Source organism: Rhizobium sp. WW_1 (genome assembly GCF_003610155.1).
Classification (GTDB): Bacteria; Pseudomonadota; Alphaproteobacteria; order Rhizobiales; family Rhizobiaceae; genus Rhizobium; species Rhizobium tropici_A.
In genome coordinates this window covers 227,127-456,631 of sequence record NZ_RAIN01000006.1, presented here as the reverse complement: position 1 = coordinate 456,631, position 229,505 = coordinate 227,127, and the positions used below count along the sequence as shown (strand labels likewise).

Below are 229,505 nucleotides of genomic sequence, written 5' to 3'. Positions count from 1 at the left end.
CCATCGCGCATCGCATCCGCGCGGCCGACCTCATGCGCATCTTCGATGCCGGCAAAGGCAGCAGCTGCGTCATCGGCAAGCTGACGCAGGACGAAAGCATCGACGCCGCTATTCATATTCCCTCGATGTTGTCGAAGCATTTCGCCGTCGTCGGCTCGACAGGCGTCGGCAAGTCGACCGCCGTCTCGCTGCTGCTGCACAAGGCGATCAGCGCTGATCCGAAATTGCGCGTGCTGATCCTCGATCCACACAACGAGTTCGCGGCTGCCTTTCCGAAGCACGCCGTCGTCATCGACACCGATACGCTCGATCTGCCTTTCTGGTTGATGCGACTGGACGAATTCAGCGAAGTCGTCTTTCGCGGCCGCCCCGCGGTGCCGGAAGAGCTCGATGCGTTGCGCGATCTCATTCCCGAAGCGAGACGCGCCTTCCGCGGCACCGATTCAACCTTCATGCGCCGTCAAACGGAAAAATCCTCCGTTACGGCTGATACGCCGGTCCCGTACCGCATGGCCGATCTGCTTGCCCTGATCGACGAGCGCATCGGCCGCCTCGAAGGCCGACAGGAGAAGCCGCATCTGCGTTCGCTGAAGATGCGCATCACCTCGGCGATCAACGATCCCCGTTATCACTTCATGTTCTCCAACAATACGATCACCGACACGATCATGGAGACCATCGCCAAGATCTTCCGCATTCCGGGCGATGGCAAGCCGATCTGCACCTTCCAGCTCGCCGGCATTCCCTCGGAAGTCATCAATTCCGTCGCCTCTGTGCTTTGCCGAATGGCCTTCGAACTGGCGCTCTGGAGCGACGGTGCGATCCATATGCTCGTCGTCTGCGAGGAAGCGCACCGTTATATTCCCGCCGACCCGACTCTCGGCTTCTTCCCGACGCGGCAGGCCATCGCCCGTATCGCCAAGGAAGGCCGCAAATACGGCGTATCCCTCGGCATCATCACGCAGCGGCCCGGCGAACTCGATCAGACCATCCTCTCGCAGTGCTCGACGCTCTTTGCCATGCGTCTCGCCAATGATCGCGACCAGGAAATCATCCGTTCGGCCATCCCGAACTCCTCGATCTCGACAACGAGCTTCCTGTCATCGATCGGTAACGGCGAAGCCATCGCCTTCGGCGAGGCCATCGCTGTCCCGATGCGCATGCGCTTTTCTCAGGTTGAACGGCATTTGCTGCCGAAAGCCAGCGGTAGCGCGGCAAAAGTCAGCGACGACTCGCCGGACACGGTCGATCTGCGCACGATCATCGGCCGCATGCGGTCGATTTCGGCTCCTGATATCAGCGCTCTGCAGTCGAATTATAATACCGTGCCCATGACCGACATCGGCGATGACCTCGACGAAGTGCCGATCCAGCCCCAAGCGGGATCGGATACGCCATCGATAGAGCCCTATCGTCCCGACATGCTGCCGCGCACCGCCACGCCGCAACCTACAGCGGTTCCGCCAACATCGATCGACGGCAGGCTTGCGGAATTGCGCCGCGAATTCCGTAGCGACGATGGAGGCGCACGCCCGATGCCGACGCGAGAACCAGCTCCCACCCTGCGGCGGGAATCCGGCCTGTCCTTGCGAGACAGCATTCTGAAAAAGCCCCTGAGCAGTCTCTACGACAAGGAGTGATGCCCGAACCTACGGGCTCAAACGCTCCCAGCTCTCATCCATCTGATTGCGGAACCAGGTCATCTGCCGCTTGGCATATTGCCGCGTCGCCGCCGAACCGGTTTCGATAACCTCGGCGCGCGTCATCTCCCCCGTCAGCATCGCGGCGATCTGCGCGACACCGATCGCTTTCATCACAGGCATTTCCGAGGGCAGATCCAGCGCCAGCAGAGCCCGCACTTCATCTTCGGCGCCCATTGCCAGCATCGTCTCGAAACGGCTGTTGATACGTTCGTGCAGCACGGTGCGCTCGGGCAGAACCACGATCTTTCGCGCACGATCGGGATCGATGACAACAGGCCCGGTCTTCCCCTGAAAGGAGGCTATGGATTGGCCTGTCGCTTCGATCACCTCCAGGGCTCGAACGATACGCTGTCCATCCTGAGACTTCAGCGTTTCGGCAACGGCATTGTCACGCTCCATAAGCTCGCCATGTAGCGCTTCCGCTCCCTCCGCCAGCAATCGACCGCGAAGCCGATCGCGGATATCTGGCGGAATCTCCGGCATGTCGGAAAGGCCGCCGGTCAACGCCTTGAAATAGAGGCCCGTACCGCCAACGAAGACAGGCATTCTGCCCTCGCCGCGCAGACTTTCGACCAGGGTGCTGGCCTCGCGCAGCCAGATACCGGTGGAATAGACCTGGCCTGCCGGCACATGACCGTAAAGATGATGCGGAACGCCGCCCATATCGGCCTCGTCGGGCCGTGCGGTCAGCACGCGCAGGGTGTCATAGACCTGCATACTGTCGGCATTGATGACGACGCCATCATGCAAACGGGCCAATTCTACTGCCAGCGCGGACTTGCCGCTGGCGGTCGGCCCGGTTATCAGGATCGCGTCGATATTGCTCATAGGGTTTCTGCTCATGGCCTTCGTTGCCACGCTTATTGCCAATCCGTCAAACCCCGTTCTTGTTCCGGCCATCGCAGAAAAGGCGGCAGATACCGTCAAGGCGTCCGGGCTCTACTGGCTGGCCGACGGCGTTGCCTGCGATATCGCGCTGCGCGACGATACGGATCTGCGGGCCGCGGAAGCCGATATTCTGGCGGCAATCGGCAGCGCGCCGATCGATCTCATCGTCCAGGAAACGGAAACCCGCCGCAAAAAGCTGCTGATTGCCGATATGGACTCCACCATGATCGGCCAGGAATGCATCGACGAACTCGCCGCCGAAGTCGGCCTCAAGGAGAAGGTCGCCGACATCACCGCCCGCGCCATGAACGGCGAGATTGCCTTCGAGCCGGCCCTGCGCGAGCGCGTGGCTCTCTTGAAGGGGTTGCCGCTCTCCGTTGTCGACGATGTCATCGCCAAGCACATTACGCTGACGCCGGGCGGCCCCGAACTGATCGCGACCATGAAGGCTAAAGGCTATTATACCGCCCTCGTCTCCGGCGGTTTCACCGTATTCACCAGCCGCATCGGTGCGACCCTCGGCTTCGACGAGAACCGGGCCAACATCCTGCTGGAAGAGAACAACATACTGACCGGCCTCGTCGAGGAGCCGATCCTCGGTATGCAGGCCAAGGTGGATGCGCTCATCGATATCGCCGAAACGCTCGGTATTTCCACCGATGACGCCATGGCCGTCGGCGACGGCGCCAACGATCTCGGCATGCTGAAGCTCGCCGGCGCCGGCGTCGCGCTCCACGCCAAGCCGACTGTCTCCGCGCAGGCGAAGATGCGCATCGACCACGGCGATCTCACGGCCCTGCTCTACATCCAGGGCTATCGCAAGACGGACTTCGTCAAACCGTAGGCGGCGCAAAGCGCCGATACCGGAGGCCACAGATGATCATCACCGAAACCGACCGCCTCATCATCCGCAACTGGCGCGAAACGGATCGCGACCTGGCTTACGAGATCAATTCCGACGAAGCCGTCATGGAGTTCTTTCCATTTCGCCGCAATCGCGCCGAAGCGGACGCTTTCTTCGATCGTGTGCAGTCGATGATCACGGAGACCGGCATCGGCCTCTATGTGCTGGAACTGAAGGAAAGCGGCGAGGCGATCGGCTATTGCGGGCTGGTACGAACGGATCATCTGGAACCCTTCGTCGCGATCGGAACTGTCGAGATCGGTTGGCGGCTGGTGGCGCGGCACTGGGGCAAGGGGCTGGTCAGCGAGGCCGCGCGCACGCTTCTCGCTTACGGCTTCGGCAAACTCGGCCTGGACCAGATCGTTTCCTTCGCCGTGTACAACAATGTCAGATCGACCGCGGTGATGGAGCGGATCGGCATGCACCGCGTCGAGGGTGGCGATTTCGATCACCCCAACGTTCCCGACACCCACCCCGACCTGCAGCGCCATGTTCTCTATCGCCTCACCGCAGCCGAGTGGCGCGCCCGGCAATGACGACGATCGAAACATCCCGGCTGATCCTGCGGCCATGTCGGGAAGAGGATCGCGAGCTATTCTACGAGCTGAGTTCCGATCCCGCCGTTCTTGAGTTCTTTCCCTTCAGCCGCAGCCGCAAAGATGCCGACGCCATCTTCTCCATGATCGGGAAAATCACGCCCGAACCCGGCTTCGATTTTCTGGTCGCGGTTTTGAAGCATAGCGGCGAGGCGATCGGCTTCTCGGGGCTGTCCAGAGTGCAGCTCGAACCTCACTTGCCTCGCGATGCCGTGGAGATCGGCTGGCGGCTCTCGGCACGCCATTGGGGAAACGGCTACGCAACGGAAGCCGGCGCAGCCCTGATACGTCAGGCGTTCACAGTCTTGAGCCTGAAGGAGATCCTTTCGATCGCCGTGCATGACAACAGGCGCGTGCTCTCAGTCATGCGCAAGATCGGAATGCAGCCCCATCCGTTCAGTGATTTCGATCATCCGCAAATTCCCGAGACGCATCCGCATCTGAAGCGACATGTGGTCTATCGGCTGCGCGCCGCCGAATGGCGGGCGCAGCAGGCAAGACACATCGAGAGCTGAGCGCTACTCCAGCGCGACGGCGATGAAGCGCAAGTCACCATTCGGAGATGCGATCATCATCTGTGCATTGCGCCGTCCCTCACGCTTCAGCGAAGCGACCTTGTCCGACGCGGCGCTGGGAGTCTGGACGAATTCCTGCGCGACCTCAACGACGACGTCGCCGGGCTTCAACCCCTTTTCAGCGGCGGCCGAACCGGGCGTCACCTCAGTAATGACGACGCCATCGACGCTGTCGGCAATACCGAAGCTCTTGCGGGTTTCCGCCGTCAACGTCGAGAGCTTCATGCCGAGAATATTCGAGGTCGCCGGCGCCGGCGACTGAGCCTGCGGCGATTGCTGCGGGTCGCCGCCCTGATCCTGACCATCCATGCCGTCGTCGTCACCGTCGTCTCCCTGATCGGGATTGATGACGCCATCGCTGTTGCCATTGTCGCCGGGTGCAAGCTGTGGTTTCTTACCCTTGTCAGCACTTGCCGCCGCCGCCTGATCGCTGTCTTCCAACCGGCCGAGCGTCACCTTCACGGTCTGCTGCTTGCCGTCGCGATAGATGACGACATCCACCGCCTTGCCGACAGGACTTTCGGCGACAACGCGCGGCAGATCGCGCATCTCGTCGACATCCTTGCCGTCGAATTTCAGGATGACGTCGCCCGCCTTGATCGAGCCGTTGTCGACCGGACCGCCCTTGATGACACCAGCCACCAGTGCGCCCTTGGCCTCCGAAAGGCCAAGGCTGTTGGCGACATCGTCCGTGACAGGCTGAATGCGCACGCCGAGCCAGCCGCGACGCGTCTCGCCGAAGTCACGGAGCTGATTGACGACACCTTCCGCCAGTTCCGACGGCACGGCAAAGCCGATACCGATCGAACCGCCACTCGGAGAGATGATGGCCGTATTGATGCCGATCACCTCGCCCTTCATGTTGAAGAGTGGCCCGCCGGAATTACCCTTGTTGATCGCCGCATCCGTCTGGATGAAATTGTCATAGGGGCCGGCATTGATATTGCGGCCCCGCGCCGAGACGATACCGATGGTCACAGAGCCGCCGAGACCGAAGGGATTGCCGATCGCCATCACCCAGTCGCCGATCCGCATCTTCGAGGAATCGCCGAATTTGACCGCCGTCAGCGGACGCTTCGGCTCGACCTTGAGGACGGAAAGATCGGTCTTCGTATCCGTTCCGATCAGCTTGGCCTTCAGCTTGGTGCCATTCGGAAAGATCACCTCGATATCGTCGGCGCCTTCGATGACGTGATTGTTGGTGACGATGTAGCCGGTGGGGTCGATGACGAAGCCGGAGCCGAGCGAGCTCACCTTGCGATTGCTGTCGTCGTCTTTCTTGTTGTTGAAGAAATCGTTGAATTCGTCCTGATAGGGCGAGTTGTCCGGCACCTTCGGCGTGGCGGGGCCGTTGCCCTCGTCCTTGACCTTCTGCGATGTGGAAATGTTGACGACCGCGTCGAGCAATCCGGACGCGAGATCGGCAACGGATGCCGGCCCGGCATTCATGGCCGGGTTCGTCGTGATCGTGGGGGATGCTGCCGGCGGCGTCTGAGTGTTTGTCGTTGCCGGCGCTTGGGCGCCCGCGGCCGCGCCGCTGTTTTGCGTCTGCGCATAGGCCTGTTCGGTAACGCCCACAACGGGGCCGGCAATCAGCGCGATGCTCGCAAGCAAGGCAAACGAACGGCTGAAAAGCAGGCGATTGGTCGAAGCCATCAGGCATCCTCATCGAAAAAGGGAAAACTTGTATAAGCATCAACATAAGGCGGAATGATGAAGCGTGAAATCACCTTTTTGCGAAATCCCCGGAGCTCCGCGCTGCCGATGCTTGCAGGTCGAAAGTGATGCAATCCGCCATAAAGAAAAGGGCTGCCCGGAGGCAGCCCTTCCCTGTGACTAAGATCGACGCCTCAGTTCGCAGGTGGCGTCGGATTGGCGAGCGCCGGAGCGCCCGAAGCAGCCGCCTTACCCGCAGGACTGTCGAAATACTTGAAGAAGTCCGACTTGTTCGGCGGCAGCACGAGCGTCTTCCCGCCCGTTGCCAACGCCCTGTTATAGGCGGCCATCGAGCGATAGAACTCGTAGAAGTTCGGGTCGCGGGAAGAGGCATCGGCGAAGATGCCGTTTCGCTCGGCTTCGCCTTCACCGCGCAGTACTTCCGAATCCTTCTGCGCGTCAGCAACGATTTCGACGACCTGACGGTCTGCGACCGCCCGGCGGCGCTGGCCCTCTTCGTTACCGCGAGCGCGGATCAATTCGGCTTCCGCCAGACGCTCGGCCTTCATGCGGTCGTAGGTCTGCTGCGAGACTTCCTGCGTCAGATCGGTGCGGCGGATGCGGACGTCCTCGATGTTGAGACCGAGTGTTTCGGCATCGCGATGCAGATCGTCACGCACTTCGGTCATCATCGAAGCGCGTTCATTGGAAAGCGCGGCTTCGAAGTTGCGCAGACCGTAAACACGACGAAGAGCAGCATCGAGGCGGGTTCTCAGGCGCGATTCCGCGGCGTCGCGATCTCCCGATACCGTCTCGCGGAACCTGCGCGCATCCGTGATCTTGTAGACGACAAAGGCGTCGACCTCATAGAACTTGCCGCCGGAAACCTGGACGCGGATATTGTCCAGATCGAAGCGAAGTTCCTGCCGCTGAATGTACTGAACGCGGTCGGCATCCATGAAGGCGAAGGGCAGCTTGAAGTAGAGGCCCGGCTCAGTCTTGACTGCGCGGATCTGGCCGAAGCGCAGGACGATCGCCTGCTCCTTGGCATTGACCACGAACACCGACGAGTAGATGAGCAGCAGCAGCACCGCAAGCGCGATGAGAATGGCTGGCAAACGGCTGGACGTCATTATTTGGCCTCCGGCTGAGTTGCAGCACCGGGTCTGCCCGGCTGTGTCGTGGATTGCTTGCCGATTTCGTTCAGCGGCAGGTAAGGCACGACGCCCTGCTGGTCGTCGATGATGATGCTGTTGGAATTGCCGATGACGGACTCCATGGTTTCGAGGAAGAGACGCTTGCGGGTCACTTCCGGTGCCTTGACGTATTCGTCGTAGATCGAGATGAAGCGCTGTGCCTCACCCTGCGCTTCCTTGACGACGCGGTCCTTGTAGGCAGCCGCTTCTTCGCGGATCTGTGCGGCGCGACCACGGGCCTGACCGAGCTGCTGGTTGGCGTATTGATTGGCCTCTTCCACCTGCTGGTCTTCGTTCTGCTCGGCGCGCTGCACTTCGTCGAACGCATCGGCCACTTCGCGCGGCGGCGAAACATCCTCGATCGGCACGGCATTGATGGAAATGCCGGTGGCATAGCGATCAATCGTGTCCTGGATGATGTTTCTCACCTCGGTCGCGATTTCCTGACGCTTGTCGCGATAGATGTCCTGAGCCGGACGGCGACCGACGACCTCGCGCATCGCGCTTTCGGCAACCTGCTGCAAAGTCTCGTCGGGGGTCTCGAGATTGAACAGATAGGATTGCGGATTGGTCACGGTATAGAGGATCGAGAACTGCACGTTGACGATGTTCTGGTCGCCCGTCAGCATCAGGCCGGCCGTCGAACCGGCCGTCGAGCGGCCGCCGATATTGCGCTGCTGCTCGGTGACTTTGACGAATTCGACGCGATCCATCGGCCAGAGATGGAAGTGCAGGCCGGGCATCGAGACTTCCTCGCGCGGCTTGCCGAAGCGCAGTTCCACGCCTCGTTCGTCTGGCTGCACGGTGTAGATGCACTGGATCAGCCAGAAAACGGCGATCACCGCGACGATGATGAGGACGACGCCTGCATTGAATCCGCCGGGTACGAAGCCCTTCAATCGGTCCTGGCCGCGGCGAATGATATCCTCAAGATCCGGAGGCCCTCCGTTGCCGCCACCGCGCGGCCGGTTCGGTCCTTGGCCCCAAGGTCCCTGATTATTTCCACCGCCGCCGCCGCCGCCCCATGGGCCACCGCCGCCGCCATTCTGATTGCTCCAAGGCATCAAAACCTCTTTGTTTGTTGACTCCCGATATCGCACCAAACCCACGGAATACGTGGGTGGCGGCGATTGTTTCCCGTTATAGGTATCGAAGCACCTGCTTTCAACGCGACTTCAGGAAGTTCGTCGGATTCATTGGAAAATATTTGATTTTTGCGGGTGGCTTTTATGCTTTTCGCCTGAAATAGGTGACGAACCGCGTCGGATATGTATCCTTTTCTCCTGCCGGCACGGCAAGCTCGCCGTCAGCCTGCCAGATCCCGGGATCGATCGCCGGAAAGGCGGTATCACCTTCCACATCGGCCTCCACGTGGGTTATCAGCAAGCGGTCGGACAGACCAATCGCCTGTCGATAGATTTCGCCGCCGCCGAGGATGCAGATTTCCTCGGCATGGCTTTCCTCGGCGAGCCGCGTCGCAGCATCTATAGCCTCGTCGAGCGAATGCGCCACCGTTACGCCCTCCGCAGAGAACCCGGCGTCACGGGTGATGACGACATTGGACCGGCCAGGCAACGGCTTGCCGATCGATTGGAACGTCTTGCGTCCCATGATCACAGGCTTGCCAAGCGTCATCGCCTTGAAACGCTTCAGATCGGATGACAACCGCCAGGGCATGTCGCCTTCGCGCCCGATGATGCCGTTGCGCGATACGGCAACGACGATGGTCTTGATCGGCTGTGTCATGCGTCTCCCTCGGTCCAGGTCGCCAACGTCAATGCGAGTCGGCCTGATGATTTTATATCATGATCGCAGCAACGGGAGATGGGATGGGACGCGCCGCAATGGATCTTGGGATCAGGCGCCGCTATTGAGCTTGTCGAGCTCGGCGGCCAGCACACCCCCCTCTTGCCGATCCCTGGCCATCTTTCGATAGAGCCCGGCCATGCCCTTGAAAATCAAGGCAGCGGGATCGTCCTCGCCGAGAAACTCCGAAATCTCCTCCATCTCCGCAACCCAGCGATAGGCCTTCGGATACATGTCGGGAATGCCATGCACGAATTTCGCATCGAGATTCGGCAGGCTTTCCTGAAGCTCGCGCTTCAGCGCCCCATCCGCGCCTGAACGGATCGCGGCAAGCAGCATGGCGGTGCCGAGACCGGTTACGCCTTTATTGATGCCGGCATAACACATCTTCAATGCCGAGGCCGCGCCGATCGGCCCATCCATGCGTCGGACCTGAAGGCCAAGGTCGCCAAGCACACCGCTGTCGTTCGCGGCGTCTCCGCTTATATAAAGCTGAGGCCCCTTCTGGCCGGGTTTCGGCGGACCGCCGATAATGGAGCCGTCAAGAACCGTGCCGCAGTCGCCGCCGAAGATCGCCGCGACCTCTTCCATGGTCTTCGGCGAAATTGCGTTGCAATCCATAAACGTCGTTTTGCCGCCACTCCGACGTAGCTCTGCTGCGACTTGCTTGGCCACGGCCACTGCCTCGGCCGGCGGAACGATAGAAAGAACAAGACGCGACGCCGCAACCACGTCCATTCCGACGGGCTCCATGCCGGCGGCCTTCGCCCGCTCGATTGTGGAAGCCGAACGCCCCTCCAGATAGGTAACCACCCTCGCCCCGTTTTCGACCAAACGCCTCGCGATGGCGCCCCCCATCGCACCGGCTCCGATGACTGCGATCTCCACGGCCAATCTCCTTCTCAGCACAGGAAGACGGCACCATATCGCCTATCGGGCAGCCGGACGAGCGCAATGCCACGCGGTAACGTTAAGTTTAGCGCCGCTCGTCAAGCGTTGCGAAGCACGAGGACGGCATAGATGCAGGGCTCCTTGCTTTCATTCTTGAAGACGCAATCTGTCGGCGGCCCAAGTTCGAGGCAGTCGCCTGCCGACATCGAGTGCCTGGCATCTCCTTCAAGAAAGGTCAGCCGCCCCTCCAGCACCCAGATAAGCTGCCGCATGAAGGCGTAGGCCGATGCAGGCATCGGGACTTCCGTCCCCGCGGGCAATTCGATGCGGACGAGATCGAGCGGCAGATCCGACTTCGGAGAGACATGCCGCCGCTCGTAGCCCGTCTGCGGATCGACCCAGATCGGTTGCTCTTGCCTCCGGAGAAAACGACCCTGCTGCATCTCCGCACGCGCCATCAAGGTCGACATGCTCAGGCTGAAGGCGCCGGAAAGCTTGCCGAGCAGTGTTGCCGTCGGGCTGCTTTCGCCGCGCTCGATCTTGTGGATCATCGCGCGTGAAACGGTCGAGCGCTCTGCGAGCTCCGTCAGCGACCAGCCTCGGCTCTCCCGCTCGATGCGGATGCGTGCGCCGATGCGCCTGTCGATATCATCAAGTTGAGACATGCGTTTACTATAGTGGACTTCAGCGGGTTTGACAATCGATGCCGCGCATCTCCGAAAGATCGTCCTACACAAGCCTCAACAGTGCGAAAGAGAGGCGCAGCCTTATTCAGAAACATAAGCTACCTATTGAAAATTCTGCATATTTCGCTGCAGCCACCGAGATGCAAGCCACTGGCGGCATTTTTTTCTTCTCGAATTTTCGTAATAATATAGTGGACAGACGTGGAAATCGGTGTATGACAGAATACAGCAGCAAAACACATATCCATCCAATTTAGTGGATAGCCCTACGGAGCCAGCCAATGCAAATTCGCGATGCGAGAGACGAGGATCTCGCGGGGATAACCGCGATCTACAATGACGCGGTCGCCAACACTGCCGCGATCTGGAACGAAACGCAGGTCGACATCGCCAATCGCCGGCAATGGCTGCAGGACCGGCATAAGCTCGGCTATCCCGTCCTGGTGGCGACCAACGATCATGGCGACGTCATCGGCTATGCCTCGTTCGGCGACTGGCGGGCCTTCGACGGCTATCGTCACACGGTCGAGCACTCGGTCTATGTCCGCAACGATCAATATCGCGGCGGCATAGGCAAGGCGCTGATGATAGAGCTCATCGAGCGCGCCAGGGCGATCGGCAAACACGCGATGGTCGCGGGCATCGAAGCTGGCAATGAAGCCTCGATCCGCCTGCATGAGAAGCTCGGCTTCGAGCAGGTCGGCCTCCTCCCGCAAGTCGGCACCAAATTCGGGCGGTGGCTCGATCTGGCCTTCCTGCAACTGCTTCTCGATCAGCGCACCGATCCCGACAGCAAGCCCACCCCCTAAGGCACGAACATCATGCCGATGACGGTAGCAACACTCATTCTCGCCGGCATATCGTTGGTTCTGCAGAACGTGCTGATGGTGCGGATCACTCAATCGGTGTCGACCGTCATCGTCACGCTCGTCATCAACTCGTCTGTCGGGTTGACCGCGCTGCTTTTGATCCTGATTTCCCGCAACGGCCTCGCCGGCCTTGCCGAAGTCGCCGGCGCCATCAGGCCGTGGGCGGTGCTGCCGGGCCTGCTCGGCTCGTTCTTCGTCTTTGCAGGCATAATGGGATATCAGCGTCTCGGCGCGGCTCCCACCATCGCAGTCCTCGTCGCCAGCCAATTGCTGGCCGGCTTGGCGTTCGATGCCGCCATCTCCGGAAAGACGATGGCAGGCTTCAGCCTATCTCAGCTTGTCGGAGCACTGCTGCTCGTCAGCGGAGCCGTGCTTGTCGCCGGCCGAAACGCCTAAACAGCGACTTCGGCCGCGATCGCGGCATGCGGCTCATAACCCAGAATCTCGAAATCCTCGATGCGATAGTCATCGATGCTGTCGGGCCGGCGCAGCAGGCGCAAGGTCGGGAACGGCTTCGGATCGCGGCTGAGCTGCTCTCGGATCGCATCCAGATGGTTGAGATAGAGATGGACGTCGCCGCCCGACCAGACCACCTCTCCCAGATCCATATCGACCTGCTGCGCAACCATGGCTAGCAAGGCCGCCTGCTGGCAGATGTTGAAGGGATTACCAAGGAAAAGATCGCAGGAGCGCTGGAAGACCATCAGGCTGAGCCGCGGTCGCTTACCGCCCTCGGCCGAGATGTTCGATACATGGAACTGATAGACCATATGGCAGGGATGCAGCGCCATGTCGGCAAGCTCGCCAACATTCCAGGCGTGAAAAATCATCCGGCGGCTGCTCGGATTGGTCTTGAGGTCCTTGATGACAGCAGCGAGCTGGTCATGCACCCGACCCTCGGCATCGCGCCATTGCCGCCACTGCTTGCCGTAGACCGGTCCAAGATCGCCCCATTTGAGAGCGAAGGCCTCATCCTCGAGAACCCGCTTCTCGAAGGCAAGCTGATCGATATCCTCACCCGTCGCCTTGCGATATTTCGCGAGCGGCCAATCGGTCCAGATCCGCACATTTTCCTTCAGCAGGTTGCGGATGTTGGTGTCGCCGGTCAGAAACCAGAGCATTTCCTTGACGGCAAGCTTCCAGTAGACGCGCTTCGTCGTGAAGATCGGGATCTGCCCCTTGGAAAGGTCAAAGCGCATCATCGCGCCGAGGCCGCTCAAGGTGCCGACGCCTGTACGATCGATGCGGCGATCACCGTGCTCAAGCAGGTGCGCCATCAGGTCGAGATATTGATACTCCGGGTGACGAGCCATCTTCCGCTCCGACATCGCTTGAATTTCACGGACAATACGGATGCCGCAGACGGTCAGCCGCCGCCGGATACCCGGCCGATTCCTTTTGCGCGACTCTAATGGCAAGCAGGCGCGAAACCAACCGCGCCGAAAGTTATTCAGGCAAATCTGTCAGGTCATGCATGGCAAACCGACGTTTCGGCGAAGCATTTGTGACAATTGCCCTTCCCTTCGCTCGCGGAAAACACTATATCACCCATGCCGGTCTTCGGGCCGGCTATGGCGATAAATGAGCGGTGTAATAAACCTATTGGACCCGGGGGCGGTACCCGGCGCCTCCACCAAAAACCGGCCGGCCAAGCTGGCGACAGACCGGCTTTTGATGGGGGCGAAACAGGATCGACAAGGGTGTAAAGATCGACTTTTCGCTCGGCATTGTACCACCGTTATCGGGCTAAAATTGTAGTTGCAAACGACAACTATGCGGAAGCTCGTCTCGCTGCTTAATCGCGGTGTGACACTTCAAATAAAGTCCTAAGGGGTCGCACTCTTAGGCGGGGTTCGAAGGCACCTGGCAACAGAAGCCTTCACCTTCTCCTCCAGTGCTATATTATGGACGACCAGCAGTGACTCGCCATGGGGCTTTTCTGGCAGCGTTCAGCGTGGCATAAGCCTTATAAAAACATGGCCAACGAAAGACAGGAAAGCATGGGGCAGGATCATATCCGCTACGACATTTTGGCTCAGGACGCCCTGCGTGGAGTGATCCGCAAGGTGTTGACCGAGGTCGGCGCCACGGGCCGCCTGCCTGGTGATCATCATTTTTTCATCACCTTTCTGACCGGCGCTCCCGGCGTGCGCATCTCGCAGCACCTGAAGGCGAAGTATCCGGAGCAGATGACCATCGTCATACAGCATCAGTTCTGGGATCTGAAGATCACCGAGAGCCTGTTCGAGATCGGCCTCTCCTTCTCCGACGTTCCGGAAAAGCTGGTAGTCCCCTTCAACGCCATCCGCGGTTTCTATGACCCCTCCGTCAATTTCGAGCTGGAATTCGACGTACCGCTGGCGGATGACGAAGAAGAGACCGCCGTGAGCGAAATCACCGCCTATCCGGTGCCAGCCGAAGGCGAGGAAGCACCTGCCGCTGCCGCCAAGGAAGGCGAGGAAAAGAAGCCGGGATCTGTCGTCTCCCTCGACGCATTCCGCAAAAAACAATAGGAATATCGGGGGAAGCATCCGCTTCCCCTTTTTCATATCGGCAACGGGAAGAGATCGATGAGCGCCGAAATCGTCAATCTGCGCCAGTTTCGCAAGAAACAGGCCCGGTCGGACAAGGAAAAACAGGCGGAGCAGAATCGCATCACCTTCGGGCGAACCAAGGCCGAGAAGAACCTGACGACGACGCTCAACGAAAAGTCGGCAAAGGCGCACGAAGCCGGCCGAATTGAAACCACGAAGACCGAAGACTAGTTTCGGCCTTCAAGACAAAAAACTTCAGAAATCAGTTGCTTACTTCCGCATTTTGAATCACTTTCAGAAATATCCCACCATTTCCGATTTTTGATCGATCCGCCGATGATCCGTAAACATTCCGCGACGCTGCATGGCCATCGCACGAGCTTTTCCCTTGAGGATGCCTTCTGGACAGAACTGAAGGCTATCGCCAATGCGCGTGGCACCTCGCTCGCAGCCCTGATCTCCGAGATCGACGACGGGCGCGAGGCCGGCAGCAATCTCTCCTCTGCGCTCCGCCTCTATGTCCTCAAATGGCTGAAGGATCGCAACTGAGCAATTGCGTGTGAGTTCACCACGATCTGATGAGCTGCTTTTACCCGATCCCGGTCGGGTCGCGGCCGCCTGGCCTAAAGCAATTTCGGGAAAAGCGCACAGCGGGTTTCCCGGAATTGCTAGATAACAAAGAGATAGAGCGGTTCAGAGATTCCGTGAAAGCTGAACCGCTTTATTGGGCGACTCCCGGCAGTTCATTGAAGTTCAAAGGCGACGTCGTTTGCGGGGCCGGGTTGTTGGGCGGCGGCGGACGTTGCGCCTCCACCTTGGCGCGTGCGTCCGCCGCCGCCTTGGCTTTGGCCGCCTCCTCTGCTGCCTGCTTGGCGCGTGCGTCTTCTTCTGCCTGCTTTTGTTCGGCCGCCTGCCGAGCTAGATCGCGCAGGCGTTGCTCTTCCGCACGCCGTTGCTGCTCGATGGCGGCATCGCGCTGACGCTGCGCCTCGCGCACGCCCGCCACATATTTATAGAGCGCCACCTCGCGCCGCAGCCGTTGCTTTTCAAGCACATTGGCCTGCAGGCGCTCGACACGCCGCCGCTCGCGCTCGAATGCGCGAACCGACAGGAAACTGGTGACGTCCGTGACGTCCATCGTCCGGCCAGGCGCTGCCAGCGATCCGGCAAAATCAAGGCGTAACGCCGGCTCGGCCCCGCTCTGCGCTTCGGTGCCGGCGTTGAAATCGATGCCAAGAGATCCGCGCATACGCTCGTCCGGCAGGCTGATTTCGGCATTGCCGGAAAGCTTCGCCAGATCGTTGCCAGCGGTAATATTGGTAGCCCGCGCCACGCCCGTAGAAATGTTGAAGGGGATACTCGTTGCCGGCAGGACCGCTTCGCCGTTGTTGAGCAGCGTTTGCATGATCGGCAACACCTTGGCGACGGTGATATCCCCCTGGATCTGATCTGTCGCAGAAAGCAGCGGCGGCAGGATCGACAGATTGAGGCCGCGCACATGCGTCTCGCCGAGCTTGATTTCACCCGAGCCGCTGGCATTGGCGGCAAGGTCGGCAATGCTCTTGCCGCTTGCTTCGGCATTCATCGCAAGGCCGAAGCGACCGGTGGCAAGCGGCGCTCCATCCCGCTGCCATGCGACAGCCGCAAGATCGCCATTGACGAGATTGAGCTTCGTCTGCATCAGGCCGGTGCCATCGGAATTGGCGAGCATCAGGCTGCCGTTCAGCGTGCCGCCGTTCCAGCCACCCGCCAGATCGTTCAGCCGCAGTTCCTCGCCCTTATAGGCGGCATTGGCGGTGAAGTTCGAAATAGGGCCGAATATGCCCGGCCACACCTGCTTCGCGGAAAGCTTGACGCCGATATCCATCCCGCTGAACGCAGGCAGGCCGAGCTTGTCCCTGTTGAGAGCACCTGTTTTCGGATCTCTCATCGGCCCGTAAATGCCTTCCGCCAGCCAATCGAAATCCATCTTGTCGACAGCCAATTCGCCCGACGCCTTGAGGCCCGGCGCCTTGCGGTCAATGGTCAGCGTGCCGGACATATTGTTGTCGGCAAACAGCCCCTTCATGCCCGAAAATACGATTCTGTCCGGGTCCAACGCGGCATTCGCCTGGAGTTTGACCGGCAAGCCAGTGCCCATCTGCGGAATACCGATGCCGTTCATGACGAAATAAGGATCGATGTCGGCGCTTTCGAGCGATAGCGCTATGGTGCCGTTGAGGAAGGTCGCGGGCCGCACATCGACCTTGCCGTTCGCGGTAAACGACGTCTTGTCGGTCGCAAAGGTCAGCGCGGCGTCGGCCGGATCGGTGCCATTTGCCGATACCTTCAGCGTCAGGCGGCCATTGGCGTCGGCTTCAACAGGCAGGGGGTCAAGGCCGGCCTGACCAAAGAGGATCGACGTCACCGAGTTTTCCAGCGTTCCTTCCAGCGTCGTGGTGCCCTTGCCCGTGAACGCCGAGAGATCGGACATGCGGTAATCGAAATTGACACGGCTGCCGTTGGAAACGCCGGCGAGCGTGACCGTCAGCGCATTGTCCTGATCGCCGCCGAGCGTCACGGCACCGCGAAGAGCCGTGTTTCCGTACCAGGCGGCATTGCGCACCAGCCGATCCATGACGGGGTGGTGCGGCAGATGCTGGCGCAGCATTTCGAAGAACGGGCCGGGATCGGCGGCCTTGAAGGTAATTTCGCCCGATCCCTTGTAATCGGAAGGCGAGCCGTCGGCGCGGCCGGTCGCGGTGATTTCGGCGCCGGCGACATTCCGCACGGACAGCTTGTCGAGCGTCAGAGCCCCGTCGGCAACCGAGAAGGACGTGTCGACATTATCGGCCGGCACACCGAAAGCCATGAATTTTCCGGCCTGCAGATGCGCGCTAATCCGGTGATCGAAAAGAGATTCGCCGGTGTCCTGGCCCGTAAAGAGCCCAGTCAGCGCTCTGAGGGCATCGAGATCGAGCGTATCGCCGTTGAGGTCGACGGCAAGTTTCGGCGGCGCCTTATCCGTGCCGCTCTGGCGATCGAGCCTACCCTTGAGGATCGCCGGACCGATTGCGATCTCCAGATTGTCGAAGCGCTGTTCCTCATGCCGCAGACTGACATCGGCAGAGAAGCCGGCCTGACGCAACTGGCGGATCGCGGGATCGACGGAGCCGACCAGCCAGGATGCCAGTCCGGAGGGCTGGTTGGATGCGACGACAAGATTGCCGATGAAGTTCGGCTCGCCCTGCAGCATCAGATTGCCGCGCGCCTCGGCCTGCGTGCGCCCCGGCAGCGTGCCGACCGCATGATCGATCTTCCATCCCGTTCCCGCCGGCTCGAGATCGAGCTGCACGTCGCGGATCGTCGTATCTCCCGCAACAATCGCCGGCAGCCGGAAGGTGGCCTTGCCCGGGACCTGCGGCACGGGGATTTCGGCAGCGATTGCAATCAGGCTGTTCAGCCGCTGACGCGCTGAGATCGCCGGATTCCGGTTTGTCTTGCCGTTGGTGCCCTTGTTGTTGCCGAGGCGGTTGACGTCGATCTGCTGTCCATCGGCGGTCAGCAGGAATTCCGGCTTGGAGCCGGTATCGAGCGTCGCCTCGCCGGTCACGACATAGGGGTCATCATCGGCGCCGACTTCAAGGCGGTATTCGGGAATGCGAATGCGATCATTCGTCAGTTCGAAACGGCCCTTGATGCGTGGCTGCGCCTTCTGATCGGCGGCATCGCGCGCCTGTTTGTCGTTGACCCCGGCGGTGAAGGAACCCATGTAGTCGGGCTTGCTGTTGACGAGCTTCAACTCGCCGTCGAGGTCGACATTCAGGGGATGCCGATCCGGCATCAGCCGCGTGCGGACGCGCAAGACGCCGTTGTCATCGGGCTGGCTGCTGGAAATCGTGAAGTTGCCATGCTCGTTGTCGAGCGCCGCATCGCCCTCGATGCGCCATGGGCCGGCGAGCGATCTTGCCGACATCTGGGCGTTCAAGCCAGTCACATGCCGGGTCCTGCCCGTCTGCTCGTCGATGAAGAGGATATCGCCGTCTTCGACGTGAACGCTTTCGAGCACCACGGACTTGGCGGGAATTTCCGGCTGGCTGCCGCGCATCCAGTCGAGCGTTCCGTCTTTCAGCAGCCGCAGACGAACCTTCGGCTGAGACACCCGCATGTCGAAGATCAGCGCTTCGCCGGAAAGGAAAGGCGCAAGTTCCGCATCCATGGAGAATTCGGCAATCTGCACCAGCGGCGTGCCGTCGGCTTCCTGACCGACGCGGACATCGTGCAGCGTCACCGAAGGGAACGGCAGGAGGCGGGCATCGACGGTGCCGTGAACCGTCACCTTTTTGCCGATGATGCGGCTCGCCTGATCCTCGAAATTCTTGCGAAAATCGGTCCAGTCTATGAAGAGCGGAGCGAGCAGCGCCACGAACAGCACCACCACGAGCAACCCACCCAGAAAAACCAGGACCCTACCTAACAACGCGTATCGTCTCCAATCTTCATTCCCAACCTATGCCAAGCCGCCGCTTGTCAGAGCGCATACACGACATAACCTAGAATATGCACAGTTCTACCCGATCCCTGCCTGTCACAGCAGCCCTTTTTAAGAGGTATGCCACCCAACTAGCGCATCCATGTGGCTTCTCAGCACAAAAACCGGAAAGGAGCGGCTGCAGCCTAGCGCCATTCGCGCACGTAGCAAGCCAAGATCATGAAAATATTCCATCTTTCAGTGCCCGCGGAATATTTTCCCGGGATTGAAGATGGCGTCCGGATCAAGCGACTCCTTGATCTGACGCATCAGATAGACGGCATCGCCGAGTTCCTGCTCCAGAAACGCCATCTTGCCCTGCCCGATCCCGTGTTCGCCCGTGCAAGTACCGTCCATGGCGAGCGCGCGCTCATTGAGGCGTGCAACGAAATCCTCGACGACGGCGATGCCTTCCGGGGTCTTGTCATCGAACAGGACGAGCACGTGAAAATTGCCGTCGCCGGCGTGGCCGACGATCGGCGCCAAAAGGCCATGCGCCGCGATATCGGCCTGGGTCTCCGCGACACATTCCGCCAGACGCGAGATCGGCACGCAGACATCCGTCGAGAGGCTCGACAGTTCCGGAGCCAGCGCACGGCAAGCCCAATAGGCATCGTGGCGGGCCTTCCAGAGCTTGTTGCGCTCTTCCGCATTGCTGGTCCATAGGAACTCGCCGCCACCGCATTCGGCCGCGATCTCGGCAAACTGCGCCGACTGCAGGGCGACAGTCTCCTCCGTCCCATGAAATTCGAGGAAAAGCGTCGGCTTCTCGTCATAGGTCAGGCCGGAATAGCGATTGCAGGCCCGCATCTGCACGGCATCCAACAGCTCGATGCGCGCAACGGGAACGCCCATCTGGATCGTCATAATGACGGCATCGCAGGCCGATTTGATATCCGGAAAGGCGCAAGCGCCGCCAGCGATCTTCTGCGGAATGCCCTGCAGGCGCAGCGTGATCGAGGTCAGCACGCCGAGCGTACCCTCCGCGCCGACGAAGAGCCGCGTCAGATCGTAGCCGGCAGACGATTTCCTGGCGCGCCGTGCGGTGCGGATTTCCTCGCCATTGGCGGTGACAACAGTCACGGACAGCACATTGTCCTTCATCGTGCCGTAGCGCACCGCGTTCGTGCCTGAGGCGCGCGTCGATGCCATGCCGCCGATAGAAGCGTTGGCGCCCGGATCGATCGGAAAGAACAGACCGGTGTCACGAAGATAGGTGTTGAGCTGCTCGCGCGTCACGCCCGGCTCGACCGTGCAATCCAAGTCCTCGGCGTTAACTTCGAGCACGCGGTTCATGCGGCTGAAATCGATGGAAATGCCGCCTTGCGGCGCGTTCACCTGCCCCTCGAGCGAAGACCCGGTACCGAAGGGAATGACGGGAACCCGGTGTTCGGCGCAAGCCTTGACTACAGTTTGAACATCCGCACTCGTTTCGACAAAGACCACACCGTCGGGAAGCTGCGGCGGAATATAGGTCGTCGTATGGGCGTGCTGGGCACGAAAGCTTTCACCGGTCTGGAAGCGCTCGCCGAAAGCCTGCTTCAGAATACCGAGAACGGCCGAAATCCCCGCCTCGTTGCGTGTTCCCGCCTTCGCATCAGCCAGAACCATGGCCCGAATCTCCCATCGCGATCATCGAAGGGCGTTAACCCTTTTGTCGGTTCTATGGGACATCGGCGCGGCGCTGTCCAGTCAAGAAAAGGCCGAAACCGACCCCACCCGGGGCAACGGCAGACACGATACGTTCGGCAAGCCGTACCGTCTGCCTTCAAGCCTCAGCGGCCCGCTTCCGAGCCGCGCAGCATGTTGCTCCAAGCGCCCGGCGGAATACCGAAGGCTTTCTTGAAATGCCGGGTCAAATGGCTCTGGTCGGCAAATCCGGTGGCGGCCGCCACGTCGGCAATCGACTCGCCACCGCCGATCATCGCCTTTGCCTGCTGCAGCCGCCGCATCAGCAGGAAGCGATGCGGACTGGTGGCAAAGGCGGCGCGAAAATGCCGGGCAAGCGCAAAGCGGTCGAGCCCGGTAATGCGCTCCAGTTCCTGTGAGCGCACGCCGCGCATGACATGCGCTTCGAGGTAATCACGGGCAGCCTTCGCCTGCCCCCAGGCGATGCTACCCAACGGCCGCAGCGGCAAACGGGCGTGCTCCACAAGCCCATCGGCCAGACGGGAAACGAAATCATCGACGAAAAGCTCGTCCAGCTCGCGATCGAGTTCGCCGAGCGCTGCCAGCAACAGACCGGCAAGCCGGCCATCGTCCACCACCGGATCGTCGACGAAAGGCAGACCGATACGCGCAGCCTCCAGGCACTGAAACAGCACCGAAGGTTCCAGATAGAGCATCCGGTAGACAAGCCCATCCTCCGTCGCAGCTCCGCCGTCGTGCAGCTCATCGGGATGAAGAATGATCACCCGTCCCGGCAGGCTATAGCGCTGCTCGCCGCGATAACGAAACGTCTGTACGCCCCGCATGGTGACGCCGAGCGCATAGGTATCGTGCCGATGCAGCTCGAAGGCATCTCCCCGAAACTGTGCCTGGATGCGCTCGATGCCCGGATAGGCCGGCGCGGACAGGATGCGGTTGGTCTCCGGCGTCACGCACAAACGTTCAAGACCCTCGAAGATCTGTCCGGCTACATCGTCGCGTAACGTCTCATTTCCAGACTGCATGAAAGTGACCATCGATGTTCGATACCAAAATCGCGATCGTTCTGCGAAGCGACCTTCAATCCTGGCAGAAACTGAATGTAACTGCGTTCCTGTCCACAGGCATAGCCGGGCAACATCCCGATATCATCGGCGAACCCTATCGCGATCGGACAGGTAACGTCTACAATGCTCTATCGATCCAGCCGATTATCGTGCTCTCGGCCGATAATGAAAACATCGCCGCCATCCACCGTCGCTCGCTGGAGCGCGGTGTCACCTCTTCCGTCTTCATCGAGGAAATGTTTTCGACCGGCCACGATGTAGCCAATCGCGCCGTCTTCTCCGAATTCGCGCCCGAAGACGCCAAAGTCGTCGGCATCGCGTTACGCGCGGACAAGAAAATCGTCGACAAGATCACCAAGGGCGCGAAAATGCATACGTGATCGGTCGAGGAGGGAAAGCGGCCGGATCATGCGACCCGGCCGTCTCTGCTGAAAGGGCTTAGCCGTCCTGCTTGATCGGCGCGATCTGGATCTCGACGCGACGATTCTGGGCGCGGCCGGCTTCGTTCGCATTGGTCGCGACCGGCTGCGACGGGCCGAAGCCGATGGCGGACATGCGGCGCTGGTCGATGCCCTGGCTGCCGAGGTAAGAAGCAACCGAGCCGGCGCGGCGTTCGGACAGATCCTGGTTATGCTGCAGGCTACCCGTCGAGTCCGTGTAGCCGTTGACGTCGATCAGGGTGCGGTTGAACTTGCGCAGCACGATCGCCACAGAATTGAGCGTCGCGAAGAATTCAGGCTTGATCGCATCGCGATCGATGTCGAAGGTGATCGCCGACGGCATGTTCAGGATGATGCGGTCGCCGACGCGGGTGACCGACACGCCGGTACCCTGCAGCTGCGCACGCAGCTCGGATTCCTGCTGGTCCATATAATTGCCGATGCCAGCACCCGCAAGCGCACCGACGCCGGCGCCGATCAGCGCGGCATTGCGGCGCGAGGCCGGCGAATGGCCGATCAGAAGACCGGCAACGGCGCCGACACCGGCACCGATCGCTGCACCGCCCGCGGTATTGGATACCTTTTGCTCACCCGTATAGGGGTCAGTCGTGGTGCATGCGTTCAAAAAGGCTGCCGCTAGGGCAAGCATGGCAATTTTCTTGATCATAGAATCGTCGCTCTCCGGTTCGATGGCCGCAGCAGATATGAAGCATTACGGCAATATCATGAAGAGAAATCTTCTCCGGAGCTTTGTCCCCTGTGCATAGACTGTCGGCGAAGCTTTTTGGCAAAGCCGGCTTATCCAGATGCGTAAAGGCCGACATTTTCCGCGCCCAACGCCCCCGACCGCGCCCACCGTCAATCAGTGATTCTGGAAGAGTTGCAGAACCGTGTTGTAGCTCGCATTGGCGATCGCGAGGGATTGCAGCCCGAGCTGCTGCTGGGCCTGCAGCGCCAGAACCTTGCTCGACTGCTGTTCCATATCGGTATCCACAAGTTTACCGACGCCGCTGGTCAGCGAATCGCTGAGATTCTTGGCAAATTCGGTCTGAAGGCTGATGCGCGATTCGAGAGAGCCGAAGGCGGACCCGATCGTCTTGAGCTGGTTCAGCATTCCCGTCACCGTGTTGACCATGTCGACGATGGCGCCCCGGCTTGTGTTGGCATCGAGCGCGATTTCCACCTGGCCGCTCATATTGCCGTTCTGGCTGCCGATAAGCACATAATTCTTGGCAGCCCCCGCCTCCGTCGCGAAGGCCGTCGAGGTCAACACGCCATATCCGCCGGCGCCGCTCGACTGGTCATCGATCAGGTAGCGCGCATCGACCGAGGTGATCGGGCCGCTCGTCGAACTCACGCCCGCATAGCTCAACATGCCGATCGAGACAGTCCCGTTGCTGCCCCGGATCAGCGAGCCCGGAACTTCGTGCGGATCGGTCGGGTCGGCGCCGTCACGCAACACGATCCAGTTAACGCCATTGAATGTCGCCGACTCCCCTACGCTACGCAACTGCTGCTTGAGTTCCGTGATCTCGTCGTTGAGCTTCGTCTTGTCGACGCTGGTTTCGTAGGCGCTGACGAGTTTTGTTCTGATCTCGGTCACGACGTCGATCGCGCTGCTGACGCCCGTGGAGGCAGTACTGACGGTCGAGGCGGCAAGACCGAGCGCATCTTGAACCGACGAAATCGCGCCGATGTCGGTACGAGTCAGCGTCGAGATTTTCCAGTAGGTAGCATTGTCCTTGGCCGTCTGTATCCGTAGGCCCGACGACATCTGCCGCTCTGCGTTGGTCAATTTGGTCTGGGTGTCCCTCAGCACTTCCAGCGCTGTATTCACAGAGGGACTGACCCTGATGAAGGTCGAAAAAATACTCACGGCACATGAACTCCGAACGCAACGATACGCAACAAATACAAGGAAACATTGGAACCTTGCCGCGCTCACTCATGCGCGCGGGCCGAGCGTGTCGGCGAACGGGGACCGAGGCAAAACGACGCCTGCGCTCCGGCGGTTACATGCCGCCATGATTAGCAAACATGCTTAAAAAAGCGCTAAAGGATACGCTTGATTCACCATAAATCAGCGCAATAACGGCAACGGGTGCAACTCACCCGTGCCCATCCTATTCGGCGGCCCTGAGATTGACGAGCTTGGCGCGCAGCGCCGCATCGGACATCTCGTCATGCAGGCGCTGTTCCTCATGCGTCTGCGGCTTCGCAAAGCGGGCAATCAACAGATAGGCGACCGGTGTTATGTAAAGCGTGACCAGGGTGGCAAAACCCAGACCGCCGACGATGACCCAGCCGAGCGCGATGCGCGCCTCCGCCCCTGCCCCTTCGGCAAAGACCAGCGGTACGCCGCCAAGAATGGTGGCGATCATCGTCATCATCACAGGGCGCAGCCGCAGCGCGCATGCCTTTTCGATCGCTTCACGAACGCCCTCGCCCTTGTCACGAAGCTGGTTGGCGAACTCCACGATCAGAATGCCGTTCTTGGCCATGACGCCGACAAGCAGCACCAGGCCGATCTGGCTGTAGATATTGAGGCTTGAACCGGTGATGACGAGCGCAAAGACAGCGCAGGCAAGGCCCAGCGGCACCGTGGACATGATGATCAAAGACGACAGCACGCTTTCGAACTGCGCAGCCAGCACCAGGAAGATGATGACGATGGCAAAGCCGAACGTGAGCGCCATGCCGCTGGAATTTTCTTCCAGCGTCGCCGCTTCCGCCAGCGGCATCAATCTCGCGCCGGGCGGCAGGAGCGGTGTTGCGATCCGCGTGACTTCCTCGACGGCCTGTCCGAGCGACATCCCGTTCTTGAGGCCGGCGGTGATCGCAACCGAAGCCAGCTGTTGCTCGCGGGTCAATTGCGGCGCGACGGCATTCTCCTTCAATGATGCGATGACCGACATCGGCACGATCTTGCCGTCGCCGGTCTTCAAGAAGACGTTTTCGAGATCCGTGGGATCGTCGATCGGCCGCATCGTGGACGTCAGCAGCACCGGATAGGATTCGCCGGCGACGAATACGTCGACCACGGAACGCCCTTCGAGCAGCGACTGCAGCGCGATCGAAAGCCCGGATATGTCGATCCCGAGATCGGAGGCTCGCTCCCGATCGAAGGTGACCGAAACCTGCGCTTGCGTCGGCTCGTTGTTGAGCCGCGGCGTGTCGAACTTCCCCGTCTTGTCAAGCTCCTGCACCAGCTTCAACGCCGCCTCGGTCAGCGCCTGGTGATTGCTGCCGATGAGAGCCATCTGCACGCCACTGCCGGCACCACGGATTTTCAGGCTGTTGGCCTGAATGACATTGCCGCGCAGGGCCGGCACGCCGGCCATGGCGCGGTTGATGTCGGAAACGATCTCCTGCTGCGTGCGATGGCGCTCGCTCCAGGGCGCCAGCGTCAGCACCATGAAGCCGCTGTTCTTCTGGCTGTTCAGGCCCGATATCGCGTAGATATTTCTTATATCGCCGCTATCCATCAGCGGCTGCAGCCGCTCCTCGACGCGCTGCAGCTGATCCTTCGTGTAGTCGAGGCCGGCGCCCTGCGGCGTGGTAAGGCGCAGCATGACCATGGCACGGTCCTCGCTTGGCGTCAGCTCGCTCTTGACGTTCATGAAGGCCAGAACTGCGGCGGCCGCAAACACCGCGCAGAAGACGATGACGACAAACGGCGCGTTAAGACAGGCCCGGAGCGTCCGGCGATAGACGCCGGCAAAACGCTCGCCGAAACGGCCAAGCATCCCATGCTCCTCGCGCATCTCTTTGGTCAGCATCCGTGAAGCAAGCATGGGGCAGAGCGTCAGCGCCACGATCGACGACAGGCCTACCGAGAAGGCAAGCACGAAACCGAATTCACGGAACAGGCCACCTACCTGCCCCGGCAGGAAGGAGAGCGGAACGAACACAGCGGCAAGCGTTGCGGTGGTGGCGATGACGGCGAAGAAGACCTCGCGGGTGCCGAGCACGGCAGCGGCGCGCGGTCCGATCTTCTCCGCCCTGCGCCGTACGATATTCTCCAGTACGACGATCGCGTCGTCGACCACGAGGCCTGTTGCAAGCACGATCGCCAGCAGCGTCAGGATATTGACCGAGAAGCCAACCATATAGAGAGCGGCCAGCGTACCGATCAGCGCCACTGGCATGGTGACGACCGGGATCAGGGTTGCCCGCCAGTCGCGCAGGAAAAGATAGATGACCGCGGTGACGATCAACGCCGACAGGACGAGCGCCAGCACCACCTCATGGATCGCGCCCTCAATGAACAGGGCGTCATCGCTGGTAACGACGATGCGCGTGCCCTCCGGCAGCGATTTCGACAACTGGGCAACGACGGCCTTCACGCCTTCGGAAATGTTCAGCGTGTTCGACTGCGCCTGGCGGATGACGCCGAGGCCGACACCCTGCACGCCGTTCGAACGGAGCGCGGTCGTACCGTCGCGAGGCCCGAGCGTCACGGTCGCGACATCGGAGAGCCGCACGCGGTCTTTGATGATCAACCGGGAGAAATCCTCCGGCGTCTGCAACGCCGCCGTCGCGCGCACGACGATATCCTGGCGCGCGCTCTTCAACGATCCGGCCGGCACATCGAGCGCGGCGGTCGCAAGCGCCGTCGTCAGATCGCCGATCGTCAGGCCACGTCCGGCAAGGGCGGCCTGATCGACATCGATGCGGAAGACCTTCTCCTGATCGCCATAGAGCTCGACATCGGCAACGCCCTCGACAGCCGCAAGCCGGTCCTTGATTTCCTTGTCGACGAGCTGCGTCAGGTCGTCCATCGTCATCGTACTCGACGTGACGGCAAGGCGCATGATCGGCTGCGAATCCGAATCCGCCTTGACGATTTGCGGCGCATCCGCCTGATCCGGCAACTGTTCGGTGATCCGGCCGATGGCATCGCGGACATCGTTGGCGGCGACCGAAAGATCGGTCGCGTCGGAAAATTCCAGCGTCACCCTGCTCTGCCCGAAGGACGAGTTGGAGGAGACCGACTTCAGGCCGCTGACGCGGGCGACCGCCCCTTCGATGATCTTCGTCAACTCCTGATCGACCGTCTGCGGCGATGCGCCATCGAACACGGTTCTGACCGTGACAACAGGACGGTCGACATCAGGCAGTTCGCGGACCTCGACACCGAAATAGGCGGCAAGGCCGGCAACGACCATCAGCGTATTGAAGACCAGCGCCAGGATCGGCCGGCGCACGAACAGCGCGGTAAAGGATTGCTTGGCCGCGGCCGAACCGGCATCCGTCATGTCATCGCCACCGGCCATCATCGGATGATGACCTCCTTGGCCTCGGCAACATCGCGGGCAAAGCGAACCTGGCCCCCTTCGGTCACGCGCTGCAATCCTTCGATGACGATGAGATCGCCATTGCGGAGATCGCCCCTGACAAGAACGGCATCCGGATTGCGCTGCACGATGCTGACCCGCACCTTCGAGGACTTGCCGTCGACGACACGCCAGACATGCGCGCCAGCCCCATCCCATTGCACCGCGAGTGGATCGACTGAGGGGTAGGACTCGCCGGCAAACCTCATGCCGACATTGAAGGACATGCCGGCACGCAATTCATCGGAGGCGTTGTCGATGCGGGCGCGCACGCGCAACGTCCGGCTCGCGCCATCGACACGGTTGTCCACTGCTTCGACAGCCCCGGAAAACGCACGCCCCGGCAGCGCCACGGATGTGGCTTCCACCAGCTGGTCAACCTTGACCGTGTTGGCAAAGCGTTCCGGCACCCAGTAATCGACAAGGATTTCCGAGCGGTCGTCCAGCATGACGATACTGGTCGCCGTCGTCACATTGTCGCCGACGACCACGGGCACGATGCCGACGATACCGTCAATCGGCGCAACGATATCGCGTCGCTTCAGCGCCAGCTCCGCCGATTGCAGCGCCAGCTTTGCACCCTGTTCGACGATCTCGGCATCGAACACATCCATGCGCGAGACGGTGGATTTGATATTGCGGTAGAGCTGGGATTTCTCGACGGCGCTCTTCAGCGCGACCTCAGCCTGTCCACGCGCGATGATCTGCTCGTCGTCGTCGAGACGCGCCAGCACCTGGCCTTGCTTCACCCTGTCGCCGGACTTGATGAGAATTTCCCGGATCGTCCCGGCTGCCTGCGGCATGACGACGACCGAACGGATCGCGTCACCGGTACCGATCGCGCTCAAGCGATCGTTGACGATGCCGCTGACCACCGGCTCCGTCACGACAAGCGGTATGTTTTGGCCACGTCGTCCAGCGGAGCCAGCCGCCGTCTCTGCCTTTCCGTCCGCGGCACCATCGCGCGGTGCGATCCAAGCCACGACAGTCTCGGGGACACCTACCTTCTGCAGCAGGCCCGCCGCACTCGGCACGAAGGCCACGACAGCGGCAATGCCGGCTGCCAACAGGAAAAAAGACAAGGAAAGCTGCTTCCAGGCGGTCATGCACGTCTCCGGCTCGTTGTCAGAGGCGATGAAATCGCGTCGTTGGTTTTCTGTACGGCCCTTACACACCCAGCGCACTTACCAGGGCCAAATTCGGATCAGGCGGCTCTATAAAGCAAGATTGTGCCCGATTTGCTGCAATATCGTGTTTTTGAGCATATGCGACAAGTTTTGCCACAGATTATGACAAAGTTGTAATCTCGGCGTGGACAACGGTACGTTTCATCGACGCGTCGCGCACATCCACTCCACCATGAAAAGCGACCCTTCGACGCGCATTATGCACTGTGAATGTGCACTTTTTGTTCTAGTTTCGGCCCGTTTCTTTTGCCTTTCGGGGTAGAATCATTACATTGGGCGGCATGACCATTGGACATGACGATATTCCCTTCTTTGACGAGGAGCCGGAGCACATCGCGCCGCGCCGTCCCGAGCCGGCTGCAGGCAGGAGTGGCGGCGGCATAGCGGCCCGCGCGATGGCAGCGCGCGATAGCGGCCGCCGGCCGGACTATCTCTCCGGTCTCAATGCCGAGCAGGCCGAAGCCGTGGAAACGCTCGACGGTCCTGTTCTGGTGCTTGCGGGCGCCGGCACCGGCAAGACGCGCGTGCTGACCACCCGCATCGCCCATATCCTCTCCACCAACCGCGCCTTCCCCAGCCAAATACTCGCCGTGACGTTCACCAACAAGGCAGCACGCGAGATGAAGGAGCGCATCGCGCTGCTCGTCGGCGGTGCGGTCGAAGGCATGCCCTGGCTCGGCACCTTCCACTCGATCGGTGTCAAGCTGTTGCGCCGTCATGCCGAGCTGGTCGGCCTCACCTCCAGCTTCACCATTCTCGATACCGACGACGTCATCCGCCTAATCAAGCAGCTGATCCAGGCGGAGGGCCTCGACGACAAGCGCTGGCCGGCCAAGCAATTCGCCGGCATGATCGACACCTGGAAGAACAAGGGCCTCAGCCCCGCCGATATTCCGGAAGGCGACGCCCGCGCCTTCGCCAATGGCAAGGGACGCGAACTCTATACCGCCTATCAGAACCGACTGAAGACGCTGAACGCCTGTGACTTCGGCGATCTCCTGTTGCATCCGATCAATATGTTCCGGCAGAACCCGGATATTCTGAAGGATTACCATCAGCGCTTCCGCTATATTCTGGTCGACGAGTATCAGGACACCAACACGGCGCAGTACATGTGGCTGCGCCTGTTGGCGCAGCGGCAGAAGGGCGAACCGCAGAACGTCTGCTGCGTCGGCGACGACGACCAGTCGATCTATGGTTGGCGCGGCGCAGAGGTGGACAATATCCTGCGCTTCGAGAAAGATTTTCCCGGCGCCAAGGTCATCAAGCTCGAGCGCAACTACCGCTCCACCGAGCATATTCTCGGTGCTGCAGCACACTTGATCGCCCATAATGAGGGCCGGCTCGGCAAGACGCTGTTCACCGACCGCTCCGATCCCGACGATATCAAGGTGCAGGTACACGCCTCCTGGGATTCCGAGGAAGAAGCGCGCGCGATCGGCGAAGAGATCGAGCAGCTGCAGCGCAACAAGCACAATCTCAATGATATTTCGATCCTCGTGCGCGCCTCCTTCCAGATGCGCGAATTCGAAGACCGCTTCGTCACCCTCGGCCTGAACTACCGCGTCGTCGGCGGCCCTCGCTTCTACGAGCGCCTCGAAATCCGCGATGCCATGGCCTATTTCCGCCTCGTCTGCCAGCCGGCCGACGATCTCGCCTTCGAGCGCATCATCAACACGCCGAAGCGCGGCCTCGGCGACACCACCGTGCGCACCCTGCATGACTATGCCCGCGCCCGCGACATCCCGATGCTGACGGCGGCGGCCGATATCATCGAGACGGACGAAATGAAGCCGAAGGCGCGCAAGGCGCTGTTCGACGTCGTGCAGTCTTTCCGCCGTTGGCAGGGACTGCTCGAAAACACGCCGCATACCGAGCTTGCCGAGCAGATCCTTGAAGAGTCCGGCTATACGGACATGTGGAAGAACGACAAATCGGCGGAAGCGCCGGGACGCCTGGAAAACCTCAAGGAACTCATCCGTTCGATGGATAGTTTCGAATCCATGCGCGGCTTCCTCGAGCACGTGTCGCTGGTCATGGACGCCGAGCAGAACGAGAATCTCGACGCCGTCTCCATCATGACGCTGCACTCCGCCAAGGGCCTGGAATTCGACACGGTGTTCCTGCCCGGTTGGGAGGAAGGCTTGTTTCCGCATCAGCGCTCGCTGGACGAAAGCGGCCGCGCCGGTCTGGAGGAAGAGCGCCGCCTCGCCTATGTCGGCATCACCCGCGCCAAGCGCCGCTGCCACATCTGGTTCGTCTCCAATCGCCGCATCCACGGCCTCTGGCAATCGACAATCCCCTCCCGCTTCCTCGACGAGCTGCCGGAAACGCATGTTCAGGTCGCCGAAGTCGAACAGTCCTATGGCGGATACGGCCGCGGCGGCTACGGCCAGTCACGCTTCGACAAGGCCGAACCCTTCGCCAATTCCTATTCCACCCCCGGCTGGAAACGTGCTCAGGCCAACCGCAACGATGCGACGCGCGACAATTGGGGCAGCCGCTCCGGCCATGCCGTCGAACGCATCGGCTACGGCGAAAGCGGCCCGAAGGTACGCACCATCGATGGCGAGCTGGTGGCCAAATCCACCTCCGCCGAACCCTCAAAATTCATGGTCGGCGACCGCGTCTTCCACATCAAGTTCGGCAACGGGAATGTGTCCGAGATCGAAGGCAACAAGCTGACGATTGAGTTTGATCGCGCCGGACAGAAAAGAGTGCTGGACGGGTTTGTGGAGCGGGTTTGATCGGCAAGGTCGGCCATCTGGTTTTGGGACCGAGGGTCGCATACTGATACGGGCTGCGGGGTACTAGGAACGCCATAGGGCTCATCGCCTCTCATACACTCCGTCATCCTCGGGCTTGACCCGAGGACCCATGCACAAGCTTTCCGTCAAATTCATGCTTTCCATTTGAGGCGCGAACGAGAGTGCGGCGTCCTTGGTGGCGACAAAGTCGTCTGACACGGCAATCTCAACTAGGCAAATAGCGAGGCCTGTGCTTGGATCCTCGGGTCAAGCCCGAGGATGACGGCGTGTGAGGTATGCTGCGGTGGCATACCTGAGCACCAGCTACGCTCTCGGCTTCACGATCAACTGACTTCCAACTCTTGACGACCACCATCCCAACTAGCACAATACACGCATGGGTGGATGTACTTACATCATCACCAACCATAAACGAGGAACGCTCTACATCGGCGTCACGGCCGATATCGAGCGCCGCATCTACGCGCATCGCGAGGGCCTGACACCCGGCTTCGCGTGGAAATACGGCTGCACGCGGCTCGTCTGGTATGAGGACCACGCCGACATCGTTTCAGCCATACAGCGGGAGAAATCCTTGAAACGCTGGTATCGCCAATGGAAAATCGAGCTGATCGAAAAAGCCAATCCCGATTGGCGGGACTTATACTACGAACTCTGGTGAAGCCTGGCGCTCCTCAACCGCTTGCGCATCCCGGTCCTTGAGCCACAGCCCGAACTCCTTGACCACGGCCACTACCTTCTCCAGTCGGGTCCCATCCTCGGTCAGCGAATATTCAACCTTCACGGGAACCGTCGGATAGACCGTGCGCAGGATAAGGCCCGCCTCCTCCAGCGCGCGCAGGTCCAGCGTCAGCATTCTCTGGGAGATACCCGGCATCAGCCGTCGCAATTCGTTGAAGCGCTGGGGACCATCGACCAGATAGGACACGATCAGCAACCGCCAGCGGCCTCCCAGCAAATGCATCGCCTCCTCGACAGAGCATCCAGTCACGGTCTTTTTCATCAGCCATACCTCATGCCTGACGCGGTATAATTTTTGTACCTAGATGTCAAACTTTTCTGTTCTTACGATTCCATACCAATGGGACTACATGGTTCGGTGACCGTCTTTCCAAGGGAAGGCTGGCATTGGAAAACACCATGGAGACCCCTCGTGAAACTGTATTATCTGCCCGCGAGCTGTTCGCTTTCGCCCCATATCGTCATCAACGAACTCGGTCTTGACGTGGAACTGATCAAGGTCGATCACACCAGCCATAAGACCGAGACGGGACTGGATTTCTACGACATCAATCCGCACGGCTATGTCCCCCTTCTCGAGCTTGACGACGGCAATCTTCTCAGGGAGGGGCCGGCGATCGTCCAGTATCTGGCCGACCTGAAGCCCGAGGCCGGACTGGCGCCGGCCGCCGGCACGATGGCGCGCTACAAGCTGCAGGAGATGCTCGGCTTCCTGTCGACCGAAATCCACAAGGGCTTCATCCCGCTTCTCTATGCGCGGCTGGCGGGAAATTATGTCGAGACGGCAAGGCCGAAGCTCGAAAAGCGGTATCAATGGATCGACGCGCATCTCGCCGACCGTCCGTTTCTGATGGGCGAGAGCTTTTCGGTGGCCGATGCCTATCTGTTTGCACTGACGGGATGGGGCCAGGCGGCATGGCTCAAATCCTACTACAAGGCAGGCATCCACTTCGATGAGCTCGATCATCTCAGGGTCTGGTACATCCGCATGAGACAGCGCGCGGCGGTGCGTAAATCCATCGTGGAGGAAGGATTGGCATTCGATTGAGCGCGGCAGCCGATAACAAGAAGAAGGCCACCGCGAGATATTCCCAGTCTCGCGGTGGCGTCCTTCAGCAAACGCTACTTCTGGCGATAGAGGATCATGCCGCCGTGGTGGAGTACGTCATCGATGAAATCTCCATCGGCGGTGAAGCCGGTATCGTCCCAGTAGTCGATATGGTTGCCGCGAACTTCATAGCGTCCCTGATAGGCGCTTTCGCGCCGGCCGCGCGCTTCGTCATAGCGGCCGTTCGGCAGCAGATTGTGGCGCACATAGCCATCGGCTGTAACCCACATGCCGGCATAGGGATGGTTCTGCTGGATGGTCGCGGATGCATTGAGTTTGCTGTTCATGGTGGCGTAGACCTCTGATGTGGCGATGAATATGGCGCAGGCGGCGAGAGCCAGAGCGAAACTCTGGATTGGCACGACCATCTCCACCACCGCTTAGGTGTTGGCCGTCGGGCGTACGACGATCTCGTTGACGTCGACGTCCCCGGGCTGCTCGATGGCGAAGCGCACGGCGCGGGCGATGGCATCCGGCTTCAAGGCGATGGCGCGATAGGTCTTCATGGCTTCCACGGCGACCGGATCGGTGATCGTATGAGCAAGCTCGCTTTCGACAACGCCGGGATGGATGCAGGTCACGCGCAGCGTCTTGTGCTCCTGGCGCAATCCGTCCGAGATTGCCCGCACTGCATATTTGGTGGCGCAGTAGACCGCAGCGGTCGGTGAGACCGCGAGCGCTCCTATCGAGGCGATGTTGATGATCTGGCCGGAATTGCGCGTGATCATCTCGGGCAGAACCGCGGCAATGCCGTAAAGCACGCCCTTGATGTTCACATCGACCATCCGGTCCCATTCCTCGACCTTCAGCGACGCCATCAGCGACAGCGGCATCACGCCGGCATTGTTGACGATAACGTCGACGCGGCCCCACTTTTCGCGGGCGGCATTCACGAAGGCATCGAAGCTCTGACGATCCGTCACGTCGAGGGGATGAGCAAGCACCGCACCGCCCGCCGCGTTCAATTCGGCGGCCAGCGCCTCCAGGCGCTCTACGCGCCTTGCCCCCAGCGCCACTTTCGCGCCAGCGGCGGCAAGTTCGCGGGCAATGCCCTCCCCAATCCCGCTTGAAGCACCCGTGATCAGAATGACTTTATCCATCGGCATGACCTCTTCCTTTCGTGGTCCATGTTGTGAGGCCTTGACTGTACGGATCGGCTATTGTTTCGATAAGCCATCACTTCCTTGCCAGATTGGAAAGAAAAAATAACCAATGGAGCCAGATCTAAATGCGCTCGCAGTCTTTGCGCTCGTTGCGGAAGAGCGAAGCTTCCGGGCTGCGGCGACACGGCTCGGAGTGACGCGCTCCGCCGTCAGCCAGACGATCCGTCGCCTGGAAGAAAACCTCGGGATCGCGCTTGTGTTGCGCACAACACGCAGCGTCAGCCTCACCGAAGCCGGCGAGCGGCTTTATGAAAGGGTCGCACCGGCAGTCGAGGAAATGCGCACGGCGTTGGAAAAGACCGAAGCGCTGACGGAGCTTCCGCGCGGCCGCCTGCGGCTTGCGGTCTCCTCAATCGCCGAACGTTTTCTGGCCGGACCGCTCCTCGCTGCCTTCGTTCACCAATATTCCGAGGTGGAGCTGGATATTACCGTCACGGACGATGAATTCGACATCGTCGCCGAAGGCTATGATGCGGGCGTCCGGCTGGGTGAGGTCATCGCGCAGGATATGATTGCCGTGCCGATCGCCGGCGCCGAGCGGCAGCTGGCCGTCTGCGCCCCGTCCTACCGCGAACGTTTCGGGGCACCATCGCACCCGGCGGAGCTTGCGAACCACGCCTGCATCGGCTGGCGCCCCTCCCCGAAATCCGCGCCGTATCGCTGGGAGTTCGCTGACGCGGGCAGGGAATTCAGCGTCGCCGTGCCTTCGACCATCACCACCAACGACATGGGCCTGATGATCAAGCTTGCCGTGGCCGGCGCCGGCATCTCCTTCGGCATGGAGGAGAGCTTTCGCCCCTTTATCGGCCGTGGAGAACTGCTGCCGGTTCTGGAAGAATACAGCCCCTATTTTGCGGGCTTCTATCTCTATTATCCAAGCCGGCGAAACACTGCTCCGAAGCTTCGAGCGCTGATCGAGCATGTCAGGCGCTTCCCCGCCGGCGACGAAGGGCGGGGAAGCAGCGATCAAACCGGATAATCCGCTTCACCGCCCCGAGGTTGTCTCGGATTTTCAGGACGCATCGCCAACCTCAATTGCGCCCGCCATTCGCCCGGATGATCTGGCCGTTGATCCAGCCGCTTTGAGCACTCGCGAGAAACGACACGATCTCAGCGATCTCTTCCGGCAGCCCGAGACGGCCGAGTGGAATGTCGTTGATCAGCCGCTGGATCAGTTCCTCAGAGCGCCCCTTAAAAAGCAACGCCGTTGCTATAGGCCCGGGTGCCACCGCATTGACCGTCACGCTGCGCGGGCCGAGCTCCTTGGCGAGCGTATGCGTCATGGCTTCCACCGCCGCCTTCGTCGCCGCATAGACGCCGTTGCCTGGAGAATAATGGCCGATGATGCTGGTGGACAGGTTAATGATGCGGCCGCCGTCGCGCACCCGCCTTGCACCCTCGCGCATTCCATTGAAGGTGCCCGTAAGATTGACGGCGATCTGCTGTTGAAAATCCTCATCGCTTACCCGAGCCAAGGGCGAGAATTTGCTGATCCCTGCATTGTTGACGAGCACATCGACCTTTCCGAATTCGGCTTCGGCACGATCGAACAATGCCGCCACGGCGAGAGCGTCGGCGACGTCCGCACGGACGGCAATCGCGCGGCCGCCCGCTAACTCGATGCCGCCAACGACATCCTCAGCCTCTCCGGCACTCGATGCGTAATTGACGATGATCTGAAAGCCATCGGTGGCCAGTTGTTTCGCAATGGCAGCCCCGATACCCTTCGATGCGCCGGTGACGATTGCGGTTTTGATTTCGCTGGACATGTATTCTCTCCTTTGCCTTTCCGTCCCCAACGGCAAACATCGCGCACGCGGGCGCTCTCGAACACGCCGGGGAACTCAATCCCCGGATGTCGCTGGAACGCTTGTGTCGTTGGGCTCTGACCTGTAATATGAGCGATAATTCGCTTTTTACTACTCGCATTCCAGGAACATGTCCGAGAGCCCTCTGAAGAGCCGTCCCGCGCCGAGAAAAGCGCCAAAACAAGCCCGTTCGCTCGCAACCGTCGGAGCGATCGTGGAGGCTGCAGCTCGTATTTTGGAGGAACGCGGCCATGAAGCCTTTTCCACCAATGCCGTCGCGGAGAAGGCCGGCGTCAGCGTCGGCTCGCTCTATCAATATTTTCCGCGCAAGGACGCCTTGATCGGAGCGTTGATTTTTCGAGAAACGAGCCGCCTCGTCGAAGAGGCGGAACGAGCGGCCGAACAAGCGACCGCCAGCGAAGCTCTATCGGCGCTCATCCTGCCCTGCGTCGAACAGCAGCTTCGTCGCCCTGCCCTCGCCCGCCTGCTCGATTTCGAAGAAGCGCGCCTGCCGCTCGATACCGCCACTGAACAGGTGAAGATGCGTTTCTTCGAGCTCACGCGCGTAACGCTCCAGCGACCGGACCTGCCGCCGCAGGCCGATATCGATGTCGCAAGCCGCGATGTGGTTGCCATCATCAAGGGAATGGTCGATGCCGCCGGAGAACATGGCGATGAGGATAAAGCCCAGCTGGCGCAGCGCGTAAAGCGCGCTGTGCTCGGCTATCTCGGCACTCAAGGCTGAGATTCACAACAGGCGCATTATCCAAAGTCAGAGAGAGTGTCCCGCTATTCCATGTTTGCAAGTGATTGCATTGCAGCATTGCAAAATCCGCATCACTAGCAAGCTACCAATATGAGCCTAATCGATTATATCGATTTAAGCGGCTTCGGGATTCCGCGCCTCCTGCGGGCATCTCGGCAAGCCGCTGCCATCCTTTCTTTCGGCCCGTTCGGGGCTTTCGCCCGGGTCGAATCTCGAAGCCTGGCAGCAACAAGAACCGAGGATAAAAAAGTGGCTGGCTCAGCAACAAGCTCTGCGCCCACCAGCGCCCGTGCATCCGCACACCATGGCCAGGGCAATTACCAATTCGCGCTTATCGCACTCACCTCACTCTTTTTCATGTGGGGCTTCATCACCTGCCTGAACGACATTCTCGTTCCGCACCTGAAGAGCGTCTTTCAGCTCAACTACACGCAAGCGATGCTTATTCAGCTCTGCTTCTTCGGCGCATACTTTATCGTATCGCTGCCAGCCGGAGCGCTGGTGAAGCGCATCACCTACAAGTGGGGCATCGTCGTCGGCCTGGCGATCGCGGCAATCGGCTGTGCCTTATTCATCCCGGCCGCCAGCTACCGCGTCTATGGCCTTTTCCTAGGCGCTCTTTTCGTGCTCGCCACCGGTATCACGATCCTGCAGGTCGCGGCCAATCCCTATGTCACTGTATTGGGACCACCCGATACCGCCGCCAGCCGCCTGAACCTGACGCAGGCCTTCAATTCGCTCGGCACGACGATTGCGCCTTACTTCGGAGCGATGCTGATCCTGTCCGCAGCGACCGTTGCCGCCGCCAACGCCACTCCCGAACAGATCGACGCCATGCGCCTTGCCGAAGCCGGTGCGGTCAAGTTCCCCTATCTGCTTCTCGCTGCGGCCTTTCTGGTGCTCGCCGCCGTCTTCGCAGCCCTCAAGCTTCCTGAAGTCGAAGACGAGGAAACCGTCGAACCGATGCGCGGCGGCGGTTCCGCCTGGCAATATCGCCACCTCGTGCTCGGTGCCGTCGGCATTTTCGTTTATGTCGGCGCCGAAGTCAGCGTTGGCAGCTTCCTCGTCAACTTCCTGAGCCAGCCCGATATCGCCCATCTCTCCGAGGCCGACGCGGCCCACTACGTCTCCTATTTCTGGGGTGGCGCCATGATCGGGCGCTTCGTCGGCTCGGCAATCATGCGCCACATCGATGATGGCAAGGCGCTCGCCTTCAATGCCGCTATTGCGATCATTCTTCTGCTGGTGACCGTGCTCACGACCGGTCATGTCGCCATGTGGTCGGTGCTGGCGATCGGCCTGTTCAACTCCATCATGTTCCCGACGATCTTCAGCCTGGCGCTGCACGGCCTCGGCAAATATACGAGCCAGGGCTCGGGCATTCTGTGCCTTGCCATCGTCGGTGGCGCGATTCTGCCGGTCATTCAGGGCGGCCTTGCCGATACGATCGGCATCCATCTCGCCTTCCTGATGCCGATCATCTGCTACCTCTACATCGCCTTCTACGGGCTCAAGGGCCACAAGCCTGCTTGAGGCCTGACATAAGCTTTGCGCCTCGCCGATCGACTGGCGGGGCGCAAAGGGCTTGATCCGAACCGCGCTGCTTGGCATCGTGCAGCGCAACAAGACGGAAGGAAGGCCCCATGAAAGCATTGCTGCTCATCGACATTCAGAACGGCTTCTGCCCCGGCGGAAATCTGCCCGTGCCGGAGGGAGATCAGGTGGTATCCGTCGCCAACCAGCTCATCGACAGCGGCAAATACGATCTGATCGTCGCGTCGCAGGACTGGCATCCGGCCGGCCACGGCAGTTTCGCTTCCTCCCATGCCGGCAAGAAACCGTTCGAAATGGGTACGCTTTCTGGCAAGCCGCAAATGATGTGGCCCGACCATTGCGTCCAGAACAGCAAAGACGCCGAATTTCACCCGGGCCTCCATGTGGACGCAATCGACTTCATCCAGCAAAAGGGCCAGAACCCAGCAGTCGACAGCTATTCCGCCTTTCGTGACAACGATCAAGCAGCCCTTACCGGACTGGCTGCCTATCTGCGCAACAGGGATGTTACCGAAATCGATCTCTGCGGACTGGCCACGGACTATTGCGTAAAATTCTCGGCGCTTGATGCCGTCGAAATGCTGCCCGATGTCACAGTCCGCTTCATCGAGGATGCCAGTCGCGGCATCGATCCGGTCGGCGTTCTGGCGGCGATCGACGATATGCGCACCCATGGTGTCGCCATCATCGACAGCAAGGAAGCGCTTGCCTAAAATCGCGCGGGCCAAGGTAAACCTTCCCTAAACAAAATGGTGCAAGCTATGTCCCGTCAATAAGTTATCGGGATCTCTGGCGTGCAGTCGATTGTCATCAACGGGCGTTTCCTTGGCCAGCCCTTATCAGGTGTGCAGCGCTTCGCGCGCGAACTCACTCTGGCGCTCGACCGCAAGATCTCCTCCGGTGCCCTGCCCGCCTCATTGAAAGGTGCCCGCTGGCGTCTCGCCGTTCCGCGCAACACACCGATCGACCTCAGGCTTTCCGCTATCGAAATCGATAGTTTCGGCTCCGGCCCGGGCCATGTCTGGGAGCAGACGTCGCTGCTGTCTCATTCGCGCGGCAGCCGGCTCATCGGCTTCGGCGGCAGCGGCCCGCTTCTGCACCGCCGCCAGGCCGTCGTCATCCATGACGTGACGATCTTCCGCCATCCGCAATCCTTCAGGCGCAGCTACCGCCTGCTGCACGGGGCGCTCGGCACGGTGCTGACCCGCACAGCAAAAATCGGCACCGTCTCCGAATTTTCGCGGCGCGAGCTTGCTTCCGTGTTCCGGGTGCCTACAGCCGGTATCGACGTCGTCTACAACGCGGTCGATCACTACGCAGCCATCGAACCAGATGAAGCCGTCATCGAGCGGCTCGGCCTGAAGACGAATGGCTTCTTCCTGCTCGTCGGCACTATGAAGCCGAACAAGAACCTCGACTTCGCCATTCGCGCCTTCGAGACGCTGAAGGATGACGATCAGAAGCTCGTGGTCGTCGGCGGGTCCGCGCCGACCGTCTTCAAATCGGATGACCAGCAGTCGAACGACAAGCTGCTTTTCCCCGGCCGCCTCAGCGATGCCGAGATCGCTGCCTTGGAGCGTCACGCCACGGCCTTCGTCTTCCCGAGCCTCTATGAAGGTTTCGGCATCCCGCCGCTGGAGGCGATGACGCAGGGCTGTCCGGTGCTTGCAGCCGATATTCCGGCCGTGCGCGAGGCGTCGGGCGACGCCGCGCTCTATTTCGATCCGTTCCGGCAGGATGAGCTCGTTTCCGCGATGCGAAGGATCGCGACCGATGATGCGCTGCGCCAAGACCTGCGCCGACGGGGCCACGAGAACGTCACGCGCTTCTCCTGGGACGGCAGTGCCGACCGCGTGCTGTCCATTCTCGAAGATCTTTGAGAGATTTCAGGACCGGGCCTGCGGCCGGAACATGGTGATGAAATAGCTATAGAGGCCGAGCAGGCAGAAAAGCGCGCCGCCGACCACGCCCACCGCCACCGATATCCACAACGAATAGCCGAAACCGGCCGTCGCCAGCACCGGAACGGTCAATCCAATGGCGGATAGGATGACAGGCGGCCAGACGAAGTCGAATGAGAGGGACAGCATGACCCTGACGCCGATCGCCATGGTGCAAATCGCGCCGATCATGCCTCCTGCCATGAGGGCGGCATCGCTGAAAGAGCCGAGATAGCCACCCATCAGTGTCCCCGCGTTCAGCAATACACAATCGAGCGCCGCGAGCAGGAAGATCGTCATGAGTCGATGCTGCAGATGCGCAGGCGTCGGCATCATGTTGGCCGTCAGCGCCCGGCAGGTTGCAAGGCCGATGACGAAGGGAGCCACGGAAAGAAATTCATTGCGCAAGCCGGCTGCGATCACCAATTGCCCGACCGGTTGCAGCAGCGCGAAAATACCGGCGGCGGTCATCAGCGTCAGGCCGGTCAGCAGTGAATAATATTGCCCGAGCTGCTTCGCAAAGGCCGGCGTCACCCCGCCGCGATCATAGGTCGCGACGACATCGGGATACTGAATGGCCTGCAGGGCCGAGACGATCAGCACGAAAGGTCGCTGCAGCAGATCGAGCGCCAGGAGAGCACCGGCTGCACCTCCCGCCCCCAGCATGGCTGTGAGTATGGATTTCAATCCCAGCGGTGTCAGCATGCCGATTACGGAGGCGCTGGCGGCCACGCTGCCATAGACGAAATGCTTGCGCACCAGCGTCGGCTGGAAAGGCGCTGCCTCGTGCAGACTGTTGCGGGTCAGAAATGCGGCAAGCAGGCCATAGGCGAGATAGCCGGCCATCAAGCCGATAACGGTGCATGTGAAATTCGGGGTGACGGCAGCGCCCACAAGCGTGCCGATTGCGAGAATCGTGGCACGCGAGCCCTGTAGTCGCGAGAAGACGCGAAACTCCTGCCGGAAGCGGAGCATGGTCAGATGCAGGTCGCTACCGCCCTGGAAAATCGCGACCAGACCGCCAAGCACGGCAATCTCCGCGGAGACCGAAAAGAAGATGGAGGCGGAGGCAGCGATCAGGCAGATCGCCGAGCACGCCGCAAATTCGACGGTCAACGCCTTGCGTTCCAGCGCCTCGCTTCCAGGCCCCTGCCCCGGATAGAACCGGCTGCAGGCAAAACGGACCCATTCGAAACAGAAGATCGCCGCGAACTGGCTGATGGAGATGAACAGCGAATAGGCCGCATAATCCGCCGGAGCCAGCAGATGCGCAACAGCGATCAGCAGCCCGAAGGCCACCGCCGCCTGATAGAAATATGCAGCCAATGCCACGATCTTCGCCATGCCGGCAGCTAACAGCAAAAGATTGAGGAAAGCGCTAACTCCACTGGGACAATTACGGCAGTGGATGTGGACAATCCGGTGTCCGGCCTATCCGCGAGCCGGACGTCCCTTCATTCCTCGAAAATCTGCTCGATCGGCAGGGCAAAAACCCTCGCAATGATGAAGGCAAGCGGCAGGCTGGGATCATATCGCTCATTCTCGATCGCATTGACCGTCTGCCGGGAGACGTTGAGCATCGCAGCGAGATCGCCCTGCGACCAGCCGCGCGCGACGCGCAGCACCTTGAGCCGGTTCTTCATCGATAGCGCCGATGGCTAATGACGCCGCCGGCAATCCACAATACCGACATCAATGGCCAGACGGCGAACATCGACAGTTTCGGATAGCCGACATTTTCAAGGAAACCATAGCTGAAGGTAATCAGCGCCGTGCCGGCAAAAGCGAGTGAAAATGCCTCCAACTGAATCTTGCGCTGCAATTCATCGATGCGGCGGAGCTGACGCAACACCGATACGGCAACGAAAAGCGCCGGCAGCATCGGCGCCAGCGATATCACCGTCTTCCAGACGGGATTTTCGATGGCGCCGTGACTGATGAGCCGGATCGAGATCATCAATACGACGCCGTAGGCGACCATACCGGCGCCCAGTTCCACCAGATAACGATATCGTGCCACTTCGACCTCCTGTAAAGTATGCTTTACATATATCTATCGCACGATGGATGTCAAGTATACTTTACACGTGCGATTCATGGCTGGAAATCGCGCAGCCTCAACAGGTCCGGTAGACGCGCAAAGGCTGCATTGCGCAGCAGCGCCGAATTCCGCGCATGCAGCAAAGCCGAGCGCCCTTGAATTGCTTTTTTGCACTGCACACGTTAGAAGTCGCCGCCAATTCGAGGGATGGAAGCAAGTCGCGCGGAATAGTGGCGTTGCTTGCGGAGGAGTGCGACCATGGAGATCGTCAACACGATAGCCGCCCTGCGCGAACGGCTCGGCGAGCATCGCAAGGCCGGAAGACGAATCGGCCTGGTTCCCACAATGGGCTATCTGCATGCCGGTCATATGGAGCTGGTTTCCCGCGCCAAGGCTGAGAACGATGTCGTCGTCACTTCGATCTTCGTCAATCCGCTGCAGTTCGGCGCCAATGAAGACCTGACCAAGTATCCCCGCGACCTCGAGCGCGACAGCGCCATGCTACGCGATGCCGGCGTCGATTATCTCTTCGCGCCCAGCGTCACCGATATGTATCCGCGCCCGATGGAAACCGTTGTCGATGTGCCGAAGCTCGGCGCGGAACTGGAGGGCGCGGTTCGCCCGGGCCATTTCGCCGGTGTCGCCACCGTCGTCACCAAGCTCTTCAACATCGTCCAGCCCGACAGCGCCTATTTCGGCGAAAAGGACTACCAGCAGGTGGCGATCATCCGCCGTATGGTCGAGGATCTGGCGCAGCCCGTTCGCGTCGTGCCGGTGCCGACCATTCGTGACGCGGATGGCTTGGCGCTTTCCTCACGCAACGTCTATCTGTCGACGAAGGAGCGCGCAGCGGCGGTTATCGTCCCGAAGACGCTGGCGGAAGCCGAGAGACTTTACGATCTCGGCGCAAATGATCCTGCAACCCTCGAAGCGGCGCTGCATGCCTTTATGGAAGGGGAACCGCTGGCAACCGCTGAGGTCGCCGCCGTTCTTCATCCCGACACACTCGAGCCGTTGAAGACATTGCAGGGGCAACCGATCCTCATTGCATTGTTCGTCCGCATCGGCACCACCCGGCTTCTCGACAACCGGGTCATCGGGCGCAGACCGCCCGCAAGCGAAAGGACCGCCTGAGATGAGCACCGTCGGACATACCAAGCGCACGACACCCGCCGCCATCGAGACGATGAAAGGCACGCGCCCGATCGTCAGCCTGACGGCCTATACGACGCCGATTGCGCGCCTGCTCGATCCGCATTGCGACCTGCTTCTGGTCGGTGATTCCCTCGGCATGGTGCTCTACGGCATGGAGACGACCGGCGGCGTCACGATGGAGATGATGATCGCCCATGGCCAGGCCGTCATGCGCGGCGCGAAGCATGCCTGCGTCATCGTCGATCTCCCCTTCGGCTCCTATCAGGAATCGAAGGAACAGGCCTTCCGCAACGCCGTCCGCATCCTGAAGGAAACAGGCTGCGACGGCGTGAAACTGGAAGGCGGCGAAGAAATGGCGGAAACCGTTTCCTTCCTCACCTCCCGCGGTATTCCGGTCTTCGGCCATGTCGGACTGATGCCGCAGTTGGTGAACACGACCGGCGGCTACCGGTCGCTTGGTCGCTCAGAGAAGGAAGCCGACAAGATCCGGCGCGACGCCAGGGCGATTTCCGACGCCGGCGCCTTCGCCATGGTGATCGAAGGCACGATCGAGCCGCTCGCCCGCGAGATCACCGCCGCCGTCGCCATTCCTACCATCGGGATCGGCGCATCTGCTGCCTGCGACGGGCAAATCCTTGTTTCCGATGACATGCTCGGCCTGTTCAACGATTTCAAGCCGCGCTTCGTCAAGCATTTCGCGCAATTGGCACCCATCGTCTCGAAGGCGGCCGAAGCCTATGCCGAAGAGGTAAGGGCTCGCAGCTTCCCGGCTCTGGAACACACGTTTCAGCCGAAGAAATGAGGCTCCATCAGTCCTTGGTGGGCTCCTTCTCCAAGAGATAGATCGCCTCTCCGAAATCCTCCATTTTGCTCACCAATGCGGCATGAGCATCGCGCAGGCCCTGATTGTAGTAGTAGGGTCCGATCTCGGCGGTGAAGAAATCGAGCAGGAATTCAGCGGGCAAAGTGCCGAGCGTCTGGTCGAGCTCTTCGGAGAAATAGCGCTGGAGGCGAGCGACCATGGCCGCCTTCTCCTCCTTGGCAAAGGTAATCTTCTTCATCTTCTCCACCTCCCATTTCGCAAGCGTCTCCCATACCTGGATCAAGGAAATCAATTGACCCATCAAGGAAATTCAATTGCTGGTTCCACGGGCACGGCTTACACCTCCCGCCATTGAACAGCGCGGCAGCAAATGCGCAAGGGGTGCAACCATCGTTGTTTTCCACGCATGATCCGCGCCTCGACAAGGTATCCGGGACAAAGCCGGATTTTCCACGAAGGACAGAGCGGACCATGAGTCGCGCGGAATTTCTCGAGGGCCTGAAGGGCGGCATTCCCGTCGGCCTGGCTGCAGCGCCTTTCGGTGCCCTCTTCGGCGCGCTGGCGCGCGATCAGGGCATGTCGCTCGGCGAACTCACCCTGATGAGCGGCACCGTCTATGCCGGCGCCAGCCAGATGGTCGGGCTCGATCTCTTCGGCCACAACGTCCAGGCTTGGCTCATCGTACTGTCGATTCTGGCGGTGAACTTCCGGCACGTACTCTATTCGGCTGCGATCGCGCGCTACATCAGGCATTTTTCGGTGGTGGAGAAGTTCTTTACCTTCTTCCTGCTGGTCGATCCGCAATTTGCCGAAACGATCAAGCGCCATGAGAGCGGCAGGTCCGTCACCTTCGCCTGGTATATGGGCTTTGCCGCAATGGTCTATATTCCCTGGGTGGTGATCAGCCTGATCGGCGGCCTGCTCGGCAGCCTGATCGGCGATCCGAAAGCCATCGGCCTCGATATCCTCCTGCCGATCTATTTCCTCGGCATCGTCATGGGCTTTCGCACGCGCGATAATTTCCTACCTGTCGTGGCGGCCAGCGCCGTGGCATCGGCCATCGCGTATCGTTATGTCGGTTCGCCCTGGCATGTCAGCATCGGCGCGCTCGCCGGCGTCGCTCTTGCAGCGATATTGCCGCCGGTGAAAGCGAACCGCAAACCTGATATCGCGCACGAAAACCACGAGGTCTGACCATGTTCGATTTCGATCCGCATATGGTCATGCTGATTGCAGCCGCCGCCGTGGTAACTTTTCTGACGCGCATCGGCGGCTACATTCTCATCGTCAAGATGACCCGCATTCCGCCGCGCGTCGAAGCAGCGCTGAACGCCGTGCCCGCCGCAGTCCTCACAACCCTCGTCGCACCCGCCTTCTTCATCGGCGGCTGGGATACCAGGGTGGCCATGCTTGCTGCCCTCTTGGTCGGCCTGCGCTATCCCTCGACCTATATGCTGGTCGCCGGGTGGATCGTCGTCATGGCATGGCGCCGTTCCATAGGCGCTTGAGGCATTAAAAGACCTCATCCCGTCTTCGAAACGGGATGAGGTCCGCATATCTCAATGGCTGAGCGCGAGCGTGGCATTTTCCAGCCATGCCCGGATGTCGCGGTCATGGATCAGCGGCATCAGAGCCTCGCGCGTCCGCACATGATATTCGTTGAGCCAATGCAACTCCTCATGCGTCAGCAATTCCACGAGGACCAGGCTGCGATCAATCGGGCAGAAGGTCAAAGTCTCGAAGCCCAGCATCGGCATATCGCCGCCCTCGATCTCCTCCGGGTCGCGAATATAGATGAGGTTCTCGATGCGGATGCCGAAATGACCCGGACGATAATAGCCGGGCTCGTTGGAAAGGATCATGCCGGGAAGCAGCTCCTGCACCGCAAGCCGGGCGATACGCTGCGGCCCTTCATGGACGGAGAGATAGGAGCCGACGCCGTGCCCCGTACCATGGGCGAAATCGACGCCCGCCTTCCAGAGCGCGATGCGCGCCAACGGATCGAGATCACAGCCGCGCGTCCCCTTCGGGAAACGTGCCGTGCTGATGGCAATCATTCCCTTCAGGACGAGCGTGAACAGGCGCTTGTGTTCTTCGGAGACGGCGCCGATGCCGACGGTGCGGGTGATATCCGTCGTGCCGTTGATATATTGCGCGCCTGAATCGATCAGAAACAGCTCGCCCGCCTGGATCAGCCGGTCGCTCTCCGTGGTCACGCGATAGTGCATGATGGCCGCGTGCTCGCCGGCACCGGAGATCGTGTCGAAGGAGATGTCCTTCAGCGGATTCTGCATGCTTTCGCCGACGCGGGCGCGGCATGCCTCCAGCCGCTTCGCCGCAGCGATTTCCGTTACCGTTCCCGGCTTGCTCGTCTCCAGCCAATAGAGGAATTCGACCATGGCGGCGCCATCCTGCAGATGGGCGGCGGCAGAGCCATTGATTTCGGCGGCATTCTTGCAGGCGCGCGCCAGCTTGGCGGGATCATTCCCCTCGATGACCTCCCCACCCTGCTGGCGGATAATGTCGGTCAAGGCATAGGAGGCAAGATCCGGATCGACCAGGATGCGCCCACCATTTGCGGCAGCTGCTCCCAGCCGCTTGACGAGTTCGGATGGCGGCAGCTGCTTGCAGATCTGCGCGAGATAGGCTTCCGCCTCAACCTTGGTCTTGCGCTTGTCGAGGAAGAGCTCGGCGGCACCTTCCGCATGGATGATGGCGCGGGCCAGCGGGTGCGGCGTGTGCGGCACATCGCTGCCGCGGATATTGAAGATCCAGGCAACCGAAGACGGATCGGTAATCAGCACCGCCTTTAGATTCTTCTCCTTGAGGCCGTTCGCAATCGCCGCAAGCTTGTCCTTGGCCAGAATGCCCGCCTGAGCGATGTCCTGAATGATAACATTGCCCAGCGGTTCAGACGGCCGGTCCGTCCATAGCTTGTCGAGCGGATTGTGCGGAAGAAAGACGAGCTTGCCATCGATCTCGGCCAGAGCCTTTTCCAGCCGGCGCACTTCGGCGCCCGTATGCAGCCAGGGATCGATGCCGAGCCGGAAGCCCTCTTTCGCATGGCGCGGCAGCCAGACATGCGGCGGCTCGTTCACAAGGTCACCGCCGGTGAAGACGCCACGATCCACCTGCTCGGCAAGCTGCGTCACATAACGGCCATCGACGAACACCACGGCCTGGGAGTGTGTCACAAGCGCAACACCCGCTGATCCAGTGAAGCCGGTCAGCCACGCGAGACGCTCCGAGCATTTGGGCACATACTCGCCCTGGTACTCGTCGGCACGCGGCACGAGGAAGCCGTCAATGCCGAGATCGCCGAAGGCCGCCCGCAAGCCAGCCACGCGTTCACGGCCGAATTGCGGGGTGGAAGTGACATCGAAAGACTGAAACATGAGCTGATCCAAGACTGGTGGAGAATCCGTGAAACCGAATGGTGCCAGTATGTTAGAGCATGACGGCACGAAGTGCGACGTGATTTTCGATCATCGCCATGTAATGCGTGGTGACTGCGATATCAGCTCCTCCGGGAGCGCCCCTTCCCGTCTTCAGCCGTTAACGAATCCGCCCATTTCATGAGCATCGCCGCCCAAATATGACATCTTCACGGCACGCAATATGCACTTCACGCATAGCTCCCATGAAGCCTCCCCCCTGCCAAACCGAAGATCGAATCGTTATATCCAGCGCATCAAACGGGGTTCACGAAGAACCAGCTCAAACTAAGGACTAAAGACAATGCCTATCTCTCGCTCCGCATATGTTAGCCCGGCGCTGGCTGGCGAGCGTCGCACCGTACGCCACTCCGTCGGTTCGCTTCGTCAGCTCGAAGTCGAAACCGCAAAGGCAATCGGCGCCAGCCGCGGCGATCGCCGCTAACAAGTTTACGATCTACGCGTTCTAACTCCATCGCAGTCCGATTCTCCTCCTCCCTCACGGATCGCGATCAGAACGCTTAGAGCCCGCTTGAGCACTCCTCCACACACGCTCGCGGGCAAGATCGGCGAAAGCCGATCTCAAGGCGGTGCTTCGGCACCGCCTTTTTTGTTTTCAGCCACAGCGCAAAGTTCCCTCGCCCACAGGACAGAGGGTTAGGAGCAAAGGACGGCATGCTACGCAAGTGCCGCTGGTTCGGAGAAGCCCTCCTGCCGCAATCTTACTCTGCTCGATTGCGCCAAGCGACATTCTCCCCGCACTACCTGGTGAAGGACTTCAAGGACGGTCGAGATGGATGGTGACCCAGCCATTGCGCCAGATGGTGCGCACATGCCGCAGCTTCGCGCCATTATAGGCGGCCAGAACTTTCCAGCGCTGCTCGGCCAGAATACCCGAAAGAATGACCGAACCGCCCGGCGCCAGGTGTGCAACCAGCTGCGGCGCCATCTTGATCAGCGGGCGCGCCAGAATATTGGCGATGATCAGGTCGAATGGCCCGTGACGGGAGAAGGCCGTCGAATGAAAGCCCGGCGCCGTCTCCAAAGCGACGCCTGAAGCGATGCCGTTGCTGCGGACGTTATCGCGGGCAACACGGACCGCGATCGGATCGATATCGGTCGCCAGAACCGGAATATTTCGCAACTTGCGCACCGCAATCGCCAGTACACCGCTACCGGTGCCGAGATCGAGCGCATTGCGCACCCGTCGGCTGGCAACAACCTTCTCGATCGTCTCGAGGCAACCGGCCGTCGTCCCGTGATGACCGGTGCCGAAGGCCTGCCCGGCTTCGATCTCGATGGCGATATCGCTCGGGCCGACCTTGTCGCGGTCGTGCGAGCCGTGAACGAGGAAGCGGCCGGCGCGCACCGGCTTCAGCCCTTCAAGCGACTTGGCGATCCAGTCGATGTCAGGCAGCACTTCCTTTTGAACGGCAAGTTCGGCGAATGTGGGCTTTAAAAGCCTCTCGAAACGATCGCGGACCTCATCTTCGTCAGCCGCATACAGATAGATCGAAGCTTCCCAGATATCGTTCTTCTCGTCGATCTCAGTCGTCGCGATCGGAAGCTCCTCGTCCTCGAACACAGGCGTCATCAGATCAAGGATCTGCCCGGCCTTCTTCTCGGTCGTCGTCACATAGAGGCGGATTTCACTCAACTCGTCGCTCTTTCTCGTTCTTATTCGGCCCAGTCGATCCAGGGCGGTCTTGCCGTGTCATAGCCGGCGATATTCTGCAGCAATGCCCGGCGAGCCGGCCCGAAGCGGAGGAATAGCGGCGCAAACAGATTGCGCGCGGCAGTCGCCAGCGGATTTTGCATGGTCACCAGTCGCGTCAGGCCGTAGGTCTCTTTCAATACCTGCTTCACGGCGGGAATTCTCAAGGCCGAATACTCCTGTTCGCGGCCTTCCGCAATGAGCCAGGCCAGCCAGCAGGCATCTTCGATGCCGAGGTTCATACCCCGCGCGCCGGCCGGCGAATGGATATGCGCGGCATCGCCGGCGAGGAAGACATTCCCCTTGGCCATCGGCTCGACATGACGAAAGTTGATGCGAAACTGCGAGGTCCAAGTCTTTTCCGCAACCGCCGCCGGATGCACGATGCGGTTCTCGAAATCCTCAAGCGTCGAGATATAGCGGATGATGTCGGCCGCCACCGGCAGGCGCGCGACCATACCCGGGTCGAATAGCGATACCTCGCCGTAACGGGTGTCGACGGGATCTGCATAGCGGAAATCGGCAAGATAGAAGTAAGCCTCCAGCGCCTCGCCCGGGAAACCGGCGCCGAGCGCCTTGCGAATGACCGAATGGGCTCCATCGGCGCCGATCAGTATGTCCGGCCGCACCCTTTCCGATGTGCCGTCGGCGCGGTGCAGCGTGACTTCCGGTCTCTGAAAATCAGATATGGCATCAACGACAACCGTAGTCTGCCATTCCGGCACGATGTTATAGGCCGAAAGCGCGGCGATCAGCAGTCGCTCGGTACTGCCCTGAGCCAAGGCACGAAGCGCGCTGAAGCGGCCGCGCACTTGCCGAGTATCCAGCTGGATGAGGGTTTTCTCCGTCGATCGGACACGAAATTGCTCGATCGGCTGCGCGGCCGCGACAATGCGCTCGGCAACGCCGGAAGGAGACAACAGCGTCAGCGTGCGGGCGTTGACACCAAGAGCGCGGCTCTCCTCCATGGGCGTTGGGCCGGCGCCGTCATCCACGATGCGCGGTGCAAAACCGTGGCGGGCAAGCTCGAGAGCGGCGACAAGACCGACCGGCCCCGCCCCTGCGATCAGAATGGATCTGGACTTTCCCTCTCCGCCAATCCCCTCGCCCATGCGGGCCTATCCCTTCTTGACCAGATTCTCCAGCTTCTTCACCGCCACATCCGGGTCCTCTTCATAAGCGATTGTTCCGGCAAACCGGCCGGCAGAATCCAGCAGGAAAACGGAAGCGGTGTGATCCATCGTGTAGTCGCCATTGGGCTGCTTGTCATCCACGGGCACCTTCTTCGCATAGACGCGGAACCCCTTGACCATATCCATCACCTTGGCGGGGTCGCCGGAAATGCCCGTAATACGCTTCGAGACGTTGGAGACATATTGGTCCATGATACCCGGCGTATCGCGCTCGGGATCGACGGTCACGAAATAGGCATTGAGCTTGGTGCCATCGGGATCGACTTTTTGCAACCATGCGTTCAGCTCGAACAGCGTCGTCGGGCAGACATCGGGGCAATGCGTATAGCCGAAGAAAACGGCCGACGGCTTACCGCGAAATGCCTGATCGCTGATCGGCTGGCCGCTCTGCGAAACGAGGGTAAAGGGCACGCCATAGGGTCCGGATGCCGCCACTTCAGGCGACTTGCCGCCTCCAAAACTGAACCAGCCCAATATTCCGGCCACGATCAACACGACCACCCAAATTGCAATCCGCACGCTTCTCATGGATGCCATTCCTCACCAATATGGATGATCGCGCCCACAAAGCGGTACGCGATCGACCTCCTAGCCGATGTAACCGCTGGAAGTGGAGGACGCAATTCAAGAAGATGTTCAGAAGTAGCCGAAATCGTCGCAGCATGGGGTTCGGGAGGCTTCGAGCCGAAATCGCCCCGCTTTTCGGCGCCTCTCCGCTTCCCCGGGGCAAAATCTGCAATCATGTTAAACCAATCCTAACCAGTCCGCGCCAACATCTGCAGCAAAGGTCGAATTCCATTTCGCCCGCCGCCCGAAAGCGCGGCAAACCTCTATATCCCAGAAGGGCATGACGCCCGCCGGAATGCCAGGCACGTCTTTCGCCGAAGCTCCGGACGCTGCCGCTGCCCAAGCCGCTCCAGCCGATCTCTCTTTTCAATCGCGAGCGTCGCTTGCGGCGATGCCAAACGGGAAGTTCTCGAACATGACGAACGCCATCAAGCAATCGGGCGCCTATCTGGAAATCGTCTCCTTTCACCTCGGCGATCAGGAATTCTGCATCGACATCATGGCCATCCGCGAAATCCGCGGCTGGGCGCCCGTGACGCCGATGCCGCACACACCGCCTTACGTTCTCGGCCTCATCAACCTGCGCGGCGCGGTGATCCCGGTCATCGACATGGCCTGCCGCCTCGGCATGAAGATGACGGAACCTTCCGAGCGCTCGGCAATCATCGTCACCGATATCGCCGGCAAGCTGGTCGGGCTGCTGGTCGAGCAGGTGTCGGATATGATGTCGATCAAAAGCGAAGATCTGCAGCCGGCCCCGGAAATCATCCCCGAAGCCCAGCGCGCCTTCTGCCGCGGCATCGTGGCGCTGGAAAAGACCATGGTCTGTTTCCTCAATCTCGATACGGTCATCGCGGACCAGCTGGCACAAGCGGCCTGATTTCAATCAGTTAGCCCATAAAAGAAGATCGCCCTGGAGCCGAACTCCAGGGCGATCGCTTTTATGGAACCGGTTTTGGCAGGGGTGTAGCCAGAAACACGGTCTTGCAGGCCGTGAACAGGGGCAAGAGTCGCCTCCCTGTTCGTTTTCGAAATTGCATCAAAAAGGTGCAAACCGAAAGCAACCAGAAGGAATTCGACAACCCAAGAGTATGACTTTTTTTGGTATTATCTTTCTGCGAGTTACGGGAGAGGTATCAAGATACCATCATTTCGGCTTACCGTTCTTCCAGTTGACCTGTTGGCCGAACAACGGGATCGTCGAAATAGCCATCTTGGCGGAACCATCCGTCAGTTGCCGCGAGTGGATGAGATAGACGAGCGTGTCGTTCTTCTTGTCGTAGATGCGGGTGACGACCAGCTTCTTCCAGATCAGCGACAAGCCGGCGCGAAACACTTCCTCGCCACTCTGGGACAGATTGATATCGCCGATCTCGATCGGCCCGGTCTGGCGGCAGGCAATGGAATTGTTGGAAGGATCTTCGAACCAGTTGCCCTTGCGCAGCCGGTCGATGACGCTGCGATCGAAATACGTGACATGGCAGGTGACGCCAGAGACCTCCGGATCTGGCACGGCATCGACCAGAATATCATTGCCCGTCCAGTCCACACCGACCTTGCCGACAACTTCGGCGGACGCGGAAACGGGCGCCACGGCCAGAAAAGAAGCAGCAATGGCGCCAAGGAACTTCGCTGAACGCATCGATCATCCTCCAATAACAGCCGCCGGGAGCAAGAGCGGCACGGCTAAAGTAAGATGGCCTATGAACGATGCAAGATGGAGGAGCTCATCTGCGAGCCGAGACATTCACGACTGATGACGACAGTATGGATACCGTCGCCACGGCCATGCCGTCTCGGCAAACGCACCGAGGACCGGAGCTCATTTCTGGCTGATTGCCACCGTTCCGGTTTCCAGCAACGATTTGAGGTTGGACAATATTTTCGGCCAGCCACCAGAAACTGCCTCGATGAGCTTGGAGTTTTCCACCTCGATCGCGTGAGTAACGGTCAGCTTTACGACGCCATCCGCCGGCTCCAGCTCCATCACGCAGCATGACCAGCCTTCGGCCTTCAGCTCCGGGCGCCATTCATTGCGCCATTTGATGGCAAGCCGCCGCGGCGGGTCGAACTCGGCAATCTCCCCCGTATCGGCGACCCGGCCATCCGGAAAGAGCATCTTCCAGGGAGAACCGACTTTCCAGTCGGTCTCGTGGACCATGTCGAACCAATATTGCTTGATGAACTCGGGCGTGATGAGCGCCGCCCAGAGCTTTTCCGGCGTCGTGCGGATGAAGGTGACGTAGACGAATTTGCTGCCAGCCATGTCTTTTCTCCCTGTTTGGCCTTGGTTATCCGGCTCAATCGCCGCCTTCGTCTTCCAGCGCCTTCTTCAAGGCCGAAAGCGCACTCAGATGCCGGCGTTCGAATTTGTTGATCCAGCGTTCGGCAATGCCGTTGATCGGGACCGCATTGATGAAATGCAGTTTCTCGCGCCCATGCTTCTCCGAGGAGACCAGATTGGCCTCCTCCAGAATGGCGAGATGCTTGGCGACCGCCTGCCGGCTCATATCCAGATCCTCGCAAAGTGCGCTCAGGGTCTGCCCGTTCCGCTCGTAAAGCCTGTCGAGCAACTGCCGCCGGCTGGCATCCGCCAAAGCCTTGAAGACTAGGTCATCATTCACAGATACGAAACCATTTGGTTGCCTTTTCCATTTTATAGGCAACCAAATGGTTTCATGTCAAGCAGTATGTGACACAAGACAATCTCGCGCCCTTGAGGACGGGCGCCCGATCAAAGGATTTATGCAACGAGCGATTGACAAGCTTCGTATCACAGCGGATCATCCACCCATGATCGCAAACCGCACCATCGTGATGCACCTTCACACCATCTCTCCCCTTGCAGGGCGAGTGGAAGCTGTGTTGCGCTGAGCTGACCGCGATCCATCTCAACCCTGCCGAGGCGAGCAGGGTTGAAACCTCCTTGCTCTCCTCCCATCACATCAAAGGAGAGCCCATGAATTCCGAAGAGCAAGAACCAGACGAGCGACGACGCAAACGTGTCGGCCCGATCGAGATTCGAGCAACGCGTCCCTCGGATGCCGAAGGGATTGCCGCGATCGCCAACCTGCCCGGCTTCCGCGCCGGCACGCTGCGGCTGCCCTTTCAGAGCATAGAGGAAACGCAGCGCTGGCTGGATAAGCATGACCCCAGCGCTACCAGGCTCGTTGCCGTACTTGACGGGCAGATCGTCGGCAATGCCGGCATGCAGCGCCTTGCCGGTCGGCGGATTCACAGCGGCAACATCGGCATGGGCGTGCACGACGATTTCACCGGCTGTGGCATCGGCTCCGCCCTTATGGCCGCTCTTGTCGATACCGCCGACAACTGGCTAGCGATCAAGCGGCTGGAGCTGACCGTCTATGCCGACAATGCGCCGGCGATCGGGCTCTACGAGAAATTCGGGTTCGAAACCGAAGGATGTTTGCGCGCCTTCGGTTTTCGCAATGGCGAATATGTGGATGCGCTGACGATGGCGCGGCTGAGATTCTGAGCCATAAAGAAGCAAGAGGCGGCGGATTGCAGTTCCGCCGCCTGCCATCAACCAATCAAATCCAGCCACTCGTCCTCGGTCATGACCTGGACATTGAACTCGCGTGCCTTGTCGAGCTTCGAGCCTGCGCCCGGCCCCGCCACGACGATGTCGGTCTTCTTCGACACGGAGCCGGAAACCTTGGCGCCGAGGCTCTCGGCCTTCGCCTTGGCCTCGTCACGAGTGAACTTTTCCAGCGAGCCGGTGAAGACGACCGTCTTGCCGGCGACGGGGCTGCCCGAGGTCACCGGCTGCTCGGCCTCCTGAGGCTGCACCTCCTTGAGGAGCTGCGCGATCACGTCTGTATTGCGTGGCTCCTTATAGAATTCGACGATGGCCCGCGCCACCACCTCGCCGATGCCTTCGATATTGTTGAGGTCATTCCAGGCATCTCCGGCAAGCGGTGCCGCCTCCTTCATGCCGGCTTCAAAGGCGGCGTAGGTACCGTAGGAGCGTGCAAGCAGCTTGGCTGTCGTCTCGCCCACATGGCGGATGCCGAGCGCGAAGATGAAGCGATGCAGTGCAATCTGCCGCCGCTCGTTGATAGCGGCATAGAGCTTGCCAACGCTGACCTTGCCGAAGCCATCGATGTTCTCCAGCTTCGCAAGGGAGCCCTGCTGGCGCTTTTCCAAGGTGAAGATATCAGGCGCGGTCCTGATCTGCAGCGCCGGGTCATCGCTCTCAAAGAAGAAATCGATCTGCTTCGAGCCCAGCCCCTCGATGTCATAGGCATTGCGCGAGACAAAATGCTTGAGATGTTCGGTCGCCTGCGCCCGGCAGATGAAGCCGCCCGTGCAGCGCGTGACGGCATCGACCTTGCCGGTCTTCTCGTTGATATCGCGCACCGCATGGCTGCCACAGACCGGGCACACCTTCGGAAACTCGTAAGGCGCGCTCGACGGCTCGCGCTTCTCCATGACGATATCGACGATCTGCGGGATGACGTCGCCTGCCCGCTGCACGATCACCATGTCGCCGACACGGATATCGCGGCCGTCGCGGATCGGCTCGCCCTTGTTGCCGATGCCCTTGATGTAGTCGGCATTGTGCAGCGTCGCATTGGTCACGACGACGCCGCCGACCGTGATCGGCTCGAGCCGCGCGACCGGCGTCAGCGCCCCCGTGCGGCCGACCTGGATATCGATGCCAACCAGATGCGTGAAGGCCTGCTCCGCCGGGAATTTATGCGCCGTCGCCCAGCGCGGCGAGCGCGAGCGGAAGCCAAGACGAGCTTGTAATTCCAGGCTGTCGACCTTGTAGACGACACCATCGATATCATAATCGAGATCCGGCCGCTGCAGCCCGATTTCCTCGTAATGGCCGAGAATATCGGCCACCGAATTCAGTCGTGCCATCAGCGGATTGACCGGAAAGCCCCAGGATTTGAAGACCTGCACCATGCCGTATTGCGTATCAGCCGGCATGTCCGACATTTCGCCCCAGGCATAAGCGAAAAATTTCAGTTTGCGGCTTGCCGTCACTTTCGCGTCGAGCTGTCGCAGCGAGCCCGCTGCGGTGTTGCGCGGATTGACATAGGTCTGCTTGCCCTCGGCTTCCATCTGCGCGTTGAGCGCCAGGAAGTCGCTCTTGGCCATATAGACCTCGCCGCGCACCTCGACGACGTCAGGGGCGCCTGCCGGCAGGGTTTGGGGGATTTCCTTGATGGTTCTGATATTGGCGGTGACATTTTCGCCGGTCGTGCCGTCGCCGCGCGTTGCGGCGCTCACCAAGCGGCCATTCTCGTAGCGGATCGACATGGAAAGGCCGTCGATCTTCGGCTCGGCGGTAAAGGCGATCGAGTTATCCGGAAGGCGGCCGAGGAAGCGATAGACGCTGGCGACGAAATCCTCGACGTCTTCCTGCGAGAAGGTATTGTCGAGCGACAGCATCGGTCTTGCGTGAACGACAGGCGCGAAGGTTTCGGACGGTGCCGCGCCAACTCGCCGCGATGGGCTGTCGGCGCGAATCAAAGCCGGGAACCGGGCCTCGATGGCATCGTTGCGCCGCTTCAGCGCATCGTAGTCCGCATCCGAAATCTCCGGCGCGTCCTTGCCGTGATAAAGCGCGTCGTTGCGCGCGATCTCAGCGGCCAGATAGGCAAGCGCTGCGGCCGCTTCCTCTTCGCTCAGATCTTCGACGGGCTTCTGTTCGGTGCTCATGAATCTACACTCCCCGATTTCGGAGATGTTTTAGAGCACTTCCGCGAAAAGTGCGAAGCGGTTTTCCATTGGGAGCATTCAAAAAACAAAAGCAAAATCCGGAATTCGATTGCAGACGAACATGGCGGCGGCGCTCACGACAACTTTATGCCACGAGCGATCATCCTTGGTGTTAGAACCTGGCAAGAAGACCGGAAACGCAGCATCCGGACGGTCGCGATGGAAATCCCCATCCAGTTCGCAAGCCGCCGCAATTTCGCGTCTATTGCAAGGGATTTAAGATAGGCTATCAAGAGAGCCAGGTCTCCGGAAATGATTGGGTCGTCAGAAGAAACTCGAAATCACGCATGAAGCATCGTCTTGCCGTTCTCTCTATTTCACTCGTTATTGCAGTCGTGATCATGAGTTCATTCGCCAGCCGCTCCGCTCTGGGGCTGGTCGTTGGCGCATGCGAGCTCAACTCCAATCTGACGGGATCGCCGTATCCATGCCTGAAAATAGTCCAGGCGCAGGACCCTTTGTCGTCCTATGCCGTCCTTCGTGAGCCGGCCGACAAGGAGCGCACCATTCTTGCGCCGCTGGCCAACGTGCCAGGGATCGAAGACCCGCGCCTTCTGGCTGCCGGAGCGCCAAACTATTTTGATGCGGCGTGGAGAGAGCTATCCGCGATCGGCCTGCACCGATGGAAGGCCGCGCCCGAGGATTTCGCGCTGGCCATAAACGCCGCAAGCTGGCGCACGCAGGACCGGCTCCATATCCATATGGGATGCGAGACACCTCGCTTTCACGCCCTATTGAAGGCCCATGCCGCAGAAATCCAAAGCGGCCGGTTCACAAACCTGAAGACCAAAGCCGGTTGGTGGGCAACGCTCGACGCCGCAAACGACCTCTCGGATCTAAATCCGCTGAAGCTCGTAGCGGATGGCGTCGACGGCGCTCGTTCAAATATGGAAAACGTGGTGGTTGGCGTCTTCGGCTCAAAGTTGCCGGACGGACGGCATGGCTTCTACATTCTGGCGCGAATAAACGAAGCCCACAAATCCCGCGGCTCCGCAGAGGATATGATTGATCCCAAGTGCGAGCTCTGAACCCTTTCCGCTTTTCTTTGAATCGCGAAGGCGCTCCATCCTTTTGCTTTTACTCAACCTTAGATTGATAACCTCAAGATCGCGCCCAGCAAGGCATCGTCTCAAGTCTTCGGTTCGAACCGCAATATCCCGGCAACCCTGGGCCCGGAGCCGGAATCCGAAGGGTGGTTAACACCATCCATAACCTGAATCTCGGGAAAACCGAAAGGGCTAATGCCCTCGATGCAGGCGACGTTGACCCCAAACAGGCTCGGATTCGAGCGGCGTTGATGATGGGTATAGATGCCGCAGGTCTTGCAGAAATAGTGCTTCGCCGTCCGGGTATTGAATTGATAAAGCGTCAGATTGCCTTCGCCTTCGACAAATTCGATATCCGAGAGTTGCGCCGAGACCACAACGGCGCCCCGCATCCGGCAATAGGAGCACGAACAGCGGCGGATCGTATTGAACTCGTCCGCCAGCCGGACCCGGAACCTGACTGAACCGCAGTGACACGCCGCGTTATACTGTTGTCTTTCGTCGCTCATTGCCGACCTGCCTCATCCTTCTCCACAAAATAACCGGGCCAAATGCCAATCGCAAAGCTGCAGGAAGCTGATCAGGACCAGCGCTCGCAAAAGGCGTCGATATCGCTCGACTGAAAATCGGCGAGCCGCTCCATGATGGTCTCGAATGGCCAATCCCACCAGGCGATTGACACAAGCTTCCCGGCGACGGCGCGGGTGAACCGCTCGCGAATGAACTTGGCAGGCACACCACCGACAACAGTATAGGGTTCGACGTCCTTGGTGACGACTGCGCCGGCTGCGAGCACGGCACCATCGCCGATCTTCACGCCCGGCAAGACAATGACCCCGTGGCCGATCCAAACGTCATTGCCAACGATCGCACGATCCGCCTTCCGCTCGTCGAAGAAGGCGTGGTCGCGCACGGCTTCGGCCGAATAATATTCCGGGCAATAGGTGAAGCGGTGCATGGACGGGCGATCCATCGGGTGATTGGGGGCACCGATCCTGACCTCCGCTGCAATGGCGCAAAACTTCCCGATCACGGCATCGCCGACGATGCAGCGCTGCCCCAGATAGGAGAAATCCCCGAGTTGGACGCCATGTAAGGACGTGTCCGCCAGGATCTCGCAGCATCTGCCGATGCTTGAATCTCTGATATTCGCCGTCGCGTGGATAACGGTTTCCGCGATTTTCGGCCGATTTGGTTGCGTAGTCGAGTGCATGGACAGTCTCCGGATTCCGGCCTGCCTAACCGGGGACGATGAAGGGTATATGACGAGGGACCATCAAAAAGCTGGGAGAGAAGCCGGTGATGAAATCCTGCGGTCCACATCCCCACCGTCCGCTTTCCGACGGTTAAAGGAGGCGATCAGCCGTTGCCGGCGAGCAACCGTTTGGCGGCAGCCCTCGCCTCTTCGGTCACCGAAGCGCCGGCAAGCATGCGAGCGATTTCCTCGGTGCGATCCTTCGGCTCCATCGTCGCAACACGCGTGGAAATTTTTTCCGAGCCGTCCGCCACAGGCCCCTTGGAGATCAGGAGATGGGTGGCGGCGCGCGCGGCGACTTGTGGTGCGTGCGTGACGGATAGCACCTGCACCCGATCGGACAGGCGCTTCAGCCGCTGGCCAATCGCATCCGCCACGGCACCGCCGACACCTGTGTCGATTTCGTCGAAGACGAGGGTCGGCGCCGAGCCGCGATCGGCAAGCGCCACCTTCAACGCCAGCAGGAAACGTGACAGCTCGCCGCCAGAAGCGACCTTGGTGATCGGTCCTGGACGCGTGCCCGGATTGGTCTGCACATGGAATTCGACCACGTCGATGCCATCGGCGGTCCCGGCTTCAGGATCGCTGGTGATCTCCACCATGAAACGCGCCCGCTCGAGCTTCAGGGCCGGCAGCTCGGCCATTACGGCGCCAGCAAGGGCCTCGCCGGCATGACGGCGCTTTTCCGACAGGCTGCGCGCGGCAGCATCGTAATCCGCCTTGGCGGCGGCAAGCTCTCCACCAAGCCGCGCCAGCCGCTCTTCACCGGCATCGACATCGGCAAGATCCGAGATCATACGCTGCGCCAGTGCCGGCAGCTCCGTGACCGGCACGGAATATTTGCGCGAAGCGGCCCGCAGCCCAAACAGCCGCTCCTCGACCCGTTCCAGCTCCCTTGGGTCATATTCCGTCTTACGCAGCGCCGTCTCGACTTCCATCTGCGCATTGGAAAGCTGGTCAAGAGCCGCATCGAGCAGCGCGACGGTATCTTCCAAAAGGCCTGGTGCTTCGTGGCTCTTGCGCTCGAGACGACGCACCAGCGAGGCGATATGCGGCACGGGCGATGCGTTGCCGTTCAAGAATTCCGAAGCTTCGGCAATGTCGCCGGCAATGCGCTCGGCCTTCATCATCCGCGAGCGCTTTTCAGCCAGCTCATCCTCTTCGCCATCTTGCGGCGAGAGCTTTTCCAGCTCCTCGACGGACGCACGCAGATAGTCCGCCTCGCGGGCGGCTCGCTCTACCTGCTCTCTGTGCTTCTTCAGGGTACGATCGGTATCGCGCCAGATCTTGTGAAGCCTGCCGACCTCCTGCGCCTCATCCGCAAGGCCGGCAAATGCATCGAGAAGAATGCGATGCGCGTCCGTATCGACAAGTGCACGATCGTCATGCTGGCCATGAATCTCGACAAGAAGCTGCCCGATCTGACGCATGAGCTGAACGCTGAGCGCCTGATCGTTGACGAAGGCCTTGGTCCGGCCATCGGCCGACTGGACGCGTCGGAAAATCAGGTCGCCGTCGTCATCGATGTCATTTTCGCGCAGGAGCTTGCGAGCCGGATGCTGCGTGCCGACATCGAAAACCGCAGTCACCTGACCGCGGTCCTCGCCATGACGCACAAGCCCGCCATCGCCGCGCCCGCCAAGGGCCAGCGACAGACTGTCAAGCAGGATGGATTTGCCCGCACCCGTTTCGCCGGTCAACACCGAAAGCCCGGACTCGAAGGCAAGATCCAGCCGCTCGATCAGAACGATATCGCGGATCGAAAGCTGGATCAGCATCTGCGCTCAATCTCACGTCCCAAGAAGAAGTTTCTTGCCCGCCCTGGAAATCCACGAACCGGAGTTTTCGCTCGGCTCTACGCCACCCTTCTGCAGCAGCTGATAGGAATCCTTATACCAGCGGCTGTCCGGATAGTTGTGACCAAGAACGGCGGCTGCCGTCTGCGCCTCGGGCACGATACCCATTGCATAGTAGGCTTCGACGAGTCGCGCCAGGGCTTCTTCGATCTGGTTCGTCGTCGGATACTGTTCCACGACCACGCGGAAGCGGGAGATCGCAGCAAGGTAGTCCTTGCGTTCCAGATAGTAGCGGCCGATCTGCATTTCCTTGCCGGCGAGCTGGTCGCGGGCGAAGCGGATCTTTTCCTGCGCGTCGCTGACATACTGCGACTTCGGATAGGTGTTGACGAGCTTAGTCATCGCCTCGATCGTCTGCTGTGCCGCGCGCTGGTCCTGCGTCACGTCCACGATCTGCTTGGCAAAGGACGAACCGACCAGGTACTGCACATAGTCGGCATCTTCCGAGGCCGGATATTGCTTGAGATAGGCATTGCCGGTCTGCACTGCTTCGTCATAGCGACCTGTGCGATACTTCACGAAGGTGCTCATGACGAGTGCCTTGCGCGCCCATTCCGAGAAGGGCTGCTGCTGGTTGATCGCATCGAACTTCTTGCCGGCTTCCGTCAGGTTGCCTGCCTTGATATTGGCGAGGCCCTGATTGTAGAGCATCTCCGGCGGATCCGTATCGACACCGAGCTTGGTGATGTCGATGTCCTTTTTCGTATTACACCCTGTCACCACCGCACCGGTACCGGCCAGAAGGAGCGATACGAGCAAAGCCCGTGCTGTGATATTCATGCGTTCAGACCTTGCAAAACCCATCGGATGACTGTCCCATAGCCGTCGTTGCGGAGACGGCGTTCTCTCGCTGGCGTTTCTAGCCGCAAAAACACCATCAGAGCAACGCATTGATGATGCATTAACGCATTTTTGTGGCAAAGGCCGCATATCCGCAGCCTTTAATCACTGTTTTGACAGGGATTTCTCAAATCGGTCCGCCTCGTCCCGGTTCCGGCCGGCGCCCAAAGACAAACCCCGTGAGTCGTCCGTCAAAAAAAGAGCCGCCCTTCATCAGAGCGGCCGCTTTTTTTCATTCCAGTCCCGAAAGGATCACGCCGACCAGGGAGCGAATTCGGGGGCGTTAACCGCGATGAATTCGCGACCGTGACCGCGCTGACGCGGAGCCGAGGTTTCGACGACCTCATAGGCAGAGGGATCACTCAGCAATGCCTTCAGGGCATTTGCATTCATGCGATGGCCGCCGCGATAGGAACGGTAGCAGCCGATGAACTGCGCGCCGGCCAGAGCCAGATCGCCGACGGCATCGAGCGTCTTGTGACGCACGAATTCGTCCTTGGCATAACGCAGACCCTCGACGTTGATAACAGTATTGTCGTCAGAGATGACGACGGAATTTTCCAACGACGAACCCAGCGCATGACCGGAAGCCCAGAGCGGCTCGACGTCGCGCATGAAGCCGAAGGTGCGGGCGCGCGACAGTTCCGTCTTGAAGGTCGCGGCGGTCAGATCGCCTTCCCACTTCTGGCGGCCGATCAGCGGGCATTCGAAATCGATCTCGACCTCGAAGCGCGTGCCGTCATAGGGGCGGAACTCGCACCATGAGCCACCGGCTTCGATGCGCACCGGCTTGATAACGCGGATGTAGCGACGCTTGACGCCGAGCGAGACGATGCCCGCCTGTTCGATCGCTTCAATGAAAGGATACGAGCTGCCGTCCATGATCGGCATTTCGGCGCCGGAAACCTCGACGATAACGTTATCGAGACCGATCGCATAGATCGCGGCCATCACATGCTCGACCGTCGCGACCGAGCGCGCCGGAGAAAAGCCGAGAACGGTGCAAAGATCCGTATTGCCAACCTGCGAGGAAACAGCGCGCAGTTCGGTCACATCGCCATTGTCGTGCAGGCGCTGGAAAACAACGCCGGTGCCGGCTTCGGCGGGATAAAAGGTGATCGACACGTTAGCACCGGAATGAACGCCAATACCGGAAAGTGTCACTGGGTTTGCAATGGTGGTCTGAAAACCAAGCAATCCGATTGCCATGTAATTCTGCCTTCGTCTGTCTGATCCAGGCCGGGCGGTCATCTTCGGACGCTTACCCTTATTGCCGGTTCAGTCTGTTAACTATGCCTCGCACCTCACATACATTCGTCATCGAATGTGATTCAGCGGGCTTGCTTGGTAACTACATACGCGCCGAGGCACCGCATTCCAAATCACTGTTTCTTTCGTTTTGTTACGAAAGCAGCCAATTGAATTCATTGGATAATTTCAGATACAGGAACTGGTCTGAAATAAGGAAATCCGGGGTCTTGCGGCCCCGGATTTCATCGTGATGGTTAGCAACCTATTAAAATACTGTCCAGTACGGGTCAGTTCGACTGGCGGCGCAGGAAGGCCGGAATCTCGAGCTGATCGTCCTCATGGCTTGCCATGCGGGCCTGCGGAGCCTGACGGCCGTGATCGTCGAGATTGCCGCGACGCGGAGCGTAGAGGCTGGCTTCCGGCGACGGAGCGCGACGCTGCTGCGGAGCAGCATTGTTCGTCGGAGCCATCATCTCGTCGAAAGCCGGATCTTCTTCGCGGCGGCCGAGCGAATTGGTGATTCGCTTCAGCAGACCCATCGGGCCGCGCTCTTCGGTAGCCTGGGTGGCTGCCGGCTGGGCGCGGTGTTCCATCTCGGCCTTAACGACCGGCGGGAAATCCTCGACCTTCGGCATGCGGACCTGCTCAGGAGCCTGACGGATGATCGGCTGCTGATGCATGACCGGTGCCGGCTGCTGCGGCTGAACCGGGGCCTGACGGACCGGCTGAGCTTCGGGAGCGGCTGCGAAGATGCGGCTCTGCGGACGGAAGTTGTCTTCCGGCGCTGCTGCCTGCGACATCACCGGCTGTTGCTGGACATGTGCCTGACGGCTCATCTGGAATTCCAGCTCGCGCTCGAGATCGGCCTCTGCCGTACGGATGGTCTGGGCGACCGGGTCCACGGTGCGGGGAGCCGGAGCAGCAGCCTGTGCGGTATGGGCCTGCGCGACATGGACAGGCTGAGCTGCGGCCGCTACCGGAGCGGCGGCCGCGGAGGGACGCATAGCCGGCTTCGCGGCCGGGCGGAATTCCATGCCACGGTCGGCTGCTTCGTTCATCGCGCGGTCGATGCCGGTTGCGACGACGGAAACGCGGATGATGCCTTCGAGCGATTCGTCGAAGGTGGCGCCGAGGATGATGTTGGCGTCGGGATCGACTTCTTCGCGGATGCGGGTTGCGGCTTCGTCGACTTCGAACAGGGTCAGGTCACGGCCGCCGGTGATCGAGATCAGCAGGCCCTGCGCGCCCTTCATCGAGGTTTCGTCGAGCAGCGGGTTGGCAATGGCGGCTTCTGCAGCCTGCATTGCACGGCCCTGGCCGGAAGCCTCGCCCGTGCCCATCATGGCGCGGCCCATTTCGCGCATGACCGAACGGACGTCGGCGAAGTCGAGGTTGATGAGACCTTCCTTCACCATCAGGTCGGTGATGCAGGCAACACCCGAATAGAGAACCTGGTCGGCCATCGAGAACGCGTCGGCGAAAGTCGTCTTGTCGTTGGCGATGCGGAAGAGGTTCTGGTTCGGAATGACGATCAGCGTGTCGACCGACTTCTGCAGTTCCTGAATGCCCATTTCGGCGAGGCGCATGCGGCGGCCGCCTTCGAAGTGGAACGGCTTGGTGACAACGCCGACGGTCAGGATGCCCTTGTTGCGAGCGGCCTGTGCGACGACCGGTGCAGCACCCGTACCCGTGCCGCCGCCCATGCCGGCGGTAACGAAGCACATGTGCGTGCCATTGAGATGATCGATGATTTCATCGATGCACTCTTCGGCAGCTGCACGGCCGACTTCCGGCTGCGAGCCGGCGCCGAGACCTTCCGTGACGTTGACGCCGAGCTGGATGATCCGCTCCGCCTTCGTCATGGTGAGAGCCTGTGCATCGGTGTTGGCGACGACGAAATCGACGCCCTGCAAGCCTGCCGTGATCATGTTGTTGACGGCATTGCCGCCGCCGCCGCCAACGCCGAACACGGTGATTCGCGGCTTAAGCTCGGTGATATCTGGCTTATGCAGCTTGATAGTCATTGTACCCGTTCCTTCTCTTTATGGCCGCATCGCCACGCCGGCCAATTCACTGATTTCACTTGCCTGACGCTTACCCCGGAAGAATTTACCGGGATCAGGCATTCAAAAACTCTCTTTCAACCATTGGCCGACACGGCCGATCCGGCTGTTATTACCCCCGAGCGACGAGAGCAGACCGCTGCTCGGCGCATGCGTTTCCATGTCTGCGACCTGCGGATAGATCATCAGACCGACCGCCGTCGAAAAAGCCGGCCCCTTGGCTGCCGTTGGCAGACCGGACACGCCCATCGGCCGGCCGATGCGGACATTGCGGGCAAGAACCCGGCGCGCCACGTCGGGCAGACCGGTCAGCTGGCTGGCGCCGCCCGTCAGGACGACGCGCTTGCCGACGATCGGGCTGAAGCCCGAACGCTGGATGCGATCGCGAATGAGCTCGAGGGTTTCCTCGATGCGAGCCTTGACGATGCGCGACACAAGCGCCTTCGGCACCTGCGTCGGCTGGTCACGCTCGTCTTCGCCGATCGGCGGGATGGAAATCAGTTCGCGCTCCTCCGAAGAGTTCGCGAGCGCCGAGGCATGAACGACCTTAAGTCGTTCGGCATCCTCGATGCGGGTCGATAGGCCTCGTGCAAGGTCGGTGGTGACATGATGGCCGCCAAGGCTGACGGCATCGGTATGTACCAGCTTACCCTCGGCAAAGACCGAAATCGTCGTCGTGCCGCCGCCCATGTCGATCGCGGCGCAGCCGAGCTCGACTTCGTCGTCGACGAGAGCGGCAAGACCGCTGGCATAAGGCGTCGCCACCATGCCCTCGACCGAAAGATGCGCGCGGTTGATGCAGAGCTCGAGATTGCGAAGCGCCGCACGCTCGGCGGTCACCACATGCATGTCGACACCAAGCGCATCGCCGAACATTGCCAGCGGATCGCGGATGCCGCGCTCGCCGTCCAGCGAGTAGCCAGTCGCCAGCGAATGCAGCACGGCCCGCTCCTGGCGCACCGACTGCTGGCACGCGGCTGCAAGAACCTTTTTGAGATCGTTGGCTTCCACTTCCTGGCCGCCGAGATCGATGGTCGCGGTGTAGATATCGCTGCCAAGGCGACCAGCCGAGACATTGACGATCAGGCTGTCGACCGTCAGGCCGGCCATCCGCTCGGCGGCATCGACTGCGAGCCGGATAACGCCTTCCAGCGCATCCAGATCGGCAATCACGCCGGTCTTGATGCCACGGGAGCGCTGATGGCCGATACCGATGATCTCGATATTGTGCGTGCGGTTCGGAAGAACCTGGCTTTCCTCGCGCGGCGTCAGCCGGCCGATCATGCAGACGACCTTGGTCGAGCCGATGTCGAGGACAGACACGATATGCGACCGCTTCGAAGAGAGCGGCTTCAACCGAGGCAGGCCGAAATGGGACGAACCGAATAAGCTCATGTATCCTGACCTGCTTTCTTCAAAGCCTTGTTTCTTGCATCGACTGCGGCCTGGCGACGAGTTGTGGCATCCGGAGTTAATTCGATCGCGGTACGATCATCGAGACGAAGATCGACGGCGGCGATATCGCGCTGCAGAAGGCTTTCATCCTTATCCAGCTTGGTAAGCCGGGCGAGCGCGCCATCGATATTGTCTTCCGGCAATTTGATGATCACACCATTGTCGAGATAGAGATCCCAACGGCGGCCGGCGACCCGCACGAAAGCCTTCACATGGCTGCGGACATCCGGCCACTTTGCAAACAGGTCATCGATAGAAGCGGCAGCGGTTTCCGCATCACGACCGACGAAGAGCGGCAGCTTCGCAAATTTGTTATCGCGCAGCGGCGCAATCACGCTGCCGTCTTTCTGGATCAGCGAAAGCTCCGAGCCATGCTGCCAGATGGCATAGGCCTTACGCTCCTTCAGCTTCACTTCGACGGTCCGCGGATAGACCTTGCGAACCTCGACATTCTGGACCCAGGGCAGGTTCGCGATCTTCTGGCGGGCCGCATCGGCATTGAGCGCGACGAGAGAAGTCGTACCATCGAGGCCGAGCAGCTGCAGGATTTCGATTTCGGAAGTCTCGTCGTTGCCGGAGACCTTTACATCCTCGATCGCAAAGCCTGCGGCGGAGGTCGTCGCTTCCGCAACCGCCTGGGTGTGACCGCCGACAGACATGCCGTAAAGGCCCGTCGCAGCAAGGAGAACGAAGGCCGAAACCGTACCCGTGTGGTTGGGAATGTTGATACGACCCGAGCCAAGGCTGACCAGGAAGCGCACGGCGCGGCGCAGCGGACGCGGCAGGACGAATGCGTCTTCGACGTCATCGATGGCGAGCGGGACGCGATGACGGGACCGCCTCATATTTTTGACCGTCAGCGCAAACAAGACGCGTCCTCCACCATCCACCGGAGAAATTCACCAAAAGAGTAGCCGGCATGAGCGGCCATTTCAGGCACCAGGGAGGTAGGAGTCATGCCGGGCTGGGTATTGATCTCCAACCAGACAAGTTCGCCCTCTTCGGAAAAGCGATCGTCAAAACGGAAGTCAGATCGACTAACGCCGCGGCAGCCGATAGCTTCATGCGCCCTTAACGATAATGTTTGTATGTTTTGGTAAAGATTCGGTGAAATTTCCGCCGGCAGGACATGTTTTGATCCACCCTTGGCGTACTTGGCATCGTAATCATAGAAGCTGTGGCCGAGCGGCACGATCTCGGTAACGCCGAGAACCTTGCCGTCCATCACGCCGCAGGTCAGCTCCCGACCATGGATATAGCGCTCGACCAACACCTCGTCGCCATAGCGCCATTCTGAAGACGTAACGATCTGCGGCGGATGCGCCTGATCTTCCTTGACGATCACGACGCCGAAGCTCGAGCCCTCGCGCACCGGCTTAACGACGTAAGGCGGCTTCATCGGATGTTCGCCGACAATATTGAAGCGATCCATGACGATCGAGCCGGCAACAGGAACGCCGGCCGCCGCCGCAACCGTTTTCGCACGGGACTTATCCATGGCGAGAGCCGAGGCAAGCACGCCGGAGTGCGTATAGGGAATCTGCAGATATTCGAGAATGCCCTGGATGGTGCCATCCTCGCCGAAAGGGCCATGAAGCGCATTGAAGACGACGTCAGGCTTCAGCTCCGCCAGACGGCTGGCGACATCGTGATCGACGTCGACGCGGGTAACTCGAAAGCCTTCGGCTTCCAAGGCATCGGCGCATGCCTTTCCCGAGGAAAGGCTGACGGGCCTCTCCGAGGAAAATCCGCCCAAAAGGACAGCCACATGCTTGCCACCCATCAATACCCCCGACTTCACGGTCTCTAACTCTGCTTTTGCCGGGCCACGCCTAACCGCGATTCTCGCCCCGCTTTCAATAGGTCGATTAGAACGACATTAAGGTTAATGAAGCGTTTACTTTCGTTAACTTTCCGCCGTCCCGGCGATGGCCGAATGGTTCGAATCAAACCGACTTAAAGAATTCTGCCATTGGAATCATGGAGTTGCTACTTTTGAAATCGCTACATTTAGATTTTTTTAAACAATGAGCCCCGCATCGATGGTTCGATGCGGGGCTCAAGACTTTAAAATGACGGCGATATCACTCGCTGTCGTCGACCAGTTTCCAGACCAATCCGCCCAGCGCTCCGCCGACGATGGGCGCGACCCAGAACAGCCAAAGCTGCTGCAGAGCCCAACCGCCGACGAACAGCGCCTGCCCTGTCGAGCGGGCCGGATTGACCGACGTGTTGGTGATCGGGATCGAGATCAGATGAATCAGCGTCAATGCCAGGCCGATGGCGATCGGTGCAAAGCCGGCCGGCACCTTGCTGCTCGTCGCGCCGAGAATCACAACGAGGAAGAACAGAGTGAGCACGATCTCCGCCACCAGTGCCGACACCATGGAATAGCCGCCGGGAGAATGCTCTCCGTAGCCGTTCGCGGCAAAGCCGCCGAGCTGGAAGTCAGCCTTGCCGCTTGCAATCAGATAGAGCACCGCCGCCGCGACGATCGCACCGATTACCTGCGCGATAATATAGGGAATGAGCTGCCCGCCGGGAAAGCGGCCAGCCACGGTCAGGCCGACGGAAACAGCCGGATTGAAGTGCCCTCCCGATATGCCGCCAACGGCAAACGCCATGGTCAGCACGGTCAGACCGAACGCAAAGGCAACACCTAGAAAACCGATACCAAGGCTCGGAAATGCCGCCGCGAAGATCGCGCTGCCGCAGCCGCCGAATACGAGCCAAAACGTCCCAAGAAACTCAGCAATGAGTTTTTTCTGCATGAAACCCTTCTCCTCAGCCCGCAATCCAGACGAGAATCGGCTCCTGGTGAAAATGATTCCGGCAAGAACACGCCGGATTACGCCCACCTAACAGCAAACGCCCGCCTAATTGCCCACGAATCAACAATTACGGCAAAATAATAGCACGCTATCGTTGATTTCTTGCGCAGTTGGCGTTTGCGCTGAACAAAAATTACGCTAATGACAATTTTTATCCGCTAAGCGCCCCTTAGCATCACATGAACTGGTGGGATCATGACTGACGCGATATCTCCTCTGTCGCCGACCCCCTCGTCATCGAACAATGCTGTTGCGAATTCCCCTGCACGTGTTCTGATTGCGAGCCTTATCGGCACAACGATCGAATTCTTCGATTTCTATGTTTATGCAACGGCGGCGGTCATCGTCTTCCCGAAGTTGTTCTTCCCGGCAAGCGACCCGACGTCGGCAACTCTGCAATCCTTCGCAACCTTCTCCATCGCCTTCTTCGCGCGCCCGATCGGCGCGATGATCTTCGGCCACTTCGGCGATAGAATCGGCCGCAAGGCGACGCTTGTTGCGGCTCTGATGACCATGGGTCTTTCGACCGTGGTGATCGGCTTGCTGCCGACCTACGCATCGATCGGCGTCCTTGCGCCGATATTGCTGGCGCTCTGCCGCCTCGGTCAGGGTCTCGGTCTCGGCGGCGAATGGGGTGGCGCGGTCCTGCTTGCAACCGAGAACGCACCGGAAGGCAAGCGCAGTTGGTACGCGATGTTCCCGCAGCTCGGCGCTCCCATCGGCTTCATCCTGTCTGCCGGCCTTTTCCTGATCCTGCGCGAAACCATGACCGATGCGGACTTCCTGAGCTACGGCTGGCGTGTCCCCTTCCTGATCAGCATCGTGCTCGTTGCCGTCGGTCTCTATGTTCGCCTGAAGATCACCGAAACGCCGGAATTCCAGCGTGCGATCGAAAAGGAAGAACGCGTTTCCGTTCCGATCGCGGTCATTTTCCGTTCGCATTTCCGTAGCCTGATCCTCGGCACCATCATAGCGGTCGCAACCTTCGTGTTGTTCTACCTGATGACGGCCTTCACGCTGAGCTGGGGCACCCGGCCTCCGGGCACAGGCCCATTGCCGGCCGGTCTCGGCTATTCGCAAGGCCAGTTCCTCGTCGTCCAGCTCGTCGGCGTCGTCTTCTTCGGTCTGATGATCCCGATTTCCGGCCTGCTGTCGGATCGGTATTCGCGCCGTCTGGTTCTGATCCTGACGACGATCGGCATCCTCATCTTCGGCCTGTTCTACTCGTCGCTGCTGACGGCTGGCCTAGCGGGCGCCTTTGCCTGCTCGATCATCGGTCTCGCCCTGATGGGCTTCACCTATGGTCCGATCGGCGCTGCTCTGGCAGCACCCTTCCCGACCACCGTGCGCTACACCGGCGCGTCCATGACCTTCAATCTCGGGGGCATCGTCGGCGCGTCGCTGGCGCCCTACATCGCCACATGGCTCGCAACCAACTACGGCCTCGTCTATGTCGGTTATTATCTGGCGGCCGCCGCAGTGCTCTCGCTGATCGGCATCCTGCTCTCGGGCAATGACGAAGTCTGAACAAACAAACATAGGCAATTGAAAAGGCCGGGTGAAAACCCGGCCCTTTTATTGAATCACTTTATGAAGTTCGAGCCGATTGCGGCCCCGAATTACTCGGTCGTGACCCCTTGGAACGGGCGGACTTCCCGGCCGGGCATGAAGTGGCCGAGGCGCTTGATTTCCCATTCCAGCTTGACGCCGGATTTTTCGAAAACCTCACGGCGCACCTGTTCGCCGAGATATTCCAGATCGTAGCCGGTCGCCTGCTCCATGTTGATCATGAAGTTGCAATGCAGCGACGACATCTGCGCGCCGCCGATGACCAGACCGCGGCAACCCGCTTCATCGATCAGCTTCCAGGCGGAAAGACCCTCCGGGTTCTTGAAGGTCGAACCACCCGTCTTTTCCCGGATCGGCTGCACGGTTTCGCGATGCGCCCGCACGGCATCCATCTCGGCCCGGATCTTGGTGCGATCTTCCGGGTAGCCCTCAAAAAGGACATGCGTGAAAATCAGATCCTCGGACGCATCCGAATGACGGTAGCTGTAGCCCATCTCGGCATTGGTCAGGACATGCTTGTCGCCCTTGCGGTCGATAGCATGCACTTCGACAACGCGCTCGCGGGTCTCGGCGCCATTGGCGCCCGCATTCATCCGCGCAGCGCCGCCGATGCTGCCCGGAATGCCGTAATAGAAATGGAAACCGCCGATGCTGTTGTCCATCGCCATGGCGGCGACATGCTTGTCCGGGCAGATGGCGCCGGCCAGGATGCGGTTTTCGCCGGCAAGCTCGACCGAGCCAAAGCCCTTGGCCGAAAGCCTGAGAACGACACCGGGAATGCCGCCGTCGCGCACCAATATGTTCGATCCCACGCCGACAACGGTCAGCGGCACGTCCTCCGGCAGAATCTTCAGAAACGCGATGAGATCATCCGTATCGTGTGGCTGGAACATCAGCTCCGCCAACCCGCCGGCGCGGAACCATGTGACACGATCCATCGGGGCATCCGGCGTCAGCCGGCCCCTGATATCCTTTACACCGTCGCCGAGCGACGCCAGAAGCTTTTCCCCATTTACCTGTTTCATGCGGACTTACCCGAGAGGCCTTCCAATTCCTTTGGCAATGATGCTGCCCAATATGTGATGCTGCCAGCCCCCAACAAAACCACAAAATCACCCGGTCGCGCAATCTCTGCAACCATGGCGGCAAGACTTTCCTGTGACGGCAGGTAGCGCGCATCGCGATGACCACCGGCCTTGATGCGTGAGACAAGCGACTGAGAATCCGCGCCTTCGATGGGATCTTCACCAGCGGCGTAAACAGGCGCTAGGAAAATACTGTCGGCATCGTTGAAGCACGCGGCGAATTCTTCGAAAAGGCTCGACAGGCGTGTGTAGCGATGCGGCTGATGGACCGCGATAACGCGGCCGTTGCAGGCTTCGCGCGCGGCCTTCAACACCGCCTTGATCTCGACGGGGTGATGACCGTAATCGTCGAAAACCTTGACCCCGTTCCATTCGCCGGTCAGCGTGAAGCGGCGCTTGACCCCGCCGAAGGACGCCAATCCCTTTGCGATCGCCTCGCTGGAAATCCCGAGCCGGTTGGCGACAGCAACGGCGGCAGTCGCATTGGAAATGTTGTGGCGGCCCGGCATCGGCATGACGAGATCCTTGATATGGATCACCTTGCCCGTGCGGCGCCTGCGAATTTCCACATCGAACAACGAGCGAGTGCCGTCGATCCGCACGTTCGAGAAACGCACATCGGCTTGCGGGTTCTCGCCATAGGTGATGACCTTGCGGTCTTCGATGCGACCGACAAGCGACTGCACTTCCGGATGGTCGATGCACATGACGCCGAAGCCATAGAACGGCACATTCTCGACGAACTGCCGGAAGGCCGCGCGGACGGCATCGAAATTGCCGTAGTGATCCAGGTGTTCCGGATCGATGTTGGTGACGACGGCGACATCGGCCGGCAGCTTCAGGAAGGTGCCGTCCGATTCGTCGGCCTCGACCACCATCCACTCACCAGCACCCATGCGCGCATTCGTGCCGTAGGCATTGATGATGCCGCCATTGATGACGGTGGGGTCGAGCCCGCCCGCTTCCAGGAGCGTCGCGACGAGCGAGGTCGTCGTGGTCTTGCCATGCGTGCCGCCGATGGCGATGGCGCTACGGAACCGCATCAGTTCGGCGAGCATTTCAGCACGACGCACCACCGGCAACAGCTTTTCGCGCGCCGCGACCAGTTCCGGATTGCTCTTCTTGATGGCGGTGGAAACGACGACGACTTCGGCATCGCCGAGGTTTTCAGCCTTGTGTCCGATATGGACCGGAATGCCCTTGTCGCGCAGCCGCTGCACATTGGCACTTTCCGATTGGTCGGAACCCTGCACGCGATGACCGAGGTTGTGCAAAACCTCGGCGATGCCGCTCATCCCGATACCGCCTATACCGATAAAATGCACTAGGCCGATTGCCTTCGGCAGCTTCATACGCCTGCCCCCTTGAATTGCTGAATTGAACGTCCTGCGGCAATAGCTTCAACCATGTCGGCAAGCAAATTTGCCGCATCCGGCTTGCCCGCCTGTTTGGCGGCCGCAGCCATCTTTGCGAGTTTTTCCGGCATGGTCATCGAACCGCGCAGGATTGTAGAGAGCTTCTCCGGCGTCAGCTCGGATTGTGCAATCACCTTGACGCCACCCGTCGCCGCCAGCGCCGCGGCATTGGCCGCCTGATCATGATCGAGCGCATGCGGATAGGGAACCAGGATCGCCGGGCGACCGATGACGGCAAGCTCGGAGACCGTGGAAGCACCGGAACGGCAGAGAACCAGATGCGCCGCACCGATCCGCTCCGCCATGTCGTTGAAGAACGGCGCGACATCGGCGCCCATGTCAAGTTTTCTCGTGCAGCTGTTGACCGTCTCCATATCCTCGGGTCGCACCTGCTGCGTGATCCGCAGGCGCTTGCGCAACGGCTCTTCGAGCAGACTGATTGCCGTCGGCACGGCTTTGGAGAAATACTGCGCGCCCTGGCTGCCGCCGAAGACGACCAGATTGAACGGATCATCCGGCCCGGACGGCACGTAAGGGCGCTTCGCGGCTTCGATAACGGCCGGACGCACGGGATTGCCCGTCGTCACCGTCTTCTCGCCAAACGCGCCGTCTTCCGTGAGGAAGCCGCCGGCAATCGCGCGTACGCGCGGCGCCAGCATCTTGTTGGCACGGCCCATGACCGCATTCTGCTCATGCAGCATCGACGGCACGCCCATGCGTGTGGCCGCCAGAAGCGGTGGAACGGTCGGATAGCCGCCAAAACCGACGACGCAGACAGGCTTGATGCGCTTGATCAGTTTGCGAGCGGCGCGCACGCCGGACCACAGCGTCCAAAGAGCGCCAGCAACTTTCAACGGGTTCTTCGAACCGATCGTTGCCGAGGGCACGACATGAATTTCGTCGGCCGGAAACTTGCCGGCATAGCGTTCGGCACGGCTGTCGGTGACGAGGTGCACGGAATAGCCGCGCTCCTTCAGCTTATAGGCCAGTGCTTCGGCCGGAAATACGTGGCCGCCGGTGCCGCCGGCGGCAAGAAGGACAATGCCTTTACTCATAATTTTCGCTCCCGCGAATACCCCACTACTCGGGGCATCTCCCTAATATAGGAAGTCGCCCCGACCGCGTCATCGGCGCGGGCCAAGCCCCCCTCATAGACCGGCGCTTCGTGAAAAGCGACCGGAGAATGAAGACCACGCAGGAGATAGGAAGAGCAATCGGCCGGCGGTTTCAAGACGATCACTCCGCCGGCAATCCATGCGTCACGCGGAACATGGTACGGTCCTGCGCACGCTTTTCCGGCCTGTGACGCGTCAGCGCCAGGATGAAGCCCGCCGTCACGCAGATTGCCGTCATCGACGAGCCGCCATAGGAAATCAGCGGCAGCGTCATACCCTTGGCGGGCAGCAGCTGCAGGTTCACGCCGATGTTGATGATCGACTGGATGCCGATCTGCAGCACCAGGCCTGCGACGGCAAAACGGTTGAAATCGTTCTTTTCCTTGTAGGCATGCGACAGGCCGCGCAGCACGAGGAAGGCGAAGATCAATACGAGCACCATGCAGAAGATGGCGCCGAACTCCTCGGCCGCGACCGAGAAAATGAAGTCGGTATGGGCGTCCGGAATGATGCGTTTGACGGTGCCTTCGCCCGGGCCGACGCCGAACCAGGTGCCGTGAACGATTGCTTCCTTGGCGGTGTCCACCTGGAACGTATCGCCCTCGCCCGTCAGGAACTTGTTCACACGCTGCGCCACGTGATCGAAGGCGTAATAGGCGGTGACAAAGCCGCCCGCACCGAGACCGCCGAGCACGATGATCCAAAGCCAGGGCATGCCAGCCATGAAGAACATGCCGCCCCAGACGGCCGTCGTCAGAATGGTCTGGCCAAGGTCAGGCTGTGCGACGAGCAATGCGACGACGATGCCGAAGAGGATGATGGCGAAGAGATTGCCGGGGATTTCGGGCTGGCGCGCATGTTCGGAAAACAACCATGCGCAGACGACGACGAAAGCGGGCTTCATGAATTCCGAAGGCTGGATCGATAGAGACGCGATATTGACCCAACGCCGCGAGCCCTTGACTTCGACGCCGAAGAAAAGCGCAAACAGCATCATCGCCAGCGCCACGATCAGCAGGATCACGGCTGTTCTTCGCACCTGCCTCGGCGTCATGAAGGAAATGCCGATCATCGCGGCGATCGCCGGGATGAGGAACAGTGCGTGGCGCTTGACGAAGTGGAACGGCTCGAGCCCGATGCGCTCCGCCACCGCAGGCGACGCAGCGAAGGACAACATGAAGCCGATGCCGATCAAGAGGATGAAAAGGGCGAGAAATACGCGGTCGATGGTCCAGAACCACTCGGCCAAGGCCCCACGTTCAACGCGGCTTACCATATCATTTGCCTCCAGCTGCTGAACCGATCAGCATGGTGACGCCATCGATCGCAGCGACATGGCTGACGAAGGCGTCGCCCCTGACCTCGAAATTCTTGTACTGATCGAAGCTTGCGCAAGCCGGTGACAGCATCACCGCAGCGGACTCGTGTTCGTCCCTGTCCGCATCCGCGGCAGCATGTGCGACGGCGCGCTCCAGCGTGCCGGAAATCTCGTAGGGCACCTGATCGCCGAGCGTCGCGGCAAAGGCGGGCGCTGCCTCGCCGATCAGATAGGCCTTGGAAATACGCGGGAAGAGCGGCGCGAGACTCGTGATCCCGCCCTCTTTCGGCAGGCCGCCTGCGATCCAGTAGATATTCTCATAGCTCGAAAGCGCCGGCGCTGCTGCATCTGCATTCGTCGCCTTGGAGTCGTTGACGAAGACGACCCGGCCGCGCTTCCCCACAGGCTGCATGCGATGCTTGAGGCCCGGGAAGGATTTCAGCCCTGCCCTGATCTCCTCGGCGGAAACGCCGACTGCAAGGCAGGCTGCAATCGCAGCCGCCGCGTTCTGTGCGTTATGGCCGCCACGTAAGGTCTGGATGCCGTCGAGATCGGCGATCTCGGCTGCCGCTGCGTTCGATGCCTGAATGATACGGCTGCCCTCTGCATAAAGGCCGTTCGCCAACGGATGCCGGCGCGAAATCCGCATCACCTTGATACCTGCCCGCTCGATCCGATCGGCGATCAAGGAGGAGTAGCTGTCATCGACGCCGACGACGGCGACATCGCTTCCCGCAACAAGCCGCTCCTTGATGTCGGCATAGTGCTGCATCGTACCATGGCGATCGAGATGATCGGGCGTGAGGTTCAGCAGGATACCGGCCGAAGGATTGAGCGTCGGTGCCAGATCGATTTGATAAGAAGAGCATTCGACGACATAAAAACGGCCGGCTTTCGGTGGGTCGAGCGTCAGCACGGCCGTACCGATATTGCCGCCAAGCTGCGTGTCGCGACCGCTCGATTGCAGGATATGGGCGATCAATGCCGTCGTCGTCGATTTGCCATTTGTTCCGGTAATGGCGATGAACGGGCAATCCGGCGCAAACGCCCGCCGTTCTCTGACAAAAAGCTCGACATCGCCGATGATCTCCACGCCGGCGGCGTGAGCGAGATCGACGGTCCAGTGCGGCTTCGGATGCGTCAGCGGCACGCCGGGCGATAGAACGAACACCGAAAGGCCGTTCCAATCGATCGTCCTGAGATCAGCAACCGCGATCCCCTCGGCCGCCGCCTTGGCCACGCTGTCCGGATTGTCGTCCCAAGCCGTGACATCGGCACCACCGGCAACCAGCGCGCGCGCCGTGGCAAAGCCTGAGCCGCCGAGGCCGAAGAGAGCGACCTTCTTTCCGTTCAGCGTGGTGATGGGGATCATCGTTGCCTCACCGCAGCTTCAGGGTGGAGAGGCCGACCATCGCCAGGATAACGGCGACGATCCAGAAACGCACAACGACCTGACTTTCCGTCCAGCCTTTCTTCTCGAAGTGATGGTGGATCGGCGCCATCAGGAAGACGCGCCGTTTGGTCATCTTGAAGAAGCCGACCTGGATGATGACGGAAAGCGCCTCGAGCACGAAGAGGCCGCCGATAATCGCCATGACGATTTCGTGCTTGGTGGCGACGGCGACCGAACCGATCATCCCGCCAAGAGCCAGCGAGCCGGTATCGCCCATGAAGATTGCAGCCGGCGGCGCGTTGAACCAGAGGAAACCAAGACCGGCGCCAATGACCGCACCGAGAACGACGGCGAGTTCACCCGTACCCGGCACAAAATTGATAGCGAGATAGTCGGCAAACACGAAGTTGCCGGCGAGGTAAGAGATGATCCCGAAGGAGGCGGCCGCGATCATGACGGGCACGATGGCAAGACCGTCGAGACCATCAGTCAGGTTGACGGCATTGCCGGCGGCAACGATGACGAAAGCGCCGAACAGCACGAAGAACATGCCGAGGTTGAGCAGCAGGCTCTTGAAGAAGGGGAAGGCGACCGACGAACCGAAGGTCGAGCCCGCGGGACCGGAGGACAGGGCCGTCGTCATCATGAAATAGACGGCAATCGCAGCGATGACGAACTCGATACCAAGGCGCGCGCGACCGGAGAAGCCTTTATCACTCTGCTTGGTGACCTTGAGATAGTCATCGTAGAAGCCGATGGCGCCGAAGCCGAGCGTCACGAGCAGCGTGGCAACGACATAGACATTGGCAAGATCAGCCCAAAGCAGCGACGAGACGACGATGCCGGCCAGGATCATCAGGCCGCCCATGGTCGGCGTGCCGGCCTTCTTGAAATGCGTCTGCGGACCATCGGCACGGATCGGCTGCCCCTTGCCCTGACGCACGCGCAGGGAGGAGATGATTCGCGGCCCGAAGAGAAAGACGATCAACGCTGAGGTGAACAGGGCGCCGCCGGTACGGAACGTGATGTATCTGAACAGATTGAGAAATCTGAAGTGAGTACTGAAAAAATGAATATGGTCCGACAGTTCGGCAAGCCAGATCAGCATAAGAGCCCTTTCTAAAGCCCCTGATGGGTGTGAGGGCCCGTGTCGGAAAATGCGGGAAACTTGTCAAGCAAGCCCGCAACGATCTTTCCAAACCCCATTCCCAGCGACGATTTCACCATCAAGACGTCGCCTGCGGCGACAGAATTGAGCGCGAATTCCGAGAGTTCCTCCGTCGTCTCGCGATATTCGACATGAACACTTTCCGGCAGCTCATCCCTCAAAGCCGCCATCTCCGGACCAGCCAGCCAGACATGCTCGATGCCGGACGCCAAGAGCGGTCCGGCAAGGTTGGCATGCAACCGCTGGGCATAATCCCCCATTTCCAACATATCGCCGAGCACGGCGATGCGCCTGCCCGTCCGTCCGCCCGGCCCCGCCTGCGGCGATGTCGTCGCCAGCAGCGCGATCGCCGCACGCATCGATGCGGGATTTGCGTTGTAGCTTTCGTCGATCAGCGTGAAATAGCCGTGGCCGATCGCGCGCTTGTGGCGTTGTCCCCTGCCCTTTTCCGGCTTCAGGTCCGCCAAGGCATCGACGGCCTGATCGAGATCGGCCTCCATCAGCATGACCGCGCCGAGCACGGCAAGCGCATTCTCCGCGATATGGCGACCGGGCGCACCGAGCGCCACTTCCATGGTCTCGCCGCCAATCGTCAGCCAAAGGGTCGAATTTTCTTCCGAGGCATTGAATTCGGCAAGGCGGACATCCGCTTTTGCATGCTGGCCGAAGCTATGGACATGCTCGATGCCGGCCGCCGCGGCAGCTTTCTCCAGCATCTCGAACTGATCGTTGTCGTGATTGAGGATGGCATGACCGCCCGGCACGACGCCGTCGAAAATCTCCGCCTTTGCCGCCGCAATTTCGCTGATGCTATTGAAATTGCCGAGATGAGCCGGCGCGATCGTCGTGATGATCGCCACGTGCGGCTGCACCATCTTGACGAGTGGCCTGATTTCTTCGGGATGATTCATGCCGATTTCGAAAACGCCGAAATCGGTGTCTTCGGGCATGCGCGCGAGAGTGAGCGGAACACCCCAATGATTGTTGAAGGAGGCAATCGAGGCATGCACCTTGCCAGAAGGCGTCAGCGCGCGCCGCAGCATCTCCTTCGTCGTCGTCTTGCCGACCGAACCCGTGACGGCGATGATCTTGGCCTGCGTGCGCTTGCGGGCGGCTACGCCAAGCCGTGCCAGCGCCGCCAGGACGTCATCCACGATGACCTTCGGCACGGTCAAACTGCCCATTGCAGGCAGCCGCGCCTCACTGATCACAATGAAGGCGGCGCCGTTCGCCATCGCAATATTGGCATAGTCGTGACCGTCGACGCGATCGCCCTTGATGGCGAAAAATGCCTCGCCCGGCTGGATGGAACGACTGTCTATGGAAATGCCTGTGATGCCAGCGGGCAGCGATCCGACGAAGCGGCCCGAAATTGCAGCGATCAGATCCTCAGTTGTCCATAGCCAGCTCAAGACTTCAGTTCCTCCAATGCTTTGCGCAATTCGGCATGATCGGAGAACGGCAGCGTCACCCCGCCGATCGTCTGACCTTCCTCATGCCCCTTGCCGGCGACGATCAGCGTGTCGCCGGATTTCAGCAAACCGACCGCCGTTCGGATCGCCTCGGCACGATCGCCGATCTCCGTCGCGCAGGCGGCAGCAGTCATGATTTCCGCGCGAATCGTCGCCGAATCTTCCGAGCGCGGATTATCGTCGGTGACGACGACGACATCAGCAAGACGGCAGGCGATCTCGCCCATGATCGGACGCTTGCCGCGATCGCGGTCTCCGCCACAGCCGAAGACGACGACGACGCGGCCCGTGGTGAACGGCCGCACCGAATTCAGGACATTTTCAAGCGCATCCGGCTTATGGGCATAATCGACATAGGCAAGCGCGCCATCATGAGTGTGACCGACGAGCTCCAGCCGGCCCGAAGCGCCGATGAGCTTTTCGAGGGCAGCCATCGCGACCGGCGCGGCAACGCCAGTGGAAATGGCGAGACCGGCCGCAACCAGCGCATTGGCGATCTGGAAATCGCCGGCGAGCGGAATATGGACCTCGAATATATCGTCGCCGATGTGAACCTCAGCGATCTGCTTGTGGCGGAAGTGCTCGACGCGCTTCAGCGTCAGGAAATCGCCCTTGCGGCCGACGGTGCGGACATCCTGCCCGGCATCGCGGGCAGCAGCGATTGCCTGCGGAGACCACGCGTCGTCGGCAAAAATGACTGCCGGCGAACCCTTCGGCAACAAATCCCGGAACAGCCGCATCTTGGCAGCCATATAATCCTCGACCGTCGGATGATAGTCCATGTGGTCTCGGCCGAGATTGGTAAAGGCGGCGGCGGCAAGTTTCACGCCATCGAGTCGGAACTGATCGAGGCCGTGGCTGGATGCTTCCATGGCCGCATGTGTAACGCCTTCATCGGCAAGTTCGGCCAACAGCTTATGCAGCGACACCGGATCGGGTGTCGTCAGCGCACCATATTCGTTGCGGGTCGGCGAAACGACACCGGTCGTGCCGATCATGGCCGCCGGATGACACGCGAAAGCCCATATCTGCCGTGTGAAGGACGCTACCGAGGTTTTGCCGGCGGTTCCCGTCACCGCAACCATCGTTTGCGGCTGCCGTCCGTAGAAACGCGCGGCAGCGACAGAGAGGAATCGGCGCGGCTCGGAAACCTGCAACAGGGGCACATTGCCGGCATCGACCTTATGGCCCGCGACCACGATGGAGGCCCCGCGCGCGACGGCATCGGCGATGAAGCTTGCACCATCGGCCTTCGTGCCGGCGACGGCGACGAAGGCCATGCCCGGCAATACCTTACGGCTGTCGGCAGTGATCCCGCCTATTTCAAGATCGCCAAGCGCGCCGCCAATTTGTGTGTTGAGTTCCGGAAACGCATTTCCGGCAATATCCCGCAAGTTCATCGAATGTACTTTTCGCCTTCTCGATCAGTCCGCCCCTCGCGAATCGACGTGTGTATTCTTTCACGCTTAATAAGACGCCAGCAAGGCCGCGTCATCTTTTCCAAAGCTGGGTTGCACCCCGAGAATCGGCGCCGCGCGGGCGATGATGTCGCGGGCGATCGGCAAGGCCGTAAAGGCCGAGATCGTCCCACCACCACGCTCGCCGCTCTTCGGCTCGTCGATGAAGGTCATGACGATGTATTGCGGGTTGTCGATCGGGAAGGCGGCCAGGAAGCTGTTGAAGTTCAAGTTGTGCGCGTAGCGGCCGTTGACAACCTTGTCGGCCGTGCCGGTCTTGCTACCGACATTGTAGCCGGGAACGCGCGCATTGCGGCCGGAGCCCCTGGTGCCGTTGAACTCGAGCAGGAAGCGGACGTCGTCACTGGTGCTCTTCTTGATGACCATCTTGGCGATGGCATCGGCCTGATCGCGCGTGCGCGGCAGGAAAGTGGGTTCGATGAGCTTGCCGCCGTTGACGAGCGCAGATGCGGCAACCGCTGTCTGTAGCGCCGTGGTCGACACGCCATGGCCGAATGAGATGGTGATCGAGTTGATCTTCTTCCAGACGCGCGGCTGGCTCGGCGTCTTCACTTCCGGCAGCTCGGTATCCATCTTGGTCAGCAGACCCAAACGGGTCAGGAATTCCTTGTGCCCGTCGATGCCGACAAGATCGGCGATCTTTGCGGTGCCGATGTTGGAAGAATACTGGAAGATTTCCGGCACGCTCAGAACGCGGCGCTGGCCGTGGAAGTCGTGGATGGTAAAGCCGCCGATCCGGATCGGGTTCGTCGCATCGAAGGCATCACGCAACGTCACCTTGCCGGAATCGAGCGCCATCGCCATGGTGAAGGTCTTGAAGGTCGACCCCATTTCGAACGTGCCGTTCGTCATGCGGTTGAGCCACCCTTCGCTGGCGCCCTCGCTCGGATAATTGGGATCGAAATCGGGGGCCGAGGCCATGCCCAGCACCTCGCCGGTGTGAACGTCGAGGATCGCAGCACCGGCACCCTTTGCCTGAAAATTCTTCACCGCGTTGACGACCGCGTCGCGGACGATACCCTGCACGCGCAGGTCGATCGAAAGCTTGACCGGCTGCAGCGGCTGATCGTTGGTCATGCCGGCAGCGGCCAGATCGGCAAGGCCCTGATCGTCGATATATTTCTCCATCCCGGCAACACCGCGATTGTCGATGTTGACGTAGCCGAGAATATGCGGGGCGGTGGTGCCGCCCGGATAGAAGCGGCGCTTCTCGGGGCGGAAGCCGATGCCCGGAATGCCGAGCGCCAGAATCTGGCTCTGTTGCTTCGGCGTCAGCTGTCGGCGGAGCCAGGCAAAGTGGGAGGACTTCGCGGAGAGCTTCCTGTAGGTGGATTTGCTGTCGAGATCCGGCAGAACCTTGCGCAGCTCCTCGACTGCCTCGTCGGCATCGATGATCTTGTTCGGTTCGGCAAACAGCGAGACCGTGCGGATGTCGGTTGCAAGCAGGGCGCCGTTGCGGTCGACGATGTCAGGGCGCGACGCCATCAGACGGTCCGGCGGCAAAATGCTCGACGTCGTATCCGGCAGGGTCATCGCGAACTGTGCAAGCCGGCCGCCGATCACGCAGTAGATTGCGATGAAGCTCGCAACCAGGAGTACGACGCGGCTCTTTGCCTGATTGGATTTGCGCTTGCGCGCGCCTTCGAACCGCGAGCCGAAGAGACCGTCGCTTGGGCGATTGTTGCCGTCGGTGGAGAAGTGGGCCTTGCTCTTCAGGACCATGATGCGAGAAAGAAAAGACATTATTCCCTCACCGATCCCGTTGCGATGTTGTCAATTTCAGGCTTCTTGCGCTTGGCAAGAGCCGGAGGTTTCGGTCGCGGCGCAGGCGCTGCGGCCACATCGGCAATGGCTTTCCGGATCTCGGCATCCGTTGAATCGCCGCTTGTGGAGGCGAGCGATGTCCCCTTCTTGGGATTGCCAGGAGACTTGCCGCCGCTTTTCGGATCGTTCGAAGCCGTTACCGGTGGCGGCGGAAGCTGCGAGCGCAGCATCGGCAGTTCGCTCGGCTGAACGATTGCCGTCGAAATCGTCGGCTGCAGCTGAAGTTCGCTGTTATAATTGTTGACGAGGCGCTCGAGCCGGTTTGGCTGAGATACCAGCGCCCAGTCCGCCTTCAGCAGATCGATCGTATCCCTTTCAAGCTTGATTTCGGATTCGAGGCGACGCACCTCTTCCAGCTTCAGCTCGGCACGATGCTTGATCGTATAGGTCACGCTGGCCATGGCCGTCATGACGCCGATCAGCACGATGTCAAAAGTCTTCAGCATTTCAGCCCCCAAGCTTTCCAAGACTGGCGAGATTGGGCAGATCGAAGATCGAGAGATCTGCCGCCTCCGCCGGAGCCAAAGTGCGAACCCCCGCACGCAATTTGGCTGAGCGAGCACGCGGATTGGCTTCCGCCTCCGCGTCACTCGCAGAAATCATCGACTTGCCAACCGGCTCGAAGGTGGCAGGCCGCTCATTCACGATCGGCATGTGACGCGACCCGGCGGCGCGACCCGAGCGATCGGCAAAGAATTTTTTGACGATGCGATCCTCCAGCGAATGGAAGGTCACGACGACAAGGCGCCCACCCGGCTTGAGCGCGCGCTCTGCCGCAAACAATGCCTGGGCCAGTTCGCCCAGCTCGTCATTGACGAAAATGCGCAAGGCCTGAAAGACCCGCGTCGCCGGATGAATCTTGTCCTTGGCCTTTCGCGGCGTCACGACCTCGATCAGCCCGGCCAGATCGCGGGTGGTCACGAAAGGAGCCTCAGCGCGACGCTTTTCGATCGCGTGCGCGATGCGCGGCGCCTGCTTTTCCTCGCCGAGAAACACGAAGATGCGGATGAGATCAGCAAGCTTGGCGCGATTGACCACATCGGCCGCCGACACACCGCTTGCCGACATCCGCATATCGAGCGGACCATTTTTACTGAAGGAAAAACCGCGCTCGGCCTCGTCGATCTGCATGGAGGAGACGCCGATATCGAGCACAATACCGTCAAGACCACCCGCAGGCGCATGATCGGCCAACTCGGAAAACTGCGATTGAATGAGATTGAGATGACCGGCATGGGCTGAAACGAGCGCCTGCCCTGCGACGATCGCCGTCGGATCGCGATCGAGCGCGGTCACGTTGGCACCGGCGGCAAGAATGGCCGACGTATAGCCGCCAGCCCCGAATGTTCCGTCGAGAATGACCTTGCCGGGCGCCGGAGCCAGCGCCTCGATCACCTCGGAAAGAAGAACCGGAATGTGACGAGCTGGTCCGCCACCGGCATCAGAAGAACCTCCGCCTGAATTCGCCGCCATTCCGTTTCCCCGTTCTATTCCGAGCGCCTGCCCGCCAGCCTGCGCTCCTCTCGTGCCTGCGCCTGCAAGGCCAGAAAGGCCTCCGGTCGCCATAATTGAAAATGATCCGCCCGACCGACGAAGGTTACTTCGCCTGCAATTCCGGTGAAGTCGCGAATAAAATCCGTGACCATCAACCGCCCTTCCGCATCGAGCTTCATGAAGACCCCGCCCCCGTGAATGAGGAGCGACATCTGGTTCGCCGCCGGCGAAAACGGATCGTCCGCCGCAATCTGCCGCTCGAAGCGATCGAGCAGATCCAGACCGCCGACGCTGATCGCCGGAAACACAAAATCCTGAAAGCAGTACAGCTCCTGGATATCGCGCTCCGCCAGCACGGAACGAAACGCAGCAGGCACGGAAACCCGCCCCTTGGAATCGATCCGGTTGGTCGCATTTGACAGGAAGCGGTTCATGACGCGAAACACCCGTCCCCCATGACCCGCAAGCCGCTACTCGCTTACAGGCACAGCCAAAATCGGACACAGCTTCGCAAGCCGAAAGGATAGACACCCTTCCGACACCCCCAGAACGGGAGCAATCATGGCTTTGCGATGATTGGGCTCTGATTTGCCCTTGTGCAGTGTTCGTTTGGGATACCATGGGACCATATGGGCGTCAATGGGATGAAGCCACGTCAGACGTGGCCGCAGCCTGAATATTCATAAGCCGTTAAGTTTAACGAAAGGTTAGGACAGGCTTCAGGAGACGTCCCGAAACGGATTGTTTTCACAGGCGAAAACCCGCGCCCGCCAAAGTCCGGAATCCCTGAGATTCAGGGGATTCAGCAACTCCCGAAATTATTTCTCAGGGGTACGGGATACACCTTCCCAAGATGGCGTGATGATTTGCCAGTTGGCCTGTAAGCCGGGTTCTGTATGGCTCCGGCCAAGGCCGGAACGTGGCAGCCATTCATCTGGGACGGCGCTTGCGCGACGCCTCTTGCAACCCACCCGGATGACCGGCCCGGAAACGGGCTGGAGCGCTTGCGCGCCCCGCGTCATCCCTATTCGGTTTTGCTCCCGGTGGGGTTTTCCGTGCCGTCGCTGTTTCCAGAGACGCGGTGGGCTCTTACCCCACCCTTTCACCCTTACCCGATCCAAGGATCGGGCGGTTTGCTTTCTGTGGCACTTTCCCTGAGGTTGCCCTCGCCGGACGTTATCCGGCACCGTGTTTCCGTGGAGCCCGGACTTTCCTCACCTCATCGCCTTTCGGCATTGATGAAGCGCGGCTGCCCGGCCAACTGGCACAGGCTCATTAACCGAGACCGTCCGTAATTGCCACCTAAATATGCGGCTTTGCCCAGGCAGGATGTCAGTTGCGGAAATGCGCTGAGAAATCCGTGGCGTAGCCCTCGTCCTTGATTCGACCTGCGAGCAGCAGCTCCGCTCCCAGCCGGCCGATTTCATCGGAACTCTTGGCGGAAGTGCCGTTGCAGCCCATCACGACCGCGACCCGCGAGGAAGACGTATAACCGATCATCGGATAGCCGGTCGGCGAATAGGAGACGGCACAGGAATTGGTAAAAGACGGCGGCCGCTTCACGCCGGGAACGAGCTCATGGAAGATCCGCACCAGATGATCGCGCGCCTTGTCGCGGCCCGGAGTCCGGAACCAGGCACGCAATTCCGCTTCGCTCTCGAATTGCAAGTCGTCGGGATCGCCGCCGATCTTGATGTAATATCTGCCGTCCGGATAGCGGATCGGCGGCAGCATATAGATGCTGTCCACGTCTTCAGGCGCCACCGAAATCAATGACGGCATGCCGGAAAGCGCCTCTGCCTCCGCCTCGCTGACCTCGAAGAAGGTGACAGTACGTCCATAAACCTTCATCTCAACAGGTCGCTGCAAGAGATTCTCGGCAATGGAGAAACCGCCGGTGGCCAACAGGATCTTTTCAGCGCTGAATGTCTCGCCTTCCGCCGTCCTGACGATGGCAAGGCCGCCCTCGTCGCGGATCGACAGCGCCGTCTGCTTGATGACACGCGCGCCGGCTTTTTCCGCGAGCAGCGATTGCGCCTTCACCAGGCGACGCGGGCTGATGTGACCAGCGCCCTTCGGTTCGAAAACCCCTTCGCTTCCCGAAGCGAAAGCGAAGAAGGGAAACTTCGCCTTGAGCCCGGCATCGTCGAGAAGTTCGGTTTGAACCCCCAGCCGACCAGCGGCCCCGACGACATCGTCGACATAGCTGATTTCACCGCCTCTCTTCGGCCCGGTGACGAGACAACCGACCGCCGAGTAGAACTGGATACCGCTGTCCCGTTCGATATCCGCATAGCGGCTGATCGAACGGTTTGCCAAGCGAGCCCAGTCCGTATCCGGGTCGATCGTGCGGGTAATGCGGCCTTCGTCATAATGACTGCCGAAAACGCCTTGATGATTGGCGCGATCTTCAGGTTCATCCGGCCCGATGACGGCGATGCCGTCCGTTTGGTTTGCCAGGTGACGGGCAGCCGCTGCTCCCATCATGCCCCGGCCAACGACGATGAACCTGAAATCCGCTGCCATGCTCTAACCCTCACGCATAATCGCGATTTCGATAGCACGGAAAGCGATTCCGCCCTACTCGAATCCGCCTGCGGATGGATCTCAGTCGAGAAGTGCCAGCACCTTGCCGCAATAGCGCTTCGAGATCGGATTCATGCGCGTCGCACCATGACCGGCATTGTACTTCAGGATGGTGTTGCAGGTCGGGCCGCCGCCAAGGTTCTGCGCCATGGCGAGATACTTCATGCCGAACTTGATGTTGGTCTCGGGATCGTAGAGCCCCTTCGTCCGACCCGTGTACCCCATCAGGCGGGCCGTGGCCGGCTTGATCTGCATCAGGCCGATTTCGCCTGCGCTGCCGCGAATTTTAGGATTGAAATTGCTTTCGATCTGGATGACGGCGGTGGCAAGTTCGACTGCGACACCGTTCTGCTTGGCATATTTGGCAATGAGCGCGGAATAGCGGGTCTGCCGTGCAAAGGAGGATTCAGCATTGCGCAATTCGGAGGGAACATTGGGAACCGGGAAGCCGGTGGTACGACTGACGCTCTTGAGAGGAACCGTCTTATGCTTTGCGTGGCGCTGGCCCGCAAGGGCGCAATCATATCCCACCAGCAGCACGCCGACGCATGCCACAGCCGCAACAATCAAATTTTTCATGTAGTCTTTTGTCTCCAGGATGGGACCGCGGACAGCACAAGCTGTCACGTCCGGCTGGAGGCAAAAAAAGCCGCCGGAATGCACAGTCCCCATTAGTCGTCTACGGTCGCGCGACACACAAACCCAGACGGCGCGACCGTCGTTCAGCGAGCGCCGTTAGACCAATCCAATGCGGAGATAATAGGGAAAAGCTGTGGCGCTACAGGGTGTTGCGCGCTTTGCCATCAATAGCCGGCTATAAATGCAGACGACAGGATCGAACGATATCAGGAATAATGCGGCAGCGCCGACAGCAGGCGATGAAGCGTATCGATCGTCGAAAAGTCAGCGATACCGTCGACGCGCTCCTGCCGGAAATGGCGCTGGAACGCCTCGACGTCGCCCTTCAGCTTTTCCGTGAATTCGCCATTTATTTCAGTGCCGTAACCGTAGAGCGAAAGCATGGACTGCAAGGCCTCGATCGGCTGGCCCACATCACCCTTCTGGAAGAACCGCCCGCCGGTGATCGAAGCCGGCTCAACCCAGTGCCCGACACCCGCTGCTCCAAGCCGCGCCCAGGGAAATTTTTCGCCCGGATCGACCTTGCGCACAGGCGCGACATCGGAGTGTCCAAGCACCCGTTCGGGGGCGATTGCCCAGCGTTGGCCGCAATCGCGACACAGTTCGATGACTGCTTCGACCTGCGCATCCGGGAATTCTGGCAATCCGCCGGGGTGCCCGGCATTGGCGATCTCGATACCGATCGACGATGAATTGATGTCGGTCTCGCCATGCCAGGAACTCTTGCCCGCATGCCAGGCGCGACGCTCTTCGGGGACAAGCTGCATGACGCGGCCGTCCTCGAAGACGAAGTAATGACTGGACACCTGGCTCTCGGGCCGACAGAGCCAATCGAGCGCTCCCTCGGCCGTACCCATGCCCGTATAATGCAGGAGGATGATATCGGGCCGACGCCCATTCCGCCTCTCGCCATGGTTCGGCGAGGGCTGCACATGGGCGCGACTGAAATCCGCCTTGAATGCACTCATGCTGCGCGGCGTTCTTTCTCGATCTCGGCATAAGCCGCATTCAGAGCTGCCATGCGCTCGTTGGCGATGGCGTGGAACTCTTCCGGCACCCCACGCGAAACGAGGCGATCCGGGTGGTTCTCGTAGACGAGGCCGTGATAGCGGCGACGGATCGTCGGGAAATCGTCCTGGCGCGAGACGCCCAGCACCTTGTAAGGATCGCGGCCGCCGACGTTGACATGGCGCGCCATGATCTGCTCGAACCGCTCCTCGCTCATGTGGAAAATCTCGGCCACATGCTGAAGGAAGGCCATTTCCTTCTCATGGATCAGACCGTCTGCCTTGGCGATATGGAACAGCCCATCCAGCACGTCTTCCAGAACCGGGCAATCCTTGGTGCAAGTCTCGCAAAGAGAGGAAAGCCGTTCCGCGTAGGCTTCATAACCGGCGACATCCTGACGCGCGAGATTATAGAGGCGGGCAACATTTCTTGCCTGATCGGGCGGGAACTCGAAGATCTCGCGAAACGCGTTGACCTCGTTTTCCGTCACCACGCCGTCTGCCTTCGCCATCTTGGCCGACAGGGCGATTATGGCGACTGAAAACGCCACTTTGCGGCGCGTTTCTGGATCGCCTTCAAAGACGGTGCGAATAGCCTCGACCACGGCCGACAGGGCATTGCCGGCGGTGCTACCGATAGCATTCAGCAATTTTTCCCAGAACGACATGCCGGTCCCGATATCCTACTGAAACAGTAGAACACCTTGATCAAATAATGCCTGTCAATGCAAGCAGTCCATTCGTCGCAAGCCCGAAAACACTTTTCACGATTTGGTAATGATGCTGCACTGCAAGACATTCCCCAATCGGACATGCGCCTACCCACAACGGTAAAACAAACCGCGGGGTTCTTAAATTCTTTACTTTACACCTATGTCCGCCTGTCGCATCCATTCCCACCGCAACCATTGAAATGAAGCAGCCTGACTGCAAGGAGGATCTCCATGGCCAAACAGAAAGTCGCAATGCTCACTGCCGGTGGATTGGCGCCCTGTCTCTCTTCCGCCGTTGGCGGGCTGATCCAGCGCTACAGCGACGTTGCGCCCGATCTCGACATCATAGCCTATCGTTCCGGCTACCAGGGAGTTCTGCTCGGCGACAGCATCGAGGTAACGCCGGCCATGCGTGAGCGCGCCTATTTGCTCCACCGCTATGGCGGCTCGCCGATCGGCAACAGCCGCGTCAAGCTCACCAACATCGCCGATTGCGTCAAGCGCGGCCTGGTCAAGGAAGGCGAAAACCCGCTGCGCGTTGCGGCAGAACGGCTTGCCTCCGACGGCATCACCATTCTCCACACCATCGGCGGCGACGATACCAATACGACCGCGGCCGACCTCGCCGCCTATCTCGGTGCCAATGGCTATGATCTGACCGTCGTCGGCCTGCCGAAGACCGTCGATAACGACGTCGTGCCGATCCGTCAGTCTCTCGGCGCGTGGACGGCTGCCGAAGTCGGCGCTGACTTCTTTGATAATGTCAGCAACGAACAGACCGCCGCACCGAAAACCCTCGTCATCCATGAAGTGATGGGCCGTCACTGTGGCTGGCTGACGGCCGCGACTGCGCGCGCTTACATCCAGAAGACCAGCGCCAACGAATATGTCGACGGCTTCATGATGAACGCCGAACTGAAGGGCATTGACGGCCTTTATCTGCCCGAGATGGCATTCGATATCGAGGCGGAAGGTGAGCGGCTGCGCAACATCATGGAAAAGACCGGCCAGGTGACGCTGTTCGTGTCTGAAGGCGCCGGCCTTGACGCCATCGTCGCCGAGCGCGAAGCCTCAGGCGAAACCGTCAAGCGCGACGCCTTCGGCCATGTGAAGATCGACACCATCAATGTCGGTGGCTGGTTCCAGAAGCAGTTTGCCGCAATCATCGGCGCCGAACGCTCCATGGTGCAGAAGTCCGGCTATTTCGCCCGCTCCGCGCCAGCGAACGGCGAAGACCTCCGCCTGATCCAGGGCATGGTTGATCTGGCGGTGGAAAGTGCGCTCCATAAAGTATCTGGCGTCACCGGACATGATGAGGGTCAGGGCGGCAAGTTGCGTGTCATCGAATTCCCGCGCATCAAGGGCGGCAAGGCCTTCGACATTTCCGCTCCCTGGTTCGTCGAAGTCATGGACCATATCGGGCAGAAATACGCCCAGGCCTGAAATGCACACAGATCTGACTGATCGGTGATCAATCGGATTGACGGATGGCGAATCCGATGTCTTTGCTGGCGGCGAATATAGGAATTAGGGGAGGATTCCATGTCCATAGAAACCTGGCTCGCTTTCGCCGCCACGTCCTGCATCATGCTGGCCATACCCGGTCCGACCATTCTCCTTGTCATATCCTATGCGCTTGGCCACGGCCGCAAGACGGCCTTGGCGACGGTGACCGGCGTCACGCTTGGCGACTTCACCGCCATGACCGCCTCGCTCGCAGGTCTCGGCGCCCTCCTTGCCACATCAGCGACACTATTCACGATTCTTAAGCTGATCGGCGCAGCCTATCTCGTTTTCCTCGGAATCAAGCTCTGGAGAGCCCCCATCGTGACGGGCCCGATGGGCGACAATGACAATCTTCCAGAGGAAAAACCGTTAAAAATTCTCTTACACGCCTATGTTGTAACAGCTCTCAACCCGAAGAGCATCGTGTTCTTCGTCGCGTTCGTTCCGCAATTTCTCGACATGTCGAAGCCATTTCTTGAGCAAACGCTTATTTTGGAGGCAACTTTCCTCACTTTAGCGGCCCTGAACTCACTGATTTACGTGTTCGTCGCCGACATGGCACGCGGCTTCATCCGCAAGGCAAGCGTGCAACGCGCCGTTAACAGAACGGGCGGAACCCTGTTGATTGCAGCCGGTGCAGTGACCGCCGGATACCGCCGGATGGCCGCCTGAGGCGGTGCAGGGTTGCGGCGCGATCACGGATAGGTTAATGGGGATTCATAATTTTATCGATCCTGTGACCGAATTTGGCGGTCCTGTGGCCGAATTGCATCGAAATTAGGTTTGGTTTTTTCGAAAGTGACAGAATGGTAACGATCGGATTTCCCAGCCTGAAGCGCAGCGCTGCCATATCGGCAGTGATGTGTGGCGCTCTGGCCGGGTGCGCAAGCACTCAGCAGCAGCAGACGTCTCAGGCAGAACTCCCGTCGGCACACGCCAACGTGCCGCATCCGAATACGACCCTCACCTCAACTGGCGCAGCCGCGCCTGCAGGCAGCGTCGCAATGACCGCAGCAGCGCCGGGCTTCATCGGCCCGCAGCAGCCGCAACAGATGGCAATGGTAAAGTCCGGACGTATCGTGCCGGGCGCGCCAAATGTTGCCTCCGGCAGCATAAGCCAGCAGCAGATGGCCGCGGCACAGGGGCGCTTCGGCGCACCGGTGGCAAACGCTGCCAATCAGGGAACCGCTGCAATCGCAGCAGCAACGGGCGCCCCTGCTACAGGGACGTCGACGGCTGCCGCCTATGCCGCTTCCGACGTGCCTTTGGTGCCTTCCGTCGTAGCAATCCCTATGCCCAATCCGGCTCGTCCGGGTGACGCCGCGCTGACGCCGGTGTCCGCCGCTGTGGCCCAAAGCGAGCCGACCATTCCGATGACGTCGGATGTTGCCGCCATTCAGGTTGCCGTGCCGACCCCGCGTCCGGATTCAATGGCGCAGGCAGAAGTCGCCTTCGCCGCGCCGGCACAGATCGGACTTCTGCGCTACGCTGACAACCGCATGCGTTACGACTTCAATTTTGACAGCAGCGGGCCGACGGTTGTCCCGGCGGTGATGGTCACGACACCGAATTACGATTCCGATGTGCCGGCTGCTGAAAAGAGCTACGTATCGAAGCTCATCCAGAAATACGCCAAGCTCTACGAAATTCCGGAATCTCTGATCCATCGTGTCGTCCACCGCGAGAGCCGCTACAATCCAAAGGCTTATAATCGCGCCGGATATTTCGGCTTGATGCAGATCAAGTACAATACGGCGAAGTCCATGGGCTACGAAGGCCCGGCATCCGGCCTTCTCGATGCCGAAACCAACATCAAATATGCCGCCAAATATCTGCGCGGCGCGTGGATGACGGCCGACAGCAAGGCTCAGAACAAGGAAGCCAATGCTGTCCAGCTCTACGCGCGTGGCTATTACTACGATGCCAAGCGCAAGGGCCTGACAGACGTCGCCAACGGCAATTACTGATCTATCGGGATATTTTGAAAGCCGGCCTCAATTCAAGGCCGGCTTTATTGCGTCCACGATCCGCTTCACCAGGATTTGCGGCCGATAGTCCGCCCAAGTCGGCGTCAGTCCCATCCGCACGACGACGAGATTGACGGACGGTACGATCGCGACCGTCTGACCGTCGTGACCGGTCATCCAGAACGTATCTGCAGGCAGGCCAAATTGCGCATTCGAGCCGCCGGGGCCGGCAAGCCAAGCCTGAACCTGCGAATAGACGCCCTCGGAAGCCTTCGTCGGCGTGCGCATGGCACCGACAAACCCCTCCGGCAACAGGCGGCGCCCGTTCCAGATCCCATCCTGCAGCAGAAACAGGCCGAAGCGCGCCCAGTCACGAGCGTTGGCATAGAGATAGGAGCTGCCGACGAAGGTGCCACGCTCATCGGCCTCAAAAACCGCACTGTACATGCCGAGCGGCCCGAAGAGCGCTTCGCGCGGATAGGAAACGGCTGTGCTCAGATTGGGTAGCCGGTTCATCCAGATGCGGGAAAGCAGGGTCGCCGTACCGCTGGAATAGCTGAAGCGCTCCCCTGGCGCCGCCAACTGACGTCCATTGGCGGCGATACTGGTCACATCCGGATCAAGATAGAGCATGCGCGTCACATCCGATACGCTGCCGTAGGACTCGTTGAAAGCAAGGCCGCTCTCCATGGCAAGGAGATCACTGAGCTTGATATCCTTGCGTGAGTCCGCGCTCCATTGCGGGAGAAGATTCTGATCGTCGAAAGACATGCGTCCGGCCAGCATGAGGCGGCCGATGATGGCGGCATTGACCGTTTTCGTCATCGACCAGCCAATAAGAGGCGTCCCTTTGCCGAAGCCGTCGCCATAGGACTCGGCGACGATGCGTCCATCCTTGACGACAACGATCGCGCGCATGGCAGGCCCGGCGAGATCGGAGTTCGACACGATATTGGCAAGCTTCGCCCCCAGGTCGCCCTGCCCGATGTCTACCGTATCGCCGTCGGGCCACAAGGCATCGCTCTTCGGCGCCTTGACCTTGTTGAGAAAGACTGCGCTGCGAGCCGCCTGCATATCTCCATCCGGCACGAGCGCACAGCCGAGCGCGCCGCGATAGAGCGCACGGTTCGGCGCAAACATTCCGAGGAAGCGGGCAGTAACCACCCCTTCCTCTCGATCGACGGAGACCCGAATGAACTTGAGCGCGGGATTGCCCGGAGCCTGCACGTCCTCCTCCAGCACCTTGTCCGGGTCCCGTTTGGCCACGAACGTATTGGAGCAGACGATCTTTGCCGCATAGCCATCGCCAACCTTGAGCAGTTCCGGCGGATAAACGGAAAGCCAGACGGCCCCGCCGGCGACAATGATCAGCAGCAGAACAACCAGAGCCCCGATCACTCTCGATATCAAACGCATATTGCATACCCTCCAGAAAGGTAGGCGGAGACAATCAGGAAACGCTGCGAGATGAAAGACCTATGATGGTCAGGGTTCCTTAAATATGTGCAAGGTTACTTTTATGCCCGATCTGCCAACAGCCCGCGTCATCAGACTGTAGCATTGCCGGGTTAAACGCCCTGAACTTCACAAATCGGTGACAAGACTCAGATGACGGAATTCGCCCCGGATGCCGGTCTCCAGAAGAACCGGAAACTCAAGGACGCGCTTCTACAACACAAGGCACTGTCCAAGGCAGGCCTTTCCGAACGCCTGTTCGGAATGCTGTTTTCCGGCCTTGTCTATCCGCAGATATGGGAAGATCCGGATGTCGATATGGCGGCGATGGAACTGCAGCCGCATCACCGCATCGTGACAATCGGTTCGGGCGGCTGCAACATGCTCGCCTATCTCTCGCAAAATCCCGCTTCCATCGATGTTGTCGATCTCAATCGCCACCATGTTGCTCTGAACAAGCTGAAACTCTCGGCTTTCCGCCTGCTGCCCGGCCATACCGATCTGGTACGCTTCTTCGGGACGCCCGACATTGCGGCAAACAGCCAGGCTTACGACCAGTTCATCGCACCGCGGCTTGATACCGCAACCGCCGACTACTGGGCTGGCCGCGATCTCTACGGCCGCCGCCGCATCACCGTATTCAATCGCAATATCTACAAGACCGGCCTTCTTGGTCGCTTTATCGGCGCGGCCCATGTTCTGGCGCGCCTTCACGGCGTTCGCCTCGACAGAATGACGGAAGCCCGCACCATGCGCGAGCAGCGTCAGTTCTTCGAAGAAGAAATCGCTCCGATCTTCGACAAGCGTGCGGTTCGCTGGCTGCTCGGCCGCAAGAGCTCGCTCTTCGGCCTCGGCATCCCGCCGCAGCAATATGACGAGCTCGCAAGCCTCGCGGGCGACGACTCCATTTCCGCGGTGCTGAAGCATCGCCTCGAAAAGCTCGCCTGCCATTTCCCGATGCGCGACAACTACTTCGCCTGGCAGGCGTTCTCTCGCCGCTATGCCGCCCAGCATCAGGGCCCCCTGCCCACCTATCTCAAGCCGGAGCACTATGCCGCGATCCGCGCCAACGCCGACCGCGTCGACGTGCATCACGCCAATTTCACCGAGCTTCTTGCTTCCAAGCCGGCGGCGTCCCGTGATCGCTATATCCTCCTCGATGCGCAGGACTGGATGACGGACGAGCAGCTCAATGGCCTCTGGGCCGAGATCACGCGCACAGCGCGTGAAGGCGCTCGCGTCATCTTCCGCACGGCCGCCGAAAGGAGCATTATCGAGGGCCGCCTTTCTCCGGCGATCCGCGACCAGTGGGTCTATTTTGAAGAGCGCTCGCAGGAACTCAACGCCCTTGATCGCTCGGCCATCTACGGCGGCTTCCATATCTACGGGAAAAAAGCGTGAGCCAGGCGGATACCGGCATAGAACCCAGCGCGAATAACCACGCCAGGCTGATGGATGGCATGTACCGCTATCAGCGCCATATCTATGACCTGACCCGCAAATATTATCTGTTCGGTCGTGATCGAACGATCGAGCAACTGAATGTGCCTATCGGCGGCTCGCTTCTGGAAGTCGGCTGCGGCACGGGCCGCAATATGCTGCTGGCCCACCGCCGCTTCCCGTCCGCCCGTCTCTACGGCCTCGACATCTCGCAGGAAATGCTGATCTCGGCGCGCAGCAATTTCCGCGGCCTGAAGCAGATGCCGGATTTCCGTGTTGCCGATGCCACCGCCTTTTCGCCTGCCGATTTCAGTGTGGACGGCTTCGATCGTGTCATGATCTCCTACGCGCTTTCGATGATCCCCGACTGGAAAAGCGCTATCGATGCCTCGCTCGATGCGGTGGCGCCGGGCGGCGAGCTTCACATCGTCGATTTCGGCCAACAGGAAGGATTGCCGGGCTGGTTCCGCGCCATGCTCAAGGGCTGGCTGAAGAAATTCCACGTCGCCCCACGCCCCGATCTTCTGACCGTGCTTGAAGAAAAAGCGCAAGCGCGAGGCATGTCCCTGAAGACCGAAAGGATCGGTCGCGGCTATGCCTGGCGGGCCGTCGCAACACGGCACGGCGCCTGACCGGCCATATCCACCGATCGAGATTCCGCTTCGGCAACGAGCCAAGCATAAGAATCCGCTTGAAGATAACGCATTTTTTACGTTGATATGGTGAATAAAGTGGCAAGATCGGCTAGCAATGGCCGGTCCGCCGCTCTTTTGGATTCTCGGGGACCATATTACGGAAGCCAGGCCTTGGGGCAACAAGATCACTCGCGCCACAACAGGATATCCATGCGTCGGCTTCTGGCATGCCTATTGCCGCTCGCCTTTTTCTTGAATGGCTGCACGACCGGCTATGACGCACTTTCGACAACGGCTCTCCCCAAGACCCGGTTCGCCGATACCAAACCGCAGGATTTCGGCCGCGATCATCCCGAGCGCCACCCCATCCACGGGATCGACATTTCCAAATGGCAGGGCGATATCGATTGGAAGGCCGTCAAGGGCTCCGGTGTCGCTTTCGTCTTCATCAAGGCGACGGAAGGCAAGGATCGGATCGATCCGCGTTTCACCGAATATTGGAATGAAGCGAGCGCTGCGGGACTTCTGCACGCGCCCTATCATTTCTTCTATTTCTGCTCGACCGCGGACGAGCAGGCCGATTGGTTCATCCGCAATGTGCCGAAGGATGCCATGGCGCTCCCGCCCGTCGTCGATGTCGAGTGGAATCCCGGCTCTCCGACCTGCCGCACCAGACCGCCCGCCGAAACGGTGCGAACGGAAATCAAGCGGTTCATGGATCGCCTCGAAGCCTATTACGGCAAGCGCCCGATCATCTATACATCGGTCGATTTCCATCGTGAAAATCTTGTCGGTTACTTCAAGGACTATCACTTCTGGGTCCGCTCGGTCGCCAAGCATCCGAAGGAGACCTATGCGGATCGCAACTGGGCCTTCTGGCAATATACCTCAACAGGCGTCATTCCCGGCATCAAGGGCCCGACGGATATCAATGTTTTTGCCGGCTCCGAGCAGAACTGGCAAAACTGGGTAAAGGCAGTAGAGAAGCAGGGAAATTCTTAAGGCCGACTCCACTTCACTCTTGCTTATGTCACAATCTTCTGTGAAAGCGACCCTATTCTATCACTGGAAAGGATCGCTCATGGACCGTCACACCATTCGACGCAGCGCTCTTGCGTTGCTCCTCGCCTCAACCATGACCGGTACGGCGATGGCGCAGAGCGCGGCACCAGCCGCCGTGCCGCCCGCGAGCAGCGACGCAACGCCGAAAGTAGCCTGCGGCGGCGATCTGGCGGCCTTTCTCGCCGGCGTGAAGGCAGAGGCTATTGCCGATGGCGCGGATGCCGCAGCCGCTGACAAGACGTTCGCCGGCGCGCAGATCGACCCGAAAGTCCTCGCGATGGACCGCAGCCAGGGCGTCTTCCGCCAGACTTTCCTCGAATTCTCCCAACGCACCGTCAGCCAGGGCCGCCTCGACATCGGCCGCCAGAAGATGAAGCAATATGCCGATGTTTTCGCCAAGGCCGAAAAGGACTATGGCGTACCTCCGGGCGTCATCACCGCCTTCTGGGCGATGGAAACCGATTTCGGCGCCGTTCAGGGCAATTTCAACACCCGCAATGCGCTGGTCACCCTTTCCCATGACTGCCGCCGTCCGGATTTCTTCCGCCCGCGCCTGATCGCGCTGATCGAACTCGTCCAGCGCGGTGACGTCGACCCGGCAACGACGACGGGTGCATGGGCTGGTGAAATCGGCCAGACGCAGATGCTACCGCCTGACATCATTGCCTACGGCACGGATGGCGATGGCGACGGTCATGTCAATCTGAAGACCAGTGCGCCCGACGTCATCCTGACCACTGCGCGCTTTCTCCAGCATCTCGGCTTCATTCGCGATCAACCCTGGCTGCAGGAAGTCGCCGTACCGGATAATCTCCCTTGGGAAAAATCCGGCATTGGCGGCACGCTGACGGCTGGTGATTGGTTCAAGCTCGGCGTCAAGCCGCGCGACGGCAATACGAATTTCGCTTCGCTGCCGGCCGCCCTCATCCTGCCGCAGGGCCGCAAAGGCCCAGCCTTCCTGACCTATCCGAACTACAACACCTATCTCGGCTGGAACCAGTCGTTCATCTACACGACCTCGGCCGCCTATTTCGCCACCCGCTTCGCCGGTGCTCCGCCCTATAACAAGGGCAACCCCGAGCCGGGCCTGAACGATGTCGACATGAAGGCGCTTCAGACCAAGCTCGTGGCCCGCGGCTACGATGTTGGCAAGATCGATGGCATTCTGGGCTCCGGCACGCGTGTCGCCATCCAGAAGGAACAGTTCCGCTTGGGCATGCCGGCCGACGGCTGGGCGACGACGGCGTTGCTCAACGCGCTCTGATTTTTCCTGATTATCAGATCGAAAAGGCGACTTCGAGCCGCCTTTTTTGTATCTCCCCTGCCACCTCCAGGCGCCGACAATCCCCGGCGCAGGAAACGGGTGGTGCATCGCCCCTCTTCCAGTTTAGATGGATCGAAAGAGGAGAGATCGACATGAATGGCGAGAACCGAATGAGTGCCTCGACCTGGGGCCTGCTGCTGTTGCTGGGATTAATCTGGGGCGGATCGTTCTTCTTCGCGCGGATCGCGGTTCACCACGTCCCGCCCTTTACGCTCGTCCTTCTGCGCCTGTCGCTGGCAGCAGCGGCGCTGCATGTCTATCTCGCTGGCCGCCTCGATATCTATCAGTCACTGCGGCGCCATTGGCGGCAATTTCTGCTGCTGGGACTGATCAATAACGCCATACCGCACACCTTGCTCTTCTGTGGTCAGACGCAGATGGGCGCCGGCCTCGCCTCCATCCTGAATGCAACGACACCGATGTGGACCGTGCTGATCGGCAATCAGCTCACAACGGACGAGCGCCTGACATCCGCCAAGCTCGCCGGATGCCTCACAGGATTGCTTGGAACCGCGGTGCTGCTCGGACCGAGCGTTACTAGCAGCGGCTCAGTTCCCTTCTGGGCGCTATCGCTGCCGATCCTGGCGGCGATCTCCTATGGCTTTGCCGCCATCTATGCCAAACGCTTCAAAGGCATTGCGCCGCCGGTTGTGGCAGCGGGCCAGCTGACCGGCTCTTCGCTCATCATGCTGCCGGTCGCCCTGTCGATCGATCAGCCTTGGACACTCGCCGCTCCACCGTTGATGGCAATTGCTGCCATTCTCGGCCTGGCGCTTCTGTCCACCGCCTTTGCCTACATCCTCTTCTTTCGGATCATCGAGCTTGCCGGCGCCACCAATACGTCTCTCGTCACCTTGCTCGTGCCACCAAGCGCCCTGCTGCTCGGCTTTCTTTTCCTCGGGGAGCGCATGGGGTCCGCGGAAATCGCCGGTATGCTGCTGATCGCGACGGGGCTGCTTATCCTGGATGGAAGGCTCTACGCGTGGGTCAAAAGCAGTTTGCGCCCCGATGTGGCCTGACGCCACGCGGTTTATACACAACTGAACCGATCTTGTTCGACCGAAAATTGTAAAGCCAGTTCAACTCGCTAGGGCGAAAACTTGAATCAAAGCAACAGGCGGCTACCGCGCCGCAGCATCGAATGTTCTTTCCAAAAGACACATTTTCGACATAAAATTTAACGGCTGACTGAGGAGGAAGACATGGGATTAACACGATCCATCAACGTCCTAGTGGTCGGTGCGGCCTTTGCTTTCGTCGTGACGATGCTTTTCATCTGACGGCTTTGGTGAAATTCGCAGACGACCAAACTCCGAAAAGCTAACAAAACCCCTGTTTCATTAGAAAAGCGCATGTCCCGACCGGACATGCGCTTTTTTATCGGCTCCCGTGAAGTGCTCAGGCGGCGGCACCGGCCCGCGCATCCACCTTGCGCTGCAGGCCTAACCGTTCAAGCACGGCCGAAACCAGCGCCGAACGGTTCATCGTATAGAGGTGAAACTCATGGATGCCGCGGCGCATCAGATCCTGGATCTGCTCGGCAGCCACTTCGGCGGCAACCCTGGCACGCTCCTCGGTGTTTTCGTCCAGACCGGCGAAACGCTCGTCGAGCCAGGACGGAATGTTCGTGCCGCAGGCGCCGGCAAAGCGCTTCAGCTGCGTCAGGTTCTGGATCGGCATGATCCCTGGCACGACCGGAATCTCGATGCCAGCGGCGCGGACACTGTCGTGATAGCGCTCGAAAGCGTCATTATCGAAGAAGAACTGGGTCAGCGCCCGGTCGGCGCCATTCTCCGCCTTGCGCTTCAGCATGTCGATATCTGCAGCCGTATCGCGGCTTTCCGGATGCTTTTCAGGATAGGCCGAGACGGAGATGTCGAAATCGCCGCGCTCGCGCAAAGCCCCAACCAGTTCCGCCGCATTGGCATAACCACCCGGATGCGGCTGATAGGCCGAACCGACACCACCAGGCGGATCGCCGCGCAGGGCGACGAAACGGCGAACGCCGGCAGCCAAGAACTCGTCGATGACCCGATGCGTGTCCTCGCGCGTCGCCCCGACGCAGGTCAGATGCGACGCCGTCGTGAACGGCGTCTCATGGATCATCTTGCGCACGGCAGACAAGGTCGGCGCCTTGGTCGAGCCGCCGGCCCCATAGGTGACCGAGACGAACTCGGGCTCCCAATCGCTTAGTTCCTCGACAGTGTTCCAGAGCTGCTGCTCCGCCTCTTCCGATTTCGGCGGAAAGAACTCGAAGGAAATGCGGATACCGTCATCACGGCTTTCGGATCTCGAAGACATGTCAAACTCTCCCGGCAAGAATGGGGGACGATTGGAGGTCTTGGTCGGCCGCAATCAGCAACCGCGGGTCGCGCGCCAGCCAGATGGTGACTGTCAGCGCCTGACCGCCTTCCTTTCCCGAATGAAGGTCCTGCACACGCTCGACATCCAGCCCCGCCAGCTTCAGCCAATCCGACATGGTCTGATGCGAGAAGCCGAGACGCAGATGCGCATGATCGTCACGCAGATATTCGAGCCCGTGCGGCGCAAGATCGATGATCACAAGCCGGCCGCCGGGCCGCAGCATTCGCGCCGCCTCGTTAATGGCGATTTCCGGCTGATCGAGGAAATGCAGCACCTGATGGATGGTGATGAGGTCGAAATCCTGCTGTTCGAGCGGCAGGTTGAAGATATCGCCATGGCGCACAGAGGCGCTCGTGATGTTGGCCCGGTCGAGATTGGCGCGAGCAACGGCCAGCATGTCGCGGCTGGCATCTATGCCGACGGCCCGACGGTAGTGGCCGGTCAGAAGCTGCAACATGCGGCCCGTGCCTGTGCCAAGATCGAGAAAGGAGTCGATCGGCTGCGGGCCGATCAGATCGATCAGCGCCTTGTCGACATCCTCATCAGCGACATGGAGACGCCGCAGCTCATCCCATTCGGCAGCATTGCGGCTGAAATAGGCCTGGGCGCGCTCGGCGCGAACGCGCTTCACAGAAGAAAGGCGCTCGCCATCGCGCAGCAGCACCGTATCCTTCTCGGCGGTGTGGCGCAGCAGCGCGCGCGCCAGCGTCACCGCCTTGCCTTCCTGCTTCAGGCGGAAATAGGCCCACGCGCCTTCCTGATAGCGATCGATCAGGCCGGCTTCGCCGAGCAACTTCAAGTGTCGGGAAATGCGCGGCTGTGATTGGCCGAGAATTTCGGTAAGATCGGTGACCGTGAGGTCCCCGGCTGCGAGCAGCGCGAGAAGACGCAGCCGCGTCGGCTCGCCGACCGCCTTCAGCACATCCACCACGTCATCCAAGCCGAGTTTAACCAGATCCGTCATTCGACACCCAATCAAGATATAAAGATATCTTTATGTGATTTGAGCACGATCTGCAAGAGCCAATCGCTCGCGACGTTAATTCGACGTCGGAAATCTGTTAGTTTCTGACGAAAACGGAATACCCGCTTACGCCGAAGTGCAAACAAAAACCCCGGACAAGCCGGGGTTTTCGATGAGTGAGACCGATAGCTTAGCGCGTCAGTCGCTTGTGCGCCTGGCTGCCTGGATTGAGGGCATCGGGGCCGAGGCGGCGGATCTTGTCCTGCTCGTAATCTTCGAAATTGCCTTCGAACCATTCGACATGGCCTTCGCCTTCAAAGGCTAGGATATGCGTGGCCAGACGGTCGAGGAACATACGATCGTGGCTGATGATGATGGCGCAGCCGGCGAAGTTTTCAAGCGCGCTTTCCAGCGCTCCCAGCGTTTCCGTATCGAGGTCGTTGGTGGGTTCGTCGAGCAGAAGCACGTTGCCGCCAGCCTTCAGCATCTTGGCCAGGTGAACGCGGTTGCGCTGACCGCCGGAGAGATTGCCGACCTTTTGCTGCTGGTCGCCGCCCTTGAAGTTGAAGGCGCCGCAATAGGCGCGCGAGTTCATGTCGAACTTGCCGAGCTTGATGACTTCGGCGCCGCCGGAGATTTCCTCCCATACCGTCTTATTGCCATCAAGCGCGTCGCGGCTCTGGTCGACGTAGCTGAGATGCACCGTCTCGCCGATGCGGACCGAGCCGGCATCCGGCTTTTCCTGACCGGTGATCATCTTGAACAGGGTCGTCTTGCCGGCGCCGTTCGGGCCGATGATGCCGACGATGCCGCCCGGCGGCAGCTTGATCGACAGATCGTTGATCAGCGTGCGGCCTTCGAAACCCTTGGTGATGCCCTCCATCTCGACCACCACCTGACCGAGACGCTCGCTGACCGGAATGATGATCTGCGCATCGCCGGGACGCTGATTTTCGGCAGCATCGACCAACTGTTCGTAAGCGTTGATACGCGCCTTGGACTTGGCCTGACGGGCCTTGGGGCTGGAGGCAATCCATTCCTGTTCGCGGCTGATCGCCTTCTGACGGCCAGCTTCTTCGCGGGCTTCCTGCTGCATGCGCTTGGCCTTGGCCCGCAGATAGGCGGAATAGTTGCCTTCGTAGGGAATGCCGCGGCCGCGGTCGAGTTCGAGGATCCAGCCTGTGACATTGTCGAGGAAGTAGCGATCGTGGGTGATCATCATCACGGCACCCGGATAGTCGCGCAGATGCTTTTCCAGCCAGGCGATGGTCTCGGCGTCGAGATGGTTGGTCGGTTCGTCGAGCAGCAGCAGGTCCGGCTGCGAGAGAAGCAGGCGGCAAAGCGCGATACGGCGGCGCTCACCGCCGGAAAGGCTAGTGACTTCGGCATCGCGCGGCGGGCAGCACAACGCTTCCATTGCCATCTCGACCTGGCTTTCCAGATCCCAGAGATTCTGGCTGTCGATGATGTCCTGGAGCTTGGCGCCCTCTTCCGCAGTCTCGTCGGAATAGTTCATCATCAATTCGTTGTAGCGATTGAGGATTTCGGTTTTCTTGGCAACGCCTTCCATGACGTTTTCGAAAACCGTCTTGTTCGGATCGAGCTGAGGCTCCTGCGCGAGGTAACCGATGGTGGCGCCTTCGGCCAACCAGGCTTCGCCGGTATATTCCTTGTCGAGGCCGGCCATGATGCGCAGCACCGTCGACTTACCCGCACCGTTCGGGCCGAGAATACCGATCTTGGCGTCGGGGTAGAAGGAGAGATGGATGTTCTCGAGGATCTTCTTGGCGCCATAGGACTTATTCAGTCCGGCCATATGATAAATAAACTGACGTGCCATAGCTTGGGTTACTCCACGGGCGGATAACATTGCGAATTGTGCCGCTATGTAGGCGAAACCCGGCCCTCGGGCAACGGCGAAACCTTGTCCGAGGGCATTTATCCGCGTCGCAAAGACCGGATTAGGCTAGAAACCGGCCGCGTCCACCACGCCGCGGTCACAGCCGAAGGAAGTGCTGCCCGCCCCCTGGATGAGCTTCGCAAGCCGAGGCTCGTTACCCTGCGGCGGATCGATCGCATCTTCCGAGAGACCTATGGTCAACTCAGAAATCATCCTGACATTGCCGACGCGGCGGCAGCTCATCTTGATGCGGGCATTGGCCCCCTCGCCGAAGCTCTGGTCGAAGGCTGCCTTGATGCTTTCGGCGTCGAGCTCCTTGCCGATGTTCTGGGCGAAGAGATCGCGCACCGTCGATGCATTGAGTTCGGTAATCAGGCCGGCGGCGATGGAGAAATATTGGTCGGCGCTGAGCTTCGTGCAGGTGCCGTGCTTGATCCACTCGTGCCGCTCGAGCCCGGATTGCGTGCCCGGCATCACCTTGTCGAGCTTGGTCTTCACGTCTTGCGACAGCTGTACCGCCGGCAGGTCCTTCCAGTCGCTGCTGCGATCTGCCTGCTTCAGATCATCGGAGACATCACAATATTGCTGCCGCATCGGCCAGAGGCCGTGCAACGAAAAATTCGTGGCGTCATGATTGTCCGACGACTGGTTCCGGCACTCCGCCTTCTTCTGGTTCGTTTGGCAAAATGTCGGCTCCCAGCTTGCCGCCAGGATAAAGCGCGTCCGCCCGCGGCTATGGTCCTGCGCCATGGCGCCGGTCACAATGCCGACCGAAAGGATTGCAACCGCAAATACCCGAAGCCAATGCTTCATTCCCCGCCTCCAACTGGAACATTATGGGAACAAATAAGCAGGTTGCTCGAGTGTGCGCAATCCTGAATCGCGGCGCTCGGAAAGATTTATTTCTGTGAGCTTCACCACCTATCCATTGCAATCGGGCGGATGATAACCTTTCGTTCAATCCGGGAGGAATGAAGCATGTTCGCCGAGACACAGCGCCTGAACAGTCCGACGGGCGCGACCCTTGCCTATCATCATTTGCCGACGGCGATCGATGCTCGCGGCGTCCTTCTGATCTCGCACGGCCTCGCCGAGCACTCCCGTCGCTATGAAACCTTCGCGAACGCGATGGCCGCCCAAGGATTTCATGTCTATGCCCATGACCATCGCGGGCATGGCGAGACCGTTGCCTACGATGCGCCGATCGGGCGCTTCGCCCGAAGAGATGGTGTCGAGCAGGTCATCGCCGATGTCCTTGCCATGCGTGAGCTCGCCGCAAGCACCCATCCCGGCCTGCCGATCATCCTGTTCGGTCATTCCATGGGCGGTCTAATCAGCCTGAACGCGGCCGTCACCTATCCCGACAAATTCGATGCCGTCACCGTGTGGAACTCGAATTTCAATCCAGGCATTGCCGGCCGCGCCGCCCAACTCATTCTCAGGACCGAGCGGATGTTCAAGGGATCGGATGTGCCAAGCGGACCGCTGCCGAAATTGACCTTCGGCACCTGGGCGCGATCTATTCCGAACCGACGCACGGACTTCGACTGGCTCTCCCGCATCCCGGCGCAGGTCGACAAGTACGTCGCCGATCCGCTGTGCGGCTTCGATGCCTCCGTCTCGCTCTGGCTCGACATATTCGAACTCACCTTCCGAGCGCCACAAAGGACCTATCTCGACCGTCTCTCTCGCGACATGCCGATCCATCTCGTCGGCGGTGGCAAGGACCCGGCAACCGACAACGCGAAGGCAATTTCCTGGCTGGCAAATCATTTGAAAGGTGCTGGCCTCGCTCATATCACCACTGAGATCTATCCAGACATGCGGCACGAGACGCTCAACGACATCGGCGCCGAGCAAGCCATTTCCGACTTTGCCGATTGGTGCAAGAAGATGACGGCAAAGAACTGATTCTCAAGGAAATTCTGTAATGAACACCTCCAGCGGCTCCTCAGTCCGATTGCCGCAATCGGAGCTGACCTTCGGCCTGTTGATGATGTTTCTATCCGTCGTCCTCTCGCCGATCATCGACATCTTCTCCAAGCTCGCGGCAACAACCATTCCGCCGGGAGAAGTCACTGCCGCGCGCTTCATCTTCCAATCGCTCTTCGCACTGCCGATGATGGTTATGCGCGGACAATGGGGTCTGTGGACATGGCGGCGCAGCGGTATTCATGCCATCCGTGCTGCCGTGCTCACACTGTCCATGGTGTCCTTCGTGACCACGCTGCAGGTCATGGAAGTTGCCGACGCCATCGCCATCTTCTTCGTCGAGCCGATGATGCTGACGATCCTGAGCAGCATCTTCCTTAAGGAAACCATCGGATGGCGACGCTACACCGCCTGCGCCGTCGGCTTCTTCGGCGCGATGCTCATCATCCAGCCGAGCTTTCAGGAAGTCGGCTTCATCGCGCTACTGCCCGTCGTCACCGCCCTTTGCATTGCCGTTTACGTGATGATTACGCGCGTCGTCTCCCATAGCGAGGATGCCTGGTCGATGCAGTTCCAGACGGGCATATGGGGCATCGGCCTCAGCCTGATCCTGCTCGCAATCGGCCGGGCAACGGGAATTGCAATCCTTGATCTCGTGATGCCGGACCTCACTGCCATGCTCTACCTGCTTGGCGTCGGCGTTAGTGCAGCCGTCACCGGCATTCTGACGGTCCACGCCTATCGCGCGGTGCCAGCCTCGACGCTCGCACCTCTGCAATATTTCGAGATCGTCTCCGCGACCATCTTCGGCTGGTTGGTTTTCGACAACTTCCCGGATGCGATCAAATGGCTTGGCATTCTCATCATCATCGGCTCCGGCCTCTATATCCTCTGGCGCGAGCGACGCTTTGCTTCCAGGCCGGTATCCGATACATCTGAAGCAGCGTTCACGCCGTAAGCGGGAGAGCGGACCGACATGACAGAACAAAAGACCAAGAAACCTCCGCTTTCCGGCATTCGCGTCATCGAGCTTGCCCGTGTGCTCGCCGGTCCCTGGGCCGGGCAAATGCTGGCCGATCTCGGCGCTGATGTCATCAAGGTGGAAAATCCGGATGGCGGCGACGACACGCGCCAATGGGGTCCTCCCTTCGTCGAAGGCAAGGACGGTGAGAATCTCTCCGCCGCCTATTACCATTCAGCCAATCGCGGCAAGCGCTCGATCACCGCCGACCTCAAGACCGAGGAAGGTCAGGAACTGGTCCGCCGCCTTGTGAAAACGGCAGACGTGGTGATCGAGAACTTCAAGCTGGGCGGCCTTGTCAAATATGGGCTGGACTACGAAAGCCTGAAGAAGATCAATCCCCGCATCGTCTATTGCTCCATCACCGGCTTCGGGCAGACAGGCCCCTATGCCAACCTCGCAGGCTACGACTATATCGTCCAGGGCATGTCTGGCTTCATGTCGATCACAGGCGAACCGGACGGCCAACCCGTAAAGGCGGGCGTCGCGATCGCCGATATCTTCACCGGTATCTATGCTGTCTCGGCGATAGAGGCAGCGCTGATCCATGCGCTCAAATCCGGCGAGGGACAGCTTGTCGATATGGCGCTGCTCGACGTTCAATCGGCCGTGCTTGCCAACCAGAACATGAATTATCTGATCTCAGGCAAGCCGCCCGTGCGGCTCGGCAATGCTCACCCCAATATCTCGCCCTACGAAGTCGTTCCGACCGCAGACGGCTATCTCATTCTAGCGGTCGGCAACGACGGACAGTTCCGCCGCCTCTGCACCATTCTCGGCCTCGCTACCCAGGCCGACGACGAGCGCTATGCGACCAACAAGGCGCGCGTCGCCAACCGCAACGAGGTGCGGGCTTTCATCTCGGCGGAAACGCTGAAGTGGAACAAGGCGGACCTGCTGAAGGCCTGCGAGGCCAACGCCGTTCCGGCCGGCGCCATCAATACGATCGAGGATATGTTCGCTGACCCGCAGATCAAGGCGCGAGGCTTGAGGATCGACCTTGAAGACGGTGCAGGCACGATGATTCCGAGCGTACGCACGCCGATCGTGCTGTCGAAGACACCATTGACCTATACGCGGCCGAGCCCGCGCCTTGGGGAGCATCAGGAGGAGGTTCTCGCCGAATTGGCGGAACTGGAGGGGAAGGCGAGGACATGAAACGAACGGGCGGCCAACTCATTGTCGAAGCTTTGAAGGCAAATGGCGTCAAGCGCATTTCCTGCGTGCCGGGCGAGAGCTTTCTTGCGGTGCTCGATGCACTGCATGACAGCGATATCAAGGTGCTCGTCTGCCGCCAGGAGGGCGGCGCGGCGATGATGGCGGACACCTGGGGCCAATTGACCGGCGAACCGGGCATCTGCATGGTCACCCGTGGTCCCGGCGCCACCAACGCGTCTGCCGGCCTTCACATCGCGCGGCAGGATTCGATGCCGATGATCCTGTTCATCGGCCAGGTCCAGCGCGATGCCCGCGAGCGCGAGGCTTTCCAGGAGGTGGAGTTCCGCCGCGCCTTCACCGAATTCGCCAAATGGGTCGGCGAGATCGACGATGCCGCCCGCATTCCCGAATTCGTTACGCGCGCCTTTGCCGTCGCGACGTCTGGACGTCCCGGCCCGGTCGTGCTGACTCTGCCCGAGGACATGCTGCGCGACGAGGTCGAGGCGCCGGAAGCCCTGCCCTATGTCCCTGTTGCCGCTCATCCGGGCCGCAATCAGCTTGCTGACCTTCATCAGCGTCTCGTTGCTGCGGAGCGGCCAATGGTCATCCTCGGCGGCACGCGCTGGAGCGAGGAAGCGGTTGCCGGCATCAGGCAGTTCGCGGAGCGTTTCAAGCTGCCGGTCGGCTGCTCCTTCCGCCGGCAGATGCTGTTCGACCATCTGCATCCGAACTATGCCGGCGATGTCGGCATCGGCATCAATCCGGCACTGGCAAAGGAAATCAAGGAAGCGGACCTGCTGGTCCTGCTTGGCGGGCGCCTCTCCGAAATGCCGTCCTCCGGCTATACGCTGGTCGATATCCCCTACCCGCAGCAAAAGCTGGTTCACATCCACCCCGACCCGTCTGAGCTTGGGCGCGTCTATCGCCCTGACCTAGCGATCTGCGCCAGCCCGGCGGATTTCGTCGCGGCTCTGGCAGACCTCGAAGCACCAAACGAAACGCGCTGGGCCGAGCGCACCGAGCGCACCGAGCGCATGCACGCAGCCTATCTTGCCTGGTCGACAACGCCGGAAAAAAGCCCCGGCGCAGTCCACATGGGCCGCATCATGGATTGGATCGAAGCCAATACCGCTGACGATGCGATCTTTACCAACGGCGCCGGCAACTATGCGACCTGGCTGCACCGTTTCCATCGCTTCCGCCGCTTCAATACGCAGTCAGCACCGACATCGGGTTCGATGGGCTATGGCCTGCCGGCAGCGGTCGCCGCCAAACAACTCTTTCCGGAGCGCGAGGTGATCTGCTTTGCCGGCGACGGCTGTTTCATGATGCACGGGCAGGAATTTGCAACCGCCGTCCAGTACGGCCTGCCGCTGATCGCTCTCGTCATCAATAACGGCATGTACGGCACCATCCGCATGCATCAGGAGCGGGAATATCCCGGCCGCGTCAGCGCCACGGCGCTCGACAATCCGGATTTTGCGGCCCTTGCGCGCGCCTATGGCGGCCATGGCGAAACGGTGAAGGCGACGGAGGAATTCGGCCCGGCCTTCGAGCGGGCGCGCGCCAGCGGCAAGCCGGCAATCATCGAGATCGCACTTGATCCCGAAGCGATCACACCCTCCCGCACCCTGACGGAAATCGCCCAAACAAAAGGCCGGTGAGCGCAAGCCCACCGGCCTTTCAAAAATCACGCTGAACCGACTTAGTCGATCGCCGCGGTCACGATGAATTCGACCTTGTACTTCGGCGCTGCGAGCTTGGCTTCGCTGGTAGCGCGTGCCGGCGTGTTGGCCGGATCGACCCAGGCTTCCCAAGCAGCGTTCATTTCCGCGAAGTAGGAGATGTCGGAGAGATAGATCAGCGTCTGCAGGACCTTCGACTTGCTGGAACCGGCTGCAGCGAGCAGACGATCGACTTCAGCCAGGGCCGACTTGCATTGATCGGTGACGCTTTCGCCTTCGCCAACCTGGCCGGCGAGATAAACGGTGTTGCCGTGAATGACAGCGCCGCTCATGCGGGCGCCAACGTCGATGCGCTTGATGCTCATGGTCTTCTCCTGATGTTGTTTTTCGACAGGTAAACAGGGCGCGGCCCATGGCCTGCCCTGCGATGAAAAGCCGGGCCGATAACCCACTTAACCGCGAATGTGATGCGTCTTCTGATAGATCGCCGTGGAACGCGCACCCGAGCGGCAATAGCCGAGCATCGGTCGCGGAAACTCATCCAGCGCATCGACCATGCCCTGCACGGCCTCTTCGGTCACGCCCATCGGTCCAACGGGCACATGGGTAATCTCAAGGCCGAGTTCCTTGGCGCGGGCTTCGATAACGCCGAACGGCGTCTGATCCGGGCTTTCGCCATCGGGGCGATGGCAGACGATGGACTTGAAACCGAGTGCCTTGATCTCATCGAGATCATCTACGGCAATCTGGCCGGATACCGAGTATTCATCGTCGATCGGGCGGATATCCATGGTTCATGTCCTCTCTAAAACCGTGGCCTTGATCTACGCCGCCATAGGGCGAGCGTCAACCGCGGCAGGCTCTCAAACGAAGGCAAAGTTGAGCATGAAATTGCGGGCTTCGCCTGGCTGGAGAATATTGAATTCACCCGCCTCCTCCAGTTCGGCGCGGGACACCCAGCGATGCGAAACCGGCTCGATGCCGAGCACATGCGCGGGTGCGCGCTGATTGCGCCAAACCTGCAGGAAGGGCAGCGTATCGGTGCCGAAACGGACCCTCAACGTCTTATTGTCGATAGCCGCGATCGGGCCGAGGTTGATCTCGGCCCAGTCATTTCCCTTCTCAACGGCTGGCACGCAGAAGATATCCCCTTCCGGCTCGCCAAAAGTCCAGGGAAATCCGCCACGCTCCAGCATCTGCCCGGCAAGGCGTGTGCCGTTGTCGAACCACTTGCCGCCGACATTCATGTGATACATCAGAAAAACCGGCATCGCCTCGGCGCTCGTATTGACGATGCGATCCGCAAGAGAAACCTCGCCCGTCGCACCATCGATCCGCCAAAGACGCTCCAACCGCGCCGTACGTCCCTCGGCGGTGACGACATCGATATCGGCGCGGCATTCCGCATTGCCATCCTCGAACTTCGTCCAGAGAATGTTGGCTGGATGAGAAGAGAAGGAACCATGCAGAGGGTAGCGCCGCCCGTCGAAAGCACCCGTCATCGGCTGCGGATGACGGATATGATCCGGCCCGCAGGTGAAGAGGAACCCCTCCAGCGAATGGTCGATGCGGGGATCGCCATCATCGGGAATAGCGCGTCCGGGCGCGAGATTGTTCCCATCGACGATGCAGGCACCGATGTCCAGAACGGAGGTTTCATCCAGCATCAGCTTCGGCCCCTTGGCCGCGGCAAAATCCATCATTCCACAAAATCCTCCTGACTGGCTCCGCGCGCAGACGTTGTCCCATCATGAAACGCGGAGCAAATAAATGGTGGTTTAACTTACCGATCGTTAACTTGAAGGCTTGATCACGCAAATTTTTATATTTTATTCAGCATGATAATCTAAATTTCCATACTGGCGTCAAAATTGCCATGTGTGTGTCAGCCGAACGACTATCCCAAGGATTCGACAGACGTGAACCGGTTCGTAAAATTGAGTTTAACCTTGGCAGCGACTGCCGCCGTCTCTGTGCTCGCGCTCACGGATGCACAGGCACAATACTACCGTGCCGGCAATGGCAATACGGTTCTAGTCACTCCGGACGGCAGAATTCTTGATCAATATCCTTACGGCGGCGGATATTCCATGGCCCGTGATGGACGTGGACGGCGCGTTCTGATCGATGCCTACGGCAATGTCGTTGCTACTGAAATGAAGGCCAGCACCTATTATCCCCGCGCCCCTGCCCGTGACGGCTACGGTGATAACGGCGGCCGCTATGGCGATACGCAGCTTTCGAACAACGGCAACTATCAGGACTATCGTCAGTATCGCACCGACAGCTACGGAAACTACGACGGCGCCCCTGACAATGGTTACGATCAGCAGGATCGTGGTGTGGTCACCGGCGGCATTCCGCGCGATGGCGATATCCAGCGTCAGCCGCTCGACAATCAGCCGCTACCGGGAAAAAGCCAGGGCCAGACGACCCCGAACGGCAGCGACTACGCATCGATCGATCCGCAGCAGAACACGCCCGACATCATCAACAGGCCGACGGCCGAACCCGTCATCACGCTCAAGGGCAAGTCGAAGATGGAGATCACCGCGCTGGAGGTCTTCCTCGCGCGGCAGGGCATTTCGCCAGGCGCCATCGACGGACGCATGGGCGCGAACGTCACCAAGGCGATCTACGCCTATCAGCAGATGACCGGCCAGACGCTCGATCCCAACAATACGGATTGGATTCTGGAACAGCTGCGCATGTCCGGCGGCATGCCGATCGTCAACTATACGATCACGGCAGCCGATGCCGCTGGCCCCTACGTCGCCTCGATCCCCGAGGACTATGCGGCCAAGGCCCAGATGCCCTCGCTCGGCTACACCTCGACGACGGAAATGCTGGCGGAACGCTTCCATATGGATGAGGGCTATCTGAAGGCGCTCAACCCCGGCGTCGATTTCACCGTGCCGGGCAGCACCATCAAGGTCGTCAACACCGGCCCGGGCAAGACGGGCACGGTCGCCAAGATCCTTGCCGACAAGGGCCGCAAGCAGGTTTTCGCCTATGACGCCAACAACACGCTGATCGCCGCCTACCCGGCCAGCATCGGTTCGGCCGACACGCCCTCGCCGTCAGGCACGGTCACGGTCGAGCGCGTCGCCTTCAATCCGGGCTACACCTACAATCCGAAGATCAACTTCCAGCAAGCCGGAAACGACAAGGTTCTCAACATTCCGCCAGGCCCGAACGGCCCGGTCGGTACTGTCTGGATGGCCCTGTCGAAGCCGACCTACGGTATCCACGGCACGCCAGACCCTTCAAGGATCGGCAAGACGCAGAGCCATGGTTGCGTGCGCCTCACCAACTGGGATGCGACGGAGCTTGCCAAGATGGTCAAGCCGGGCGTGGTCGTCGAATTCGTCGATTGATCGGGAAATATGACATCGATAAAGAAGCCGCCGGATCGCCCGGCGGCTTTTTTGTTTGACCCGATACGCAGCCTAATTCGTCCCGCGCATCAGCAGTTGATCGGCGGGATCAGAAGCAATCCCGGAAGAGAGCCTTGGTGTTTTCAAGGGTCATCGGCACCGGATTGCCGCCGGCGCTCGGATCTTCGATCGCCATGGCCGAAAGCTCGTCGATCCGGTCGGGGGTAATGCCCATGGCCGAAAGGCTTTCCGGCACGCCAAGCTCAGAGCGCAGCTTCAGCACATAATCATAGAAACCGTCGAAACCGCCCGAAATGCCGAGATAGGCTGCAGCGCGGGCAATCTTGTCCTCGATAGCCTTGCGGTTGAAACGCAGGACCGCCGGCATGACGACGGCGTTGGTCATGCCGTGATGCGTATTGTAGACGGCACCAATCGGATGCGAGAGCGCGTGGATCGCTCCAAGACCCTTCTGGAAGGCGACGGCACCCATGGCGGCCGCGCTCATCATGTTGGCACGCGCTTCGAGATCGGTTCCCTCGCGATAGGCGCGCGGCAGGAACTCCTTGACGAGCCGCATGCCTTCGAGCGCGATACCGGCCGACATCGGGTGATAGAAGGGCGAGGAATAGGCTTCCAGGCAATGGGCAAACGCGTCCATGCCGGTGCCGGCCGTGATGACCTTCGGCATTCCCACGGTCAGTTCCGGATCGGCGATAACGACGCCCGGCAGGAACTTCGGATGGAAGATGATCTTCTTCACATGCGTTGCGGAATTGGTGATGACGCTGGCGCGGCCGACCTCCGAGCCGGTACCGGCCGTCGTCGGCACTGCGACGATCGGCGCGATGCCTTCGAGGCTGGCGCGGGTCCACCAATCGCCGATATCTTCGAAGTCCCAGACCGGCCGCGTCTGGCCGGCCATGAAGGCAACGCACTTGCCGAGATCGAGGCCGGAGCCACCACCGAAGGCGACAACGCCGTCATGACCGCCATCCTTGAACGCCTTCACACCTGCTTCGAGGTTTTTCTCGTTCGGATTCGGATCGACGTCAGCGAAGATCGCACGGCCGAGGCCTGCATCCTCCAGAATGTCCAGCGCCGTCGCCGTGATCGCCATCGAGGCAAGTCCCCGATCAGTGACCAGAAGCGGCTTCTTCATGCCCAGGCTCTTGCAGGCGTCCGCGAGTTCCTTGATACGGCCACGGCCGAGCTTGAAGGCGTTCGGATAGCTCCAATTGGCTGAGATATTGCTCATGCTGTTACTTTCTTCAGGTGATAGGATTTCGGACGCGTCAAGTTGTGGAAACCGATAATGGAAAGCGAGCCGCCACGGCCGGTTTCCTTGACGCCGGTCCAGCACAGTGCCGGATCGAGATAATCGGCGCGGTTCATGAAGACAGTCCCGGTTTCGATCTCGCGGCCGATGCGCGAAGCGCGCTCGACATCCTTGGTCCAGAGCGAAGCCGTCAGGCCGTAGGGGCTGTCGTTCATCAGCTCCAGCGCTTCCGCATCGCTCTTCACCTTCATGATGCCAACGGCCGGGCCAAAGGTTTCCTCGCGCATGAAAGTCATGGAATGATCGACATTGACGAGGATCTGCGGCGCGAGATAGGCGCCACCGTCATCGGCCGGAAACAGCTTGGGATCGACCAGCGCCTTGGCGCCCTTGGCAACGGCATCGGCGATCTGTTCGCGCACAACCTTGGCAAAGCGCTTGTGTGCCATCGGCCCAAGCGAGGTCTCGGGATCAAGAGGATTGCCGAGCTTGTAATTCGACACCCAGGCGACCGACTTCTCGACGAAGCTGTCGTAGAGCGATTCATGCACATAGATGCGCTCGATGCCGCAGCAGCATTGGCCGGAATTGAAGGTGGCGCCATCCATCAGCGTGTCGACGGCAGCGTCGAGATCGGCGTCTTCCATGACATACCCCGGGTCCTTGCCGCCAAGCTCCAGCCCGAGGCTGGTAAAGGTGCCGGCAGCGGCGCGCTCGATCGACCGGCCGCCTTCGACTGAACCGGTGAAATTGACGAAGTTGAAGCTTCCGGCCGCAATCAGTGCGGAAGTCGTTTCGTGATCGAGAAAGACATTCTGGAAGACGTCGGCAGGAACACCGGCTTCGACGAAGGCCTGAACGAGCCGCTCGCCAACCAGCAGCGTCTGGCTGGCGTGCTTGAGGATGACGGTGTTGCCAGCCATCAGCGCTGGGGCGATCGTGTTGATCGCCGTCATATAGGGATAATTCCACGGCGCGATGACGAAGACGACGCCATGCGGCTCGCGCTCGATACGGCGGGCAAAATTGGCGCTGTCTTCGACCACCAGGGGCGCAAGCGCATCGGCGGCGATCGAGGCGACATAGTTCGAGCGCTCGTTGAAGCCGCGATATTCGCCACCATACTTGATCGGCCGCCCCATCTGCCATGCAAGCTCGGGTACGACCACATCGGCCATCTCATTGAGCCGGGCAACGCCCCTCAGCACGAGCTGGACGCGATCTTCCAGCGGGCGGCGCGCCCAATCCTTCTGCGCCTTGCGGGCGCGTGCCACGACTTCCTTGGCGGCATCCAGCGACAGCGCCGGACGCTCGGCATAAACCTCTCCGTTCACCGGGGAGACGCATGTGATCATCGTCATGATCGATTTCCTGTTTTCTTGGTCATCCATTGATTGCCGGATGTTGCACAACCTGCAGCCGCATTGAAAGGGGAAACGGCAAACAGGAAAAACATCCCGGCACCCCTGCCCGATGATAGAATGAAAATCGGGCAAGAGGCAGATCGTAAAAAGCCTTACGCTCTTTCGAATCCACGCGCCACTTCCCAATCGGTAATGCGACGATCGTACTCCTCCTGCTCCCATTCGGCAGCACGAGTATAGTGATCGATAACGTCATCGCCGAAAGCAGCGCGCAGCATTTTCGAATTGGCCAGGGCCTCGGTCGCGCCACGCAGCGTGCGTGGAATTTCGCGAACCTCGCGTGCGCCGTAGGCGTCGCCGACGAAGGGCGCTTCAAGCTCGAGCTTGTTCTCGATACCGTCGATACCGGCTGCGATCAGGGCCGCGAAAGCGAGGTAGGGATTGAGGTCGGAGCCGCCGACGCGGCATTCGATGCGAATGCTCTTCGTGTCCGCACCGCATAGGCGATAGCCGGCCGTGCGATTGTCGGTGCTCCAGATAGCCTTGGTGGGTGCGAAGGTGCCGGCAACAAAGCGCTTGTAGGAGTTGATATAGGGCGCAAGGAAATAGGTAATTTCGCTGGCATGGGTCAGAAGGCCGGCGACATAGTGCTTCATCATCGGCGTCATGCCGTGTTCTTTTTCCTTGTCGAAGAACAACGGCGTCTTGCCATCGGCGCTCCAGAGCGACTGATGAATATGAGAGGAGCTGCCGGCAGCGCTGTAGTTCCACTTCGCCAGGAACGTGATCGCCTTGCCCTTCGCCCAGGCAATCTCCTTGCAGCCATTCTTGATGATGGCATGGCGGTCGGCCATGGTGAGGGCATCAGCATAGCGGACGTTGATCTCCTCCTGACCGGCGGAGGCCTCGCCCTTGGAGTTTTCAACCGGGATCTCGGCACCCTGCAGTCCCTTGCGGATCGCCCGCATCACATCCTCTTCCTTCGTGGTCTGGAAGATGTGGTAATCCTCGTTGTAGCCGCTGACGAGATTGAGGTTGCGATAGCCGGATTCGCGGGCACTGTCATAGCTCTGGTCGAACAGGAAGAATTCGAGCTCCGAGGCCATGTAGGCCTTTATGCCCATCGCTTCGAGACGCTTGACCTGCTTCTTGAGGATGGCGCGCGGCGAATGCGCGACTTCCTCATGCGTATGATGATCGAGAACGTCGCAGAGAACCAATGCCGTGCCTTCCAGCCAGGGAATGCGGCGCAGCGTGGCGAGGTCAGGCTTCATCGTGTAGTCGCCGTAGCCCTTCTCCCAGCTGGTCGACTTATAGCCGGAGACGGTCTCCATCTCGATGTCGGTCGCCTGCAGGTAGTTGCAGCTATGCGTTTCCTTCCAGGCGCTCTCGATGAAGAATTCCGCCTGGAAACGCTTGCCCATCAACCTGCCCTGCATGTCAACCTGGCATGCCAGAACCGTATCGATGCGCCCCTCGGCTACATCCTTTTTGAGGTCGTCGAACGTATAGCTGCTGCTCATAATTTGGTCCGCCTAGAAGATAGAAGAGTGATCGAACGGCGGCGCTGCCGGATCTGTTGCCCGAAGCCGCGCGTCAAGTTGGATGGGGCCGCGGCTGCGGCCCCGCCGGATAGAGGATGGAGGAGGATCACACCTCGCCAACGGCCCGTTCGGCAGCGGCGATATCGGCCTGACGCTTGGCGATCATGTCACCGATCGGCGGGCCCTGGAAACGACGCTTCTCGAAGGCGAACCAGACGATTGCCGTCAGCACCAGGAAGCCGATGGTGATGTAGAGCGCCCATTCATTCGGCGGCTGCACGCCGATGATGAAGATGATCGCCATGGCAACGACCACAAGAACCGAGACCAGCTTGTAAGTGCCGATACCCATGTTCCACGGCCCCATCTTCGGCCATTTCGCAGTTCCGATCGCCTTGATACCGAGCACGATCGGCACGGTGAAGGAGAGGAACAGGAAGATGACCGTGCACGATACCACGATGGTATAGGCCGAAGAGCCGGCGATCGTGACGAGCGAAGCACCCCAGACGAACAGGACCGCTAGGATCGCGGCCGTCCAGATGGCGACGGCGGGCGTGCGGAACTTCGGGCTGACGCCGGCAAGCGATTTCGAGAATGGCAGACCGCCATCGCGCGAGAAGGCATAGATCATGCGCGACGCCGATGTGACTGTCGCCAAGCCGCACAGGAGCTGCGAGATGAAGATCGCGACGTAAAGTATGTTAGCGACGACAGGATTGGTGATGCTGTTGATCGTCCAGAAGAAGACGTTCCAGCCCTGTTTCGACGCTTCGTTCATGTCCGGGATGGCCAGGAGGAAGGCCAGCAGCATGATGTAGCCGAACAGCGACGACCACCAGACCGAAGAGACCATGCCGCGCGGCACGGAGCTTGAGGCCTTGACGGTCTCTTCCGACGTATGCGCCGAAGCGTCATACCCCGTGATCGTGTAGATCGGCAGCAAGAGACCGAGGGCAAAGACGTACCAGATATTGTCCATCTTCGGCCAAACCGAGGAATCACCCTCCGGCGTGCCGGAATAGTTGGTGAAGGTCCAGATGCGGCTGATATCCCAGCTCTTCACGCCGATCAGGCAGACGATGGTCAGCGCGATCGCCGCAGCGAAGATCAGGTAGCCGGACATGTCGGTCAGCTTTGCGGTGAGCTTGATGCCGAAGTGGTTGATTAGGGCCTGCAGACCGGTGATGACGGCGACGAAAATGATCTGATTGGCGAAACCTGCCGAGGTATTGGTATCGACGGCAATGCCGAACCAGCCGGCGATGGAGCCGCTGAAGAAACCCCAGGTCCCGACATTGATCGCGCCAAGCACGGTGATCAGGCCGAGAAGATTGAGCCAAGCCGTCAGCCAGCCCGTAAAGCGGTTGCCAAGGATCGAGCCCCAGTGATAAAGGCCGCCGGCCGTGGGATAGGCCGAGGAAATCTGTGCCATCGACAGCGCGAAAACACCTGAAATCAGGCAGCCGAGCGGCCAGCCGATACCGATCGCGGCACCGCCGGCGCCCGATGTCGCCTGTGCAAGCGAGTTGATACCGCCGGATAGAATGCAAATGATGGAGAAGGAAATGGCGAAATTAGAAAACGAACTCATGCGCCGTTCCAACTCCTGGGCATAGCCCATGGAGTGCAGGATATGAACATCCTGCTTTTTGTCTGACTCTGTATACTCAGCCATGTCATTCCCCCTTAAACCCGGTCGTCCGCGGGATTGCGGAGTACCATGTGTCGCATGAGCCGCCGGCATTTTGCCGTGCGGCCTGATCGCAGTTGAACTGCTCCCCGGGGTCTTTTTCTTTTTGTACTCAGGCTTCCAGACTGTTCTGGAGAAGCCCTGTCAGATAATCGGCCATGACCCCTTGGCCGACGTCATCTTGAATGAGGTCGTTGCGGACCTCGATCATTACGTTATGCAGGCCGTTGTCGATCCCATGCAGCTTCAGCGTATGGGTGACGCCGTCTTCAGGCCCGTAGGGCTGGTTGCGCTCGGTCTGATAGAGCGGCGCTTCGGCCGCCGCGTTCAGCATGCGATCGGCCAGCCAACGGTCTTCGTCATGCAGAATGCCAAGCTCCACCGCCCGCGCTTTGCCGTTATAGACCGGCGTGAAGCTGTGGATTGTCACGATCACGGTTTTTTGTCCGCGTGCCGCCCGCTCTTTCAGGAGTGCCCGGATTCGATCGTGAAACGGTATATAAAGCCCTTCCGTGCGCGCCTGCCGATCCGCCTCGCCCAGATGTCGGTTGCCCGGAATAGCGTAGATCTCGCTTGTCTCGGGCATGGCGCCTGAGCTTTCGGGCGGCCGGTTGCAATCATAGATCAGGCGCGAGAAGCGCTGAAAAACCAAAGTGGCATTCAAGCCGGCAGATATTCCTCTTGCAACCGCGAGTGCCCCTGGGTCCCAGGCGATGTGGCTCGAAAGCGCCTCGGCGGAAAGACCAAGATCGCCGAACCGCTCCGGAAGCGCGCGGGAAGCATGCTCACAGATGAGCAGAACCGCACTGTTTCCATCCGGCCTTTCGACTGCAACGCAATCGCCGTCCGCCTTCGTCAAAATGCCTTGCTGTGCAAGCATCGGAGACGCCCCGTTGCCGATTAATAAAATGTTTATAAGAAAAGAATTCTTCAGGTTTCTGTCACTGTCAACTGAAAACTGAAATTATTTCTTCATTTGTGACATTGACTCGAAATGTGACAGCGTTGTTATATCCTGAGAGGAAAGCGGCATCAGACCGTTCCGGGGAGCAAAAATCGAGTGAGCAATACGTCGAAGACAGTTTCGGACGTGATCAACGCGCGCTTTGACACGCTGACGCGCGCCGAAAAGCAGCTCGCCAAGAGCCTGCTCGACAACTATCCCGTTTCCGGGTTGGGCAGCATTACAACGGTTGCCGAAAATGCGCGCGTCTCGACCCCGACGGTCGCGCGCATGGTACAGAAGCTCGGATACAAGGGGTATCCGGACTTCCAGGCCCATCTTCATCAGGAAGTCGAGGCAACGATCTCCAACCCGCTGACGAAGCACGATCGTTGGGCATCGAACGCACCCGGCACGCATATCCTCAATCGTTTCGCCGACGCCATCACAGGCAATCTGCGACAGACGCTATCGGATATCGACGTGGCGACCTTCGATAGCGTTGCCGCGCTGCTGTCGGAAAGAAAACGCGGGCTTTATTTCGTGGGTGGCCGCATCACGGGAGCACTTGCCGAGTATTTCTTCACGCACATGCAGGTCATCCGGCCCAATACGACGCTGCTTTCTTCCAATTCGAGCGCCTGGCCGCAATATGTCCTGAACATGAATCCGGGCGACCTGCTCATCATATTCGATATCAGGCGATACGAGCAGGAGATGGTCAATCTGGCCGCCGCCGCCCGCCGGCGCGGCGCCGAAATCATCGTCTTCACCGACCAGTGGGCGACGCCCGCCGCCAAGCACGCCAAACACACCTTCCGCGTGCAGATCGAGGCGCCCTCAGCCTGGGACTCATCGGTCGTCACACTCTTCATCGTCGAAGCCCTCATCGAAGCCGTGCAAAGCTCAACATGGGACGAGACGAGCGAGCGCATGAAAACGCTGGAAGGCCTTTTCGAGCAGACCAAATTGTTTCGCAAGCTGAGCTGAAGGGAACCGAAACATAAAATAACGTGTCATGAAGCGGTATGAAATGCAGCGACTGTCACACTTGTCGACTAGAAGCAAAATCAACTGCGTTTTCAGCAAACGCAACGCCTTGCAGCCGTCACACAACCTTCATGTAACGTCATTAACAGCAACGCCAGACACTGAAAACCCAAAAGGAGGAAATACAGTGATCGCGAAAATTCATCGTCTTCTGACCATCTCCACAGCGATGCTCGTCGCTTCGAGCGCAATCGCCGCCGCAGAGCCGAGCGCCGACCTCATCGCTGCCGCCAAGAAGGAAGGCACGCTGACCACCATCGCTCTGCCCCACAACTGGTGCGGTTATGGCGATCTGATCGCTGCATTCAAGGCAAAGTACGGCATTGAAGTCAACGAACTGAACCCGGATGCCGGTTCGGGCGATGAAGTCGAAGCAATCCGCGCCAACAAGGGCAACACCGGCCCGCAGGCTCCCGACGTGATCGACGTCGGTCTCTCCTTCGGCCCGACCGCCAAGAAGGAAGGCCTGCTGCAGCCGTACAAGGTCTCCACCTGGGATTCCATTCCGGACAGCGCCAAGGATGCCGAAGGCTACTGGTACGGCGACTATTATGGCGTTCTCTCCTTCGTCACCAACAAGGACGTCGTGAAGAACCCGCCGAAGGACTGGGCTGACCTCCTGAAGCCGGAATATGCCAACACCGTTTCGCTCGCCGGCGACCCGCGCACGTCGAACCAGGCCGTTCAGGCCGTCTACGCCGCTGGCCTCGCTGCCGGCGAGAAGGACGCCACCAAGGTCGGCGCCGCTGGCCTCGACTACTTCGCCAAGCTCAACAAGGCTGGCAACTTCGTTCCGGTTATCGGCAAGTCCGCCTCGCTCGCTCAGGGTGCTACCCCGATCGTCGTCGCATGGGACTATAACGGTCTTTCCTGGCGCGACAGCCTGAACGGCAACCCGCCGGTTGACGTCACCGTTCCGGCTTCGGGCGTCATCGCTGGCGTCTACGTGCAGGCGATCTCGGCCTACGCTCCGCACCCGAACGCTGCCAAGCTCTGGATGGAGTTCCTCTATTCGGACGAAGGCCAGATCGGCTGGCTGAAGGGCTATTGCCACCCGATCCGCTTCAACGACCTGGCGAAGAACAAGAAGGTTCCGCAGGAACTTCTCGACAAGCTGCCGCCGGCTGCCGCCTATGAAAAGGCCGTGTTCCCGACGCTCGACGAGCAGGATGCCGGCAAGGCTGCGATCACCACCAAGTGGGATTCTGTCGTCGGTTCGAACGTACAGTAATCCGACCTAGCATGACCTCCCCGTTTCGACGGGGAGGTTTTCCGTTTTTTTGACGCCGCGGATTGGGCCAATCATGAGCATCGTCACAACATCGACAGTCAGTTCCACTCCCATGATCAACAAGCGCGTGGTTGTCGACTGGCTGGGCATCGCGCCCTTCCTGCTCTTCGCGCTGCTGTTTCTGATTCTCCCAACGATCTATCTGATTGCCGGCGCCTTTCTGACGCCGGATGGCAGCCTGACGCTGAAGAACATCGGGGATCTCTTCACCAAATCCATTATGGACTCCTATTGGATCAGCATAAAAGTATCGGTCGCCTCCGCCGTTGGCGGCGCGCTGATCGGCTTCTATCTGGCCTGGGCCTTGGTCATGGGTGGACTTCCGACCTGGATACGCCATGCGTTCCTGACCTTTTCCGGCGTTGCTTCGAATTTCGCCGGTGTACCTCTGGCCTTTGCATTCATCGCCACGATAGGTCGCCTGGGCCTCGTCACGCTGCTGGTGAAGAACTGGCTTGGCATCGACATTTTTCAGAAGGGCTTCAATCTCTATAGCTTTGTCGGCTTGACCCTCACATACATGTATTTCCAGATTCCACTGATGGTGCTGATCATCACTCCCGCCCTGGACGGTATGAAGAAGGAATGGCGTGAAGCCGCCTCCATTCTCGGAGCGACCAACAAGCAATATTGGCTGATGGTCGCCCTGCCCATCCTCTGGCCGAGCCTGCTTGGCACGACGCTGCTGCTGTTTGCCAACGCCTTCGGCGCCATCGCAACGGCCATCGCGCTGACGGGCAGCTCGCTGAACATCATCCCGATCCAGCTCTATGCGCAGATCCGCGGCGACGTTCTGCACAACGCCAACCTCGGCTACGCGATGGCGCTCGGCATGATCGTCATCACCGGCATATCGAACATCATCTACATCATCATGCGCATGCGCGCAGAACGGTGGCAGAAATGAAGCTGCAAAAATTCCTTGCCTGGATCGCGGTCGTCATCGGCGCCATCTATTTCATCGTTCCGCTCATCGGCACGCTGGAATTCTCGCTGCGCATGCGCCGCAATGCCTATAGTTTCGACGCCTATGCGTCGGTCTTTTCCGACTCGCGCTTCCTTTACGCGTTCGGCTATTCGATGCTGATGGCGGTGCTGACCATCATCGTCGGCATGCTGCTCGTCGTGCCGACGGCCTATTGGGTCCGGCTTCGCCTGCCGCAGATCCGGCCGATCGTCGAATTCATCACCCTGATGCCGCTCGTCATCCCCGCAATCGTCATCGTCTTCGGCTATCTGCGCCTCTATAATTCGTCATCGATCCTGCCTCTGACGGGCTTCGAACAGACGACGAACTTCCTTCTCGTCTGCTCCTATATTGTCTTGTCGCTCCCCTATATGTATCGTTCGGTCGATACGGCGATGCGCACGATCGATGTCGGCACCCTGACGGAAGCGGCGGAAAGCCTTGGCGCGAAGTGGACGACCATCATGTTCCGCTGCATTTTCCCCAATGTCATGAGCGGTGTCCTTTCCGGCGCCTTCATCACGCTGGCGATTGTCATGGGCGAATTCACAATGGCATCGTTGCTCAACCGGCCGGCTTTCGGCCCCTACATGCAGCTCGTCGGCGCCAACCAGGCTTATCAATCCTCGGCACTGGCCATCATCGCGCTTGCAGTTACCTGGCTCAGCATGGGCTTCCTGCAGCTCGTTTCCCGCTTCTCCAAAATGGCTCCGATTAAGGCGTAAGGCTCCTCACCATGGCTTTTCTCGAACTCACCCACATCAAGAAGTCCTTCGGCGACGTCCACGTCGTTCACGATTTCAACATGAACATCGAGAAGGGAGAGTTCATCTCCTTCCTCGGACCGTCGGGTTGCGGCAAGACGACCGTGCTGCGCATGATCGCCGGTTTCGAAACCCCGACCGCCGGCAATCTGTCGATCAACGGCAAGGATCAGCGGGCGCTGAAGCCGAACCAGCGCAATATCGGCATGGTCTTCCAGGCCTATGCACTGTTTCCGAACATGACGGTGCATGACAACGTCGCCTTCGGCCTCAAGGTTGCCGGCATGGCAAAGCCCGACATCGACAAGCGCGTGAAAGAGATGCTTGCTCTCATCAAGCTCGATCATCTTGCCGCCCGCTATCCGTATCAGATGTCCGGCGGCCAGCAGCAGCGCGTCGCGCTCGCCCGCGCCATCGCCGTCAAGCCTCAGGTCCTGCTGCTTGACGAACCACTCTCGGCTCTCGACGCGAAGATCCGCATCTCGCTGCGCGAGGAAATCCGCGCGATCCAGCAGCAGCTCGGCATCACCACCGTGTTCGTGACGCACGATCAGGAAGAGGCGCTGTCGATCTCCGACCGCATCGTCGTGATGAATGCCGGCCGCGCCGATCAGATCGGCACGCCCTTCGAGATCTACAACACGCCGGCCACCCGCTTTGTCGCCTCATTCGTCGGTACGCTGAACCTGATCGAAGGCAAGGTCGTCGACCCCGATAGCAACCGCATCATGATCGGTGATCAGGGCGTCACCCTGAAGCAGTCGGTTACGGCCTACAAGCCGGGCGATACCGTATCGCTCGCCCTGCGCCCAGAAGCCGGCTCGCTGGCGGAATCGGCCAAGGGTGATACCGCATTGACCGGCGAGGTCTCCTCGGCCCACTTCCTGGGCTCGGTCATCCGCACGCGGATGAACGTTGCCGGCAACACGATTTCCTTCGACATGTTCAACAGCCCCGGCATGATGCCTCCGAGTGTGGGCGAGAAGGTAACGCTGCGTTTCGCCTCGGCCGACCTGCTCGTCATTCAGGATTGAGCACAAGCCTGAGCTGGAAGACAGTTTGGAAAATTATTCGCGAACGCCGGGCCAAAAGCCCGGCGTTTTTCTTTGATTTCGCTGCGCAAATGCATTTATAGTCCACATGTTCTCAGGGCGGGGTGCAATTCCCCACCGGCGGTATGGGGATTTTCCCCGAGCCCGCGAGCGCCTTCCGAGCTTTCGGAAGGGTCAGCAGATCCGGTGAGAGGCCGGAGCCGACGGTATAGTCCGGATGGAAGAGAGCAAGCAGGTCGCACCTCCTCCGCGCGGGGAGCGCTGCGTGCATGCGTGTTCGCCCAAGGGATAATTGACAACAACCCTTGAAAGGCAAAATTCATGACCATTTCTATCTCTACCCAGCCGAGCCGCATTGCGATCATTCGGGCCCGCTGGCATGCCGACATCGTCGATCGCTCGGTCGATTCCTTCGTCGCCGAATGGCAGACGACAGAAGGCGCATCGCCGATCGATATCTTCGACGTTCCCGGCGCACTGGAAATTCCGCTGCATGCACAGACCCTTGCCCGCAACGGCCGCTATTCCGCGATCGTCGCCACCGCTTTCGTTGTCGACGGTGGCATCTATCGCCATGAGTTCGTTGCCAATACCGTTCTCGATGCGATGATGCGTGTCCAGCTGGATACCGGCGTTCCGATCCTCTCGGCCGTGCTGACGCCGCATCATTTCCAGGAGTCAGAAGCGCATATCCAGTTCTTCAAGGAACATTTCATCATCAAGGGCCGTGAAGTGGCGAGCGCCTGCCGCCATATCCTCAACGAACGCGCAAAGTTGCTGCCGGCCGTCACGGTCTGAACCAGCACCGAGGAGGCGAGGCGCAAGCCCGCCTCCACATCACGAGGGAGAAACGTCAGTGACCGTCCTACGCATCATCCCGAATCTGCCTGCCGCCGATCCCGCGACAGCTCGGCAATTTTATCATGACCTGCTCGGCCTCGACATCGTCATGGACCACGGCTGGATCGTCACCTTCGCGTCGGAAGCGGCAACCGTGCCGCAACTCAGCGTCGCCAGCGAAGGCGGCTCAGGTACCGTCGTCCCCGATCTTTCGATCGAAGTTGACGATGTCGATACGGTCTATCAGCGCGCCACCACCATGGGTTTCGGCATATTATATGACCTTACGGATGAGCCCTGGGGCGTTCGCCGTTTCTATGTTCGCGATCCCTTCGGCAAGGTGGTCAATATCCTCTCCCACCGCTAGCCTGCGCGTGCGGGGTGCCCTAGCGGCTCCCGGGGCTCCTACCTGAGATCGACATTGAACGTGGTGCGTTCGGCCGGCCAAACCGATTCCGAATAGGTTATCGGCATGCCGGTAGCGTCTGCGTCCACCTTGCGGGTGACGAGCAGCGGCGTTGATTTCGGCTGGCGCAAAATCCGCGCCTCCTCCGCCGTCGGCATCCGTGCCTCAATCTCGGTCGACAACCGCTCGTAGTCGGTAACGCCGTAGCTGGCGAGCGCCGCCGAGATCGTCGAATGCTGCAATCTGGCCTTGTCGAAGTCGGGAAAGCGCTCGGCCGGATAATAGGAATCGCCCAGTTCGACCGGAATGCCGTCGGCCGTCATCACGCCGCGACGATGTATGACGGGCGTTCCGACCGCGAGCTTCAGATAGCCGGCAACGCGCTCCGTCGCCGCTACGATTTCATGCACGAGCAATTCGCCGCCAGGCTCGAAACCCTGCTCGATCAAGTTCTTGTGAAAGCGGGTCCGCTTCGACAGCGTATAGTCGAGCACGCCTCTGTGGACGAAGGTTCCCCGCCCCTGTTCGGCACGCACCAGCCCGCGCTGCTCCAGATGCCCCAGTGCCTGACGCACGGTGAAACGGCTGACGCCGAAGCGCTGCATCAGTTCGGGCTCTGTCGGCAATTTCTCGCCGGCAGCAAGCGTCCCGGCGGCAATATCAGCCGCCAGGATCTCGCCGATCTGATGCCAAAGGGCACTGCCGCCCTTGCGATCGATCGTCTCCATATCAGACGCGCTTTTCCAGCCGGAACAGCAGCTTGTACTCGGCCGGGTAGCTCAGCGCATCCAAAATGCTCGGATAATATTTCCGATCCTTGGTTGCGCGCACGAAACCGTCATAGCCGAAACGCTTGACCGAAACGTCAAATCCCGCCGCCGTGAAAGCATCGATGTAATCCTGTGGCGAGCGATCCTGCACCGGCGCATTGCTGTTGTTGCCGATCAGTTCCAGCCATTTCGGCCAGAGCGGCATTTCATTATGGCAGCCGGTCACGGCATAATAGACGCCGCCATTGCGCATGACCTCGAACATCTGTTCGGCGTGCCGCTTCAATTCCGGCAGCAGATAGATCACCTCATAACTGAAGGCCACATCGAAGCTATCGGCAAACGGCGTCAGATCGGTGGTGACATGAAACTGCAGCGGCATGTTGCCGACGGCAGCAATGGCCGCAGCAACCGATTCCGAGGCGATATCGATGCCGACGCCGAGACGGAACGGCCGCATGGCATGAAGCAGCCGCAGGAAGCCGCCGCGATTGCAGCCGAAATCCAGGATCGTCTTCGAGGAGAAATCCCTCTCCGGCACGGTTTCGATGAAATGGCGCCAATAAGGGCTGTGCGATTCCGCCATGGCGATATCGCCCTGCGGTTCCGTGTGCCAGGTTGCGTAGGTGGGGACTGCGTTTGTCATGACGGGCTCGCTGTTGGGGTTGACTGCCCCTTTGATAGTCGAGCTCCATGACAGCAATGTGAATTCGTCCGGACGACCGGACTACTTTCCACAATCGACCATCCATTGCACGCCATACCGATCCGTCAGCTTGCCGTAGTAGCTGCCCCAAGGCTGCACGGCGAGCGGCGTCGTTACGATACCGCCCTCGGCAAGCCGGGCAAAAATCTCGTCGGTACTATCGCGATCATCCGTCATGAGCATGTGCGCAGAGCCGCGCATCGGCTCGGCGTCATGATTGTCCGAGGCAAAAAACAAGACCCCCGGTCCCTCAAAGCGAGCGTGCATCACCCTGCCCCGCATTGCCTCGTTGGCAAGCGGTATCCTTTCATCCGCACCATGCCGGATCAACAATACCACCTGGCCGAGCCCGCAGGCAGTATAGAAGGCAAGTGCTTCCTCACAGCCCATCGTGAAAAACAGATAATTGGCGAGTTGCACGTCCTGCCTCCTGTTGCTGTGGGGACGAGCGGCCGACGCGACCGCCCGGTATTGATATCGATTATCTCACGTCACGCGCGATGAGCCTCGAACACAGGCACTGCGGCAGCTGTGATGGCATCGACCAGATCGGCATTGCTGTAGCTCTGCCCGGCAATGCCCCAAGCGCCTTCTGGCGCATAGACTATGTTCGACCAGATATGCTCGCGCTTGATCCGCCCTTCAGCCGCCTGCTCGACGACATCGGTTGCCCTTGCAATGAAAGCGCGCTTGGCTTCAGCGGTCGCGAGCGCGATTTCGGGCAGTTTGAGTTCGATAAAGGCAGCCGCAACCGGCTTTCCGGCGGCCAGCACATGTCCGGCCGGAAGTACATTGATCGAACCGATGACATTGGCCGCCATGAATTCATTCCCGGTCAGACCGGCAACGTCGAGAACCGCATCCGTCAAACCAGCGAAGGCTTGCGCCTGCGCTTCGGATGAAAGCAGCCCTTCGGATACGGTGAGTGTAATGGGCATTAGATATCTCCTTGTTGGACCTGTGACGGAAATTGATATATACCGATCACTCTTTAACGATACACACTGATTACTCTCTATGCAACAGATAAAGAGAGATCACTCTTAATGGAGGCGAAAATGCGCTACAGCGCCGAACATAAGGAAGAAACCCGGACGCGGGTCGTCACGGCTGCGGGGCAAGTCTTTCGCAAGGAAGGCTACGGCGGCGCGGGCATCGACGCTCTGACGAAAGCAGCCGGCGTGACCAACGGCGCCTTCTACGGACACTTCAAGTCCAAGAGCGAAGCGTTTCGCACGGCTGTCGTGGAAGGATTGGAAGAGTTGCGTCAAGCGATCCTGACGCTTAGGCAAAACCAGCCGAAGGATTGGCTGAAGGCGCTTGCCAGCTTCTACCTCGGCTACAAGCGAACCTGCGATCTCGGCGACAGCTGCACGCTGCCGAGCCTTTCCCCCGATGTGATGCGTGCCGACGAAGAAACGCGCCGCGCCTATACGGTGGAGCTGAAAAAGCTGATCGCGGGTGTCGCCGCCGGTCTGCCGGAGAGCACGAGCCCTGGCGAAACAACGGCAGAGGATCGTGCCATCGTTCTTCTGGCAACGCTAAGCGGTGGTCTGACGATTGCTCGCGCCGTCTCCGACCCCGCTCTTTCCGTCAAAATAGCCGAAGCCATCGAGCGGGCCGCTCTGTCGGCAGACAATCCCGCACAACCACAAGGCAAATGACGATACAGGTCACGCAATGATGGGATGGCCGAGGCGAAGCATGTTGCTCCGTCTCGGCAAGGTCGGCTTACGCTCGGATGGCCTTGTCGTTTGCGTCGAAGCGATGCATCTGGCTCGCATCCGGCGTCGCATAAACCATCTCGTCCGGCTCGTATTGATGCTCGCCGAAAAGGCGCGCGGTGAGAAGGCCGGTGGCCTCGGACTCGAGATAGATAATCGTGTCGGCACCGAGATGCTCGACATGGATAACCTTGGCTGCCCATGTGCCCTGATCGCGCGACAGCGTGATATGTTCAGGCCGGATGCCGACAGTCTTGGCACCGCTTTCGCCGAGCCGCTCGGCCGGAATGAAATTCATCTGCGGCGAGCCGATGAAACCGGCAACGAAGGTATTGGCAGGACGATTGTAGAGTTCCATCGGCGAACCGATCTGCTCGATCGCACCGGCATTGAGCACGACGATCTTGTCGGCAAGCGTCATCGCCTCGACCTGATCGTGGGTAACGTAGATCATCGTCGCCTTCAGGCTGCGATGTAGCCGCGCGATCTCCAGGCGGGTCTGGACGCGCAGCGCCGCATCGAGGTTCGACAGCGGCTCGTCGAAGAGGAAAAGCTCCGGCTCGCGCACGATGGCACGGCCGATGGCGACACGCTGGCGCTGGCCGCCGGAAAGCTCCGATGGGCGGCGGCCGAGATAGGGCGCAAGCGACAGCATGCCGGACGCCTTCTCGACCCGGCTGTCGATCTCGGCCTTCGGTGTGCCCGCCTGCTTGAGACCGAGCCCCATATTGTCCTTGACCGTCAGATGCGGATAGAGCGCATAGGACTGGAAAACCATCGAGATGCCACGCTTGGCAGGCGGTGTCACGGTGACGTCCTGACCGTTGATCAGCACGGCGCCCGAGGTCACATCCTCAAGGCCGGCGATGCTGCGCAGAAGGGTCGACTTGCCGCAACCGGAAGGACCGACGAAGATGACAAACTCACCATCCTTCACCTCGAGATCAATGCCTTTCAGCACGTCGTGCTGGCCGTAGGCCTTGCGGATGGATTTCAGTTGAAGCGATCCCACAGTCTCTTGTCCTTATAGATAAACAGGCTTGCCGGTGCGCACGCTCTCATCGGCGGCGAGGCATATGCGCAGCGATTGAACGGCATCGTCCATATGGCGATTGAGGTCGATATCCTCGCGAATGGCCTTCAGCATGAAGGCCTGCTCGAAGTTGCAGAGCTCCTGGTGCCCCGGTTCGCCATCCATATGTAGGTCCTGGTCCGGCCGGATGAACTGGCCGCTCGGCCCCGTCTCGGCGCTATGCAGCCGGATGACCGACGTTTTCGTGTGCATGTCGATATCGTCGGACTTGGCGTTCTGATCCATGGCGATCGAGACCGACCCGTTTGGCGACATTACGTCCTTCACGAAGAAAGCCGTCTCCGAAATCATCGGACCCCAGGCAGCCTCATACCAGCCGACGGAACCATCTTCGAAGATCACCTGCAGATGACCGTAATTGTACATGTCCGGTTTGATTTCCTGCGTCAGCCGCAGGCCCATGCCGCGCACCTCGACGGGCTTGGCATCGGTGATCTGGCACATGACATCGACATAATGCACGCCGCAATCGACGATCGGCGACGTGTTCTGCATCAGCGCCTTATGCGTCTCCCAGGTTGGGCCGCTCGATTGCTGATTGAGATTCATGCGGAACACATAGGGGCCGCCGAGCTTGCGCGCTTCGGCAATCAACCGCATCCACGAGGGATGATGGCGCAGGATGTAGCCGATCGTCAGCTTCTTGCCGGCCTTTTTCGCAGCAGCAACCACACGTTCGGCATCTTCGACCGTCGTGGCCAGCGGCTTCTCGACGAAGACATGGCAACCTGCCTCGAGGGCCTTAACGGCGAAATCAGCATGGCTGTCTGAATAGGTGTTGATGGAGCAGAGGTCCGGCTTCAGCTCCTTCAACGCCGTCTCGAAATCCTGATAGACCGTATATCCCCGCAGCTCCTCAGGCAGCTCCCGCATGGAGCGATTGACGAGGCCGACGATCTCGAAGCCCGGATTGTTGTGATAGGCCAGCGCATGGCTGCGGCCCATATTGCCAAGGCCGGCAACGAGAACACGGATCGGCTTTTCTGATACGCTCACTTGACTGCTCCGGATGTAATGCCGCGAATGAGTTGACGCGAGAAGATGACGTAAAGGACGAGGATTGGCAGGATGGCGAGGGTCAGCGCCGCCAGCACCGCATTCCAGTTGGTGACGAACTGGCCGATGAAGATCTGCGATCCGAGCGTCACCGTCTTGGTCGCTTCGCTCGGCGCCAGGATCAGCGGGAACCATAGATCGTTCCAGATCGGGATCATGGTGAAGACAGCAACGGTCGCCATCGCCGGACGGACGAGAGGCAGCACCAGACGGAAGAAGATCGCGTATTCGCTGAGTCCGTCGATGCGGCCGGCATTTTTCAGGTCGTCGGAAACCGTGCGCATGAATTCCGACAGGATGAAGATCGCGAGCGGCAGGCCCTGCGCGGTATAGACGAGGATCAGCGCCGTCAGCGTGTTGACGAGGCCGGCAGCGACCATGCCCTGCAGGATCGCGACGGTGCCGAGGCGGATCGGGATCATGATGCCGATCGCCAGATAGAGCCCCATGACCGTATTGCCGCGGAAACGATATTCCGACAGCGCAAAGGCTGCCATCGCCCCGAACAGCAGCGTCAGGATGATCGAGACGATCGTCACGACGAAGCTGTTCTGGAAATAGGTCAGAAAGTCCCCCTGCTTCAGAACGGTATCATAGCCGATCATGCTGAAGGAGGATGGTGTCGGGACGCTCAAGGGCGCGCGGAAGATCGAAGCGCGATCCTTGAAGGAGTTGATGACGGTCAGGAACACCGGAAAAATGGCGACCAGCGTATAGGCGATGAGCGCCAGATGGACGAAGCCGGTGCGGACAAGGGAAGTGCGTGCCTTGGACATGGTTCGCGCTCCTCAGAACTGGTAGCGGCGGATGCGCCGCTGGACGATGAATAGATAGAAGGACACACCGGCGAGGATGATGAGGAACATCACCGTCGCAATCGTCGCGCCCATCGAGCGGTCGCCCAGCTGCAACTGGAAGCCGAAGAAGACGCGGTAGAGCAGCGTACCGAGAATATCGGTCGAACCATCCGGCCCCGCCAAAGCCCCTTGCACGGTATAAACCAGGTCGAACGCGTTGAAATTGCCGACGAAGGTCAGGATCGAGATGATGCCGATCGCCGGCAGCACCAGCGGCAGCTTGATCTTCCAGAACTGGCTCCAGCCGGTGATACCGTCACATTCGGCGGCTTCGATCACCTCTTCGGGGATGTTGAGCAGCGCGGCATAGATCAGCATCATCGGAATGCCGACATATTGCCAGACCGAGATCAGCGCGACGGTAATCAGCGCCGTGCTCGGCCTGCCGAGCCACGGGGCGAATAACGATTTCAGGCCGATGAAATTCAGAAGCTCTGGCGCAACACCCCAGAGCGGCGAGAGGATCAGCTTCCAGATGAAGCCGACGACGACGAAGGAGAGCAACGTCGGCAGGAAGATGGCCGTGCGGTAGAGGGCGACAAAGCGCAGCTTCGGCAAGGACAGGAGTGCAGCCAAAGCGACACCGATCGGATTCTGCACGCACATGTGAATGGCGAAGAAGATCAGGTTGTTGCCCAGGGCATTCCAGAAATCATGCGACCAACGCTCGTCTCCGAACAACACCTTGAAATTGTTCAGGCCGACGAAGACGGATTGATTGTCGACGACGTTGTAAAGCGACAGCCGCAGCGTTTCGATCAATGGCAGGATCATGATCGCCGTATAGACGACGAAGGCCGGGAAAAGGAAAACTAGGATGTGCCAGCGCTTGGAGCGTCTGATCGGTATGACCTTGAGGGCATCGGATGTCGCAGCGTCGCTCATGGCTTTCTGCCTGTTCTTCTTGGCTGCGTGAGGAGGCGGCAGCACAATGGTTCAAATCCGCCCGCTGCCCCGGCTCTACAACCGGATGGAAACGACATCGGGCGTGTCGAATGCAAAGGCGAAACGATCGCCAATCCAATTATCTAAAACAACGAAAAGGGCGAGGAGCCCGAAAGACCCCTCGCCCGTACCATGCAGTGATTACTTGCCCGGCTTGTACCAGCTGTCGAGGCCCTTCTGGAGCTTCGCGCCAGCCTGTTCCGGAGTATCCGTGCCGTTGATCACGTTTGCGGATTCGGTCCAGGTCTCGTTTTCCAGGTTCGGCGTACCGCGCGAAAGGATCTGATAGGTGGAGCGAACGGTCGACTTGTGATCGTTGCGCCAGGAGACGAATTCCTGGGCGAGCGCATCGCTCATCTTCACCGGATGCGAGTTCAGGCTGAAGAAGCCCGGCAGCGAATTGGCATAGATGGAAGCGAATTCGTCGGAAGCCACCCAGTCGAGGAACTTCTTGGCTTCTTCCTGGTGCTTGCTCTTGGCGTTCAGGCCGACGCCGATATCCGGATGGTCGGAGATGTAGGCGGTGTCACCGGCCTTTGCGACCGGCGGCGGGAATGCGCCCATCTTGAACTGCGCCTGGGTGTTGAAGAGAGCAATTTCCCAGGAACCTGCCGGATAGATCGCAGCCTTGCCCAGCGTGAAGAGGTTCTGGCTGTCAGCATAACCCTGAGCTTCGAAGCCATCGCCGAGGTAGGGCTTCCACTTGGCCAGCTCCTTGTAAGGATCGACCCACGGAGCGTCCGTCAGCTTTTCCTTGCCAGAAATCAGAGCCTTGCGGCCTTCTTCGCCCTTCCAGTAGTTGGGACCGATGTTCTGGTACCCCATGGTTGCGGCTTCCCACAGATCCTTCGTGCCCATGGCCATCGGGATGTAGGTGCCGTCGGCCTTGATCTTGTCGAGAACGGCGAAGAACTCGTCGCGCGTCGTCGGCACCTTGAGGCCGAGCTTGTCGAAGGCGTCCTTGTTGTAGATGAAGCCGTGAATGACCGAAGCCATCGGCACGCAGAAGGTGGACTTTCCGTCGTCGGTCGACCAGGCGGCCTTGGCGACAGCCGAGAAGTTTTCCATCCCCTTCAGCTTGGTGAGGTCGGCAAGATGCTTCTTGTTGAAGAGGTCGAGCGAGGCGTCGAACGGACGGCAGGTGATGATGTCACCAGCAGAACCTGCATCAAGCTTGGCGTTCAGCGACGCATTGTATTCGGTCGGAGCAGTCGGCGAGAACACAATCTTGATGCCCGGGTTCTTCGCTTCGAAAGCCGGGATGATCTTCTCCTGCCAGATCTGCAGGTCGTCGTTACGCCAGCTTTCAACCGTCAGCGTCACGTCGGCCGCATGCGCCAGGCTGACAGAGGTCAGCAGGCTCGATGCAAGAAGCAAGCCCTTCAGAACATTGGTTTTCATTTCCCTCTCCTGTTTTCTGCGCCCGTAGAAAGGCGCTGTTCTCGATCTGAAAATCCGCTGGCCTGTCCGAGGAAACGGTCAGCGCCCCATAGGGCCGCCAATATTGCCGACCCCTCCATGCAAAAGGCTTCATAGGCACCGGCCCGATCAGCCCGATCAATTGCCGCCTGCCGCCGTCAGACGGAGGCGTTGCAAGAACCACGCGGGAAATTCATGATGAACGCCGAAGCGAGATCCTCCTGATCCGAACGGTTTTTGGACAACGACGAGGTGCGCGTCTTTCCGCCTCACCTACCAACTGTTGTTTTTCTGCCGGCTTTGCCGATGTCCATTCTCACTGTTCCCCTGCCACGAATTAAGGCCAAAAAAATACCAATTGTCCAGCCGAATTTAACTTTCCGACACAAAAAGATTGACCACGATAATTTTATGCAATTAATTCAATTATATACAGGCAAACAAAAATGAGCGCATTGCCTATTGGTAAATGGTATTTTTTTGGTATTGTATGGAAAAATGGGGAATAGGCGCATCCGGAGGCATGATGGGGCAGTTTGCAATTGGTATCGATGGCGGTGGCACGAGCTGCCGGGCAGCAGTCATAGACGGCACCGGACAGGTGCTCGGCACCGGCAAGGCCGGCGCGGCCAATATTCTATCCGACCTCGAAAACTCGTTGATCCATATCGTCGCCTCGGCAAAGCAGGCATTGATTGACGCGGGGCTTGCGCCCGAAATGCTGCAGACGCTGCCTGCCGTTATCGGAACTGCGGGCGCCAATGTCGGAAATTACGGCAAGAGGGTCGAAGGTTCCCTGCCCTTTGCCAGAACACGCGTCGTCACAGACGCAACGACAGCGCTTCAAGGCGCGCTCGGCGACGCCGATGGAATCATCGGCGCCTTCGGGACCGGCTCCGTTTACAACGCCCGTCGTGAGGGCAGGATCTGGGGCATCGGCGGCTGGGGGTTTGTCATCGGCGATCAGGCAAGCGGTGCCCGTCTCGGCCGCGATCTGCTTGAAAGAGCTGTTCTGGCGCACGACGGGGTAACGGCAGGCTCGGCGCTCACGGCATCGATCATGGGCGAATATGGCAACGATCCGGAACGCATCGTCGAGTTTGCGCATGCGTCCAAGCCGAAGGATTTCGCTCGCTACGCGCCGATCGTGTTTGAATATGCCGGGATGGAGGATGCAGTTGCCGTCGACATCATCAAATCCGCGGCAAGATCCATAACCGAAAGTTTAGACGCGCTGCTCTGGCCAGAATGCCCTTCGATCTGCCTGCTTGGCGGCCTTGCGCAGGCCTATCGACCCTGGCTTGATCAACGCCACAAGGCGATTCTTGCCGAACCGAAGGGCGATGTTCTGCGCGGCGCTATCGAACTGGCGGCAAAATTTCTGCGGGGTGGAGAGGAAAACAACGCATGACCGAAGATTTGAGCGCGATCTTCTCGCCGGAACGCCTTTCTGGAGGTGGCACAGGTCCGCTTTATGTCAAGCTTCGGCGCACGCTCGAAGAGGCGGTGAAAGTTGGCAGGCTGAAGCACGGGGATGCACTTCCTCCGGAGCGCGATATTGCCGAATTTGCCGCGGTCAGCCGCGTCACGGTGCGCAAGGCGATCGACGATCTCGTCGCGGAAGGCATTCTCGTTCGCCGCCATGGATCAGGCACGTTCGTTGCGAAACCCGTTTCCAAAGTCGAACAACGGCTTTCGCAATTGACATCCTTTACCGAGGACATGGCGAGACGCGGGATGACGGCTCGTTCCGAGTGGCTGCACAAAGGCATCCATACGCCCTCCCCGGACGAGATGATGATCCTTGGCTTGGCGGCCGACACCAAGGTATCGCGGCTGAGCCGTCTGCGCATAGCCGACGATCAACCGCTGGCAATCGAGCACGCCAGCGTCTCCGGCGAATTCCTGCCCGACCCGTCAGTGGTCACGACATCGCTCTATGCGGAACTGGAAAAGCGGCAGGTGCGTCCCGTTCGCGCCGTTCAGCGGATATCGGCGACCAACATGAAGGAGGCGGATGCCGGCCTGTTGGGCGTTCCGGTCGGAGCAGCCGGCCTTTCGATCGAACGAATTTCCTATCTCGGCTCAGGCCGGGCAGTCGAATTCACGCGATCGCTCTATCGCGGCGATGCCTATGATTTCGTCGCCGAACTGACGATAGGTGCAAACTAAGCGAACAGAAGAAGTGTCCTGGAATCAAAAAAACACCGCCCCAGCTTTGGCAGCTGGGGCGGTGTTTTCGTGCGGAATCAAATTCTAAGCAAAGCATCTCAAATCGTTGAAACGACTCGAAATCAGGCGGCGTCCTCGACCTCTGCGCCACGCTTCTCAAGCACATAGTTCAGAACCGGACCCAACCAGCGCTCCACTTCGGCGATGGGCATGTTCTTGCGGGTGGCATAATCCTCGACCTGATCGCGTTCGACCTTGGCGACGCCGAAATAATAGGAGGACGGATGGGCTATATAGATGCCCGAGACGGACGAACCCGGCCACATCGCATAGCTTTCCGTAAGCGTCACGCCCGTCGCGGCCTCCGCGTCCAGCAAACGGAAAAGCGTGTCCTTCTCGGTATGGTCGGGCTGAGCCGGATAGCCCGGTGCGGGGCGGATACCGGCATAGGCCTCGAGCACGAGTTCCTCGCTCGAGAAATTCTCGTCCGTGGCATAACCCCAGAACTCCCGCCGCACCCGCTCGTGCATCCGTTCGGCAAAGGCCTCGGCAAAGCGGTCGGCGAGCGCCTTGACGAGGATCGACGAGTAATCGTCATTGGCCCGCTCGAAACGTTCGGCAATAGCGACTTCTTCGATGCCGGCCGTAACAACAAAGCCGCCGACATAATCGCCGATACCGCTGGAAACTGGCGCGACGAAGTCGGATAGCGCAACATTGGGTCGACCATCACGCTTCGACAGCTGCTGACGGAGCGTATAGAAGGTCGCGAGCTCCTCGCTACGGCTTTCATCCGTGAACAGCCGGATATCGTCGCCATCAGTGCCGGCCGGCCAGAAGCCGATGACGGCGCGCGGGCGGAACCAGTTCTCCGCAATGATCTTTTCCAGCATCGCCTGCGCGTCGCTGTACAGCTGCCGCGCCGCCTCGCCCTGCTTCTCGTCCTCGAGAATTGCGGGGAAACGCCCCTTCAACTCCCAGGTCTGGAAGAATGGCGTCCAGTCGATATATTTCGCCAGCTCGGCAAGATCGTAACTCTCGAATACCTTCGTCCCGAAGAATTGCGGCTTCACGGGCTTGTAGCTCGACCAGTCTACCTTCTCGGCGTTCTCGCGGGCTCTCGCGATCGGCAGGCGTACCTTTTCGGCTTCGCTACGCGCATGCGCAGCCGCGACCTTCGCATATTCTGCCCTGACCGTATCGATATAGCCCGTCCGCGCCTCCGGCGAGAGCAATGCCGACACGACACCAACAGCACGGCTGGCATCTGTAACATAGACCGTCTGACCGCGATGATAGCCTGGATGGATCTTTACCGCCGTGTGGACACGACTGGTGGTGGCACCGCCGATCAGCAAGGGAATATCGAAGCCCTGCCGCTCCATTTCCGAGGCAACATGCACCATCTCGTCCAGGGACGGTGTAATCAGCCCCGACAGGCCGATGATATCGACCTTTTCGGCGACAGCCGTTTCCAGGATCTTCGTCGCCGGCACCATGACGCCAAGATCGATGATTTCGTAGTTGTTGCAGGCGAGAACGACGCCGACGATGTTCTTGCCGATATCGTGAACATCGCCCTTGACGGTTGCCATCAGCACCTTGCCGGCCGATTGCCGTTCGCTGCCACCGCCATTAGCAAGCTTTTCCGCTTCCATGTAAGGCAGCAACACGGCAACGGCCTGCTTCATGACGCGCGCGGACTTCACCACCTGCGGCAGGAACATCTTGCCCGCGCCGAAGAGATCGCCAACGACATTCATGCCGGCCATCAAGGGGCCTTCGATCACGTGCAGCGGCCGCGCGGCGGCCTGACGCGCCTCTTCCGTATCGGCTTCGATATACTCGGTAATGCCGTTGACCAACGCGTGTTCGAGCCGCTTCTCCACCGGCCATTCCCGCCAGGAAAGATCCTGCGCCTTGGCTTCTTTGCCACCGGCGCCGCGAAAACGCTCGGCAATCTCAAGCAGACGCTCCGTGCTGTCAGGGCGGCGGTTAAGGACGACGTCCTCGCAGGCATCCCTTAGTTCCGGGTCGATATTATCATAGACCGCAAGCTGTCCGGCGTTGACGATGCCCATGTCCATGCCCGCCTGGATGGCGTGATAGAGGAACACGGCATGCATGGCCTCACGAACAGGCTCGTTGCCACGGAACGAGAAGGACAGGTTCGACACGCCCCCGGAGATATGCGTCAACGGCATGGTCCGGCGGATCGTTCTCGTCGCTTCGATGAAGTCGACGCCGTAATTGTTGTGCTCTTCGATACCTGTGGCGACCGCGAAGATGTTCGGATCGAAAATGATATCCTCCGGCGGCAGACCCGCCACTTCCGTCAGCAGCTTGTAGGCGCGGGAGCAGATTTCGACCTTGCGCTCATAGCTATCCGCCTGACCCGTTTCATCGAATGCCATGACGACAACGGCAGCGCCGTACATGCGCATCAGCCGCGCCTGCTTTAGGAAATTCTCCTCACCTTCTTTCAAGGAAATCGAGTTGACGATCGGCTTGCCCTGAACGCACTTCAGACCGGCCTCGATGATCGAAAACTTGGAACTGTCGATCATGACTGGAACGCGGGCGATATCCGGCTCGGCAGCGATCAGATTCAGGAACTCGACCATCGCCTTCTCGGAATCGATCAGGCCTTCGTCCATGTTGATGTCGATGACCTGTGCGCCGTTTTCGACCTGATCACGCGCAACAGCAAGGGCAGCCGTATAATCGGCGTTGGTGATGAGCTTGCGGAATTTGGCGGAACCGGTGACGTTCGTGCGCTCGCCGACGTTGACGAAGGGAATGTCCTTGGTGAGCTCGAACGGCTCCAGCCCGGAAAGAGACATGAAGGGGCGGTGCTCGGCGAGCTTGCGTGGCGGATATTTCGAAACCGCTTCTGCGATCGCGGCTATGTGCTCCGGCGTCGAGCCGCAGCAACCGCCAACAATGTTGACGAGACCTTCGCGCGCAAATTCCTCCACTTGCGCCGCCATCATCTCGGGCGTTTCGTCATACTGGCCGAATTCATTCGGCAGACCGGCGTTTGGATAGGCGCAGATGAAGGTATCCGCCGCAGCCGAAAGCTCCTGCAGGTGCGGCCTCATGGCATTGGCACCGAGCGCGCAATTGAGGCCAACGGTGAACGGGCTTGCGTGACGCACCGAATTCCAGAAAGCCGACGGGGTCTGACCCGACAAGGTACGGCCCGAAAGGTCGGTGATCGTCCCGGAAATCATGACCGGCAAGTGGATACCCTTGGCCTCGAAACGCTCTTCGCAGGCGAAAATCGCCGCCTTCGCATTCAGCGTATCGAAGATCGTCTCAATCAGAATGATGTCGGCGCCACCATCGATCAGGCCGTCGATCTGCTCGCCATAGGCGAGGCGCAGATCGTCAAAGCTGACAGCACGATAGCCGGGATTGTTGACGTCAGGAGAAATTGACGCGGTACGGTTGGTCGGACCGATGGCACCGGCCACGAAGCGACGCTTGCCATCTTCGCGCTCGGCACGGATCGCCGCGCGGCGCACGATTTCAGCGCCCTCCTTGTTGAGATCGTAGACCGCGCCTTCCATTTCATAGTCCGCCTGCGCGATGCTAGTGGACGAAAAGGTATTGGTCTCCAGAATATCGGCACCAGCCTTGGCGTAGCGATAATGGATCTCTTCAATGGCATCGGGCTGCGTCAGAATGAGAAGGTCGTTATTGCCCTTCTGATGACATGCGCAACCGATGAACCGATGACCGCGAAACTGGTCCTCATCAAAGCCAAGGCCCTGGATTTGCGTACCCATGGCACCATCAAGCACAAGGATTCGCTCGCTGGCAGCCTTGCGCAGGGCCTGCAGTATCTCGCCGCCATCGCGCTTAGCCGTCCCCGGACCAAAAAGATTGTCAAACATCAGCGAATTCCTCTGGCCTGATTGCGACTTCACGCCCAAATCACATAAAGATATCTTTATGTCAATATATCTATGCCTTTGCCTGCCTTATGGCAAGCATTGCGCTTCCATAGTTTGCGCGATTTCGAGAAAACAAAAGCAGCCGATACTAATTGCTGAACTCGCCATGGACAACGTTAACCCGACGACACAGTTTCATCCATAACGCCATGACAGCGCTTTCGGGCAGCGCTATACGGCTTCAGGAAAAGAATCCATGGAGGACGGCATGAACATACAGGTTGAACCCGCAGCGCTCGGAAACTGGAGCACGCGCGCCTATCATCGACGCTGGCTGCTCGATCAAGCGAATGCGCTTTTTGACTTCTTCCAGTACCGCGCCGTCAATCCCAAAGGCGGTTTCTACGACATGGACGATGCCGGTAAGCCGCTGAACATGGCAAATCCCGTGCGCGGAATTCACTCGACCGCCCGCATGGTGCACTGCTTCTCGATCGGGTCGTTGCTGGGTCGGCCCGGCGCAAACGAGATCGTCGACCATGGCATGAACTATCTCTGGAACCATCATCGCGACACGAAGCATGGCGGCTATTTCTGGTCGCTGAACAATGACGGTCCCGTCGATTCGAGCAAGCAGGGCTATGGTCACGCTTTCGTATTGCTGGCGGCCTCCTCCGCAAAGACGATCGGTCATCCGCTAGCAGACGGCATGTTGGCAGACGTCACGGAAATCCTGAACACGAAGTTCTGGGAAGCAAAGCACGGGGCGATCGCCGAGGAATTCAATCGGGATTGGTCGTTGATCGACGGCGGCACCTATCGCGGCCAGAATTCCAACATGCATCTGACGGAAGCGCTGATGGCTGCTTTCGAAGCGACCGGCGATAAGGCGTATCTCGAAAAGGCCGAGAGTATCGCCGATCTCGTCATCCGCCGCTCGGCGGGCTCTGTCGGCTGGCGCGTTGCCGAACACTTCAATGCCGATTGGGCGCTCGACAAGAATTACCGCGGCAACGAAATGTTCCGCCCGTCGGGCACGACGCCGGGACATTGGCTGGAATGGGCACGTCTTATCCTGCAACTCTGGTCACTGGGGGAAAAACGGCACGATTGGATGCCCGAAGCAGCCAAGGGCCTCTTCTCTCAGTCCATGTCGCTCGGTTGGGATAGCGAGAAAAATGGGTTCTTCTACACGCTCGACTGGGAAGACGTGCCTGCAAAACGCAACAAGCTCTGGTGGCCAGCTTGCGAAGGTGCAGGTGCGGCTCACTATCTGAACGAGCATGCCCCGAGTGATTTTCACGAAGAAAGCTACCGCAAGATCTGGAGCGTCATCGGCCAAGCTTTCATCGATCGCACAAATGGCGGCTGGCATGAGGAACTGACAGAGGATCTGGTCCCGGCTCACACGCTGTTCCCGGGCAAGGGCGATATCTATCATGCCTTGCAGGCATGCCTCATCCCGCTTTTCCCGGCAACGGGTAGCTTGACCAAAGTCATAGCCGAAGCTGGCGGCAATATCTGAGATTGACGGCGGCGCCCGCTGGAAGCCTGGCGCCGCCTCAACCGCTTAGGCTAGGCTGAGATTGTGAAGTTCGTGACCGAGGGTCAAAGCCAAGGCTTCGACGACGAGATTATGGTCCTCGCGCTGTGGCAGACCGGAAACGGTGACGGCGCCGATGCAGCCCGTGCCGTTGACGAAAATCGGAAAGCTGCCGCCGGACGCTGCAAAATCTGCGCTTGAAAGCCCGTTATCCTCGATCGTCTTTCCCTGCTGCTGTAGCCGCAACGTGCTGGCATAGCTGCTGCGGAAGTAGCGCAGCACCATATTGCGCTTTCGGCGAATCCAGTTTGCGTTATCGGGCGTTGAGCCGGGCAAGGCTATGTAGAAAACTGGCATCGAATGCAGCGTGATGTCGATGGCGACGCCCATGTTGCGCTCGCTGGCGAGGTCGCGCAGCAGCTTACCGAGCACCCAAGCCGTCGAAAGGTCAAAAGCATCGAAACGTAGTGTTTCCTCTTGCAGCTCGATACGAGCAAGATCCTGGTCGATCGTCATGGAAAACCTTCTCAAAAAGCGGACCGGCCTATGAAACGCGGAGAGAATGATTTGTCCATCTATCTCTTTGGTATTTCGAAGCCGAGCTTCCATTTCCGGCCGATCGAGAGGTCATATTCGTCCGGCTCGAACGCTTCGAAGCCTCCTCCCGGGTAAAAGGTCAGTTCGCCCACCCGAACCCACTCCGCCGACGCGTACAGATCGACGCGAACGAAATCTATGTCCCGAGCGACCGTTTCGGCGACATGAATCATTTCATCGAGCCGCGACGGGCGGGCAACGTCCCCTGGATATAGACCGAGATAATCCCGATCGTAGAACGGCAGCTTCTGCCAGTCAGGCGTATAGTTGCACGAATAGCCTCGACCGTTTTCCCGTATATCGATCTCGATATGCGAGACCTTCCCATCGAACGTAAAGAGCCGATAGTCCCAGGGAACTCGACCATCGACGAGCAGCATGCTTTCTACCAGAATGCGCGGCTCAAGCTGGCTGTAGGCCCACTCTCTGTTGTAGGAGGCATGATCGATCGCCAACCACTCGCCAGACGGATTGCTCTTGAGAAGCCGTTCCACATCGGCCTCGCCGTAGAGGAACCGGCCCACGCCACTTGCATGGGTTGGCTTGACGACCGCAGGAAGGGAAATCCCCGACCAATCCACGGAGACAAGGTCTTTTCCTACCCAAAGCGTCGGGATGACATATTGATCGCCAACCCTTTCCGCAATCAGCACCTTTGCGTCGGCCTTGTCCACGAAACGCGGAAACAGCGGATTGCGATCGTATAGCTTGCGGGCCTGTATCTTCTCGGTAAAGGTTTGAGGAGATGATAAATTCGGGAAATTACCTCGAATGGTCCTATATTTGAGCGCGCAATAGGGCTTGTCAGGCAAAGGTGACATAAGCCGCCACAGAAGATTGTGCATCCGCTCGCGCAATCCCTTCTGCAGATATCCCGGAATGAGAAATCCATCTCGGTCGGCGGCGCGATCTATCATGGTGAGCGTCTCGAATTTCAACTAGGAGGAAAGCGAAAACTATCAGCCGCCTTTTAACACAAGGTTATGCGTCAGGCCCCTAGATAGAGCGTCATGAGCGTGCCCGTATCCAACCTCCTTAAGAGTTCGCTGATCAGCCTGGCGGCGACATTCATCTCGCTGGCTGCGGGCTTTGCGAGCAGCATCATCGCAGCCCGACTGCTGGGGCCTGCTGGGTCGGGCAAAGTCGCCTACGCATTATGGGTTGCAACATCCGCTGCCGCACTCGCCGATATGGGCCTGCCTCAGATTTTGCTGCGCAACGCAAGCGGTGTCACGGACAATGGCAATGCATGGAAAGCACTGGTCCGCACCGCACTGCACAGTTTCCTTATATCGGTCAGCATGATCGGCGTAGCCATTCTTCTCTTTGCTGCGATAACCTATGCTCATCGCGATGCGTCGCATGCATGGTTCTGGCTGATCACAGGGCTCCTCTTCCTCAGCTATGCGTTCCACGTATTCTCCACCGCCGTAGCCCGCGGAAGAAATCGCTTCGGCCAAACCGCACGCACCACCCTTCTCGGCGGAGCACTGCAAGTTCCGCTCGTCTTCGCTGGGGCATGGCTGCTGGGCCCGACCGGCGCCTTGATCGGTTACATCGCCCGCTACCTGCCACAGGCATTGAAATTACGCGGCTATATCGATCCTGCAGCAAGATCTTCGCGGGAGGCCCTGTCACCGGAAATGCTGCGTTATGGCCGATACATCTGGTTCAGCGATCTCATCGAGATTCTTGTTCTCTCACGCATTGAGTTCCTCTTTCTTGGCGCTTTTCTCTCTCCGACCAGCATCGGCTACTTTGCGGCAGGTCTTGGCCTTGCCGGTCTTATCGAACAGATTATGCTCCAGATATCGCCCGCGCTCGTGGTTAACTTCACCGCGGCACATGCAAAGGGCGACAGGCAGTCGCTAGAAGCATCCTACAGGCGCGTCATTCGAACAGTCGCCTTGATCATGCTGCCGATCAGCATGGGCGGTGCGATCATCATGCCGGAACTCTTACCGCTGATCTTCGGCGATGCATTCGAACCCGCGGTTCCGGCAGCAGCCACGCTGCTAGCCTTCGTGTGGCTTGCCGGCATGTCCGTTATCCCTTGGGGCATCATCAGCGCATCCGGGCGCAGCGCCACCTTGCTGCGGGTACAGATCACAAGCGCTGCCGCCACGATAGTCCTGCTATCAATTCTCGTGCCTTCTTTCGGCCTCGAGGGCGCTGCCCTTGCCCGCGCCGCGATTGTGACGCTGACGTTTGTGTTACTCGGCTGGATGGCTTGGAAGTATGTTCGGGTTGCACTTCCCGTAACAGCATTGGCGAAGACAGTTCTTGCTGCCACTCTCTGCGCGGGTGCAGCAAGCCTCGGCGTCTACATCCTCGACGGGCTGCCAGCACTTTTGAGCGCCATTCCCGCCGGGGCAATCACCTATATGTTGGCAATCCGCTTCCTACGCCTGATCACCCCCGAAGACGCGCAAATCCTGATGGCAACGGCAGGCGGAAAATTGCCGAGAGCATCCCGCCCTTTCGTTGGCAGACTGCTAGATTTCCTTGCACCCGGTTGAGCCGATCAGTGAGTTTCGTATGCAGCAGCCAAGGTTTGCTGCGCAACTTCATCCCAGGTCATGATTCCATCGCGGAAAGCAACCGAACGCCGCATCGTAAGCGCCGCATCGATCTTCTCCCGCCACGCGACCTCGCCTTCCAGTCGATAGGCGATGCCGTTAGGCCTGGTAAAAGGAACGAGATCCGGTAGCAGAATCGGGAGGCCACAATAACTGTATTGCGCGAGTTTCAAGCTCGATTCCGCAAGGTAAACCTCATCCGCGGTGAGACGATAGGGCGCAATGCCGAAATCGGCGTGCTGCAAATAGGGGATGATGCTCTCGAAATCCCGCTCGCCGTAGATCGTGATGTTTGGCCGAACCCATCCCGTCCAAGCGGCGCCAAAGACATGGAAATTAACATCCGGTGCCGCCGCCGCCATGGCGGCCACCGAGGCTTGGTCAAAAAGCATGTTGCCGATGGAAATCGCATTGCGGCTACCGGGCGGATAAGGAGATGGCTGCTCGCGATCAAACAAGGACGCATCAATCCCTTGCGGGATAACTCGCACGCGTCCCCCGGGTGGAAGCATGGCCCCAAGCCGCTCCGAAGGAACGCAAACGGCATCGAAGCGTGCGATCTCCCGAGCCTGAATATCCTGCAGCGCCGGCGCTGCCCCAATGGTTCTCAACAGGTCGCGGCAAAAATACAAGATCCGTGCCTTTGGATTCAGCCTCTTGGCCTTGGCGAAAAAAGCAAGCGGAGAACCACTCTCGACCAATATCAAATCCGCGTCGGTTATGACGCGACGCGCAAAGGGCGGAAAATAACTGCCATAAAGGCGAAAGAGTATGGAATTAACAGCATTGAGAAAGCGATTGCCGGAACTGAAAGCATGCAAGGGCGGAAGATAGGCGCCGGCACTCAAATTGGTCGCGATTATCTGAAACCGATTCGCTTGATCCTGAGACAGGGCGCGAAAACGCCGGCGATCCTTGAGCAAAGTCAGCCAGCTATGGCCTATCGTGAGAAAATGAACCTCATGTCCCTGCTCGGCCCAGCGGGATGCGATAAAATGGATAGACGCCTTGCGATAGCCGCGCAAAAACGCATGCGACGTCAAAATCGCAATTTTTCGGCGTGGCTGAGCCTCTCGATTGGCCAGCCCTACTTCCCCATTTGCCAAAGGCAGTCCCCAACAGCGACCCTTAGCCGGTATATCTCATGACCGACATTCAAACGTCGATTAGGTCGCAGCAGCGAACAATCATTGTCCGGAGCATCGATAGCCGCAACCAAAGCCCAACTTAGCGGGATATGAACCGCAAAGCGTCTAACATGCGGTTAAAGTTGCATCATCAAACATCACACTCACAGGATGCCGCTCTCCTGAAATTGATTGGAAGTGACTTTCAGAGCCATTAATCCGGCTTTGCAGTCGTGTTGCTCTCGCTTGCCTGCAAGGAGCGAACAGGTCATTGATAATGCTTTACGAATGCCTCGCCAAAGGAATATTCCAGCATGAATGCAAAATATGCACTGCCCGCCATCCTGGCTTGCACCTGTGCTGCAGCACCGGCGCTGGCCGACAGCCCGGCTCAGATGGTGTTGCGTGACGGCTTCGACGGCAAGGATTTCGCCCCAACTGGCCACCTTTATTATCGCGACAACGTCGAGCAGAAGGCCGGGACGATCGAGTTTCAATCGGAAGTGAAGCGTACCGGCGTCGGTGCACTGAAGCTGAGCGTCAGGCCAACATGCTCGCTGGGCAACGCAAACTGCAGCGAAAGGGCGGAAATCTGGGAACGCACCAAGTATCGCGTGCCATACGATCAGGGGGTTTGGTACGGCTTTGCGGTCAAGTTCGCGGACCCCATTCCCTCCGGTGACCATCGCTATCTCATCGCTCAATGGAAGCGAGAAATCGGGCCGACTGCCAAAGGAGATTTCAGCCCCTTCCTCGCACTACGACTGAATAACGGCAAACTCTTCGCGACCGTTGAAACCAACTACGTTGCCCCCACCGAGAAGCACCGGCCCAAAAATAACAGCAAGGCCTGCGGTGACGACGCAACGCCGGTCTGGTTTCGTCCGGAAACCAATCAAATGCGCGCATTGGTAGCCACGGATGACAATTGGGGCGAAACCGACGGGGAAGAATTTACCGGCTGCACCAGCGCGATCAAAGTAATAAACCGTGGTAACAAGCTACCGACGCCGGCATCAGGCTGGATCGACTTCGCTATCTACAGCAAGCCAGGTCCAGACGGCTCCGGACATATTGAAATATTCGCCAACAACAAATGGATCGTCACGGTTACCGGCCATATAGGACATGCCGACCGCGGTTTGGGAAAGAATCAATATTTCAAATTCGGGCCCTATCGCGCCGCCGATAGTACCGTATGGACCCTTTATTATGATGATTTTCGCCGCTCACCTCGCTGCGCCGATGTATTGGCTGACCCCAGCCTTTGCCCCATGAAGTGACAAGCCAGCAAGAATATCTCAACAGGGGATCAATACGGCTAATCCGCAAATTCCGAGCGCAAGTTTTTTGGGAGAGAGGCCGAACTTTTTCCTTTCTCGATAGTTATCCTCTTTGGTGAAGGAGGTGACTGAAATGCTTACTACCCATCGCGATTGCAAACAGCATGTGAAGAGGAACGCGATACCTTCTCTGGGGGAAATCGAGGGGCGAGTTGCCGTTCTGGAAATTGTCGCCCAATCCGCATTGACGCACGTGTTCGACGAGGGCGAAGTCGATATAGACGCTGCGTTGCTGGCTCAGATTCGCAGAGCCATGCATCGCAAATGCAAGGATTTGAAGCTCGACGGAGAAGACACAGCATCGGCGCTTTTATACGCCGAGGAGTTGATCGAGGCTGCAGTTAAGGCGTCGCATCCAATTCATCAATGATGCCGTCCAGGCCGAGGCTTGTCCTATCCTTCCTAGTGGCGCTGGCAATTATGCTCGGCGTCCTGCTCTTCGTTGCGCCACACGATACAAAAAGCGAATTCAGCCATCCGACGGCTCCGCCCGGGGAACATCAAAGCCAGCAATGATGTGCCAAAAGGAACCTATGTCACGTTAAGACACATAGGGCCTGCTCCATATCAGGTTGGCGTTAACGTCGCGCGATGAACTCGATTGCAAATCTTCAAAACCAAAGCAGTGTTCGCTTCACGCCACCCCGGTATCAAGCTCCAACAATGAATGGTCTAGCGAATGTCTATGATGGTCAACGCGCCACTTTACCCCGATGACATCGATGTCCTCGCAGGGGCCCTTTTTGCTTGGTGCGCCGAGCGCAGTATCAAATTGCAAAGCCAAGAGGGCTTATCGGCAGCCAATGTCGCTATCGACCTCTACAACGCCGGCTATCAAACGCAAGACCGGCTGCTCGGCGCACTGCACAGATATGATTTTCATTGATGACCTATCTGGGCCATTCCACCCCTGCATATGAAAAGATGGATAATTCACCGAAGTAGCGCATCTCTGTTCTTTCGGCGGAGGTGCTACGATTTTACGCTACCGCCTTCTTGAAAACATTAGCGATGCAGTCCCGTTCTTCGAGAATCCCCAACCATTCGTCCTGATAGAATGTGGAGTCGTAGATTAACGTGAATGGACCCTTGTAGCCGGCCGCGTTGGAAAGCTTAACGCACCGAACATAATCCTCAGCATCAAGGCCCGCAGCTGAATAGTGTCCCTTTGCATGACAAAGTTCAGCGCGGCCCATGATCTTTGCAAGATCATCGTATTTACCGGCTCGCTCCCAATTGCCAAAATCTCCGTTGAGACCGACTTTGCCACGCAGGGAATCAAGAACTCGATTGACTTCCCTTGGTCCGGGCAGCAGGTCGAACCAATTTTCGATAACGAGACGCACCCCCGCCGCTTGGGCCAATTCAGCCAGACGGCGCAGGTGAGTCTCCGCGAGCGTCAAAGCAGAATCCGTCGACTGAGCTTTTCCGGCAATCACCCGCATATTGTCAGCCCCGAGGGCTACGGCAACATCAATCCAACCGGCCATCCACTCGGCATCGCGCTCAACCGTTGCAGGATTGCTGAGATCTCCGTCTTCAACGAGCAGGGTCTGAAGCCTTACGCCTGCGTCTTCAGCGGCATTGCGAAAATCGCCAAGATAGCCAGGAAGCAAGCTCGGCAAATGAAAGGAACAGATCTCAAGCCGAAAAATACCATGCTCGGCACATTGGCGCGGCACTTCAATCAGTTCGATCGTGCCCCTCCCATAAGTCGGCTGACGATCGGGAAGTGCCCGATCGGCAGGCTTGTAGGGATAGGTGGAACCGAGCGCTCGATGCAAGGACCAGGTTGAAACCGCGAAACGATCGGACAAATCAGCCACAAGGTTCCTCCATTGCCATTGGCGGTGAATACAACCAAGAGATAGACGGGATTGGACAGATATCAATCGAAATTATGTAGTTGCTCGTGGCTTCCGTGGAGTCCCCTTTTGTGTGAAAAGCACGCTCAGTCACTACCGCATTTCATGGCCGCCTTTGACCCATCTGGAAATGGCATCAAAAACCAGATCCGCGATCCACATCGCACATACGCCAACGACGAAAGCCGTGGCATTCATGGCTGCAACCTCTTCCCCTGGCAGGGGCCAGTTGATAGCGCGCAGATAAAAGAGAGCCGGCTCCGTCAAATAGGTTGCTGCAAGCGCGCCGCAGATTGGCGATGCAACGATCTCTCGTGCTGTATATTGACGTCTGGACAGACCGCGCAAGATACCGCCTGAGAGGCCGGCGATGACAACTCCGACTTTGATGCCCAGAGCATCCAGAAATTCGTGTAACGTCATCGCTTTTCTCGATTGAATTTGGGGGAGTCGAAATGCCCCGCCTATTTTAGCGGGGCATGCTGTTAAAAATGGCTTCATCTATCGACGGGTGGTTGCGGCTTTATTAAACCCGCAACGCCGTCACGCATGATGTTGATGACGATTTTGAGCGTACTCAAAGCCGCGACGGCGGCAGCAGCAAAACCCGGGCTGACGAAGGATTGCGAACACTCCAACGTACCATCGACGAGTTGGGTGCAGCCCGTCGCCAGAAGAACGGCAATCATGGACGCGGATAGTGCAATCAAGACATTAAGAATATTGTGAAACATATTAGTATTGAACATATATTCTCCTTTTCAGATAAAAGGGACGGTTCATCCACGCGAGGACGCCGGAGTTTCAAGCTTTTGGGAAACGGGACAGGCTCGAGGGGACGCGAATGTCCCGAACATCAGCGCCGTTGATGCCGCCAATATCGAATTACAGCTAGCCTCAGCTAAGCTTGGCGAGCGCGTTCAACTGCCGCCGCGAACTTCTTGGCAAAATCGCCAATTTCGATTGCCCGATCCGTACCATTGATGATCCGACGCGCACCGATCCAATCAGAACCAGTAGCACTGAAATAATCGGCAAGCTTCCTGCCAGTGAAACGACCTTTGACCATGCCGTCAAAAAGAATTTCGATGGCTTTGTGGGAATCAAGAGCCTTGTCCGGATCATCGGCGATACCATACTTGATATAGTTATCTCTGCCGGTGATCTGGACGAGACCGCGCCCACGGTAGCGCCAGCCGTCATCGCTGGCCTCATCCCCATTTCCCATCCGATTGGCATAGGCGCGGTTGGCAATTCGCCGTGGCTGGCGGGAATAGGTGACGGCTTCCTCAGCATTGAAATATTTGGAAAACGTAGATCGTAGTCCCGTCGCCGAATAGTTCAAGTTTTCCGAGACGGCGCACATGGCTTTGTCCGTCTCGTGATAGACCGTCGCCAGCATATAAGCTAGCCAACGGGGGTCGAAAGGTCCTCCTGCCCATGCCGTCAGAATCGCCTCCATACCATCGACCTGACTTGTAGATAGCCGGCCGCCAAAAAGTGACATTCGCACTGCCGAAAAGAACTTCTCGTGGTCCATAACCTTCATTCCAAATTCGGGGCTACTAAATTTAAGATTAGAATCCGGATGTCACACTTCCCGACAAGACATCAGGCAAAGCTGCCCTTCGCAGCCAAACTCAATTCTTTTCCAGCTTCAAAGGTCGTTCGGAACCTGATTGGTCTCGTCAATTGATCTATCAAAATCACCCTCACCCCGCTCTGGACCACGGACTGTGTTTGTCGGTGATGGATCAACCTCGACCGGCTCGGATTGAGCCTGTAGTTGGCTTTGCGCTTCTGAAAGTTGGTCGGCCAGTCGATCGACAGCATTGGCGAAGCGCTCGACTTCACCTTGCAGAAACTCGTTTTGTTTCTTGAGTGAGTTTAGGTACGTAGACATTCAATCCCTCTTCAGGTGTTGGGCGCAACGGCCCCGTTAGAGGGCCAGGCGAAAGCATCGATCTCGCCCTTAGTGGTGATCGTGCCGGCAATGATTTCGGCGTTTACTTCGCCTTCAGCCGCGAAGCTTGCCTGCACACGCGCGCCGACCGCATCGGCGATCGCCGTCATCTGTGTTGCCGTCAGCTCGACAAAGCCGGCAGCCGTCTTGAACTTCACCATGACCTCCGGGTTAGCCTGCACGTAATTGTAGGCACCGGTAATCAACGACTGACTGGCGCGATCGGTCATGACGCGCATGCCGTTGAGCAGGATACCACCCGTTTCAACGGCATAGCGCTTGGACGCAGCATAGGCGTAGAGATCGACCGGAGGCGGCTCCGGAGACCAGCCGGCAACGATCGCCAGCAGGCTTGCCGGCGCTTCCGGCCAATCACCGGCCGACGCGACCAGAGCGGCCTCCTTGTTGTTCAGTTGATCGAGGATTGTTTCCTTGTCGGCTGCATCCAGTCCAGACGTGATCTTGGCGGCCAGCGCCAGCCAGAAGTCCGACACGTTGTAGATCTGCTGCCGGCCGAGCCAGAAGGCGACGGACGCCATCCAGCGATCGGTCTTGTTCTCCGATCGAGCCGCAAGCAGCGCCTCGACCATCGGTTCATACATGCTGTCAATGCGATGCATGGCAGTCCTTTCGTGGGTTAGGTTTGAGCAAAAGCACGCACGGCCCGCCAGTCGATCTCGGCGGCGGCGCGTATTTCGGGAGCTGTGTTGGCTGCAGAGAGAGCAGCGTTTGCCGATCGGCGCTGGGCCTCGATCATCTGCGAGCCGACCTTCCAATGCTGATCGCGCGTTAGAATTTCGGCGGCCTTCTCAAAGCGGCTAACGCCATCCTCGGCAGCTTCGGCCGTGATGTTGGGCGTATCGACTTCGGGCACGTTCACGCCTAGCTGCGGATCGGCCGCAATCGAGAGCGCCTCGCTGACCTTCAGCGCATAGACCGCGTCCTGACCGGGGATGACCGTGACAAACATCATGCGCGCCAACCGCACCTGCCGATCGATGTCGGTTTGCGCCTGGATGCGCTCCAGAGTGGGATCGGCGGGGATGTCAAACAGCATGGATAGTCACCTCGAAATGATGGAAGGCCGCTGGTGCCTGGAAGGAGAACCGATGGTCGCCGAGAACTTCGGTGATGAATTCGAAGACATCGTCCTCGATGGCGACGATCTCGCCGGCATGAAGGACCGAGGTGCCGGCCGGAACGGCAAAGGACACCTTGTCAACGCCATCCGCCCTGATGGTGAAATCCGTGACATCAAGGACGGTGCCCTTGGGTGTGACGACGCCATCAAGCACATAGAAATGCGCGTCGATATCGAGCCGGTATTGGTCGGCCGAAACTTCCATCGCTCGGCAACCAGGATAAACGGCCGCGAATGTTTCGAGGTACTGGCGCTGAATAGCCCCAGATTGCCTTATCCGCCCGTCCGGCCGAACGATGATGAACCTGACGGTCTCCTCCCGATCGGAAGGCCTATCTTCGTGTCGCATGGTTACCTCTTGTACGATGAAGCTGAGATGTTGCATTCATTCCAGCCGATGGTGCTGCCCGGATTGTTGAGCTGCACCGTGTAAACATGCCAGCCAGCGCCGGGCGCGTCGTAAAAGCCAGACACGCCGACCCATCCAGCGGTGTAGGTTTCACTGGACGTGCCGCCGTTACCACCGCCGCTGACGACTGTTCGGACGACGGGCAGGTAATAGACCTGCGAGAAGATGCCGAGACCATCGCGGATGATGTTGAGACCAACCGCCTGAGATCCCTGCGGACCGTTGCCGCTCTTGTTGATCTGCGCGATTGCCATGCAGTCCACCACCACACGACCATCACCAGCTACAGTTACGCCGCATGACACCATGTTCGTCGGGCCATTGCCGCCGCCGAGGGTCTGGGTGCCGGCCACGCGACCGACGCCGGTATCGGTACATGCGCCTGCCTGAATGTTGGAGGTGCCAACCTGTAGCGTGCCGATGACAGCCGAGCTGATATTGACCGAGCCGAGATTAGCCGTGATGGCGTCCAGGCTGTTAACGGCGATCTTGTTGGCGGTGATCGCGCCATCGACAATCAGCTCGGCCGACACGGCGCGGCGCATGATCGGCTTAGACCAATAGCAGGAGCTGCCAGTGCCTGCTGTCTTGTCGACCTGCAGGAGCATCGCAAGCTTCACATAGCCGCTCGGAATCGTGTAGCGGCCTTGTAGCCGCACCCAGCCGTTCTTGACCGTGGTCGAAGTAACTCCACCGATGTTCAACACGCCAGCGCCGGAATAGATGGCCGCATAGAGGTTCGCCACGTTGGGATCGGTGTTGTAGACCCACACATCGAAGGCATAGGTCTCACCCGGCGTGACGGCGATTGATTTCGACCAGCAACAATCCCTACCCAGCGACTGCACGACATATCCAGCTTGGTCCCCCGCCGAACTATCAAGATAGAAGTTCTGCAGATTCTGGATGCTCCAGCCATCAAGGTTGCCACCTTGCCAGCCGTTATCGACCATGTTGGAGAAGTCGGTGAGGACAAGTGACTTGGCGGTGATCGCGCCGGCCGCGATCTGGTTGGCTCCGATCGTGTTGGCAGCGATCTTGTCGCCACTGATCGAGCCGCCCGCGATCGTGGACGCCGTAACCGCGCCCGCCGCGATCGTTCCCGCCGTGACAGCGTTCGCCGCGATCTTGCCAGCCGTGACCGCGTTGGCAGCGATCTTGTCGGCGGTGACGGCTCCGGTGACGATATTGCCGGCCGAGACCACGGTCACGCTGCCGTCGCTCCATGGTGTCGGTTCGGTCTGGTTCTGGCTCGCCTCGCCGAAATACATGCGCGCCAGCCAAAGATAGCTATCACCTTGACCGGCCACCGTCCCTTTCATCCGAAAGAAGACGCGCACCTTGGCGGCGTTCGCCGGCATCTGCACCTTGCCCCAGAAACGCTGGTAGTTGGCAAGGTTCCTCTGCGGGTCGATGTTCTGGTAGGCCGGGAAAATTCCCCATTGATAGTAGGTGATATGGTTGTCGTTGCCGTCGAGGAACTGGAGGTACGGCTGCACGCCGACGCATCGGTGCCCGAGATAATAGACGGAAAGCTCGTACCAACCATTGGCCCTGACCGCGAAGAGTCTGGAAACGCCAGAGGCATCAACCGGCCAGATGCCGTACTCGATCCCCGACTTGCCGTTCGATTGGTAGATTTCAATCGCTCCGGGTTGAGGAGCATAGCTGTCGGTGCGCAGGCTGAATCTGAAGCTAGCGCCGTCGTTTGAATACTCCGGCACCCAACCCGTCAGGCCGGCTGAAAGATCTGAGTTCGACAGATAATTTCCGCCCGTACCCACGGCGAGCTTGTCTGTCGTGATCGCGCCCGCCGCGATCTGTGCGGCAGTCACCGCACCAGCTGCGATCGTCCCGGCGGTTACCGCGTTCGCCGCGATCGTGCCGGCAGTAACGGCGTTAGCGGCTAGCTTCCCAGCGGTGACAGAGTTTGCCGCGATTTTATCGGCGGTGACGGCTCCATCGACAATAAGCTCCGCTCCGCTCGCTCGGCGCAGGACTGGCTTGGAGAAATAGGTGCTTGCGCCGCCACTTCCCCCAACCTTGTCGGTGAACATCACCATCCAGAGCTTCACGATACCGGGATGCACCGTGTACTGAGCCGCCACCCGCACCCACGCATTCTTGGTAGACGTCAGCGCCATCGGAAACACAGCTCCTGAGCCGTCAGCCTTGACGCCCACAAGCAGAGCACCTGCAAGCATGGGGTCAGGGTTGGTGTTATACACCCACGTCTCGAAGTAGTAGGTTTCACCGGGAGTAACGTTGAACGTTTTGGACAGTGCCCCGTCGCGTTCGTTGGTCTGATATACCCAACCCGCACTGTCTCCCCCGTTGCCAGCATCGTAGTAGAAGTTTTGCCTTCCGTAGGTACCCCAGCCATCGAGCGAACCACCGGACCATCCTTGGTCAACCATGTTAGACATGTCGGTGAGAACGAGGTGCTTGGCGGTGATGTTGCTGGCTGCGATCTTATCTGCCGTGATGGCATTGGCCGCGACCTTGGCGGCAGTGATCGCACCATCAACAATAAGGTTGCCGCCACTTTTGCGCTGGCAGGAGACAAAACCGAACTGGTAACTGCCGGTGCCCGTAAGCGTGCTGGTCGGAACGAAATCGACCCATGCCCATACAGCGCCGGCAGGAACGACAACGGTGTTGCTGTACTCGGCGTAGGTCGTCGATGATGTCGGTAGGACCGTAATTCCAAGGGCCGTTAGAAACGTGATCTTGTCCGCACCCATGAAGCGTATGCGGCAACTGACGCTATCCGAAGGCGCTCCTGTTCGCTTCGCAAACGTCTGCAAAAAGTATTGCTCACCCGGAATGACCGGGAACATGTTGGCATTTCTGTTAAAGGCAAAGGTCGCTGGCGCTGCAACATTCAGGTAGTTGTTGCCGATATATGCATTGCTGGCGTCGGTTATGACGCTTAGGCCGGCTAGCAACGCCCAGGAAGTAGAACCAAATGCGAAGTTCGGGTTCTCCACCCGATTGGTCATGTCGGCAATTACCAGCTTGTCCGCCGTAATGGCATTGGCTGCGATCTGTGTTGCACCAATCGCGCCGGCCGCGATCTGGCCGGCCGTGATGCTATTCGCAGCGATCTTGTCGGCCGACACCGAACCGGCTGCGATCGCAGTAGCGGTAACTGCATTCGCGGCGATCTTCCCGGCAATGACAGAGTTCGCCGCGATTTTGTCGGCGGTGATCGCATTGGCTGCGACCTTTTCCGCTGTTATGGCGTTAGCCACAATGCCGCCGTTGGTGATGAGAACGATCCCGCCGTCGCTCCACGGCGTCGGTTCGGTAGCGCCTGCCGGAATGCGGCACAGCATTGGCTTGTTGAGGAACATATAGCTGGTTGTTTCACCTGCAGCCGTATCAAGTTTCCGCAAATGGAAGCTGGCAGCCACTGCATCTGCGGGGGCCGCGCCGACAATCCGCAGGCGGGACCAAAGATCTGGATTGGTGCCGCTTCCCTGCACACTGTCGTTCACTGCGGCGGCCGTGTAAGCCGAGACAGTTCCATCAGCACGCACCCACTCGATCCGAAGCTCCACCTTGCAGCGATGCGCCGAAATATAGGCGGTTGCCTCAAGCCATTCGCCGGACGCGCAGGGCATCGAAAACGGCAAAGACCACGGCAGTCCATCCCCATCCGGGCGCTTCCAGCGTACATCCGTGAAAAATCCGCTAGGCCCGCTATTTTGAAACAGCATGAGCGTCGGATTGTTCACGCCGGCCCACGGGAAGCCCTTTGGTCGAATTTCCAGCGATAGCCCCGGTATTGTCCCACTGATGTAGCCGATCGTCCAGCAATCCAGCCCCATGGTGAAGCCGGCGTTCTGCAAGAGGTTCTTGCCTGCGCCTACCGCAAGGGCGCTCGTGGTGACGGCATTCGCCGCGATCTTGTCGGCCGTGATCACGTTGGCCTGCAGTTTCGGCGTCGAGATCGCGTTATCGGCAATCTTCGTCGTCGTGATGGCATTGTCGGCCAGCTTCGCGGCATCCACCGCTAACGCGGCAAGCTTCTGGTTCGTGATCGCGCCATCCGCAATCTGCGAGGATACCAGCGTGCCAGTTACCTTGGCGGCGGCCAGCGCGGAAATCTGTGCATCGGTCATCTGGCCGGTGATATCGGATGCCGGCGTCGCGGCAGTCCATGCGCTACCGGTATATCGGTAGAGCTTGTCATCGGTGGTCAGATAGACGGTACGACCTTCAACATTGCCCGTATTTGGCAAGCTTGAAACGATTTCCACCGGCCGAATGTTGTTGGCGAATTTCGTGGCATCAACGGCATTGGCCGCGAGCTTGGCAGCACTCACAGACCCATCGGCGAGTTTGCTCGCGTCCACGGCCAACGCTGCGAGCTTGTTGCTCGTGATGGCGCTATCGGCAATCTGCGCGCTGTTCAACGCACCGTTGATGTCGTCGGCAGCGACAGCAGCTGTCCAGGCGCCATTGTGATAGCGATACAGCTTGCCATCGGTCGTAAGGTAGACCTGCCGGCCTTCGACATTGCCCGTTGTCGGCAGGGCATTGACGACTTCAACCGCCTTGAGGCCGCTGGCGAGAGACGTCGCGTCTACCGCGCCCTGGGCAAGCGCGCGAGCCGTGACGGCACCATCAGCGAGTTTCGAAGCAATCACAGCACCACTCGCCAGCACATCGGCCGTCACGGCGGAAACCTGAAGTTTCGCGGCGGAAACTGCCTGATCGGCAAGCTTGAGGCTCGTGATTGCCTCGTCCATGATCTTCGCAGCCGTCACGGCAGCGTCGGCGATCTTCGATTGAATGATCGCACCATCAAGGACATCGGCCGCCTGAATAAGCACGTTCGGCGTCTTGACGGTCAACCAGGCTGACCAGTCCGTCGCCCGGTTCGATTGCGGAAGATACCTTCCCCGCGCCTCATAGTTCGTGTTCGGCAATGTCCATTGGCCGGAGATGATCCACGAAAACGGAGAGGCGTAAGGGTTCGCGTCGCTATCGAATACGACATCGCCAGTTTCCTTGAGGCGCACCTGCACCCACACGCCCGCAACGTCATCGAGATCCGGCGCGCAGCTGATCTTGATCGCCGGGCGGCGATCGATGCCGCCCGCGTCCTTGATTGTCGAGGGCTCCACAGTCCAGCCGATCATCGGCTGCGATGGCGGCGTGATAGGGCCGAGCCAGCCGATGGCAGTCGGCAGTTGCAGACCCGGATGCCAGTCATAGTCGGCGGGATCGACTTCCTTCAGCGTGACGACAATCAGGAAATTCGGTTGCGGCTCAACCTTGACGACGAGGAATTTCTTCTCGTCATAACCGTTGCGAGCCGAAGACCAGGAGACGACGTCGTTCGGCTCCAGGGGATAGGCGTCCGGTGGCAGAGATACCTGGTGCACGCGAAAGCGTCGATAATCCTGGATCATCGCCAGGCCGACGCGCTGCACCTGGTTGGCGAAGGGAACGGCCAGCAGTTGGACTTGCGCCGGCAGACGCCGATTGCCATCCTGCACTTCGAGATCGGCATTGTAGCGGCCGGGGGCGTCCTTGGTCGCCCATTTTTCCGCGGGCTCGGGATAGGTGGCCTCGATAGCGTTGTAGGTCGCGGAAAGAGCCGGGAACGGCTGGAAGTCCTGTTCTTCCGTGACAACGATATCGTCATCCGTGAAAGAATAAACCGCCGCGCCCGGCGTCCCCACCAGCATCTTGAAGACGCCGCCGACTTCGGCGATACGGCCATTGCAGCCCTTCAACAGTTCGGATATGGCGTCGAGTGGCTCCTGATCGCACTGGACATCGTAGCCGGCGCGAAAGGCGGATTCGCTCTCGCCGCCGTCGAGCGGAACGGATGCATCACAAGCATTGGCCGCAGCCATCCAGTTCGCTGCAGGCAGGCAGAAGGCGCCGATATTCTGGCCGCCATAAACCCATTCAGGCCCGTAGTAGACGCCGCGGGCCAGGTTGTAGACTATGACGGCAGGGTTGGTGCTGGGTTGCCACGTCGAGGAATCGGTCCAGCGATGCCCACCGTTGCCGCCGACCGAGGAATCCTTGCGGACATCGTAGAGTGGCAGCGGATGCGGTTCGAACAGACCCGCAGGAACACCCTTGAAGAGATCGGTATTGTAGCGGGAGGTGAGGATGACGACCTGGCAGCCGCGGCCGATCATCGTCGATTTCCAGGGCCGTTCGGCATGGCTGCCGAACTTGGCCATCAGGAAGGGATCGGGACCAGTCTGCGTGCCGTCGAGGAACTTGATCCAGAGATAATCCTTGTTCTTGACGCGATATTGCAGCACGGGGAAGCCGCGACCGTCCGGATGCGGCTGGTCCCAGAGAACGCCGACCTTCTGGTCGTCGATCCAGACGCTGGTCAGGCCACGCTCGCCGGCGCGGTTGGGAAGGCTGCCGATTTCGATGACATCGGTGAAATAGGCGTTCGGCGTCTTGCCGTCGTCTCCCCAGGTGCCGGCGTACTTGCGTTTACCCGCAGTCGCGTAACTGCCGACGATGAAGGACATCGCATGATCATCCCCCATGCTGATCTCGAGCTTGGTGCCGGCCGGCTGCTGATCCTTCTTCGCCATCGCTTTCTCGATCAGCGACAGGCCGATATTGATGGCGACCGTCAGTACCAGCTTGCCGATGCTGATCGAGCCGAGAAAACTACCTATCGCGGTAATTGCCGCAGAGATAAGCTCGGCATGCGCCACGTCCGCCATCAGCCAGAAGCTGAGGACGTTCAGAAGCAGAATGAGATATTTCATGGATCAGACGACCTCGCTTGGCGCATGGGAAGGGGCCGTCGCAGGCAAAGCTACGCCGACTTGTCACCGGTCAGAGATAAAATTGGTATCGAGAAACTGATTAGCCGACCTTGAAGGCCCGCTTGGCGTCGAGCAGGTCAACGGTGCCAAGCCCCGTCTCGCGCAGCACGAAGATGCGTTCGCCATTGACGACGCCGAGCGCGTAGCCGAAGGGACCTTCATGCGGGACGGCGGCGATATCGCCGATGCCAGCTCCGCTCGGATGAATCTCGGGCAACATGCTGGCGACGAGATCGGCGAGATTGTCGAAGCCCGCCGCCTTCATCGTCTTCAGCGCGCCGGCGGCAGTCGAATATTCGCCGCGAAACTGGGCGGCGCAATCGACGCCGGTGATCGCCAGCACCAGATTGCCGGCAAGGCCCGGGCCGCAATCATGGCTGCCCCAGGCAAAGGGCGTGCGCTTCAGCCGATCGATCTCGGCGACGAAGCAGGCGCGCCAGTTCTTGACCCTGACGAGATCGCTGTTCATTTCTGCCCCCAGGGGATCTGCCAATTGGCAACGGTGCTGGAATAAAGGCCGAATTCATCGCCGCTGCGGCGCTTCTGGCCTTCGTAGGAAGACTTGGCCGGGTTGGTGCGCTCCAGCATGGCGATGGCGGCGGAGATGGCTGAAATCTCGATATCGCCATCCTGCCCCACGGCCGGCGTCTTCACCGGCGCGCCGTCGGCAATGCCGAGAAAGGCGATTTCCGGCGCCGCACTCGGCAGGCGCGTGCCGGTATCGAACGACATGTCGTGGATCTCGATCGGCGCCAGCCGCAGATCGTAGCCGCGCACGAGCTGCTGCACGGCGGGCGCGATCTGGCCGATGGTGATGGTTACGGTCTGGATCGTCAGATCAGCCGTGCGTGGGATCGGGCTGACCTTCAGATTAAGGCCACCATAATAGGTCCGCGCCTCCGGCAGACCGGTGACGCCGGAAGTAACGGTGATGTTGATGTCGTCGTCGCCGGTCCACAGGCCGATCGAAGCGGGCCCGCCGCCGGCGAGATCCTTGCCGGTAATCCAGACGAAACGACGGGGCACGAGCCCCTTGTCGCGCGCGCCGATGAGCGCCGCGAAGAAAGCGGAGGTGATGTTCTTCATCGTCTATTTCTTCTGGATGATCTTGAAGGTGGCGCCCGTGGTGATCGGGCCGCTCGCGGTGCCGGGATTGTGGCTGCCCGGCATGACCAGGCATTTGCAGGCCGGCAACAGCAGCGTCACGCCGAGACCGGCGGCAAAGCCCGCCGGCAGATGCGGAAAGACGCCAAAGACGGGCGTCATCCCCTGCCCGTCGGCACCAACCGTTTCCGAAACTTCGAGAAAGGCGGAGCGGGTGCCGCCATAGCCGACCTGCATCTTGTCGCCAACGGTCAGCCGATAGCCGACCGGCAGCCCCTTGAGGCTGAGCGATGCATTGTCGGCCCCGAGCGCTGCGACGCTGACCGCAGCGCTCCCGAACTTCGTCCCGTCGGGATCGGCCTGCGGATATTTCGACAGCGGATCATAAAGAAAAAGCGCCTCCTGGGCGCCGTGTAGCTTGCGGATGCGGGCGGCGATCTGTTTCGCCTCCGCATTGTACATGTCGGCCAGCGTCACCGTGCCGGTCCAGAGCGGCGGCGCCAGCTCCGCCTGCCAGACCCGGCCATCGCCGGAGCCGGAAAGCTCGTCATTGCGCTGAATATCCCAGACGATGCTGGAGATCTTCAGAAGATCGGCAAAGGCCGGCAGGCTGTAGGGATAGGAAACGGCCATCAGCGCCTCCGGGGATTGCGGTTGATCTGCGCGACGCGATCGGGAAGCTGCTGATTGAAATCATTCAGCCCCTGCCGCGTCGAACTCTGCGCTTCCGATTGCGCGACATTCTTCACATAGGCCTTCAGATTGCCGTCCTCATCGACGGAAACGCCGACCGTGACATGCACGCCGGAAGCGGAGCCGGAGGCATCGTTCTGATTGTCGGCCCGGAGGCGACGGACGGGAACGGCAGCATCCGGCTGCGCCCGCATCAATTGCGGCCCGCCCTCGCCGACCACGCCGCCATCGGCATAGCCGCGCCGGCCAAGCCGCATCGCCTCGACGATGCCGACGCCGCCCGCCCGGGCGATATCCCTCTGGCTCCAGACGACCTCGCCGGCATGAACGATGCCGGCCGGCTCATAGATACCCCCAGCACCGGTATAGCCGCCATCTGCAAATGTGGGGCGCGGGATCGGGATCGGGGCATTCGCACCCGTTGCGAGATCGAACTTGCCACCACCCCCGCCACCCCCAAAGCCGAGGATACCAAGAAGGCCACTAAGGAAACCGCCCCCTCCGCCGCCGCCACTCGCCGCGCTGTTGACCTTGAACAGGCTGTTGAGCACATCGTTCAGCAACCTGTCGGAGATCTTTTTGAGCACGGTGACCGCAGCGTTCCCCATGGACTTCCAGAAACCTTCACCGCTGCGCAAGCCGTTGACGAGTGTCGTGGCGAAATCGCCAGCAAGCTCGCGGGCATACTTCAGCTGTTCGTTGTGGCGAATGATACCGGCCGAGGCCGAATTCATGTCGACCGGCAGGCCATATTGCTTCTGTGTCGAGGCGACCGTCTGATCGACGGTTGAGCGACCCATCTGCTCCTGCTGGAACTGGATATCGCCCGAAAGCTTGGCGTTCGCAGTCGCCGTCGCCAAGGCATTGTACTGTGCAATTTTATTCTTGATATCTTGTATTTGGCCGGGGGCCGCCGCATGAGACTTGTCTTCTGTCGCGCGTAAAAGCTCCAAATTCATTTTCAAGGTTTCGACGGCAATGCTGTTAAGCCCAATAGTCTGTGCTTCCGTCTGCATTTGCTCAATCCGCGACTCGACAGATTTTTGCAGAGTATCATATGCGCTCGTAGCCTCCTGGACTGGGCGAACCATGTCACGATTGGAGCCGAGCCCTGCTCCTCCGTCGATAGTTGTTGGCGGCTGAAGTGCTTTTTTTTGTGCGTTCAGACGTTCGCGTATATCGCTGTATTTGAGGGGCGCAGCGACATCTGGACCAAATCGATCATCGAAGTTTTTTACGCGCTTAACCGTCTCCTCTTGGGAGTATCGGCTGGAATGAGGTGTCGTACGCACCGCGTTATCTAAACCTTGAACATTCTTCATTGCTTGTAGGGCGATCAAGCCAAACTGCCGAATTTCCTCCAAAGCCTGAGAAAGGTCAGGATGAACGTTGCTAAGCTCGCGGATTTTCTGATTTAGCTCTTCCGCACTACTTTGATTTGCTTGTAGATTTCGAAGTAAATCATCAAGCACCCGTTGAGGTTCTTGCAATTTACTGGCACCAAAAGGATTTATTTTATTAACTTTACCCTGCATATCGGCAAATGCCTGTGCAACAGGGTCGATTTTGTCACGCAACACCGAGAGTTTACTTTGAGCTGCAACTGCGTTTTTCGAATACTCTCGCAGTTTTTCCGCAGCTTCCTCTGTTATTTTTCCAGAATTCTGAAGCTCAATTATTTCTCTTTGAAATTCTATCGCCTCTATCTTCCCGGACTCAATCGACTTTTTGAATCTTTCAATAGCTTCTATCGCCGGATCAAAAGTAGTTGGCGGTATATATACTATCTGATCGGCATATGGCGCCTGCTGCCCGAGCATATCTGCAAGAATTGAACGAGACGCCTTTTCACCTTCAGCTTTGAGCGTTTTCTGGGCGCTTTTGTAATCGTCTTTCAGATTGGCGTTTGTGATAGCTGGGCCTAACTTTAAAGCCTCTTCGTTTTGCTCGTTCATTTTCTGATAAGTCGGCCCGAGCTCTGCAATATGCTCTGCATGTCGCTTCAGTATCTCGTCAACGCTCTTAACGTCCCGGCCAGCGTTTAAAAAATATTGTACTGCCGCAGCTCCTGCAAAGGTGAGCGCCTGCGTTACCAAGCCTATGGGATTAAGCATTGTTAGAAATGCATTGCCTAGGCCCTTCACAATCCCAGTAAGCCCCCCTGCTCCGCTGAACATTTCGCCCAATTTTCCGCCTTGTTGAAGGGCAATCATAAATGGGGAGTCGCCACTTGCCATTCGGGTGCCCATTTCAATGAGGACATCCTTCAGGTCTTTCGCCTTTATGCTCACCGCCTCGATTGAATTCTGGTTGCTCTGGCTTTCCGCATTCATGCCGGTGAGTGAACCTGCAACCTTGTCGACGGCTCCCGCTGTAGAAGAACAGCTGTTCTTCCATTCTATCATGCCAGCCGTCGCCTTACTGATGGCTCCTGTGCTTGCGGCCGCCTTGCCGCCTAGCGTGCCAATCGCGCGCGCCGCGGCCCCAACTTCCGACTCCACTTTGTTTGCCGCAACGGCAACACGATTCATCCCCGTGGCGACCTGATCGGCACCAACGATTGTGAATTTCACACCCAAAGTTGCAATATCTGTCACTGGCATACCTTTTCAAAACATGCGAAATACAACCCTGCGCTTTGAGTGGGGGATTTCGTGATTAGATTGTGGAGATTGGTCAGCGTGGCTTTTTTGCTGCCAGCAATTGGCGGCTGCAATTTTTCTGAATCGAAACTAGTGACCGTGTGCGAAGAAGTTTTGAAATTGAGACTTTTGGCGCCGTCGGGATACAAGCGGATCGAAATCAAAGAATCCGAAGAACCTCTCAACCGTGCCGACTACAAACGCTATCTGGCCGGGGATGAATATGGGCCGATCATCCAGGAAGCGAGGATGAAGGATTTTGACCGAGGCCGTGTAAAACCTCGGATGTTTGAGGTTCTTATAACTTACGATGCTCCTAACGCCTATGGCACACCAATTCGCGGCACCACCATATGTCAGTATCCAACTGACAATGAAGACACCTCCAAGGCGGACCGTCTCTACGTAATGGTCGACGGCAAAACGAACGCGGAGTGGTTAGAAACGCAGCTTTAAGAAAGCTGCGGGCGGCAATGCGGCTTCAGCTACTTCTGACTGCATTCTCCGCTTGCGCTCCCTTCTTATACGGGATGGGTTCGCGACACATTCAGGCGGCTGTTCAGCTGAAGTAACGGCATCCGCACTGGTACTCCTTAAAATTTCTGAGAGACACTTATGGACGTTTGGCTAAAGGTTTTGATCGCAACCGCGTGCGTAGTGGTAATCGCGAGCGCCGCGATTGTCGGCGGTGTTGTTGGCTGGCAATACTACCAGGCATGGCAGGAGGAGAAGGCTGCCAAGCTTGCCGAACGAAAATTCAAATGCACCGATGCACTAAGAGAAGAAGCCCGAGCGAAAGCAGGAGAAAAGACATATGGTTCATTAGCTCTCATGGTTGCCGAAGCGGATGATTGCCGAGCGGAATTTCCTGACATTCGGGCCTCGTTCTGCTTTCGTCTCTGGAAAGACGTAAAGCGTTTCAATGCAGGAGAAACTACCGACTTCTTCGACAAAATGACCTCTGCAGCGGTCAAAGAGGTTGACGCGTGCAATCAGGAGTTTGGCTATACCGAGCCAGAAAAGAAGCCTCTTCCTCAAAACACGAGTGAGTGGCAAGCGACCTCACCATCAAAACCCGCGGCGGCGCTAACAATGGTGGCAACGTGCGAAGCTGCATTGAAATTCCGCCTTGGTTCATCAGCTACCTATACACAAGTCGACCATTCAAAATCCCAATTTCCAATGGGTCGCGGTGCGTTCGCAAGCTACCTTGAAAAGACCGACGACAGCCCTTCGATGCGCGAAGAGAAGCTGAAGCAGTTCGATCAAGGCGTTCTGAAGCCGGTACAGTTTTATGTCTATTTGAGCACAAACGCCATCGTCCAGAGCCGATATCAGCGGATTGAAGCGGCCTGCAGCTACGTCGGCATACAAGGTACTGACGCCGGAGTTGCTGTAGACAATGTAAGACTTACCTACTGAAATTCTATGGTAAGCTCCTCTACCACACTTCCTGTGCCCTTAATTATGGTGACAGTACACTCAAATAAGCTCTCAAATTTGACCAACGCAACCAATGGCCCGTCTCGCTCGCATCGTCATCCACGATACCCCACATCACGTTACCCAACGCGGCAACGGGCGGGCGCAAACCTTCTTTTGCGATGATGACTATGCGCTCTATCGCGATCTCCTAGCTCATCATTGTCGCGCCGCCGGCGTAGAGGTCTGGGGCTGGGTGTTGATGCCCAACCATGTTCACCTCATCCTCATTCCGGCGGATGCCGACGGTATTCGCCGCGCACTGTCTCGCGTTCATCGCACCTATGCCGGCCATATCCATGCAAGGCTGCGCCGGACCGGCCATTTCTGGCAGGGCCGCTTCGATTGTGTCGCCATGGATGAAGAACATCTGGCGACGGCGCTCCGCTACGTCGCCCTCAATCCGGTGCGCGCTCGCCTTGTCGAACGGGCTGCCGATTGGCGATGGTCGAGTGTCGCGGCACAACTTGGACTGATTGAGGATGACGGCGTCACGACCACAACACCGGTTCGCACTCGCTTTCCCGATTTCGCCGCCCTCCTCACCGCCACAGAAGAAGAGATGGCGTTTGCCACGCTTCGCCGCGCCGAAAGCATCGGTCGCCCCATCGGCAATACCGACTTTTTCGACCGACTCGAAGACCTCACCAACACCACCCTCAAGCCGGCTCGCCGCGGCCGCAAAGCCAAGGCCGTCATCGGGGAATAATTGGTGCACTGTCACCGTAATTCTATGGGGGGCAGAATGCGTCGAATAGTGTTAGCAACTTTTGTATGTGTAATAAGCAGTGGCGCCCGCAATTACGCAATTACGGTGACGGTGCACTCAAATAAGAAAGTATGTTCTATCTAGCCAACCGATGCCCATCTTATCTGGGCCCAACCAAGGCCCCTATTGAAAGAAATTAGTGCACTATCACCGTAATTCAAAGTTGCAACATCTGTCACCGAACCACCTTTTGATTTCATGCGAGAGAATGCCGCAAAGCTATTCGCGGGAGTTTTGATGAAGCTGATTGTTAGCGTGGTTGCAGTGCTTGCCGCTTTGCTGTTGATCTACAGCTTTGGCATCTTTGATCCGCCAATCCTGACAGCCTGCGAGGCGAAACTTAAAAAATATCTCGTGGCTCCATCTACCTATGAGCGCAACAGATTTTTTCTTAGCAACAGACCTGCTACACGGACCGATGTCGAGGAACGATACGAGAATAACCCATATCTCAAGGACGTGTATCTGAAGGAATTTGATAAAGGCAGGATGAAGCCGGTATATTATAGCGCAACCCTGAATTTCAGCGTATTAAACAAGAATGCAGAGGTGACGACGACAACAGTCGTTTGCCAATACCTCTCCCGCGATGGCAGCACATCCAAACTAGCAATGTTCGAAGTCCTTCCCCGCACTACGGACACCTCTACATTTTCACAAATACTGCGAGACACTAGCAATGACCCGCCCCTAACTGAACAGGAAAAACTAGATTACACCAAACCAATCGCCCCTTATGTGGGGTGGGTTCGCGACACACTTAGGCGGTTTCTTGACTGACGTATTTGAAAAGTCGCTTCTTGAAACCTACCCCGCCTCCCGCACCCTGATCGCCTCCGTCTCCTCCTCCACCGCCTGGCAATAGCGTCCGTCCATCGCCTTCAGCACGGCGATGTCCTCGCGGCGCAGTAGGTTGCCGGTCAGGTGCAGCCAGGCCAGCATTTCCTGGTGGGAGAGCGGCACCGGGCCGGAAAAGCCGGGAGCCTGCGCCGAACGCAGGTCCCAGAACCAGTCCCAGAGCGCATGGCCGGCCTCCGGCACCTCGGCCTCCGGGCTTAAAAGCTCGAAGGCCTCGTTGCGTTCGCGCCGGGTCTCGCCGTTTGTATCGCGCACGCAATCATAGCGCGCAACGATCCCTACGGCTTCTGAAAGCCCTTCGGCAAGCTCTTCATAAAATTTGCGCGGTCCTCCGAGGCGCCGGCCACCTGGTCATAGATCCAGCCGGCGTCCTCGACGACTTCGCGGGCCTTCTCGAAGGAGAGCAGCGGCTGCTCGCCCTTCCACTGCTGCTCGCCCCAGCTCCAGGAAGCGATGGCGGCGGCCGCCTTGTCGAGATATTCGGCCTCGACCTTGCTGGTGGTCAGCTTCTTCTTGCGGCTGGCGAGGAAGCGGTCGCTATGCTGGCGAACGATCTTCTTCACCTCGTTGCTCTCGGCCGAGCGGATCATGAAGGAGATGCCGAGCGGCTCCTCGGTGGCCGGATGCAGGAGCTGCAGCTCGAAGAGATCTTCGGAATTGACGAGACTGGAGATATCCAAGGAAACACCTTATCGGTTGGGACATGTGAGAGTTGCCGCGCGCCGCAGGAGAGCGACGCGCGCAAGGTTCCGAAAGATCGCGCTTACGGCGTGGTGACGGGATCGACGCGGATCGGCAGCTGGTTGAGGCCGATCTTGAACTTCTCCAGATCGAAATCGTCGGAGCCGCCACCGGGATAGAGCGGGCCGGAAACGACGCCGCGCGAATAGAACACCGTGTTGGTCTTACCCTGCGGCGCGTCGTTGCGCTCGACCTTGATCGCCATGTTGTTGATGTTAAGCGGATCGCCGAAGGTGCGCAGAATGTCCTGGCCGGGATCGTCGGCGATGGAGGCGACTTCGAGTTCCGGATCGCCGGCGTTGGAAACGCCCTTCTGCTTCTGCTGCACCGGCTCATCCAGCGTATTGTAGTTGTTGATCGTGGATTCCGAGCCGAAATCGCCGACCTTGCCGACCTTACCCACCTGCACCCAGGTCAGCGCGGCATAGGCCGTGGCCGTCAGATCGGTATTCTGGGGCGTCTCGCATACGTAGACTTTCGAGCCCTTCTTCGTGCTTTTATTCGTCATGGATCATGTCTCCGGTTCAAAGGCGGTGTAGGGAATGGTGACCGGTATTTGCACCCGGTCATCCTCTTGGATCGGGCCTGCGGCCCACGGCTCGCCACTGATCGTGATCTTCACGCCAGAGGCGAACAGCGTCTTGTTGTTGAAATGGTCGATGACTTGGCCGGCGGCATCGAGTGGTTTGATCAGCCCGCCGCCGGCCTTCCAATAGACGGAAACCTGCAGAAGCCCGAGCTTCTGCTGCGGATCGTCGCCAAGCGTCACCTGCCGGGGGCGGTTGGGCAGGTAGCTGACAGCCAGATAGTTATCCGGCTTAGCTTGCCCCGCCGGCGGAAAGGCAATGCCCGGCTGCGCCACTGGCAATGGCGGCTGGAATTGGAGCGTCGCCAGATGGTCCAGCAGCGCAGCCAGAATGAGAGCGTCCGTCGCCGTCGCCATGCGTCACCTTGTCTAATGTTTGAAATTTCGAGGGATCAGTCCGTCGTGTCGCGCGCAGCGCTCGCGACAATGTCAGGCCATGCCTGTGCCGCGAGCCGCACCATGCCCTGCCCCGCCTGACCATCCCTGCCATATTCGACTTCGGCGGCATGGGAGGCGGTGAAGCCCATATGGATCAAACCGCCCAACGGCACGCCGAGGCCGGCCAGATCGACCGATTGGCCCTCATCTGCACCCTCCGCATCCCCGCTTTGCAGAGGCGCGGCGGAAACCCGAAAGGAATTAGTAAGCTCGCCTGATACCGCAGGCGTCGCCTCGACGATCGTCGCGGCCAGCCGCTGCGTGGAGAGGTTCACCACCTCCTCCATGCGCTTCTTAGTCCGCTCGGCCCAGGCGGCGATGTCAGTAGAGAAATTCGAGGAAGCCATGTCGGGTACCCCTTGATATGGTTAGGCGTCATTGGCGGCGTCGCCCGGGGAAGAGCCACGCCGCTCGAAATTCAAAAGGGTGAGATGGCCGTAACGAGCGCGAATTGCGGGTCTGGCCGTTCGGGATTCGGCCTTTGCCCCGTCACTCCTCTCAATCCCCGGCAATGGTGAAACCCGATTGAGCAGCAGGATGACCCGCGACAGCAGCCAAAGCGTGAGGATCGTCTTGAAACGAACAATCGCCGTCATCGCCGCACCTGCAACTGCCAAAACACGACAGTCCCACCCGGCGACAGCGGCTGGATATCGACGATCGCATGCTCGACGCCGCCGATCAGCAACCTGTCGGACAACATCGGCGTAATCGATAGCCCCTCGGTCGAAAGATAGACCATGCGATCGCCGCGCTGGATCAACGTGTCAGCAACATGCGCCTGGCTCTGATCGAGATCGACGAGCGAACAGTCAAAGTCCTCGCTCGTCTGCACCGGATCATAGTCCGGCCCTGCATTCGTAGTACGCCGCAGACTGCCCTTCTGGCCGAATTTGGCGATCAGCCGCGCGGCGGTCGCTCGCGCCCTGTCATAATCGAAAGCCGCCATCACACCACCAGAATGCCCGGCAAAACCGGACGCAGGAGTGGATAGAGCAGCCCGTCAAGCATAGTCAGCATTGGCCTTGCGGAGGCGATCATCTCGTCGCTCGTATCGGCAACGGCATATTCAGTCTCGAGCGGCCCCACCTTCTCGCGCTTCACTGTGCGAGCCGCGACGATAACGGGCGTCAGGCTACCGGGCTCGGAAAGCTCAAGCGCTGCCGCCTCATAAGCCGCGTAAGTCACGGCAAGCGGCAACGTGTTCTCTGTAATCGGCTCGCCATTGACCGTCGTTGCCTCGCTGCGCGGCCAGGATAACACCTGATCGTAGCCTTCAGTCCGTCGTCCAGTGAATCTGGGCTCATAGAGGCTGTCGACAGCCTGCGAGCCGCGCACTAGCGCCGCCAGGCGATCGCCATCGCTTGCCGCGGCCCATCCGGCATTGGCACGATCGGCGAAATAGGCATCGGCGGCAGCAAGCGTGCCGTAAAAGGAAGCGGACATGAAAGCTCCGATGTCGATTGTTGAGAAGACAAGAACCCCTCTCTCCGCATCCGCGGAGAGAGGGAGATCAGGCTCAGGCCGCAGCGGTGATCTCGTCGCCGTAAGCCATGGCCGCCGGCAGGCGTACCTCGGTGCCACCCGTGCGGGCGATGATGCCGGTCTCGAAGCTCATGATCGACTTCTGGCGCGGCTGCAGCACGCGGCGCGGCATCGGCAGATGGAAGCGCAGCACTTCCGGATCACGGCGATAGACGACCATGCGGCCGCCGCCATCCTGCGACGCCGTCGCAAGTTCGCGCAGCGGCTGGATATCGAGCGGCTGGCCGGTCTCCGCCGTGTAGACGTTACCGCGTCGCAGGAAATCCAGCACGGTGATATAGCCGTCGCCATCGGCAAGCCGCTTGGTGGCGATCAGTCGGAAGGCTTCCGGCGGCAGGCGCAGGCTGTCGATCCACTCGACTTCGCCGGTCCGCTGCCGCACGCCGCCGATAAGATCGTTGACGTCGCGCAGGATCTGATCGGCCGTCTTGGCGGACCAGTGGGTCGAGCCGCCTGTGCCATCGGCAGCGACATCGACGCGCGACACCTTCGGATCGTTGACGAAACCGGTCCAACCCTTTTCCGTCGAGCCGGTCATGGCGACGGAATTGAGCAGGCGCTCGATCTTATCGGCGGCGAAAATGGCATTGGAAGCGTTGAGATCGAGATTGTAGAGCGCAGCCTGGTTGACCTCTTCGAGGTTCCACTCCCAGCCGGAGCCGAGCATTGCGAAGTCATGGCTGGCGCTGTCGCGGGTCGACTGGTTGAACGGCATGTCCGTGCCGGCAGCGGAGAGGAACTTGGCCTCGCCGGCGCTGTCGACGGTGAAGAAGGTCGTGCCGGAAGCCCATTCGTTGCCTTCGGTGACGACCGGAACATGGAGGCCATAGTTGAAGGTCGGATAGCGGCGCTGGTAGATGCGCGTTTCGATATTGCGCCCTTGCGCAATGACGAAGGAATAGGCGGCCTGGGCGTCGGCAAACTGCTGTCGAACGAACTGGTTCATAAATTAGGCGCTCCTGTGCTTGAGCGAGATCTCGACGATGTCGCCGTTGCTGCCGCTCGTGTCGAAGAAACAATCGGGAATGGGGCCGACGATGCCGGTGCCGGCTGCATTGACGTAAGCGTCGGTCGTCGGGTTGTAGTAGACGGCGTCGCCATCCGAGACTGCGCCGCCGGCCCGCACATACATCTGACCGGAGGTCAGGAATGCGCCGGTGACGAACTGGGCATAGCCACCGGCCGGCGCCACATCGGGCAGCACGTTCGGCGTCAGCACGGCGATACCGATAAACTTGCCGCCGGCGGCAAAGGGCGCCACACCATGATCGGCAAGACCGCGCTGAACAGGCTGGCCGAACTTGATGCCGGCAGCCGTTTCAACCGTGCGGCTGATCTTGTTGGCCTTTTCCTCAGAAGCGATCTGCCCGTGCAGGCCCTTCCGAGGAGCGTTTCCATAGGTGGTCTGATAAGTCGCCATTGAAGCGTCTCCTTTTCGTTGACCTGGTTAAGAGGGATTGGCAGCCAGATGCGCGCTCTCGAGATCGCGCACCATGGCGGCGTAAGCGGCAAAGGCTGGGGATCCGGACGACTGCGTCGGGTTGATGCCGTCCTTGATGGCTTCAGCAAACAGATCCGGCTTCCTGCGCAGCCCTTCGGCCAGCATGTCGAAGCGAGCGTCGATATAGGCGTCCGCTCGGCCCTCGACTGCGCCCTCGCCCGCCTTGGCGATCACGACAGCCTTGCGGATCGCAGCGTCCGAAAGACCGGATGTCTGGACGTTATCGGCAATTGCCTTGGCAAGACCGATCAGATCGGCGCGCGCCTGGGCTCGACGTTCGATTTCCGCCTCGTCGAGAAGAGCTGATTTCAGCGTATCGAGTTCCGCATCCCGGATCGCGATAGCCTTCTGATGGCCGGCCTCTGCGTCGACAAGGCGCTGCCGCAATGTCGTGATGATTTCTGCGGCCTGATCGGAGACTTCGATCTCGATGCCGTCGATCATGATCGTCTTCGTGGGCATCATTCCTTCCTTGTTTTGCTTGTCATCGGAAAAGGGGCGTGGGGCTGCGAGAGGAGAGCAGCCCCACGGTGCGGCTGCATCGCCGATGCGGACTTTCGAGCCCGCCCGGCCACGGCGCACAATGGCAATATGGTTGATGCGAATGTTTCGCTGGATAGCGTCGTAGGCTTCGCCTGATGGCGTAACGCCTGCCGTGAAATCGACATCGCAGACATAGCCGGCTGACAGTTCCTGCTTGCCGCTTTCGATGTCCTGAATGGCGTCTTCGTCACTGACCATCAGCGGTACACGGAGAAATATGCCTTCACCGGCGATCTCGTCACCGGTCTGACCGACGGCGTATTTCTTCCAGTTTTCCGAGGTGACCATTTCGGGTGGGTGTTCATTTGTCACCGGACGGTGCGCGGCACTCTTCAGCGTGTCCTCGGAAAAGACCTCGCCGCCGGGCCGATAGATCCGCACGGTCGGCATTTCTGGCCGGCCGATCTCGGCACCGGCATAATTTTGAATGCCTGTGCGGGCGATGCGGGCATCGGCCACGAGATAGCCGTCTCCCGTCCGCCGCGTTCCCGCGACGGTGACAGTGTCTGTGAAGTTCATGTTGGAATTTCTCCTGGCCGAAGCCAATCTGGTTCGGATGAAAGCCGTTCGCCGTAACGAAGCGTATCGGTCGGCGACGGATCGTTAAGCCGCGTCGGTGCCTGTTTCGGATTGCTCGACCTCATCCGGTCGGCCGGATGTCTTTACAGCCGCCTCCAATCCCGGCAGCGATCCATCCTCGACAAAAGCATTCAGCAGAGCCTCGGAGAGCGCTTGACGCGGAATGATCTCCTCTCCCGAAGCGGAGCCGAACAGGGCTCGCGCCGCTTCCGCCTTCGTCTTGAAGATATCGGCCCGTTCCGCTTCGCTCATCTGCTCCAGCGGCGCCCAGGTCGCGTATATTGCGGGGTCGCGAGCGCCTGTGGCGGAGCGGATGAGGCATTCGTCAAGCCTGGACATTGCCGGCGTATAGTCGAGTTCCTGGATGGCCTGGATACGGTCGTGATAGTTCTTCATATCGGCCGTACCCGTCGCGTTCATTCCGGCTGGCGATTGACCGAGCAACCGGGTGACCGGAATGTCGGCCGCGCCGGCGACGATCTGCAGAAAGGCCATCAGAATATCCGTGAGGCCGGAGAGCGGTGCGCTCTTGCTGTCGTACTCCTCCTCGGCATCGAGGATCAGCGTGCCGTTGACCCCCTTGATTGTATTGGCGAGCGCATAGCGACGCAGCACGGCATCTTCATAGGCCTGATTGCCGATATTGGCGGAGAATTGCGGGACCTTGATGATGTCGATCTTGGCCTCGAAAACGAGGCTGGCGATATTAGCCGCCGTGCTGTCGGCGTTCTTGATCGCATCGAAGGTCGCGGCCAGCACGCTTTCGCCCCATGCATGATTGCCCGGCCCGCCGAACTCTTCATTCGGCGTCATGGCGCCCTTGAAGATGACAAGCTGAGATGGATGAATAGTCACCTGCATGCCATTGGCGCCGGTCAGCGTGTAGAATTTCGGCTTGCCGTACCATTCCGAGGTCGGATCGCTGTCGACGTCGCCGGCAACCAATTGACGGCGTGTCAGCACGGTCAGGTGCTTGATACCACCCTTCCCGATCCGATCCGCCTCGAGCGGCGACGCCGGATCGGTATCTTCGGCGCCGATGAACAAGGCCGCGCCACCGAAGAGGCGTGCCTTGGTCGATGCTTCGAGAACCTTGCCGCGCAGATTGAGCCGGCGCTCTTCGGCGTCGATCAAGCCGATCTGATCGCTCGCAGCCTGCCAGTTTCGCCATTTCCGGCAGCTATCCAGCGCCGGAATATCGACGATCTTGCGCGGCAGCCAGGAGCCGCGATAGGCGGCGATGATCTGCTCGTCCGTCAGGATCGGCTGGGTATAGAAAACAGAGGCCGCCTTGTCGCGGTCGGTGCCCATGCGGGATGCAAGGCTCACCAATCCGTCGCGAACCATCGAGAATACCTGCCCCATGGATTATCCTTTGATGTCATATGATGAAGAGGCTCGCGTCAGCGGCCCTAGAAATTGCTGAAGCTGAAGGAAGAGCTCAATGCGAGCTCGTTCAGCGCATCGGCGAAGGCATCGACCTGATCGTCGAACTGCCCATTCGGAAAGGCGCAGATCTCGTCGAGAAATGCCTCGTTCCAGTCACCACGCAAAAGCTTGACGTTCCCAGCCTCCGCCTGTGCTGATGCCGGCTTGGCGCGGGTCGCCTTATCACCGGTCGGAGATATGGCTTTCACCGGAAAGCCCGCAAGCAGTTTGATCTTGGTCTCGGCATCGGCCTTGCCGGCCGCCCCCGGGTCCTGCGGCATCCGAATCGTCACCGTCGGGCCGTCCTGAGATGCGGCGTTCTTAAGATTGCGCTCCACCTCGGCGGGCGACCAGCGACCCCGCGCGATGGCTTCGACATAGAAGACACCACCGACCAAAGCCATGCGCAGACCCACCGTCCAATCCGGCTTGCGACCGGGACGTGCTTTCGAAGCGGCGAAATCCCAGGCGCGGCAGCGCTTTGCGCCTGAGGGCATTGCCTCGACGATTTCGAAATCTCCGCGCTGAAACAGGCCGCCGGAACGCGGAGCCGGCCGCTGCTGGAACTGACCGGCTACAGCGTAGGAGCCAAGCGGGATCTTGTCTCGCTCGACGACCGCGCGAGGGAAACGTTCAGGGAAGAGCAATTCGCCATCCTCCATCCTCGGATCGATAAATCCGATCGAAGTCCGACAACGGCGTTCCGGCTCGAATTCCATCGGCAGCATCAAGTGCTCATAGCCGAGCCCGAGCGCCAGGATGATGCCGGAGACATCCGCCTCGTGCAGCCGCTGCATCACGACGACGATCGCGGAGCGCTGGGGATCGTTAAGCCGTGTCGGAACGGATTCACGAAAGGTGCGAACCGTCGACAGCCGCTCGGCTTCTGATTCCGCCCCATCGACCGAATGCGGATCGTCGATGATGACACGATCGCCGCGACCGCCGGTCAACCTAGAGAACGGCACGCCCTGGCGCGAGCCCGTGCGGGTATTGGCGAACGCCATCTCGCCGGTCCTTGTCAGCTTGACCTGATCGCCCCAAAGCGCCTGATACCATTCGGAGGCAACAAGGTCGCGCATGCGCCTGTTGTCGCGCTTGGCGTAGTGTTCCGAATAGGAAGCACCGAGATAGCGCATCTGCGGCCTGCCCATCGGCCCCCATTCCCATGCCGGCCAGAAGACGCCGCAAAGCAGGGATTTCATCGTACCCGGCGGCACATTGATCAGCAGCCGGGTAATCTCACCCGCAGTCACCGCTTCAAGATGCTGGCAGATGGCATCGATATGCCAACCATGCACATAGTCGGCGGAGGGCTCGACGACATGCCAGGCTTCACGGACGAAGCCGGTCAGCGATCGGCAATTGGCTCGAAGTCGCTCCGCATCCAAGGCAATCCGGGCGGCAACATCGACCCATTCGCGCTCAGCTCTCCGCTTCGCCTTCTCCTCCTGGATCGCCGCCATCATCGCCGCCGCGCCTGGCAAGCGAACATGAAGGAGATTTGATTGCATCAGCCTTGCTTGAGTTTGGTCAACTAGCTGAGAACGCGATCATGCCGGTCACCTTAACGATAACCGACGCTCGACCGCCACGAGTTAAAGGTTCACATAGTTGATCTTCAGACTATCGATACCAGCATTGTTAATCTGCTGAGACCACGGGCCGTTAAATACCATTCTTCCCAAGCGAGCGTGCGACGCATTCGATGTTAGCAAAAGCGCCTGCGCTCGGGCGACATTCGTGTCCAGCGTATTCTCGGCGACGTAATTGTAAGCGCAAGCGTTGAGGCGAATTGCCGTCTGAGCTGTCGACGCTCCGAAGATGGCAACTCTATTATTGGTAATTCGACAACCAAGAACGGTGCCTGAAGTCCCGTCGACATCAACTACTGCAGAAGACGCGGACCCGCCTCCCATACGATGTTCTATATTATTTCCGTCGATAATGTACTCTCGCCCGTTGAAGAGATAAATCGCTGGCCCGTAAGTTGAATCAATGTTGTTGTCGCGGATAACGTTATGGCCGGCGACACCATCGCTTGCCGCGATCGTGAAGATGGCGATACCAGCTTTCTGGGAAATGGGCGCTCGAATGACATTGCGTGTAATGACGTTGCTGTCGCCGCAATTCGAAAGCTTGATCCCGCCCCAAAAATGATTGTCGCAGATCAAGCTGTTTGATGGGCTACCCTGGACGATGATCGTAGGATTGCACTCCATCTCGAAAGACAAATCATTCGAGGGCATGAAATAGTTCTGCTGCAATATCAGTTTGGAAGAGCTGACCGCTGGAGATCCATCCCAGACAAAGTGAATCGGCCTCCTCCCGCGAACATTCGTGTCGAAATTCGGATATCCCGGCCACCAAGCGGTCCGTTCAATGAAGCAGAAATCTACGCCCGCGACAGGATAGAAATGCATCATGTCAACGCTACTGGTCATAGCGGCTACGGGCGCAAAAATACTTTCAAGAGCCGCATCCCCAAACATGGAGACGCCTTTGTTGAGCAAGCATCGACCGGTATTCGGAACCTCCGACAATCGATAGACACCCTTAGGCACGTAAAGCGTTTTGCCAAGCTGGAATGCTGCTTCTAGAGCGGTATTCAAGGCCGCAGTATCATCAGTAATTCCATCGCCCGTTGCGCCGTAGTCGCGTACATTTATGGCCGTCTGAGCGGCGATATTTTGCGCAGTGGCCGCCGCGCTGAGATCAAATGCTTGATTGGATAAGGTTGTCATTATCTTCCTCCAAAGCTGTTGAGAAAACCAAATGCATAGCAATCGGTTCGCAGAGTCTGATCAGACTGTTTTGATAAGCTAGTTTGCGATTTACCTGAAAACTGGCTCGTGCTCAGTTCTCCGCCTCGCCTGCTCCTCCTGGATCACCACCATCATCGTCACCAGATCCGACAAGCGGCCCGAAGAGAGATTCCAATATCGCAAGCTGCTCGTCCGTAGCGTTGGTCAGGTCTATAGTGACGCCGCGACCTCCCTTGGCCCCGGCGCCGGAGCGTTCGCTTGGCTTTTGATGAACATAGGAGGCCGCGATTTTCGCCATTTCATCGCGCCGTTTCTGATCCGCTTCGTCGTCACGCATCACTTTCAACATGTAATCAAGCGGCGTGTCGTCGGCGGAAACGGCCTTGCGACGGCGCGCACGCGTTTTGCGCGGCGCAACCGGCTTATCGGCATTGGTCATGCTTCAGATTTCCGATGGAATTTTGAAAGGAAACAAGCGGTTCAAAACAATGCTTGTGGTCGACAGCGCGTCGTTGCGACTGTTCTCATCATGCCAAAATAGATACCTCATTTCGGCGCACTTGGCGACACCCTTGAAGGGCACGCACCGAGCAAGGAACGAACACTGTGGCGAACATTACAAATAACAGCTTGAAATCAAAGATAAATGTCGCACTCTTCAGTCCGACGACTTAAGCGACATACGCGTCAATTCACGACAATACTCAAAATGCGCAAGGACCGCCTGATGAGAATCCCGGCACGACAGCATCGTGGTTCAGATGATCCCGCAGACCGAGATTGGGTTCAGCGGTTTATCGCCGGGAATCTCCCGGCCCTGCCCGTTCCCGGCATTCCTGACATTTACCTGCATAGGGCAGGCCCGCAGAGTGGGTTGCGGCGCCTCGCCCAACGAGATCCGGAATTCGGCTCGCCCTACTGGGCACATTATTGGAGCGGGGGATTGGTGCTGGCCCGTTATCTTCTCGACAGGCCGGAAAGCGTGGCCGGCCGTCAAGTGCTTGATCTCGGCGCCGGCTCGGGAATTGTGGGGATTGCAGCCGCAAAGGCAGGCGCGACAAAGGTCTGTGCCACCGACATCGATCCCTATGCAATCTTAGCCACCGAGCTCAACGCGAGGCTCAATAATGTCATGATCGAGGCGATGCCCGCCGATTTGACGAAGGGCGAGCCGCCGGACGTTGACCTTATATGTGTAGGGGATCTGTTCTATGAAGCGGCACTTGCGGAAAGCGTGATAGCATTCCTGGATCGTTGCCTGGCGCACGGAGTTGCGATTTTGATCGGCGATCCTTGGCGGACCTATTTGCCGAAATCGCGGCTTCGGCTTCTCGCAGAATACGCGGTCTCGGACTTCGGCGAGGATGCCGCCAGGACCCAGTCCGCTGGCGTCTTTGCATTCGAATAAAGAAAGTCACCGACTGGAGATATCAATGACCTTTATCGGCAATGCGGGTTCGGACCGCAATTGTCGCTGAGGCGAGAGCAATTCCAGCAAAAGTGCGAAGCGGTTTTGCGTCCGGAATTGCTAGACAACAAAGAGATAGAGCATTTCCATGACTCCGCTTAGAACGGAAATGCTCTAGGCTCTCATCTTGGCACGTCTGCGGTTCCCGCGCTCCAGCTGTTTGGCCAGTTCGGCAAGTTCGGGGCTTGCCGCATCGAAAACGGGCCGTGCGTCATCCGGCAGCCAATGTGTTTCATGCTTGGGCGCCGGGGATTTTGTCCGATCGAAGCCGCCGGGCGCATTCGGCATCATCGGCGATATGCGCGACCAATCCGGCTCCTGCAGCATCGGCGAAACGGCGAAAAGCGCCCTGGCAAGATTCTGGAACTCGCTCTGAATGCGTCGTTCCGCTGTGCGCCGTACGCGCGCCGTTTGGGCGCAGAAATCTCGGAAAGAGCCGGCGATATAGGGCGCCGCAAGACAAAGGGACCAGCGTGAAAGCAGAATGCGCCGCTCCTCATCCTGGACACGAACACGCAGCCATTCCTGCAGGACTTCCTCTGCCCGGCTAATTGCCGCAGCACTTGGGCGATATCGAATGCGGATATCGGCGTGATCCGTCGGCTCTGGCAGAACCTCGGGCCATAGCGTCCTCATCCTGTCGGGACGCACGCCGCGTACATCGAGATGAACCATGGTGTCCGCAGCCTCAACGAAGCGGGCACGAATGATCAGGCTCAAATCGGCGATTTCGGCCGCACGACGGGACAGTTCGTCAAACTGCAAGGCTGACGGGTGCATCAAGTCGTTTCTCCAATTCGCGATAGATTAACGTTCGCAATGTCGCCCGAACGGGCCAAGGCCGTCGCGCCACGGCATCCGTGCGCAATGTGGCGAGCACGATCTCGTCGAAGGCACTCAGCAGGTCGCCTGGGCGCTGCAGCGCCCAATCCTGGCGCTGTGCCAGAACATCGGACACCGCGCCGATCGTGTCAGACCAAAGCTCATCGCGATTACTCCCAGTCTGCCGGATGCAACGCAGAACGAAGACGAGATGGCCATCGCCGTAGCGACCTCGGATTTCCTGCATGGTGCCGCGCGCATGGCTCTCAGCGGGCGCACGGCGGCGATGGACCGGAACCAGTTTGATCCCGAGCCCATCAAGAAGAAGGTCTAGCCTGCCCTTGCTCATGGCGGTTCAACTCCTTTCTTCGGAGAGTTTGATGTCCTCTCCATCTGACAGACGGATCACACGGCGGCACCAGCAGCATTGGCTGATTTGAGCTTGAAGAAGGCTTCCGCCTTGGAAATTGCTTCCACCCGCGCCCCATCGCGCAGCATCGGCGTATTGAGATAGGCAACCATCGCCTCGCCGGCTGCAGCCTTTGCCGCATCCTGCGTTGCAAAGACAATCGGCTCGCCCCGATTATCCCGAAGGATCTCGTTTGTCGCCCGGTGAACCTTGCGAATCCAGCCGAGATGGCCGCCGGCAACAGCTTCTGTTCCGATTTGAAATTCGTTCATGACAACCTCCCCCGGCCGGCCTGGGCCAGGTCTATCTGTAGGGTTTCTGTTTGTTGGCTCTTTAGCGTTTCAGCGTTCGCTATAGTCTGCGAGGAATCCTTGGCCGGGCCGGCGTCTCTCGGCTCGAGCGCGGATCGTCGACAATGCGGAAGTGAAGTTGATCTCCCTCGGGAGCACCGGAATCGTCATCCTCGTGAGATGGCCATGGTGATCTCCAAACGACCGCTTTTAATGCGGTCACGACGGTACCGAAAAATAACGCTGCACCGATGCAAGCGAAAAAGCCCTGAAACATCTCGCTCATGGCAGCATCTCCTGCATGGCGCATTTCCCTTCAACCATCTCCATCGGCTCGATGGCTGCATCACAATCCTCACAATGCAGCTCGATAATTTCGGCGATCGATAAGGTTCGAAAACAACCGGGACATCCCCAGAAGCGATCGAAATACCCAGCCTGAAAAGCTGCCCTCCTGCTTCTGCTGCTTGTGATCATATCTTCACCCCTAAAAACATTACCCGTCGTGTGCAGCGATAGCCTGCCCATCCATCAAATTACGGATCGCGCCACCGGCATCTTGATAGACATGAATTATGTTGATAATAATGATTATGTCAACATGATTTATGTCGGAAATTTTGCAAGGGTCGAGAGATGCAGAAATCCATGGGCGAACGACTGAGAGCGGCACGCGAAGCCGCAAATTATCCATCAGCCACAAAGGCGGCCGAAGCGCTGGGGGTGAGCTTGTCCACCTATCGCGCGCACGAAAACGGTCAGAACGAATTCAGCGCCGATGTCGCCAATCGCTATGCCAAGAAATTCGGCACGACGGCGGCCTATCTGCTGACAGGTGAGGGCCTGCGCAAAACACCCCGCCCGACCCCGAACATCGTCATGTCATTCGACCCCGACGAGCAAGACCAGGACGGATTTGCCGAGAGTGGCGACGAACTCAGCTACAGCCGCGAGCACTGGAAACCGCAGATTGAAGGCGCAACGCCGGAGGTGGACGTCAAACTCGGCGCCGGCAGCGGCATCGTTGGCGAAGTCATCAATCTTCCTGTCGGCTCCGGCAATGTCGCCGGGCATAAGATCGTCGCGGAATGGCTGATTCCCACCGGCTACCTTCGAAACGAGGCAAAGGCATCGCCGAACCACACGATCATCATGGAAGTGGTCGGCGATTCCATGCAGCCGACCTATATGCCGGGCGATCGCGTCATCGTTGACCTCTCCCAGAATCAGATGACCACCGATACCGTCTACGCCATCAGCGACGGCTATACGGAGCCGCAGATCAAACGCCTACAGCGGGTTCCCTTTACACAACCGGGCCAAGTCAAGATCATCTCCGACAATCCGGCACTGGAAACCTTTACCGTCGAATTGGATCGATTGACCATTATCGGCCGAATCTGCGGCCACATTGCCCGCAAATAAAGAGCCATGCAGGCCTCAAAACACCTTTGATGTTCTGAGAGCGCGCATAAACATAAATTATGTTGACATATATTATGTTGGATGACAATCTCACCAATGAGAGCCGTTGGCCCTGAATGGAATGAGCCCGGACAGATATTCAGATCCTGTCCGAAGTCAGCGAAACCAGACAGGCCGGGCATATCGAATGGAAGATTGCAAGGTCATTGAAGGGAGAGTGTCGTTCATGCCGGAGAAATCGAAAGTGTTCATGAGCACGCTGACAGATATCCCGAAGAAAGCAGGCCCTACCCGGCTATCGCTGATCACCGGCATGAGGAAATGACGATGCATACCTCGAAATTCTCCTGCGAATATTCGTTCGACGAACTCAGTATCCGCCTGTGCGATCGTTGGGAAACTGGCTTGCTATTATACGGACGCGCCGAGTTGACATCAGCTGGAGCCGACTACGAAGACGAGTTCTACGTATCCGCAATCAGATTGGATGGGGGGGCTCGGCTAGCGCGGCCGAACGCCTTGAATAATTCAGGCGGCTTCGAGTCGGAGCTGTTTCGGCGAATAGCCGCCGTCATCGAAGACGATGGGACGCAGGCGGGTCGTCACGCCGCCGAACTTTTCGCTATTGAATTGGAACAATCCCGAGAGACCGACTACGATCAAAACCGCAAGACCGCGCAGGAAAGAAACCTGGAGATGCTCGCTGCACATTGAGGTCCGCGACGCACGAACATTACCAACGAAAGGAGGTCACCGAAATTATGGAGATTCCTCACCACGAGCTTGAAGAGATCCGCCGACTGGAGCAGAAGCTGCATCTCCCTGAATTCAGGCAGTCGCCGGCGATCGTGGCGGAACTGCTGGCGCAAGACTTCGTCGAGTTCGGCAGCTCCGGAACCGTCTATGACGACAGAGACGACCTGATCGCCCGTCTGGCCGCGGAAAAGACAGAGAAAGCCCCCTCTCCGGTCATTTCGCGCGACTATGCCTTTCGGCCGATTTCTGCGGACGCCGTCCTCTTGACCTACCGAAGCACTCGGCAGGCCGGAGAAAACGGCCCAGAGCGACACACTCTGCGGAGCTCGATCTGGCAGCGGATCGACGGGCGATGGCAGATGATCTTTCATCAGGGAACGCTCACCGCTCCTCAAGGCTAAGACCTGAAGGGTTGCACCGTGGCGGCGCAGTTGCGAGATCTATTGGATCGGACAGACAACGCAAAGATTAGCGCGGCCCCAACACCGCATCATTGGCCTTGCCGTCGGTCAATCCCAAACTATCCGCCATCCGGATAAGATCGGCGACGGAGTCAGCCCGCATCTTGCGCATCGCCTGCCCCCGATGAACCTTGACGGTAATTTCGCTGAGGCCGATCTCGCCGGCAATCTGCTTGTTCAAAAGGCCTCGCGCGACGAGCGCCATCACCTCGCGTTCGCGAGGCGTAAGCGTGGAGAACCGTTCATGGAGATCAACTTCGGCGGCCTGCTTGCGCAGCCGGGCGCGATCGATTTCGAGAGCCTGCCTGATAGCGTCGAGCAAGTCCTGTTCCCGGAACGGCTTTAGAAGAAACTCCACTGCCCCGGCTTTCATTGCCCTGACTGACATCGGCACGTCACCGTGCCCGGTGAGAAAAATGATCGGGATCGCATACCCCATCCGCGCAAGCTCATCCTGAAAATCAAGACCGCTCGCATCCGGCATTCTGACGTCGAGCACGATGCAGGCCGGCCCTTCCGATCGCGGATAGGTGAGAAAATCCCGCGGGGATGCAAAGCCGCGCGTTTCGTAGCCAACGGACCGCAGGAGGCTGTCCAGTCCGTCGCGCACGGATGGGTCGTCGTCAATGACATAAACGGTCAAGTGCTGCCCCTGCATATCCTACCCCTTTGCCTTTCCGCCAAGCGGCAAGGTGAAACCGAAGACTGCCCCGTGAGGAAAATTCGGCGCCGCATAAACGGTCCCGCCATGCGCTTCGATGATGGATCGAGTGATGGCGAGTCCCATGCCCATGCCTTTCGGCTTGGTGGTATAGAAGGCTTCGAATATCCTGTCGCGCATCTCGGCCGGCATACCGCTACCGGTATCGCGCACACTGACGGTCACTTTCCGTTCGTCCGCCGCAGCGCTGACGAGCAGTTCGCGGGCGTCCGCATCGACATCAACAAGGGCTTCGATCGCATTCATGACGAGATTGAGGATCACCTGCTGAAGCTGAACGCGATCGCCGGCCACCAATGGCAGGTCACTCGCCAATTCCGCGCGGAAGAGTATTTGATTTCTGCGAATCTCGCCGCGGATGAGTTCCAGCACGTCATTGATCGCTTCGACCAGATCGATCGTATCGCGAGACGGCGAGGAGCGCGCGACGAGACCTCGGACACGGCCGATGATGTCGCCTGCCCGCCCGGCATCTGCGACGATTCTCTCGATAGCACGACGCGCTTCGTCATTGTCGGCCGGCGTTGCAGACAGCCATCGCAGCGCGGCATTGCCATTGGCGGCAATAGCGGTGATCGGTTGGCTGACCTCATGCGCTATGGACGTACCTAACTCGCCAACGATCATGAGACGAGACATGCGTGCGAGCTCCGATTGCGCCTGTCGCGCCTTGGCATCAAGCATTTCGATCCTAATTGCGAGATAAGTGGTCGCACCGATCGCCACCAGGCTAAGGATACTGTTGATCAAGCCCGCCTGTGAAGCGCCATAGCGCGTCAGGAAATAGCTGATGACCGTCAGGGCGGCACAGGCAATCCCAACCATCGCGATCGCCCCGGTTCTACCAGAATACACCGCCAGCAGGATCACCGCGACGTAGAGAACGGCAAAGGCAATCTCCAGTTCCGTGATCGTGTCGCCAATGAAAATGAGCCCGGCCAAAACCGCGATGCCAAGCCAAAGTAAGGGCATTTCAAAAAGGTATTTCAGAAATTCGCGCCTCATCCCTTGCATCCCAGCGTCAGTGTTCCCGCCACATTGCGAGCAGGAGCTGCAAACTGCCTGACCCGAAGCGTCAAGACAACTGCCGCGCCCTTCCACATGGCTTTCATACAGCATTCCCCTTGCATGATGAGAGCTTGGACATGTGCGTGCCTGGCAATGGCAAGTGGCGCCGGACAACCGTGCAGCGCTCGTATCGAAAGCGGCCCGATCAAACGCGATGGTCATTGTTGTCATTTCCGGCATAGCGACTGAAAAGGCGACGGCGCTGACGACGTCGGAGAACGGCAAGGCTCGCTTTGTTGAGGCCAGCTGCCCAGCGAAGCAACGCCCGCGTCCGGTTCGGGGACAGAAATCCGTTGAAGAACAGACCCGTAGCCAATCTCATCAGCCAATGTGCGCACCAGAGAAGCACAAGCATATGCATCAGGCTGATAAAATCCCTCAGCCTCGCCATGCGCGCAGCGAAGCTTCCTTGAGGCGGGGATTGGCGGTGCTTTCTCTTGCGTGGCCCGCCCAGCTTGTTCCTATTAAGAACTTCCAGGAAGCGACCGAGCTCTTCGTTGTCTCTAGGCATATCCATCCGTCCCGCAGCCAGACAGGCCGCGCGAGCCCAGACCGCCAAAATTACGATCTGCCGGATCTCATGCGCTAAGTCCTGCCTTGGCGGCCTATCAAATTCAGCGATGCAATAGGGCCGGTCGCCGCCTCCGTCGGCGGCAACCATTTCACGTCCGTTTCACCCCTTGGCTTCAACTCGGGTTCTCCAGCGTGAACAGATCGGCATTTTCGTCATAGGCGAAGTATTCCGCATAGCGGGCCCAGTTCGTAACGGCCTTGAGCGTGATGTCGGCATTGTCCTCCGACATGTAGTCCTCCAGCTCATCGCGGAAGCGCCGCGCGGGCGCGCGATGGGTCGGCCGTTCGTCAAGGACGCGCCGGATATGCGCCGCCAGCGGCACGTAAATCGCCAGATGCTGCTCGAAGAGCCTCTTCCGCTCGTCGACATCGCTGTCGGAAAAACGAAGGCCGGGCGCCGTCAGCTTGATGTCGCCCCCCTCGAGATCGGCGAAACGCAACAGTTGCAATGTTTCGGCAACCGGAAACAGATCGTCGATATCGAGATGCAGGTGGGTGGCGAGCGGCGGGAGATCGGCCTGTCCGCGATAGGGTTCGGCGGCGACCGTCTCGATGAGACCCGACATCGGGTTGGTCGACACGCGCGGCAGCGCCATGGCGATACCCGTGCCGGGGAACAGCCCCTCGCGCGTGGGCGCTCCGGTTTTCACCGTCATGCGGGCATAGATGTCCTCGACCAGCATGCGGAATGCCGGATCGAGTCGATTGCGCGGCTGCGGCAAATCCACATGGATCTCGGCAATCACGCGGCCGGGATTCGATCCGAAGATCAGAATGCGGTCGCACATCAATACCGCTTCCTCGATGTTGTGCGTCACCATGAGCACCGACTCGATCGGCATCCGGCCTTCGCACCACAGATCGAGCAGATCGGTACGCAGCGTCTCCGCCGTCAGCACGTCGAGCGCCGAAAAGGGTTCATCCATCAGCAGAACTTTCGGCCGGACGACGAGCGCGCGGGCAAGGCCAACGCGCTGGCGCATACCGCCAGACAACTCCTTCGGATAGGCACTTTCAAAACCGTCGAGACCGATGAGGTCGATGGCTGCGAGCGCCCGCTTGCGCCGCTCGGCCGGAGCGACGCCCTGAGCCTCGAGACCAAGCTCGACGTTTTGCAGCACCGTCAGCCAGGGAAAGAGCGCAAAGCTCTGAAAAACCACGGCAACGTCGGAATTGGGGCCAAGAACCGGACGCCCCTCGAAAGTGATGTCGCCCTTGCTTGGGCGGATGAGGCCTGCAATCGCGCGCAGCAGCGTGGACTTGCCGGAGCCGGAGCGGCCTAGCAAGCCAACGATTTCATTGGGATAAAGCTGGAGGTCAACATTCTCAAGCACGACCAGCGAGCCAGAGGCCCCTTTGTCATAGGTCTGGCACACCTGCTTGGCGAGAACCAGGGGCGAGCTCCTTGCGATTTCAGCTTTCTTGGAGATGACAGCGTTTTCCATGTTCGGTTCTCCGATCTGATGAAATTAGTCGAGACGCATGCGGCGTTCAGCGAAGACGTAGAGCGGCCGCCAGAGCGTTCTGTTGAAGAGAGTGACAAAGACCGACATCACGACGATACCGAGGATGACCCGCGGAAAATCGCCGGCTTCCGTGGCCTTCGCGATGTACGAGCCGAGCCCGAAGGCTTCGAGCTTCGTGTTGCCCCAGCTCGCCAGCTCGGCAACGATGCTGGCGTTCCAGGAGCCGCCGGACGCCGTCAGCGCTCCGGTGATGTAATAGGGAAATATCCCCGGCAGGATCGCACGCCGCCACCAGGTCCACGAGCGCAGCCGGTAGACCGAGGATGCCTCGCGCAGATCGGTGGGAAATGCGCTCGCTCCGGCAATCACGTTGAACAGGATGTACCATTGCGTGCCGAGTACCATCAGCGGCGACAGCCAGATGTCCGGGCTGGCGCCTGTTGCAACGATCGCGACCACCGCGACGGGAAACAGAACGTTTGCCGGAAAGGCTGCCAGGAATTGAGCCAGGGGCTGTACCCGCTCCGCAACGGCCGGCCGAAGACCGATCCACACGCCGATCGGAACCCAGATGACGCTGGCGACCGCAATGAGAACGGCGACGCGAATGAGCGTTACAAACCCGCCCGCGAAAGCAATGCCGACATCGCTCCATGAGAGCGTTTGGCTGAGATAGGAAACAGCATCCCAGACACTCCAGGCGCCGACGACGGCAATCAGGGCATACCAGGCAAAATCTATCATCCGGCTGACGGCGCGCTGACCGCCGCCCTTCGGTGCGGCGCTTGTCGACATCGGCAACAGCCGTACCAGCATCAGGCGACCCCACACGGCGCCGAACGGCGCGGTGACATATTTCAGGAGGCGCGTGCGGCGGATCAGCGAATAGACCCAGGAACGTGGCTTCTGCTGCCCGGCTGTCTGCTCGAATCGAAACTTGTCCGCCCAGGCGACGATCGGCCGGAAGAGCAACTGGTCGTAAAGGAGGATGACGATCGCCATGGCAAGCACTGCCCAGCTGACGGCGGCAAAATCCTGTTTGTCGATGGCAACCGCCAGCCACGAGCCGAGCCCGGGAAGCTGCACGGTGGTATTGCCGACCGTGATCGCCTCGGACGCAACCACGAAGAACCAGCCCCCGGACATCGACATCATCGTGTTCCAGACAAGGCCGGGCGCGGCAAAGGGAGCCTCCAGCCGCCAGAAGCGCTGCCAGGTCGACAGGCGGAAACCACGGCTGACCTCATCGAGATCGCGCGGCACCGTCCGCAGCGACTGATAGAAGGAAAAAGCCATGTTCCATGCCTGGCTGGTGAAGATCGCAAAGATCGACGCGCATTCGGCACCAAGCTGGCTTCCGGGGAAAAGCCCCATGAAAAAAGTGACGGTGAACGTGAGAAAGCCGAGCACCGGCACCGATTGCAAGATGTCGAGAGCCGGAATGATGATCTTTTCGGCGCGGCGGCTCTTTGCGGCAAGCGTTGCGACGACGAAGGTGAAAATGAGCGAGGCGACGATAGCCGCCATCATGCGCAAAGTCGTCCGCAGCGCATATTCCGGGAGATAGGCCGGGTCGAGTGCTAGCGGTGTCGTGGACAGGCCAGCCAGCGGCGAGCGCATCTCTGCAACGCCGTGAAGTGTGAGATAGGCAACAGCAGCAATGAATGCAAATGCGGCGAGATCGTAGCCATTCGGCAGGATACGTGCGCCGGCCAACGCGGCAACGGCACTACGCTCGCGTCGATCGTTAGCTAGGAAAACCATTTAGTAACCCTTTAAAAAAATAGAAGGCCATCAACTTTGGCGCGGCCATGCGGCGCTGCATTCGCAACGCCGCCGGCACACTTGTTTGAAGGGCGCGCTTAGGCAGCCCGGCGACTGCCATCCTCGTCGAGGACGGGTTCGTCTTCGGTCGTCCAGAAGCACTCCAGCTTCCCGGTATGGGAATTGGTGTGCCAGACGGCGATCAGACGCGGACGCTGCAATGTTGCCGAGCGTTCTGCCGGACGGATTCCGGCCGAAGCGGCGAAAGCGTACGGGGTGGAAATTTTTGTCGCGAAACGATGTGCGCGGAAAAGAACGATGTTGTTCATGGCTCACCTCCTCGGCCCACCTGACGGCAGATCCGAAGGGCAAGCCGGACAGGCTAGGCCCGACCGACGCTCGCCCGGCGAATGCCGGCAGCGGTCCAGGTTGTTGTGATGACCGTCCGGATACGGCACAAAGCCATAGCCGGACAGCGACTAGGGTAGCTGTCCATTGGATTCTTGATCTATTGGTTTCGTCAGCCTTCGCATCATGCTGCGAAGACAGGGCGGTATTGTCACAACCAGCGAGGGCGGTCAATCAAGCGATGGTGCATTGCCATTATACCAAAGTATAGGCCGCGCACTCCCCCTGTCTGGCGACCGGGTGGCGGACAGTAAAAGCCCAGCGTTTACTGTTAGTTAGCCGCTACCATCCGGGCGCTGCTCGTGGCGCATTCGCATGATCGGGCCACCGGTAGCAAGCAGTTCACCAATCAGCAAAATTGTATCGGGAAAGATAACATTTCACCCGGCCGAAGCGTCTCCGTGATGAACCCATACGTCACACCGCATCGTCCATCCGCGGCGGAAATGCAGCCGAAAAACTAAGCTTTTGCGCAACAATAACTTTCAAAATAGACGCAAGAAAATAGTTTAGTTGCAAATATTCATGCCTTGCATCAAAAATATATAACCGATTCCACTATCATTTTGGCGTTTATCTAGGCGGAAGCACCGAAACGCCGAAAGACGACGGCCGTTATATATCTGAAGGCGCGATGAAATTTTTGCTCAGAACTTTTGGTGAAATCGCTCTTCTGGATAGCGAGGAACGCCAGATAGCATTCCCGAAGAAGGCTCTCCTGATTATTGCCTATCTGCTTGCAAGCGATAGCAAATCCGTCAGCAGGACAAGCATGGCGAGATTTCTATGGGGCGAAGGCGACTTGGCAAATTCGCTGACAAACCTTCGCAAGCTCGTTTCGCGGATCAAAAGCCGCCAATCGGAATTGAACGCTGAACTTCTGACCTTTGACGATACAGACATCCATCTCGCGAGTGGCCCGTTCGCGAGCGATGTCATCCCGACACGCGCGCACATGCCCAAGAACCAGGCGAAGAATCTCGCTCTTCTGACGGAAGGCCTGCGATCGAGATTTCTGGAAAGGGCGAGCTGTCAAACCAAGGCCTTCGTCGATTGGCGAGACAGCGAAAGAAAACGGCATCTCGTCATGCTGAAGGAAACGCTTGAGGCAATGGTGAAGCTTCCTGCGACGACCGGCGATGTCGCTCTCATCAAGGAGGCAGCCCTCCTTCTTTTCGAAGCCGAGCCGCAAGACGAGGCCACACATCGCATCTTGCTGAAAGCGTTTGACGTCGAAGGCGGTCTTGAGCAGCTCAAGCGTATATTCGCGCGGCGCAAGGATCTCGTCTCGTCATGGGCAGCCATCTTGCCGGCATCGCCGCGATCACCAACGCCTGCCGCTCCCGCGCGTTCAGCTGCCGTATCCGAGCAGGATGCCGCCGCGCGGACCATCTTACGCATACCACGCCTCGCCTTGCTGCCACCCGGCAACGATACCCCCGATGGCGCAGCGACGATGATCGCAGCGTCGCTGATCGAAGACATCACCCTCGGTTTTTGCGCCCTGCACAGCCTGCGGGTCATTGCCCCCTATTCCGCCATTCAAATCGGCCGCCGGAGCGACGACCAGGCCGCGCTTTTCGAGCGATATGCTATCAACTACGTCCTGGAGACACGGCTGAGCGGGCCGGATGACGATCTCTCGCTCTTCACTCAGCTTGTCTCATTGCCCGGGAACGAGATTCTGTGGGCGGAGCGCTTCAACTTCGGCAAGCTCGACCTTGCGCGCAACAAGCATGAAATCTCGCGGCAGATCGTGCTCTCCGCCGCCGCGGAAGTCGAACGCCATGAGATGACGCGCGCACATTTCGAGCACAATCCCGCCGCCTATCATCAGTACCTCGTCGGGCAGCAATATCTTCATCGCCTAACCCTGCCGAACATGCGTCGGGCGCGCAAGGAACTGAAGGCCGCCCTGCGTGAGAGCGCCGATTTCGCGCCGGCTCTCAGCTCCGTCGCCCGCACCTATTCCAAGGAGTGGCTGCTGACCGCGCGTGGCGACGCCGAACTGCTGAAATCGGCAGAGGATTTTGCCACGCAGGCCATCGCGGTTCGCAACGACTTGGCCGACGGTTATCGCGAGCTTGGTGTCGCCAAACTCTTTCTAGGATCTATCGACGAAAGCGTGGAAGCGTTGGAAGTGGCGGAAACCCTAAGCCCTCATCATGCTGACGTCATCGCCGATCACGCGGACACGCTGGTCCATTTCTCCCGTCCTGGGCTTGCCCTGGAAAAGATCCAGCACGCGATGGATCTCAATCCGATCAACCCGGATTCCTATCTCTGGACGGCTGCCGGAGCGAATTATGCCCTCAGCCAGTTCCAGACCACGCTCGACTATATCGCCCAGATGGCCGATCCCAGCCTCGCAGACAGGCTCGCGGCGGCAAGCTGGGCAATGCTCGGCCATCAGGACGAGGCACGCATGCTCGTGCGCCGCGTCCGCGAAACCAATCCCGATTTCGATGTCGACAGATGGCTGTCGCTCGTCCCGAGCAAGGAGCAATGGCACAAGGATCTATATCGCGAAGGTCTGAAAAAGGCGGGCTTTTGACGGCGGTGCAAGCCTCGCTCGACCCAAAGATCCTTGAGTTGTTATGCAGGCCGGCGGATTCTGGAAGGCGCTTTTTCGGCCTGTTCCAAGGATCGTCGATTGCCGGTGTTGACCCCGAGGGATGACGCTCGATGGCGCCTCAGGCCACTGGCGGCTGAAAATACTCAGCCACCAACCGGTCTGAATTGCGAACAGGCATGTTCCGCCAAAACAACGAGACACTCTATGAGACGAACAGCCTCGACAAGGGAGCCGGGGAAAGCGGCAGTCATCGTCGACGTGATGCCGGTTACCTCAGTCGTGATGTGCCTTCTTCTATCGGCGCGACGGCTTACGTAGGAAGAACGGTGCATCGCTCGGGCGGAAGCGAAAACGAAAGCGGCATGCCCCTCTCCTCCCTGCGCGGCCAGTCGAGGCGAACGACGTCGCAACCGATACGCACCTGCACGCGCCAGCATCGACCCTGGAATGCGCTGTCGACCACCTCTCCCGTCAGATCGTTTTGACCGGCAGCCGGCCTGCCATCTTCCGGGCGAACGACGAGGACAGCCGGCCCATCGAGCGGCCGCGATACGTGCTGCATGACGCTGCCATTGTCCGAGACCTTGAAACCGTGGCCGGATGCCGTTCCGCTCAGCAGGGAGAAGCCGCCAAGAAACTTCGCGACAAAGGCGTTCGCCGGCGCCTCGTAGATTGCCTGTGGCGGCGCAAACTGCACAATGAAGCCGCTGTCCATGACCGCCAAACGATCGGAAACCGCCATCGCTTCAACCTGGTCATGCGTGACGTAAACCGCGCTCATTCCCTCCGCCCGGATCAACTGCATCATTTCGGCACGCAAATCATCGCGAAGCGCCGCGTCGAGATTGCTCAACGGTTCGTCGAGCAGAAGCAGCTTCGGTCGCATGGCGAGACAGCGGGCAATCGCCACGCGCTGCTGCTGGCCTCCCGACAGCTCGCTGGGCTTGCGGTTTGCCAGCTGCTCCAGATGGGTCATCGAAAGCGCGTGGTTGATGCGTCGCTCGACCTCCGCGCGATCCAACCCCTTCACCTCCAAACCGAAGCTCAAATTCTTTCGGACGGACATGTGTGGCCAAAGCGCGTAGTCCTGGAACACAAGGCCGACATTCCGCTGCTCGGCCGGCACGCGCTGACGGCGCGACCAGACGACCTCACCCTGGATGCGGATATCGCCCTCATCCGGCTCGACGAGGCCGGCAATGGATCTCAGCAGGGTCGACTTGCCGGAGCCGCTGGCACCGACGAGGGCAATCACCTCGCCCTCTTCGACCGCGAAACTGAGATCCCTGAGCACCGCCTTGCCGCCAAGGGACTTGATGATGCCCATGCATTCCAGTGCAGGCTTCGTCATGAACCAATCTCCTTCCGACCACCGCCGGAGCGGCTGAATGCAAAGACAAGCCCCCAGACGATGGCGACCGCTAACAGCGCCACAAGCGCCATGGCGCAGGCCACGGCGTCCCGGTCCTGAGTGAAATCATCGACGATCAACGCGGGGAGCGCCGGTCCGGCTTGCGGCATCAGAAACTGCGACATGGGCAGCTCGAACACGGTTCGCACCATGGTCACGCCGAAGGCCGCGGCGATCGCGCGCCCGATCAAGGGAGCAACGATGCGGCGCAGATGCTGGACCGGGCTTGCCCCTGCCAGACGCGAGGCTTCACCGATCGACGGACCAAGGCGATCCAATGCCGACCACATGAAAATCAGACAGTAGGGCAGTGCCGCAGCGCAATAGCCAAGGACAAGCAACGTCCTGGTGCCATAGAGACCAAGATCGATAAAACCGGGAACGCGGTCGTAAAGGAGGATGTATCCAAATGCGAGAATGATCCCAGGAACGGCAACGGTGACCATCGCAAGACCGACCGCGATCATGCGCACCCTTCTCGATGCAAGCGAAACCCGAAAAGCGAAGGGAACGGCGAAAGCAACAGTGATCAGGGCAGCGGCAAAGCCATAGAAAAAGCTAGAGACCAGCGCTTGGCCGGCGACATTCGACATGTCAAAGACCGCTCTGATCGCGCTCAAGGAAAAATTCGTCCAGGCAAGACCATCGCCCAGGGACGTTGTCAGTGCCCTCAAGGTGACGGCAAGCAACGGCATGACGGCCGACAAAATCGCAACCAGCATGAGCACCGCGATGACCAATGGCTGCCAGGCTCCGAGCATATAGGGCCGAAGCTGCCGATTGCGGCCGGAAAGGAAGCGCGCTTCCCCTTGCGTACCGCTCATGGCCGCCGCGCTGACCGACCCGGATACCAGGACCGCCAGCAGCAGCGCCTGCGCGCCGGCAGCTGCAAAATCGACCGGAAAGCTCGAGGTCGCGGCATAGATGTTGTAGGTCAGCAATCCGAAATTCATCGAGCGCGCTATCGTATTCGCCAGACCGAAATCACCGATCACCTCGGCAAAAGTCGTGAGCATCGACAATCCGATCGCCGGCAGGAGCATGGGGACGATGATCTTGGCAATCGTCCGCATGGGGCCGGCGGAAGCCATACGCGCGGCGTCTATATATTCGCCACCGATGCCCTCCAGGCGAGCGCGAACAATAAAATAAGGCACCGGGAACAACGACAGTGCCATGACAAGCAACAGGCCGGGCGGACCGAAAAAGGCCGATGCTTGAGCTGGCGAGAGGACACCAAGATAGACCAGATAGCCGCCCTGCGACATCAGCAGCACCCAGGCAAGCCCCTTCAGATAGCTGGGGGTTGCGAAGACAACCCAGGGCAAGGCAGTCCAGATCTTGCGCAGGCGAACGTCGCTGAGATGGACAACGAGCGCTAAGGCAGCGCCGACAAGCGTTGAAGCAACGGCACCGACTGCCCCGAGGGTGATCGTGTTGAGGATGCCGCGCAGCAAGCGGGGCGACGTCACCAGACGCAGGAGAGCATCCGGCGAAGGCGCGAAATTCGGACTGGTCGGATCGAAAAGCTTGGGAAAGACGGCCTGGACGAGCACGAGGAGCATCGGCAGGCCGACCAGAACAAAGGCAGCCAGCCAGAGCAGCGGTGCATTGCCACGCCAGCCGCGCCCCCCCGACGTGAAGATGCGCAATGCGAAGTTCCGGATCAGCTTGAAGTCAACGGAGGCGCGGGCAACCCGCGCCTCCGAGCCTGTCACGGTACGAACTGATCCCTGAACCATTGCTTCCACTCGGTTTCGTTTGCGGAGGCTGCCTTGTCGTCGAGAACCTGCCAGGTTGCCGTATTGTCAACGCGCGCGCCCTTGGCCTGCACGCCCTGGATCAGAGGCGCAAAGAACGCATCGCCGCCTTCCGTCTGCTCCATGGCGGCATTGGCTTCCTTGGTGAGCAGAAACTGCACGAAAGCCTTGGCGTTGTCCTCATGCTGGGTCGTGCGGGCGATACCCGCGCTTGAAGGGATCGCGACGACGCCTTCCGTCGGATAGACAACGGAGATCGGCTCCTTCTTGTCTATAAGGGCATAGATAGAGGTGTCCTGCTGGATCGCGACGCTGGCATCGCCGGTGATCAGCGACTTGTTGACGGCGCCGCCGCTCGGAATTCCGCTCAGCTTCTTGTTCGTCAGGATGTTCAGAAGCTCCTGCTTGCCGGCATCGACGCCCTTTGTGGCAAAATAGCCCGCAAGCCACTGAAACGCCGGGCCAGACAGGTTCGGGTCCTTGGCGGCGACGTTTCCGGCAAAACCGACAAGATCGCTCCAGGAATGCGGCGGCTTGGCGCTTCCAATCTTCTTGGTATTGACCGCAATCGCCGTCGTCGAAACGGTAATCGGGAAATAGGCCTGGCTCGCGGGAACGAGATGCCGGCCGAGTGCAGTGTAATCGGCCTTGTCGGCAAGGCCGGGCTCCGGCTTCAGGATATTCTGGTCAGCCAGGCGATGCATGACGGCCGAGCCCTCGACCCACAAAACATCGAACTTGGGGTTATTGCCTTCTGCGGCGACCTTCCCGAGCAGTTCGCCCGTGGAAAGCCGGACCAGGTCGACCGGGATGCCGGTCTTTGCCGTGAAGGCCTTGGTCGCGGTGTCGACGGTATCAAGGGCCGAGTAAACGATCAGATGCTCAGCAGCCTGAGCGGAACAGAGAGCGGTCGTCACTCCGAGCAAGACAGCACTTACAAAGGAAAGTTTCTTCATCGATATATCCTTGAGGGCTTAGAATGTTCGAGTTTGAAATCACTTTTTCACACCGCGTTTCAGCCAGTGTTTGTCGATGGCGCCGCGCAACGCGCCAAATTTGGCAAGAGACGAAAGGGCGGAGTCGCGATCTTCGGCGGCAAGCGCCACGATCATCGCTTCGATGAGAACGATCGTCGCGCCATGCATGGCAAGGTGATCCGCCCTTCCCCGTGAAATCGGAAGAACTTCCGCAACCTGACGGGCGACATAGGGGTGCAGGCTGTCGCCGACGAGGAGTACAGGCACTTCATGGGCTTCGGCATAGTCAAGGACGACCGAAACCTCCCGGTAGACGGGGGCGTGGGCGATCATCAGGATTGCGTCACCCTTTTCGACCGCAATCAAACGGTCTGCCAGTCCGATGCCACTATCGGAAAGCGCGGCCGTCGAAAGACCGAGCCGGTTGAATTGCAAGGCCGCATATTCGGCGACGTTTCCCGAGGGGCCGATACCAAATACAAAGCGCCGCCGCGCAGAAAAGAGAGTCTTTACCGTTCGGGCAAAGGCCTCGGAAAATGTCGCTGACGACATCACCTCAAGGCTCTCATGGTGAGCACGAAGCACGAGACCGAGAGCCCCTTCGGAATTCGCCCCGAGATCCTCCAGCGTGCGGCTGAGGCGCCCTTCCGGACTGGCCGCGGTCAGATCGGCGAGGATGGCCTCGCGCAAATCGGCAAGCCCTTCGAAGCCCAGGCTTCGCGCAGTGCGAACCACCGTGGCGTCGCTTGTTCCAGCCTTTGCCGAGATCTCGGCCGCGGAATTCAAAAGGACCGCCTGCTTCTGGCTTCGAAAGAACGAGGCCATCTTCTGTTCGGCCGGCGACATGGACGGAAGCGCAGCATCGATCCGTTCGTTCAAGGTAAGTTGGTCTGCGGCGTGATCGGTCGTCATTTCATCTCGTTGTAAACATTTCACGATGCCTGAATAAGAAATGTTTATTTCATGATGATGACAGCGAGGGCGGAGGCCGAGCTCAGTCCCTCGTCGTCGTGACCATGCGGCGCGCGCCAATACAACAAAACAGCAGAGAGCAGCCTGCTCCCTGCCCAGCCGCCTGGGACGGCCCGATAGGGCCAGGGGCGCTGCGTAGCGCAACGCCCCCGCCAAGAGGTTCATTTTGCAGGGCTTACCTTCGAAGCAAGTGCAACGCCGGATTTCTGGACGGTGTACCGGACCGCAACTCGCTCGCCGACCTTCAGGGATTCGACCTCGATATTCTCAGGCAGATTGATCGTCGTTCCGGTGGAGAGCGTGATCTGGTCTGCCTTCGCGTCGATATTGGTGATCACTCCCGTTTCATCACGAGCCAACGCGAGACCCGCAGTCAGAGTGATGGCGGCAACGAGACCGATCGCTAGCGACTTCTTGAGCATGATTTACTCCTGGTTTTCAGTGGGCTTGCTGTTGTGGCTTTGAAACCACTGGCCGGTATCACCGACCGCTCGCCAGACTGCCGCGTAAATCTTCCCTGCACTTTGCGAGATTCTTACAAATTGGACATTGCCGAAGATCGCCCTCGCCAGAGTAGGCTCCTTCGCATTGATCGACACCCCCTGGACGACGGTAGACGGTTCGAACCTTGCAATTATGCGGAAAACCGGGGCTCGCGCGGCTGATCTTACGAATTTGTAATAAGCCGTTCAGGTGGCAGAAAATTTCCCGAGGCAAATCTAGGGCTGAATCATTTGCGCAGCGGGGCCATGGCAGAGCATGAAGATACTTCTGGTGGAAGACGATCCGAAAACCGCGGAATATATTGCACGTGGGTTGAATGAGGCGGGACACAGCTGTGAAGTCATCAGAGACGGCACGGACGCGCTCTTTCAGATAACCCGGGAAACATACGATGTTCTCGTCATCGATCGAATGATTCCCGGCCTGGATGGGCTCTCGCTGGTCAAGGCGGCAAGAGCGGCAAAGATCAAGACGCCAGCCCTGTTTCTCACCTCAGTGAGCGGTGTCGACGATCGGGTCGAGGGCCTGGAGGCCGGCGGCGACGATTACCTGACAAAACCCTTCGCGTTTTCCGAACTCATTGCACGGCTCAATGCATTGGCACGCCGACCACCGGTTCAGGATCAGAAGACAGTGCTCAAGATCTCAGACCTGGAGCTGGACATTGCCAAGCGCCAGGTCCATAGGCGCGGCATCCCGATCGACCTCCAGCCCCGTGAATTTACCTTGTTGGAGGTTCTCATGCGCGGCGAAGGCCGGGTGCTGACGCGAACGATGCTCCTCGAGCACGTGTGGGACTTTCACTTCGATCCGAAGACAAGTGTCGTGGAAACCCATATCAGCAGGTTGCGTGCGAAGATCGATAAGCCGTTCGACGTGCCGCTTCTCCATACGGTCCGAAATACCGGATACTGCGTCCATGCGCCAAGGTAGGCTACTGCGCAGCACGCCGTTTCGGCTTGCCCTGTCATTCGGGCTGTTCTTCATCGTGGCGTTTCTCATCACCGGATTGGTTGCCTATGGCCTGATGAAACGCGAACTCGCACGGTCCCTCGATGTCTCCATCCAGGACACATACTCCGTCGTGGCATCGACTTTCTCCTCGAACGATCTCGAAGATCTCGTCGCGGCCGTGTCGACCTATTCGGCGCTCAAGCGCCCGGAAGATCAGGTTTTCCTGCTGCTCGACCCCGGGGGTAGAAAGCTGGCTGGCAATGTCCAGGCAGCCCGCCTCGAACCTGGAATTACAACAATATCCGCCACGCTAATGGGACTGGAGGAAGGAGATCCCATCAGGGTCATGGCCGGCAACATTGGCGGCAACAGCCTGGTGGTGGGGCAGAGCTATCGCGAAATAGATCGGATCGAAGAGATCGCGCTGATGAGCTTCTTCTGGGCCTCTATCATCATAGTAGCGACGGTGGTGCTCGGCGGAACGCTTCTCGCACGGCGCACGCAACGGCGCCTCGAGGCTATCGAAAGTACCATGATCGAGGTTTCGGCAGGAAATCTTTCCCGGCGGATACCGACCCGCGGCGACGGCGATGACATCGATGTCGTTTCGACCCACATGAACGAGGCGCTTGCTCGCCTTTCGGGCCTGGTCGAGGGAATGCGACAGGTCAGCGCTGATATCGCACACGATCTGAAAACGCCCCTCAATCGTTTGGGTCTGACAATCGAGCAGTCGCTTCAGCGGCTAGGCGAATCCCGCGACGTCGAAGATCTCATGTTCGACGCTAGGGACGAGATCGCCAGAATAAACGCCACATTCGAGGCCCTGCTTCGAATCTCGCAAATTGAAGCCGGCGCTCGAAAAACACGTTTCAAGGCAATCGATCTCGGTCAGATAATGGCCTCTGTCGCCGAAATTTACGCTGAAGTTGCTGAGGACAGCATGCAGGCTCTGACACTGACGCCTCTGGCTGCCGGTCCGTGCATGATCAATGGCGATCGGGAATTGCTTACCCAGCTCTTCGTCAACCTCGTGGAAAACGCAATAACGCATTGCCCGGCGGGCACGACGATTGTCATGTCGCTCACGCAGGACGCGCATCACTATCGCGCCTGCGTGTCCGACAGCGGTCCAGGCATACCCGAAGCGGAGCGCGAACTTGTCTTCAGGCGTCTTTACCGGCTCGACAAAAGCAGAACGACGCCTGGTAATGGACTGGGCCTCAGCCTCGTCAAGGCAATCGCCGATCTTCACGCGGCTCGCATCGCGCTTGATGACAACAGGCCAGGGCTGCAGGTCAAATTATATTTTCCGCGAATTTGATCCGCTCAATCGCCCGATACGATACCTGGAAATCGCGCGGCCATCGTTAGAGCAAGCCCGAAGGACGGACGCGCTATCGAAAATAGTCGAAGGGAGGCGAACACCTGCGATGGACGCTCAGCCTGAGCGCCGCCAGGTAATCATGGAGCTGGTAATATAGTTCCACCCTGCGCCAATCATGGCTCCCGCCAGGCCTGCAAGCCACCATTGTGGTTCCTGGGCGTAGAAGAGCGACGACACGCCGGTTCCCGCGACAACGCCGACGCTGCAAAACGCTGCAAACAACAGCAGGCCCGTCAGGAACCGCAGGCCGCGGCGACGGCGATCTCGATATGTGAGCGAATTGTTGAGCGTGTAGTTCGATAAGACTGCCACCAGCATTGCGCCCGCTTGGCTTATCGAAAACGCAAACCCCTCCAGCAACAGCAATCGCAGCGCGGTCAGATGGACGATCACGCCGCTAAGGCCGACCAGACCGAACAGCAGCATACGCGGCGAAATGAGATCGCCCGACCATTTGGCAAGGACGAGCCCGAGATATTCGAAAACCACCGACGCATCCAGCTTGCTTTCTCCATGAACTCTCGGCCGGAATACGTAGGAAATCTCCCCTATTTGCAAGGGCTTGGGCGACGATGCGATAACATCAAGCAAGATTTTGAAGCCCTGCTGCGAGAGCCTGGGGGCAAGCTCGTCAATGAGCGCGCGTTTCACCATGAAAAACCCGCTCATCGGATCTGATGTTTCGACCTTCAAGAGGCGCTGCGCCATGCCGATGGCCATCTGGCTCCCGGCCTGCCGAATGCGATTGAAACCTTCACCCGACGAGCCTTCGCCAGCATATCTCGTTGCAACGACCAGATCGATCCGACTGCTTCGCATCATCGCCAGCATGGCCGTCAGCCGGGTTTCGTCGTGTTGCAGATCTGCATCCATCACGGCAACGATCGGCGCCGATGTGGAAAGAATGCCCTCGAGACATGCGCCGGCCAGTCCCCGCCGATGAACCCGCCTTATCGCACGGATGCGGCGATCGACGAGGGAAAGGCGTCTGACAACATCGACCGTCTTGTCGCCCGAATCGTCGTCAACGAAAATCACCTCCCATGAAATACCGGCAAGCGCGGCTCTGAGGCGCTCCACGAGCGGAACGATGTTTTCCCGTTCATTGAAAGTCGGTATGACGACGGAGAGCTCGACGCTTTCCTGCTGCGCAATTGCGGCTTTTGTGATTGTCAAATCCCCGGGCCATTCGCCAAAGGGGGCCAAACTGGATGAAGTCATAGACGTCTAATATTCCGAGAGAGGAAGAGCGAGTTCCGTCGACGAATTCGCGAAAACCCATAGCCCCATGCGACGCTCCGCAGCAGCGGCACGTCGACCGATGGTGATTTTCACGTCTCCCCGTCGCTTGTTGGCGCGCCATGACGCCTGAAGCGGCTTCGATCTAACGACTATGTCACGAGCAACTGACAATACTCTGAATTCGCGTTGAATTTTGCATTCTGTCCATGTTTGAAAATGACTGCGGGTAAACAGAATCCCTAGCTCGGTGACGGCCGGACGCATGTTGCCGCATCACGTTCACAGCCACCGAGCCCATAGCCGATGCGATAGTAGAAGCTTCCGACGACGGAGCCATTCTTTCGCACCACCTGTTCCTGAATATCGCCCAGACGCTGGAAGTACCCAGCTAGGTCCGCCTGCTGAAGCTCATTTCGTTTCAAGGATACGAGCACAGCCGTGCTACCCTGGACCGACTTAGCCGGATACCAGAGATCGTACATCAGGCTGCTGCCGCCGACGGCGCTCTGCCCGATCGATCTGGATGGAGCGCGCTGCGCCTGCCGCGCATAAAAGGCCATCTCGCTCGCAAGGAAATATTTGTCCGTACCGATCAGGACGACCGGAGCCGCGCTATTCCTCCGAACATCGGTTTCGATAGCGCTGACGGCCTTGCCGAATTCGCTCCAGGCCACCGGCAATGTGCGTATGTTGTGGATGTAGCCAACTCCGGGGAACCCAAGGACCACATAGTGAAATAGCAGCGCATAAACAGCCATTGCGATCGCGATTGTCGGTATCCATGCCTGCCGCAATCGGCGCCTCCAAACCTGGCTCGCGTCGGCTGTCCTTGCCAGTACGAAGGCAATCGAGGGCAGTGTCGCGAGCCATACAGGTCCGGTCCAATTCGGCTTGTTCTCATGAAAAAGGCTGAAGAGCACAAAGACGCTCAGCGGTATCAATGTGAACAAGGGTATGAAAAGCGCGCTGCGCCCGGCCACCCGCGATCGGACCGCCGATATGTTCACCATCAGGCTGCCAACAGCGGCAACCAGGCCAGTGGGCGTCAGAAGAACGGCGGCGCTGACGACAAGGGATGGCAGCGTGAATTGAAATACTTCGCTGACACGCCGCGTTCCCTGGAATGCAAAGGACATCCATTCATGCGTCGCATTCCAATAAATGACCGGGGAAAACAACAGGATCGAAAGCGCTGCGCCAAGATGCGGCTCCTTGCGGCGAAGCCAATGCCGGGATTTGGGATCGGCCAGCACGAACAGCAGTGCCGCCGGCCCCAGCAGCACGATCGTATATTTCGACAGAAGCCCAATCCCCAGCGAAAGGCCCGCGCCATACCAAGCCGAAGACTTCCCCCCGAGAAGCGCCCGCTCCAGAAAATAGAGCGTTGCGGCCCAAGCCGCAGTCAACGGCACGTCCGGCATCATCAGAAAGCCGGTTGAAAAATAGAATGGCACTACGCCAACCAGCAGGACACAAACCAGCGCCGTCGTTTTATCAAAGAGGTTCCGCGCTAGACCGAAGGAGAAAGCGGCTGTCAGCATCCAGCACAGATACGCGCCGATACGAACCCCGAACTCGTTGTCGCCAAATAGCGCCGTTCCCGCCCAGATTAGCCAGGCAACCATCGGCGGATGATCGAGATAACCGATGTCGAGATGCTGTGCATAATTCCAATAATAAGTTTCCTCGGGAACCAGGTTGGCAAACCCGAGAAACACAAGGCGAAGGATGAGAAGATAGATAATCGCGCCGGCTGCCGCCAACTGCACTCCCTTTTCAGGAGATACGGCCGACCACAGGAAAAACCGATCCCCCAATAGATTCAGACCAGCAGTTATGGATACAGCAAATACCCCAGCAACAGGTGCAGGAAGATCTAAGGCAGCTAGCGCCGCGACAAAAACTCCGCCTCTTAGACCGAGCGTTAAAATCCGAAGCATCAGGAAGATGACGAGACGTTGCCGACTGGAGAAACCGTTGGCCGGAATATCAATCCAACCGAAAGCTCCGTTAACAATGTAAATGCCGTAGAGGAAACTGCTGAGGAGGAAGCTTAGAACATGCGCCCGTATCGGGTCGGCGCCGGCCTGGATCAAGATCATGAATGCCAATAGATCCAGAAGCGCGCAAATCATGACGGAAACGGAAAGCCGCATGAAGCCGTGTATGTGTGTGGCCCTGAATGCCTCGAGCTGCTGCACGATCTTATCCGATCTCAAATTTCACCGATTGTTTGTGATCCCTCGCGGATCGAAGCTTTCAAGCCGTTCCGGCCGCGTGCCGAGCAGCGGCCGGAAACCGCCTACCCGCTTTCCGATTTGACGACGGAGTGAGAATCCGGCTCGGCGCCTCGATCCAAGGCTGCCCCTGGCGACGATCGCGCAAACCTTTCTCGCTATCGCACGGCGACACCGTTTAAGAGGTTTGCCTGCGCCTCTTTCCCATCCCGAGCCTCGATATCATCCCAGCTCCTGTCCATGGCGTAAGCGGTCGAAACCACAGGGATACCGACATGCCCGTAGTAGAACGATAGCTGTCCCGCGGCGCTGGCCGCGTCGAGGCCGGCAATCTTCCTGACATAAAGCGCAGACGCCAAACCGCTGCGATCCGCGCCCGAAAGGCAATGGATAAGGATGGGCTTGGGGGCCGACGCCATCAATTCGACAAGCCGCTCGGCCTTGTCGGGAGAAATCAGCTTCGAAGAGGACATGCCGAAATCGATATGGGTCAAACCGAGTTCCTGAGCAGTCTTCACCTCATCGTCATACCAGGCAGCGCCCGGATGCTTTCCGCGAAGATTGATGACGGTCTTGATCCCATGTGTTCGCACGTAGGAGGCAAGATCTTCGGAGGTTGGCTGGGCGGAACGATAGAATTGACCGTCGATCACCGAATGAAAATTACCGGTGATCTGAAGGTAACCGGCATAGGCTCCACAACTCGCACTCATAAATCCGATGGCGGCAAGCGCAACAAGGGCCACCTTGCGAAATATAGTCATTGCTTTTCAGCCATTCCTTCTATGATAATTCAATGACATGCCGGAAGAAACTGACATGCGCCTGAATAACGATTGGAGGGTGCAGGGAAATATTTGCCGTCTCCGGCAGACCAGACGGCTGCCGAGTGGTCGCAGGATCGCTGCGGTTGCCGTCGAATGGCACCCGGTCGGCGATACCGCGATGGCGTGGATTCAGACGTCCTCGTCTCACCGTGAATCGGCGTCGAGAAAGAAGACATCATCCTCGGCCCGACGGCGATTGATCGTCATGTAAATGACGAGGAAGACGATCGCGGCGAGGAAGATGAGGCTGGTGACCGTCGTTCCAAACCCCAATCCCCCATATTCGCGCGGCTGGGAAAGCAGATCGCCGAAGGACGCGCCGAGCGGCCGGGTAAAGATGTAGGCAAGCCAAAAGGCAATGATGCCGTTCAACTTGAAGAAATAATACCCTGCGGCGATCAGCGCGATGATCCCGCCAAAAATGAAGCCTGTCGCCAAATAGCCGAGGCTGAACTGTTCGGCGACGAGATCACCCGCCGAAGTGCCAAGCGCAAAGGTGAAGAGGATCGCAAGCCAATAAAAGACCTCACGCCGCGTCGTGACGATCGTATGGATCGACAGAGTCTTCTCGCTGGCATACCAGGCGGCAAAAGTAACGGCGAGCGCGATGCTGAAGGCGATCGTCGTCGTCTGAAGCGCCACCCCGAAATTGTCGACGAGATTATCGCTTACCAGAGTGCCGACGACGCTGATCATGACGACGGCAAGCCAGTACGACCAGGGCACGTAGCGCTTCTGCGCGAACTGCATGATCAGGGCGACCGCCAGCAGCGCGCACATGATCGCCGACGTCGCGGATAGACCGAGACCGAGATTGACTGCCAGATAGTCGGCTGCGGTCTCGCCCATGGTGACCGCCAGAAGCTTGATGATCCAAAAATCGACCGTGACGTCGGGAACCCGGTTCGATGCCGGGGAAGCGGATTGTACTGCAGAAGGCATTGTTTCCTCCTTCGTTCTGGATGAGCTGCGCGCCGATCCTCACTTGCCAAGTATCTTCAGGGCCTGATTGAAGAATTCATCGGCTCGCTTGTCGTCGTCTGCGTTGCAGCGCTCGATTCCCTTCGCTTCGAGATCGGAGATTTTCGCCTTGTCCGCATCGCTGGGCTTGGCGGCGGCTTCCGCGGCTCGCAACTGCTTCAGCAACTCTTCGCACGGCACGCTTGCAGCCCGCGCGGTGTTTGCCGCGTAGATACCGGCCGCGAGCACGGAGACTGCGAGAATGAGATTCTTCATCGGAATTGTCCTGTTGATCGATGGTTGCGAGACGCTCTCAATGGAGCGCGCAGTCAGAGCTAAGCTCCAATTCTCGCCCTCACCTGTCCGGCAGCTTACAGTTTCGTAAACTTGCCCTGGCGATGGCGGCAGCTTCGCCGAACCGATATCACGATGAGACCGGCGGCCTGACGGTCGACCGCTGCTTCCGAACGCACGGAAATTCAGCGTCACTTCAAGATCACGCGCTAACAAGGCGCCATGCGGCGCTGCAACTGAAATGATCGGCTGGATCGGCGCGCTGTTGAAGATCGTTTATCGGAGAAGGCAAAACAATGATCGACCAGGCGCGGCTCCCCGGCTCGACCTCCAATTCAGACCGATATTGGGCGTTTGTGATCGATGCGCTCTGGCTCGTCATCATGTCGGCCTCCCTGATCGAGAGCTATGCCTATCGCTATGCCGGCATACCCCTCCTGGTGATCTCTCTCGTTTTCTATGCCCGGTCCTCGCCGCGACCGCCGATTGATTGGCGCGGCTGGCTTTGCATAGCATGGGGGACATATGCCTTCCTGCGGTTTGCCCTGCAATTCGCGCTCGAAAGCGATCATCCGGTCGGCGATCGCGACGTGCTTTTCCTGATGCCTCTGATCTTTCCGCCCTTGGCCTACGGTCTCTTTCTCGTTTGGTCCGACCTGGAAAAGCTCATCGCCATCTATTTCGGCGTCGCCCTTCTCATCCTGCTTTGGCAAACCCCCATTGCCGCCATTGCCGAGGGCAGAACCGTCATTCCCTTGATCCAGCACAACCAGATCCATGGTGCCGTCTGCTGCGGCATGATCTTCATCGGCGCCGTATTCTGGCTGCTCCATTATCTCACGGAGCCGTCCGCCAGCCGCATGATGCGGCTTTACGCTTCAGTGCTGTCACCGCTGATCTGTGTGCTTTGCCTGCTCGGAATTTATGGATCGAAGTCAAAGGGGGTCTGGCTCTCGCTGATACCGGTCTTGCCGATAATCGCCTTTCTGATACTGCGCAGCCTGAAGCCGAGGCTAGCAATCGTCACTCTCCTTGCTTCCTGCGTCCTGCTTGCCGGCGGCGTCTATGCCGTCAGGGATAATATCGAGCGCACCGCCGGGCCTACCGTGACAGCAACGATTGCCATGTTCAGGGACGCCGAAACCACCGAACCCGTCGGCCAGGCCGTCTCACGGTCGATAACGAACGACAACACGCCGATCGCCATGAGCGCACGGCTTCAACTCTGGGCAAATGCCTGGGAGCTTTTCTCCGCCGCGCCGCTCTTTGGTTGGGGAAGCGAGTGGCTCACGCTCTGGCCGCATACCCGTTATCCCAATGCCGGCTACACCTTCATGCATAACGGCTATCTCGAAATCCTCATCCGCCACGGTCTTTTCGGCGCGGCGGTCTTCGCCGCGATGCTGGCATGCTTTTGCGCCAGCATCTGGCGCGCGGCATCGATGGGCATCATCCCGAAACAGGCCATGTTCGCCTATTTTCTGATACTGTTCTTCTTCAGCCTGACCATTCTCAGCAATTCGAACAATCGCCTGGTCAGCGGAGAAAGCCTGTCGATCCTGACCGCCGCCTTCGCGCTGGCCTGCCAGCTCAAAATCCGCGCCGAAGCGAACATTCATCCGCTCCGCGCCGAAGAGCCGCAGCCTAGCCGCAATCAAGCCGCGCACACATCCGTTGCAAGCCGACACGGCGGCGGCGCTCTCGCCGTATGAGTCCGTCCGAAGCCGAGGTTTTCATGATGGATTTCGGGATATTAACGGCGATATTCTCCCAGCCGACCGCCACCGACATTGGGTCGAAGCGAATTCCGCCCGAGGTTGTCACCTATCTCCTAGGTACGAACAGTTGCCTATGTCTTCGGCATGGACATTGAGAGAATGGTGGGCCCGGAGGGACTCGAACCCCCAACCAAGCGGTTATGAGCCGCCGGCTCTAACCATTGAGCTACAGGCCCCAGCGCAAGAAAACGGGTTGCGCTTGCGACTCCGGAGCAATGGTTCCCCGGAGCCGAGTTGGCTCTAGCCTAATTTCTCTTTTCGGACAAGGGACTGCCGTAATACCTTCACAATCAATCCGCAAAAGCGGATCTCGAGGGATCATCAACCAAGGAACGAACCATGCTTCTGACGAAAACCAGAGATTTTACTCTTGCCGCTCTTGTCAGCGCCACTTTCTTCGTACCCGCGGCTGCGGCCTTTGCTGAAGATGCCAAGCCGCGCGAGGCCGTCATCACCGTCACCGGCGAGGGACATGCGGCTGTCGCGCCGGATGTGGCCGTGGTCACGCTTGCCGTCGTTCAGCAGGCCAAAGCCGCCCAGGATGCGCTCGACCAGAACAACAAGGCCATGGGCGCCGTGCTCGCCACCTTGAAGGAAAGCGGCATTGCCGAGCGCGATCTGCAGACCTCGGGCTTTTCCATTCAGCCGCAATATACCTATCCGAACGACAAGGACGGCCATACCCAGCCGCCGGTCCTGAGCGGCTATCAGGTGACGAACGGTCTGACGGTTCGCGTGCGTGATCTTTCCAAGCTCGGCGGCCTGCTCGATCAGGCGGTCAAGCTCGGCGTCAACCAGGGCGGCAACATCGAATTCACCAACGACAAGCCGGATGCGGCGCTCGAAGAAGCACGCAAGAAGGCCGTCGCCGATGCCGCCGCCAAGGCGAAGACGCTGACGGACGCCGCCGGCGTCAAGCTTGGTCGGGTCGTCGCCATCCATGAGGGTGGCATGGTCACGCCGCCGCAGCCCTATATGCGCGCCATGGCCGCATCCGCTCCGATGGACAAGGCCGTTCCGGTCGCCAACGGCGAGAACGAATACAATGCATCGGTGAGCATCATCTACTCGATCCAGCAGTAACTGAAGCAATTCCAGGAAAATTGCGAAGCGGCTTTCCGCCGGGAATTGCGTAAACAATAAGTTGGAGCGGTTCTCAGATTCCTGGAAAACTGAACCGCTCCAAAACAAAACCGCCCTTCGCTCAGATCCGATTGAATCGAGCAAAGGGCGGTTCCGCGGCCCCCGCCAAAAAGGCGAAAAGGTCAGGACATAAAAAACGGGCGCCTCGTGCGCCCGTTTTGCCTATCAGCGGCCCAGAAGCGGGCAACCACGAACATTGGCGAACATCATCGTATCGGGACCACGACGGCCAAAGCCATCGACGATGACACGGCGCGGCGTCACATCCACCACGCGGGCACGGCGCAGACCATAGCTGCGGGCGACGTCCACAGCCTGGCGCGGATCGCAGCCACGGCGATCAAAGCGCGGCGGCGGACGATCGTAATCCGGCGGTGGCGGGCGATGACGGCCCGGACCGACGTAAATATCCGCACCCTGCGCAGCGGCAAAATCCGCCGTGCCTGACAACGCAGTCACTGCGACGCAGGCGGCGACCCCCAACTTTGCCAGCATTTGTCTCATTGTGTTCTCCATGAAGCAGAAGGCTTCTCTCATGTCTGCAATATTTGCGAAGCGAATACCCGAGAGGTAACGGCGCAACGCTGAATGAGCCCAGAATCGGCCATTCATCCACTATTCAGCTACAATGAACGCTAAAGGGAAACCAGATAACCGAACATACCACAACATAAAAAATAAAGCCGCCTTCCTTTCGGAGGCGGCTTCGAATCCATCGAATAGATGTGGAAAACTCAGGGACTGCTGTGATCAGCGGCGGATCAGCGGGCAGCCCGGCGCATTCGCGAAGACGATGCGGTCGGGACCACGACGGCCGAAACCTTCGACAACAACGCGGCGCGGCGTGATATTGTCGATGCGTGCGCGGCGCAGGCCCATATCCCGTGCCTTCTGGACGGCAAAGCCCGGCGAGCAGGCGCGACCGCGCGGATGGTCATAGCGAGCCTGCTGAACACCCGGATGAAAATCGTTGGCCGATGCGGTGACGGCGGTAGCCGAAATGGCGCCGAGCGCGATTATGGCTGCAATACCTGCCTTGGCGAAAAGATTGGTCATGGTGTTTCTCCTTCAAATCCTTGCTGCGGATCGTTGCAATCCCGTTATCGGCCCTGCCATCGGCAACGCCTTGGGATTGAGCTCACGTTAGGTCAGCAAAGCTGAACCGAACGCGAATTGGCCGTTCAGATTGTATTCATGACGGTTAACAACCGGTTGACACAAGGCGCGAGAAGTTCAAGCGGAGAAATGCAGCACGATTTCGCGGCGATGCGGCCGGTCGCGATGCTCGAATAGATAGATGCCCTGCCAGGTGCCGAGCGCCAGCCTGCCATTCATCACCGGAATGCCGATCGAGACCTGCATCAACGCGGCCTTGATATGCGCCGGCATATCGTCGGGCCCCTCCATCGTGTGCACGATCCAGCGCATCGACGGATCGGACGATGGCGGCACCAACCGGCCGAAGAAGGCCTTGAGATCGGTCTTCACATCGGGATCGGCATTTTCCTGGATGAGCAGGGAGCAGGAAGTATGGCGCACGAAGACGGTCAGAAGCCCCTCGCCGCCGGCAGCCGCAGCACGGACGAACTCCGCCGCCTTTTCGGTGAATTCGTAGAGCCCCTGGCCGTGGGTAGGAAGCGTGACAACGGTCTGCGGCATGGCATTCCCCGAACATGGCGATGGCGATCCGCATCAGGTCGGGCGCTATGGCCGGATTGTCAAGCCCGGCCACTGCTTCGAGCCTATAGCGCAATGACGATCTTGAAGCCGCCATAGATCAGACGTTTGCCGTCAAAGGGCATGTTTGCCATGTCCTCCTTCAAGCGCGGATCAGCCATGACCTTCGCCAATACGGCGTCGCGGCTGTCCCGCGATTCATAGGTGATCCAGGAAAACACCACGACCTCGTCTTCCTTCGCCTGCACGGCACGCGGAAAAGATGTGAGTTCACCATAGGGCACATCGTCGCCGATTGCTTCGACATAGCTGAGTGCGCCATGTTCCCGCCAGACATCGCCGGCCCTGCGCGCTTGCGCCTTGTATAATTCAATCTTGTCTTTCGGCACGGCAAGAATGAAACCGTCGACATAGGACATTTCGGCCTCCTCTGTTCTATGTTCACCTTTAAAGGACGATCGACCGCGGCCAGATCCGACATTGGCGGCAGAATTTCTCCGCACGCCTTCCGGTTGGTCGGAACGGAAACGAATGCGCCGATGGATCATATGAAGGAATATCAATGACGATAGAATACAAGAATGATCCGAAGCTCGGAAATGAGGCGCTCAATGCCCTTTGGGCGGCCGCGTGGAGCAGTCCCTCCCGGCGCGATTTCCAGCCCATTCTTTCCCGAAGCCTCGGCCATGTCGGCGCGTTTGCGGGCACCAGTCTGGTCGGCTTCATCAATATCGCCTGGGATGGCGGCATCCACGCATTCATTCTCGACACCTGCGTTGATCCGGCATTTCGGCGCAGAGGCATCGCGAGCGCTCTCGTTGAACGAGCGAAGAACCTCGCCCGCGAGCGCGGCGCGGAATGGCTGCATGTCGATTTCGAACCGCATCTTGGCAGCTTTTATCGAAAGTGCGGCTTTGCGCCCACCGAGGCCGGCCTCATTCGCCTGCGCGACTGACGGGCCGTCTTATGCTAGTTTGTCACGCGGCTTTGCGAGAGCAACCAGCTGCGAAACAGCGCCGCGGCCGGATTGAGCAAGGCATTCGGCGGATAGACCAGATTGTAGCTGACAGCGGCCGACTGCACCTCGACAAAGCACCTGACCAGCTTCTTCTCGGCGAGATCGCGTGCCACCAGCGAGCTGCGAACGAGCGCGAAACCCCGCCCCTGCCGGCACGCCTCCAGCATCTCGGCGAAGGAATCGAACAAAGGCGCCTCATCGACCGCTCGCGCCATATCGAAATGCGGATTTGCTTCACCCTCCAGCCCGCTGGTGATCTGCTCGTACCAGCGCTGCCAGTCGAGGATCGTATGACGCATGCCGGCATAGCGCAGGAGCGGAGCCGCCCTTATGGCTTGACGCGGCGGCAGTCGTGCGGACAAGTCGGGCGAACTGACCACGAATTCTTCATCCGTCAGCAGTTCTTCATGCGCGAGCCCCGCTTCGGCACGACCAAGCCAGATTGCCAGATCGGCTCCACCGGGCTGAAAATCCGGACGCTGGTAGCCGACCGCGAGTTTCACTTCGGTCTCCGGATAACGCTGGCAGAAATCCGGCAGCCGCATGGCCAGCCACTGGCTGGAAAATTCAGGCGAGACGGAGAGCGAGACGCTGCGGACCGAAATGCTCGCGCGCGCCTGATAGAGCGCCGCCTCCAGTTCGGCGATCGTGCCTGAAATCGCAGGGTGCAGACGCGCGCCCAAGGCTGTCAGCCGTGCGCCATTTCGGCCGCGGTCGAACAATCGTCCGCCGATCCATCCTTCCAGCTGCGCAAGCTGATGGCTGACCGCGGTCTGGGTCTGGCCGATGCGCTCCGCAGCACGACCGAAACCGCCGGTCTCGGCGATAGCACAGAATGTCTGAAGCACCGAAAGCGGTGGCAGCGGTCTCTTTCCCATGAAAATCCCTCATGCCTCACAGCGCAAGGCTTCATTATACATCGCAACTTCTTAGGCGCATCTGTCTACTTCTGAAACGTTGCGAGGCCAAAGACAGATGAATATTCTTCATGAAGGAGGCTGGAAACGCTGGGTCGAGCGGCTCCTGATCCGACGAGGCGGCATGGAACGCCTATTGCATACGGGAGGCGGCCGGAAGCGGGACGTCTTGTATCAGGCAAACCGACATCTGCTACGGGATGTAGGACTAAGCGATCTTACGGAACAGGGGCCCATTGACGGGCGTCGCTAGCCCCTGAGCGTCTTTACCCTGGTCAAATCGGGAAAGAGACGCGTCCAGAGCAAGACCACGACAATGGTCCCGACACCGCCGACGATGCCGGTCAAGACAGGTCCGAGTGCGCTGGCAAGCATGCCCGACTCGAATTCGCCGAGCTGGTTGGACGTACCTATGAACAGCGAATTCACGGCGTTGACCCGCCCACGCATGGCGTCCGGCGTCAGCAGCTGCACCAGCGAGCTGCGCACGACGACGCTGACCGTGTCCGAAGCGCCGACGACGAAAAGCGCTGCGACCGACAGAATGATGTTGCTCGACAGCGAGAAGACGATGGTCGCGACCCCGAAGACGAGCACCGCAAATAGCATCTTCTTGCCGACATCGGTTTGCAGCGGCCGGCGTGCCAGCCAGATCGACATAACAAGCGCACCGATCGCTGGCGATGCACGCAGGAGGCCTAGCCCCCAGGGTCCGGCGTGCAGGATATCGCGCGCAAACATCGGCAACAGCGCCGTGGCGCCGCCGAGCAGCACGGCGAAGAGATCGAGCGAGATCGTGCCCAACATGACCGGCCGACTTTTGATGAAGGAAACGCCCGCGAAGACAGAACTCATCGTTACCGGCTCACGCGACGACGACTGCTGCCGTTCGAGCCGGATCGAAATAACGTTGACGCTCGCAATGATGTAGAGCATGGCGGAAACGGCAAATGGAGCAACCGGGTTGACCCCATAGAGCAAGCCGCCAAGCGACGGTCCGATGATGAAGGCAGTCTGCATCATCGAGGTCGACGTTGCGATGGCGATCTGCAGCATCGACACCGGTACGATATTGGGAAGCAGCGCCGCCATTGTGGGGCGCTCGAAGGCCGTTGCCGAGCCCATGACGGCGACCGCGCCGAGAATGCCGGCAGGCCCGATCCAGTGATGCCAGACGGCCACGGCGAGAGCCACCGCCGTCAGCGCCTCGATCAACTGACAGGCAAGACCGATGCGGCGCCGGTCGAAGCGGTCCGCGACATGCCCGACGACGAAAGTCAGGATCACCATCGGCAGAAACTGGCAGAAGCCGACGAGGCCGAGGAAAAAGGCGCTGTGGGTCTGGTCGTAGATCATCCAGCCCATGGCGACGGTCACAGACTGAAAGCCGATCGAAGAAAAGACACGCGATGCAACGAATGAACGATAGCCGGGGTGACCAAGCACACCAGGCTGGTCGAGATTTTGCAGGGTATCCATGAACCTTCTTGATCTGCCGGCATGGATGCACGACAGACACGCTTCTCAACGGTCGGAAAATTCTATCGTCCCCTGCTCTGCCTGAACGTGCCCCCTGTCAATCTCATTCTTGCTGCGAGGACAAATTCATCGCGGCCGACAGATCAAATCGCGGTGAAGACGGGCTGAGAAGGCCTTGTCTGGCCTTGATCGACCAAATGGTCGCCAGCTCTGCTGCAATCGCATCCATCAGCCTTGCAACATCGCTGGTTGCAGACTCGTGCAGTGCTTCCGCGACGATCAGCACCGAGCGCGTATCGTCGCGCACCGCCGACAGGCCGCTTTGGCGATTGGTCCAACGCCGGGCATGTGCCTGTCCAGCGGTATCGGCAAAGATCACCTCCCTCGGCTCCGGATGCTCCGTCTCGCCGGAAAAGGTCAGATAGGATTCGTCGCCTTTCGCGTGCCGCACTTCGAGATCGCCCGATATCTTCGACGTATCGAAAACGGCGACGGGAACGGCAAAGGCGATTGAGACGGCGTTGCAGAGATCGACGAGCGGATGTAGCCGTGGCAGCGAACCTTCCTGGCGAAAGCGGCGAAGCAGCGCCTCGGATGCACAGCGATATTGCGTCGGCTTCAATCCCATCTTCGAGAAACTGCGGCGCCAGGCCTGGATTTCAGCCATCTCACCTTCCGGGCCTCTCGCCAGCCGGTCTGCGGCGATCGCATGATATCTGGCGATACGATCGCCGACATCGACAGCCGAAGTGATCCCTACGGCAAACATCACGCCGGGGACGAGTTCAGGAAAATCGCTCCACATCTCGTTCGAATGGCGGAAAATCATGACATCTCCTTCTGGGCATTTGCTTGGCGCAGGAGAAAACCCCGTCACCGCCCTCCGGTCTTGAATAAAATTGCAGAAGCTTCAGCTAAGAGCCGCCGCATAGGCGCCCGGTGAGACGCCGAAATTGCGGACGAAGAGGCGCGTCATGTGGCTCTGATCGGAGAAACCGCTGGCGAAGGCCGCTTCCGCCAGGGATGTACCGGCCGCAATCAGTCGGCGCGCCTCGTGGATGCGGCGTTGCATGAGGTAAGCATGAGGCGTCAGCCCCGTCGCCTTGGTAAAGGCACGCAGGAAACGGAAGTGGCTCAACCCGCATAGCTCTGCAAGTTCGGCAAGCGTCAGAGGAGCGGCCGGATCGTCGTCGATCAGCTCACGCGCGCGGTTGATGACCGCGGGAGCGCCAGTCTCCGGGCCGCCTGCTCCCTCGCGCATCACGGCGGCAATGAGCGACAGCAGCAGCTCGTCCCGCGGGAGGGAACTCTCCGGGCCATCGTCGATCAAAAGCGAAAACAAGGTCTTGAAACGCCCGGCCACCTCGCTGTTGCGGATGACAGGCGACGGGAACTCAACCGCACCCAAGCGGCCCTCGCCGATATCGCGCAACAGATCACCGATCAGTCGGGGATCGAAATAGAGCATGGACCAGGCGCGGCTCTCTCCGACCGGCATGCCGTCATGCACCTCGCTTGGGTTGACGCTGATGATATCTCCCGCGTCGGCCCGAACCATCCCGCGCCCGCTGAGAGAAACCTGCGCGCCAGCCTCGATGACGCCAATGCCGAACTGATCATGCGTATGCTTGGGGAAGCTATGGCCGGTTGCGGCTCTCACCGCCTCGATGCCGGCAAGACGAGAGCGGTATATTCTGAACTGACCGGACTTCATTCCTATCGCCTTCCCATGCCGCCAGTATCGCTGCGCCAGCGATGGCATCGCCTTCGGACCGCAATTTTGCGCGGCCGCAATCAGGAAGCAAGGCCTATGCGCTTCCCGACGTCTTCTCATCCTCCGCCGTCGCCAGCGCCGCCTGCGTGTTGCCGGCAACAGCGGTTGGCAGCGGCGTGCCGCGCTTGCGCTCCCGTGCCAAAGTGAGCAGGCCGGAAAAGATGATGAGGATGATGCCGAGAGCCATGGGCGTGTCGATGCTGTCGTTGAACAGCAGATAGCCGAAGGCGATCGCCCAGAGCATCTGGCTATATTGCGGCGGCGCGACCAGATTGGCCGGCGCCATCTGCGCGGCAGTCAAGAGCAAGACGTTGCCGAACGCGCCGAGCAGGCCGTAGCTGGCCAGAAATACCCACTGCGTCGGCGTCGGCATGGTGACTTCCGAGAGCATGAGGAAGCCGCTGACGATGAGCGTTCCGAAAAGCCCTGCCCCGTAAAGCGAGATGCGCTTCTCCTTCGAGCCGAGCGCACGGTTGATGACGATGGAGATTGCCGCCGCAAGGCCACCGATCGCCGCGCAGAGATGCCCGACCGAAAGCTCGCGAAAGCCGGGCCGCAAAACGATCAGCACGCCGATGAAACCGAGAATGACCGCCGTCCAGCGCTGCCAGCGTACATCTTCCTTGAGAAAGATCACCGAAAGAATGGTCACGAAGGACGGCAGCAGGAAGAGCAGCGCAAAGGCCTCCGCCATCGGCAGCATGGTAAAGGCGATGACGGAGCAGATGGCTCCGGTCGCGCCACAGACGAAGCGCAGCAGCCATAAGGGACGGTTCGACGTCCTCACCATGTCGACCCAGTCGTCTCCCCGCCGCTTCAGGAATGGCACGGCGGCGAAACCGAACAGCGCGCCGATGAAGGCGACCTGATAGGAGGGGATCACCCCATGCAGGATCTTGATCGAGGCATCGCTGAAGGCGAAGACGGCATAGGACGCGAATGCCACGAGGACACCACGCAAGGCGGAGCGGCTCGCCGCCGCGGAACTGGAATCGGCTGTGATCGAAGACATTGGAATCGTAAGAAAAGTGCGACGGGAGGACACTGAATCAGGGAAATGCTGGCAATTGTATGATGAATCGGGCTGAATTTCGATCGGGTTGGAAATAAACTATTGTTTCAACCACGTCAGATGCTGCGTGATGGATCAGTTCGTTGGAAGATTGAGGCTTTTCCACTGATCTTGCGGTATGGGGGCACCCAGACGATAGGCAAAGGAAACCACCTTCATCGCACTGCCATCGACATTACATTTCACCGCAACGTAGTGATAGCCGTCGGACGTTCGATACACCGCCTTGTCCGTCTCCATGCTCCGGTTGGTGCTTCGGCTCTCGGAAGAGTGCGGCAAGCCAAAACGCAATATCTGTAATCCAGCAGCGTTAAGTTGAGCCGCGCCCTCGGAGTTGCAAAGCTGACTCATCCGCATTTGTGTGGAAAGTTGCTTCCATTGCGCTAAAAAGCCCCTTGGAAGTCGAGAAAGCTCATCCGCTGAGTACAATCGCTTGGCTTGAACAAACGGCCCGGCAGAAGCGGCGGAGCCTGCTCTTGTGGAAACGACTGCTCTCGCTTTTTGCTCTTCCTTCATGGACGTAGACTGGGGGCGCTGCCCGCGTTGCTCCAGCGTTGGCTCGACAACAAGCCCGGCGCCACCCTCCGCTGCTGAGTTGCCGGGAGAATTGTTCGTCTCGCTCGCATTTGATTTTCCCGAAGCCACAACGCCTGGAACAGCGACGTTTGCGGTATCTTTACTGGATTGAAGCTCATCGGATGGATCAATTTTAGTGTCCGACGATGAATCCGTGGCAAGCACTTCCGGTGTAGACATGGATGCCGACTGGGTTGACTGGCCGGAGTTCAAGGAACCCATATCCGATTCATTGGGCTCGCCTTGTTTCGAAGGCCCAGAATTTTGCAATTGAGAGTTAGAATCGGCTGTAGTCGACTGCGGAGCCTCAGGCTCTGCAGTGGTAGGATTTTGTGTCGCTTGCTCGGCAACCGGTGACTCCTTGTCGCTAGCAGCGGTGGATATCTCAGATTCTTTGAGCGGTTGGTTATCATTCATATTAGGCGATAGCGTCGGGTTCTGCACCATGGTGTTTGATGGTGACGGAGCCTCTTTCCTCGGCTTTTCATCCTTAGGATTAGCGGGAGACGCTATAGAGGCAGTGGCGGTCTGCTTGGCATCCGAATTCGATGGCTTCGGTTCGACGGGTTTTTCCGTTGCGTCAGGAGGCGTCTCGGTCGCCGACGGCTGCTGCTCGGCCTTCTCGACGGGCTTGTCAGCGCCGGGATCATCAGGTTTGGGCTCAGATTTCGCTTGCTCTACCGGCTTGTCGGCCTTGGCCTCGTCAGGCTTCGCTGCGGGCTTTTCAGCCTGCTCCTTGCCATTGGGATCGGCTTGCTTTGGCGGCTGCTCGTCCTGCTTCTTTTCCTCTGGCTGCTGCGGTTCCTGTTGAGCTTCGGCCGTCTGCTGCGCCTGCTTCTCGTCAGGTTTCTGCACAGGCTTCGGGGGCTGGTCGGGCTTCTCGTTTTCCTTCGTGGCGAGCTCCTGCTTTTCCTCCTGCTGCGGCACCAGCTCGACATTGACGCTCTGCTCGGGCTTCGCCTCGGGTGGCGCCGGCAGCAGCGGCAGCAGAAAAACCGCGACAAACAGGACATGCAGAAGGATCGACAGGACAAAGCCCGGCCCGATTTCCTTATCCCGTTTTACCTCGGCCTTTTCCATTGTCAGCGGATGGCTCGCGCAGAGGCAGCAATCAAGAGGACATTGCGCATCGATTCATTCGATCCCTACCGGCAGACAGATCAGAAAACATTCAAACCGCTGACATATGGTATGCAACGGCACGACCCGAAAGGGGCCCCCATCGAAATCAAACTTGTCAGGCATCCGAGCGATCCGCAATGCCGCAAAAACAAACCTGCGTGATCAAAGCCACGGAAAACCGGCTCCTCCACCGTTAGAAGAACTCGTCCAGCAAACGATAGTAAACCATCTTTTCCGCCTGTTGCTCAAAGTTTCCATAGGCTTCCAGAAATGCGGCAACGAGATCCGCTCCGAAATTATACTCGATACTGCCGCAGGCGAGCGCGAGATCCTGATGGCGATCGGCGATACCAAGTCGGCCGCAATCGATATAGCCTCCGAACTTCGCCCCGTTGGCGATGAAGTTCGGCAGGCAGGCATCCCCATGCGTGACGACGAAATCCTCGGTCGACGGCTTCGTCCTCTCAAGCTCGCGGAAAAGATCCTGACCCGACCTTCCGACCCGGGTTTCATCGAAGTCATCCTCATCGACGCGGCCGGCAAGCAAGCGCGCCCCGGCCTCGGCAATTCTATTTTCCAAGCGATGATCGAACGGGCAGGTCGCGATATCGATCGCATGCAATCGCCGCAAGGCGTCTGCCAGAAGACGCACACGGTCGACCGGCGACAACAGCTCCTCCTTGACGAAGTCGCGGCCAGGAAGCGCGCTCATCAGAAGCCATTCACGCTCGTTATCCCTTTCGTGGGCGATGACTTCCGGGCATGCAAGGCCCTGAGCGGCCAGCCACCGCAGCCTCGCAACCTCGCCGGCCAGTTCACCCAAGGGATCGACCAGTTCGGTCTTGAGATAGACCGGTGCGCGTCCGTCTGCCTCAAGCCGGAAGACATGCGCCGAGGAACGGCCGAGCGCATCCTGCCGCCATTCGTATCCGGCCAGCAGATCGCCGAGCGGGGCTGGGATGGATGTTTCCAAGAATTGCGGCTTGCTTGCCATGATCCGAACCTCAATGCCGATACCGTCAATGAAAAGCCCGGCTCGCTTTCGCGAACCGGGCCATGTTTCTTGAACTTCCAATGCCGGCTTGCGCCAGGGCTCAACTGTCGAGGAAGCTTCTGAGCTTGCGCGAACGGCTCGGATGCTTGAGCTTGCGCAGAGCCTTGGCCTCGATCTGACGGATACGTTCGCGCGTAACCGAGAACTGCTGGCCAACTTCTTCGAGCGTGTGGTCGGTGTTCATGCCGATGCCGAAGCGCATGCGCAGCACGCGTTCTTCGCGCGGCGTCAGCGATGCCAGAACGCGGGTCGTCGTTTCGCGCAGGTTCGCCTGAATGGCGGCGTCGATCGGCAGAAGCGCATTCTTGTCCTCGATGAAATCGCCGAGATGCGAATCCTCTTCGTCACCGACAGGGGTTTCGAGCGAGATCGGCTCCTTGGCGATCTTCAGAACCTTGCGCACCTTCTCGAGCGGCATGGCGAGCTTTTCAGCCAGTTCTTCCGGCGTCGGCTCACGACCGATTTCGTGCAGCATCTGGCGCGACGTGCGAACGATCTTGTTGATCGTTTCGATCATGTGCACCGGAATACGGATCGTGCGGGCCTGGTCGGCGATCGAGCGGGTGATCGCCTGACGAATCCACCACGTCGCATAGGTCGAGAACTTGTAGCCGCGCCGATATTCGAACTTATCGACCGCTTTCATCAGGCCGATATTGCCTTCCTGAATGAGATCGAGGAACTGCAGTCCACGGTTCGTGTACTTCTTGGCGATGGAGATGACGAGGCGCAGGTTGGCTTCGACCATTTCCTTCTTGGCGATACGTGCTTCGCGCTCACCCTTCTGAACCATGTGAACGATGCGGCGGAATTCCGAGATCGAAATGCCGGTTTCGGTCGCAAGGTTCTGGATTTCCTGGCGAATGTCGCGGATCGTGGTGTTTTCGCTCTTGGCGAATTCCTTCCAGCCGCGAGCGGCCAGATTGCCGATCGACTTCATCCAGTTCGGATCGAGTTCGGCGCCCTGATACTGCTCCAGGAACGAGTCGCGCTTGACGCCGTAGGATTCGGCAAGACGCAACAGGCGGCCTTCGTTCTGAACAAGGCGCTTGTTGATGTCGTAGAGCTGCTCGACGAGAGCGTCGATGCGGTTCTGGTTCAACGACAGAGACTTGACCGACTTGACCAGCTCATCCTTCAATTCCTTGTAGCGGCGCTCTTGCGCCGAAGACAGCGTGCCGGAGGCCGACAGGCGCTGCTCGACCTGCTGGTCCTGCAGCTTGCGCAGCTTCTTGTAGGTTTCGGCGATCGTGTCGAGCGTCGTCATTACCTGCGGACGAAGCTCGGCTTCCATGGCTGCCAGGGAAAGGCTGGACTCGTCTTCGTCCTCTTCCTCTTCCTCGATCGGCAAGCCCTCGCCGCCGACATTGGTGATGTCGTCGTCGGAGGAACCACGGCCGCGACGGGCCTTTTCCTTTTCTTCGGCAGCCTTGCGGTCAGCCTCGATCTTCTCCGGGCTCTGGAACTGCGGCGCAGCCTTGGCCTCGGGGCCGGAGTAGGTGGTTTCGAGGTCGATGATCTCGCGCAGCAGCGTCGTGCCTTCGTTGAGTTCGTCGCGCCAGATAATCAGCGCCTGGAACGTCAACGGGCTCTCACAGAGGCCACCGATCATCGTTTCGCGGCCGGCCTCGATACGCTTGGCAATCGCGATTTCGCCCTCGCGCGACAGAAGCTCGACGGAACCCATTTCGCGCAGATACATGCGCACCGGGTCGTCCGTACGATCGGTCGGCTCTTTCTTCTTGGCGGTAGCAAGCGCCGAGCCCGTGGAAGGGGCCAGTTCGCCGCCTTCGCTTTCATCGTCGCCGCCGGCATCGTCATCGTCGCTCGCTGCGGCGCCGGCTTCCTCGACATCCTCGTCTTCGATGACGTTGATGCCCATGTCCGAAAGCATGGCCATCGTGTCTTCGATCTGCTCGGACGTCACTTCTTCGGACGGAAGAACGGCGTTGAGCTCGTCCATCGTCACATAGCCGCGCTTCTTCGCGGCCTTGATCATCTTCTTGACCGCGTCATCGGAAAGATCGAGAAGTGGGCCGTCGGAGGTGCCGTCGCGCTCGACTTCAGCTTCTTCGTTCTCTTTGACCTTTGTTGCCATCTCTATATCGTCGCTTTCCCTGACGCTGCAAACTTACACGCGGTGAAACAATCACTCTGGCTGGCACGCCCCGCACCAGCCGCGACTCACCGACGAACACCTAACGGAATGACCTTTAATGCCCGATTAACCACGATCACCGCTACCGGAGTGCAAAGCTGGATTGCGTTTGGATTTCCCGCCATGGTAATAGGTGATCCGCTTGATCCAGTTTACCGTTCTTTCCGAAGTTAAACGGTGATTCCCAGATTTTTAGTTCTCGTCAAGCTTTTCCAGCAAAAAAGCCCGTTAAATACGCGAAAAAGCCTTATCCACAGGCTCCGCACGCCGCAATTAATTGCTTCCCGTATTTAGGAAGTCCCCGCGCGATGACAAGAGCTTCCTAAACAAAGCCTGACATTTCCGGTGCCCGCAGGTATTGCCGACACCGAAAGTGTGTCCGAATAGCATCAATTCCAGTCCATCACGACCTTGCCGGAGTTACCCGAGCGCATGGCCTCGAAGCCATCGCGGAAATCATCGATGCCGATACGATGAGTGATGACGGGCGATACATCGAGACCGCCCTGCACAAAAGCGATCATCTTGTACCAGGTCTCGAACATCTCGCGGCCATAGATGCCTTTCAGGTTCAGCATCTTGAAGATGACCTTGTTCCAGTCGATCTCGAAACCGGCCGGCGCGATGCCGAGAATGGCGATTTTGCCGCCATTGTTCATTTTGTCGATCATGTCGCGGAAGGCGGGAGCCGCGCCCGACATTTCGAGGCCGACGTCGAAACCTTCTGTCATGCCGACAGCTTTCATGACGTCGGCAAGGTTCTCCTTGGAAGCGTCGACGACGTGATCGATACCGACTTTGCGAGCAAGCTCCAAACGAGTCGGATTGATATCGGTGATGACGACCTTGCGCGCGCCGGAACGCTTGGCGACCATCGCTCCCATGATGCCGATCGGCCCCGCACCGGTCACGAGCACATCCTCGCCGACGAGGTCAAAGGAGAGCGCAGTGTGGACCGCGTTGCCGAACGGATCGAAGATCGCGGCGATCTCATCGGGGATATCGTCGGGAATCGGCACGACGTTGGATTCGGGAATGCAGACGAACTCGCCGAAGGAGCCGGGGCGATTGACACCGACGCCGAGCGTGTTGCGGCAGAGATGGCCCCTGCCCGCGCGACAATTGCGACATTTGCCGCAGACGATATGCCCCTCGCCGGAGACGCGCTCGCCGACGTGATATTTCGTGACCGCCGAGCCGATTTCCGCGATCTCGCCGCAGAATTCGTGGCCGACGACCATCGGCACGGGAATGGTCTTCTGCGCCCACTGGTCCCAGTTCCAAATATGGACATCGGTGCCACAGATCGCCGACTTCTTGACCCGAATCAGGACATCGTTCGGCCCGACTTCCGGAACCGGGACATGCTCCATCCACAGCCCGACTTCCGGCTTGGCTTTGACAAGCGCTTTCATCATGTTCGACATGATCGGTTCTCTCCAACCAATTCAAATGATTCCGAGTTCTCTTCCGGCTTCCGCAAAGGCCGCGATCGCCCTTTCGACGTCGGCCTTCGAATGGGCTGCCGACATCTGCGTGCGGATGCGCGCCTGGCCCTTGGGCACGACGGGGAAAGAGAAGCCGATGACGTAGACGCCCTTTTGCAGCATCAGCGCCGCCATATCCTGCGCGAGCTTCGCATCGCCAAGCATGACGGGAATGATCGGGTGATCGGCTCCGGCGAGCGTGAAGCCAAGCTTGGTCATCTCGCTGCGGAAGAGTTCGGCATTGCCCTGGAGCCGCGCCCGCAGCTCGGCGCCGTTCTCGATCAAGTCGAAGACTTTCAGCGAGGTGGCGGCGATCACCGGCGCCAATGTGTTCGAGAAGAGATAGGGGCGCGAACGCTGCCGCAGCCACTCGACGATCTCGCCCTTGGCCGACGTATAGCCGCCCGACGCGCCGCCCAGCGCCTTGCCGAGCGTGCCGGTGATGATGTCGATACGGCCTTCGACGCCGCAATGTTCAGCCGATCCCCGGCCGTGCTTGCCGACGAAACCAACCGCATGGCTGTCATCCACCATGACCATGGCACCATATTTCTCCGCCAGATCGCAGACACCGCCGAGATTGGCGATGATGCCGTCCATCGAGAACACGCCATCGGTGGCGATCAGCTTGAAGCGGCTGCCTTCGGCCTTCTTCAGCTCCTCTTCCAAGGCCGCCATGTCGTTGTTGGCATAGCGGAAGCGCTTTGCCTTGGAGAGCCGCACGCCGTCGATGATCGAGGCATGGTTGAGCGCATCCGAGATAATGGCATCCTCTTCCGACAGCAGCGTCTCGAACAGACCGCCATTGGCATCGAAGCAGGAGGAATAGAGGATCGTCGCTTCCATGCCCAGGAAGGCCGAAATCCGCGCCTCGAGCTGCTTGTGCTCTTCCTGCGTGCCACAGATGAAGCGAACCGAGGCCATGCCGTAGCCATAGCGGTCGAGCGCCTTCTTCGCGGCCTCGGCAAGCTCCTCGTTGTCGGCAAGACCGAGATAGTTGTTGGCGCAGAAATTGAGGACGCGTGCGCCGCCGAGCACGGCGATCTCGCCGGCCTGCTTGGAGGTGATGACACGCTCCGCCTTGAAGAGGCCGGCTTCTTTCAGGCCGGAGAGTTCGTTACGCAGGTGTGATAGGAATTCTGTGGTCATTGTCGCATTCCGTTACTGGTCATGGCGGAAACAGGCCGAGAGATAACACAGGATTAGCACAGCCGCTGCATTCACCAGCGGCAAAAATGCACGAACCCATGACGCTGGCGCGATATGGGAGCTTGTTACCAGATGCTATCGCCAAAATACGTCGAAACAGATCATTTGTTACGCGTCGCGCTTGTAGCTATTGCAAAAATTACTTGACTGAGTCCATTATATTCGCGAGCGCGGCTGAAACTGGATAAGGATGTCATGAACATATTCGAAAGATTTTCGCTGAAAGGACGAGTGGCCCTCGTTACCGGAGGCGGACGCGGCCTCGGATTTGAGATGGCGCAGGCACTCGCCGATGCCGGCGCTCACATTATCATCAATGGGCGGGCCACGGCGACGTTGAATAGAGCCGTCGAAACTATCCGGACGAAAGGTGGTTCGGCAGAAGCTGCCGCCTTCGACATTGCCGATCGTGACGCACAGCGCGCGGCCATGAACGACATCGAGAAAAATCATGGGCGGCTCGATATATTGATCAATAATGTCGGCGCCCGCGACCGGCGCTCCCTGGCCGACTTCGACGACGATGCGATCCTCGCCTTGCTCAACACCGATCTTGCCGCCTCGATCATGCTCTCCCGCGATGCCGCTCGCCTGATGAAGCGGCATAATCATGGCCGGCTGATCTCCGTCACCTCGATCAGCGGCCAGGTCGTCATGCCGGGCGACTGTGTCTACCCTGCAGCCAAGCAGGGGTTGGTGGGCCTCATGCGCGGCATGGCGGTGGAGTTCGGACCCCATGGCATTACCAGCAATGCCATCGCGCCAGGCTGGTTCGCAACGGAGACAAACGCCGCGATGGCCGCAAACGAAGAACTGATCCCCTTCGTACGCCAGCGCATCCCCGTTCAGCGTTGGGGACGCCCGGACGAGATAGCAGGCGCCGCGCTGTTTCTCGCCAGCGATGCCGCCTCATTCGTGAACGGCCATGTGCTAACCGTCGACGGCGGCATGACCGTGCGCATGTAGCGTCTCGATAGCCGGGTTTCGATATCGGCCCCGAGAAATCACCGGTTGGCGAATTCTGAAATCACGCCGAGAAACGCATCGCCATAGCGCTCCAGCTTTGATTGCCCGACGCCGGAAATCTCAAGGAGAGCCTTGCGGCTGTCCGGCCGCTCCGTCGCGAAGGCAATGAGCGTCGTATCCGGGAAGACGACATAGGGCGGCACGCCCAATTCCCTGGCGATCCGGGTGCGCTCGGCCCGCAACGCATCGAAGAGAAGCTGATCCTCGCCAGCAAGGCCGTGCGCCTGCTTTTCCGGTCGCCCCGCCTTCTTGCCTCGGCGGCCAGGCTCCGGCCGGTCCTTGCGAAAAAACACCTGCCGCTCGCGCTTGAAAACCGCCCTCGCCTGCTCCTCGAGCTTCATGGCGCCGAAAGCCGTATGATCGATGCTGATGAAGCCGTTTGCCAGCAATTGCCGGAAGATCGATTGCCAGGTACGGGCGGGGACATCCTTGCCCGCGCCAAAGACCGGCATGTCGACATGGCCGAAGCGCTCGGTCTTCTCATTGACCGTCCCCATGAGCACGTCGATGACGTGGCCGGTGCCGAAACGCTCGCCGGTGCGATAGACCGCTGCGAGTGCCTTGATCGCCGCTTCCGTGCCATCCCAGGTCTCGACAGGCTTCAGGCAGGTATCGCAATTGCCGCAACCTCCACCATGCGCCTCGCCGAAATGCGCAAGGATCGACTGTCGCCGGCATCCGGCCGTTTCGCAGATGGCGAGCAGCGCATTGAGCTTTGACCGCTCGACCCGCTTGATTTCGTCGGATGCGCCGCCTTCATCGATCATGCGCCGACGCTGAATGACATCCGCCATGCCATAGGCCATCCAGACATTTGAGGAGAGGCCGTCGCGCCCGGCGCGGCCCGTCTCCTGATAATAGGCCTCCACGGAGCCCGGCAGATCGAGATGGGCGACATAGCGCACATTCGGCTTGTCGATGCCCATGCCGAAGGCGACCGTCGCCACCAGGCACAGATCTTCCTCCTTGAGGAAGGCATCCTGATTGGCATCGCGAAGCGCCCGATCCATGCCGGCATGGTAGGGCAGCGCACGAATGCCCTGCCCGTTCAGCCATTCGGCCGTGTCCTCGACCTTGGCGCGGGAGAGGCAATAGACGATACCGCTGTCGCCTCGATGGCCATCGAGAAAGCGCAGCAATTGCTGGCGCGGTTGATCGCGCTCGACGATTTCATAGGTGATGTTCGGACGGTCGAAGCTGGTGGTGAAAATCTTGGCGCCATCGAGCGCCAGCCGCTCGATGATATCGTCGCGGGTGTGCGGGTCGGCTGTTGCCGTCAGCGCGATGCGGGGCACGCCCGGGAAAAGCTCGGCAAGCCTGCCAAGATCCCGATATTCCGGCCTGAAATCATGGCCCCATTGGGAGACGCAATGCGCCTCGTCGATTGCGAAAAGCGCGATCTTGGCCCTGCCGAGCATCTGGCAGAAACCCTCCGTCACGATACGTTCCGGCGTCACATAGAGCAGATCGAGCTTGCCTGCGGAAATGGCACGATAGACATCGCTCGCCTCCTCGCGCGACAGCGATGAATTCAGAGCAGCCGCCCGGATACCGAGCTGTTTCATCGCCTCGACCTGATCGCGCATCAGGGCAATCAGCGGCGAGACGACGATGCCGATGCCATCGCGGCAAAGTGCCGGGATCTGAAAGCACAATGATTTGCCAGCACCGGTCGGGAACAGCACGACCGCGTCGCCACCGGCAACGACATGCTCCACCACCTGCTGCTGCTTGCCGCGAAAGGCCGAGTAGCCGTAGACGCGCTTGAGGATATCGAGCGGCGCCGGCGCGCCCATGCGCTCAGCGAACAATGCGTCGTCTGCGGAAAATCGCGGCTCTTGTCTGTCGGGCTGAGGCATCTATTCCCTATTTTCCAGCGGCACCCTTGACACGGCCGGAAAGCACGCCGAAGCCGTCGATGATCGCTTCCTGATTTTCCAGCCGCAGCGCCTCGAGCTGCACTTCCTGCAAGGCGCGAATCAGCGGCTCGATCGCTTCACCGTCGCCGTCTTCGGTTGCCTCCGCAATAGCACCTTCGAGCTCGATCTTGTGCCAGCGCAATGCTTTAGAACGCTTGTGGAGCGCCAGCGCCTGGCGATAGCCCTCGCGCGCGTCCTCCATTGCGGCCTCCTCGGTGGCCGTCCAAAGACGGGCATTGCGAACCTGTTGCTCCAGGCTCTTCAACAAGGCACCGAAGCCCTGCTCCTCCAGTTGCTCAACCAGGCGCTCACGCACAAGCTGCGGCCCGACCAGAGTGGCGGCAATCCCGAGAACCGCAGACCACAGCCGTTGCAGCTCGCGGCTGTCGTAGTCGATGGCGGCAATCTCGTCATATTCGTCATGCAGCAGCGCCGGATGGTTGACGATGGTCAGGGCCAGAACACTCTCGCGCAGGCTCGGAATATCCTGATGGCCCTTGATCATGGCCGACCGCGCCAGACGGTCCGATGCGGTCGTTACCGCCGGAGCGCCACGCCCTTGCCCGCCACGTCCCTGTCCGCCGCGTCCCGCGAAGTTGCGGCCGCTCCCGTCGCGGGAAAAGCCGCGCCCCTGCTGACCGCCGCCCCGCTGGAATTGCGGCTGGAACAGCCCATTCAGCCGCTCACGCATATTCTGCTGATAATGGCGGCGGACGTCTTCATCACCGATGACGGAAACGATACGTCGCAGCCGCGCTTCCAGTTCCGCCCGTGCTTCCGGCGTCTCGAAGGCGCCGCCGCCCGCTTCCCTCGTCCATATCAAATCGGCTAGCGGCTTTGCCTGCGCCAGCACCTTGTCAAAAGGCGCGCGCCCGTCATGGCGGACGAGGTCGTCAGGGTCCTTGCCGTCCGGCAATAGCGCAAAACGGACGGTACGGCTCGGCTTGATATGCGGCAGGGCGAGATCGGCAGCCCTGTTGGCGGCGCGGATGCCGGCGCCGTCGCCGTCGAAGCAGAGGACCGGTTCCGGCGTCATCTTCCAGAGAAGATCGAGCTGGCTCTCCGTCAAAGCGGTGCCGAGCGGCGCAACCGCGTTCTCGACGCCGGCCTGATGCAGCGCGATGACATCCATATAGCCCTCGACGGCTATGATGGTTCCAGCGCCATCAGCTCCCTGGGACGCGCGCCGCGCGCGAGTGAAATTATAGAGCACGTTGCCCTTGTGAAAGAGCTCGGTCTCATTGGAGTTCAGGTATTTCGCCGGCGCATCCGGCGACATGGCGCGGCCGCCGAAGGCGATCACCTTTTCCCGGGAAGAGAGGATCGGAAACATGATGCGGTCACGGAAGCGGTCGTAAGAAACCGGGACATTCTCGTGCACGACGAGACCGCACGCCTCCATCTGCTCCCTAAGCACGCCCTTGCCGGCAAGATGCTCCTTCAATGCATTGCGGCTATCGGGCGAATATCCCAGCCGGAAAGTCTCGATGGTGCGGCCGCTGAGGCCACGATCTCGCAGATAGGAGCGCGCCCGCGCGCCATTGGCCGTCTGCAATTGGTCCTGAAAGAACTGAGTCGCCATCTCCATGACATCGAGCAGCGAGGTGCGTTCTTTTTCCCGCTTTGCCTCCATCGGATCGGCAATGGGCATGGGAACGCCGGCCATGTCGGCGATCTGCTGTACGGCTTCCGGAAAGCTCAAACCCTCAAGCTCGGTCAGAAAGCGGAAATGATCGCCTGTTACGCCACAGCCGAAGCAATGATAGCGTCCCTTGCGATCCTC

Annotated in this window: 217 protein-coding genes, 1 tRNA gene, 2 other RNA genes and 1 riboswitch (2 of these 221 cut by a window edge); of the genes, 72 read left to right on the top strand and 148 right to left on the bottom strand. The window is 59.4% G+C overall.

From position 1 onward, the window contains the following. Positions 1–1,640 carry the 3' portion of an ATP-binding protein gene (locus tag BJ928_RS20270; protein ID WP_047633832.1) on the top strand. It extends 373 nt beyond the left edge of the window, so the window shows 1,640 of its 2,013 coding nt (coding positions 374–2,013); the start codon falls outside the window, past its left edge; its stop codon occupies positions 1,638–1,640. A 9-nt stretch (positions 1,641–1,649) separates the two neighbouring features. Here BJ928_RS20270 and miaA read toward each other — a convergent pair whose 3' ends face one another. After that, complete coding sequence (gene miaA / locus BJ928_RS20265; RefSeq protein WP_047633831.1) at positions 1,650–2,546, bottom strand: tRNA (adenosine(37)-N6)-dimethylallyltransferase MiaA; 897 nt, start codon at positions 2,544–2,546, stop codon at positions 1,650–1,652. Here miaA and serB point away from each other — a divergent pair. The 3 genes from serB to BJ928_RS20250 are packed head-to-tail and all read left to right on the top strand — an operon-like array spanning position 2,545 to position 4,606. Then, entirely contained in the window at positions 2,545–3,435 is an 891-nt protein-coding gene (serB, locus tag BJ928_RS20260; RefSeq protein ID WP_047633830.1) for a phosphoserine phosphatase SerB, read from the top strand. The two genes, miaA and serB, sit on opposite strands and share 2 nt — an antisense overlap. A gap of 32 nt (positions 3,436–3,467) precedes the next feature. Further along, complete coding sequence (locus tag BJ928_RS20255; RefSeq protein ID WP_047633828.1) at positions 3,468–4,031, top strand: GNAT family N-acetyltransferase; 564 nt, start codon at positions 3,468–3,470, stop codon at positions 4,029–4,031. After that, positions 4,028–4,606, top strand: a complete 579-nt coding sequence (locus tag BJ928_RS20250) for a GNAT family N-acetyltransferase (protein ID WP_047633827.1) — start codon at positions 4,028–4,030, stop codon at positions 4,604–4,606. Before BJ928_RS20255 ends, BJ928_RS20250 begins: the two co-directional genes overlap by 4 nt. 3 nt (positions 4,607–4,609) lie before the next feature. Here BJ928_RS20250 and BJ928_RS20245 read toward each other — a convergent pair whose 3' ends face one another. From BJ928_RS20245 to BJ928_RS20220, 6 genes are all read right to left on the bottom strand, one after another. Next, positions 4,610–6,322, bottom strand: a complete 1,713-nt coding sequence (locus BJ928_RS20245; RefSeq protein ID WP_047633826.1) for a DegQ family serine endoprotease — start codon at positions 6,320–6,322, stop codon at positions 4,610–4,612. A 194-nt stretch (positions 6,323–6,516) separates the two neighbouring features. After that, entirely contained in the window at positions 6,517–7,455 is a 939-nt protein-coding gene (locus tag BJ928_RS20240; protein WP_047633825.1) for a protease modulator HflC, read from the bottom strand. Continuing rightward, positions 7,455–8,582, bottom strand: coding sequence for an FtsH protease activity modulator HflK (gene hflK / locus BJ928_RS20235; protein WP_047633824.1), 1,128 nt, complete (start codon positions 8,580–8,582; stop codon positions 7,455–7,457). The genes BJ928_RS20240 and hflK overlap by 1 nt, the downstream gene beginning before the upstream one ends. A 163-nt stretch (positions 8,583–8,745) precedes the next feature. Beyond that, on the bottom strand, positions 8,746–9,264 hold the full coding sequence (locus BJ928_RS20230) for a dihydrofolate reductase (RefSeq protein ID WP_047633823.1): 519 nt from the start codon (positions 9,262–9,264) through the stop codon (positions 8,746–8,748). A gap of 111 nt (positions 9,265–9,375) precedes the next feature. After that, positions 9,376–10,212 (bottom strand): NAD(P)-dependent oxidoreductase, encoded by an 837-nt coding sequence (locus BJ928_RS20225; protein WP_047633906.1) that lies wholly within the window; start codon positions 10,210–10,212, stop codon positions 9,376–9,378. A gap of 101 nt (positions 10,213–10,313) precedes the next feature. Continuing rightward, the gene (locus tag BJ928_RS20220) at positions 10,314–10,880 is read right to left on the bottom strand and encodes an XRE family transcriptional regulator (RefSeq protein ID WP_047633822.1); all 567 of its coding nucleotides are present in this window, start codon (positions 10,878–10,880) and stop codon (positions 10,314–10,316) included. Between the two features lie 302 nt (positions 10,881–11,182). Between BJ928_RS20220 and BJ928_RS20215 the strand changes: the two genes are divergently transcribed. Then, positions 11,183–11,710: a GNAT family N-acetyltransferase gene (locus BJ928_RS20215; protein WP_047633821.1), complete on the top strand. Its 528-nt coding sequence runs from the start codon at positions 11,183–11,185 to the stop codon at positions 11,708–11,710. Between the two features lie 18 nt (positions 11,711–11,728). Continuing rightward, a complete protein-coding gene (locus BJ928_RS20210; protein WP_245432434.1) occupies positions 11,729–12,166 on the top strand; it encodes a DMT family transporter in 438 nt (145 codons plus the stop codon). Here BJ928_RS20210 and BJ928_RS20205 read toward each other — a convergent pair. Beyond that, positions 12,163–13,083: a thymidylate synthase gene (locus tag BJ928_RS20205; protein WP_047633905.1), complete on the bottom strand. Its 921-nt coding sequence runs from the start codon at positions 13,081–13,083 to the stop codon at positions 12,163–12,165. The genes BJ928_RS20210 and BJ928_RS20205 overlap by 4 nt on opposite strands. Before the next feature lie 200 nt (positions 13,084–13,283). On the opposite strand from BJ928_RS20205, the gene ssrA reads away from it, so the two are divergent. The 4 genes from ssrA (at position 13,284) to BJ928_RS20185 (ending at position 14,853) form a co-directional block, all read left to right on the top strand. Beyond that, positions 13,284–13,654, top strand: a transfer-messenger RNA (tmRNA) gene (gene ssrA / locus BJ928_RS20200). A 116-nt stretch (positions 13,655–13,770) separates the two neighbouring features. Next, positions 13,771–14,283 (top strand): SspB family protein, encoded by a 513-nt coding sequence (locus BJ928_RS20195; protein WP_047633904.1) that lies wholly within the window; start codon positions 13,771–13,773, stop codon positions 14,281–14,283. Between the two features lie 57 nt (positions 14,284–14,340). Next, positions 14,341–14,535 carry a DUF4169 family protein gene (locus BJ928_RS20190; protein WP_047633818.1) on the top strand — a complete coding sequence of 65 codons (195 nt, stop codon included), beginning with the start codon at positions 14,341–14,343 and terminating at the stop codon, positions 14,533–14,535. A 105-nt stretch (positions 14,536–14,640) separates the two neighbouring features. Beyond that, a complete protein-coding gene (locus BJ928_RS20185) occupies positions 14,641–14,853 on the top strand; it encodes a ribbon-helix-helix domain-containing protein (protein WP_041677915.1) in 213 nt (70 codons plus the stop codon). A 172-nt stretch (positions 14,854–15,025) separates the two neighbouring features. Here the strand turns inward: BJ928_RS20185 and BJ928_RS20180 are convergent, their stop codons facing one another. From BJ928_RS20180 to BJ928_RS20170, 3 genes are all read right to left on the bottom strand, one after another. Next, positions 15,026–18,763 carry an AsmA family protein gene (locus tag BJ928_RS20180; RefSeq protein ID WP_047633817.1) on the bottom strand — a complete coding sequence of 1,246 codons (3,738 nt, stop codon included), beginning with the start codon at positions 18,761–18,763 and terminating at the stop codon, positions 15,026–15,028. Between the two features lie 249 nt (positions 18,764–19,012). Next, positions 19,013–20,425 (bottom strand): FAD-linked oxidase C-terminal domain-containing protein, encoded by a 1,413-nt coding sequence (locus BJ928_RS20175; protein WP_047633816.1) that lies wholly within the window; start codon positions 20,423–20,425, stop codon positions 19,013–19,015. Positions 20,426–20,589: 164 nt separating this feature from the next. Then, complete coding sequence (locus BJ928_RS20170) at positions 20,590–21,486, bottom strand: AraC family transcriptional regulator (protein WP_047633903.1); 897 nt, start codon at positions 21,484–21,486, stop codon at positions 20,590–20,592. A 14-nt stretch (positions 21,487–21,500) separates the two neighbouring features. Here BJ928_RS20170 and BJ928_RS20165 point away from each other — a divergent pair, with 14 nt between their 5' ends. Then, entirely contained in the window at positions 21,501–21,908 is a 408-nt protein-coding gene (locus BJ928_RS20165) for a DUF2000 family protein (protein ID WP_047633815.1), read from the top strand. 58 nt (positions 21,909–21,966) lie between these two features. Here BJ928_RS20165 and BJ928_RS20160 read toward each other — a convergent pair whose 3' ends face one another. The 4 genes from BJ928_RS20160 to BJ928_RS20145 all read right to left on the bottom strand — a co-directional run bounded on the left by BJ928_RS20160 (position 21,967) and on the right by BJ928_RS20145 (position 28,410). Beyond that, positions 21,967–22,635 (bottom strand): OmpA family protein, encoded by a 669-nt coding sequence (locus BJ928_RS20160; RefSeq protein WP_047633814.1) that lies wholly within the window; start codon positions 22,633–22,635, stop codon positions 21,967–21,969. A 195-nt stretch (positions 22,636–22,830) separates the two neighbouring features. Next, positions 22,831–23,844 carry a flagellin gene (locus tag BJ928_RS20155; RefSeq protein WP_052227818.1) on the bottom strand — a complete coding sequence of 338 codons (1,014 nt, stop codon included), beginning with the start codon at positions 23,842–23,844 and terminating at the stop codon, positions 22,831–22,833. Positions 23,845–24,091: 247 nt separating this feature from the next. Continuing rightward, on the bottom strand, positions 24,092–27,226 hold the full coding sequence (locus tag BJ928_RS20150) for an efflux RND transporter permease subunit (protein ID WP_047633901.1): 3,135 nt from the start codon (positions 27,224–27,226) through the stop codon (positions 24,092–24,094). 17 nt (positions 27,227–27,243) lie between these two features. Beyond that, positions 27,244–28,410, bottom strand: coding sequence for an efflux RND transporter periplasmic adaptor subunit (locus BJ928_RS20145; RefSeq protein WP_047633813.1), 1,167 nt, complete (start codon positions 28,408–28,410; stop codon positions 27,244–27,246). A gap of 362 nt (positions 28,411–28,772) precedes the next feature. On the opposite strand from BJ928_RS20145, the gene BJ928_RS20140 reads away from it, so the two are divergent. Next, positions 28,773–31,238 (top strand): UvrD-helicase domain-containing protein, encoded by a 2,466-nt coding sequence (locus BJ928_RS20140; RefSeq protein ID WP_047633900.1) that lies wholly within the window; start codon positions 28,773–28,775, stop codon positions 31,236–31,238. Positions 31,239–31,635: 397 nt separating this feature from the next. Further along, the gene (locus BJ928_RS20135) at positions 31,636–31,920 is read left to right on the top strand and encodes a GIY-YIG nuclease family protein (RefSeq protein WP_047633812.1); all 285 of its coding nucleotides are present in this window, start codon (positions 31,636–31,638) and stop codon (positions 31,918–31,920) included. Here BJ928_RS20135 and BJ928_RS20130 read toward each other — a convergent pair. Then, entirely contained in the window at positions 31,900–32,262 is a 363-nt protein-coding gene (locus tag BJ928_RS20130; RefSeq protein ID WP_047633811.1) for a helix-turn-helix domain-containing protein, read from the bottom strand. The two genes, BJ928_RS20135 and BJ928_RS20130, sit on opposite strands and share 21 nt — an antisense overlap. 150 nt (positions 32,263–32,412) lie before the next feature. On the opposite strand from BJ928_RS20130, the gene gstA reads away from it, so the two are divergent. Further along, positions 32,413–33,048 (top strand): glutathione transferase GstA, encoded by a 636-nt coding sequence (gene gstA / locus BJ928_RS20125; RefSeq protein ID WP_047633810.1) that lies wholly within the window; start codon positions 32,413–32,415, stop codon positions 33,046–33,048. Between the two features lie 74 nt (positions 33,049–33,122). Here the strand turns inward: gstA and BJ928_RS20120 are convergent, their stop codons facing one another. Further along, on the bottom strand, positions 33,123–33,395 hold the full coding sequence (locus BJ928_RS20120; RefSeq protein ID WP_245432438.1) for an Atu4866 domain-containing protein: 273 nt from the start codon (positions 33,393–33,395) through the stop codon (positions 33,123–33,125). Positions 33,396–33,488: 93 nt separating this feature from the next. After that, a complete protein-coding gene (locus tag BJ928_RS20115) occupies positions 33,489–34,214 on the bottom strand; it encodes an SDR family oxidoreductase (RefSeq protein WP_047633807.1) in 726 nt (241 codons plus the stop codon). A gap of 106 nt (positions 34,215–34,320) precedes the next feature. Here BJ928_RS20115 and BJ928_RS20110 point away from each other — a divergent pair, with 106 nt between their 5' ends. Continuing rightward, positions 34,321–35,250, top strand: a complete 930-nt coding sequence (locus BJ928_RS20110) for a LysR substrate-binding domain-containing protein (RefSeq protein WP_047633806.1) — start codon at positions 34,321–34,323, stop codon at positions 35,248–35,250. 52 nt (positions 35,251–35,302) lie between these two features. On the opposite strand, the gene BJ928_RS20105 is transcribed toward BJ928_RS20110, so the two are convergent. Further along, positions 35,303–36,040, bottom strand: coding sequence for an SDR family oxidoreductase (locus BJ928_RS20105; protein WP_047633805.1), 738 nt, complete (start codon positions 36,038–36,040; stop codon positions 35,303–35,305). 253 nt (positions 36,041–36,293) lie between these two features. Between BJ928_RS20105 and BJ928_RS20100 the strand changes: the two genes are divergently transcribed. From BJ928_RS20100 to BJ928_RS20085, 4 genes are all read left to right on the top strand, one after another. Beyond that, complete coding sequence (locus BJ928_RS20100; protein ID WP_245432432.1) at positions 36,294–36,824, top strand: TetR/AcrR family transcriptional regulator; 531 nt, start codon at positions 36,294–36,296, stop codon at positions 36,822–36,824. A 270-nt stretch (positions 36,825–37,094) separates the two neighbouring features. Then, positions 37,095–38,378, top strand: a complete 1,284-nt coding sequence (locus tag BJ928_RS20095) for a sugar MFS transporter (RefSeq protein ID WP_047633899.1) — start codon at positions 37,095–37,097, stop codon at positions 38,376–38,378. Positions 38,379–38,488: 110 nt separating this feature from the next. Further along, positions 38,489–39,112, top strand: a complete 624-nt coding sequence (gene pncA, locus BJ928_RS20090) for a bifunctional nicotinamidase/pyrazinamidase (RefSeq protein ID WP_047633803.1) — start codon at positions 38,489–38,491, stop codon at positions 39,110–39,112. An 81-nt stretch (positions 39,113–39,193) separates the two neighbouring features. Beyond that, the gene (locus BJ928_RS20085) at positions 39,194–40,279 is read left to right on the top strand and encodes a glycosyltransferase family 1 protein (RefSeq protein ID WP_047633802.1); all 1,086 of its coding nucleotides are present in this window, start codon (positions 39,194–39,196) and stop codon (positions 40,277–40,279) included. 6 nt (positions 40,280–40,285) lie between these two features. On the opposite strand, the gene BJ928_RS20080 is transcribed toward BJ928_RS20085, so the two are convergent. The 3 genes from BJ928_RS20080 to BJ928_RS20070 form a co-directional block, all read right to left on the bottom strand. Next, a complete protein-coding gene (locus BJ928_RS20080; RefSeq protein WP_245432430.1) occupies positions 40,286–41,671 on the bottom strand; it encodes a hypothetical protein in 1,386 nt (461 codons plus the stop codon). A 122-nt stretch (positions 41,672–41,793) separates the two neighbouring features. Continuing rightward, a complete protein-coding gene (locus BJ928_RS20075) occupies positions 41,794–41,982 on the bottom strand; it encodes a helix-turn-helix transcriptional regulator (protein WP_047633801.1) in 189 nt (62 codons plus the stop codon). Then, positions 41,979–42,359, bottom strand: a complete 381-nt coding sequence (locus BJ928_RS20070; RefSeq protein ID WP_047633799.1) for a hypothetical protein — start codon at positions 42,357–42,359, stop codon at positions 41,979–41,981. The genes BJ928_RS20075 and BJ928_RS20070 overlap by 4 nt, the downstream gene beginning before the upstream one ends. Before the next feature lie 279 nt (positions 42,360–42,638). On the opposite strand from BJ928_RS20070, the gene panC reads away from it, so the two are divergent. After that, the gene (gene panC, locus BJ928_RS20065; protein WP_047633798.1) at positions 42,639–43,514 is read left to right on the top strand and encodes a pantoate--beta-alanine ligase; all 876 of its coding nucleotides are present in this window, start codon (positions 42,639–42,641) and stop codon (positions 43,512–43,514) included. Position 43,515: 1 nt separating this feature from the next. Beyond that, complete coding sequence (panB, locus tag BJ928_RS20060) at positions 43,516–44,337, top strand: 3-methyl-2-oxobutanoate hydroxymethyltransferase (RefSeq protein ID WP_047633797.1); 822 nt, start codon at positions 43,516–43,518, stop codon at positions 44,335–44,337. 7 nt (positions 44,338–44,344) lie between these two features. On the opposite strand, the gene BJ928_RS20055 is transcribed toward panB, so the two are convergent. Next, positions 44,345–44,596, bottom strand: coding sequence for a DUF2164 domain-containing protein (locus BJ928_RS20055; protein WP_047633897.1), 252 nt, complete (start codon positions 44,594–44,596; stop codon positions 44,345–44,347). Between the two features lie 233 nt (positions 44,597–44,829). Here BJ928_RS20055 and BJ928_RS20050 point away from each other — a divergent pair, with 233 nt between their 5' ends. Then, positions 44,830–45,552 carry an AzlC family ABC transporter permease gene (locus BJ928_RS20050; protein WP_047633796.1) on the top strand — a complete coding sequence of 241 codons (723 nt, stop codon included), beginning with the start codon at positions 44,830–44,832 and terminating at the stop codon, positions 45,550–45,552. A 2-nt stretch (positions 45,553–45,554) separates the two neighbouring features. Further along, positions 45,555–45,866: an AzlD family protein gene (locus BJ928_RS20045; RefSeq protein ID WP_047633795.1), complete on the top strand. Its 312-nt coding sequence runs from the start codon at positions 45,555–45,557 to the stop codon at positions 45,864–45,866. Between the two features lie 51 nt (positions 45,867–45,917). On the opposite strand, the gene BJ928_RS20040 is transcribed toward BJ928_RS20045, so the two are convergent. Then, positions 45,918–47,753: an aminopeptidase P family protein gene (locus BJ928_RS20040; protein ID WP_047633794.1), complete on the bottom strand. Its 1,836-nt coding sequence runs from the start codon at positions 47,751–47,753 to the stop codon at positions 45,918–45,920. Positions 47,754–48,096: 343 nt separating this feature from the next. Here BJ928_RS20040 and BJ928_RS38845 point away from each other — a divergent pair, with 343 nt between their 5' ends. Next, the gene (locus tag BJ928_RS38845; RefSeq protein ID WP_183079435.1) at positions 48,097–48,237 is read left to right on the top strand and encodes a hypothetical protein; all 141 of its coding nucleotides are present in this window, start codon (positions 48,097–48,099) and stop codon (positions 48,235–48,237) included. Between the two features lie 333 nt (positions 48,238–48,570). Here the strand turns inward: BJ928_RS38845 and BJ928_RS20035 are convergent, their stop codons facing one another. Genes BJ928_RS20035 through BJ928_RS20025 form a run of 3 tightly spaced genes read right to left on the bottom strand, consistent with a single transcriptional unit; the run spans position 48,571 to position 51,227 of the window. Continuing rightward, complete coding sequence (locus BJ928_RS20035; RefSeq protein WP_047633793.1) at positions 48,571–49,449, bottom strand: 50S ribosomal protein L11 methyltransferase; 879 nt, start codon at positions 49,447–49,449, stop codon at positions 48,571–48,573. A 20-nt stretch (positions 49,450–49,469) separates the two neighbouring features. After that, a complete protein-coding gene (locus tag BJ928_RS20030; RefSeq protein WP_047633791.1) occupies positions 49,470–50,618 on the bottom strand; it encodes an NAD(P)/FAD-dependent oxidoreductase in 1,149 nt (382 codons plus the stop codon). Positions 50,619–50,624: 6 nt separating this feature from the next. After that, positions 50,625–51,227 (bottom strand): SCO family protein, encoded by a 603-nt coding sequence (locus tag BJ928_RS20025; RefSeq protein WP_047633790.1) that lies wholly within the window; start codon positions 51,225–51,227, stop codon positions 50,625–50,627. Positions 51,228–51,681: 454 nt separating this feature from the next. Between BJ928_RS20025 and BJ928_RS20020 the strand changes: the two genes are divergently transcribed. Beyond that, entirely contained in the window at positions 51,682–52,146 is a 465-nt protein-coding gene (locus BJ928_RS20020) for a chemotaxis protein CheW (protein WP_047633896.1), read from the top strand. Positions 52,147–52,413: 267 nt separating this feature from the next. Here BJ928_RS20020 and BJ928_RS20015 read toward each other — a convergent pair whose 3' ends face one another. The 3 genes from BJ928_RS20015 to BJ928_RS20005 all read right to left on the bottom strand — a co-directional run bounded on the left by BJ928_RS20015 (position 52,414) and on the right by BJ928_RS20005 (position 53,890). After that, positions 52,414–52,908, bottom strand: coding sequence for a CreA family protein (locus BJ928_RS20015; protein WP_047633789.1), 495 nt, complete (start codon positions 52,906–52,908; stop codon positions 52,414–52,416). A 180-nt stretch (positions 52,909–53,088) separates the two neighbouring features. Continuing rightward, positions 53,089–53,532: an SRPBCC family protein gene (locus BJ928_RS20010; protein ID WP_047633788.1), complete on the bottom strand. Its 444-nt coding sequence runs from the start codon at positions 53,530–53,532 to the stop codon at positions 53,089–53,091. A 34-nt stretch (positions 53,533–53,566) separates the two neighbouring features. Beyond that, positions 53,567–53,890, bottom strand: a complete 324-nt coding sequence (locus BJ928_RS20005; protein WP_047633787.1) for a helix-turn-helix domain-containing protein — start codon at positions 53,888–53,890, stop codon at positions 53,567–53,569. Between the two features lie 335 nt (positions 53,891–54,225). On the opposite strand from BJ928_RS20005, the gene BJ928_RS20000 reads away from it, so the two are divergent. Then, positions 54,226–54,762, top strand: coding sequence for a GNAT family N-acetyltransferase (locus BJ928_RS20000; protein ID WP_047633786.1), 537 nt, complete (start codon positions 54,226–54,228; stop codon positions 54,760–54,762). Between the two features lie 47 nt (positions 54,763–54,809). On the opposite strand, the gene ligA is transcribed toward BJ928_RS20000, so the two are convergent. Next, positions 54,810–56,960: an NAD-dependent DNA ligase LigA gene (gene ligA, locus BJ928_RS19995; RefSeq protein WP_047633785.1), complete on the bottom strand. Its 2,151-nt coding sequence runs from the start codon at positions 56,958–56,960 to the stop codon at positions 54,810–54,812. Between the two features lie 347 nt (positions 56,961–57,307). On the opposite strand from ligA, the gene BJ928_RS19990 reads away from it, so the two are divergent. Then, positions 57,308–58,048 carry a CDP-diacylglycerol diphosphatase gene (locus BJ928_RS19990; protein ID WP_047633784.1) on the top strand — a complete coding sequence of 247 codons (741 nt, stop codon included), beginning with the start codon at positions 57,308–57,310 and terminating at the stop codon, positions 58,046–58,048. A 101-nt stretch (positions 58,049–58,149) separates the two neighbouring features. Here the strand turns inward: BJ928_RS19990 and BJ928_RS19985 are convergent, their stop codons facing one another. The 10 genes from BJ928_RS19985 to aqpZ form a co-directional block, all read right to left on the bottom strand. Then, positions 58,150–58,575, bottom strand: a complete 426-nt coding sequence (locus BJ928_RS19985) for a GFA family protein (RefSeq protein WP_047633783.1) — start codon at positions 58,573–58,575, stop codon at positions 58,150–58,152. Positions 58,576–58,646: 71 nt separating this feature from the next. Further along, positions 58,647–59,279, bottom strand: a complete 633-nt coding sequence (locus tag BJ928_RS19980) for a DapH/DapD/GlmU-related protein (protein ID WP_047633782.1) — start codon at positions 59,277–59,279, stop codon at positions 58,647–58,649. A gap of 146 nt (positions 59,280–59,425) precedes the next feature. Beyond that, entirely contained in the window at positions 59,426–61,099 is a 1,674-nt protein-coding gene (gene recN, locus BJ928_RS19975) for a DNA repair protein RecN (protein WP_047633781.1), read from the bottom strand. A gap of 12 nt (positions 61,100–61,111) precedes the next feature. Beyond that, positions 61,112–61,981 carry an outer membrane protein assembly factor BamD gene (locus BJ928_RS19970; protein ID WP_183079434.1) on the bottom strand — a complete coding sequence of 290 codons (870 nt, stop codon included), beginning with the start codon at positions 61,979–61,981 and terminating at the stop codon, positions 61,112–61,114. Between the two features lie 288 nt (positions 61,982–62,269). Next, complete coding sequence (lpxC, locus tag BJ928_RS19965; RefSeq protein ID WP_047633779.1) at positions 62,270–63,226, bottom strand: UDP-3-O-acyl-N-acetylglucosamine deacetylase; 957 nt, start codon at positions 63,224–63,226, stop codon at positions 62,270–62,272. Positions 63,227–63,555: 329 nt separating this feature from the next. Further along, the gene (ftsZ, locus tag BJ928_RS19960; protein WP_047633778.1) at positions 63,556–65,292 is read right to left on the bottom strand and encodes a cell division protein FtsZ; all 1,737 of its coding nucleotides are present in this window, start codon (positions 65,290–65,292) and stop codon (positions 63,556–63,558) included. 102 nt (positions 65,293–65,394) lie between these two features. Beyond that, positions 65,395–66,726: a cell division protein FtsA gene (gene ftsA, locus BJ928_RS19955; RefSeq protein WP_047633777.1), complete on the bottom strand. Its 1,332-nt coding sequence runs from the start codon at positions 66,724–66,726 to the stop codon at positions 65,395–65,397. After that, entirely contained in the window at positions 66,723–67,631 is a 909-nt protein-coding gene (locus BJ928_RS19950; RefSeq protein WP_183079433.1) for a cell division protein FtsQ/DivIB, read from the bottom strand. The genes ftsA and BJ928_RS19950 overlap by 4 nt, the downstream gene beginning before the upstream one ends. A gap of 11 nt (positions 67,632–67,642) precedes the next feature. After that, positions 67,643–68,569, bottom strand: a complete 927-nt coding sequence (locus BJ928_RS19945) for a D-alanine--D-alanine ligase (protein ID WP_047633775.1) — start codon at positions 68,567–68,569, stop codon at positions 67,643–67,645. A 301-nt stretch (positions 68,570–68,870) separates the two neighbouring features. Continuing rightward, on the bottom strand, positions 68,871–69,557 hold the full coding sequence (gene aqpZ, locus BJ928_RS19940; RefSeq protein ID WP_047633774.1) for an aquaporin Z: 687 nt from the start codon (positions 69,555–69,557) through the stop codon (positions 68,871–68,873). 255 nt (positions 69,558–69,812) lie between these two features. Between aqpZ and BJ928_RS19935 the strand changes: the two genes are divergently transcribed. After that, positions 69,813–71,144: an MFS transporter gene (locus BJ928_RS19935; RefSeq protein ID WP_047633773.1), complete on the top strand. Its 1,332-nt coding sequence runs from the start codon at positions 69,813–69,815 to the stop codon at positions 71,142–71,144. A 92-nt stretch (positions 71,145–71,236) separates the two neighbouring features. Here BJ928_RS19935 and murB read toward each other — a convergent pair whose 3' ends face one another. From murB to BJ928_RS19850, 17 genes are all read right to left on the bottom strand, one after another. Further along, positions 71,237–72,211, bottom strand: coding sequence for a UDP-N-acetylmuramate dehydrogenase (murB, locus tag BJ928_RS19930; RefSeq protein WP_047633772.1), 975 nt, complete (start codon positions 72,209–72,211; stop codon positions 71,237–71,239). Then, positions 72,208–73,623, bottom strand: a complete 1,416-nt coding sequence (gene murC, locus BJ928_RS19925) for a UDP-N-acetylmuramate--L-alanine ligase (protein ID WP_047633770.1) — start codon at positions 73,621–73,623, stop codon at positions 72,208–72,210. Before murC ends, murB begins: the two co-directional genes overlap by 4 nt. Beyond that, positions 73,620–74,741 carry an undecaprenyldiphospho-muramoylpentapeptide beta-N-acetylglucosaminyltransferase gene (gene murG, locus BJ928_RS19920; RefSeq protein ID WP_047633769.1) on the bottom strand — a complete coding sequence of 374 codons (1,122 nt, stop codon included), beginning with the start codon at positions 74,739–74,741 and terminating at the stop codon, positions 73,620–73,622. The genes murC and murG overlap by 4 nt, the downstream gene beginning before the upstream one ends. A 181-nt stretch (positions 74,742–74,922) precedes the next feature. Next, positions 74,923–76,077, bottom strand: a complete 1,155-nt coding sequence (gene ftsW, locus BJ928_RS19915) for a putative lipid II flippase FtsW (protein WP_047633768.1) — start codon at positions 76,075–76,077, stop codon at positions 74,923–74,925. Between the two features lies 1 nt (position 76,078). Then, positions 76,079–77,491, bottom strand: a complete 1,413-nt coding sequence (gene murD / locus BJ928_RS19910; protein WP_047633766.1) for a UDP-N-acetylmuramoyl-L-alanine--D-glutamate ligase — start codon at positions 77,489–77,491, stop codon at positions 76,079–76,081. Between the two features lie 7 nt (positions 77,492–77,498). Further along, positions 77,499–78,620: a phospho-N-acetylmuramoyl-pentapeptide-transferase gene (gene mraY / locus BJ928_RS19905; RefSeq protein ID WP_047633765.1), complete on the bottom strand. Its 1,122-nt coding sequence runs from the start codon at positions 78,618–78,620 to the stop codon at positions 77,499–77,501. Positions 78,621–78,631: 11 nt separating this feature from the next. After that, positions 78,632–80,092, bottom strand: coding sequence for a UDP-N-acetylmuramoylalanyl-D-glutamyl-2,6-diaminopimelate--D-alanyl-D-alanine ligase (locus BJ928_RS19900; protein ID WP_047633764.1), 1,461 nt, complete (start codon positions 80,090–80,092; stop codon positions 78,632–78,634). Further along, positions 80,089–81,552: a UDP-N-acetylmuramoyl-L-alanyl-D-glutamate--2,6-diaminopimelate ligase gene (locus BJ928_RS19895; RefSeq protein ID WP_047633763.1), complete on the bottom strand. Its 1,464-nt coding sequence runs from the start codon at positions 81,550–81,552 to the stop codon at positions 80,089–80,091. The genes BJ928_RS19900 and BJ928_RS19895 overlap by 4 nt, the downstream gene beginning before the upstream one ends. 66 nt (positions 81,553–81,618) lie before the next feature. Further along, positions 81,619–83,373, bottom strand: coding sequence for a penicillin-binding protein 2 (locus BJ928_RS19890; RefSeq protein ID WP_047633762.1), 1,755 nt, complete (start codon positions 83,371–83,373; stop codon positions 81,619–81,621). After that, positions 83,373–83,900: a hypothetical protein gene (locus BJ928_RS19885; protein ID WP_047633761.1), complete on the bottom strand. Its 528-nt coding sequence runs from the start codon at positions 83,898–83,900 to the stop codon at positions 83,373–83,375. The genes BJ928_RS19890 and BJ928_RS19885 overlap by 1 nt, the downstream gene beginning before the upstream one ends. Before the next feature lies 1 nt (position 83,901). Continuing rightward, positions 83,902–84,927, bottom strand: a complete 1,026-nt coding sequence (gene rsmH, locus BJ928_RS19880; protein WP_047633760.1) for a 16S rRNA (cytosine(1402)-N(4))-methyltransferase RsmH — start codon at positions 84,925–84,927, stop codon at positions 83,902–83,904. A gap of 14 nt (positions 84,928–84,941) precedes the next feature. Next, positions 84,942–85,382 (bottom strand): division/cell wall cluster transcriptional repressor MraZ, encoded by a 441-nt coding sequence (gene mraZ, locus BJ928_RS19875; RefSeq protein ID WP_047633895.1) that lies wholly within the window; start codon positions 85,380–85,382, stop codon positions 84,942–84,944. A 431-nt stretch (positions 85,383–85,813) separates the two neighbouring features. Then, positions 85,814–86,213: RNase P RNA component class A (gene rnpB / locus BJ928_RS19870), an RNA gene on the bottom strand. Positions 86,214–86,280: 67 nt separating this feature from the next. Beyond that, positions 86,281–87,474, bottom strand: a complete 1,194-nt coding sequence (locus tag BJ928_RS19865; RefSeq protein WP_047633758.1) for an FAD-dependent oxidoreductase — start codon at positions 87,472–87,474, stop codon at positions 86,281–86,283. Between the two features lie 81 nt (positions 87,475–87,555). Beyond that, the gene (locus tag BJ928_RS19860) at positions 87,556–88,113 is read right to left on the bottom strand and encodes a transglycosylase SLT domain-containing protein (protein WP_047633756.1); all 558 of its coding nucleotides are present in this window, start codon (positions 88,111–88,113) and stop codon (positions 87,556–87,558) included. Between the two features lie 266 nt (positions 88,114–88,379). Continuing rightward, positions 88,380–89,141 carry an N-acetylmuramoyl-L-alanine amidase gene (locus BJ928_RS19855; RefSeq protein WP_047633755.1) on the bottom strand — a complete coding sequence of 254 codons (762 nt, stop codon included), beginning with the start codon at positions 89,139–89,141 and terminating at the stop codon, positions 88,380–88,382. Further along, positions 89,138–89,848, bottom strand: a complete 711-nt coding sequence (locus tag BJ928_RS19850; RefSeq protein ID WP_047633754.1) for a DnaJ family molecular chaperone — start codon at positions 89,846–89,848, stop codon at positions 89,138–89,140. The genes BJ928_RS19855 and BJ928_RS19850 overlap by 4 nt, the downstream gene beginning before the upstream one ends. Before the next feature lie 276 nt (positions 89,849–90,124). Here BJ928_RS19850 and BJ928_RS19845 point away from each other — a divergent pair, with 276 nt between their 5' ends. From BJ928_RS19845 to BJ928_RS19835, 3 genes are all read left to right on the top strand, one after another. Further along, positions 90,125–91,336, top strand: a complete 1,212-nt coding sequence (locus BJ928_RS19845; RefSeq protein WP_047633753.1) for a pyrophosphate--fructose-6-phosphate 1-phosphotransferase — start codon at positions 90,125–90,127, stop codon at positions 91,334–91,336. A gap of 99 nt (positions 91,337–91,435) precedes the next feature. Continuing rightward, positions 91,436–92,071, top strand: a complete 636-nt coding sequence (locus BJ928_RS19840) for a LysE family translocator (RefSeq protein WP_047633751.1) — start codon at positions 91,436–91,438, stop codon at positions 92,069–92,071. A 134-nt stretch (positions 92,072–92,205) separates the two neighbouring features. After that, positions 92,206–93,366, top strand: a complete 1,161-nt coding sequence (locus BJ928_RS19835; RefSeq protein WP_047633749.1) for a lytic transglycosylase domain-containing protein — start codon at positions 92,206–92,208, stop codon at positions 93,364–93,366. A 27-nt stretch (positions 93,367–93,393) separates the two neighbouring features. On the opposite strand, the gene BJ928_RS19830 is transcribed toward BJ928_RS19835, so the two are convergent. Then, complete coding sequence (locus tag BJ928_RS19830; RefSeq protein WP_047633748.1) at positions 93,394–94,782, bottom strand: serine hydrolase; 1,389 nt, start codon at positions 94,780–94,782, stop codon at positions 93,394–93,396. A gap of 192 nt (positions 94,783–94,974) precedes the next feature. Between BJ928_RS19830 and BJ928_RS19825 the strand changes: the two genes are divergently transcribed. The 5 genes from BJ928_RS19825 (at position 94,975) to BJ928_RS19805 (ending at position 100,301) form a co-directional block, all read left to right on the top strand. Next, a complete protein-coding gene (locus BJ928_RS19825) occupies positions 94,975–96,222 on the top strand; it encodes a DUF3419 family protein (protein ID WP_047633746.1) in 1,248 nt (415 codons plus the stop codon). A gap of 50 nt (positions 96,223–96,272) precedes the next feature. Next, positions 96,273–96,893, top strand: coding sequence for a class I SAM-dependent methyltransferase (locus BJ928_RS19820; protein ID WP_052227821.1), 621 nt, complete (start codon positions 96,273–96,275; stop codon positions 96,891–96,893). A gap of 213 nt (positions 96,894–97,106) precedes the next feature. Next, on the top strand, positions 97,107–97,898 hold the full coding sequence (locus tag BJ928_RS19815; RefSeq protein ID WP_047633745.1) for a GH25 family lysozyme: 792 nt from the start codon (positions 97,107–97,109) through the stop codon (positions 97,896–97,898). Positions 97,899–97,977: 79 nt separating this feature from the next. Continuing rightward, on the top strand, positions 97,978–99,222 hold the full coding sequence (locus BJ928_RS19810; protein ID WP_047633744.1) for a lytic murein transglycosylase: 1,245 nt from the start codon (positions 97,978–97,980) through the stop codon (positions 99,220–99,222). Between the two features lie 152 nt (positions 99,223–99,374). Further along, positions 99,375–100,301, top strand: coding sequence for a DMT family transporter (locus tag BJ928_RS19805; RefSeq protein ID WP_047633743.1), 927 nt, complete (start codon positions 99,375–99,377; stop codon positions 100,299–100,301). Between the two features lie 379 nt (positions 100,302–100,680). Here BJ928_RS19805 and metF read toward each other — a convergent pair whose 3' ends face one another. From metF to BJ928_RS19785, 4 genes are all read right to left on the bottom strand, one after another. Beyond that, positions 100,681–101,583, bottom strand: a complete 903-nt coding sequence (gene metF / locus BJ928_RS19800) for a methylenetetrahydrofolate reductase [NAD(P)H] (RefSeq protein ID WP_047633742.1) — start codon at positions 101,581–101,583, stop codon at positions 100,681–100,683. Between the two features lies 1 nt (position 101,584). Continuing rightward, positions 101,585–102,610 (bottom strand): metalloregulator ArsR/SmtB family transcription factor, encoded by a 1,026-nt coding sequence (locus BJ928_RS19795; RefSeq protein WP_047633740.1) that lies wholly within the window; start codon positions 102,608–102,610, stop codon positions 101,585–101,587. Between the two features lie 190 nt (positions 102,611–102,800). After that, positions 102,801–104,450, bottom strand: a complete 1,650-nt coding sequence (ettA, locus tag BJ928_RS19790) for an energy-dependent translational throttle protein EttA (RefSeq protein WP_047633737.1) — start codon at positions 104,448–104,450, stop codon at positions 102,801–102,803. Between the two features lie 126 nt (positions 104,451–104,576). Continuing rightward, complete coding sequence (locus BJ928_RS19785) at positions 104,577–105,260, bottom strand: ribonuclease (protein WP_245432437.1); 684 nt, start codon at positions 105,258–105,260, stop codon at positions 104,577–104,579. Positions 105,261–105,488: 228 nt separating this feature from the next. On the opposite strand from BJ928_RS19785, the gene BJ928_RS19780 reads away from it, so the two are divergent. The 4 genes from BJ928_RS19780 to BJ928_RS19765 are packed head-to-tail and all read left to right on the top strand — an operon-like array spanning position 105,489 to position 110,285. Next, complete coding sequence (locus tag BJ928_RS19780) at positions 105,489–106,421, top strand: alpha/beta hydrolase (RefSeq protein ID WP_047633734.1); 933 nt, start codon at positions 105,489–105,491, stop codon at positions 106,419–106,421. A 19-nt stretch (positions 106,422–106,440) separates the two neighbouring features. Further along, positions 106,441–107,400 (top strand): DMT family transporter, encoded by a 960-nt coding sequence (locus BJ928_RS19775; protein WP_047633732.1) that lies wholly within the window; start codon positions 106,441–106,443, stop codon positions 107,398–107,400. 18 nt (positions 107,401–107,418) lie between these two features. Continuing rightward, entirely contained in the window at positions 107,419–108,621 is a 1,203-nt protein-coding gene (locus tag BJ928_RS19770; protein WP_047633730.1) for a CaiB/BaiF CoA-transferase family protein, read from the top strand. Beyond that, the gene (locus BJ928_RS19765; protein WP_047633728.1) at positions 108,618–110,285 is read left to right on the top strand and encodes a thiamine pyrophosphate-binding protein; all 1,668 of its coding nucleotides are present in this window, start codon (positions 108,618–108,620) and stop codon (positions 110,283–110,285) included. Before BJ928_RS19770 ends, BJ928_RS19765 begins: the two co-directional genes overlap by 4 nt. A 41-nt stretch (positions 110,286–110,326) precedes the next feature. Here the strand turns inward: BJ928_RS19765 and BJ928_RS19760 are convergent, their stop codons facing one another. The 3 genes from BJ928_RS19760 to BJ928_RS19750 form a co-directional block, all read right to left on the bottom strand. Further along, positions 110,327–110,671, bottom strand: coding sequence for a RidA family protein (locus BJ928_RS19760; protein WP_047633727.1), 345 nt, complete (start codon positions 110,669–110,671; stop codon positions 110,327–110,329). 87 nt (positions 110,672–110,758) lie between these two features. Then, complete coding sequence (locus BJ928_RS19755) at positions 110,759–111,097, bottom strand: TIGR01244 family sulfur transferase (protein ID WP_047633726.1); 339 nt, start codon at positions 111,095–111,097, stop codon at positions 110,759–110,761. 72 nt (positions 111,098–111,169) lie between these two features. Then, positions 111,170–112,009, bottom strand: coding sequence for a DUF4432 family protein (locus BJ928_RS19750; RefSeq protein ID WP_047633725.1), 840 nt, complete (start codon positions 112,007–112,009; stop codon positions 111,170–111,172). Between the two features lie 216 nt (positions 112,010–112,225). Between BJ928_RS19750 and BJ928_RS19745 the strand changes: the two genes are divergently transcribed. Continuing rightward, positions 112,226–113,683, top strand: a complete 1,458-nt coding sequence (locus tag BJ928_RS19745) for a L,D-transpeptidase (protein WP_047633893.1) — start codon at positions 112,226–112,228, stop codon at positions 113,681–113,683. 109 nt (positions 113,684–113,792) lie between these two features. Here BJ928_RS19745 and BJ928_RS19740 read toward each other — a convergent pair whose 3' ends face one another. The 5 genes from BJ928_RS19740 to BJ928_RS19720 all read right to left on the bottom strand — a co-directional run bounded on the left by BJ928_RS19740 (position 113,793) and on the right by BJ928_RS19720 (position 120,443). Beyond that, entirely contained in the window at positions 113,793–114,941 is a 1,149-nt protein-coding gene (locus tag BJ928_RS19740; RefSeq protein ID WP_047633724.1) for an iron-containing alcohol dehydrogenase, read from the bottom strand. Next, the gene (locus BJ928_RS19735) at positions 114,938–116,323 is read right to left on the bottom strand and encodes an aldehyde dehydrogenase family protein (protein WP_047633723.1); all 1,386 of its coding nucleotides are present in this window, start codon (positions 116,321–116,323) and stop codon (positions 114,938–114,940) included. The genes BJ928_RS19740 and BJ928_RS19735 overlap by 4 nt, the downstream gene beginning before the upstream one ends. Before the next feature lie 155 nt (positions 116,324–116,478). Then, entirely contained in the window at positions 116,479–117,849 is a 1,371-nt protein-coding gene (locus BJ928_RS19730) for a glutamine synthetase family protein (protein WP_047633722.1), read from the bottom strand. Positions 117,850–117,976: 127 nt separating this feature from the next. After that, entirely contained in the window at positions 117,977–119,548 is a 1,572-nt protein-coding gene (locus BJ928_RS19725) for an amino acid permease (protein WP_047633721.1), read from the bottom strand. A 127-nt stretch (positions 119,549–119,675) separates the two neighbouring features. Beyond that, a complete protein-coding gene (locus tag BJ928_RS19720) occupies positions 119,676–120,443 on the bottom strand; it encodes an N-formylglutamate amidohydrolase (protein WP_047633720.1) in 768 nt (255 codons plus the stop codon). Between the two features lie 180 nt (positions 120,444–120,623). Between BJ928_RS19720 and BJ928_RS19715 the strand changes: the two genes are divergently transcribed. The 7 genes from BJ928_RS19715 (at position 120,624) to BJ928_RS19685 (ending at position 126,837) form a co-directional block, all read left to right on the top strand. Then, on the top strand, positions 120,624–121,496 hold the full coding sequence (locus BJ928_RS19715; RefSeq protein ID WP_047633719.1) for a MurR/RpiR family transcriptional regulator: 873 nt from the start codon (positions 120,624–120,626) through the stop codon (positions 121,494–121,496). A 187-nt stretch (positions 121,497–121,683) separates the two neighbouring features. Then, complete coding sequence (locus BJ928_RS19710) at positions 121,684–122,787, top strand: ABC transporter substrate-binding protein (protein ID WP_047633718.1); 1,104 nt, start codon at positions 121,684–121,686, stop codon at positions 122,785–122,787. A 73-nt stretch (positions 122,788–122,860) separates the two neighbouring features. Beyond that, positions 122,861–123,754, top strand: a complete 894-nt coding sequence (locus BJ928_RS19705) for an ABC transporter permease subunit (RefSeq protein ID WP_047633717.1) — start codon at positions 122,861–122,863, stop codon at positions 123,752–123,754. Further along, positions 123,751–124,539, top strand: coding sequence for an ABC transporter permease (locus BJ928_RS19700; protein ID WP_047633716.1), 789 nt, complete (start codon positions 123,751–123,753; stop codon positions 124,537–124,539). Before BJ928_RS19705 ends, BJ928_RS19700 begins: the two co-directional genes overlap by 4 nt. A gap of 11 nt (positions 124,540–124,550) precedes the next feature. Then, positions 124,551–125,612, top strand: a complete 1,062-nt coding sequence (locus BJ928_RS19695) for an ABC transporter ATP-binding protein (RefSeq protein ID WP_120296629.1) — start codon at positions 124,551–124,553, stop codon at positions 125,610–125,612. A gap of 104 nt (positions 125,613–125,716) precedes the next feature. Continuing rightward, positions 125,717–125,863, top strand: a riboswitch (FMN riboswitch). 88 nt (positions 125,864–125,951) lie between these two features. After that, positions 125,952–126,428 (top strand): 6,7-dimethyl-8-ribityllumazine synthase, encoded by a 477-nt coding sequence (locus BJ928_RS19690; RefSeq protein WP_047631957.1) that lies wholly within the window; start codon positions 125,952–125,954, stop codon positions 126,426–126,428. 58 nt (positions 126,429–126,486) lie between these two features. After that, positions 126,487–126,837 carry a VOC family protein gene (locus tag BJ928_RS19685; RefSeq protein ID WP_047631958.1) on the top strand — a complete coding sequence of 117 codons (351 nt, stop codon included), beginning with the start codon at positions 126,487–126,489 and terminating at the stop codon, positions 126,835–126,837. A 38-nt stretch (positions 126,838–126,875) separates the two neighbouring features. Here the strand turns inward: BJ928_RS19685 and phnF are convergent, their stop codons facing one another. The 4 genes from phnF to BJ928_RS19665 all read right to left on the bottom strand — a co-directional run bounded on the left by phnF (position 126,876) and on the right by BJ928_RS19665 (position 129,290). Continuing rightward, positions 126,876–127,604: a phosphonate metabolism transcriptional regulator PhnF gene (gene phnF / locus BJ928_RS19680; RefSeq protein WP_047631959.1), complete on the bottom strand. Its 729-nt coding sequence runs from the start codon at positions 127,602–127,604 to the stop codon at positions 126,876–126,878. Position 127,605: 1 nt separating this feature from the next. Further along, on the bottom strand, positions 127,606–128,292 hold the full coding sequence (locus BJ928_RS19675; protein WP_047631960.1) for a class I SAM-dependent methyltransferase: 687 nt from the start codon (positions 128,290–128,292) through the stop codon (positions 127,606–127,608). 81 nt (positions 128,293–128,373) lie between these two features. Continuing rightward, on the bottom strand, positions 128,374–128,772 hold the full coding sequence (locus BJ928_RS19670; RefSeq protein ID WP_047631961.1) for a VOC family protein: 399 nt from the start codon (positions 128,770–128,772) through the stop codon (positions 128,374–128,376). Between the two features lie 71 nt (positions 128,773–128,843). Then, on the bottom strand, positions 128,844–129,290 hold the full coding sequence (locus BJ928_RS19665; protein ID WP_047631962.1) for a Tautomerase enzyme: 447 nt from the start codon (positions 129,288–129,290) through the stop codon (positions 128,844–128,846). Between the two features lie 120 nt (positions 129,291–129,410). On the opposite strand from BJ928_RS19665, the gene BJ928_RS19660 reads away from it, so the two are divergent. Then, positions 129,411–130,016: a TetR/AcrR family transcriptional regulator gene (locus BJ928_RS19660; RefSeq protein ID WP_047631963.1), complete on the top strand. Its 606-nt coding sequence runs from the start codon at positions 129,411–129,413 to the stop codon at positions 130,014–130,016. A gap of 67 nt (positions 130,017–130,083) precedes the next feature. Here BJ928_RS19660 and BJ928_RS19655 read toward each other — a convergent pair whose 3' ends face one another. From BJ928_RS19655 to BJ928_RS19635, 5 genes are all read right to left on the bottom strand, one after another. Beyond that, a complete protein-coding gene (locus BJ928_RS19655; RefSeq protein ID WP_047631964.1) occupies positions 130,084–131,088 on the bottom strand; it encodes an ABC transporter ATP-binding protein in 1,005 nt (334 codons plus the stop codon). 12 nt (positions 131,089–131,100) lie between these two features. Continuing rightward, positions 131,101–132,165, bottom strand: coding sequence for a Gfo/Idh/MocA family oxidoreductase (locus BJ928_RS19650; RefSeq protein WP_047631965.1), 1,065 nt, complete (start codon positions 132,163–132,165; stop codon positions 131,101–131,103). Continuing rightward, the gene (locus BJ928_RS19645; RefSeq protein ID WP_047631966.1) at positions 132,162–133,001 is read right to left on the bottom strand and encodes a carbohydrate ABC transporter permease; all 840 of its coding nucleotides are present in this window, start codon (positions 132,999–133,001) and stop codon (positions 132,162–132,164) included. Before BJ928_RS19645 ends, BJ928_RS19650 begins: the two co-directional genes overlap by 4 nt. Before the next feature lie 12 nt (positions 133,002–133,013). Continuing rightward, positions 133,014–133,967 (bottom strand): sugar ABC transporter permease, encoded by a 954-nt coding sequence (locus BJ928_RS19640; protein WP_047631967.1) that lies wholly within the window; start codon positions 133,965–133,967, stop codon positions 133,014–133,016. 201 nt (positions 133,968–134,168) lie between these two features. Then, positions 134,169–135,428, bottom strand: a complete 1,260-nt coding sequence (locus BJ928_RS19635) for an ABC transporter substrate-binding protein (RefSeq protein WP_047631968.1) — start codon at positions 135,426–135,428, stop codon at positions 134,169–134,171. Between the two features lie 544 nt (positions 135,429–135,972). Between BJ928_RS19635 and BJ928_RS19630 the strand changes: the two genes are divergently transcribed. Both BJ928_RS19630 and BJ928_RS19625 read left to right on the top strand, forming a co-directional pair. After that, positions 135,973–136,857, top strand: a complete 885-nt coding sequence (locus BJ928_RS19630) for a BadF/BadG/BcrA/BcrD ATPase family protein (RefSeq protein WP_047632328.1) — start codon at positions 135,973–135,975, stop codon at positions 136,855–136,857. Next, positions 136,854–137,618, top strand: coding sequence for a GntR family transcriptional regulator (locus BJ928_RS19625; RefSeq protein ID WP_047631969.1), 765 nt, complete (start codon positions 136,854–136,856; stop codon positions 137,616–137,618). The genes BJ928_RS19630 and BJ928_RS19625 overlap by 4 nt, the downstream gene beginning before the upstream one ends. A gap of 122 nt (positions 137,619–137,740) precedes the next feature. Here BJ928_RS19625 and metH read toward each other — a convergent pair whose 3' ends face one another. Beyond that, positions 137,741–141,517, bottom strand: a complete 3,777-nt coding sequence (metH, locus tag BJ928_RS19620) for a methionine synthase (RefSeq protein WP_047631970.1) — start codon at positions 141,515–141,517, stop codon at positions 137,741–137,743. Positions 141,518–141,785: 268 nt separating this feature from the next. Between metH and BJ928_RS19615 the strand changes: the two genes are divergently transcribed. Beyond that, complete coding sequence (locus BJ928_RS19615; protein ID WP_047632330.1) at positions 141,786–143,042, top strand: AGE family epimerase/isomerase; 1,257 nt, start codon at positions 141,786–141,788, stop codon at positions 143,040–143,042. Positions 143,043–143,087: 45 nt separating this feature from the next. On the opposite strand, the gene BJ928_RS19610 is transcribed toward BJ928_RS19615, so the two are convergent. Together BJ928_RS19610 and BJ928_RS19605 are read right to left on the bottom strand one after the other, a co-directional pair. Continuing rightward, a complete protein-coding gene (locus tag BJ928_RS19610; protein WP_047631971.1) occupies positions 143,088–143,576 on the bottom strand; it encodes a heme-degrading domain-containing protein in 489 nt (162 codons plus the stop codon). Between the two features lie 59 nt (positions 143,577–143,635). After that, positions 143,636–144,574: an ATP-grasp fold amidoligase family protein gene (locus tag BJ928_RS19605; protein WP_047632331.1), complete on the bottom strand. Its 939-nt coding sequence runs from the start codon at positions 144,572–144,574 to the stop codon at positions 143,636–143,638. A gap of 93 nt (positions 144,575–144,667) precedes the next feature. Between BJ928_RS19605 and BJ928_RS19600 the strand changes: the two genes are divergently transcribed. Beyond that, on the top strand, positions 144,668–146,176 hold the full coding sequence (locus tag BJ928_RS19600; protein ID WP_047631972.1) for an oligosaccharide flippase family protein: 1,509 nt from the start codon (positions 144,668–144,670) through the stop codon (positions 146,174–146,176). A gap of 5 nt (positions 146,177–146,181) precedes the next feature. Here BJ928_RS19600 and BJ928_RS19595 read toward each other — a convergent pair whose 3' ends face one another. Further along, positions 146,182–147,342, bottom strand: coding sequence for a polysaccharide biosynthesis protein GumK (locus BJ928_RS19595; RefSeq protein ID WP_183079432.1), 1,161 nt, complete (start codon positions 147,340–147,342; stop codon positions 146,182–146,184). A gap of 416 nt (positions 147,343–147,758) precedes the next feature. Between BJ928_RS19595 and BJ928_RS19590 the strand changes: the two genes are divergently transcribed. From BJ928_RS19590 to BJ928_RS19580, 3 genes are all read left to right on the top strand, one after another. Then, positions 147,759–148,646, top strand: coding sequence for a polysaccharide lyase (locus BJ928_RS19590; RefSeq protein ID WP_245432435.1), 888 nt, complete (start codon positions 147,759–147,761; stop codon positions 148,644–148,646). Positions 148,647–148,779: 133 nt separating this feature from the next. Continuing rightward, positions 148,780–149,076 (top strand): hypothetical protein, encoded by a 297-nt coding sequence (locus tag BJ928_RS19585; protein WP_047631974.1) that lies wholly within the window; start codon positions 148,780–148,782, stop codon positions 149,074–149,076. A 309-nt stretch (positions 149,077–149,385) separates the two neighbouring features. Then, positions 149,386–149,592 carry a hypothetical protein gene (locus BJ928_RS19580; protein ID WP_047631975.1) on the top strand — a complete coding sequence of 69 codons (207 nt, stop codon included), beginning with the start codon at positions 149,386–149,388 and terminating at the stop codon, positions 149,590–149,592. A gap of 94 nt (positions 149,593–149,686) precedes the next feature. On the opposite strand, the gene BJ928_RS19575 is transcribed toward BJ928_RS19580, so the two are convergent. From BJ928_RS19575 to BJ928_RS19510, 13 genes are all read right to left on the bottom strand, one after another. After that, complete coding sequence (locus tag BJ928_RS19575) at positions 149,687–150,532, bottom strand: TIM barrel protein (RefSeq protein WP_047631976.1); 846 nt, start codon at positions 150,530–150,532, stop codon at positions 149,687–149,689. A gap of 132 nt (positions 150,533–150,664) precedes the next feature. Continuing rightward, positions 150,665–150,994: a hypothetical protein gene (locus tag BJ928_RS19570; protein ID WP_047631977.1), complete on the bottom strand. Its 330-nt coding sequence runs from the start codon at positions 150,992–150,994 to the stop codon at positions 150,665–150,667. A 74-nt stretch (positions 150,995–151,068) separates the two neighbouring features. Further along, positions 151,069–151,320 (bottom strand): hypothetical protein, encoded by a 252-nt coding sequence (locus BJ928_RS19565; RefSeq protein WP_047631978.1) that lies wholly within the window; start codon positions 151,318–151,320, stop codon positions 151,069–151,071. 152 nt (positions 151,321–151,472) lie between these two features. Beyond that, positions 151,473–152,111 carry a hypothetical protein gene (locus BJ928_RS19560; RefSeq protein WP_047631979.1) on the bottom strand — a complete coding sequence of 213 codons (639 nt, stop codon included), beginning with the start codon at positions 152,109–152,111 and terminating at the stop codon, positions 151,473–151,475. Positions 152,112–152,228: 117 nt separating this feature from the next. Further along, a complete protein-coding gene (locus BJ928_RS19555) occupies positions 152,229–152,474 on the bottom strand; it encodes a hypothetical protein (protein ID WP_047631980.1) in 246 nt (81 codons plus the stop codon). A gap of 11 nt (positions 152,475–152,485) precedes the next feature. Next, positions 152,486–153,154: a DUF4376 domain-containing protein gene (locus tag BJ928_RS19550; RefSeq protein WP_047631981.1), complete on the bottom strand. Its 669-nt coding sequence runs from the start codon at positions 153,152–153,154 to the stop codon at positions 152,486–152,488. A gap of 17 nt (positions 153,155–153,171) precedes the next feature. Continuing rightward, entirely contained in the window at positions 153,172–153,591 is a 420-nt protein-coding gene (locus BJ928_RS19545) for a hypothetical protein (protein ID WP_047631982.1), read from the bottom strand. Then, positions 153,581–153,880 carry a hypothetical protein gene (locus tag BJ928_RS19540; RefSeq protein ID WP_047631983.1) on the bottom strand — a complete coding sequence of 100 codons (300 nt, stop codon included), beginning with the start codon at positions 153,878–153,880 and terminating at the stop codon, positions 153,581–153,583. Before BJ928_RS19540 ends, BJ928_RS19545 begins: the two co-directional genes overlap by 11 nt. A gap of 146 nt (positions 153,881–154,026) precedes the next feature. Beyond that, on the bottom strand, positions 154,027–160,848 hold the full coding sequence (locus tag BJ928_RS39380; protein WP_052227729.1) for a phage tail protein: 6,822 nt from the start codon (positions 160,846–160,848) through the stop codon (positions 154,027–154,029). 100 nt (positions 160,849–160,948) lie between these two features. Then, positions 160,949–161,377, bottom strand: a complete 429-nt coding sequence (locus BJ928_RS19525) for a hypothetical protein (protein WP_047631984.1) — start codon at positions 161,375–161,377, stop codon at positions 160,949–160,951. Further along, positions 161,374–161,994, bottom strand: coding sequence for a hypothetical protein (locus tag BJ928_RS19520; protein WP_047631985.1), 621 nt, complete (start codon positions 161,992–161,994; stop codon positions 161,374–161,376). The genes BJ928_RS19525 and BJ928_RS19520 overlap by 4 nt, the downstream gene beginning before the upstream one ends. A gap of 3 nt (positions 161,995–161,997) precedes the next feature. Beyond that, entirely contained in the window at positions 161,998–162,645 is a 648-nt protein-coding gene (locus tag BJ928_RS19515) for a hypothetical protein (protein WP_047631986.1), read from the bottom strand. Further along, positions 162,645–165,302: a phage tail length tape measure family protein gene (locus BJ928_RS19510; RefSeq protein WP_183079431.1), complete on the bottom strand. Its 2,658-nt coding sequence runs from the start codon at positions 165,300–165,302 to the stop codon at positions 162,645–162,647. Before BJ928_RS19510 ends, BJ928_RS19515 begins: the two co-directional genes overlap by 1 nt. Positions 165,303–165,386: 84 nt before the next feature. On the opposite strand from BJ928_RS19510, the gene BJ928_RS19505 reads away from it, so the two are divergent. The 4 genes from BJ928_RS19505 to BJ928_RS19490 all read left to right on the top strand — a co-directional run bounded on the left by BJ928_RS19505 (position 165,387) and on the right by BJ928_RS19490 (position 168,378). Then, complete coding sequence (locus BJ928_RS19505) at positions 165,387–165,803, top strand: hypothetical protein (protein ID WP_147413922.1); 417 nt, start codon at positions 165,387–165,389, stop codon at positions 165,801–165,803. A gap of 159 nt (positions 165,804–165,962) precedes the next feature. Next, on the top strand, positions 165,963–166,769 hold the full coding sequence (locus BJ928_RS19500; RefSeq protein WP_047631991.1) for a hypothetical protein: 807 nt from the start codon (positions 165,963–165,965) through the stop codon (positions 166,767–166,769). Between the two features lie 94 nt (positions 166,770–166,863). Further along, positions 166,864–167,538, top strand: coding sequence for a transposase (locus tag BJ928_RS19495; RefSeq protein ID WP_047631992.1), 675 nt, complete (start codon positions 166,864–166,866; stop codon positions 167,536–167,538). 297 nt (positions 167,539–167,835) lie between these two features. Further along, positions 167,836–168,378 (top strand): hypothetical protein, encoded by a 543-nt coding sequence (locus BJ928_RS19490; protein WP_147413921.1) that lies wholly within the window; start codon positions 167,836–167,838, stop codon positions 168,376–168,378. Between the two features lie 27 nt (positions 168,379–168,405). On the opposite strand, the gene BJ928_RS19485 is transcribed toward BJ928_RS19490, so the two are convergent. The 15 genes from BJ928_RS19485 to BJ928_RS19415 all read right to left on the bottom strand — a co-directional run bounded on the left by BJ928_RS19485 (position 168,406) and on the right by BJ928_RS19415 (position 179,021). Continuing rightward, positions 168,406–168,711 (bottom strand): hypothetical protein, encoded by a 306-nt coding sequence (locus BJ928_RS19485; RefSeq protein ID WP_047631994.1) that lies wholly within the window; start codon positions 168,709–168,711, stop codon positions 168,406–168,408. Positions 168,712–168,734: 23 nt separating this feature from the next. Continuing rightward, complete coding sequence (locus BJ928_RS19480) at positions 168,735–169,136, bottom strand: hypothetical protein (protein WP_047631995.1); 402 nt, start codon at positions 169,134–169,136, stop codon at positions 168,735–168,737. 83 nt (positions 169,137–169,219) lie between these two features. Then, a complete protein-coding gene (locus tag BJ928_RS19475) occupies positions 169,220–169,705 on the bottom strand; it encodes a hypothetical protein (RefSeq protein WP_047631996.1) in 486 nt (161 codons plus the stop codon). Between the two features lie 3 nt (positions 169,706–169,708). Further along, positions 169,709–170,140, bottom strand: a complete 432-nt coding sequence (locus BJ928_RS19470; RefSeq protein ID WP_047631997.1) for a phage tail terminator-like protein — start codon at positions 170,138–170,140, stop codon at positions 169,709–169,711. Positions 170,141–170,175: 35 nt separating this feature from the next. Continuing rightward, complete coding sequence (locus BJ928_RS19465; protein ID WP_047631998.1) at positions 170,176–170,568, bottom strand: hypothetical protein; 393 nt, start codon at positions 170,566–170,568, stop codon at positions 170,176–170,178. Between the two features lie 21 nt (positions 170,569–170,589). Further along, positions 170,590–170,817: a hypothetical protein gene (locus tag BJ928_RS19460; RefSeq protein WP_047631999.1), complete on the bottom strand. Its 228-nt coding sequence runs from the start codon at positions 170,815–170,817 to the stop codon at positions 170,590–170,592. Beyond that, positions 170,814–171,170 carry a hypothetical protein gene (locus tag BJ928_RS19455; RefSeq protein WP_047632000.1) on the bottom strand — a complete coding sequence of 119 codons (357 nt, stop codon included), beginning with the start codon at positions 171,168–171,170 and terminating at the stop codon, positions 170,814–170,816. Before BJ928_RS19455 ends, BJ928_RS19460 begins: the two co-directional genes overlap by 4 nt. Then, positions 171,170–171,667: a DnaT-like ssDNA-binding protein gene (locus BJ928_RS19450; protein ID WP_047632001.1), complete on the bottom strand. Its 498-nt coding sequence runs from the start codon at positions 171,665–171,667 to the stop codon at positions 171,170–171,172. The genes BJ928_RS19455 and BJ928_RS19450 overlap by 1 nt, the downstream gene beginning before the upstream one ends. Positions 171,668–171,740: 73 nt before the next feature. Further along, positions 171,741–172,712, bottom strand: a complete 972-nt coding sequence (locus tag BJ928_RS19445; RefSeq protein ID WP_047632002.1) for a DUF2184 domain-containing protein — start codon at positions 172,710–172,712, stop codon at positions 171,741–171,743. 3 nt (positions 172,713–172,715) lie between these two features. Next, the gene (locus BJ928_RS19440; RefSeq protein ID WP_047632003.1) at positions 172,716–173,186 is read right to left on the bottom strand and encodes a DUF2190 family protein; all 471 of its coding nucleotides are present in this window, start codon (positions 173,184–173,186) and stop codon (positions 172,716–172,718) included. Positions 173,187–173,213: 27 nt separating this feature from the next. Next, entirely contained in the window at positions 173,214–174,329 is a 1,116-nt protein-coding gene (locus tag BJ928_RS19435) for a DUF2213 domain-containing protein (RefSeq protein WP_047632004.1), read from the bottom strand. A gap of 84 nt (positions 174,330–174,413) precedes the next feature. After that, positions 174,414–175,754, bottom strand: coding sequence for a phage portal protein (locus BJ928_RS19430; protein WP_047632005.1), 1,341 nt, complete (start codon positions 175,752–175,754; stop codon positions 174,414–174,416). A 47-nt stretch (positions 175,755–175,801) separates the two neighbouring features. Beyond that, positions 175,802–177,331 carry a phage terminase large subunit gene (gene terL / locus BJ928_RS19425; RefSeq protein ID WP_245432429.1) on the bottom strand — a complete coding sequence of 510 codons (1,530 nt, stop codon included), beginning with the start codon at positions 177,329–177,331 and terminating at the stop codon, positions 175,802–175,804. 84 nt (positions 177,332–177,415) lie between these two features. Further along, entirely contained in the window at positions 177,416–178,561 is a 1,146-nt protein-coding gene (locus BJ928_RS19420; RefSeq protein WP_047632006.1) for a right-handed parallel beta-helix repeat-containing protein, read from the bottom strand. 112 nt (positions 178,562–178,673) lie between these two features. Continuing rightward, positions 178,674–179,021, bottom strand: a complete 348-nt coding sequence (locus BJ928_RS19415) for a hypothetical protein (RefSeq protein ID WP_047632007.1) — start codon at positions 179,019–179,021, stop codon at positions 178,674–178,676. A 288-nt stretch (positions 179,022–179,309) separates the two neighbouring features. Between BJ928_RS19415 and BJ928_RS19410 the strand changes: the two genes are divergently transcribed. After that, positions 179,310–179,990, top strand: coding sequence for a 50S ribosomal protein L11 methyltransferase (locus BJ928_RS19410; RefSeq protein WP_052227741.1), 681 nt, complete (start codon positions 179,310–179,312; stop codon positions 179,988–179,990). Positions 179,991–180,164: 174 nt separating this feature from the next. On the opposite strand, the gene BJ928_RS19405 is transcribed toward BJ928_RS19410, so the two are convergent. The 4 genes from BJ928_RS19405 to BJ928_RS19385 all read right to left on the bottom strand — a co-directional run bounded on the left by BJ928_RS19405 (position 180,165) and on the right by BJ928_RS19385 (position 182,048). Next, positions 180,165–180,830 carry a DUF6362 family protein gene (locus tag BJ928_RS19405; RefSeq protein WP_047632009.1) on the bottom strand — a complete coding sequence of 222 codons (666 nt, stop codon included), beginning with the start codon at positions 180,828–180,830 and terminating at the stop codon, positions 180,165–180,167. After that, a complete protein-coding gene (locus BJ928_RS19400) occupies positions 180,805–181,221 on the bottom strand; it encodes a hypothetical protein (protein ID WP_047632010.1) in 417 nt (138 codons plus the stop codon). The genes BJ928_RS19405 and BJ928_RS19400 overlap by 26 nt, the downstream gene beginning before the upstream one ends. A gap of 56 nt (positions 181,222–181,277) precedes the next feature. After that, positions 181,278–181,553, bottom strand: a complete 276-nt coding sequence (locus tag BJ928_RS19395) for a hypothetical protein (RefSeq protein WP_047632011.1) — start codon at positions 181,551–181,553, stop codon at positions 181,278–181,280. Positions 181,554–181,853: 300 nt separating this feature from the next. Then, complete coding sequence (locus BJ928_RS19385; RefSeq protein ID WP_063769463.1) at positions 181,854–182,048, bottom strand: hypothetical protein; 195 nt, start codon at positions 182,046–182,048, stop codon at positions 181,854–181,856. A 159-nt stretch (positions 182,049–182,207) separates the two neighbouring features. On the opposite strand from BJ928_RS19385, the gene BJ928_RS19380 reads away from it, so the two are divergent. The 3 genes from BJ928_RS19380 (at position 182,208) to BJ928_RS19370 (ending at position 184,153) form a co-directional block, all read left to right on the top strand. Beyond that, positions 182,208–182,996, top strand: a complete 789-nt coding sequence (locus tag BJ928_RS19380; protein WP_047632013.1) for a LexA family transcriptional regulator — start codon at positions 182,208–182,210, stop codon at positions 182,994–182,996. A gap of 327 nt (positions 182,997–183,323) precedes the next feature. Further along, positions 183,324–183,710, top strand: coding sequence for a hypothetical protein (locus BJ928_RS19375; RefSeq protein WP_245432425.1), 387 nt, complete (start codon positions 183,324–183,326; stop codon positions 183,708–183,710). Beyond that, on the top strand, positions 183,707–184,153 hold the full coding sequence (locus tag BJ928_RS19370) for a DUF4440 domain-containing protein (RefSeq protein WP_245432424.1): 447 nt from the start codon (positions 183,707–183,709) through the stop codon (positions 184,151–184,153). Before BJ928_RS19375 ends, BJ928_RS19370 begins: the two co-directional genes overlap by 4 nt. A gap of 67 nt (positions 184,154–184,220) precedes the next feature. Here the strand turns inward: BJ928_RS19370 and BJ928_RS19365 are convergent, their stop codons facing one another. Next, positions 184,221–184,871, bottom strand: coding sequence for a response regulator transcription factor (locus BJ928_RS19365; protein ID WP_047632016.1), 651 nt, complete (start codon positions 184,869–184,871; stop codon positions 184,221–184,223). 3 nt (positions 184,872–184,874) lie between these two features. Further along, positions 184,875–185,939 (bottom strand): ATP-binding protein, encoded by a 1,065-nt coding sequence (locus BJ928_RS19360; RefSeq protein WP_047632017.1) that lies wholly within the window; start codon positions 185,937–185,939, stop codon positions 184,875–184,877. A gap of 142 nt (positions 185,940–186,081) precedes the next feature. Between BJ928_RS19360 and BJ928_RS38555 the strand changes: the two genes are divergently transcribed. After that, complete coding sequence (locus BJ928_RS38555; protein ID WP_147413920.1) at positions 186,082–186,591, top strand: hypothetical protein; 510 nt, start codon at positions 186,082–186,084, stop codon at positions 186,589–186,591. A 97-nt stretch (positions 186,592–186,688) separates the two neighbouring features. On the opposite strand, the gene BJ928_RS19350 is transcribed toward BJ928_RS38555, so the two are convergent. The 3 genes from BJ928_RS19350 to BJ928_RS19340 form a co-directional block, all read right to left on the bottom strand. Further along, on the bottom strand, positions 186,689–188,020 hold the full coding sequence (locus BJ928_RS19350) for a nitrate/sulfonate/bicarbonate ABC transporter ATP-binding protein (RefSeq protein WP_047632019.1): 1,332 nt from the start codon (positions 188,018–188,020) through the stop codon (positions 186,689–186,691). 24 nt (positions 188,021–188,044) lie between these two features. Further along, the gene (locus BJ928_RS19345) at positions 188,045–189,805 is read right to left on the bottom strand and encodes an ABC transporter permease subunit (protein WP_047632020.1); all 1,761 of its coding nucleotides are present in this window, start codon (positions 189,803–189,805) and stop codon (positions 188,045–188,047) included. 98 nt (positions 189,806–189,903) lie between these two features. Continuing rightward, positions 189,904–190,134, bottom strand: coding sequence for a hypothetical protein (locus tag BJ928_RS19340; RefSeq protein WP_047632021.1), 231 nt, complete (start codon positions 190,132–190,134; stop codon positions 189,904–189,906). Positions 190,135–190,847: 713 nt separating this feature from the next. Between BJ928_RS19340 and BJ928_RS19335 the strand changes: the two genes are divergently transcribed. After that, a complete protein-coding gene (locus BJ928_RS19335; RefSeq protein ID WP_047632022.1) occupies positions 190,848–192,767 on the top strand; it encodes a membrane protein in 1,920 nt (639 codons plus the stop codon). A 331-nt stretch (positions 192,768–193,098) separates the two neighbouring features. Here the strand turns inward: BJ928_RS19335 and BJ928_RS19330 are convergent, their stop codons facing one another. From BJ928_RS19330 to BJ928_RS19310, 5 genes are all read right to left on the bottom strand, one after another. Then, positions 193,099–194,139 (bottom strand): ABC transporter ATP-binding protein, encoded by a 1,041-nt coding sequence (locus BJ928_RS19330; protein WP_052227730.1) that lies wholly within the window; start codon positions 194,137–194,139, stop codon positions 193,099–193,101. Beyond that, positions 194,136–195,941: an ABC transporter permease subunit gene (locus tag BJ928_RS19325; protein ID WP_082011879.1), complete on the bottom strand. Its 1,806-nt coding sequence runs from the start codon at positions 195,939–195,941 to the stop codon at positions 194,136–194,138. The genes BJ928_RS19330 and BJ928_RS19325 overlap by 4 nt, the downstream gene beginning before the upstream one ends. Then, positions 195,914–196,915, bottom strand: coding sequence for an extracellular solute-binding protein (locus BJ928_RS19320; RefSeq protein ID WP_047632024.1), 1,002 nt, complete (start codon positions 196,913–196,915; stop codon positions 195,914–195,916). Before BJ928_RS19320 ends, BJ928_RS19325 begins: the two co-directional genes overlap by 28 nt. Positions 196,916–196,954: 39 nt before the next feature. Further along, positions 196,955–197,848: a MurR/RpiR family transcriptional regulator gene (locus tag BJ928_RS19315; RefSeq protein ID WP_047632025.1), complete on the bottom strand. Its 894-nt coding sequence runs from the start codon at positions 197,846–197,848 to the stop codon at positions 196,955–196,957. 221 nt (positions 197,849–198,069) lie between these two features. Further along, complete coding sequence (locus BJ928_RS19310; protein ID WP_047632026.1) at positions 198,070–198,330, bottom strand: DUF1344 domain-containing protein; 261 nt, start codon at positions 198,328–198,330, stop codon at positions 198,070–198,072. Positions 198,331–198,667: 337 nt separating this feature from the next. On the opposite strand from BJ928_RS19310, the gene BJ928_RS19305 reads away from it, so the two are divergent. Then, positions 198,668–199,345: a response regulator transcription factor gene (locus tag BJ928_RS19305; RefSeq protein ID WP_047632027.1), complete on the top strand. Its 678-nt coding sequence runs from the start codon at positions 198,668–198,670 to the stop codon at positions 199,343–199,345. Then, on the top strand, positions 199,332–200,690 hold the full coding sequence (locus BJ928_RS19300; RefSeq protein WP_047632028.1) for an ATP-binding protein: 1,359 nt from the start codon (positions 199,332–199,334) through the stop codon (positions 200,688–200,690). Before BJ928_RS19305 ends, BJ928_RS19300 begins: the two co-directional genes overlap by 14 nt. Positions 200,691–200,807: 117 nt before the next feature. Here BJ928_RS19300 and BJ928_RS19295 read toward each other — a convergent pair whose 3' ends face one another. The 5 genes from BJ928_RS19295 to BJ928_RS19275 all read right to left on the bottom strand — a co-directional run bounded on the left by BJ928_RS19295 (position 200,808) and on the right by BJ928_RS19275 (position 206,295). After that, positions 200,808–201,929, bottom strand: a complete 1,122-nt coding sequence (locus BJ928_RS19295) for a glycosyltransferase family 2 protein (RefSeq protein ID WP_052227742.1) — start codon at positions 201,927–201,929, stop codon at positions 200,808–200,810. A gap of 305 nt (positions 201,930–202,234) precedes the next feature. Continuing rightward, positions 202,235–204,091: a glycosyltransferase family 39 protein gene (locus BJ928_RS19290; RefSeq protein WP_183079430.1), complete on the bottom strand. Its 1,857-nt coding sequence runs from the start codon at positions 204,089–204,091 to the stop codon at positions 202,235–202,237. Between the two features lie 299 nt (positions 204,092–204,390). Beyond that, positions 204,391–204,996 carry a dual specificity protein phosphatase family protein gene (locus BJ928_RS19285; protein WP_082011881.1) on the bottom strand — a complete coding sequence of 202 codons (606 nt, stop codon included), beginning with the start codon at positions 204,994–204,996 and terminating at the stop codon, positions 204,391–204,393. A gap of 207 nt (positions 204,997–205,203) precedes the next feature. Beyond that, a complete protein-coding gene (locus BJ928_RS19280; RefSeq protein ID WP_047632029.1) occupies positions 205,204–206,001 on the bottom strand; it encodes a membrane protein in 798 nt (265 codons plus the stop codon). 39 nt (positions 206,002–206,040) lie between these two features. After that, positions 206,041–206,295 (bottom strand): hypothetical protein, encoded by a 255-nt coding sequence (locus BJ928_RS19275; protein WP_120296625.1) that lies wholly within the window; start codon positions 206,293–206,295, stop codon positions 206,041–206,043. 314 nt (positions 206,296–206,609) lie between these two features. On the opposite strand from BJ928_RS19275, the gene BJ928_RS19270 reads away from it, so the two are divergent. Continuing rightward, positions 206,610–208,025 carry an O-antigen ligase family protein gene (locus BJ928_RS19270; protein ID WP_052227732.1) on the top strand — a complete coding sequence of 472 codons (1,416 nt, stop codon included), beginning with the start codon at positions 206,610–206,612 and terminating at the stop codon, positions 208,023–208,025. Between the two features lie 166 nt (positions 208,026–208,191). Here BJ928_RS19270 and BJ928_RS19265 read toward each other — a convergent pair. After that, positions 208,192–208,267: transfer RNA gene (locus BJ928_RS19265), tRNA-Ile, on the bottom strand. A gap of 163 nt (positions 208,268–208,430) precedes the next feature. Between BJ928_RS19265 and BJ928_RS19260 the strand changes: the two genes are divergently transcribed. Further along, positions 208,431–209,174: an SIMPL domain-containing protein gene (locus tag BJ928_RS19260; RefSeq protein WP_047632030.1), complete on the top strand. Its 744-nt coding sequence runs from the start codon at positions 208,431–208,433 to the stop codon at positions 209,172–209,174. Between the two features lie 225 nt (positions 209,175–209,399). Here BJ928_RS19260 and BJ928_RS19255 read toward each other — a convergent pair whose 3' ends face one another. The 4 genes from BJ928_RS19255 to BJ928_RS19240 form a co-directional block, all read right to left on the bottom strand. Then, positions 209,400–209,738 (bottom strand): hypothetical protein, encoded by a 339-nt coding sequence (locus BJ928_RS19255; protein ID WP_047632031.1) that lies wholly within the window; start codon positions 209,736–209,738, stop codon positions 209,400–209,402. Positions 209,739–209,984: 246 nt separating this feature from the next. Further along, positions 209,985–210,290, bottom strand: coding sequence for a hypothetical protein (locus BJ928_RS19250; RefSeq protein WP_047632032.1), 306 nt, complete (start codon positions 210,288–210,290; stop codon positions 209,985–209,987). 177 nt (positions 210,291–210,467) lie between these two features. After that, on the bottom strand, positions 210,468–210,893 hold the full coding sequence (locus BJ928_RS19245) for a secondary thiamine-phosphate synthase enzyme YjbQ (RefSeq protein ID WP_047632033.1): 426 nt from the start codon (positions 210,891–210,893) through the stop codon (positions 210,468–210,470). An 83-nt stretch (positions 210,894–210,976) separates the two neighbouring features. After that, on the bottom strand, positions 210,977–211,330 hold the full coding sequence (locus BJ928_RS19240; RefSeq protein ID WP_047632034.1) for a DUF1428 family protein: 354 nt from the start codon (positions 211,328–211,330) through the stop codon (positions 210,977–210,979). Between the two features lie 143 nt (positions 211,331–211,473). On the opposite strand from BJ928_RS19240, the gene BJ928_RS19235 reads away from it, so the two are divergent. Then, on the top strand, positions 211,474–211,866 hold the full coding sequence (locus tag BJ928_RS19235) for a GNAT family N-acetyltransferase (protein WP_047632035.1): 393 nt from the start codon (positions 211,474–211,476) through the stop codon (positions 211,864–211,866). A 14-nt stretch (positions 211,867–211,880) separates the two neighbouring features. Here BJ928_RS19235 and BJ928_RS19230 read toward each other — a convergent pair whose 3' ends face one another. The 10 genes from BJ928_RS19230 to BJ928_RS19185 all read right to left on the bottom strand — a co-directional run bounded on the left by BJ928_RS19230 (position 211,881) and on the right by BJ928_RS19185 (position 224,717). Next, on the bottom strand, positions 211,881–212,807 hold the full coding sequence (locus tag BJ928_RS19230; protein ID WP_047632036.1) for a LysR substrate-binding domain-containing protein: 927 nt from the start codon (positions 212,805–212,807) through the stop codon (positions 211,881–211,883). A gap of 288 nt (positions 212,808–213,095) precedes the next feature. Beyond that, a complete protein-coding gene (locus BJ928_RS19225) occupies positions 213,096–214,325 on the bottom strand; it encodes an MFS transporter (RefSeq protein WP_047632037.1) in 1,230 nt (409 codons plus the stop codon). A gap of 103 nt (positions 214,326–214,428) precedes the next feature. Continuing rightward, positions 214,429–215,154 carry a phenylalanine--tRNA ligase beta subunit-related protein gene (locus BJ928_RS19220; protein ID WP_047632038.1) on the bottom strand — a complete coding sequence of 242 codons (726 nt, stop codon included), beginning with the start codon at positions 215,152–215,154 and terminating at the stop codon, positions 214,429–214,431. Between the two features lie 81 nt (positions 215,155–215,235). Next, positions 215,236–216,039, bottom strand: coding sequence for an AraC family transcriptional regulator (locus BJ928_RS19215; RefSeq protein ID WP_047632039.1), 804 nt, complete (start codon positions 216,037–216,039; stop codon positions 215,236–215,238). Between the two features lie 94 nt (positions 216,040–216,133). Next, a complete protein-coding gene (locus BJ928_RS19210) occupies positions 216,134–217,111 on the bottom strand; it encodes a DMT family transporter (RefSeq protein ID WP_047632040.1) in 978 nt (325 codons plus the stop codon). 135 nt (positions 217,112–217,246) lie between these two features. Further along, positions 217,247–218,827: a DUF930 domain-containing protein gene (locus tag BJ928_RS19205; RefSeq protein WP_047632041.1), complete on the bottom strand. Its 1,581-nt coding sequence runs from the start codon at positions 218,825–218,827 to the stop codon at positions 217,247–217,249. 235 nt (positions 218,828–219,062) lie between these two features. Further along, entirely contained in the window at positions 219,063–219,863 is an 801-nt protein-coding gene (locus BJ928_RS19200) for an APH(3')-II family aminoglycoside O-phosphotransferase (protein ID WP_063769464.1), read from the bottom strand. A gap of 100 nt (positions 219,864–219,963) precedes the next feature. Then, on the bottom strand, positions 219,964–222,021 hold the full coding sequence (rpoD, locus tag BJ928_RS19195) for an RNA polymerase sigma factor RpoD (protein ID WP_047632042.1): 2,058 nt from the start codon (positions 222,019–222,021) through the stop codon (positions 219,964–219,966). Between the two features lie 449 nt (positions 222,022–222,470). Further along, positions 222,471–223,508 (bottom strand): L-threonine 3-dehydrogenase, encoded by a 1,038-nt coding sequence (gene tdh, locus BJ928_RS19190; RefSeq protein WP_047632043.1) that lies wholly within the window; start codon positions 223,506–223,508, stop codon positions 222,471–222,473. 21 nt (positions 223,509–223,529) lie between these two features. Next, positions 223,530–224,717, bottom strand: a complete 1,188-nt coding sequence (locus BJ928_RS19185) for a glycine C-acetyltransferase (RefSeq protein ID WP_047632044.1) — start codon at positions 224,715–224,717, stop codon at positions 223,530–223,532. A gap of 255 nt (positions 224,718–224,972) precedes the next feature. Between BJ928_RS19185 and BJ928_RS19180 the strand changes: the two genes are divergently transcribed. After that, positions 224,973–225,743 (top strand): SDR family oxidoreductase, encoded by a 771-nt coding sequence (locus BJ928_RS19180; RefSeq protein WP_047632045.1) that lies wholly within the window; start codon positions 224,973–224,975, stop codon positions 225,741–225,743. Between the two features lie 38 nt (positions 225,744–225,781). On the opposite strand, the gene recQ is transcribed toward BJ928_RS19180, so the two are convergent. Both recQ and dnaG read right to left on the bottom strand, forming a co-directional pair. After that, entirely contained in the window at positions 225,782–227,662 is a 1,881-nt protein-coding gene (gene recQ / locus BJ928_RS19175; protein WP_047632046.1) for a DNA helicase RecQ, read from the bottom strand. A 7-nt stretch (positions 227,663–227,669) separates the two neighbouring features. Continuing rightward, positions 227,670–229,505, bottom strand: the 3' portion of a protein-coding gene (gene dnaG / locus BJ928_RS19170) for a DNA primase (protein WP_047632047.1). It continues 165 nt past the right edge of the window; only the last 1,836 of its 2,001 coding nucleotides appear in the window; the start codon falls outside the window, past its right edge; the stop codon is at positions 227,670–227,672.

Coding starts and splice junctions, on each gene's coding strand:
- recN (WP_047633781.1), bottom strand. CDS start 61,099: ATGCTGATCCAGCTTTCGATCCGCGATATCGTTCTGATCGAGCGGCTG.
- BJ928_RS19840 (WP_047633751.1), top strand. CDS start 91,436: ATGTCCATAGAAACCTGGCTCGCTTTCGCCGCCACGTCCTGCATCATG.
- BJ928_RS19980 (WP_047633782.1), bottom strand. CDS start 59,279: ATGCACTCGACTACGCAACCAAATCGGCCGAAAATCGCGGAAACCGTT.
- BJ928_RS19490 (WP_147413921.1), top strand. CDS start 167,836: ATGAAGCTGATTGTTAGCGTGGTTGCAGTGCTTGCCGCTTTGCTGTTG.
- BJ928_RS19865 (WP_047633758.1), bottom strand. CDS start 87,474: ATGGCAGCGGATTTCAGGTTCATCGTCGTTGGCCGGGGCATGATGGGA.
- BJ928_RS20030 (WP_047633791.1), bottom strand. CDS start 50,618: ATGGGCGAGGGGATTGGCGGAGAGGGAAAGTCCAGATCCATTCTGATC.
- BJ928_RS19415 (WP_047632007.1), bottom strand. CDS start 179,021: ATGACCAATGCCGATAAGCCGGTTGCGCCGCGCAAAACGCGTGCGCGC.
- BJ928_RS19185 (WP_047632044.1), bottom strand. CDS start 224,717: ATGACCACAGAATTCCTATCACACCTGCGTAACGAACTCTCCGGCCTG.
- BJ928_RS19705 (WP_047633717.1), top strand. CDS start 122,861: ATGAGCATCGTCACAACATCGACAGTCAGTTCCACTCCCATGATCAAC.
- BJ928_RS19380 (WP_047632013.1), top strand. CDS start 182,208: ATGCAGAAATCCATGGGCGAACGACTGAGAGCGGCACGCGAAGCCGCA.
- tdh (WP_047632043.1), bottom strand. CDS start 223,508: ATGTCGAACATGATGAAAGCGCTTGTCAAAGCCAAGCCGGAAGTCGGG.
- BJ928_RS20130 (WP_047633811.1), bottom strand. CDS start 32,262: ATGAAAAAGACCGTGACTGGATGCTCTGTCGAGGAGGCGATGCATTTG.
- pncA (WP_047633803.1), top strand. CDS start 38,489: ATGAAAGCATTGCTGCTCATCGACATTCAGAACGGCTTCTGCCCCGGC.
- BJ928_RS19750 (WP_047633725.1), bottom strand. CDS start 112,009: ATGATGGATTTTGCCGCGGCCAAGGGGCCGAAGCTGATGCTGGATGAA.
- BJ928_RS19455 (WP_047632000.1), bottom strand. CDS start 171,170: ATGGCGGCTTTCGATTATGACAGGGCGCGAGCGACCGCCGCGCGGCTG.
- BJ928_RS19495 (WP_047631992.1), top strand. CDS start 166,864: ATGGCCCGTCTCGCTCGCATCGTCATCCACGATACCCCACATCACGTT.
- BJ928_RS20230 (WP_047633823.1), bottom strand. CDS start 9,264: ATGACACAGCCGATCAAGACCATCGTCGTTGCCGTATCGCGCAACGGC.
- BJ928_RS19645 (WP_047631966.1), bottom strand. CDS start 133,001: ATGTCCAAGGCACGCACTTCCCTTGTCCGCACCGGCTTCGTCCATCTG.
- BJ928_RS19215 (WP_047632039.1), bottom strand. CDS start 216,039: ATGAAGTCCGGTCAGTTCAGAATATACCGCTCTCGTCTTGCCGGCATC.
- BJ928_RS19515 (WP_047631986.1), bottom strand. CDS start 162,645: ATGGCCGTTTCCTATCCCTACAGCCTGCCGGCCTTTGCCGATCTTCTG.
- BJ928_RS19470 (WP_047631997.1), bottom strand. CDS start 170,140: ATGGCGACGGCGACGGACGCTCTCATTCTGGCTGCGCTGCTGGACCAT.
- BJ928_RS20255 (WP_047633828.1), top strand. CDS start 3,468: ATGATCATCACCGAAACCGACCGCCTCATCATCCGCAACTGGCGCGAA.
- BJ928_RS19365 (WP_047632016.1), bottom strand. CDS start 184,871: ATGCAGGGGCAGCACTTGACCGTTTATGTCATTGACGACGACCCATCC.
- BJ928_RS19725 (WP_047633721.1), bottom strand. CDS start 119,548: ATGGCTGAGTATACAGAGTCAGACAAAAAGCAGGATGTTCATATCCTG.
- hflK (WP_047633824.1), bottom strand. CDS start 8,582: ATGCCTTGGAGCAATCAGAATGGCGGCGGCGGTGGCCCATGGGGCGGC.
- BJ928_RS19270 (WP_052227732.1), top strand. CDS start 206,610: ATGATCGACCAGGCGCGGCTCCCCGGCTCGACCTCCAATTCAGACCGA.
- BJ928_RS19550 (WP_047631981.1), bottom strand. CDS start 153,154: ATGCATCGCATTGACAGCATGTATGAACCGATGGTCGAGGCGCTGCTT.
- BJ928_RS20010 (WP_047633788.1), bottom strand. CDS start 53,532: ATGGCTGGCAGCAAATTCGTCTACGTCACCTTCATCCGCACGACGCCG.
- BJ928_RS19785 (WP_245432437.1), bottom strand. CDS start 105,260: ATGGCGCAGGACCATAGCCGCGGGCGGACGCGCTTTATCCTGGCGGCA.
- BJ928_RS19795 (WP_047633740.1), bottom strand. CDS start 102,610: ATGACGGATCTGGTTAAACTCGGCTTGGATGACGTGGTGGATGTGCTG.
- BJ928_RS20195 (WP_047633904.1), top strand. CDS start 13,771: ATGGGGCAGGATCATATCCGCTACGACATTTTGGCTCAGGACGCCCTG.
- BJ928_RS20050 (WP_047633796.1), top strand. CDS start 44,830: ATGAGTCGCGCGGAATTTCTCGAGGGCCTGAAGGGCGGCATTCCCGTC.
- BJ928_RS19500 (WP_047631991.1), top strand. CDS start 165,963: ATGGACGTTTGGCTAAAGGTTTTGATCGCAACCGCGTGCGTAGTGGTA.
- BJ928_RS19580 (WP_047631975.1), top strand. CDS start 149,386: ATGTCTATGATGGTCAACGCGCCACTTTACCCCGATGACATCGATGTC.
- BJ928_RS19335 (WP_047632022.1), top strand. CDS start 190,848: ATGAAATTTTTGCTCAGAACTTTTGGTGAAATCGCTCTTCTGGATAGC.
- BJ928_RS19615 (WP_047632330.1), top strand. CDS start 141,786: ATGAACATACAGGTTGAACCCGCAGCGCTCGGAAACTGGAGCACGCGC.
- BJ928_RS19820 (WP_052227821.1), top strand. CDS start 96,273: ATGGATGGCATGTACCGCTATCAGCGCCATATCTATGACCTGACCCGC.
- BJ928_RS19570 (WP_047631977.1), bottom strand. CDS start 150,994: ATGACGTTACACGAATTTCTGGATGCTCTGGGCATCAAAGTCGGAGTT.
- BJ928_RS19660 (WP_047631963.1), top strand. CDS start 129,411: ATGCGCTACAGCGCCGAACATAAGGAAGAAACCCGGACGCGGGTCGTC.
- BJ928_RS19590 (WP_245432435.1), top strand. CDS start 147,759: ATGGTGTTGCGTGACGGCTTCGACGGCAAGGATTTCGCCCCAACTGGC.
- metF (WP_047633742.1), bottom strand. CDS start 101,583: ATGTCTTCGAGATCCGAAAGCCGTGATGACGGTATCCGCATTTCCTTC.
- BJ928_RS19810 (WP_047633744.1), top strand. CDS start 97,978: ATGGACCGTCACACCATTCGACGCAGCGCTCTTGCGTTGCTCCTCGCC.
- BJ928_RS20045 (WP_047633795.1), top strand. CDS start 45,555: ATGTTCGATTTCGATCCGCATATGGTCATGCTGATTGCAGCCGCCGCC.
- BJ928_RS20135 (WP_047633812.1), top strand. CDS start 31,636: ATGGGTGGATGTACTTACATCATCACCAACCATAAACGAGGAACGCTC.
- BJ928_RS20205 (WP_047633905.1), bottom strand. CDS start 13,083: ATGGCTCGTCACCCGGAGTATCAATATCTCGACCTGATGGCGCACCTG.
- BJ928_RS19315 (WP_047632025.1), bottom strand. CDS start 197,848: ATGACGACCGATCACGCCGCAGACCAACTTACCTTGAACGAACGGATC.
- BJ928_RS19240 (WP_047632034.1), bottom strand. CDS start 211,330: ATGTCCTATGTCGACGGTTTCATTCTTGCCGTGCCGAAAGACAAGATT.
- BJ928_RS19625 (WP_047631969.1), top strand. CDS start 136,854: ATGACCGAAGATTTGAGCGCGATCTTCTCGCCGGAACGCCTTTCTGGA.
- BJ928_RS19555 (WP_047631980.1), bottom strand. CDS start 152,474: ATGTCTACGTACCTAAACTCACTCAAGAAACAAAACGAGTTTCTGCAA.
- BJ928_RS19885 (WP_047633761.1), bottom strand. CDS start 83,900: ATGCTGAAGACTTTTGACATCGTGCTGATCGGCGTCATGACGGCCATG.
- BJ928_RS19310 (WP_047632026.1), bottom strand. CDS start 198,330: ATGCTCAAGAAGTCGCTAGCGATCGGTCTCGTTGCCGCCATCACTCTG.
- BJ928_RS19775 (WP_047633732.1), top strand. CDS start 106,441: ATGAACACCTCCAGCGGCTCCTCAGTCCGATTGCCGCAATCGGAGCTG.
- BJ928_RS20215 (WP_047633821.1), top strand. CDS start 11,183: ATGCAAATTCGCGATGCGAGAGACGAGGATCTCGCGGGGATAACCGCG.
- BJ928_RS19445 (WP_047632002.1), bottom strand. CDS start 172,712: ATGAACCAGTTCGTTCGACAGCAGTTTGCCGACGCCCAGGCCGCCTAT.
- ftsA (WP_047633777.1), bottom strand. CDS start 66,726: ATGAGCTTATTCGGTTCGTCCCATTTCGGCCTGCCTCGGTTGAAGCCG.
- recQ (WP_047632046.1), bottom strand. CDS start 227,662: ATGCCTCAGCCCGACAGACAAGAGCCGCGATTTTCCGCAGACGACGCA.
- BJ928_RS19935 (WP_047633773.1), top strand. CDS start 69,813: ATGACTGACGCGATATCTCCTCTGTCGCCGACCCCCTCGTCATCGAAC.
- BJ928_RS19420 (WP_047632006.1), bottom strand. CDS start 178,561: ATGACAACCTTATCCAATCAAGCATTTGATCTCAGCGCGGCGGCCACT.
- BJ928_RS20105 (WP_047633805.1), bottom strand. CDS start 36,040: ATGTCCAGCGAAATCAAAACCGCAATCGTCACCGGCGCATCGAAGGGT.
- BJ928_RS19720 (WP_047633720.1), bottom strand. CDS start 120,443: ATGCTTGCACAGCAAGGCATTTTGACGAAGGCGGACGGCGATTGCGTT.
- BJ928_RS19475 (WP_047631996.1), bottom strand. CDS start 169,705: ATGACGAATAAAAGCACGAAGAAGGGCTCGAAAGTCTACGTATGCGAG.
- BJ928_RS20020 (WP_047633896.1), top strand. CDS start 51,682: ATGACGAACGCCATCAAGCAATCGGGCGCCTATCTGGAAATCGTCTCC.
- BJ928_RS19760 (WP_047633727.1), bottom strand. CDS start 110,671: ATGAGCATCAAGCGCATCGACGTTGGCGCCCGCATGAGCGGCGCTGTC.
- BJ928_RS19605 (WP_047632331.1), bottom strand. CDS start 144,574: ATGATAGATCGCGCCGCCGACCGAGATGGATTTCTCATTCCGGGATAT.
- BJ928_RS19280 (WP_047632029.1), bottom strand. CDS start 206,001: ATGCCTTCTGCAGTACAATCCGCTTCCCCGGCATCGAACCGGGTTCCC.
- murB (WP_047633772.1), bottom strand. CDS start 72,211: ATGAAACAGGTAAATGGGGAAAAGCTTCTGGCGTCGCTCGGCGACGGT.
- BJ928_RS20170 (WP_047633903.1), bottom strand. CDS start 21,486: ATGCAGTCTGGAAATGAGACGTTACGCGACGATGTAGCCGGACAGATC.
- BJ928_RS20160 (WP_047633814.1), bottom strand. CDS start 22,635: ATGATCAAGAAAATTGCCATGCTTGCCCTAGCGGCAGCCTTTTTGAAC.
- BJ928_RS20140 (WP_047633900.1), top strand. CDS start 28,773: ATGACCATTGGACATGACGATATTCCCTTCTTTGACGAGGAGCCGGAG.
- BJ928_RS19985 (WP_047633783.1), bottom strand. CDS start 58,575: ATGAGCGACGAAAGACAACAGTATAACGCGGCGTGTCACTGCGGTTCA.
- terL (WP_245432429.1), bottom strand. CDS start 177,331: ATGCAATCAAATCTCCTTCATGTTCGCTTGCCAGGCGCGGCGGCGATG.
- BJ928_RS19305 (WP_047632027.1), top strand. CDS start 198,668: ATGAAGATACTTCTGGTGGAAGACGATCCGAAAACCGCGGAATATATT.
- BJ928_RS19850 (WP_047633754.1), bottom strand. CDS start 89,848: ATGTCGTTCTGGGAAAAATTGCTGAATGCTATCGGTAGCACCGCCGGC.
- BJ928_RS19460 (WP_047631999.1), bottom strand. CDS start 170,817: ATGACGGCGATTGTTCGTTTCAAGACGATCCTCACGCTTTGGCTGCTG.
- BJ928_RS19700 (WP_047633716.1), top strand. CDS start 123,751: ATGAAGCTGCAAAAATTCCTTGCCTGGATCGCGGTCGTCATCGGCGCC.
- phnF (WP_047631959.1), bottom strand. CDS start 127,604: ATGGAGACGATCGATCGCAAGGGCGGCAGTGCCCTTTGGCATCAGATC.
- BJ928_RS19635 (WP_047631968.1), bottom strand. CDS start 135,428: ATGAAAACCAATGTTCTGAAGGGCTTGCTTCTTGCATCGAGCCTGCTG.
- BJ928_RS20040 (WP_047633794.1), bottom strand. CDS start 47,753: ATGTTTCAGTCTTTCGATGTCACTTCCACCCCGCAATTCGGCCGTGAA.
- BJ928_RS19740 (WP_047633724.1), bottom strand. CDS start 114,941: ATGAGCAATATCTCAGCCAATTGGAGCTATCCGAACGCCTTCAAGCTC.
- BJ928_RS20165 (WP_047633815.1), top strand. CDS start 21,501: ATGTTCGATACCAAAATCGCGATCGTTCTGCGAAGCGACCTTCAATCC.
- BJ928_RS19770 (WP_047633730.1), top strand. CDS start 107,419: ATGACAGAACAAAAGACCAAGAAACCTCCGCTTTCCGGCATTCGCGTC.
- ftsW (WP_047633768.1), bottom strand. CDS start 76,077: ATGGTAAGCCGCGTTGAACGTGGGGCCTTGGCCGAGTGGTTCTGGACC.
- BJ928_RS19695 (WP_120296629.1), top strand. CDS start 124,551: ATGGCTTTTCTCGAACTCACCCACATCAAGAAGTCCTTCGGCGACGTC.
- BJ928_RS20220 (WP_047633822.1), bottom strand. CDS start 10,880: ATGTCTCAACTTGATGATATCGACAGGCGCATCGGCGCACGCATCCGC.
- BJ928_RS19610 (WP_047631971.1), bottom strand. CDS start 143,576: ATGACGATCGACCAGGATCTTGCTCGTATCGAGCTGCAAGAGGAAACA.
- BJ928_RS19330 (WP_052227730.1), bottom strand. CDS start 194,139: ATGACGAAGCCTGCACTGGAATGCATGGGCATCATCAAGTCCCTTGGC.
- BJ928_RS19300 (WP_047632028.1), top strand. CDS start 199,332: ATGCGCCAAGGTAGGCTACTGCGCAGCACGCCGTTTCGGCTTGCCCTG.
- BJ928_RS19895 (WP_047633763.1), bottom strand. CDS start 81,552: ATGAACTTGCGGGATATTGCCGGAAATGCGTTTCCGGAACTCAACACA.
- mraZ (WP_047633895.1), bottom strand. CDS start 85,382: ATGAACCGCTTCCTGTCAAATGCGACCAACCGGATCGATTCCAAGGGG.
- BJ928_RS19765 (WP_047633728.1), top strand. CDS start 108,618: ATGAAACGAACGGGCGGCCAACTCATTGTCGAAGCTTTGAAGGCAAAT.
- BJ928_RS38845 (WP_183079435.1), top strand. CDS start 48,097: ATGCCTATCTCTCGCTCCGCATATGTTAGCCCGGCGCTGGCTGGCGAG.
- murG (WP_047633769.1), bottom strand. CDS start 74,741: ATGAGTAAAGGCATTGTCCTTCTTGCCGCCGGCGGCACCGGCGGCCAC.
- rsmH (WP_047633760.1), bottom strand. CDS start 84,927: ATGGCGGCGAATTCAGGCGGAGGTTCTTCTGATGCCGGTGGCGGACCA.
- BJ928_RS19385 (WP_063769463.1), bottom strand. CDS start 182,048: ATGATCACAAGCAGCAGAAGCAGGAGGGCAGCTTTTCAGGCTGGGTAT.
- BJ928_RS19690 (WP_047631957.1), top strand. CDS start 125,952: ATGACCATTTCTATCTCTACCCAGCCGAGCCGCATTGCGATCATTCGG.
- BJ928_RS19255 (WP_047632031.1), bottom strand. CDS start 209,738: ATGAGACAAATGCTGGCAAAGTTGGGGGTCGCCGCCTGCGTCGCAGTG.
- BJ928_RS19245 (WP_047632033.1), bottom strand. CDS start 210,893: ATGCCGCAGACCGTTGTCACGCTTCCTACCCACGGCCAGGGGCTCTAC.
- mraY (WP_047633765.1), bottom strand. CDS start 78,620: ATGCTGATCTGGCTTGCCGAACTGTCGGACCATATTCATTTTTTCAGT.
- BJ928_RS20240 (WP_047633825.1), bottom strand. CDS start 7,455: ATGACGTCCAGCCGTTTGCCAGCCATTCTCATCGCGCTTGCGGTGCTG.
- ettA (WP_047633737.1), bottom strand. CDS start 104,450: ATGGCACGTCAGTTTATTTATCATATGGCCGGACTGAATAAGTCCTAT.
- BJ928_RS19210 (WP_047632040.1), bottom strand. CDS start 217,111: ATGTCTTCGATCACAGCCGATTCCAGTTCCGCGGCGGCGAGCCGCTCC.
- murD (WP_047633766.1), bottom strand. CDS start 77,491: ATGATCCCCATCACCACGCTGAACGGAAAGAAGGTCGCTCTCTTCGGC.
- BJ928_RS19440 (WP_047632003.1), bottom strand. CDS start 173,186: ATGGCGACTTATCAGACCACCTATGGAAACGCTCCTCGGAAGGGCCTG.
- lpxC (WP_047633779.1), bottom strand. CDS start 63,226: ATGGCAATCGGATTGCTTGGTTTTCAGACCACCATTGCAAACCCAGTG.
- BJ928_RS19395 (WP_047632011.1), bottom strand. CDS start 181,553: ATGAACGAATTTCAAATCGGAACAGAAGCTGTTGCCGGCGGCCATCTC.
- BJ928_RS19815 (WP_047633745.1), top strand. CDS start 97,107: ATGCGTCGGCTTCTGGCATGCCTATTGCCGCTCGCCTTTTTCTTGAAT.
- BJ928_RS19630 (WP_047632328.1), top strand. CDS start 135,973: ATGGGGCAGTTTGCAATTGGTATCGATGGCGGTGGCACGAGCTGCCGG.
- BJ928_RS19640 (WP_047631967.1), bottom strand. CDS start 133,967: ATGAGCGACGCTGCGACATCCGATGCCCTCAAGGTCATACCGATCAGA.
- BJ928_RS19350 (WP_047632019.1), bottom strand. CDS start 188,020: ATGGAAAACGCTGTCATCTCCAAGAAAGCTGAAATCGCAAGGAGCTCG.
- BJ928_RS19860 (WP_047633756.1), bottom strand. CDS start 88,113: ATGAAAAATTTGATTGTTGCGGCTGTGGCATGCGTCGGCGTGCTGCTG.
- BJ928_RS19540 (WP_047631983.1), bottom strand. CDS start 153,880: ATGGAAGTTTCGGCCGACCAATACCGGCTCGATATCGACGCGCATTTC.
- panC (WP_047633798.1), top strand. CDS start 42,639: ATGGAGATCGTCAACACGATAGCCGCCCTGCGCGAACGGCTCGGCGAG.
- BJ928_RS19235 (WP_047632035.1), top strand. CDS start 211,474: ATGACGATAGAATACAAGAATGATCCGAAGCTCGGAAATGAGGCGCTC.
- BJ928_RS20025 (WP_047633790.1), bottom strand. CDS start 51,227: ATGAGAAGCGTGCGGATTGCAATTTGGGTGGTCGTGTTGATCGTGGCC.
- BJ928_RS19855 (WP_047633755.1), bottom strand. CDS start 89,141: ATGAGTGCATTCAAGGCGGATTTCAGTCGCGCCCATGTGCAGCCCTCG.
- BJ928_RS19450 (WP_047632001.1), bottom strand. CDS start 171,667: ATGTCCGCTTCCTTTTACGGCACGCTTGCTGCCGCCGATGCCTATTTC.
- BJ928_RS19180 (WP_047632045.1), top strand. CDS start 224,973: ATGAACATATTCGAAAGATTTTCGCTGAAAGGACGAGTGGCCCTCGTT.
- BJ928_RS39380 (WP_052227729.1), bottom strand. CDS start 160,848: ATGAAATATCTCATTCTGCTTCTGAACGTCCTCAGCTTCTGGCTGATG.
- BJ928_RS19730 (WP_047633722.1), bottom strand. CDS start 117,849: ATGAGCAGCAGCTATACGTTCGACGACCTCAAAAAGGATGTAGCCGAG.
- BJ928_RS20190 (WP_047633818.1), top strand. CDS start 14,341: ATGAGCGCCGAAATCGTCAATCTGCGCCAGTTTCGCAAGAAACAGGCC.
- ftsZ (WP_047633778.1), bottom strand. CDS start 65,292: ATGACTATCAAGCTGCATAAGCCAGATATCACCGAGCTTAAGCCGCGA.
- serB (WP_047633830.1), top strand. CDS start 2,545: ATGGCCTTCGTTGCCACGCTTATTGCCAATCCGTCAAACCCCGTTCTT.
- BJ928_RS20055 (WP_047633897.1), bottom strand. CDS start 44,596: ATGAAGAAGATTACCTTTGCCAAGGAGGAGAAGGCGGCCATGGTCGCT.
- BJ928_RS19890 (WP_047633762.1), bottom strand. CDS start 83,373: ATGTCTTTTCTTTCTCGCATCATGGTCCTGAAGAGCAAGGCCCACTTC.
- BJ928_RS20175 (WP_047633816.1), bottom strand. CDS start 20,425: ATGGTTCTGGCTGATGCGAAGGCGGGAACACGCAACGAGGCGGGGATT.
- BJ928_RS19545 (WP_047631982.1), bottom strand. CDS start 153,591: ATGCTGTTTGACATCCCCGCCGATCCCACTCTGGAGCGCATCCAGGCG.
- BJ928_RS20245 (WP_047633826.1), bottom strand. CDS start 6,322: ATGGCTTCGACCAATCGCCTGCTTTTCAGCCGTTCGTTTGCCTTGCTT.
- BJ928_RS19345 (WP_047632020.1), bottom strand. CDS start 189,805: ATGGTTTTCCTAGCTAACGATCGACGCGAGCGTAGTGCCGTTGCCGCG.
- BJ928_RS19220 (WP_047632038.1), bottom strand. CDS start 215,154: ATGATTTTCCGCCATTCGAACGAGATGTGGAGCGATTTTCCTGAACTC.
- BJ928_RS19600 (WP_047631972.1), top strand. CDS start 144,668: ATGAGCGTGCCCGTATCCAACCTCCTTAAGAGTTCGCTGATCAGCCTG.
- BJ928_RS19340 (WP_047632021.1), bottom strand. CDS start 190,134: ATGAACAACATCGTTCTTTTCCGCGCACATCGTTTCGCGACAAAAATT.
- BJ928_RS20120 (WP_245432438.1), bottom strand. CDS start 33,395: ATGAACAGCAAACTCAATGCATCCGCGACCATCCAGCAGAACCATCCC.
- panB (WP_047633797.1), top strand. CDS start 43,516: ATGAGCACCGTCGGACATACCAAGCGCACGACACCCGCCGCCATCGAG.
- BJ928_RS19735 (WP_047633723.1), bottom strand. CDS start 116,323: ATGACGATGATCACATGCGTCTCCCCGGTGAACGGAGAGGTTTATGCC.
- BJ928_RS20000 (WP_047633786.1), top strand. CDS start 54,226: ATGAATTCCGAAGAGCAAGAACCAGACGAGCGACGACGCAAACGTGTC.
- BJ928_RS19400 (WP_047632010.1), bottom strand. CDS start 181,221: ATGAGCAAGGGCAGGCTAGACCTTCTTCTTGATGGGCTCGGGATCAAA.
- BJ928_RS19260 (WP_047632030.1), top strand. CDS start 208,431: ATGCTTCTGACGAAAACCAGAGATTTTACTCTTGCCGCTCTTGTCAGC.
- BJ928_RS19205 (WP_047632041.1), bottom strand. CDS start 218,827: ATGGAAAAGGCCGAGGTAAAACGGGATAAGGAAATCGGGCCGGGCTTT.
- BJ928_RS20145 (WP_047633813.1), bottom strand. CDS start 28,410: ATGACCGCCTGGAAGCAGCTTTCCTTGTCTTTTTTCCTGTTGGCAGCC.
- aqpZ (WP_047633774.1), bottom strand. CDS start 69,557: ATGCAGAAAAAACTCATTGCTGAGTTTCTTGGGACGTTTTGGCTCGTA.
- BJ928_RS19405 (WP_047632009.1), bottom strand. CDS start 180,830: ATGCACCCGTCAGCCTTGCAGTTTGACGAACTGTCCCGTCGTGCGGCC.
- rpoD (WP_047632042.1), bottom strand. CDS start 222,021: ATGGCAACAAAGGTCAAAGAGAACGAAGAAGCTGAAGTCGAGCGCGAC.
- murC (WP_047633770.1), bottom strand. CDS start 73,623: ATGAAGCTGCCGAAGGCAATCGGCCTAGTGCATTTTATCGGTATAGGC.
- BJ928_RS19830 (WP_047633748.1), bottom strand. CDS start 94,782: ATGCGTTTGATATCGAGAGTGATCGGGGCTCTGGTTGTTCTGCTGCTG.
- miaA (WP_047633831.1), bottom strand. CDS start 2,546: ATGAGCAGAAACCCTATGAGCAATATCGACGCGATCCTGATAACCGGG.
- BJ928_RS20015 (WP_047633789.1), bottom strand. CDS start 52,908: ATGCGTTCAGCGAAGTTCCTTGGCGCCATTGCTGCTTCTTTTCTGGCC.
- BJ928_RS19835 (WP_047633749.1), top strand. CDS start 92,206: ATGGTAACGATCGGATTTCCCAGCCTGAAGCGCAGCGCTGCCATATCG.
- BJ928_RS20210 (WP_245432434.1), top strand. CDS start 11,729: ATGACGGTAGCAACACTCATTCTCGCCGGCATATCGTTGGTTCTGCAG.
- BJ928_RS19780 (WP_047633734.1), top strand. CDS start 105,489: ATGTTCGCCGAGACACAGCGCCTGAACAGTCCGACGGGCGCGACCCTT.
- BJ928_RS19410 (WP_052227741.1), top strand. CDS start 179,310: ATGAGAATCCCGGCACGACAGCATCGTGGTTCAGATGATCCCGCAGAC.
- BJ928_RS19225 (WP_047632037.1), bottom strand. CDS start 214,325: ATGGATACCCTGCAAAATCTCGACCAGCCTGGTGTGCTTGGTCACCCC.
- BJ928_RS19430 (WP_047632005.1), bottom strand. CDS start 175,754: ATGGGGCAGGTATTCTCGATGGTTCGCGACGGATTGGTGAGCCTTGCA.
- ligA (WP_047633785.1), bottom strand. CDS start 56,960: ATGAGCACCGAACAGAAGCCCGTCGAAGATCTGAGCGAAGAGGAAGCG.
- BJ928_RS19375 (WP_245432425.1), top strand. CDS start 183,324: ATGCATACCTCGAAATTCTCCTGCGAATATTCGTTCGACGAACTCAGT.
- BJ928_RS19755 (WP_047633726.1), bottom strand. CDS start 111,097: ATGGATATCCGCCCGATCGACGATGAATACTCGGTATCCGGCCAGATT.
- BJ928_RS19230 (WP_047632036.1), bottom strand. CDS start 212,807: ATGGGAAAGAGACCGCTGCCACCGCTTTCGGTGCTTCAGACATTCTGT.
- BJ928_RS20150 (WP_047633901.1), bottom strand. CDS start 27,226: ATGACGGATGCCGGTTCGGCCGCGGCCAAGCAATCCTTTACCGCGCTG.
- BJ928_RS19825 (WP_047633746.1), top strand. CDS start 94,975: ATGACGGAATTCGCCCCGGATGCCGGTCTCCAGAAGAACCGGAAACTC.
- BJ928_RS19805 (WP_047633743.1), top strand. CDS start 99,375: ATGAATGGCGAGAACCGAATGAGTGCCTCGACCTGGGGCCTGCTGCTG.
- BJ928_RS19250 (WP_047632032.1), bottom strand. CDS start 210,290: ATGACCAATCTTTTCGCCAAGGCAGGTATTGCAGCCATAATCGCGCTC.
- BJ928_RS19585 (WP_047631974.1), top strand. CDS start 148,780: ATGCTTACTACCCATCGCGATTGCAAACAGCATGTGAAGAGGAACGCG.
- BJ928_RS19970 (WP_183079434.1), bottom strand. CDS start 61,981: ATGGGTTTTGCAAGGTCTGAACGCATGAATATCACAGCACGGGCTTTG.
- BJ928_RS20110 (WP_047633806.1), top strand. CDS start 34,321: ATGGAGCCAGATCTAAATGCGCTCGCAGTCTTTGCGCTCGTTGCGGAA.
- BJ928_RS19945 (WP_047633775.1), bottom strand. CDS start 68,569: ATGGGTGGCAAGCATGTGGCTGTCCTTTTGGGCGGATTTTCCTCGGAG.
- BJ928_RS19950 (WP_183079433.1), bottom strand. CDS start 67,631: ATGAGGCGGTCCCGTCATCGCGTCCCGCTCGCCATCGATGACGTCGAA.
- BJ928_RS19990 (WP_047633784.1), top strand. CDS start 57,308: ATGAAGCATCGTCTTGCCGTTCTCTCTATTTCACTCGTTATTGCAGTC.
- BJ928_RS19325 (WP_082011879.1), bottom strand. CDS start 195,941: ATGGTTCAGGGATCAGTTCGTACCGTGACAGGCTCGGAGGCGCGGGTT.
- BJ928_RS19565 (WP_047631978.1), bottom strand. CDS start 151,320: ATGTTCAATACTAATATGTTTCACAATATTCTTAATGTCTTGATTGCA.
- BJ928_RS20185 (WP_041677915.1), top strand. CDS start 14,641: ATGATCCGTAAACATTCCGCGACGCTGCATGGCCATCGCACGAGCTTT.
- BJ928_RS19675 (WP_047631960.1), bottom strand. CDS start 128,292: ATGACAAACGCAGTCCCCACCTACGCAACCTGGCACACGGAACCGCAG.
- BJ928_RS19465 (WP_047631998.1), bottom strand. CDS start 170,568: ATGGCTTCCTCGAATTTCTCTACTGACATCGCCGCCTGGGCCGAGCGG.
- BJ928_RS19360 (WP_047632017.1), bottom strand. CDS start 185,939: ATGAGGCGCGAATTTCTGAAATACCTTTTTGAAATGCCCTTACTTTGG.
- BJ928_RS20115 (WP_047633807.1), bottom strand. CDS start 34,214: ATGCCGATGGATAAAGTCATTCTGATCACGGGTGCTTCAAGCGGGATT.
- BJ928_RS19320 (WP_047632024.1), bottom strand. CDS start 196,915: ATGAAGAAACTTTCCTTTGTAAGTGCTGTCTTGCTCGGAGTGACGACC.
- BJ928_RS19435 (WP_047632004.1), bottom strand. CDS start 174,329: ATGAACTTCACAGACACTGTCACCGTCGCGGGAACGCGGCGGACGGGA.
- BJ928_RS19665 (WP_047631962.1), bottom strand. CDS start 129,290: ATGCCCATTACACTCACCGTATCCGAAGGGCTGCTTTCATCCGAAGCG.
- BJ928_RS19275 (WP_120296625.1), bottom strand. CDS start 206,295: ATGAAGAATCTCATTCTCGCAGTCTCCGTGCTCGCGGCCGGTATCTAC.
- BJ928_RS19560 (WP_047631979.1), bottom strand. CDS start 152,111: ATGGACCACGAGAAGTTCTTTTCGGCAGTGCGAATGTCACTTTTTGGC.
- BJ928_RS19845 (WP_047633753.1), top strand. CDS start 90,125: ATGGCCAAACAGAAAGTCGCAATGCTCACTGCCGGTGGATTGGCGCCC.
- BJ928_RS19200 (WP_063769464.1), bottom strand. CDS start 219,863: ATGGCAAGCAAGCCGCAATTCTTGGAAACATCCATCCCAGCCCCGCTC.
- BJ928_RS20075 (WP_047633801.1), bottom strand. CDS start 41,982: ATGAAGAACCGGCTCAAGGTGCTGCGCGTCGCGCGCGGCTGGTCGCAG.
- BJ928_RS19525 (WP_047631984.1), bottom strand. CDS start 161,377: ATGAACAGCGATCTCGTCAGGGTCAAGAACTGGCGCGCCTGCTTCGTC.
- BJ928_RS19285 (WP_082011881.1), bottom strand. CDS start 204,996: ATGACTATATTTCGCAAGGTGGCCCTTGTTGCGCTTGCCGCCATCGGA.
- metH (WP_047631970.1), bottom strand. CDS start 141,517: ATGTTTGACAATCTTTTTGGTCCGGGGACGGCTAAGCGCGATGGCGGC.
- BJ928_RS20250 (WP_047633827.1), top strand. CDS start 4,028: ATGACGACGATCGAAACATCCCGGCTGATCCTGCGGCCATGTCGGGAA.
- BJ928_RS19520 (WP_047631985.1), bottom strand. CDS start 161,994: ATGAAGAACATCACCTCCGCTTTCTTCGCGGCGCTCATCGGCGCGCGC.